A 230686-nucleotide genomic window follows, 5' to 3' on the forward strand; every position below is an offset into this window, starting at 1 on the left:
GCGCGGCCTCCTCGGCGATCCGCACCTCACACGTCTGTTTGAGCCGATGGACGGCGACGCGCTCGTGCGTGCGCCGCGCGGATTCTCCGCCGATCATCCCGCCCTCGATCTGCTGCGAAACCGTCGCTGGGCGTTTACCGCGCACCTGCCCGGGGAAGCGGCCGAGAGCCCGGACTTCATCGAGACCATCGTCGAACGGTTTCGGGCGGTCGCGCCGCTGGTCGAGTTCCTGAATACGCCCCTGACCACCCTCGAGGTGACCCGCAGCCTCACGAAAGGACGTGCCTGACGTGACCGACCTGCCCATGTTTCCGCTCGGATCCGTTCTGTTTCCCTACATGCCGGTTCGGTTGCGGGTGTTCGAGGAACGCTACCTGGTGATGCTGTCGCGGGTGCTCCAGGCGGAGCCCGCAGAATTCGGCGTGGTTCTGATCGAGCGTGGACAGGAAGTCGGCGGGGGTGAACACCGATTTCGCTACGGCACCGTCGCACGCATCACCCAGGTTGGGGCCGACGAGGGCGTTGTGGCCCTTATCGCCCAGGGCGATCGGCGAATCGAAGTGCTCGACTGGCTCGCGGAAGACCCGCATCCGCTGGCCCGGGTGCGTGAGATCGCCGACCTGGAGTGGAACGATCGCCTGCTGCCCCTTCGGGAGGAGGCCGAGACGACCGTGCGCCGTGCGCTGGCACGCGCCAGCGAATTCGCAGACCAGCAGTGGGCCGCAGACGTTGAGCTGTCCCATGACCCGGTGGCCGCCGTGTGGCAACTCGCGGCAATCGCGCCGGTTGGTCCCCTCGACCAGGTGGCCCTGCTGCGGTCGACGACAACGTCGGCGTTGCTCACCGCCGTGATCGACCTCACCGTGGCGGCGTCGGCAACCCTGGGAGAGGAGTGGCCGGGCGAATGAGCCGGCGATGCAGACGCCGGAGTGAATGAGAACATTGGAATATGACCGGAACACTCGTGGCCAAAGGCCTGGCCGGCGGGTACTCGCACCGCACACTTTTTGACTCGCTCGACCTGACGGTCGCCCCCGGGGACGTCATTGGCGTCGTGGGTGTGAACGGCGCGGGCAAGTCCACGCTGTTGCGCCTCCTCGCCGGCATTCTCAGCCCGCAGGAGGGAACCGTGAGCCTGCTGCCGACCGACGCCTTCATCGGCTGGTTGCCGCAGGAACATGAGCGCCTCCCCGGCGAGACCGTCGCCGTCTTCATCGCCCGGAGAACGGGATGCGCCGAGGCAACACTCGACATGGATGCTGCGGCATCCGCTCTCAGCGACAGCGAACCGGCTGCGGACGGCCGCGACCCGGCTGCGGACGGCCGCGACCCGGCTGACGTGTACTCCGCAGCGCTCGACCGCTGGCTCGCGAGCGGGGCGGCCGACCTCGACGACCGACTGCCCGTTGTGCTCGCGGAACTCGGACTCACCCTGGGAACCGACGTTGCCGGTGACGCCCTGATGACCTCGCTCTCCGGCGGCCAGGCCGCCAGGGTGGGGCTCGCCGCCCTGCTGCTCTCGCGCTTTGATGTCGTGCTGCTCGATGAACCCACGAACGACCTCGACCTCGACGGGCTGGAGCGCCTCGAAACCTTCGTGCGGGGCCTGCGCGGGGGCGTGGTGCTGGTCAGTCACGACCGCGAGTTTCTCGCTCGCTGCGTCACTCGCGTGCTCGAGCTCGATCTCGCCCAGGGTGCGAACAGGGTGTTTGGCGGCGGCTACGACGCATACCTTGAGGAGCGCGAAACCGCCCGTCGGCACAAACGCGACAACTACGACGAGTTCGCGGCGAAGAAGGCCGACCTGGTGGGTCGGGCCAGAACGCAGCGCGAGTGGTCGAGCCAGGGCGTACGCAATGCGATGAAGAAGGCTCCGGACAACGACAAGATTCGCCGCAAGGCCTCGTCGGAATCCAGCGAGAAGCAGGGCCAGAAGGTGCGTCAGATGGAGAGCCGCATCGCACGCATGGAGGAGGTCGAGGAGCCGCGCAAGGAGTGGCAGCTCGAGTTCACGATTGGTGCTGCCCCGCGGTCGAGCGCGGTGGTTTCCACGCTTGCGGCCGCGGTCGTTCAGCAGGGTGATTTCACGCTCGGTCCCGTGTCGCTGCAGGTGAATGCCGGTGAGCGCATCGGCATCACCGGACCCAACGGCGCCGGGAAGAGCACGCTGCTGCGGGCACTCCTGGGCCGATCGACGCCGGCTTCCGGCACCGCGAGCGTCGGTGCAAGCGTTCGCATCGGGGAGATCGACCAGGCCCGCACGCTGCTCGCCGGGTCCGAACCGCTCGCCAGCAGCTTTGAGGCCCTCGTCCCTGACCTGCCGGTGGCCGAGGTGCGTACCCTCCTGGCCAAGTTCGGGCTCAAGGCCGACCACGTGAATCGACCGGTCGACGAGCTGTCGCCGGGCGAACGCACCCGGGCCGGCCTGGCGCTGCTACAGGCGAGGGGAGTGAACCTGCTCGTTCTCGACGAGCCCACGAACCACCTCGACCTCGCGGCGATCGAACAGCTGGAACAGGCGCTTGACTCGTATGACGGCACGCTTCTGCTCGTGACACACGACCGGCGGATGCTCGGAAACGTTCGAACGGACCGCCACTGGCACGTGGAGGCCGGCCACGTCACCGAGCTGTAAGCTCAGCGCATCCGGGCCCCATGAAACCGGAGAATTTCGCGACACGCCGCCTCGGGTGGCGCGTCGCCCCGGCGTGTATCAGAAACTCCGGTTTTAGCGGGGGTTTTAGCGGGACTGGCGTTTCTTGCCCACGCGCGGCGCGCCCTTGACGGCGGGGGTGCGGCCCTTGCCTTTGGACGCCTTGGCTTTTCCGCCCGGCGGCGGGGGCGGTGGGGCGTTCTTCTCTGCTTCGTAGTGGATGTCCGCCAGCAGGGCCGCGCCGGCCTTGGTCAGCCGGGTCACATCCGTGCTGCGATCGAAGAGTGCGTGGCCGAGTTCTGCCTCGAGGTTCTTCACCGACAGGCTCACCGTCATGCGCGGCACGTTCAGGTTTTTGGCCGCGCGAGTGAAGTTCAACTCCTCCGCGACGGCGGTAAAGTGCTGGAGCTGGGTGGTGTCCACAAAGAGCCTTTCAGGAACCCGCGAAATTCGAGGGTCCCTCAAGGCTACGCGTCTGGCGGGGTGATTCGGTCAAACGCCCACATCTCGTTGCCGCCACGCCACGGCGGTCGCCGCGGCCAGCACGAATGACACCGCAAAAAACATGATGACAATCGCCCAGTAATACGGGGAGAACGCATGCAGCCATTCCACGTTCGCGCTCTGGTTGCCGATCGCGTTGAAAACGTATCCGACCACGGCCACGGCCGTGCCCCCTCCGATGCCCCAGATACGCCGACCCGTGAGGGCGCCGCACAGAAGCGCCACCGATCCGCTCAGCAGCACGAGCACACACGTCAGGGCGCTCAGAGCCATGATCTTCACCGCCATCGCCGCATATCTGGCGAGGGCCACCTGCACCCGTGTCACGGCGTGGGCAAGGGTGAGTTCGAGTTGGCCGGATTCCTCGTCGCCGCCGAGGGCCGATGCGCCCCAGCTGATGGCGGCAATGCTCAGGAGCAGAAACGCGATCAGCCCGAAGAGCGTCGCCTGGGCGTATCCGGGCCCGGTCCCGATCTGGTCGTAGTTCAAGGATCGAGTGAGTTCCTGGGGGAGGCTGTCGATCACGTCCTGAATCTGAGGGCTCCCGCCGATCGTGGGAAAGAAGGGCAGGTCGAGGGAAGCCGCGGCGGCAAGCCCGAGAGTCCACCCCAGCAGCGACCGCCAGCCCTCGGTGAAAACATTGCCGAAAACCGGCAGGCGCGCGCCGTTGCCGCCGCCGTGGTGTGGTCATGACCGTCCCCTTGTCGTTGACGTCGTGGCAGCGGATGCCGCCGGTGCGGAATAGAGCGTGAGCACCGACTCCTCGAGATCAGGTTCTTCCAGCACTGGGTCGGTCAGCTGCAGCGCCCCGACGGCCTGGATGACAGGCCGGATCTCGCCACTGAGCGTGGCCGTGGCCTCGGTCTGGTTGGCGGCGATGAGCGTGCATTGCAAGCCTCCCACTCCCGGCACGGCGCCCAGTATTGCGGCCATTTCGGCGGTGCCGACGCAGGTGGCTGACATGCGCAGGTGGCGGATCGCGGTGTTTCGCAGCTCCTCGACGCTTGCGATCGTGACGATGCGACCGTCTCGCAGGATGGCCACTGCGTCTGCCGCCTGCTGAATCTCGCTCATCACGCGGGAGGAGAGGAACACGGTTTTCCCGGCCGCGCTGGCCTCCCGCACGAGGCTGAGGAATTCCTGCTGCATGAGAGGGTCGAGCCCGGTGGTGGGTTCGTCGAGCACGAGCAATTCCGGATCGTGCATGAACGCCTGAATCACGCCGAGCTTCTGTTTGTTTCCCTTGGAGCGCTTGCGCACCGGACGGTTCAGGTCGAGCTTGAGGCGATCAGCGAGTTCTTCGATGCGGCCGTCGCGCACGGGGCCGGAGATATCCGTGTAGTGCTGGAGCAGACGGCGCCCGGAGACGCGACCCTCGAGAATAAGGTCGCCGGGAAGATAATCGATTCGGCGCCGCAGCTCCGGGCCGGCGTTGCGGGAGTCGGTGCCGAGCACGGTGGCGCTCCCCGAGGTGGCACGAATGATGTCGTGCAGGGTACGCATGAGCGTGGTCTTGCCCGCGCCGTTGGGGCCGATGACTCCGAAGACACGTCCTGGGGCAATCGTGAAGCTCACGTCAGCGAGGGCCAGATTCGAGCCGAATCTTTTGGTGACGTTGCGTACCTCGATCGCGTGTGCCGGGGTATCCGCTGACGTGTCGCTTCGGTGGGTAGCCGGGCCAACATGGGTGAGGGGAGAGGTCCTTCGTCTCGGCGAACTGCTGATCATGACCGTAGTAGGCCCGGTCCGATCCGGGGTAGGGCCATTGGACTCCGTCGGCAGGTGATGACCAGCTCAGTGAACGACAACGTCGTTCACATCGATCGCGACACCGCGCAGTGGCGGGAGTATGGTGTCAGCAAATTGGCGGTTGGACTCGGGAATGAGGTGCACAGTGAGCGTTGTGCGATCCACACTGTCGAGCTTGGTTTCCGTTCTCGCCGACGCCGTCGCACCCGACAGCGTGGCGGTGTCCGATGGCGGTGACGTTCCGACGGATCCCGTGATCGTTCGCGTGGTGAGTCTTGATCGCGTCGGTCGATCGCGTCGGGATGGCCCGGTCCTCGACCTTGAGCTGGCTGTGGCCGTGCTTTGCACCGGGCCGCGCAGCCTCGAAAACGTGGAGCAGATGCTCGCTGCCGTCGAGGGCAGCTCGCGCTATGCCGTGGTGCCGCTGCAACCGAGCGAGTCCGGCATGAACGGTCTCGGATTCCGCGTGCGCGTGCCCGTGCCCCTGCGGATGAGCGAGCCGCAGGGGCCGCCCGTCCTGGAACCGTTGCAGGTGACGACCGTGATCGGCCGCACTCTGCGCGGCATTGTGGTGGGGCCGGACGGGCACGGACTCGCAGGTGCGAGTATCCGCTCTCGTGCGTCGGCGCTCGCCGTCGTCAGCGACGGTTCCGGCGGTTTCTCGCTGCTGTCGACCCCCGATCCCGTTCAGGACTTCATCGTCGAATACCACGGGCAGTCGCTCGCGGTGACGGCACCCATTGACCCCACGCTCACCCTGGCCTGGGCGCCCCAGCAATACCGAGCCGAATAACACCGAGCCGAATAACACCGAGCGAAAGGAGAACAACATGCCCAACTATCTTGCTCCGGGCGTGTACGTACAGGAGGTACCCAGCGGCGCCCGGGCGATCGGGCAGGTGAACTCAAGCATTGCCGGATTTGTCGGCGTGGCACCGGACGCCAGGGCTCGGCTCGACGAGACCGTCGTGCTGGACAACTGGACCCAGTTCGTGGACATCTTCGTGGGCGCGGCGACGGTGGGAACGCCGCTCTCCAACGCCGTCTACGGATTCTTCAACAACGGCGGTGGACGCTGCTACGTCGTGAACATCGGCACCGGAGGCAGCCTGCTCGGCACGGCGGCCAAGCCAACGGGCCTGCGCAACTTTGAGAAGATTGACGACATCTCCATTGTCGCGGCGCCGGGCTACGCGGATGCCGACTCCTACGCCGCCCTGATTGAGCACTGCGAGCATCCGCTGAGACAGGATCGGGTCGCCATTCTCGATGCGGTGGAAGACTACGGTCCCGACGTCGCGGCGCTGACCCGGGTCGCGACCTCCGGCCTGCCGGGCAGGAACGCGGGCAGCGACGAGGTCGCTACGCAGTTGTCCCTCGGCCCGCCGCAATCACCCGGCGGCTATGCCGCCTTCTACGTGCCCTGGCTCGTCGTGGTCGATCCGGTCTCCGGGGTCAAGGTGACCCAGCCGCCATCGGGCCACATCGCCGGGGTCTGGGCCCGCGTCGATGCGAGCCGCGGAGTACACAAGGCCCCGGCCAACGAACCCATCCAGGGCGCCCTCGACCTGCGGCAGCGCATCAGTCGCGGCGAGCAGGAGGTGCTCAACCCCGCCGGAGTCAACTGCATCCGCTATTTCCCGGGGGAGGGCATCCGCGTCTGGGGTGCGCGCACGAAGGCCCCCGAGGCGAGCGAGTACCGCTACGTGCCCGTGCGCCGCCTGACCAACATGATCAAGGAATCGATCGAGGAAGGCACCCGTTGGGCGGTTTTCGAACCCAACAAGGACGAGCTGTGGCGTTCCCTGCGCCGGGACATCGGCAACTTTCTCACCAACGTCTGGCACGACGGCGCCCTCTTCGGCACCACCCCGCAGCAGGCGTTCTTCGTGAAGTGCGATGCGGAGACCAACCCACCCGAGGTTCGGGATGCGGGCAGGGTCGTCACGATCATCGGCCTGGCGCCCGTGAAACCGGCCGAGTTCATCGTCTTCAAACTCATGCAATCGGTGGACACCACCGAGATCGAAAACCTGGGAGGCTGACATGTCTGATGCATCCGCTCGATCCCCGCAGGCTCAGCCGGGCAACGTCGTCGATCCCTATCGCGCGTACAACTTCAAGCTCGTGATTCAGACCGTGGTGCAGGGGCACTTCACCCGCGTTGACGGTCTCGGCGTCAAGATTCCGCGCCTGCTGTGGCGGGAGGGCGGTGAGAACGCGGTCGTGCGCACGATGCCCGGCCCGGTCGAGTACCCACCGGTGACGCTGCGCTACGGCTTGACCGACTCCACGGAACTGTTGCAGTGGCTCTTCGCGGCTGTCGACGGGCGGGTGGAACGCCGCAACGTCTCGCTGGCGATGCTCAACGACGCGGGAACGACCGAAGTGCGGCGTTGGAACCTGATTGGCGCGTGGCCCTGCGAGTGGTCAGGTGCGCCGCTCGACGCCCTCGGCAAGGAGCTGGCGATCGAATCGCTCAGCCTGGCCTACGATCAGCTGAAGCTCGACGATGCTCCCGCGACGCCGCCCGCATAGTCGCATCGGCGATGCCCTGCGCACGCTCACCCGGGCGCTGCGCCGGTCTGCTGCACCCTCCAATGAGCGCACAGCGGATGCGGCGGCAGGGGGTCAGGGCGTCCGTGGCCGCAGCGATGCCGGCACGGTCGACGGCTCAGACCCGACGCTGTCATGGATCCAGGATCCGCACGGTGCCCCGGAACACTGGCTGCGCCGCATCCGGGAGGCATCGCTGCCGCCGGTCCGCCGGCCCGGTCGGCACCAGGCCGATCCGGCCGATCCGGTGCGACATGATCCGGCGTTGCCCGGTCCGGTACTGCCCGGTCCGGTGCGCGGGTCACGGCCGGAGCCGATCGGGAGCGCCGATTACTCCGGAGACGGCGGTTCCGAGCGCGGCGTCGCCGACCGCCCGGCGGCGACCCGCTCCTCGGATCGCCCCGCGCTGCGGCTGCGCCTGCGGAGTTCAGACCATCCGGTGTCGACACCGCCGTCGGCACCGGGCCAGGGCAACGCTGCCGGCACCGCCGACCGGCAGGCGGGAAGCGTTGCACCCCACCGCATCGTGCTGAGGACATCCGGGATGCCGTCGTCCGCTACCGGGGTCCCCGCCGCTCCCGTGAGTGCGGCCTCCCCGACGTCCGCACCGGTCACAGCGGTCGACGGTGACCGCGTTGCGGCGAGCGCCGCACCCGCACCCACGTTCCGGACACCGACGTTTCGGACACCGACGTTCCGGACACCCACGGTCCCGGTTGGCGCGCCAGGCGGAATTCGCACCAACAATGCCGGCACCGACGACATCAGCGTCCGCTCCGATCGCGGCGCTCGCGGTGAACCGGCGCGGATGATCCACGTCGCCCCGACCGCACCCGCTCGCGGATCGGTGTACGAGGGCTCCCCACCGGATCGCCCGCACCCCGCGCCGGCACACGTGACGGCGCGGGCGCTCGCCGCGGTCGCCCCGGCGGCGGCCCACCCGTGGCCGGAACTCTCGGCCCCGCGCCCGCTCCCGGTGAGCGGCGCCAGCACCGAGTCGGTCATTCGCCAGATGACGCGAGCGCGGCGTCTCGCCGCGGAACAGGCGAGCGTGTGACATGGAACGGGTCGCGTTTCTCATCGAAGACACCGGGGAACACTTCGGTTGCCTGCTCAACCCCGAAACGGTTGTGATGTCGCGCACCGCGGGGGTTGAGCCGCGCCGCTCGGCCGGCGGCCGCCTCACCGGCGCGGGCCTTGCCGACGACCCCCTGCACTTCACCGGCGGCGGGCACACCGAGCTTCGACTCGACCTCGTCTTCGACGTCGACCTGGCGCCGGAGAACATGACCGTGTCTGACGTGCGCCAGATGACCCGCCCGATCTGGAAACTCGCCGAGAATTCGGCCGAGGTGGATAAGAAACGCCGACCGCCATCCGTTCATTTTCTGTGGGGGCGGGCGTGGGACATGCCCGGCATCGTCACCGAGGTGGCCGAGCGCTTCGATCGGTTCGCGGCGGACGGTTCGCCGCTTCGTTCCTGGCTGCGGCTCGTGTTCGTGCGGGTCGGCCAGAGCGCCGACGAAGAGGGCGGCGAGAACTTCGAGCTTGCCCAGCGCCTGCCCGTCGTAGATCTCACGGCCCCGCCGGTGGAGACCGTCGCCGTTCCGGGAGACGGCGGTGTGGAAACCGTCGCCCGGGATGCGTCCCTCTCCGACGTGCCGAGACCGCTGACCCCCACCCGCGAATACGGCATCCTCTCCATGCTCGCCTACGGAACGCCGCTTCTGACCAAGGCCATCCTCGAATTCAGCAACGTTGACGACCCGCTTCACTTCAGCGGGAGGTTGTCCCTTCCCCCGCTCGGGGAGCAGCCGCGATGACCGACGTGCAGGGGCTGCCCGACATCACCATCACCCTCGGTCGCGACCGGCTCACCCCGGCGGAGGCCGCCTCCGTCGCGTCGATCGAGGTCACCGCCGCGCTCGCCCAACCCGCCATGTGCAGCATTACCTGGCTCACGCTCGATGCCGGGAGTCGGGTGAACCCGGAACCCGGCGACGCCCTGCGGGTGGAGATTGCGGGCATCCGCCGGGCCCTGTTCGTCGGCGAGGTCACCGTGGTCGAGCACAGCTATGGTGCCGACCTCTCGGAAGAAATCCGGGTACGTGCCTACGATGCCCTGCACCGCCTGCGCAAACGTCAGTTCACGCGCCTGCACGACAATGTGGATCTCAACGGCCTCGCCGCCGCCCTCTGCGCCGGCACGGGGCTGCACGTGGTGGGCGGAAACGGACGGCCGGGGCCCGTCTACCAGCTCGCCCGCTCCGACCTGAGCCTCCTCGTGGAGGCGAGCCGCCGACGAGGGCTGTATCCCGTGGTGGATGACGACGCCCTTCGGCTCGTCGATCTCACCGGCGAGGGCGACCCCGTTGAGTTGCTCCTGGGATCAACGCTGCACTCCGCCGAGGTGGAGCTGAGCCAGGAACCGGCCTTCCTGAGCGCCGTCGTCACCGGGTGGAACCCCACGCAGGCGGCCGGGGTGCACGGCGACTCCGGTGACAACCGAGCCAGGGCCGGGGTGGGCGCCGACGCCGCCCCGCAGAGCGTCGGGGGAGGCGGTGCGCTGCTGCGCCAGAACGACGTGCTGGTCGACGACGCCACGGCAGCCGACCTCGCCCAGGCCGAACTCGACGTGCGGGCCGGCGGCGAGGTGACCGGCGTTTTCGTGGCCGAGGGGAATCCCCGCATCCGGGTAGGCGGCCGCGTCAGTATCAGCGGTGTTGCCCCGCACCTCGAGGGGATCTTCACGGTGTGCCGGGTCGTGCACTTGATTGCGGGCAGTGGATACGAGACCACCATTTCCACGACGCCGCCGCCGGTTCCGCTCGCCGCGCCCGGGGCCAGGGCGGCGGACGTGACCACGCTCGGCCTGGTCATTGAGGTGGAAGACCCGCAGCAGCGCGGCCGGGTACGCGTGGATCTGGCGGCGTTCCCCCACGTGAGCACGGGCTGGGCGCCGGTGCTCACCATGGGGGCCGGAACCGGCAAGGGCGCCGTGCTCCTGCCCAACGTCGACGACACCGTGCTCGTGCTCCTCACGGCGGGCGACCCGAACGACGCCATCGTGCTCGGCGGACTCTTCGGGCCGGAGCGCGTGCCGGATGCCGACAACGGCGGGGAACGAGGGCGACGGTTCACGGTGGCGACCGCCGACGGACAGCGGGTCATTCTCGATGGCGCGGCCCACACCATCCGCCTGGAGGACGGTCACGGGTCATCACTGTCGCTCACCCCCGAGCTGTTCAGCATCCACTCCGCGACCGACCTCACCATCGAGGCGCCGGGCCGGGCGATGCGAGTGCGAGCCCAGACGGTGGATTTTGAGGAGGCGACATGAAGATTATCGTGAAGAAGGGGATGCTGCGTTGCGGTCATGATGGTTCGGTCGTCAACGAGCCCTCGCAACAGTGGGTGCGGGTGACGGGGTCTCCCGTGCTCGTGCAACCCGACCCGCGCGGGCGCAGTATCAACGGATGCCCCAACATCGGCCTGAACATCAAGCCCTGCAAGACCACCCTCGTGGTGCAGAAGGGATACTCCACGTTCCTGCGGATCGGCGGGCGGGGCGTGTGCCTGGACACCGTGGAGGGCTACACGGACGGGACCCCGCCGGGTGCCGTCAAATACACGGTGCGCTCGCCGGGTCAAGAAATGGTCGAGGCGTCGACATGACCGCCGCCCGTTATCGCGCGATTGCCCTGGTTCATCCGGACTTCGATGTTTCGGCCGGTCCTTGCGGTTTTCGCCTCACACCCGACGGGCGGCTCGCCACTGTCTCGGCCGACGCGTCGGTGCGCCAGGCGGTGCTGTTGCTGCTCAGTACCCGACCCGGCGAACGGGTGAACCGGCCGCTCTACGGTTGTCATCTGTTCCGGCTGGCCTTCGCGCCCGCCGATGACACCACGGCCGGGCTGGCCATCCACTACGTGGCCAGCGCGCTGCGGCGTTGGGAACGACGCATCGACGTGCTGTCCCTCGACGCGGCCGGTTCCCCCGACGACCCCGCTCTGCTCGAGGTGCGACTGCGGTACCGGGTGCGCGCCACGCAGAACGACGACGAGGTCGCCGTGGTCGTGCCGCTCGCGGGGCCGCCCGGCACCACGACCACGAGGAGCCCGGCATGAGTATCCCCGTACCCAACCTCGACGACCGCAGCTTCGTACAACTCGTCGACAGCGCACGCGAACGCATCCGCCAACTCGATCCCAACTGGACGGACCTGTCGGTTCACGACCCCGGAGTGGTACTCGTGGAGGCCTTCGCGCACCTGACCGACCTGCTCATGTATCGGCTCAATCGGGTGCCGGAGAAGCTCTACGCCGTGTACCTCAACCTGCTCGGCACGGCGGTCTACCCGCCGAGCGCCGCCCAGGCCACCCTGCTGTTCACCCGGGTGGCCGCCGACGGAGGCGACATTCTCATTCCCCGGGGAACGCAGGTGAGCCCGCCGCCGGGGATCCCCGGGGCCGCGCAGCCCGTCTTCACGACAATCGCAGATGCGGTGCTGGCGGCCGGAACCCCGAGCGTCAGCGTGGGTGCCGTGGATGCGGACCTCGTGGATGCCGCCCTGCTCGGCGTCGGGACCGGGCGTCCCGGTCAGGTCTTCGCGCTTCCGAACGCCCCGGCGGTCTCGGGCGATGGCCTCGATATCGGCATCGAGGTGCCGGAGGGGTCGACGCTTGCGAGCGGCGAGGCGGTACTGGTCGACGGTCGGCCGTTCCGATTCTGCCGCGAGGTGGACGCGTTCGCTGATGCGAACCCGGGGGAACCCGTGGTGCGCGTCGACCGCACGTCTGGAACCGTGATCTTCGCCTGGTGGAGCGACCGGACGGCGTCGGCGACCCCGGTGGTTCCCTCGCCGGGCGCCCAGGTTCGCGCGTGGTTTCGCGCCGGCGGCGGTGAGCGCGGCAACGTTCCGGCCGGTCACCTCACGGTGCTGCGTAGTTCCCTGCCCGGGGTGCGGGTGAGCAACCCGGAGCCGGCAACCGGCGGCCGCGATCAGGAACCGCTCGACGATGCGCTGCGACGGGCGCCCCAGGACTTTCAGGCGCGAGATCGCGCGGTGACCGCTCGAGACTACGAGGTGCTCGCCTCCCGGAACGGCGGAGTCGCACGCGCCCATGCGCTGACACGTCGGGACGTGTGGTCCTTTGCCAACCCCGGCGAGGTGGGCGTCGTTCTCGTTCCCCAGGTGCCGGCCTCCTCTCGGGTGAACGGTGCGATCAGCCTCGAACAGCTTGGTGCGCAGGGGCGGGAAGACGTGCGTGCCGAGGTGGACCGCTATCTGAGGGATCGCGCGACCATCGGTGCCACGCCCGTGGTGGGCTGGGCCAGATACAAGCAGGTCCTCGTCGACGCCCGCGTGGTCGTTCGTCCCGACGAGGACCCGGCCGCGGTGACGGAGCGCATTGTGCGCCGCCTGAACGAGGCCATCAACCCGCTTCCCGGCGGCGGCACCGGAGCCGGCGGAAGCGGGGTGGGTTTCGCCTTTGGGTTCGGTCGGCCCCTGCACGCCTCCAACCTGTACCGGGCGATGGAGGAATCGGAGCCGGGCGTGCAGTACATCGACCGGGTCACGCTCGAACTCGACAAGGTCCCCGACACGGAGGCCACCTCGCTGGTGCAGGCCGAGGGCCAGGAGGGAACCTGGTTCGCCGCCCAGGACGACGTGCTGTTTCGCACCACGAACTTCGGCGACGGGTGGGAGGCGTGCGCCCAATTCGCCGGTGAGAACGTTCGCTCCATCGTGCCCTTCAAAGTGGCCAGGGGAGCGGCGACTTCCCACCCCGGCATGGTTGCCGTCGCAACGGATGTCGGTGACGGGTCCCGCGTGTACGTGAGCGATGATCTCGGCGAGAGCTGGAGCCGGCGGGCCGAGCTGGGTTTCACCCTCGCGGACCTCGCCTGGGTTGATCGGGCGGGACGCCCCGTGTTGCTTCTCGCCGGCGAAAAGGGGCTCTACGAGCTCGGCGACGCTGCGGGAGCGATCCCGGTGCAGAATCTCGTGGACCCGACCCGACCCGACCGCGGCTTCTACGCGATCGATTCCTTCACGGATGTGCGCGGGCAGACCGGAGTGATCATCACGGCCGAAGCGGCGGCCGGCGTGTGGCTGTCGCCCACGGCCGGCGTCCCCGAGTCGTTCCAGCGGGTGCGGGCCGCGGGGGAGGACATCCGCTGCCTCGCCGTGCAGTACGACGGGCCGGTCACGTACCTGTGGCTCGGCCGTGCCGTGCCGGAGGGCGGCGGCACCGGATGCGCCCGCCTGCGCATCGACGACCTCGCGCGCACCACGATTGACGCGGCGCTGCTGGCGTCGTGGGAAGAACTCGGAACGGGATGGAGCGGCGGAAGCTGCTGGGGCGTACACGTCACGGGCGACGCGGCGTACGCCGCGACGCAGAGCGGCGGGGTGTTGCGGCTTCCGCTCGCCGCCGGAACCAAACGGCACTGGGACCAGAGGGACGTCAATTGCGGACTACCGCTGCGCGACCGGGCCCGGTTCCAGCCCGTGCGGTCGGTGTCCGGTGTGCTGCGAGACGACGGAAGCCCCCTCATTCTCGGTGCCGGTCCCGCGGGCATCTACCGGTCGACGGACGACGCGATCACCTGGCACACCTGCACCGCTCGTGTCGTCGATACCCTCATCACCCTGCCGCCCACCTGGCTCTTCTGCTCGGGGGAGCACCGCATTGAGGTGGTGCGCGCCCATGACTGACACCGCACCAACTGACACCGCACCCACGCGCACCGTGCTCACGGATTCGCTGATGCTGGGCATCCTCCCTGAGGTGTTCCACGTCTCGGCCGAGCGCAGCGCGCCGCTCCGCGCGCTCCTCGCCGTCACCGCCGATCTGCAGGCGCCGGTGCTCGACGTGCTCGACTCGATCGACACGGTCGTGCACCCCTACCGCGCCCCGACCGGGCTCGTCGGCTATCTCGCGAGTTGGGTCGACCTGGACTGGTTGACCGGGCAGCGGCCCGGCGGCGGATCCGTCATCGACTCGGCGCGTGAACGCGACCTGATTGCCAACGCGGCCGACCTGTCGGCGACTCGAGGCACGCCGGTGGGACTCTCCCGGTTTCTGCACCTCGCCACCGGATGCCCCGGATTCGGGGTCATCGACCGGCCCGGTGCCTTCCACGTCGTCGTCACGGTTCCCGCAACGGCCGCCGATCAGGTTGACCTCGTGCAACGCATCGTCAACGCCATGAAACCGGTACACATCACGCACGAGATCGTGGTCGATGCACCGAATGACGCCGAGGAGCAGTGATGGCGGAGAACAACCGCAAACCCCTCATCATTGCCGGCATCGTCGCCGGTCTCGTCGTGCTGATCTTCGTGGTGGGGGTGAGCCTGGGCGGCGGCGACAGGCCGGCGGATTCGTCGCTGCGCGCCCGCCTCGCCGGCATCGCGCCGGTCGCCCCGCTGACGACCGCCGACCTGCTGCTCACCGCCGGGCGGTGCTCCATCTCCGGGCAGCAGATCTTCGTTCGGCAGGGGTGCAGGTTCAGCATCGCCGCCTTCGGCGGCACTTTTGACCTCGGCCCGGTCACCAAGCGGGGCACGCTCGACGTGCTGACCGCGCCCGGCAAGGTGACCGTGAGTATGAGCATTGAGGGAACGGACGCGGCGCAGGAGCTGGAACCGGGCGCCTCCACCGACCTCACCGTCGGTCGGGGCGGTGGTTCCCTCACGGTGGCCTGCCCCGGGTCCAGTCCCTGCCTCCTGCAATTGAGCGCGCCATGAAGCAGCCCTCGATGACACTCAGCATTGTCCTAGTTGCCCTTGTTCCAGATCCTCACGTGTTAAGGAGTACCCCATGAAGAAAATCTCCATGACCCTCAGCTCGTCCACGGTCGAGCTGACGCAGGGAAAGGGAACGATCACGGCATCGGTCACCAACGCGTCCGCCGCGTCGGATCGCGTGGTCCTCGGAGCCTTCCCGGCCGGGGAACCCAATTCGCTTGCGGGATCGACCGGGGCCCAGATCGCGGATCCGCTCCGCACGATCGAACCCGGTGCGACGGTGCAGTACGAGGTGCGTTTCAACACGGCCGGTGGGATGCCAGGCACCTACGGGGTCAAACTCATCCCGTACAGTGCCGACGAGGCACCGGAGGACTATGCCGAACTCGGTTTCGTCGTGCAGATCGTCGTGCCGGAGGTGGTTCCCGTAGTCACCAGAAAATTCCCCTGGTGGATCCTGGCCATCGTGGGAGCGGTCCTGATTCTTGGCGGCGCCGTGACCGCCTTTCTCCTGACCAGGACGCCGGCGGAGCAACTCGTGCTGTCGTCGTTCACCCCCACCCAGGGCGGCATCGAGGGTGGCACCACGGTCATCCTCACCGGCCGCTTCGGTGACTCCACGATCGTGACAGTGGGGGAGACCGCGGTGGCCGCCGCCCGAGTGAGCGACACCGAGGTGACGTTCAGCACCCCGCCGGCCGGTCAGGCCGGCCAGGTGCCGCTCACGGTGGACAGCGACGGCAAACAGCTCGGAGTGGCCATCTTCGAATACGTTGCCCCCCAGCCCACGGACGGCGGCGGCGGCGGGTTTTTCGAGGACTTCTGCGCAGCGAATCCCCAGGTATGCGTGGCCGTCGACGAGAACAAATTCATCAAGGATTTGGACACCGGCGAGATCATTAAGCCCGAGCAGGTTCAGGAGTTCCTGACGCGATAACCCTCCTAATCGGTGGCGGAACCGGAGGCCCGGATGGCGTTGATGATGCCGGGAATGGAGCCGATCAGCATGATGAGTGCCCAGACGAGCGCGACCATGCCCGTGACGATCGCCCAGAACTGATCACCGATGGCTACAACCACCCCCGGGAGGAACCCGTGGATGAACCCGAGCACGAGCTGCAGCACGACCGACAGCAGCACGAGCACGACGAGCCCGGTGACCCGAAGGAAGCGCGGTTGAGCGAGCACGAGCAGTACCCCGAACACGATCTTCAGAAAGAGCACGGCGCCGAGCACCGCGGCCGCGGTGCCGGTCGGAAAGGCCCCCCAGATCGCCACGTACACGGCCGTGCCAAAGGGAGCGGCGACAAAGAGACCGATCATCAGGAACAGCTTCACGAGGGCAGCGATCACGAGCAGGAAGCACATGATGATCCAGAGAAACGTGACGATGAGCGTGACGAGCCCTTGGATCCGGCCATAGATTCGCAGCGGCAGGATCAGGCTGAGGCCGAGCATCCCCACCGTGAACAGCAACAGGCCGTCGATCAGCGCGAGGGAGGCGATTCCGGATCCGGGCGGGTCCTGGCCGCTTGCCGCATTCACCGCCTGAACCCCGGCCGGAACCCCGAGCTCTTGCGCAACCCCCGCCCCCGGTGGAATCACGCTGGCATTGATCACGAAGAACGAGAGACCGACCTCAGCGAACACGACGAGGGTGGCCGCAATGATCGCCGCGATGAACAAGGGCCTGCGCAGTCCGTCGACCGCCCCCGCACGAGCGACACCCGGCAGGGCTCCGCTTACTCCAGCCATGGTGCGACCATCACCGCCTCCGTCAACTGCCCGAGGTGCCTGTTTCAGCGGGAATAGTATCATCGGTCGCTCGGCGCGGGGCGTGCAGGCGGTAGGCTTGCCCTCAACAACCAGAACTGAACACTGGGCCATCAAGGTCGATGCGGGAGAGTTCGACGTCTCAGACGAGCGAACACCGAAGGAGCAATCCTCCCCGACAATCTCTCAGGTACTCGTACCGCATCGGACTGGCCACTCTGAAAAGAAGCCACTGTACGCCGGTGGCTCGCCCAAGGTGAAAGTTGTGCCCGCGTGGCACGGCGAAGCTCTCAGGCCGCAACGACAGAGGGGGAGTTCCCACGAGGCTCAACCGAGCCTCGGTGACTCTTGCCCGGCCTCGGCCGGCTTGCTCCGGAGAACTCATGACCTCGGTCGACCCCCACGCGGAAGCGCGATTCTCACCCCTGCATCAGGCGCACGTCGATGCGGGCGCCAGCTTCACCGACTTCGCCGGGTGGCAGATGCCGGTGCGCTACTCCAGCGATCTCGCGGAACACCACGCCGTGCGCACCAGCGCCGGCATCTTCGACCTGTCCCACATGGCCGAGATTCGGGTGACGGGCTCCGACGCGAGCGCGTACCTCGACTACGCCTTCGCCGGTAAGCTCTCCGCGATCGCGCTCATGCAGGCCAAGTACAGCCTGCTGCTCACCGAGGGCGGCGGCATCATCGACGACGTCGTCGTGTACCGCCTCGGCGACGCGGAGTACCTCGTCGTCGCCAACGCCGGCAACCGATTCGCGGCACTCGACGCGATGCAGGCGCGGGTGGCCCGCTTCGACGTGACCGTCGCGGACGAGAGCGATGACATCGCCCTGATCGCCGTGCAGGGTCCCCAGGCACGTGACATTCTCAACGAGACCGCCGGTTTCGCGGCGGGCGGCGACATGATTGCGCTGCGGTACTACCGCGCCATGAACGGCGCGTTCAACGGAACCGCACTGTTCATAGCCCGCACCGGGTACACCGGCGAAGACGGCTTCGAACTCTATGTGGCGTCCGCCCAGGCGCCCGCGCTGTGGGACGCCATCGTTGCTGCGGGCGCGGATCATGGGCTGGTGCCCGCCGGGCTTGCGAGCCGGGACACGCTTCGACTTGAAGCCGGAATGCCGCTCTACGGGCACGAGCTCACGCTCACCACCTACCCGGCACAGGCCGGTCTCGGCCGCGTGGTCAATCTGGCGAAGAGCACCGACTTCATCGGACGCAGCGCCAGCGAGGAGGGGCCGAGCGCCACGGCTCCGGTGCTCGTCGGCCTTATCGCCCAGGGCAAGCGTGCCGGTCGCGCTGGCTACAGCGTTTACGCCACCCCGGACGCCGCCGACGCCGCCGGGGAGATCACGAGCGGCGCGCTCTCGCCAACCCTCGGGTATCCGATCGCCATGGCGTACGTCACGCCCGCGCTCGCCCGCCTCGGCACCGAGGTCTACGTGGACGTGCGGGGCACCCGAATCCCCGCGACCGTCGCCTCTCTCCCCTTTTATACGCGCAAGAAATAACCCCTCCCTTTTTGAAAGGCACTCCCATGACTGACAAATCCCAGCTCCAGTACACCGCCGACCACGAGTGGGTGCTCATCGAGGGCGACACCGCCACCATCGGCATCAGCGCCTATGCGGCAGAGAAACTCGGCGACGTGGTCTTCGTTGAACTGCCGGAGGAAGGCAGCACCGTCGCCGCCGGCACCGTCGTTGGCGAGATCGAGTCGACCAAGTCGGTCGGCGAAATCTTCGCTCCGGTGGATGGAACCGTCACGGCCACCAACAGCGCAGTGGTCGACGCCCCCGAACTCGTCAACAGTGACCCCTTCGGCGAAGGCTGGCTGATCAAGGTGACGTTCACCGAGACGCCAGCCCTCATGAGCTTCGCCGAGTACTCCGCCCTCATCGGCGAATAATCCATGGAGACCGTCATCGTGAACCAGACTCCCAGCCCCCGCAACAGCGCCCGCACGACTGCCGGCTCCGCCGCTTTCAGCGAACGACACATCGGCACGGATGCCGCGGCGCAGGCGCACATGCTCGCCACCCTCGGCTATGACTCGGTTGAGGCCCTCGTGGCCGCGGCCGTCCCCGGATCAATCCACTCCGAACTCTTTCGCACCGAAGGTGACGACGCCCTGCCCCCCGCGGCCACGGAGCCGGAGGCGATCGCTGAGCTGCGTCGCATCGCCGCCCTGAACACGGTCAAACGGTCCTTCATCGGACTCGGTTACTACGACACGTTCACGCCCGCCGTGATCAAACGCAACGTGTTCGAGAACCCGAGCTGGTACACCGCGTACACGCCGTACCAGCCGGAGATCTCCCAGGGCCGTCTCGAGGCCCTGATCAATTTCCAGACCATGGTGTCCGACCTCACCGGGCTTGCGACCGCGAACGCGTCGATGCTCGACGAGTCCACGGCGGTCGTGGAGGGGATGCTCCTCGCTCGCCGAGCCTCCAAGGGTGCGTCGCGCCGCTTCATCGTGGACGCCGATGCTCTGCCACAGACGCACGCGCTGCTGGCGAACCGTGCCGACGCGCTCGGCATCGAACTCGACGTGCTGCCCCTGAACGAGAACACGACCGCGGCCGAGCTCGGCGAGTACTTCGGTATCTTCGTGCAGTACCCCGCGGCATCCGGCCGGGTCTGGAACCCGGCGGGCGTGATCGCCCTCGCCCACGAGCAGAAGGCCCTCGCCGTTGTGGCCGCCGACCTGCTGGCCCTCACTCTCATCGCCTCGCCCGGTGACCTCGGCGCCGACGTGGCCGTCGGCTCGAGCCAGCGGTTCGGCGTGCCCATGGGCTTCGGTGGTCCGCACGCCGGCTATATGGCCGTGCGCAAGGGCCTCGAACGTCAGTTGCCCGGTCGCCTCGTTGGCGTGAGCGTCGACGCCGACAACCGTCCGGCCTACCGTCTGGCGCTGCAGGTACGCGAACAGCACATCCGCCGCGACAAGGCCACCTCGAACATCTGCACCGCGCAGGTGCTGCTCGCGGTGATGGCCGGCATGTACGCCGTTTATCACGGGCCACAGGGACTTCGCCAGATCGCGACCGACGTGCACGAACGCGCCGGAAAGCTCGCCGCGGCCCTCGGCGCCGCCGGTGCCGAGATCGTGCACGAGAGTTTCTTCGACACCATCCAGGTGCGCGTTCCCGGCCGCGCCGCGGCCCTGGTGGAGCGCGCCGCAACGAGTGGGTACAACCTGCGCCTGGTCGATGAGAACACGATCGGCCTCGCCGTGGACGAGACGACGAGCGCCGGCGACCTCGCCCACATCGTTCAGGTTTTCGGCGGCAGCGATGCCTTCGGCCAGGTTGACCTCAGCGTGGTGGACGAGGGCCTGCCGGCCGAACTGGCCCGCACGAGCTCCTATCTTGAGCACCCGGTGTTCAACACTCACCGCTCGGAGACGAGCATGATGCGCTACCTCAAGCGCCTCGCCGACGCCGACTACGCACTCGACCGGGGAATGATTCCCCTCGGCTCGTGCACCATGAAACTCAACGCCGCCAGCGAGATGGAGGCGGTGAGCTGGCCCGAGTTCGGTGGCCTGCACCCCTTCGCTCCGCGTGCCGACGTGGAGGGCTACCTGCTGCTCGTTCGTCAACTGGAGACCTGGCTCGCCGATGTCACCGGTTACGACTCGGTGTCCCTGCAGCCGAACGCCGGCAGCCAGGGGGAACTCGCCGGCCTGCTCGCGATCACCTCGTACCACCGGTCACGCGGCGACGAAGCGCGCACGGTCTGCCTCATTCCCTCGAGCGCCCACGGCACCAACGCGGCATCCGCTGCCCTCGCCGGGATGCGCGTCGTCGTCGTCGCGTGCGACGACCTCGGAAACGTGGACCTGGACGACCTGCACACCAAGATCGCCGAACACGCGGCTGACCTGTCGGCTCTCATGATCACCTACCCGTCGACCCACGGAGTGTACGAGCACGAGGTCGCCACCATCTGCCGCGCCGTGCACGACGCCGGTGGCCAGGTGTACGTCGACGGTGCGAACCTGAACGCGTTGCTTGGATTCGCCCGCTACGGCGATTTCGGGGGCGACGTTTCGCACCTCAACCTGCACAAGACGTTCTGCATCCCGCACGGCGGTGGCGGACCCGGCGTCGGCCCGGTCGCGGCCAAGTCGCACCTCGCAGAGTTCCTTCCCGGGCATCCGCTGGCCCAGAGCGACGAGCACTACCTGCTCACCGCCGACGGAACGTCCGGCACGATTCGCCACGAGGGCGGGCCGATTTCGGCAGCCCCCTACGGCAGCCCGAGTATTCTGCCCATCTCGTGGGCCTACGTGCGCATGATGGGCGCCGAGGGTCTCAAGCAGGCCACGGGGGCTGCGGTGCTCGCCGCCAACTACGTGGCCACGCGGCTCTCCAGCGCGTACCCGTTGCTCTACTCGGGGGACAACGGTCTCGTCGCTCATGAGTGCATCCTCGACCTGCGCCCGATGACGGCTGCAACGGGAGTGACCGTGGATGATGTGGCCAAGCGCCTCATCGACTACGGGTTCCACTCGCCGACGATGAGCTTCCCCGTGTCCGGAACTCTCATGGTCGAACCCACCGAGAGCGAAGACCTCGGCGAGATCGACCGGTTCATCAACGCGATGATGGCCATCCGGGCCGAAGCGGATGCTGTTGCCGCCGGCGTGTGGCCGTCCGACGACAACCCACTGCGCAACGCGCCGCACACCGCACAATCGGTCATCGAAGGGGAGTGGGAGCACTCCTACGACCGGGCAACGGCCGTGTATCCGGTGCGCACGCTCGTGGCGCACAAGTACTGGCCGCCGGTGCGTCGCATCGATAACGCCTTCGGCGACCGCAACCTGGTCTGTGCCTGCCCGCCGCCAGAGGCGTTCGAGGAGTAAGTCGCGAGGAGCAGCCGCTACCCCAGAGCGAAGCTCCGTGTCTGTCCGGGTGACAGTGTGGCCTTCTGGCCCTCCACCCTCACCCGGATGGGCGTTACACCGCCGGGGAGCAGATGCAGCCGCAGGGTACCGGGCGTGAGGTGCAGCCGAAGGGGTTGTTCGCGGTAGTTGATCATGAAATCAACCGAGCCCAACTCGTCGGGCAGCGCCGGGTGCAGCCACAGCATGTCGTTGCGGATCTCGAGCCCGGTGTAGCAGCGCACGATCATATCGACCGAACCGGCCATCGCGCCCAAGTGGATGCCTTCGTGTGTACTTCCGGTCTGCACATCGCCGAGGTCGCACTCGAGGGCCTGCAGGAGAAAGTTCCACGACTGCGCCCGGTCGCGTCGGGCCTCCACCCAGGAATGCACGACGCTGCTCAGGGTGGATCCGTGCGTCGACCGAGCGCGGTAGAAATCAACGGTGCGCACCACCGTCTCCGGCGGAAAGGCATAGCCCATGTCGTGCAGCAGCCCGCGAAGCTCCTCCGCGGAGAACAGGTAGAGGAGCATCAGTACATCTGCCTGCTTGGCCAGTCGGTAGTTGTTGGTGCTATCACCCTCCGCATTGAGGATGAGGTCGAGGCGGCCGAGGGAGCCATACCGGGCCCGATATGCTTCCCACTCGAATTCAGGCAAGGCCTCGTAACCGTCGAATTGGCTCAGAATCCCGTCGGCGTGAAAGACCACTCGAAGTCGACGACGGATCCGGTCCCACCGGTCGACCTCTTCCGGGTGCAGCCGCAGCCGGTTCCAGAGCGGAGTGCAGTGGTGTGTTCTCAGCAGGGCTACGGTCTCGACGGCGCGGCTCAGCGTCCAGGCCACCATGACGTTTGTGTAGGTATTGTTTCGCAACCCGGCGCCCGGGTTGCCCGGCGGTCCGTCGTGGAACTCGTCCGGGCCCATCACTCCTGACACGTCGTAACGGTCGGCGCCCTCGTCGAGGATCGCGAGGTCGGAGAAGAACCGGGCGACCTCGATGAGCAGCTCCGCGCCTTGATGAATGAGAAAGCCGATGTCGCCGGTCGACTGGTAGTACTGCCAGACGCTGTAGGCAATCGCCAGGCCCACGTGCCGCTGCCGGTGGGAGTGGTCGGGCATCCACTGGCCGGTCCGCGGGTTGAAAAGCGCATTCGGGGTGACTTCGCGCCCGTCGATGCCGCTCTGCCAGGGAAACATGGCCCCGGCGTGCCCGAGCTGCCGGGCGGCGGCCCTCGCCTCGCCCAAACGACGGTAGCGGTAGCCGAGCATCGCCAGGCTCAGGTCGGGGCGACGCAGGGTGAGAACGGGGTAGACGAACATCTCGTCCCAGAAGACGTGGCCGCGGTAGCCCTCGCCGTGCAGGCCGCGCGCCGGCACGCCGGCGTCGAGGTCGGCATCCACAGCTGCCACGGTTTGGAGCACATGGAAGGTGTTGAGATTGAGCGCGAGTGAGGACCTTTGGCCGGAATCGAGGCGAACGGCGAACTCTTTCCACAGCACGTGCCATTCGCGCTCGTGCGCTGCCCGCAAATCCGCGGGCTCGGGCAGGCGCTCAAGCCAGGTCAGCACCGCCGTTGTGGGGGAGGCGATGGCCCGGTCCCGGGAAGTGCTGACCACGACGAGCTTCTCCACCCGTACCGGGCGGCCCCGGTGCACGTCCAGGTCGAAGGCGTGCGCGACCCAGCCGTGCTCGATCACTGTGTCCCGCCGCGGTTCGCGTCGCCGTCCGCCCTCGAATACCCGGGTGCGAGCGGCGAGCGAGATATGGATACCGGACTGGCTGGTTTCCACTTCGAGCAGGATGGTCTCGTCTCCGACGCCGCGCGCTCCGCGCGCCACGAGATGCTGCCCGTCCAGTGACCGATCGGCGGCCACATTACGGTTGGCGACGCGCCCGTCGAGGGCCGAACGGATTTCGAGCACCCCCGACCAGTTCACCGCCTCGAACGTCGTCTCGAGCACGGCAACGTGCGGTGCGGTCTGGGACACGAATCGGCGCGACGTCACACTGGTCGTGCGGCCGCTTCGGTCTCGGAAGCTCATGTACCGGGTGAGCGTGGCACGTTTGAGGTCGAGCTCCTGCCAGTATCCGTTGAGGTCTGCGCTGCCCGGGTGCAGCCATTCCCCGCCGGCGACCCGAAAATGCAGGGGCAGCCAGTTCGGCGCGTTCACCATGTGCTCGTCTTCGCGGGTTTCGTTGTCGATAACGCTGCTCAACCGGTTGTAGACGCCCGCGAGATAGGTCCCCGGATAGTGCACCTCGTCGGCGTCGCGCTCCGGGGCGGCTCCTCGGGTGCCCCAAAACCCGTTGCCCAGCGTGCAGAGCGCCTCCCTTACGCCCTCGGCTGCCGGGTCGAACCCGTCGTAGCGCAGCAGCCACGGATTCCGGTTCTCACGACGGGCGGCCAGGTCGAGCTGCCCGAGGTCTGCGAGCACGATATCGGCGCCGGCCGCCCGCAGGCGATCGGTCGAGCCCGTGCGGTCGACTCCGACGATGAGCCCGAAGCCGCCACGTTGGGCGGCCTCGACGCCCGCAACGGCGTCTTCCAGCACGGCGGCGCGGGCCGGAGTCACGCCGAGCCGCCGGGCGGCTTCGAGAAACAGTGCCGGGTTCGGCTTTCCTGGCATGACCAGCCGAATGGCATCGGTGCCGTCGACACACACGTCGAACGCACCTGTGGCGCCCGCTGCCTCGAGGATCTGGACGCTGTTGCGGCTGGAGGTCGCGATGGCAGTGGCAATATGCAATCCCCGCAACCGGCGGGCCAGGGCCAGGGCGTCCTCGAACACGACGACGCCCTCGGCGGCCAGGATGGCGTCGAAGATGGTTTGCTTGCGGGCGGCCAGCCCGGCCACGGTGTGGGGTGCGCCCGGGCCTGTCGGCCCGTCCTCCAGCAGCTGTATTCCCCTCGAGGCCAGGAATGTGCGAATGCCGTCTTCCCGCGGACGCCCGTCGACGTACCGCAGGTAGTCGTCCTTCGGATCGAACGGATGCCCCGCTCCGCCGGCCAGGGCCGGCAGCACCTCGTCGAAGAGCGTCTGCCACGCCCGCGCGTGCACGGCAGCGGTGTCGGTCACGACACCGTCAAGGTCGAAGATCACCGCGTCGTAGAGGACCGGGTCCGAGCGCACCGGTTCCGACCGCACCGGATCCGACCATAGGGGAGGGAGGGATGTCACAGCGGGGTTCTCCTCCCAATCGTGCCCCCACGATACTCGTAAGGCACGGGCGGGGCGAGGGGCACGGCCGGATCTAAGAGGCGGGGGCGAGCAGGCCCGGCCACCAGGCGAGGGCGAGGGGATAGCCGACGAACGACAAGATGTCGAGCAGCCAGTGCGTGATCACGAGCGGCATTGTGCGGCCCCAACGGGTGTAGCACCAGCCGAAGACAATCCCCATCGCGACATTGCCGAAGAACGGTCCGATGCCCTGGTACAGGTGATAGCTGCCGCGAAGCACGGCCGAGGACAGAATAATCGTCCATGCCGACCAGCCCAGCTCGCGCAGCCGCGCGTACAGGTATCCCACCACGATGACTTCTTCCACGAGCGCGCTCCGGAGCGCCGAGAACACCAGGATCGGAATCGTCCACCAGAAGGTGTCGAGGGGTGACGGCACGACCGCCACCGTGAAACCGAATGCCCGACCGGCGAGGTAGAGACCCAGGCCGGGAATTCCAATGGCCAGCAGCAGTCCCGTGCCGCGCAGCAGGTCCCGACCGGGTTGGGTGAGGTTCAGACCGAGGTCTCGAAACGGGTTGCTTCCCGGCACCCAGAGCAGGTACAGCACGAGCGCCACCGCCACCAGTCCGAAGGCAATGCCCAGGAACTGATAGGTGAAGTCGAGCCATTCCCGCGGCGACTGCGAGCCGTTGAGCGTTGACGACTGCTGCGACAGCGGCGTGGTGTCGCTCAGCCGCGCCACGATCGAGACGATCGAATAGACAGCGGATGCGCCGAGCGACAGTCCGAGAACAATCGCAATTTCCCAGTGCAACCGGGCCGTGCGCGGGCTGTGGGACGAATGGATCATGCCCTCATCCTGCCAGTGCGCACCCCGCCTTCGCGTCGGCTCGGAGGGGGATGAGGTGCAGGGTTTACCGCTCAGACACCCGCTCATGCACGAATAGCGCATTTTTCGTCGATTCGGCGCAGAAAACGGGCGTCCAATCAACAGCGAAACCGTGAGTGACGCCATTACTGATTCCAATGAACCGCTGCTGCAGATCCGTGACCTCGAGGTGGGTTTCCAGACCCAGCGCGGCCTCGTACCCGCCGTCCGGGGCGTGAGCCTCTCCCTGTATGCCGGCCAGACGCTCGCCATCGTCGGTGAGTCCGGGTCGGGAAAGACCACGACGGCGCAGGCCATCATCAACCTGCTCGCCGGTACGGGCAACGTCACCGCAGGGGAGATCCTGTTCGAGGGACGCGACCTGACCAAGCTGTCCGCCAAGGAAATCCAGGACGTGCGTGGTCGCCTGATCGGCTACGTTCCGCAGGACCCGATGAGCAACCTCAACCCGGTCTGGAATATCGGATTCCAGGTTGAGGAGGCCATCAAGGCCAACGATGTGGCACAGGGCAAAGCCGCGCGCGCCCGCACCATTGAGGTGTTGCAGGAGGCCGGACTGAGCGATGCGGCGGACCGTCTCAAGCAGTTCCCACACCAGTTCTCCGGCGGTATGCGTCAGAGAGTGCTCATCGGAATCGGTCTCTCGGCGCGTCCGAAACTGCTGATTGCCGATGAGCCCACCTCGGCGCTCGACGTGACCGTGCAGCGCCAGATTCTCGATCACCTGGGCACGCTGACTCGTGACTACGGCACGTCCGTACTGTTCATCACGCACGACCTTGCCGTGGTGCGCCTGGTGGCGGACAACGTCTGCGTCATGCAGAAGGGACGAATCGTCGAGGCGGCGACAACGGACGAGGTCTTCGACAATCCTCAGCAGACCTACACACAGGAGCTCCTGGCAGCCATTCCCGGTGCCAACTTCGAATTCGGTCGGTAATCAGGCACGTCACAGCATCAATGCGTACGTGCGGCACACCGGTGCCGAACGTACGCATTTGTGTTGATGCCGGGGCGCTGCGGGTAGAGTTTTAGACAATGAGCACCAGATCCGCCGTCGTCTGGGTCGTTGCGATCTGCCTCCTGCTGAGTGGATGCACGGCCTCGACTGCCGAATCCGGACTGGACAAGGGCGCAACCGTCACCGTCGCATCCGCCGCGGCATTCGACTCGTATAACCCGGCGACGACCTACGGCAACTCCGCGGCGAATAGCAGTGTTGCCGTGCTGACCAACGACTGGTTCACCTCCGTGGACGACGCCCCGAAGCTGGTGCGCAACGAGCAGTTCGGCACCTCCGAGATGGTGTCGAAGGACCCTCTCACCGTGAAATACACCGTTAATCCCGGGGTCACATGGTCCGACGGGACAAGCGTGGACGCGGCCGACCTGCTGCTCGACTGGGTCGCGAATTCTCGCGCCCTGGACACGCCGGGATTTGTGCCCACCGAAGTCGCCGACCCACAGACGCATGAGATCACCGCCGATCTGCCCCCGGACACCGTGTATTTTGACTCCGGCGCAAAGCCCGACACCGGACTCGGACTCGTCCATGACCTGCCGACCCTCAGCGATGACAATCGTGCCATCACCATGGTCTACGCCGCGCCCTACGCCGATTGGCAGCTGGTCTTCCCCCGGGCGCTGCCGGCACACGTGGTCGGCAAGAACGCCCTCGACCTGCGTGACAATGCCAAGGCCAAGTCGGCCGTGACCGCCGCCATCAGCTCCGACGACAAAGGCGCCCTGTCCAGGCTCGCCTCGTTCTGGAACTCAGGTTTCAACTTCACCGCGCTGCCCGACGACCCGGAACTGCTGATCAGTACCGGCCCATACACGATCTCGGATCTTCGGGCGGGGGAGTCGGTGACGCTCACCGCGAATCCTGAATACACGGGGTCGCGGAAACCGTCGATTGAAACGGTTGTGCTGCGGCACATTGCCGACCCGCTGGCGGCTGTGCAGGCGCTGGGCGCGGGGGACGTGGACGTGATCTCGACGCCGGCGACCGGTCCGGTGCGACGGGCACTTGCGAACCTCGACGAGGTGACGAGCGCGACCGGCTCTGCGGGCACCTACGAGCACATTGATCTGCAGGCCGCACAGTCAAAGAGCGGCGTTTTCGCCGACGTTCGAGTGCGGCGGGCCTTCATGAAGGTCGTACCCCGTAAACAGATTCTGGACGAGCTCGTCGCTCCCATCGCCGGTGAGCGGGCGGCCCTGCGCGACTCGCAGGTGTTTCTGCCGGGAACCAGCGACTACTCACAGTCGGTCAAGCGCAACGGATCCGATGCCTATGCTGACGTAGATGTTCCTGGCGCTCGCGCCCTGCTGTCGCAGGCCGGAGTGACCGACCCGAGCGTGTGCATCCTGTACGAGTCGAGTAATCCGCGTCGAGTGCAGGAATTCCAACTCATCGCGGACTCCGCCGCCCGAGCCGGCTTCTCGGTTGCCGACTGTGGGGATGCGGACTGGCGGGAGCTTCTGGGAGCTTCGAACACCTACGACGCTGCACTCTACGGTTGGTCGACTCCTTCGCTCGCGGTTTCCGGTCCGAACGCGGCATTCGCCACGTCCGGGGTGAACAACCATTCGTTCATCTCCAACGCCGAGATTGACGCCGTTACAGCTCGCCTCGCCACGGAGCTTGACGCGAAGGTCCAGGTCGAGCTGAGGGAGCGCCTCGACCGGCTGCTCTGGGACAACGCCTACTCCATGCCACTGTTTGATCTGCCCACGGTTACGGCGCACAGCACACGCATCGCGGGTGTCGCCCCGTCGATCCTCGCGCCCCACCTCGCGTGGAACCTCCCGGAGTGGACCGTCGTCCGCTAAAGGAGCGCTCCACATGCGGGGCCGCCGGGCGACAGGTGCGGCTTCGCGCGTCGCCCAGCTCGTGTGTTCAGGCGCCGGGGCGAATCATACGATAGGGTCGTACTTTGGGTCTCATTGCGGCCCCGTACATCCACTCTTCGTCGCCAGTGTTAATCTGCGGCATTCATTCTTCGTAAGGATCTACTTTTATGGCGATTGCTACGCGCAATAACCTCCGAAATGTTGCCATCGTCGCTCACGTTGACCACGGCAAGACGACGCTGGTCGACGCGATGCTCCAGCAGACCGACTCGTTTGCCGACCACTCCAAGGTTGAAGAACGTGCCATGGACTCGAACGAGCTCGAGCGCGAAAAGGGCATCACGATTCTCGCCAAGAACACGGCGGTTTCGTACAAGGGCATCCACGCCAAAGAGGGCCCCATCACGATCAACGTGATCGACACCCCCGGCCACGCCGACTTCGGTGGCGAGGTCGAGCGCGGCCTGTCCATGGTTGACGGCGTTGTCCTGCTCGTTGACGCGAGTGAGGGCCCGCTGCCGCAGACCCGTTTCGTGCTGCGTAAGGCGCTGGAAGCCAAGCTGCCCGTCATCCTGCTGGTCAACAAGACCGACCGTCCCGACGCGCGCATCGACGAGGTTGTGGCCGAAAGCCAGGACCTCCTCATCGGTCTCGCGAGCGACATGGTCGACGACTTCCCCGACATCGACCTCGATGCCGTCCTCGACGTTCCCGTCATCTACGCCTCTGGCCGCAACGGCGCCGCGAGCTGGAACAAGCCCGACGATGGCACGCTGCCCGACAACGATGACCTTGAGCCGTTGTTTGACGCGATCCTCAAGCACATCCCGGCACCGGTCTACGACGACGAGCACCCCCTTCAGGCGCACGTCACCAACCTCGATGCCAGCCCGTTCCTCGGCCGCCTCGCGCTTCTGCGCATCTTCAACGGCACCCTCCGGAAGGGCCAGACCGTGGCCTGGGTACAGAAGGACGGCACCGTCTCGAACGTGAAGATCACCGAGCTGCTCATCACGAAGGCCCTGGACCGCTACCCGACCGAGAGCGCCGCCCCCGGCGACATCGTCGCCGTTGCCGGTATCGAGAACATCACCATTGGTGACACCCTCGCCGACCCTGATGACGTGCGCCCCCTGCCGACCATCACGGTCGACGACCCGGCCATCTCGATGACCATCGGAACAAACACCTCGCCCCTCATGGGCAAGATCAAGGGCCACAAGCTCACCGCGCGTATGGTCAAGGACCGCCTCGACCGCGAGCTTGTCGGTAACGTCTCGCTCAAGGTCGTCGACGTCGGACGCCCGGACGCCTGGGAGGTGCAGGGTCGTGGAGAACTGGCCCTCGCCATCCTCGTCGAGCAGATGCGTCGTGAAGGCTTCGAGCTCACCGTCGGCAAGCCGCAGGTGGTTGTCAAGCGCATCGACGGCAAGGTCCACGAACCGTTTGAGCACCTCACCATCGACGCGCCCGAAGAGTACCTCGGCGCGATCACGCAGCTGCTCGCCTCTCGCAAGGGCCGCATGGAGAACATGGCGAACCACGGCACCGGCTGGGTTCGCATGGAGTTCATCGTTCCGTCGCGTGGCCTGATCGGTTTCCGCACGCAGTTCCTCACGGACACGCGCGGTACCGGTATCGCCAACACGATCCTTCATGGTTACGAGCCCTGGGCCGGCACCATCAGCACCCGTACCAACGGTTCGATCGTGGCCGACCGTCAAGGCTCGGTCACTCCGTTCGCCCTGATCAACCTGCAGGAGCGGATGTCGTTCTTCGTGCAGCCGACCTCTGAGGTTTACGAGGGCATGGTTATCGGCGAGAACTCGCGCGCCGACGACATGGACGTGAACATCACCAAGGAGAAGAAACTGACCAACATGCGTCAGTCCAGCTCCGACACGTTCGAGTCGATGACGCCGCCCAAGCAGCTTTCGCTTGAGCAGTGCCTTGAATTCGCCCGTGAAGACGAGTGCGTCGAGGTCACCCCGACTGCCGTGCGCATCCGCAAGGTTGAACTCACCGCAGGCGCTCGCTCACGCCAGGTTTCGCGCGTGAAGAAGCAGGACGCGAACTAGCACCCAGCCGTACACACAAATAACCCGCAGCCGAGGCTGCGGGTTATTTGTGTGTACGGGGCGCGTGGCGGCGGGTCAGGCGAAGAGTGGGGCTCCCACGTAGCTGCCGGTGCCGGTGCCGGCGCCGGCAGGCACGACGAAGAGGGCGCTTCCCACGTGCTTGACGTACTCGTTCATGGCATCGTTTTTGGCGAGGTTGGTCTGCACGGTCGTGAACTGCTCCGGCGTGCGTTGGAAGCTGATGAAGAAGAGTCCGGCCTCGAGCCGACCCAGGGCGTCGTTTCCATCGACGAAATTGTAACCGCGGCGGAGCAGCTGGGCGCCGCCGTTCTGCGCCGGGTGCGCCAGGCGCACGTGCGAGGTCTGAGCGATGAGCGGTTCCCCGTCACGGCCCGCGGTCGTGAAGTCGGGTTCCGTGAACTCGGTTCCCCCGGAGAGCGGTGCGCCGGCGCCCTTGGTGCGCCCAAAGACCGTCTCCTGCTCGCGCAGGATCGTTCGGTCCCAGGTCTCGATCGTCATCCGGATGCGGCGGGCCACGAGATAGGAGCCGCCCGCGAGCCAGGCCTGGCCGTCACTGCCGGGCACCCAGACATGCTCGGCGACCACGTCCGGTTCCTCGGCCTTGATGTTGGCGGTGCCGTCCTTGAAACCGAAGAGGTTGCGGGGGGTGGCCTGGCTGGTGCTCGTGCTGGAGGTGCGACCGAACCCGAGCTGCGACCAGCGGATGACCGCGCGTCCGAAGGCGATGCGGGAGAGGTTGCGGATGGCGTGCACGGCCACCTGCGGGTCGTTCGCGCAGGCCTGTATGCAGAGATCACCGTCGCTGAACGTGGCCTTGAGGGCGTCGCCAGGGAAGTGGGGGAGCGCAGTGAGGTCTGCGGGTCGGCGAGACCTGATGCCGAAGCGATCGACGCCATCCGTCGTCTCAAACAGTGTGGGGCCAAGGCCGAAGGTGATGGTGAGCCCGCCGGGCGGGAGGCACTGCGCCTCGCCGGTGTCTTGCGGGGGGTGCGTCATACGAGCCGCTGACGGCGCCGAACTCGCCCACGTCGTTGCCGGCGGTCATCGCGGCGGCGGCCGCGCTCCAATCCTGCAGCAGGCCGATCAGGTCGGCGCGGGTCGCGTCGGCGCCCAGATCGAACGCGGCGAAGTGCAGTCGGTCCTGGGCCGGAGTGACGATGCCGGCCTGGTGAGTGCCGTAGAACGGGTACTGGGCCGAGTCGCCGCCTGCCGAGGCGTCGACGGCGGTCGCGACAACACGGTCACCGGCGATGCCAAGGCCGACACCGGCTGCCCCCGCGCCCGCGAGGCCCAGCAGGCCGCGTCGGGTGAGGCCACGCGCTGCGGGGGCCTCATCGGTGGACAAGGTCGGTGCGACGGCCTCCGACTTTCGGGTGCGACCGATCACAGGACGAGTGCTGCGGTGAGCTGGTTGAGCGGCTCGCCCAGGGCGTTCACCTGGTCGGCCAGGGCGCGAATCTCGGCGGGAGTGAGGTCGGTGTACAGGTTGAAGCCGTCTCCGACCCGCTGGGCGTCGAGAAGCACCTGCAGGCCCGCGAATTCCTCATCGAGGCTCGTGGCGAGGTCCCGATCCCTCTCCACGAGCAGGTCTCGCACACCGGCGTAGAGCACGGCGGCGCCGTCAACGTTGGCCTGGAAATCCCAGAGATCGGTGTGCGACCAGAATTCTTCCTCGCCCGTCACCTTGCCCGTAGCCACCTCGTCGAGCAGGCCGATCGCGCCGTTCGTCTGCTGGGCGAGGGTGAAGCTGATGTCCTGAACCTTGGAGTCGAGGGTGGTGGTGTCGGTCACGAGCAGCTCGGCCAGGTGCTGGCGCTGCTCGGGAGAGTACGCCGCGAACTCGGCCTCGGCCTCGGCCGGCCACAGGTCTTTCTCGATGGCGTGCCAGCCGGTCCACGCCTGGCCCTCTTCGAGGTCCGCCTCGCGCAGGTCGAGCTTGGGGTCGAGGTCACCGAATGACTCGGCAATCGTCTCGACCCGCTCCCAGTGTGCACGCGTGGGGGCGTAGAGGGCCCGGGCCTGGTCGTCGTCCGCAGCCACCTACGCGGCCGCGAAGGCGGTCGTCCCAGTGGCCAGCTGGTTGACCTGATCCTTCACGTAGGAGGCGTAGTTCGTGTTGGCCACGTCGATCTGCGCGGCGAGATCGGCCGTCGGGGCGCCGGCCGCATCGGATTCGGTCACGGTAAACGCGGCCGTGCCGATTCCGTCACCGACCATTCCCGGCTTGCAGGCCGTGAAGTATTCGCCGGCGGAGAGCTGAACGACCAGGTCGCGGCTGAGGCCGGGGCCGATGTTCTCGACCTCACCCTTGATGCTCAGCTCATCAGAACCGAGAAGGTAGAACTCCGTGACCTGGTCGCCGGTGTTCGTGACCGTGAAGACGACAGTTCCGGCGGGCGCGGTATCGGCCGAGACCGTGCACTCGGTGGCCGAGCTGGCGACCGTGAGCTTTTCGTGGGCGCTGGGGGAGTCGTTGGCGACGCATCCGCTGAGAGCGAGGGCGGCGATGGCGCCGACGGAGACGGCGGTCAGGGCACGGTGGGGGAGACGGGCGCGCATGGATGTCCTTCGAAAGGGAGTGGCAGTCGGGCTCAGCCGACGAGGGCTGGTGCCCGGGTGGGCTGCGGGGCGGCCGCCGGTCGGGTGGGTCCGCGCCGGCTCTGGGAAATGAACAGGGTCAGGGTGGGCACGGCGTAGGCGAGCCAGGCCGTGAGCTCAAACCACGTGGTGGCCGGCGAGAAGTTGAGGGTGCCCTTCAGCAGGGTGCCGTACCAGCTGCTCGGCGGGATGACGGAGGTCACGTTGAAGGCGAGGCTGTGCAGGCCAGGAAGAACGCCGGCCTCCTGCAGATCGTGTACGCCGTACGACAGAACACCGGCGGCGACCACGATGAGAATGGCGCCCGTCCAGGTGAAGAAGCGGGACAGGTTGATGCGCAGCATGCCGGAGTAAATGAGCCATCCGAGCGCGACGGCCGTGAGAATGCCGAGTGCCGCGCCGAGCAGCGGCAGGGAGCTGGAACCCGTGGCCTGGACGGCGGCCCAGAGGAACACGGCCGTTTCGATGCCCTCGCGGCCGACGGCGAGAAACGCCACGAAGACCAGGCCGAGGCCGGAGCCGACGAGGTGACGATCGATGTTGCCCTGCAGGTGACCCTTGAGGTCGCGTGCGGTGCGCAGCATCCAGAAGACCATCCACGTCACGAGGCCCGTGGCGATGATGGAGAGCGTGCCGCCGATCACTTCCTGCGCGGTGAATGACAGTCCGTAGGTGCCAAATGTGAGCAGCGCGCCGATACCGAGCGCGAGAAGCACAGCGAGGCTGACACCGAGCCAGATGCGCGGCAACACGTCTTTCCGGTCGATCTTCACGAGATAGGCCACAAGAATGGTCACGATCAGAGCTGCTTCGAGTCCCTCGCGCAGTCCGATCAGGTAATTTCCGAGCACTTCACATCCAAGGTTCGTATCGCAACAGGAAGATTTGGTAAGGCTAACCTTACCTTTCGACTGTAGCCGCACTACCTGATCATGTCTAGTTATGATCTGTGAAGGTGAAATTGTACGTTTTCCCAGCAATCAGCGGAGTCTCATGGTCATGTCCGGAAGTAGTGAACGCGTCGTGTTCGTGCACGGGCGTCCCGGCGACGAATCGTGGCTGACCGGAGGCACAATCGCTCGCCTGCACGGCGATGACTCGCCGTCCCTCGTGATTTTTGAAACGGATGTCGCCGACTCTCACGTCGTCGACGCGGCCCTGGCCGATTTGGGAGCGCGCGAGTGGCGGATGTTGCCCGCTGGCGGCCCGGACTCCGACGCGCGCGCGGAGGCCCTCGCCGATGCGATCGCGTACCAGTGGGCCACTGTCGTTGTTGTTGGCGACGTGAGCGACGACCTGCGCGAAACCGTCACCGGCATCGCTCACTCCGCCGGATTGCCCGTCTTCCTCACCCGACGAGTCTCCGACGCGGCACAGGGGCGCCTCGTCGCCATTGACGTGAGTGACCAGCTCCCGCAGAAGCTTCTAGCGCTCACCCGCTATCCGGAACGTTGGGGCGTCGCGGATCACACAATGACCCCGACCGAGGGTTCCGCGCTGACCGTGACCGGCACCGAAGCCTATTCTCGTCTCGACGCCCCGCGCCCCGGACACACTCCCGGCCGGCCACAGACTCTCCTCAGCAGAGCACTGGCGGTAGCCGGGGGCGTCGTGGCAGGGGGAGCGTTCGGGGTGCTGGGAACGCTAGCCCACCAGTCCACCGTTCACGTCGGGACCATGGTCGTCCCCCTCGGACTCATTCTTGCCCTTGTGGCCGTGACCGCGCTGCTCGTGGGACTGCGGCTTGTGCTGGGCGGTCGCACGGTCGTGCTGTTCTGCGCCACCGGGCTGCTGGTGACGATTTTTCTGCTGTCCCTGCGCGGCCAGGGGGGATCGGTTCTCGTTCCTGCCGGCCTGACCGGAACGCTGTGGACCGTCGTTCCGGCCCTCGTGGCCACCTTCGTGCTGGCCTGGCCGCGAATTCCTGCCCGAAAATAAGCGGCGGCCTGCTCGCGCGGCGTGCCCCGACTTCAGCCGGAGGCATCATCCGGCCTAGACTGAAGGCCTGCTCTCGAAGGGACCTAAATTAAGTGACGTATGTGATTGCTCTGCCGTGCGTCGATGTCAAAGACCGTGCCTGCATCGATGAATGCCCGGTGGATTGCATCTATGAGGGCGAGCGTTCGCTCTACATCCACCCCGACGAGTGTGTGGACTGCGGTGCGTGCGAACCCGTGTGCCCGGTGGAGGCCATCTACTACGAAGATGACCTGCCGGAGCAGTGGGCCGACTACTACAAGGCCAACGTGGAATTCTTCGATGACATTGGTTCCCCGGGCGGTGCGGCCAAGGTCGGGGTGCTCGCCAAGGACCACCCCGTCATCTCCGTGCTCCCTCCCCAGGTTCAGTACTAGGCACTCGTGCTCAAGCCGCTCCCCGACTACCCGTGGGACCAGATGGTTCCCTTTGCCGAGCGGGCTCGCGCCCATGCCGACGGCATTGTCGACCTCTCGATCGGGTCGCCGGCAGACGCGACGCCCGAGGTCATTCGCCGGGCCCTTGCCGAAGCAACGGATGCCCACGCCTACCCGCAAACGGCCGGCACGCCCGAACTGCGACGCGCCATTGTGTCTTGGTACGCCCGCCGCCGCAGCGTGACGACCCTCACCGAGCGGAACGTTCTGCCGACGATCGGATCCAAGGAACTGGTCGCCCTGATGCCCTTCATGCTCGGGTTGGGGGAGGGGGACACCATCGTGCACCCGCGGGCCGCGTACCCCACGTACGCGATCGGCGCGGCCATTGCCGGCGCGAACGCACTCGCCTCCGACGATCCCCTCGAATGGCCGGACACGACGCGGCTCGTGTGGCTCAATAGCCCGGGAAACCCCGACGGCCGCGTGCTCAGCGTGGCCGAGCTGCGTGCCGCCGTGCAACGCGCCCGTGAACTCGATGCCGTCATCGTGAGCGATGAGTGCTACGCCGAACTCGGCTGGGATGCGCCCTGGGACACCGAGCCGATCCCCAGCATCCTCGATCCTCGCGTGATTGAGGGATCGTTGACGAACGTGATCGCGATCTACTCGCTCAGCAAGCAGTCGAATATGGCGGGGTACCGTGCGGCCTTCGCAGCGGGGGACGCCGACGTGCTTGCGCGCCTGCTCACCGTGCGCAAGCACGCCGGCCTCATGCTGCCAGCACCGCTGCAGTCCGCCATGATCGCCGCCCTCGGCGACGATGAGCACGTGTCTGTGCAGCGGGAACGTTACCGTTCTCGCCGTCGGGTGCTCCTCCCCGCCCTCGAGCTGGCGGGGTTTCGCATTGACCACAGCGAGGCCGGACTCTACCTCTGGGCCTCCGAGGGGCGAAACGCCTGGGAGTCCGTTGCCCGGCTCGCTGACCTCGGCATTCTGGCCGGCCCCGGCCCGTTCTATGGCGACTTTTTCTCGGAACATGTGCGCTTCTCGCTCACGGCACCGGACGAGCGAATCGCGGCAGCAGCGGCTCGTCTCCGCGAATAACGGTCGGCCTTCCCCCCTTACACGGGTTCTGTGGAACATGGCCAACGAAACCTTCGAAGTTTTGGCGGATGCAACAGTAGGCGGTCGCGCCCCTTAAGCTGTAGTCGGAACGAGATTACTCGGCGCATTATGTGCCGGGTCGACGACCGGCATCATAGGCAGCGAGACTCAGGGAGGCTCCGTGACCAACGTCGCGCAGCAAACGATAACCAACGAATCAGAGCAGGCCGCTGCTGAAGAACCGCAGACGGCGACTCTCACGTACCCGGGGGGAACGGCCGAGTTTCCCATTGTGAAGAGCGTCCAAGGCGCCTCGAGCATCGATATCTCGACGCTCACGAAGAAGACGAGCCTCACCACCATTGACTACGGTTTCGTCAACACCGCGGCGACCCGCTCGGCAATCACCTACATCGACGGCGACAAGGGCATTCTGCGCTATCGCGGTTATCCGATTGAACAGATCGCGAAGAACTCAAGCTTTCTTGAGACCGCGTGGCTGCTCATCTACGGTGAGCTGCCCACCCAGGTTGAACTCGAAAACTTCGACGACCGCATCCGGCGTCACACGCTGCTGCACGAAGACATGCGTCGCTTCTTCGACTCCCTGCCGCACAAGGCCCACCCGATGAGCGTGCTCGCATCCGGAGTGTCCGCCCTGTCCACGTTCTACCAGGACTCGCTCGATCCGAAGGATCCGGAGCAGGTCGAAATTTCGACCATTCGTCTGCTCGCCAAGCTGCCCGTGATGGCCGCGTACGCGCACAAGAAGAGCGTCGGCCAGGCGTTCCTCTACCCCGACAACTCCCTGAGCTTCGTCGACAATTTCCTGCGACTCAACTTCGGCAACATGGCTGAGCCGTACGAGGTCAACCCCGTCGTTAGCCAGGCGCTCGAACGTCTCCTCATGCTTCACGAGGACCACGAGCAGAACGCATCCACCAGTACGGTTCGCCTCGTCGGTTCCACCGACGCGAACCTGTTCGCCTCAGTGTCCTCCGGCATCAACGCCCTCTTCGGCCCGCTGCACGGCGGAGCGAACGAGGCCGTACTGAAGATGCTCGGCGAGATCAAGGCCTCCGGCGAGGGCGTCGAGAAGTACGTCGAGCGCGTGAAGAACAAGGAGCAGGGCGTCAAGCTCATGGGCTTCGGGCACCGCGTGTACAAGAACTTCGACCCGCGCGCCACCCTCGTGAAAGAAAGCGCCCACGAGGTTCTTGCCGCCCTCGGCGTCCAGGACGACCTGCTGGACATCGCGCAGGAACTTGAGAACCTCGCACTCAACGACGACTACTTCAAGGAGCGCAAGCTCTACCCCAACGTGGACTTCTACACGGGCGTCATCTACAAGGCCATGGGCTTCCCCACCCGCATGTTCACGGTGCTCTTCGCCATCGGGCGTCTGCCCGGCTGGGTCGCGCACTGGCGTGAGATGAACGAGGATCCGGCCACCAAGATCGGCCGCCCACAGCAGCTCTACGTGGGCTCGGCTGCCAGGGACTACCCGCAGCGCTGATATGTAGTGGGTTTTGTCAAGTGGGCATTTTTGAGCGGCGCCCGTGATGATTGTTGTTCGGATTCTGTGACGGGGCGGGAGTGCTCTTTTCCCGCCCCGTCACAGAATCCGAGAGACTGAAATCTCGGGTGCTGCGGAGAGGGGCTGTTCGCCGCGGCCGGAGTGTCGAGCGTGTCTTATCGACGCATGGTCAGGCTGATATACGCGGGTTGGTTACCGCAGGGCGAAGTGTTCGGCTGGAGAGGTGCCGCTGGTCTAGAAATCGGGCGTCGCACGATTGCGCGTGCTGCTCATAGCGCTTAAGCGGGTCACTCCACATGTTGCCGGCATTTCGACCACGGCGAACAGCGGTCTGGAGGTTATTTGTCCATGGTGGCCACAGACCAGCACCAACCGGCCAGTTCACGGGCGATGGCGACGTTGGCGATCACGGGACGTTTCTTCCGAACGTCGAAGTGGATCCACTGCTGATGAAGGCGTTCGTTACCGGCTTGCCCGCGCAGCCGGACGTCCTCGGGAGCTTTCTCCCACCGTGCCTGCAACACCGATCGGGTGGTCGGCCGGTAATCACGGCGGTGGTGCCACGCGGCTTCGACCAACAGCCGTCTGGCATGCGAGTTCCCGGTCTTGGTGATCCCTCCGAGTTGGCGTGTCTCGCCTGACGAGTATTCCGATGGGACCAACCCGAGGAACGACCCGATCGTTTGGCCGGTGCCAGTTTGTGATCTCCACCGCCAGGGCGAACCCGGTCAACGGGGCGATTCCTCGCAAGCAGCCCAGCCGGTTCACCATCGGCGTGAATTGAGAATCTGCGGCCATAAGCTCGATGGCTCTGTCCAACCGGTCACGGCGAGCCACCGTCTGAACCACCGCCTCATACGACGCGTCGAACGCCATCTCAAACGCGAGGTCCCCCGTTCGGTGGGACCGTAACCAGCGGTCGTATTTGCCCGTCCAAGCGGCACCGTCGGAATACACGAAACCGTGCCGCAGCAACAGCTTCGACATCCGATGCCGCGCACTCATCAAATCCTGCCGGGTATCTTCCCTTGACCGCACCAAGTCCCGTGCGGCTTCTTCCTCGACCGTGGGGACATGCACGACGGTGATGTCGCCCACGTGCAGCAGCCGAGCCAACTGGAACGCGTCCCGAGCATCAGTTTTGACCCGGTCACCCGTGGGCCGCTGCAACTTCGACGGCGCCGCGACCAGACAGTCAATCCCCGCAACGACGAACAAACGAGCCAATCCGAAACCCGTCGGACCGGCCTCATACGCGACCGTCTGCGGACCCGGCAACGATCTCACCCAGCCCAGAACCTCGACCAGGTCAGCACTGAACTTTCGATGGATGATCTCGCCGGCGCGGCCGTCAATGGCGCAACCAACGATTGTTCGGGCGTGCACATCCAGCCCAACGAAACTACGATATGTAATCAACTGGGGCCTCCAAATTCAACTGTGGATAGGTCACCCCGTGGACAGGGTCACCTGTGCTTAGGTCCACTTTCCACCGGTTGGCAACCCACGTCTATTTGAATCGAGGCCCCAGCCCAAAAAACGAGCGGACACTCATATCGTCTAGTCGGCTGCCACCCCGGTCGCTACCGGGCGGGGAGCAGACGTAGCGTGTCGGTGGCGCTCGTTGTGAGTGCTGCCGGCGTGAAGGGCCATGGCCTGGTCTCGTTCCGCTGCCACAGTGGTGTCTGGTCCACGTAGTTGGGGTGAAAGGCATGGCCGGAGGCCCCGGTGAGGTTGATCCACACGGACTGGTCGAAGTCGGCGAGGCTGATCACCTGCCGCATTGAGGGAACCCAGTCCACCTCGTAGCCCGCCGTGGCGTCAGAGCCCTGTGCGTTCACCACCGAGGATCCACCACCAAGCTCGTACGGACCGCGGTTCAGCAGCCACTCGATGGGTGCGATGCCCGATTTGCCGAGGCTCTGGTTGGTCAGCTCAAGCGTGTGGAGGTGTCCCCAGTCCCACGTGGACACGTCGTCGCCCATACGCCTGGTGCCCTCGGCGGCGGCATCTTGGAGCACTCGCTTGAGCATGCTCGACTGGCTGACTGCTCCGAGGCGCTTGTTGGTCCACCAGGGAGATGACGGCTCGGCGAGCAGGCCCGTGACGACCGCGAACGAGCGGTCGCCCCCGGCCATGCCCGTCCCTTCCGGGAGTGTTCCGTTGAACATCTCGTCGAGCAGGGTATGCCAGACGAGGTTGAAGTAGCCGGCGGCCGCGCTGTCGGCCGCCACCGTGAAGTCCCAGTCCTCGAACAGCTTCTGCGCCTCGGCGGCCGTTCCACTGGCCGGGATGGTCTGCAGCACCGGTACGAGCGCGGCGGCAATGGCGCTGTATTCGTCGGCCTGGATCTCGCCCATCAGATCAACCGTGAGCGGGGTGCCCGCCTCAATCAGGGCGGTGAGCCGCTTCGTGATCCGGTCTGCCCGATACCCGAGGTCCCAGTCCGCGGTGATGAGGTGCGGGTAGCCGGGGCCGACGGCCGCGTTGTTGGCGGCGACGATGTATCCGCTCGGGGGATTGAAAACCTGCGGCAACGCGTCGAAGGGGATGTACCCGCTCCAGCCGTATTGGCTCGTCCACCCCGGCACGGGTACGGTGCCGTCACCGGTGACCCGAATCGGGATGACGCCGGGAGCCTGGTAGCCAATGTTGCCGTCGACATCGGCGTAGATGAGGTTCTGGGAGGGGACATCGAACTTCGACGCCGCGGCCCGAAAGCTCTCCCAATCGGTGGCGCGGCTCATCGCGAAGATAGCGGATGCGGTGCGCCCGGGAGTCAGCGCCGTCCACTGCAGGGACAGCTCGTATGTCATGGCGGGATCGGCGGTGCCCGGCAGGGCGGCGAGGCCGGCGGATTGGGGGTATTCACTGGCGATCCGGGCGAAGTCGCTTCCGCTGAGTCCGCTGACAATCGGCCCGTGCTCGGTGGACCGGATGGCGATCTTCACCCCGGGGCCGCCGGCCACCTTGATCTTCTCGTTGCGCACGAGCAGCGGTTTCGCCGCGCCGTCGTATTCATACGTGTCGCCGGTGACCTTCTCCACGTAGAGGTCGGCAACGTCGGGTCCGAGGTTGGTGAAGCCCCAGGCCACGCGGGAATTGTGGCCGACAATCACACCGGGCAATCCGGAGAAACTGTAGCCGGCCACGTCGAAGGGGCAGTCGGCGGTGACGGTGCTGCAGCGCAGCCCCACCTGGTACCAGATCGATGGCAGCGCCGGCCCGAGGTGCAAGTCGTTGGCGAGGATCGGTTTGCCGGTGTCGGTGAGATCGCCGCCGACGACCCAGGAGTTCGACCCGATCTCTCCGCCGGCCGGTCCGAGCAGCTCCGGAACCGACTGGAGCGAGGTGCGCAGCGAAGCGAGCGCGCTCGCGTACCCGTCACCGGCGGCGAGCACGTGGGCTGTCGCCTCCGCTGCGCCTGCCGAAACGGTCGCCCCCGTGGCCGCCGCTGGTGGACCGTCCACGATGGTGGGGTGGCTGTCGTACGGGTACGACGGATGCAACTGGGCGATCTGGGCGGGATCCAGCGCGGTCGCCAGCTCGGCGCGGTCGATCTCATCGTCGAGGTTGGAGCGCAGGTCCCACGCCATCGCCTTGATCCAGGACACGGAATCGGCCGGGGTCCACGGCTCTGGCTTATATCCCGGATTCTGCACGGCCAGAACCGCGTACTCCACCGACACGTCAGCGCCCTCGTGCGTCTTGAGGTACGCGTTGACGCCGTCCGCATATGCCTGAAAGTACGAGAGCGTCTCCGGGTCGAGCAGCGCCACCTCTGCCTCGGCGACCGCGCGCCAGCCGAGCGTTCGAACGAACGTGTCGGTGCCCACCTGGCTCTCGCCGAAGAGCTCAGCGAGCCGTCCGGCCGTCACGTGCCGCCGAAAGTCCATCTCCCAGAACCGGTCCTGGGCGTGCACGTATCCCTCGGCCAGAAACAGATCCGTCGCCGTCGTCGCGGTGATCTGCGGGATGCCTGCCTCGTCGCGCAGGACCGTGACGGGGGCACGGAGCCCCGCAATGTTCACCTCACCCGACAGGGTCGGAAACGAGCGCGTGACCGTCCACACCCCGAGTCCGGCGACGACGAGAACGATCGTGAGTACCACGCCGAGGCCCGCAAACAACCTTCGCCACCGGCGGTGCCGTTTGCTGCGTGGAGCGTCGGTGCCCACATCACTCCCTCGTGACTAGTGCTGCATGGATGCTGTCGCCGTGCTGTCTGGTTCGAGAGTGTGCGCTCGGCTTACCCGGATGCTACTAGATTGGGGACCTCGTGACGGCTGGAGCCGGGAGTCAGGCGTGCAGGGCCTCGTTGAGCGCAATGCCCGTGCCACCGCGTGCAAGCACCTCGACCGCGCCGGAGACCGAGTTACGGCGGAACAGCAGGTTGGGCACACCACTGAGTGCGACGGCCTTCACCGTGCGGAGCTGTCCGGAATTATCGCGCGGTTCGCCGACCAGTACAACCTTGGTGCCGGCGGTCACGTAGAGGCCTGCCTCTACGACCGTGTCGTCGCCGATGGCGATACCGACGCCGGAGTTGGCGCCGAGCAGCGCCCGGGCCCCGATCGAGACGCGCTGCGTGCCGCCACCGGAGAGCGTCCCCATGATGGATGCGCCGCCGCCGATATCGGAGCCGGCACTCACCACGACACCCTGGGAGATGCGCCCCTCCACCATGGACGCGCCGAGGGTGCCGGCGTTGAAGTTCACGAAGCCCTCGTGCATTACGGTGGTGCCGGGCGCCAGGTGGGCGCCAAGACGCACGCGCGAGGCATCCGCGATTCTCACGCCGGCCGGAACGACGTAGTTCAGCAGCGGCGGGAACTTATCGAGGCCGGTGGCGGAGATTCCGGCGCGCTGCAGGGCAGGGCGCATCCGGGCGAAATCGGCGGGCGTCATGGGGCCTGCGTTGGTCCAGACCACGGATGGCAAGTGGCCGAAGATGCCGTCGAGGTTGATGGTGTTGGGTGCCACAAGCAGATGGGAGAGCAGGTGCAGGCGGAGGTAGGCGTCGCTGGTTCCGGCGGGCGGCGTCAGCAGGTCGATCTCCACCATGACGGCCTCGAGGCGCACCGCGCGGCTGGCGTCGGGGCCGGCGGCCGCGCTCAGCTCGGCCGGCACGATCCAGCGGTCGCGGTTGGCGGGCAGTTCACCGAGCTGTGGGGACGGGAACCACGTGTCGAGCACGAGCCCGTCGGAAGCGACCGTAGCGAGGCCGTACCCCCAGGCGTGGACGGGGGACGTGGATTCAGACTCGCGGGTAACCATTCCTCTAGATTAGTAGGGTGTCTTCAATGCCTTCTAATCTCGCGTCCACCACCGTAGCCCTCGACCTCACGGGTTCGAGCATCGCGCTCACCCAGCAGATCTGCGACATCGAGTCGGTCTCCGGCAACGAGGGGGCTCTCGCCGATGCGATCGCCCTCGCCCTGGCCGGCTTCGAACACCTCGAGATCATCCGCGATGGTGACACCATCGTGGCACGCACGAACCTCGGCCGCGCCCAGCGTGTGGTGATCGCCGGCCACATCGACACCGTGCCGCTCAACGGGAATCTCCCCGCCCGTTTCGAGACGATAGACGGTGTGGAGTACCTTTGGGGACGCGGAACCGTGGACATGAAAGCGGGCGTGGCTGTGCAGCTCAAGCTCGCCGCCGAGCTCGTGGAGCCCGGGGTCGACGTGACCTGGATGTGGTACGACCACGAGGAGGTCGCCGACGCCCTCAACGGCCTCGGCCGACTGGCCCGCAATCGCCCCGACCTGTTCGAGGGCGACTTCGCCATCCTCGGCGAACCCACGAACAGCGCCGTCGAGGGAGGTTGCAACGGCAACCTGCGGGTCGAGGTGCGCACCACCGGGCTGCGCGCGCACTCCGCACGCGCCTGGGTCGGCGAGAACGCCATCCACAGGGCCGCACCCATTCTCGATCTGCTCGCCGCGTATGAACCGCGTCAGATTGAGGTAGAGGGCCTCGTCTACCGTGAGGGGCTCAACGCCGTCGGCATCAGCGGCGGCATCGCCGGCAACGTCATCCCCGATGAGTGCATGGTGCACGTGAACTACCGGTTCGCGCCCAGCCGTACCGCCGACGAGGCCGAAGCCCACGTGCGCGACCTGTTCACCGGTTACGACGTGACCGTCGTCGACCGCGCCGAGGGCGCCCGCCCCGGTCTTGACGCTCCGCTCGCGCAGCAGTTCTTGCTCGCCGTCGGCGGCAAGGCCATGCCCAAGTACGGCTGGACCGACGTTGCCCGCTTCTCCGCGCTCGGCATCCCCGCCGTCAACTACGGTCCCGGCGACCCGCTCAAGGCGCATGCCGACGACGAACGCGTTGCGGTGCACCAGATCACCGCCTGCGAAACAGGCTTGCGGTCGTGGCTGAGCGCATCCGTTCGCTGAACCGACAGCTCATGGCCGGCAGGGTGACCGGCAGCGGAAACGGCGTTTCGGAACGGATGCCGGCGGTGTGGCGGGCGCGCTATCGGCTCACACCATGGTGGGCTCGCGTTCTGATCGTGTGGGCGCTGTCCCGCGTCGTGACGACCACGCTGATTCTCATGCTCGCGCGGGTTCAGGGCGAGAACGCCTGGACCGGTGCCAACCCGAACTACGTGGACTTCGCCACCATGTGGGACGGACGTTGGTACAACATCGTCGCCGTGAGCGGGTACCCCACGGTTCTGCCGCTTACCGCCGCCGGCCAGATTGGTGAGAACGCGTGGGCGTTCATGCCGGGCTACCCCGTCGTCGCCCGTTCGCTGATGATCCTGAGTGGGCAGGAATGGGCGCCGGTTGCGGTCTTCGTGTCGGTGGCATTCAGCGCCGGAACGGCGCTGCTGTTCTACCGGCTGATGAACCGGATGCTCGATTCCTCGACGGCCCTGTTCTCGGTGGTGCTGTTCTGCGTGGCCCCGCTCTCGCCCCTGCTGCAGTTCGGCTACGCCGAGTCGATGTACCTGTTCTTTCTCACGCTCGCGTTGTACCTGCTGCTCGAGCGTCGTTACGGGCTGCTGTTCCCGACGATTGCCGTGATGGCGCTCACCCGGCCGAGTGGGCTCGCCTTTGCCCTCGCGATGGGGTTGCATGTGGTCTTGCGCTTTGTGACGCGTGTCAGGGACCCGTTTGGTGGGCGGGAGCGGATGCTCGCGGTATCCGTCGCGATTTTCAGCGGGGTGATGGGCCTGGCGTGGCCTGTTGCAGCGTGGATCGTCACGGGGAGCCTCACGGCGTACACGGATACCGAGCTCGCGTGGCGTGCACCGTATATCGGCTACCAGGAGCTCGTGCCGTTCGCGGCGTGGTTCCAGAGCGGCGTGTGGTGGCTCGGCTCGCCGCAGGGGATCCTCGTGGTCATCGCCCTCATCGTTGCGTTCACGCTGGTCATGTTCACTCCCGCCGTTCGACGACTCGGCGTCGATCTCCGATTCTGGGTGGCGAGCTACGCGCTGTACCTGCTCGCCGTGTTTTTTCCGCAGTCAAGCACGTTCCGACTGCTGATGCCGTTGTTCCCGCTGCTCGGCGCGGTTGCCATGCCGCGGCATCCGCTCTACCGAATCGGTATCGTCCTGCTGCTTGTTGCGGCACAATGGGGGTGGCTGTTGATCTGCTGGGGAGTGGACGGACGTGACTGGACGCCACCATAAGTTGCAACCCGGCGTCGGCGATTTGGGGCAAATTTTCGTCTCGGGCCGCAATGGTCGATAATAGACATTACAAAGACGAATGGAAGGGGAGTTCATGGCGGCCATGAAGCCACGGACCGGAGACGGGCCAATGGAGGCTGTAAAGGAGGGGCGACTGATCATCGTGCGTGTGCCGCTCGAAGGTGGGGGTCGACTCGTCGTCTCTGTGAACGACGCTGAGGCCAAAGAACTCCACGACGCGCTTGCCGGAGTGGTCAACGTAGTCAGGTAGCCTCACACAGAACGGCTGCACCTTCCTGTTCGCAGGAAGGTGCAGCCGTTATTTTTTGCCTAGGCGCGTAGCTTGGTGATCTGAAGCAGGCCGTCGCCCACGGGAGAGAGAGCGCTGATCACCGCGTTCGAGGACGCGATCTCGGTGAGCAGGGTGCGAAAACCGGTCGCGACGTCATCGCGCTTGGCCGGGTCTGCCACACGACCGCGCCACAGGGCGTGGGCCACGAGCACGGTCCCGCCGGGCCTGGCAAGTCGCAGTCCATGCTCCACGTACTCGATCACGGACTGCGGGTCCGCGTCGATGAAGACGATGTCGTAGGAGTTCTCGTTCATGCGCGGCAGAACGTCCCCGGCCCTGCCGGTGATGAGGCGCACGCGGTTCGCCGGCACCTTCGCCTCGAGGAAGTTGGCCTTGGCATGCTGCAGGTGGTCGACCTCCGTGTCGATCGACGTGAGCATCGCCCCCGGCGCTCCCCTCAGCAGCCACAGCCCGGAGACACCGGCGCCCGTGCCGACTTCGAGGATGCTTCGGGCACCGGTTGCGGCGGCCAGCACGGCCGCCTGGGCACCAACGGACGGCGCGATCGCGTCAATCCCCAGCTCCAGGGACTGCTGCCGGGCCTTGGCCACGGCTTCGGACTCGACGACAGAGTCGTCGGAGAATTTCCAGTTCAATACGATGTCAGACACAGTTCGCTCCAGTTGATGAATAGGTCAAGACTATGGCCGCAGTCGACATGGTCGGTGGATGCCTCGCCGAGCGATATTCTGGGGTTATGTTCGGTTTGACGTTTGAGAAGATCCTCATCATCGGGATCATCGCCGTCTTCCTGCTCGGACCCGACAAATTGCCGCATTACGCGGCCCAACTGGCCCGCCTCGTGCGGCAGCTGCGCGACATGGCCAACGGGGCCAAGGAACGCATCCGTGACGAGATGGGCCCGGAGTTCGACGAACTGGACTGGAAGAAACTCGATCCGCGCCAGTACGATCCCCGCCGCATCATTCGGGAAGCCCTCACCGAGGAAGAGCCGCTCAAAGAGCAATCGGCGACCCTGTCCCGGGCCAGCCCGGCCGCCGCGTCACTGCTCGCGACGACCGCCGGCACCGCAGCCCTCACCCCCCTCACACCCGCGGCGCTGACGAGGGCTCCTTTCGATCTCGAGGCCACGTAGAGCCGCACCGCGAACGCGGGCGAATGCTGGCGGCGGTGGGAGGCGACCGCTAGGCTGCCACTCACGAGCAGAACGCACTCCAGAGAAGCGGGTGGCAGATGACCCAACCGGTCGGCTTCGCGGTGAGGGTGCGGCTGCGGGAGGACGACCCGCCGCCCGAGCTTGTGCCGGAGCCCTTCGACGACACGCAGGCGAGGCCCTATGACCGCACCCTGCGCCTCGCGCTCGCCATGCGCGGTGGTGTGAGCCTCGCGGTGTGGATCGGCGGCACCGTCGCCGAACTCGACATCCTGCGCCGCCTGCGCCTCGTGCGCAAGGCGAACGGCATGGCCGCATATATGCTCGTCGCCGACCCCGGCTCCGCCACCCGTGACCATGTGCTGGACGCCCATGTGCTCGCGCGGGCCGGCCTCTACGCACGCATGCTTGCCGCCCGCGGCTTTGACCGCGTGGAACTCGACGTGCTCGCCGGAGCCAGCGCCGGGGGACTGAACGCGGTTACCTACGCGGCCGCGCAGCGCAACGGCGCGGCCCCCGACGAGATGCTGCACACCTGGGTCGCCGGTGCTGGCATGTGGCGGTTGTTCCAGCGGGCCGGGCTGCGGCCGATTCTTGCGCCGCTGCGGGGGGACGACTACTTCGCACGCGCGATCAACAACGCCCTGTCCGGTTACTACGACCCGGACATCGCCGCGGGGAGCGGGCCTCATCGCGCGGACCGGGTCGTGGTCGACCTGTCAGCGACGGTCCTTGACCGGGAAGACGGGCCCGACCGCGGCACCAGGGAGGGCCGGGGCCACTTTCATTTCGTGGGCGCCGCTCATCCCGATAACGCGGAGGAAGACCCCTACGCCGCACAGGACGCCGAGCGGAAGGAATACCGGCGCGCGATCCCACCGTTCGGGTCGCCGGAGCGCGAGCAGAGCCTCGCCCGCCTGGCTTACGCGGCGCGGGCCACCTCATCCGTTCCCGGCGGGTTCGAACCGGCACTGATCTTCTCGGTGGCGACGTCAACGACCAGCCCCCCAGACGATCGCATCGACATGAGCTTCGCCTTTCACGCCCACCGCACCGCCACGGACGTGCCGTTCCGCATCATCGACGGTGGCCTCACCGACAACATCCCCATCGATCGCGCCTACCGGGCAATTCGCAACATGCCGTCATCCGTGCATTCTCGTCGGGCGTTGATCTACCTTAACCCGAAAGGGCCCCTGTCGATTCGACCGCACGTGCCGGAGCCCTACACCGGAATGTTGCCGCCATCCGACCTCGCCGTCACGGAGATACCGCCTCGCACCGATCGGCTCTCACTGGCGCTCAACGTGATCGGTGGCGCGCTCGCCATCAGCTTCGGGCGGGAATCCGGCGATGCGAAGGCGGAGACCCTCGACGATTTTCGGCGGGAGCTCATCCTGGAGCAGGGCCGAGACCAGGCGTTGGCCGTGCTTGTCGCCGACCTCACGCTCGTGGGCACAGCGACCGCCCTCCGCACCTGGGTACGGTACCGCGCGTCAACCGATTTCGACCTGCTGACGCGGGTGCTGCTCGACCCGGCGGTCTGGCAGCTCGGTACCGACCAACAGGGGCGCGCGGTCGCGACGGCCCTCGAGCTGCGCCAATTGACCGCCCTCGAAAAGGACATGGTGGTGCACTACGACGAGCTCGCGGCCCAGGGCGGCGAGCAACAGCTGCGGGACAATCCGGTGTGCGCGGGGCCGGAGGCACTCCACCAGGCGTCGCTGAACCTGCTGTCCTGGATCCAGTCCCTGGAACGGGCCCGGTTTGAACAGGTCGCCCACACGGGCATCATGATCGACTGCGCCGACTATCCCACGGTCGGCGACGTGCGCGTTGCGGTCTATGGCGTGCTCGATGAGGCCGAACAGGCGCGGGATCGTGTGCTCGCCCGTGTGGTCGCCGACGTCAACGCGCTTCCTGACGGGTCGAACGCGCAGCGCATCGCCGGCGTCGTGCGCGCGGAGTGGCTACGGCAGCGCGCGGTGTCGCCCGGTTGGGCGCTGCTCGACCGGATTGTGGCCGTACTGCAGCGCATACCCGCCGAAGACGCGCTGATTGCATCGAGCACCGAGTGGGCTCAATCACCGTGGCGGGGCCTGTCACGGCGCAGCGGCCTTCGTGCCCTCGACACGTGCGCGTTCACGGCGGCCCGGGGGATTCGGGAACCCCTGCTCACCCTGGATTTCTGGAGTGTCTCCGCCGGCGAGCATCCGGCACACCACCGTGCCTTCGTCGCTCTGCTGCGCGCTCAGCTGCGAGAGGGACTGCGTGCGGCGCTCACGCTTCCGGCCACCCAGCTGCAGCCGGTGGTCATCGACTCGCTGCTGAGCGACGACGTGCTGCGACCGGTCGCCAAACTCAACGGAGCCAACCTGGCCAGCCTCTCGGGGTTTCTCAGCTCCGAGTGGCGGCTCAACGACTGGTGGTGGGGACGGCTGGATGCCGGAGCCGGCGTTGCCCGATTCCTGCGTGCCCTGCCCATCGACGCGCCGCTACCGCCCGACTCGAACGGTGACGCCGAGCCTGATCCTGTGTTGTTCGTGCAAGACGAGATCCTGCTCCAGGCGGAGGCGCACCAGGAGTGGGCGCCCGTGACCCGCAGCGCCCCCGGCAGGGTGCGTACCCCGGACGAGATTCGGGCGGGGCTGGCTCGTGGTGCCGATTCGCTCGGCAATCTCGAGCCGGGCTACCGCGTGGCCGTCGGCTCGCGCGCCGTGCGTGTGGCCTCTCGAGCCCTGACGCGGTGGGGCAGTCCGGCGTGGATGCACGTGGTGAACTGGCTCCTGCGCCCCGTCGGTGTGCTCGCCCCGGTCGTGCTCGATCTTCCGCGCGCGCTCGCGGTCGCCGCCGTTCTCGGAGGAGCGCTCGCCCTCTCCTCCAGCGCCGCCATGATCCCTGGCGCTTTCACGGGTGCCCCGGTGTTCTCGATCCTTCTGCTCACAGTGGCGCTGCTCGGCGTTGCCCTCGCCGGCTACCGCAGCGTGCATGCGTTTGCCCAGTGGGCCACGATCATCGACATTGTCGTCGGGCTCGACGCATCCGCCGGGTCGGACCGCGCCACCGAGGTTCGGCGGCAGCGTCGCCTCGCCATTTTCTGGTGTGTGGTCGGAATGATCGGTGGCGGCGGGTATGTCTCCGCCGGTCTTCTGGCCTACCCCGGCGTGATCGCTGCCCCTGCCGCGCTCGTGCTGGTTCTGGCCGGCTGTGGCGCCTTCCTCAACGTGGCCGCGCGCGTGGGCACCCTGCCCCAGTCCAATGGCTACCTGTTCCGTGACACCGCGCTCGGCGTGACCGGGCTGCTCGTGCTGCTGATCGTTCCGCTCACCTCCCGCGCGCTGGGCGGTTGGATCGCCTCTCTCACGGCGCAGCCGGGGGCGCTGCTGGTCGCCGTGAGCGCCGCGCTGGTCTCGCTCGTGGTGAACTGGGGCTGGCAGGCGGGCTGGCACGCTGCGTCTCCCCGGGCCGTGCTGACGAGCGTGGTGGGGTTCGTGTCGTGGCTGGTGCAGGCATCCGCTGCGGCGGGAGCCGCCTGGCTCGTGGCGGCGGCGCTGCTCGGCCTACCGGGCTGGAACGAGTCCGTGGCTCTGTCCATTGTCGGAATCAGCTGCGCACTGTTCGTGAGCGGTACGGTTCAGTGGTGGCTGCCGGATCTCCTGGCCTGGTTGCCGCAGTATGAACCGCAAGATCTCACGCGCCGCGTGACAGAAAGGTAGGGGTCGATGTCGACCAAAACATCGAGACCGGTTCGGGTGCCGCTAGCCGCCTATGAGCGCGAGCTCAGCCGTCTTCAGGCCGAACTCGTGACGATGCAACAGTGGGTCAAGGCGTCGGGTGCCCGGATCGTGGTGATCTTTGAGGGGCGGGATGCGGCAGGCAAGGGATCGGCGATCAAGCGGATCACGGAGTATCTCAACCCGCGCATCGCTCGGGTCATGGCGCTTCCCATGCCCACCGAACGCGAGCGTGGCCAGTGGTATTTTCAGCGCTACATCGAACACCTGCCGGCGGCCGGCGAGATCGTGCTCATGGACCGCTCCTGGTACAACCGCGCGGGCGTCGAGCGCGTCATGGGCTACTGCACCAATGACGAATACCACCGCTTTCTGCACCAGGCGCCCATTTTTGAGAGGATGCTCGTCGAAGACGGCATCCTCGTCGTAAAGTACTGGTTCTCGGTTTCTGACCGTGAGCAGGAGCGTCGCTTTCGCTCGAGGCAGAAGGACCCGATGCGCCGGTGGAAGCTGTCGGAGACCGATGTGCTCTCCATCACCAAGTGGGTGGACTACTCCAAGGCCAAAGACGACATGTTCGTGCACACCGACATTCCCGAGGCGCGGTGGTGGGTGGTGGAGAGCGAGGACAAACGGGCGTCCCGGCTCAACGTCATCGGTCACCTGCTATCGCTCGTACCGTTCGAGCGCACCGATCCGCCGAAGATTCACATTCCCAGCCGGCCGAAGGGCGTTGACTACGAGCGGCCCCCGCGCGAGGAGATGAACCCGGTGCCCGACATCGCCTCCGCGCTCATCCCGTCGAAGGACGGGCAGTGATCAGCGCAGCCTGAGGCCCTTCAGCACCCGGGCGAGCAGCAGGAGCGGACCGGCGAGCGCCTTGAATTCGCGGCCCGTGCGGGGAAGCTGAAGCGGCCCGCAACGAGGGCCGGAATCACGTCCATCGCGGAGACGGCCAGTGGGTGGTTCCACGGCGTGATGACCCCCACGTCGAGCTGGGCCTGGACGGCGATGACGGGCTGGGCGAGAAACGAGGCCGCTATAGCGCCAGTCCAGGTCGCCTGCCCCGGCCGCTGCACCGGCCGGGACGCTACAGGGGAGTGATGCCGAGGCTACGGCCGGAGAGACCGCGAGCGCGGGTGGCAAGGCGGGTGGCGACGGCCGTGATGGCCACCGCTGCAGCGTCATCGGGGTTGGCGATGACCACGGGGAGGCCCTCGTCGCCTCCGCCGCGCAGGGCCATGCTCAGAGGCACCTGGGCCAGCACCGGCACGGGGCTGTCCTGTCCCGTCGAGAGCCTGCCGGCCACCTCTGCGCCGCCTCCCGAGCCGAAGAGTTCGAGCACACTGCCGTCCGGCTGGGTGAGGCCGCTCATGTTCTCGATGACGCCGTAGACCTTCTGGCCGGTCTGGCGGGCGACGATGCCGCTGCGCTCGGCCACGTCTGCGGCGGCGGGTTGTGGGGTGGTCACCACGATGACCTCGGCGTGGGGGAGGAGCTGGCCCACGGTGATGGCCACGTCGCCCGTCCCCGGGGGAAGGTCGAGCAGGAGAATGTCTAGGTCACCGAAGTACACGTCGGTGAGGAACTGGTTGATCGTGCGGTGCAGCATGGGCCCGCGCCACGCGACGGCTGCCGAGGCATCGTCAATGAACATGCCGATCGAAATGACCTTCACGTCGTGGCTGATCGGCGGGAGAATCATATCGCCCACCTGGGTCGGCTTCACGGCGAGACCGTCATGCACGAGCCCGAGCAGACCGGGAATGGAGAAGCCGTGCACGTCGGCGTCGACGATGCCCACCCGCAGTCCCTGCCGGGCCAGCGCCACGGCGAGGTTGGCGGTAATCGTCGACTTGCCGACGCCGCCCTTGCCGCTCGTGATCGCGTACACGCGGGTGAGTGACTCCGGCCCGAACTGGAAGACGCGCGCTGCCTTGCCTCCGCGGAGTTTCTCGGTGAGCGCCTCGCGCTGCTCGCGGGTCATGATGGCGACCTCGACGCTCGCATTACCGGCGCCCGCCACGGATTCCACCGCCGCGAGAACATTGCTCTCGATGCTCTGGGCGGCCGGGCAGCCGGCAATTGTGAGGAGGATGCCCACGCTCACGTGGCCGTCGTCGCCGACGGTCACCCCGGAGACCATGTCGAGTTCGGTGATGGGTTTGCGGATCTCGGGGTCGGTCACGCCGGCGAGGGCGCGGAGCACCCGGGCCGTCATGGGTGTCACGTCAGTCAAGGGCGCGGCGTCCCCGTGGGGTGCGTGGTGGAGTGTCGTTGGTTTCGGAGTCATCGTCGGCCTGTCGTTGCTCGAGGGTCTCAACCAGCGCACGCAGCTCGCTCTTGATGAAATCCTTCGACACGAGGTCTTTGAGGGCGATGCGCAGGGCAACAACCTCGCGGGCCAGGTACTCGGTGTCGGCCAGGTTGCGCTCAGCGCGTTGACGATCCTGTTCGAACTGCACCCGGTCACGGTCGTCCTGGCGGTTCTGCGCGAGCAGAATCATCGGGGCGGCATACGATGCCTGCATCGACAGCACGAGGGTCAGCGCGATGAAGCCGAGGGAGATGGAGTCAAACCGCCAGGCCACCGGGGCGAGGGTGTTCCACGCAATCCAGGCCACGGCGAAGACCGTGAGGCCGAGCAGAAACCACGGCGTGCCCATGCCCCGGGCAATCGCCTCGGTGAAACGCCCGAACCGGTCGCTGCGAGCAGCACCGCGGTAGCGGCCGACGAGCGGCGTCGTGCGCAGCCCCTTCGGCGCGTCGAGCCTGAGGTTGGACCGGCTAGCTCTCGCCATGGGCGCTTCTCCGTGTCCCGGGCAGCGGGATGCTGCCCGTCTTCAGGTCGTTACGGGCGGCGGCACGTCGTCCAATGTCGTCGTCGCTGTCCTGGCTGCGCCAGTCGTCGGGCAGCAGGTAGTCGAGCACGTCGTCGATCGTGACGACTCCCACGAGACGGTGGTTGTCGTCAACGACGGGAACGGAGACGAGGTCGTAGCTCGCGAGGATACGGGACACCTCGGCCGCTGAGGTATCGGCGCGTACGGGATCCAGACCCTGGTCGAGCAGCGTGCCGAGTCGCTCGTGGGGCGGGTAGCGCAGCATCCGTTGGAAGTGCACCATGCCGAGGAAGCGGCCGGTCGGCGCCTCGTAGGGGGGCAGGGTGACGCAGATCGCGGCACCGAGGGCGGGCGCGAGGTCGTGGCGGCGCACGCGTGCGAGCCCCTCGGCCACGGTGGCGTCGGCTGAGACGATCACTGGTTCGGTCGTCATGAGCCCGCCGGCCGTGTCGGGGGCGTAGCTGAGGAGCAGACGAACGTCTTCGGCTTCTTCGGGCTCCATGAGATCGAGCAACTGTTCGCCGCGTTCCTCGGGGAGCTGGGCGATGAGGTCGGCAGCGTCGTCCGGCTCCATCTGGTCGAGCACGTCGGCGGCGCGCGCGTCGCCGAGGCTGGTGAGGATCCCGACCTGGTCGGATTCGGGCATCTCCTCCAGCGCGTTCGCGAGACGGTTGTCCGGCAGCTCACTCGCCACCTCGAACATGCGCTCCCTGGGCAGGTCGAGCAGTGCATTTGCGAGGTCGGCGGGTTTGAGCTCGGAGTAGGTGGCGATGAGATGCTCGGCGGACTGGGCCTGGCCCGCCGTCGCCTTCTCGTGGACCTCGGCCCACGTGGCGAAAGTCGTGATGCCCTTGGCGAAGGGGGAGGCGCTCGTCTTGGGGCGCCGCACGAAGAGCTGGGTGATCTCCCACTCGGATTCGGTGGTTTCCTTGATCGCCACGTCTTCGATGGTGGCATCGCCCGTGTTGTCGTTGAACGCCACCTTGCGCCCCAGCAGTTCGGCGATGACGCGTACTTCGCCGCCGCGCTGCTCGAAGCGGCGCACGTTGATGAGGCCGGTCGTGATGATCTGGCCGGAGCCGATGCTCGAGACACGACCAATGGACACAAACACGCGCCTCTTGCCGGGGATCTCGACGATCAGACCGACAACGCGAGGCGGATGACTTTTTCGATAGACAACGAGAACGTCGCGCACCTTGCCGACGCGGTCACCCGCGGGGTCGAAGACGGTGCACCCGGCCAAACGGGCAACAAAAACTCTCGCGGCACTCACCCTACAAATCTAGGCCACCAGCCCGAGAATTCTGACGACCGTGGAAGAATGACGGCATGACCAATCAGAGTCCCTTCGGTCGAGGCGGCAGACTTCTTCCTCCGGCGTTGCCCACCGGCGAAGTTCTGGCCACTTACAAGACCTACGCCGAGGCGCAGGACGCGGTCAACACCCTGGCCAAGCTCGACTTCCCTGTGAAAGAGCTCGCCATCGTGGGTAACGACCTGAAGAGCGTGGAGAGGGTAACCGGAAAACTCACCTACGGCCGAGTGGCTTTCGGAGGTGCAGCGTCCGGTGCATGGCTCGGAATCTTCCTCGGACTTCTCCTCTTCATCTTCTCGCCCACCGGATCGAGCCTGCCCTTCGTGGCGGCAGCGCTGCTCATCGGGGCGGGTTTCGGCATGCTGTTTGCACTCGTGAGCTACTCGATCAACCGTCGCCGACGGGACTTCACCTCGACCAAGCAGGTCATCGCCGAAAACTACCAGGTGATCGTGAGCATCGAGCGGCTGAACCGGGCTCGAAACCTGCTGCACGGCCAGGGAGAGGCTGTGGCTCCGCCCGCCGCGCATCCGTCCGACCCGCCGCTGGGCCCGCCCGCCGAGTAGTACCGCGACCGGTTTCGGTGGCCGCTACGCCGGTTACCGTAGCGGCCACCGATTTCGGTGGCGGTGGCGGTCGCTACGCGCGCAGCGCCTTGATCCAGGCCTCGACGTCGTCCGCGGAGCGGGGGATAGCTGCCGACAGGTTCTCCGCGCCGGTCTCCGTCATGAGGATGTCGTCTTCGATGCGCACCCCGATTCCGCGGAACTCGGCCGGCACGGTGAGATCATCGGGCTGGAAGTAGAGTCCAGGTTCGATCGTGAAGACCATGCCGGGCTCGAGCACGCCATCCATGTACATGTCGCGGCGAGCCTTGGCGCAGTCGTGCACGTCGAGGCCGAGGTGGTGGCTCGTGCCGTGCACCATGTAGCGGCGGTGATGACCGTTGTGGGGCAGAAGAGCCTCCTCCGCCGTGACGGGCAGCATGCCCCACTCTGCGGTGCGGCGGGCGATGACCGCCATGGCGGCGGCATGCACGTCACGGAAGATTGCACCGGGAACCGCCACGGCGAATGCAGCATCCGCTGCCTCTCGCACGGTCTCGTACACGAGGCGCTGCACCTCGGTGAAGGTTCCGTTCACCGGGAGCGTGCGGGTGATGTCGGCAGTGTAGTAGCTGTCGAGCTCCACGCCGGCGTCGAGGAGGATGACGTCTCCCGGGGTGACGGGGCCGTCGTTGCGGGTCCAGTGCAAAATGCAGGCGTGCGGGCCGGATGCCGCGATCGTGTCGTAGCCGACGGCGTTGCCATCGCTGCGTGCGCGGGTGTTGAACACGCCCTCGACGAGACGTTCGCCACGGGAATGTGCGCTCGAGTCCTGCAGGTCGCGAACCACATCGTCGAAGCCGCGCGCGGTCGCGTCAACGGCGAGGCGCATCTGGTTGATCTCCCAGTCATCCTTCACCAGGCGGAGCTCCGAGACGGCGCGGGCGAAGTCGTCGTCGACCTCGTGCAGGCCGTTCACCTCGACGCTGAAGGCGCTGTCGGTGGCATTGGAATCGAGAACGCGTTCCGCAACATAGCGCAGGCGGCCCTCGTCGACCTCAAGGGTGACCGTGGGATCGGCTTCGCGCAGCAGAAGGGTCTCGCCGTCCACGATGGCGAAAATACTGGCCAGGTCTGCAATGCCGCGCACGGTGATGGCGAGGTCGCTGGCTACCTGCGCGATGGAGGGACGCGGGCCGATCCAGAATTCACCGATGTCCGGGTTGGCGTAGAACTCGTCAGAGTCACGTCCGGCGCGCTCGCGGAAGTAAACGGTGGCGTCGTGGCCCGCTGCCCCGTTCGGTTCGAGCACGAGTACCGCGCCGGGCTCGGCGTCGCTGCCCCAACCGGTGAGGTGCGCGAAGGCCGAGTGCGCACGAAACGCGTAGTCGGTGTCGTTGGAGCGCTGCTTGAGGCGACCGGCGGGAACGATGAGTCGCTGCCCGGGGTACTGCGCCGAGAGACGGTCACGACGAGCGGCGGCGTAGGCGGCCTGCTCGCGTGCAGGGGGGAGAACTTCGGTTCGCTCGGCCCAGCCGGATGAGATGAATGCCTTGAAACCCTCTGAACCCGGTGTCGTGGACCGGTTCTCGTTCGAGCGAGTGGGCGGGGTGATCGCGGTTGCGGTGGTATCAGCCATACGCCCCATTGTCGCACTGTCACCTGACCCCTGCGCGGGAGCGGGCCGCTGGCTTACTGGCTGGTGAACGTGGCGACGATGGGCCGGTGGTCGCTGCCCGCGGAATCGAGCGATGTGATCACGTGCATGTTGGTGACGGTCCAGTTCGAGCTCGTCAGCACGTGATCGATCGGGCTGCCGAGGAGCGCAGGAATCTTTGTCGTCCAGGTGCCGATGGCGGCCGAACCGGAGGACAACGCCGCGTCGTGGCAGTTTCCGAGCACGGCCCCGTCTTCAGACCCGCGCCCGCTCATGTGGTCAATGGTGGCGTTGAAATCGCCGGCCATGATGATGTTGTCGTTCTGGCACTGGTCCGCGAGCCAGTCGAGATCGGACCGCCAGTTGGACATCTCGAATTCGATCGGTGCCACGGCGTGCACCGCCACGATCGTCGGGCCGACGCCATTGACGGGGGTTGCCACGACGGTGGGGAGCACGTTCGTATTGCCCGGAGGGCCGGAGCCTGCCTCGTTGGTCACGGTGTAATCGCCGAGGTCGGGACTGATCAGCAGCGTCGTGGACCGCGCCTTCGAGATCTCGTCAAAGGCGAGCGTGTGCACCCACATCGGCCGCCCGCCGGAACGCATGGCCTCGGCGACGGCGATGCCGGCCTCTTGCGTCGTCTCCGGCAGTGTGATGACACTGGCGTTCTGTTCGAGAGCGAGTTTCGCGATCGCCGCAGCGCCGGGTGCGTCGCCGAGGGTGTTCCAGCTGAGCACCGTCACGGAGTCCGACGCCGGCGTTGCCTGCGCCGCGGCCTCCTCGCCGAGACCCCGCGACGCCAGGATTCCCACGTTGGCCACACCGAAGAGCAATGTCAGCACAATGAAGACCGTCATTGTGCGCCGCCAGGGCCGGAATCGAGACAGCAGGAGAAAAAGGAGAACCAGGAACCCGGCCCCCACTACGGCGAGGCCCCGCAACGAGACGGCGTGCGCGATCACCCAGGTGTTCTGCAGCCCGAAGGCCTGCGGCCATGCGAACACGAGCAGGGTCGCAGCCGCCGCGACCGCGACCAGGGAACGTACGATTCGCGTGAACATAGATTAGCTACGATAAACGCGCAGCCTGACAGAGTGCCCGGGTCCGATCGCCACACGGCGGCCCCGGTGTGATCCTCGCCGAACAGGAGACCCCGCGCACCGTCAACTAATATGGGGTCATGCCAGTCGTCCGTCGGTTTCGTGCCCCCATCGATCTGCACACGCATTCGACTGTGTCGGATGGCACAGAAACCCCCGCCGAACTCATTCGTGCTGCGGCTCGGGCAGGCCTTGGCACGGTCGCACTGACCGACCACGATTCGACTGCCGGGTGGGACGACGCGGCCGAAACGGCCATCACGGAGGACATCACCCTGATTCCGGGCATGGAATTCAGTACCAGGGTCGACTATTCCAGCGTTCACCTGCTCGCCTACCTCTTCGACCCAACGGATGTCGGCATCGTCACGGAGATCGCGCGTATTCGCGCCGCTCGACTGACGCGGGCCGAGCAGATGGTGCAGCGCATCGGTTTCGACTACGCCCTCACGTGGGACGATGTTCTTGCTCAAACCATGGCCGATGCCACCGTGGGTCGGCCGCACATCGCCGACGCGCTCGTGGCTCGCGGCCACGCCCTCACGCGCAGCGATGCCTTCGCTGGAATCCTGCACTGGAAGTCCGGCTACTACCAGCCGCACTATGCGCCGGACCCGTTGCGCGCCGTAGAACTGGTGCGCGCCGCCGGGGGAGTGCCCGTGATCGCGCACCCCGCGACGCGTGGCGCCGTGGAAGTCATTCCTGAGACCCGCCTCGCCAAGCTCGCGCACGCCGGACTATTCGGCCTCGAATTGGAGCATCGGGAGAATCGCCCGGAGGCCACCGCGCATCTGGCCGAACTTGCCAAAAAATATGGACTCTTCGTCACCGGGTCGAGCGACTACCACGGCACCGGCAAGCCCAACCGGCTTGGCGAGAACACCACCGCGCCCGAGGTGCTCGACCGCATCATTGAACAGGGACGCGGTTGCGTCCCCATCTACGGCTGACGCCCGGGGCACAGTAAACGCCGCCCCTGCCGCGCCGGTGAGGGCGAGGCGGGAGCGGCGACGGTGATGCGCGGTGCTGCTGCGGGGAAGACGCTGCGGTGAAGGCCTAAACGGCGCCGCCGGACTGCGGCGAACGGCGACGGGTGCGGCTGCGGCGCAGCGGCGCGCTATTGCCGTCGTGGTGCTCGGCGCCTCCGCCGTCATGGGTTCCCGCCGCCGGCGTCGCGGCCGGGGCATTCGGATTGGTCGTGGGACTCACTCGCGTGCGCGAACGGCTGCGGCCGGAGCGCTCGGCGCCGTCATTCGCCGGAACGCTCTCGGTGCGAGGAGCACCACCGCGAGCGGCATCGGCACGGCCCGCGTCACCACGACCGGAACCCGACCGTGACCCGGAACGGGAAGCACTGGATCGAGCGGACTCCGCGCGACCCGCGCGGCCTGCGGGTGCGCCGGCGGCAGCCTCTTTCACCGGGGTGGCTCGCAGACGGCCCTTCGACCCGGCAGGGATCTTCAGGTCGGTGTAGAGATGCGGTGACGAGGAGTAGGTCTCCATCGGTTCCGGCTGGCCGAAGTCGAGGGCCTTGTTGATGAGTGACCACTTGTGCATGTCATCCCAGTCGACGAAGGTGACGGCGATGCCGGTCTTGCCCGCACGACCGGTGCGACCCACGCGGTGCAGGTACGCCTTCTCGTCTTCCGGGATCGTGTGGTTGATGACGTGCGTGACGTCTTCGACGTCGATGCCGCGAGCCGCAACATCCGTCGCGATGAGGATGTCTTTCTTGCCCGCCTTGAACGAGGCCATTGCGCGCTCGCGTTGTTCCTGGTTCAGGTCGCCGTGCACCGCGGTGGCGTTGAAACCGCGGTCGCCGAGTTCTTCGACAAGCTTCGCCGCCGCACGCTTGGTGCGCGTGAAGATGACGGTCTTGCCGCGGCTCTCGGCCATGAGGATGCGACCGATGACCTCGTCCTTGTCCATGCTGTGTGCACGGTAGACGAGGTGCTCGATGTTTGCCTGCATGAGGCCCTCATCGGGATCGCTCGCGCGAATGTGGACGGGACGGTTCATGAACCGGCGAGCGAGCGCCACGATCGGTCCGGGCATCGTGGCCGAGAACAACATCGTATGGCGGTTGGCCGGCGTCTGCGCGAAGAGCTTCTCGATGTCGGAGAGAAACCCGAGGTCGAGCATCTTGTCGGCCTCGTCGAGCACCATCTCACGCACGTTGGCGAAGCTCAGCAGGCGCTGGTTGGCGAGGTCGAGCAGCCGACCGGGGGTGCCGACGACGATCTGTGCGCCGGCCTTGAGCTGCTCGATCTGACCTTCGTAGGCCTTGCCGCCGTAAATGGAGACGATCTTTGTATCCCGGTTGCGGGCGGCGAGGACCAGGTCTTCAGAGACCTGTACGCACAGTTCGCGGGTGGGAACCACAATGAGCGCCTGAACGCCTGGTTCCGGGTTCAAGCCCAGACGCTGGATGACCGGAAGGCCAAAGCCGAAGGTCTTGCCGGTACCGGTCTTGGCCTGGCCGATGATGTCCTGACCGGACAGCGCGAGGGGGATGGTCTGGGTTTGAATGGGAAACGGTTCGAGGATTCCCTTGGCTGCGAGGGAGTCGACCATGTCCTGGTCAATATTGAGTTCGGAGAAAGTCACGAATGTATGCCTGTCATTAACTAGAACGGGGGTGCGCTCGTATTCTGTCTCGGGCACCGGTCACCGATCCTTGTCGGCGACGTATTTCCACCTTACTGCGCGGTGTGTGCCGCAGCCACAGGCGCGCGGTCGTATGCTGGGTTCGTGGTCACGTGGTTCGGTCGGCGCCCGCAGCGCGTGGAGGTACCCCGGCTCACAGCCCGCGGGGTGGCACAGTCGAGCGTAAAAGTGGATATCGCATCCCTGACTCCCGACCTCATGCATTTTCTCGGCCAGGCCGCCTACTTCGAACTCGGTGAGTTCGAAAGCCTTGCTCGTGCCGTGGCCACCGCGCCGAACCTGGCAGCAAAGGAAGGGCTCAGCGCCGCCGCCGGTCGTGCGCTCTCCAAACACCACGGCCTGATCACCGAGATTCGCCGCCGCGGCACCGAGCCTGATGTTGCGATGGCCCCGTTCGTACCCGCGCTCGACCACTATCGCGCGCAGAGCCAGGGCGCCGATTGGCACGAGCTCCTACTGAGCTGCTACCTGACCGGCGGTCTGCTCGAGGACTTCTTCGTGCGTCTGTCCGACGGGCTTCCGCGCGACGTGGGCCCCCGAGTGGCCCAGTTGCTCGGCGAAGACTCGGGGACGACCGTACTGGTGCACGAGCTTCAGATGGCCATCACCGCCGACTCCGCCTTGGGTTCACGGCTCGCCATGTGGGGTCGCCGTCTTGTGGGCGACACTCTGCTCATCGCCCGCTCGGCCATGCCGGTATGCGAGCCCGACGTCTTCGCAGAGTCGCGCACCGAGCCGGTCTTCACGGAGATCATCGCCGCCCACACTCGCCGCATGGACGGCCTCGGGCTCACCGCCTAGACCCAGACCCACCGTCAGGTGCACTGGGCGGTGGAAGTGAGCGTGCCGTTAGTGCGTGCGGGGGCTTCCCGGTGCGCCGCTGTTCATGCCGGCATGCAGCATGTCGAGGTCAGCCTGGTTGCGTCGCCGGGCGAGCAGGAGCGCAATGGCAGCGGATGCCACGGCCGAGGCCACGAAGGACACCCACCAGATTGCGCCGGCGTCCCACTTCCACCCAAGCCAGGTGAGGGCCACCCAGGCCGCCGCGGCAACGACCGTGCCCAGGGCCGGCACGAGAACCGAACCCTGGGTGGACCGACCGGGCAGCAGATACCGTGCCGCGAGTCCCAGAAGCGTGCCGCCCAGGGACACGAACAGTAGTTCCATGTGCTGTTAGGCGACGAAGCCGACGTGACGGGACTGCTCAGAGCCCAGTTCCACGTATGCGAGACCGACCGTGGGGATGATGTAAACCTTGCCCTTGTCGTCCTTCAGGGTCAGGTGCCCGGTCTGAGCAGCAAGTGCGGCCGCGACCGCTTCCTCGATCTCGGATGCGGGCTGTGAGGTTTCGAAACCAATCTCACGGGGAGAGTTGAAGATGCCAATGCGGATATCCACCAGATGAGCCTTTCGTTGCGTAACCGTCAGGTTACGACAGAACGGCATGCCTGCCTGACACCGTTCACTGTCGGCGCAACCAGATACCGTTGAAAACGTGAACACCTCCAATCTTCCCGACACCGTCGAGTCCGAGGAAGCAATGTCCTCTGGTGTCATCGCCCCCGGCGTCGCAGGGTCGATCACCCTCGACGCCTCACAGCGGGCCGCGATCGATCTTCCCGATGGGCTGTCCTGCTCCGTCATCGGTGCTCCGGGAACGGGTAAGACGAGCACCCTGATCGAGCTCGTCGCTGACCGTGTGCTCGGCCGGGGATATTCGCCGAGCGAGGTGCTCGTGCTCGTTCCCACCCGCACCGGCGCCACAACTCTTCGGGATCGCCTGGGCCTCAGGCTTGGCATCCCCACGAATGGCCCGCTCGCCCGCAGCGCCAATTCGGTGGCATTCCAGATCGTGCGCAATGCGGAAGCCGTGTCGGGCGGGCCGGCGCCGACCCTGCTCACCGGCGGTGAACAGGACCAGATTATTGCCGAGCTGCTGCAGGGCCACCTCGATAGCGCTGCATCGGCGCACGATGCGGACGTCCCGCCAGGGAGCGCTCAGGCCACCTGGCCGCACTGGCCCGATACCCTCGGTCCCGACGTGCGCCGCCTGCGCGGATTCCGTACGGAGCTGCGTGACCTGATGATGCGCGCCGTCGAGTACGGAGTCACGACCGCGGCGTTGGCCCGGTACGGTGACAGCGAGCAGCGTCCGGAGTGGGTGGCAGCGGCGGAGTTCATCCGCGGCTACGAAGACGTGAAAGACCAGACGCGTCCCGGCCAATACGATTCCACCGAAATGGCCCAGTTCGCCGCCGCCGTCGTGGCGCAGGCCCCGGCCGGGGCCGCGGGAGAGGGCATACTCGGTGCGCTCGCCGGGTTGCGCCTGATTGTGCTGGACGATGCACAGGAGATCACCCAGGCCGCCCTCACCCTTCTCGCCCAGTTCGTGGCCCGCGGCGTCACGGTCATCGCGTTCGGCGACCCCGACATCAGCACCGGCTCCTTTCATGGCGCCCACCCGGATGCTCTCGGCCGGCTCGGTGCCTACCTCAACGCCCCGGGTTCCCGCGGCGGCGGAGACCCCACGCACGTGGGCCCAGCGCTTGTCCTCACCACGGTGTACCGACACGGAGAAGGCATCCGCGGGGTCGTGCGCGAGATCAGCCATCGCATCGGCACTGCGGCGGCCGGCACCCAGCGCGCGGCCCGGAGCGAGGGCGCAACGCTTGCGTCGGCGCCGCCCCCGCTCGAACCGGCCGGGCCGGTCGGGCCGGTGCCGGATGGGCAACCGTCGACCGAGCCCGCAGCGTCCGCCGAGCCCGCAGCGTCCGCCGAGCCCGCAGCGTCCGCCGAGCCCGCACCGAGCAATGACCGGGTTCACACCTTTGTGGTGGACAGCCCCGCCGAGCAACTCGCGGTGATTGCGCGGCGACTGCGTGAACGGCACGTGCTCAATGGTGTGCCGTGGGGCCGGATGGCCGTGATCGTGCGCAGCGGGTCGCTTGTCCCCTCGCTCTCCCGCGGGCTCGCTGCCCTCGAGGTGCCCACACAGGTGTCGACCGCGCAAACCGCCCTGCGTGACGACTACGCGGTGCGGGCCTTCATTCTCGCCCTTGAGGTGACCCTGGGCCGCAAGCCACTCGGTGCCGAAGCCGCCGTGGAGCTGCTGCGCGGCCCGCTCGGCGGACTCGATCCGATCACCCTGCGCCGGCTGCGGGCCGCATTGCGCCAACAGGAGCTGAGCCGGTCGCTCCCGGGCGATGAGAACGCCGACGAGCACACACCCACCGACCCGGCCCCGCCGCCCCGCCGCGACCGCACCTCGGACGAGCTGCTCGCCGCGGTCTTCACCACGCCGAGCCTGCTTGCCGCCATCGACAATCGCACCGCCCGTCGCGCCGCGAGCTGCGCCGAGAGTCTGCGCCAGGCCGCGATCGAGAACGCCGCAGGGGCCACGATCGAGGAACTCCTCTGGGGGCTCTGGCAGCGCAGCGGCCTCGCCAGGGAATGGAAGGAGCAATCCACCGGCACGGGGATCGTCGCCGACGAGGCCAACCACAATCTCGACGCCGTCGTGGCGCTCTTCTCCGCCGCGCAGCGCTATGTGGAGCGCACGCCGGGCGCACCCCCTGTCCTGTTCCTCGAGCACCTCGTCGACACCGACGTTCCCGAAGACACCCTCGCCCCGAGGTCCCTCGGCGATGCTGTCGTGGTGGCCACCCCGAGCGGAACAATCAACCGCGACTTCGAGATTGTGGTGCTTGCCGGAGTTCAGGCGAATGTCTGGCCCGACCTGCGCATCCGTGGATCGCTTCTCGGCGCCTTTGACCTTGCCGCTCTCGCCAGCCACGGCGAGAGCGCAGCGAGCACCGATCCTCGCCTTGAGGTGCTGCATGACGAACTGCGCATGTTCGCCCAGGCCGCAAGCCGCGCGAGCAGCGAACTCATCGTCACGTGTATCAAGAGCGAAGAGAACGAGCCCTCTGCGTTCCTGCGCCTGCTCCCACCACCCGACGAGGCCAGCGCCGATCCCGACGACCCCAGCCACTACCCGCTGTCCCTGCGTGGTCTCGCGGGTCGTTTGCGCGCCGACCTCACCAGGGCAAGCTCGCCAGAGTCGGGTTCACACCGAAGCGTTCGGGCAGCGGATGCCGCGGCGACGCTCACTCGACTGGCCGACGCCAACGTGCCGGGCGCATCCGTCACCGAGTGGTACGGCCTGAGCGAACCGAGCACCCAGCGGCCGCTGAACGACCCGGACGCGGGTGACGGTCCTGTGCGAGTCTCCCCATCGCGGATGTCGGCGTTCGAGACGTGCCCGCTGCACTGGCTGATCGGGCAGGTGGGTGGCGGCACATCGAACACGGCGGCCAATCTCGGAACGATCATTCATAAGGTCATGGAGGAGTCGACCGTTCGAAGCCCCGACGCGCTCTGGCAGGGCGTCGAGGCCCGCTGGGACGAACTACAGTTCGACGCCGAATGGCAGTCGCGCGTGCAGAAGGTCGAGGCGCGTGCCCTCACCGACCGGCTCGCATCGTACCTGCTCGACTTTGAACACACCGGGGGAGCGCTGCTGAGCGCCGAAGGCAACTTCGCGCTCGACGTCGACGGCGCCGTACTGTCGGGCACGATCGACCGGGTGGAGCGCCTCCGCGACGGACGGGCCGTCATCGTCGATCTCAAGACCGGCAAGGGTGACCCCACGAGCGACGCCGGGGTCGTCGACCATCCCCAGCTCGGTGCGTACCAGCTCGCATTCACCGAGGGCGTCATCGAGGGGATACCCGCCGATATGTCGCTTGCCGGCGCGCGACTCGTGATCGTGTCCTCCGGCACCAATAAGCAGAACTACCGCAATCCCACCCAGCCCGCCTTCGACCCCGAGCAGCTCGAGGTCTTCCGGGCCAGGGTCGGCGTTGACGCCGCGGGCATGGGGGCGGCCACATTCCTGGCCGAGATCAGTTCTCACTGCCTCGACCCGCGCTCCTACGGGTCGTGCCGCATTCACGTGATCAAGCAGGTAAGCACATGACCCCCCAGACTCCTCCCAGCGGCTCGGTCTCCGCGCTGCAGATCGCCGAGGCCCTGACGCTGCCGCCGCCCACCGTCGAGCAACAGGCGGTGATCGAGGCGCCCCTCACACCCACGCTCGTGGTCGCCGGCGCTGGCAGCGGCAAGACCGAGACCATGGCGAACCGGGTGCTGTGGCTGCTCGCGAACGGGAAGGCCCGGCCGGATCAGATTCTGGGCCTCACCTTCACGCGCAAGGCTGCCGGAGAGCTCTCGGAGCGCATCAACAAGCGCATCCTCGAACTCGACAAGGCCGGCCTGCTGCCCACGCACGAGGCCGGGGAACCTGGCGAGAACGTGGCCGACGCGGGCGACCTCTTCAACACCCCGAGCGTGTCCACCTATAACTCCTTCGCGAGCCGCCTGTTCACCGACAACGCCCTGCTGCTGGGCCGCGAACCCGAGTCGGTGCTGCTCAGCGAGACCTCCGCCTGGCTTCTCGCCCGCCGTGTGGTCGTTGAACACGGCGACAGCCGTCTCGTACCGTTCGGCCGGAACGTCGATGCCGTCACCGATGCCGTGCTCGGGCTCAGCCGTGCGCTCGCCGAGAATCCACCCGACTTCGTGCCAGGGGAAGCCCGCGCTCCCCACGACCTCACGGGATTCGCGTCCGGCTTCGGCTATCTGCGGGACCTGCCGTACGGTAACCCACGTAAGAAGATTCCCTACGGCTGCGTCGAGGACTCCCTCGCGGCCGTTCTGCCGCTCGCCGTGCTCGCCGACCTCGCCGCGCAATACAGCGACGAGAAACGTCGGCTCGGCCTGATTGAATTCTCCGACCAGGTGGCCCTGGCGCTCCAGGTGTGCCAGAAGGTTGAGGCCGTCGTGGCCCGCTACCGCGACCAGTACCGCGTGGTGCTCCTCGACGAATACCAGGACACGTCGGTGCTGCAGACCGAGCTGTTGCACACACTGTTCGCACGGCATCCGGTGATGGCCGTCGGCGACCCGCATCAGTCGATTTACGGATGGCGCGGCGCGAGTTCCGCCAACCTGCTCGGCTTCTCCCAGGACTTCGCCGGTGTCTCCAACCGGCAGGCTCCTGCCATGAGCCTCTCGTACACCTGGCGCAACCCGGTAAGTGTGCTGGATACGGCCAACGCCCTCGTCTCGCCACTGAGCGAAGCGCTGCGGTCCCGGCCCGACGGTATCCAGGTCGACACCCTCAAGGTGCCGCCGGGAAAGGCGAACGGAACGGTCGAGGCCGTCATGGCCGAAACCATGGTCGACGAGGCCACGGCCGTTGCGGCGTGGTTCGCGAAGCGACTGCCGGCGGGGAGCCAGATGTCGGGTGCCCTGCTCTTTCGCGCCCGAAAAGACATGGAATTCTTCGCGGAGATCCTGCGTGAGCACGGGGTGCGGGCGCACGTGCTCGGCCTCGGCGGCCTGCTGTCGACGCCCGAGGTCGCCGATGTCGTGAGCGCACTGCGTGTTGTGCACGACCCCGGCGCGGGAAGCGAACTCGTGCGGTTGCTGAGCGGCGGACGTTTCCGTATCGGGGCCAGGGACCTGCAAGCGCTCTCTGCGGTCGCCGGCTGGCTCGCCTCCCACGACTGGGCGCAACAGGCCGTTCCGCAGGAGATCAAAGATAAGCTGCGCGCGTCCGTTGCCGTCGATGAGGGCGCATCCCTTGTCGATGCGCTCGACTTTGTGGCCACCGCCGCGGAGTCCCACCGGCAGCTCGCGGCCTTCAGCGATGACGGCCGGGCGCGCCTTCGTACCGCAGGACGCCAACTGGCCTGGCTGCGGTCCCGCGCTGGATTGCCGCTGCTCGATTTCGTGCGACTGATCGAGCAGGAGCTGCTGCTCGACGTGGAGCTCGTGGCGAACGAGTCCAACGGGCTCGGCCTCGCCAACCTGTATGCCTTCCACGACACGGTGTCCGCCTTTCTCGACGGTGACGAGCAGGGCACCCTCGCCAGTTTCGTGCGCTGGGTGGGTCGAGCCGAACGCTCCGACGACATGGGTCCGCGACTGGAAGTCGCGGAGCAGGGCACGGTGCAGCTGCTCACCATCCACGGTGCCAAGGGACTCGAATGGGATTTCGTGGCCATCCCCAACCTCACCGAGAAAAGTCTCCCCGCGCAGAGCCGGGAGACGAGCGGGTGGATGCGCTTCGGCGAACTGCCCTACGCCTTTCGGGGAGACCGCTCAGAACTACCGGAGCTGGAATGGCGTGAACACGAGACCCAGCTGTCCTACAATGCTGCCTTCACCCAGTACAAGGAGGAGCTCGCCGCTCGCCACGACGACGAGGAACGCCGACTGATCTACGTGGCAACCACAAGGTCCCAGCAGGAGCTGTTGCTCACCGGCTCGTTCTGGGGCAATGGCACCACCCAACGCAAACCGAGTCGCTACCTGCTCGAACTCGAAGAGGCCGGGCTCATCGCCGCCCTGCCGGAGTCGAGCGAGACGGACGAGAAGCCCGGTGATGATCGCAGCGGCACCGAATTGTGGCCCTTCGACCCGCTCGGAACTCGTCGCCCGGTCGTGGAGGCCGCGGCGGAGCGTGTGAGGGAGGCCAACCCCGACCGTGAGACGCGGTGGTCGCACATTGTGACCCTGCTGCTGGAGGAACGGGCGATGCGGCTCGCCGGAATCGATGCCGCCCCGGTTCCCACCCGAATCCCCGCGTCACGATTCAAGGACTACGTCGACGATCCCATCAAGGTGGCTGCCGCACTCCGGCGCCCCATGCCGGAACGACCGTACCGGGCCACGCGGCTCGGGACCCTGTTTCACTCGTGGGTGGAGCAGCGGGCTGGCGGTCTGGACACCGCGGACCTCATCGACTCGCCCCTGTTTGAACGCGACGGGCTCGACGACGACGGACTCGACGACGACGCGTCCGGTGACGGCACGCTGCCAGGGGACTGGGCTGCGGCCGAACAGGCCGCGCTCGAGCGACTTCAGCGCACGTTCGAGCGGTCACCGTGGGGCGATCGACAGCCGGAAGAGGTAGAGATTGAAATTCACCATCCGATGGCCGGGCAGGTGTTTGTGTGCAAGCTCGATGCCGTGTACCGCACCGCTGCCGGATACCAAGTGGTCGATTGGAAGACCGGGCGCGCCCCGAAGGATGCCGCCGACCTTGAACTCAAGCAGACGCAATTGGCGCTCTACCGACTCGCCTACGCACGATGGAAGGGTATCGACCCTGATCTCGTCGACGCCGTGTTCTACTTCGTCGCCGACGACACCATCGTGGCGCCCGATCGCATCTACTCGGAGGACGACCTGGTGCGCGCGTGGTCGTCGGTGGTCGTGCCGGAGCCGGCAACGGTGCCGGGCAGCGTAATCGGCCCGGTCGCCTCGTCCCCAGCCGCGGATCCGCCGGACTGAGTCGATCCGCTCTCGCGCCCCTCGGCAGAGTGCTCGTCGCTCGCGTCGTCGTCGTCGTTCAGGCGCGCGAACTCGCCGGACTCAAGGTCGGCGAAGTTGTAGCTGTCGGTGTGCATCGACGTGTGCTGGTCGTGGTCGTGAGGCCGGCGCGGAGTCTGGTTGAGCATGCTTTCCACATCGCTGACGTCGAGGATCGACCCGGTGTCGGGGGAGAGCGGATGCATGGTGTGGCTGTGCACCGTTTCCACGAGACCGTCGAGCATCACGACAGCATCATCGACGATTGACTGGTCGCGCGTCGCCGTGCCATGCAACAGCCAGCGGGCCAGCTCAAGCTCGGCGTACAACATGGCGCGCTGGGTGATGCGGGAATCGCCGATCTGCCTGGCCGTTGTGTAGGCCACGATGGCGGTCTCCGCGGCGTCCCCCCGAGCGGAAAGCAGCCAATGCAGGTCGTGGGCGGGGTCGCCAACGCACAGGCCGGACCAGCCGAGAACGCCCGACACGGAATCGTCGGTGATGAGAAAGGAATCCGCCGACATGGAGCCGTGAATAACCGTGGGAGCGAACTGCCAGAGCGCGTCGTCATCCGTCGCTGTTTCCCAACGGCGCAGGAGCGCCGCGGGCAGGTAGCCCGTGTCGGCGGTCTGGTCAATCACGTCGATCGCCGCAGTGCGGCATTCCTCCGCGGTCTGCTGCGGGAGCCCTGCCGTGTTGGCGAAAGCGGTGGGGAGCCCGTGGATGGCGGCGATCGCGCGACCGATCGAGCCGGCAACGCCGGCATGCCCCGTGAGCGCATCCGCGTCGAACGTGTCACCGGCGAGCAATTCGTACACGATGGCCCGCGTACCGGAGACCGGTGTCTGGCCCACAAAATCCGGCACGTCGAACGGCAAGCGACTGCGGTTGCCCGCCGTGAGCGCGCGCAGGGCGACCAGGTCGGAGGACTGCTCGGTTTCGGCCGCCTGCGTGTTGGGAACGCGGATGATGAGCGTTCGGTCGTCGGTGCAAACGATGAGAGCCGAGTCGAAAAGTCCGTGCGCGCCGGAGCTGTGGCGACGCGTCCGGGCGACGTCGAGCCCGGAGACTGCGGAAGTGGCCAACGCGGCTAGAGTGAGATGAGATCTGGCCATGCCTCCTAGATTAGGTCGACTTGCCGTCGCGTGGTTGTTCGCCACGCCTCCACAGTATTTTAAGCGCCAAACCGGAGAATTCACTATGTCGTTCACCTTCACGACGCGGTTGCCGCTGTCCCGACACGCGGTTGATCGTGACCACATCGAGCGCACCACTCCGGGGCTCCTCGACGAACTCTGGGCGGATACGTCCACTCGCGTGCTCGTGCTCTGGCACGGACGGACGCTGCTCACGACGCCCCTGCCGGAGGGCGAGACGGTCGCATCCGGTCGCCCCCGGCTCGCGCTCGTTGCCGCCCACCGCATTCCCGCGGACGCCCTTCGCGTGTACCTCGGTCGATCGCTTGCCGATGACGAGCTCGAGCCGGCGGGAACGCGACTGGCCGCCGTGGTGCTGACCGACGAGCAGGCCGCGAGCCTCGAACCCAACGAGGCGCTCTGGGTGGGCCTGCGCACGATTGTCACCGACCTGTCCGACCGGGACGCCGGGCTGTTCACCGAGGCCCTCGGCGTGCTCAACTGGCACGACTCCCACTCACATTGCCCGCGCTGTGGAACGCAGACGTCGCCCCAGGACGGCGGCTGGGTGCGGCGCTGCCCCTCGTGCGGCAACCAGGTCTTCCCCCGCACGGACCCGGCCGTGATCGTTCTCATCACCGATGCGCAGGATCGCATGCTTCTGGGTTCCAACGCACTGTGGGAGAACAATCGCTACTCGCTCCTCGCCGGGTTCGTGGAACCGGGGGAACCGCTCGAAGCCGCCGTCGTACGAGAGATGTTGGAGGAGTCCGGGCTGCGGGTGACCCGCCCGGAGTATCTCGGTTCGCAGCCGTGGCCGTTCCCGGCGTCGATCATGTGCGGCTTCACGGCCCGGCTCGCCGACGACCAGCGCGCCGACGATCTCGTTCCCGATGGCCAGGAGATTCTTGACCTGCGCTGGTTCACCCGGCAGGAGCTGCGGGACGCCTCCGACTGGCTGATTCTCCCCGGGGCCTCGTCGATTGCCCACGCCATGATCGAGCAGTGGCTCACCGGCGTCCCCAGCGGCGCACTCGCACCGAAGCCGTGACGATCACGGCGGAGTCCCTGCTGGCCGGACTCGACGATCAGCAGCGCATCGCAGCGGAAGCGCTCATCGGCCCGGTGTGCATGCTGGCTGGAGCCGGCACCGGCAAGACCCGTGCCATCACGCACCGCATCGCCTATGGCGTGATGAGCGGCGCCTACGCACCCAACCGGGTGATGGCGCTCACCTTCACCTCCCGTTCGGCCGCCGAACTGCGCGGTCGCCTGCGTCAGCTGGGTGCTGGCGGGGTCGCGGCCCGCACATTCCACGCCGCGGCCATGTCGCAGCTGAACTACTTCTGGCCGCATGTTGTCGGGGGAGTCGCCCCGCGCATCCTCGATGGAAAGGGTCGGCTGCTTGGCCATGCCGCCGAGGCGCTGCGGCTCAAACTCGACACCGCAACTCTGCGCGACCTCGCCGCGGAGATCGAGTGGCGCAAGACCAGCGGACTCGGCATCGACCAGTATGCCGCCGGTATCGCCTCACGTACCCTGCCAGGTCGCCTGGACCTCGACCAGGTTGTGGCCCTGCAGCAAACCTATGAGCGACTCAAGGATGAGCGCAAGCAGATCGACTTCGAAGACGTGCTGCTCGCCATGGCCGGAATGATCGAAGCGGAACCCTCGGTTGCCCTACAGGTACGTGAGCAGTACAGATTCTTCGTCGTCGACGAGTACCAGGACGTCTCGCCCCTGCAACATGACCTGCTCATGCTCTGGCTCGGGGAGCGCCGGGACCTCTGCGTCGTCGGTGACGCGAGCCAGACCATCTATTCCTTTGCGGGGGCGCGCAGCGAGTACCTGCTGGAGTTTCCCAAGCAATTCACGGATGCCACGGTTGTTCGCCTGGAACAGAACTACCGTTCCACGCCGCCCATCGTGGCCGCGGCCAACCAGCTCATGCGCGGCCGCGCGGGCGCCCTGACGCTCCACTCAACCTCAACGGCGCCCGGCGTCGACCCCCAGGTGCGCGACTACGCCAACGACATGGCCGAGGCGCGCGGCGTCGCCCAGCAGATCCTGGAGCTCATCGAGGCGGGCGCGAAGCCTGAGGACATTGCGGTGCTGTTCCGGGTGAACGTGCAGGCCTCGCTGTTGGAAACCGCGCTCGGAGACGTGGGTGTGAGCTACCAGATTCGGGGTGCCAAGAGGTTCTTCGACCTGCAGGAGGTGAAGCAGGCGGTCATGTCGCTGCGCGCGGCATCCGTTTCGATCATGGGGGAGCCGCTGTTCAAAAGCGTCAGTGACGTTCTACGTTCGCTGGGGTGGAGCCAGACGGCGCCCGAGGCGCGTGGTGCGGTGCGCGACCGGTGGGAATCGCTCAACGCCATTATGGGCCTGGTCGACCAGGCCCTCCCCGGCACGACGTTCCGCGCGTTCACCGACGAGCTCATGGAACGTCAGGCCGGGCAGCACGAACCGACCGTGGCTGCCGTCACCCTCGCCACGATGCATTCGGCCAAGGGGCTCGAGTGGGACACGGTCTTCGTTGTCGGTCTCAGTGAAGGCCTCGTGCCGATCAGCTTCGCGAGCACCTTCGACCAGATTGACGAGGAGCGTCGCCTGCTCTACGTGGGAATCACCCGTGCCAGGAAGCGGCTCGGTCTGAGCTGGTCGAAGGTCGGAAACCAGCAGCGATCGGGCCGGGAACGGTCTCGTTTTCTGGCAGAGCTCGGCACGCGCACCGCGCGTGCGCCAGGTGCACGCGGCGCCTGACCTCGCCGGTTGCGGCGTCGATGACGACCGAGCCGCCCAGCAGCGAGGCGGGATGCTCGGCCTCGTTCCCCAGCAGGTCGTGGGCGAGAACAGCGACGCGAGCGGCGACCTCGATGGAGAGCCGCGGCGTCTCCGTGGCGGCGGCGCGGCGCACGAGCTGGCAGGCGAGGGCGGGCCAGGCCGGGTCGAGATCCACGTGCTCGAGTTCCACACACACCAGGCACGGCCCACTGCCGGGTTGCACGAGCGGGCCGATACGCACCCCCGCGTCACCGTAGATCACCGGAAGGTGCGGCACATCGCGGCGCAACCAGTGGGTGTGACGATCCGGTTGCAGCACGTAGTGCCCAATGAGCACGGCGAGCGACGGTTGCGTGTTCGCGGGCAGCGCGGCCGACGCGTCGACCAGCCCGAGCTCCTGCAACAGGCCTCCGAGACGCTCCGCCGTTGGCCCGACGCCGTCGACGATCACGGTCGGGCGAGCCGCGCTGGTGCCCGATGCGCCGGTGCCGGGCGTACTGTGGTCGACGAGCGCCGGCGCCAGCTGTTCGATCAGCCGGGTCACGGCGGCAGCTGATGCCCCGGCCTCTCGCCCGAGCAACAACGCCCCGGACAGTGGCACGCCCGCGCGCAGACCGGTGATCACCGCCTCCAGCGCGACCGTGACCCCGGTCACCACAACCACCGGCCGATCGATTCCCACCTGGATGGTGTCGGGGGTGCGCCACACCAGAGGGAGGCGAGGATTCAGTTGGATGAGCATGTCACGATGATGCACCCGGCCGGGTGTCGCCGGAACTTATCCACAGGAGCGGGCATGCACATCGCCCCGGCGTTTCGCTGGGACTCGCGAAACGTCGGGGCGATGGGTGCGGCACGACCGGCGCACGAGGGACCGTGCGCCGGATGCCAGGGTGGCGGGTCAGTACTCGATGACGACGCGACCGTCGATCTTGCCGTGCTTCATCTCATCGAGAACCGCGTTGACCTCCTCGAGCTTGCGGGTGCTGACCGTGGGGTGAATCTGACCGCGGGCGTAGAAGTCGAGGGCCTCTTCCATGTCCTGACGAGTGCCGACGATCGAGCCACGGATGGTGAGGCCCTTGAGCACTATGTCGAAGATGGGTGCGGGGAAGTCTCCCGGCGGCAGGCCGTTGAAGACGATCGTTCCGCCCCGACGGGTCATGCCGATGGCCTGGCCGAATGCCGCCGGGTGAACGGCGGTGACGAGTACGCCGTGGGCGCCTCCAGTGGCCTCCTGAATCGCGGCGATCGGGTCTTCATTGAGCGCGTTGACGGTGACCTCCGCGCCGTGCTTGCGGGCGAGGGCGAGCTTGTCGTCGGCGATGTCGACGGCGGCAACACGCAGGCCCATGGCCTTGGCGTACTGCACGGCAATGTGTCCGAGGCCACCAATTCCGGAGATGACCACCCACTGGCCGGGGCGGGCCTCGGTCATCTTGAGGCCCTTGTATACGGTCACGCCGGCGCACAGCACGGGAGCGATCTCGACCGGGTCGGAACCCGCGGGAATCTTCACGGCAAAGCGGGCATCGACCAGCATGTACTGGCCGAATGAGCCGTTCACGCTGTAGCCGCCGTTCTGCTGTGCCTCACAGAGGGTCTCCCAGCCGGTGCGGCAGTACTGGCAGCTTCCACACGCGGACCAGAGCCACGCGTTTCCGACGCGTTCGCCGATTTCGAGGTTGGTGACGCCGGCACCGAGGGCAACGACCTCGCCAACACCCTCATGACCGGGGATGAACGGCGGGCTGGGCTTGACCGGCCAGTCGCCCTCAACCGCGTGCAGGTCGGTGTGGCAGACGCCGCTGCTGATGAGCTTGACGAGGGCCTGTCCGGGGCCGGGCTCCGGCACGGCGACCTCATCAATCGTGAGGTCCTGGCCGAACTCCCTCACGACGGCTGCGTGCATGGTTTCGGGTGTGCGAGTTGACTCGTAACGAGCCTTGAACTCGTCGGTTGCACCGTCCGCGGTGGGCTGAGCGTAAATAGTCATTACCTGGCTCCTTCGGTTGAGACATCATCGTCCATCTTCACACCATAGGAGGCCCGAGGTTGCAGAAACGTTGCGAGGGGTTGCGGCGACGCAGACCGGTCGCCGCAACCCCTCGCCACTGTGCTGTCGGTGGGGTGCTACTCCTCGATCGGGCGCTCCGTGCCATCGTCACGGAGTAGGTCTTCGAGGGCACGATCGAGGTCGTCGAGCTCGGGCGCTGCCCCCTTCGATGCGTTGGTGAGGCGTTCCACGAGCGCCTGCGGGTCATCAATGTCGTCCGAGGACGGCACGATGTCCGGGTGCGCCCAGAGGGCGTCCCTCGCTTCGTTGCCCACGGCATCCGTGATGGACTGCCACATGGCGGCGGCCTCCCGCAGCCGGCGGGGGCGCAATTCGAGCCCGACGAGTGTCGCGAAGGCAGATTCGGCCGGCCCCCCGGAGGCGCGGCGCCGTTTGACCGTCTCGGCGATCGCGTCCGCTTTCGGAAGACGACTCGTGGCCTCGACCGTGACGACGTCGACCCAGCCCTCGATGAGCGCAAGCATGGTTTCGAGGCGTCCGAGGGCCTGCAGCTGGGCGTCGGACTTGGGGGGGATGAGGGAACCATCGACCATGGCCTGGCGCAGTTCCTCGGGGTTGGCGGGGTCGAAGCCCGCTGCCAGCTCTTCGAGTCGGCTCGAGTCGATGGTGATGCCGCGGGCGAACTCGGTGATGGAACTGATCAGGTGCAGGCGCAGCCAACGGGCGTGGCGGAAGAGTCGGGCATGAGCCAGTTCACGAATGGCGAGGTAGATCTGCACCTGGTCGTCGGGAACGTCGAGACCCGCACCGAACTCGGCTACGTTCTGAGGGAGGAGCGCGGCCTGCTGCTCGTCGAGGAGGGGGATTCCCACGTCACCGCCGGAGACAACCTCACTGGAGAGCTGGCCAACGACCTGCCCGAGCTGCATGGCGAAGAGCGTGCCACCGACGCTGCGCACAATCTGGCTGGCGTTGGCGATCATCCCCTGCATCTCCTCGGGGGCCTGCTCGGTGAGCACGCGGGTGAGGGAATCGGCGATGCTCGTGGCGACGGGCTCGGCGAGTTGGGTCCACAGCGGCATGGTGGCGGTGACCCACTCGCGGCGGGTCATGAGGCGTGGCTCCACGGTGAGTTCGGCCACCGAGGTGACGTCGTCAAGCCACAGCGCCGCGATGTGAAACGCCTGCATCAGCTGGGTGTGCTGCTCCGTCGTAGTGGAGAGCTGGCCGGTGGCGGCGCGCTCCTGGCCCTGGGTGAGCGCAATGTCCCAGTTCACGCCCGTGGAACCCTGACTGGAGTTGATGGCGCCCTGCAGTTGTTTCATAAGCGCGGCCAGGCTGGCGGGGTCGCCAGCTAGCCCGGCCACTCCGGCAAGTTGGCTGGGGTCGATGGACGACTTGCCCGAGAGCATGTCCCGCAGCATGTCGCGGAATTGGTCCTCGGGGTTCTGACCCTCATCGGGTCGGGAGTCTTCAGCCACTTCAGGCACCTCTCAGTTGCGTACTTCTACGCTAGTGCGAGAACTCTCCCGGAACTGGGAAATGGCCTAAGGTAGAGGGTTCGGGTGTCCGCCTGTCGCGAACAAGCCCACCCGGCAATCACGACCGAAGAGACGGAAGGTACGCGGTGGCGCTTTTCACCGATGAGTCCACCGCCAGCGCCGACGCACCGCGCCGACGCGGCGGGTTGAAGGGCTGGGCCGTTCTCGGCGTCGCGCTCGTGGCCGGCATTGCCCTTGGCGTGGTTCCGTCCCCGTACGTGATCGAACAGCCGGGCCCGGTGTTCAACACCCTTGGCACGGCGACCAATGCCGACGATGTCGAAACCCCGCTGATCCATATCGACGGTGAGCCCGTGTATCCCACGAAGGGCAGCCTCGACCTGCTCACCGTGTCGCTCTTCGGCAACCAGGAGACCCGGCCGAGCTGGTTGGCCGTGGCTGGAGCCTGGCTGGACCCGAGCAAGGCCGTCATCCCGGTCGACCAGGTCTTTCCCGTCGGCATCACGAGCGAGCAGCGCGATACCCGGAACCAGGCCGCCATGGTGAACTCCCAGCAGGACGCGATTGCCGCCGCCCTCACCCACCTGGAATACGACTACCCGATGACTGTATCTGTGGTGGGCCTGCCCGACGACTCGCCGGCGGCGGGCCTGCTCGCTGCGGGGGATGTGGTGACGAGCATCGACGACACACCCGTTCGCAGCATCAGCGAGCTGCGTGCAGCCTTGCAGGTTGCCGGAACGGATGCCCCGGTGGTCGTGGGTATCACCCGGGACGGAACGGCCTTGACAGAATCCGTGGCTCCGGTGCGCAATGCCGGCAGTGTCGTGCTCGGCATCGGCGTCACGACGAACTACACGTTCCCGTTCACCGTTGAACTCGAACTGGACCGCGTGGGGGGACCGAGTGCCGGCATGATGTTCGCGCTCGGGATCATTGACAAGCTCACGCCCGGCGAGCTGCAGGGCGGCGCCAGCGTGGCGGGAACAGGCACGATCGACCAGGCCGGCACGGTCGGCACGATCGGCGGCATCCAGCAGAAGCTTTATGGGGCGAAGGACGCCGGCGCTGACTGGTTTCTGGCTCCGGCCGAAAACTGCGATGAGGTCACCGGTCACATCCCCAAGGGCCTCACGGTCTTCTCCGTGCAGACGCTGGACGATGCCCTCGCGGCTCTTGACGTCATCCGCACCGGTGACGACCCGAGCAGTCTGCCCACCTGCGCGACAAAATGATGTGAGAGCTGCTCAGGGCTAATTTCGGTGTGTGGGGAGGAGCACTGGATTTACTAGTATGGAGTAGTCCCTGATCCCACAGAGCATGAGGCCAATTCGTGACATCTTCGCCCGACAGCGCTCCCCGACGGAGCCGAACCCCGCTCGCCATCACGGCAGCGATCATTGCGGGGTTGGTGATCCTGTTCTTTATTTTTGCCGGACTGTATACCGATGTGCTGTGGTTTGACCAACTCGGGTTTCTCAGCGTACTGACCACGCAGTGGATCGCCACGGCCGTTCTGTTCCTTATTGGCTTCGTCGCGATGGCAGTGCCCGTGTGGATCAGCATCCAGATCGCCTACCGCAAGCGTCCGGTCTACGCCAAGCTCAACTCGCAGCTCGATCGCTACCAGCAGGTGATTGAGCCGCTGCGTCGTCTCGCCATGTATGGGATCCCCGCGCTCCTCGGCCTCTTCGCCGGTGTCGCTGCCGCCACCCGTTGGCAGGTTGTCCTCATGTGGCTCAACCGCAGCGAGGTGGGCCGCAAGGACCCGCAATTCGGATTCGACATCTCCTTCTATCTCTTCGACCTGCCGTTCTTCCAGGCCGTTCTTGGCTTCGCTTCGGCCGTCGTTCTCATCTCTGCCCTCGTCGTTCTCGCCACCAGCTACCTCTACGGTTCAATCCGTATCAACGGTCGCGACGTCATCATCTCCAAGGCAGCCCGCGTGCAGATCGCGGTGACCGCGAGCGTATACCTGCTGCTGCAGGCCGTGAGCATCTGGTTCGACCAGTACTCCACCCTCACCAGCGAGGGCAGCCTCATCACGGGTGCGAGCTACACGGACGTGTTCGCGACGATCCCCAGCCGGGCCATTCTCGCCGGCATCGCCGCCGTCGTTGCCCTGCTCTTCATCCTCACGGCCGTCATCGGCCGCTGGCGCCTGCCGATCATCGGCACCGCGCTGCTGATCGTCTCGAGCCTGCTGATCGGCTCGCTGTACCCCTGGGTCGTTCAGCGTTTCCAGGTGGACCCGAGCGCGAAGACGCTCGAGAAGCCGTACATCGAGAAGAACATCAACCTCACGCGCGACGCCTACGACCTGGCCGACGTCGAGCAGATCCCGTACAACGCCACCACAACGGCCGAGCCCGGCGCGCTTCGCGCCGACGCCACGACCACTGCCAATATCCGTATCCTCGACCCGGCCCTGGTCAGCGATGCCTTCGGACAGCTCGAGCAGTTCCGTCAGTACTACCAGTTCCCGTCGAACCTCGACGTCGACCGGTACATGATCGACGGCAAGTCGCAGGACACCGTCGTCGCCGTACGTGACCTCAACATTGACGGTCTGAACGCCGGCAACACCTGGGTGAACTCCAAGACCGTGTACACCCACGGTTACGGCGTTGTTGCGGCCTACGGCAACCAGCGTTCGGCCGACGGCCAGCCCGTGTTCCTTGAGTCGGGCATTCCCACCACCGGCGCGCTCGGCGAGTTCGAACCGCGCATCTACTTCGGTGAGACCTCACCCGAGTACTCCATCGTGGGCGCGCCGGAAGGCACCGACTCGATCGAGCTGGACTACCCGTCGGGCTCCGACGGCGCCGGCCAGACGTACACGACGTTCTCCGGCGACGGTGGTCCGAAGCTGGACAACCCGTTCAAGCAGCTCCTCTACGCGCTCAAGTTCCAGTCGGAGCAGATCTTCCTCGCGAACGCGGTGAACGACGAGTCCCAGATTCTCTACGACCGTGACCCGGTCACGCGCGTGCAGAAGGTTGCCCCGTACCTCACCCTCGACTCCGAGGCCTACCCCTCGGTCGTCGATGGACGGGTGAAATGGATCGTGGACGGTTACACGACCTCGGCGAACTACCCGTACTCCACCGCCGTGAGCCTGAGCGATGCGATCACCGACACGGAGACGCCGCCGCAGCCGTTCGCGCTCGATAGCATCAACTACATTCGCAACTCGGTCAAGGCCACCGTTGACGCCTACAGCGGCGAGGTCACCCTCTACGCTTGGGATGACAAGGAGCCTCTGCTGCGCACGTGGCAGAAGATCTTCCCATCCACAGTGAAGCCGATGAGTGAGATGAGCGGCGACCTGATGAGCCACGTGCGTTACCCGGCGGACCTCTTCAAGGTGCAGCGATCGATCCTCGGCCAGTACCACGTGACCGACCCGGGTTCGTTCTACTCGAAGGACGATGCGTGGACCTCGCCGAACGACCCGGACTCGCCCGCATCGAACCCGACCCTGCAGCCGCCGTACTACCTGACGATGCAGATGCCTGGTCAGGAGACGCCGTCGTTCTCGCTGTACACGACGTTCCAGCCTGACGCCACGGGAGAGTCGAGCAGAAACGTGCTCTATGGTTACCTCGCCGTTGATGCGGATGCCGGTGGCACTGACGGTGAACGCGCCGACGGCTACGGAAAGATGCGACTGCTCACCCTGCCGAAGGATGGCACCGTGCCCGGCCCCGGCCAGGTGCAGAACGTGTTCAACGCCGACCCGGATGTGTCCACCGAGCTGAACCTGCTGCGCCAGGGGTCCTCAACCGTGCTGAACGGTAACCTGCTGACCCTTCCCGTCGGTGGCGGACTGCTCTATGTGCAGCCCGTCTACGTGCAGTCCACGGGTGAGACGTCGTACCCGCTGCTGCAGAAGGTGCTTGTCGCCTTCGGTGACCAGATCGCGTTTGAGGACACTCTCGACAGCGCACTTGACGTGCTGTTCGGCGGTGACTCCGGAGCCACTGCCGGCGACACCACGGTGCCCGTGACCGAGACGGATACGTCGACGGTCAGTCCGACCGACGGTGATCCCGCCGCCGAGCCGGCGCCGCCGGCAACCACGACCGGTGACCCGGCCACGGACGCGGAACTCAAGGCGCTGCTGGCAACGGCCAACGAGACGTTGACCGAGAAGCAGGCCGCCCTCGCTGCCGGGGACCTCGCCGCCTTCGGTGTCGCGGACGAGAAGTTGTCGGAGACGATCGCGAAGATGCTGGCCCTGCTCGGCGAGTAGCATTCGGTTCTCACCGAGAGCCTCACCCGTGTCGGGTGGGGCTCTTGGTGTATCCGAACCGGCACGTGGTCACGGAGAGCTCTGACATGAGGTAAATTAGTACATGTAGCGCGGGGTGGAGCAGTTCGGTAGCTCGCTGGGCTCATAACCCAGAGGTCGTAGGTTCAAATCCTGCCCCCGCAACCATGGCGATGTCACAGAATACGTAGTTAGTGTTCATCAAATCGTACAGAGAAGGCCGATCCGGTAGAAATACCGGGTCGGCCTTCTTCTGTTTAATTGGAGATCGGCGTGGGGGCGGCATCGGCCAGCGCGCCGCGATCCGCGCGGAGCTATTTCGAGTGGTTGAAGCACTTCATCCCGCCATTTCGGCAGGCTGAAGTCGTCGGTGTTTCTGGTGTTTCTGGCGTTTCGTTTGTGGAGTGTGGTGCATGGCCGCTAGCCAGGCGGACTGAGGGTGCTAATTTCGCCTTGCCTGTCCAGCGGGGCTCCGTAGGGGGCGTTTCGGTAGCGCGCCTGGCGCTGAACCGCACGAATAGGTGGCGCTCAGGGCTTCAAATATTCAACTTGTGTCGACTTCCTCGCTTCGCGCTTTCCTCATGTCCCTTGACAGATGAGGAGTGGGATGGCTGGAGGCCTCTGCGCCTCTGGTAGCCGGGAAATACGGCAAGAAACGCGTAGTGCCGGTGCTTCCGAGTACGGTGATGGCCCTGCGTGATTTCCTACGTCAGAGCCGTGAACTTGTCACCAGCCAGGAATGCGACCGTGTTCTTCCTGACCTTCATCGGCACACGTGCCCATGCGGGCAAACCGGAGGCTGCATTTCGGTCTCTGCCGACAATGCGGCGCACGTCGCCGATCGTGGGCAGAATTGGAAGTCAGTCGCGCTGGGAAATGGCAACAGGGGCAGGTCGGGTGCATGTTGCGTCTCCTCTGAAAAGGGACCCGGTGCTCCCTCGGACGGCCAAATTGCGTTTCTGCCTCTCAATTATGTCGCCGGAGAGAGCGCCAATTGGACCCCACTTCGGGGCCTTTCGCTCTCTCTCAGGCCCTGTCCCGGTCGTGCTGAGATAAAATGGGCGAGGCGACGGGCTCAAACCCTGCTAATCGTGGAGGAGGCCGGTAGGATGGGTATTCTTAAATACGGCTGTTATTCTGAGTACGAGTTCGATGACCGTCCGTTAGCGCATCTGCAGGTAGTGATTGTTGCCAAGCTTCGTCGGCACGAAGGATTTCTGTTCTGCTGGACAGAGGGACGAGAGCATGGCGGCGGTCGCAATTGTGTCTGGCTTGATCCGCACATCCCACTGTCTTTTCGATACCAAGGCGGTCGAACACCGACTATAAACTTCGAATGGGTTGATACGTTGATGAAATCGGCCAACACTGCCGCTGGTATGGTTCTGTTCCCGGAGCCGGAGTGACCTTCGGCGCGGCGTTGGGCGCTGGTGTACGTCTGTGGGTGGGCCCACTCGGTGGTGAGGTTCCAGTTGCGGTCGGCGGAGATCTGCAGAGCGTTTCCATCGTCGAATGCGTTGAAGCCGTACACCGCGGTAACACTGCAGGCGCCGATGGTGTTGACCAGAAGCTGCCCCGTTGACGCGTTCGAGGCATCCAGAACCGAAACTGAGAAAATCCGTGAGCCGTCGTGCGTTGCGGTGAAGATCCCGGCCGTTGCACCGGCGGGGAGGGTGACGAGGTTGTCTCCGGTTCCGGACTGTGTGACCGGCGCGAAGGTGCCGGGGGTTGGTCGGCCGCGGCAGTACCAGCTTATTAAATGCTGACGAGAGTCATCGACGCAACCGACGCCATTGATGCCTCACGAGCGCTCACCGGAAGAGGATGCTCCCGTCCGTGGTCATCAGCCACCGAACTCGCCCTGCCGTAATCTGCCGTGATCAGGTTGGCTAAGGTTTGACGCTGGTGCGGTCGCAGTCAGAACAGACCAACAGGTACACGGGCCGCGAGTTCAGACTGGTATGAGCCGGGTTCGGGCTGAGGCGGGCCCGCGAATGGCAGAACGGGCAGGTGATGATCATGTTGTGCCTCTTCCTTTGGCCGGTGCTAGCTCAAACGTCCATGTACGGGCGGCTCACAGGCCCTTCGTACGTGGACAAAACTCAGGTTAGGTTAGGCATCGTTCGTGGCGACACCCCATGGATAAATGCATCAGATTGTGTTACGGCCGCCATAATTGGAAATTGAGGCGACTTTCCCGCTCGTTAGTGCTGCGCGCAGCGTCGGGCGTGATGTCCTCGATCGCCCGACAGGGCGTTGCTCTGCGAGGCTCTTGATCAACTTGAGAGCGTTAGTGCTGCAGCCGGAAAGAATCGGCTCTTAGGGTGGAATCGCTCCCAACGCGTCGAGGAATGCCCAGTCGCTGTAAGGCGTGTGGGTTTGGCTGAAACCCCCACCATGGCGGTTTCAGATCATGATTCCGTTTCATTCATGAAATTGCAGAAAAGGGACCGGCCACGCTGAGAAGCAGGTCCGGTCCTTTTTCGTTCTTTCGGCGGCGAGCTCGATGCCGCACCTGGCCCTCGCCTGCTCGCGGCCAGGAGAGTCTGGCAGTACGCCGAGTATCACGAAGTCAGAGACCAATCGTCTGGGCGGGCGGTTTACCATTCGGAATGCTTAGCTCGGTGCCGAGTTCGCGGTCGCTCGACACTTCCGGTCAGGTGCTTGTTTCCCCAATTGTGATCGCGCCCGAAAGGAAGTCCTCATTGGGGATAGTTTCACTTCACCCCGCCGGCGTCACCGTGCCCTCGCCCTGGCCCTGGGCCTCGGTAGTACCGCCGCTCTCGCCCTGACAGCTGCGGTCGCCGGACCCGCCCAGGCGACTCCGACCGACCAGGCGGCTCCGACCCAGACGCATCACGTCGCTCTGGGCACGCTGAACGACTCAGGCGCCTCCGGGGTCGCCAACCTCGCCCTGCGCGGGGACCAGCTCACGGTGATCATCAATGCCCGAGGCCTGACCCCTGGCCAGCCGCACGCACAGCACCTGCATTACTCGCCAGCCGCCGCCCACACCTGCCCGCCGCCTTCGGCCGACACCAATGGTGATGGCATGATCTCGCTCGCCGAGGGGGTCCCGTTCTACGGCGGCGTGGAGATCTCGCTGACCACCAGCGGCGACTCGTCACCGAGTAGCGCGTTGGCGCTCGACCGGATGCCTGTGGCGACGGCCAATGGCATCCTGCACTATAAGCGGACCTTCACGGTGGCCCCGGCCCAGGCCGCGGAAATCACCGACTTCGTGCTCGTCCAGCACGGCGTAGAAGACAACGGCTACCAGGCCACCCTGCCGACCGACTGCGGCGCCGTGAACTGAGCGGGACACCGCACAGAGCGGCCAGCACAGAGCGGCCAGCGGCTGGTCAGTGTCGACGAAATACCCTGACCGGCCGTGTGGCTGGCGTCCGTGCCCCGAGTTCCGGGCCCAACGCGGGGGTCGGCGATGAGCCGCTCCCTGACGCGAACACCCATCCCGAGGAAGGACACCACCTGGCCAGGGGCAGCGGCCAGCCGCCGGTGGGGTCAACGATCAGCAGTTCCTCCTCGACCCCGAACGTACGCAGGCCGTCATTGTGCACCAGCGACACCCGTTCTGTGCGATCACCCGCGCCCGTCCTGCCCTCGGGACAGGAAAGGGGCCCTGGCCTCCCCGAATTACCCCAGCGCTATGATGGTGTAAATCACACTCCGCAGTGGCAGATGAGCAACGAGACTCGGAATTGGCAGGCGCAAAATGGGCAGGCGTGGAATAGGTCTGATCGGGATCGTGTATCTGGTCATCGGGGTAGTGGTCGCTGCCACACAGGGCTATCTCGTGGCATGGAACGTTCCCGGCAATATTCTGGAAGGCCTGGCCGCGATTGTGCTCTGGCCTCTCGTGGCCCTCGTCGGGGTCGATCTGCACACCTTGATCGCATAGGGAACCGAAAGTCCACGCCTCTGACGGTCCTTCACTGTTCGTGAGTGAAACGGCTTTCCGGGATGACAGGGTCAGGTCCCGCCGATATGTGTTGCTTGCCAGTCGTGAGCGTTGCTTCGTAAACGTGAAGAGCCATCGTGCGCCACGGGCACGAGAACCCCGAGATTGGTCTCTACCGGTACGTCGTCGAGCGCAGCTTCGACAGATGCATGTGGCAGATCGTCGAACGGAAAGCGAAGTTCATCTCCCAGATCATGCGTGGCCACCTCGACGTGGTGGTGGCCTCGCTCCGTTGACACTAGCGCTGGAACGTCTCGTCGACCTCGCCGATGAGCCCATGCTCGCGTCGAAGCGCGTGGGCATGGGCGGGACACGATAATCACGGTCTAGCCGTGACTATGGCGGCGTAGTAGGTTCAGACCTACGGGTACCGGCAGCGCGACACGGGTTGGAGACAGGCATGGGCGAGAACAGCGTGGTGTGGTTCGACGATATTGGCATTGCCGACGTCCCTCGGGTCGGAGGGAAGAACGCCTCGCTCGGTGAGATGGTGCGAACCCTGGCCACAAGCGGCGTTCAGGTGCCCGAGGGCTTCGCCACGACGGCGAACGCCTACCGGGCATTCATTGCGGCCAACGGGATCGAACCTGCACTGCGTCGCCAGCTGGCGCTGTTCCACTCCGGGGAAGCTTCGCTGCGGGTGAGTGGCGAGGCCCTGCGCGAGCTGTTCCTGGGCGGAGAGTTTCCCGAAGACACTGCCGAGGAGATCCGCGCGTCATACCGTGCCCTGGGTGAACGGGCGGGGCAGGCCAACCTGGCTGTGGCCGTGCGCAGCAGCGCAACGGCCGAGGACCTGGTGGATGCCAGCTTCGCGGGACAACAGGAGACCTTCCTCAACGTGACGGGTGAGCGGGACCTGCTCGACGCCTGCCGCCGCTGCTTCGCGTCGCTCTTCACCGACCGGGCCATCAGCTACCGAGAGGTGAAGGGCTTCGACCACCTCGATGTGGCCCTGTCGGTGGGGATCCAGCGCATGATTCGATCGGACGTTGGCGGCTCCGGTGTGATGTTTTCCATCGACCCCGACAGCGGATTCCCCGGCGCGGCCGTGATCAGTGCCGCCTGGGGATTGGGCGAAACGGTGGTCCAGGGCACCGTTGACCCCGACAAGTACCTTGTCTTCAAGGCGCTGCTGGAGGAGACCGGCCGTACGCCGATCATCGAGAAGAAGCTCGGCTCGAAGGAGCGCAAGATGGTCTATGCGGCGGGCGGAAGCGCGCGCACCCGCACCATCGACACGCCCGTGCGTGAGCGGCAGTCGTTCGTGTTGACCGACGCCGAGATCGTGCAGCTGGGGCGCTGGGCCGTGATCGTGGAGAACCACTACGGCCGCCCGATGGACATGGAGTGGGCCAAGGATGGGATCAGCAACGAGTTGTTCATGGTGCAGGCCCGACCGGAGACCGTGCAGTCGCAGGCGAGCGGAACGACGTTCACGGTCAGTCGTCTTACCGAGACCGGGCCGCTGCTGGTCTCCGGGGTAGCCGTTGGCGAGAGCATCGCCAGCGGGCAGGCCTGCGTCATCAGGGACCCGGCGGACATTGAGAACTTCGTCGACGGCGCGATTCTGGTCACCGAAATGACCGACCCGGACTGGGTGCCCATTATGGCCCGCGCATCGGGCATCGTGACCGACCACGGCGGCCCGACCAGCCACGCGGCGATCGTCAGCCGCGAACTGGGCGTACCGGCCGTCGTCGGCACCGGAAACGCCACCGAGGTGCTCGCGGACGGGCGGTTGATCACCATTTCGTGCGCCGCGGGCGATGAGGGCAACGTTTATGCGGGCGCCCTCAGCTTCGAGACCGAGACGATCGACCTCGGTGCAGTGCCGACGACCCGCACGAAGGTGATGGTCAACATTGCCAGTCCGGTCGCGGCCTTCGAATGGTGGCGTCTGCCAGCGGATGGCGTGGGGCTGGCCCGCATGGAATTCATCATCAGCAACCTGATCAAGGTGCACCCGATGGCGCTCGTGCACCCGGAGCTCGTCACAGACCCGGTCGCCGTTCGGCAGATCCAGGAGCTCACGCGCGGCTATGCGGACCCGGAGGAATACTTCGTGCAGACGTTGGCCCTCGGGATCGCCAAGCTGGCTGCACCGTACTACCCGAACCCGGTGATCGTGCGCATGAGCGACTTCAAGACCAACGAATACGCGCACCTGATCGGTGGGGGCTCGTTTGAGCATGCGGAGGAGAACCCGATGCTCGGCTTCCGTGGCGCGTCACGCTATTACGACCCGCGATACCGGGAGGGATTCGCGCTCGAATGTCGGGCGATCCGTCGGGTTCGGGATGAGATCGGTTTCAGCAATGTCATCGTGATGATCCCCTTCTGTCGCACGACGACGGAGGCCGACAAAGTGCTGGAGGTGATGGCAGGGAATGGGCTGGTGCGCGGTGAGAACGGTCTGCAGGTCTACATGATGTGTGAGATCCCGGCCAATGTGATTCTGGCGGATCAGTTCGCGACCCGGTTCGACGGCTTCTCGATTGGTTCCAACGACCTCACCCAGCTGGTGCTGGGCGTCGACCGTGACGCGGGAGAACTCGCGGCCCTCTTCGACGAGCGCAACGACGCGGTCAAGCAGATGATCAGCCAGGCGATCGAAAAGGCCCATGCCGCCGGAATCAAGGTTGGCATCTGCGGCCAGGCGCCGAGCAACTACCCGGACTTCGCGGCGTTCCTGGTGGGGCAGGGGATCGACTCAATCTCACTGAACCCGGACAGCTTCCTGAAGACCGTGACCCACATCGCCGACGCTGAACGGGAGCGCGACACGAACTAGTCGGCAACCAGGCCCGTCGCAGCCGGCACGCGACGGGTCTAGTTGTCGAAATCGCTAAACATTGCCTCTTCGTAGGCGGCCTCAGCAGCTTCTGCGGTGGCTCGCGCCTCGGCCACGCGAAGGCTGAGGGCGTGCTCGGCCTTTCTGATCAGGTCCGCCTTGGTCGGGCTGGCCTCCAGTATTAAGTCTTCGAGCGTATCCGGGTCCAGGTGCTGGGCGTTGAGCGCGTCCATGTCGGCCTGCGCGATTTCTGCACGGCTGCGCAGAAACCGAATCCGGGCCTCGCCGGCCTCGTGCGCGTGGGCCGTATCGTTCGTGGGAAGGATTGCCTTGCCGTTCTCTGCGCGCCCGCCGTGGCTGTTCTCGCCCGCATCGCTCATGGTGCCTCCTGTGTCGGTGGCAGCCTAGCGCGGCACTGTTCCCGGCAAAAGGGGCAACCTCTGCCGCCGGATTCTCCAGAAGACAGCTCGCTGATTGTGCGCGAATCTTATGGCGGGGCTCTTGTCTTTTGGGCGTTGACCGCATAAATTCAGAGAAAGCAGTGTCGCGTGGTCACGCGAGCCTTTGTTGTGTGCTAAATTAGATCTTGTAGCGCGGGGTGGAGCAGTTCGGTAGCTCGCTGGGCTCATAACCCAGAGGTCGTAGGTTCAAATCCTGCCCCCGCAACGAACGGCCCGGAACTTAGGTTCCGGGCCTTTTTTGTGCCGGGACGCCCCGATGCGCCCCAGGCCGAGAGCACGCGCGATTCGCGAGGGAGCCGTGTTCGATCAGGCTGTCGTGACGCGGGTGTATAGCGCGGGGCGATGATCGCTTGCCGCGGGTGGCGCCGCGGATGGGGTGGTCAGACCGCTCGACATCATTGTTCTTACGTGGTGCGGAGACGCGTTTGGTGCGGCTTGGAAAGCGGGGTTAGCGGGAGGGCGTCATCGCCGAGATGATCTCGTACGCCACGTGGGAGGCGGCAACGGCGGTCAGCTGTGCGTGGTCGTAGGCCGGGGCGACCTCGACGACGTCGGCGCCGACCAGGTTGACGCCGCGCAGGGCGCGGATCATGGCCAGGAGTTCCCGGCTGGTCATGCCGCCGGCTTCGGGGGTGCCGGTACCGGGCGCGTGCGCGGGGTCGAGCACGTCGATGTCGACGGACAGGTAGACGGGACGATCGCCGAGGCGGGCGAGCATCCGTTCGATTGCGCGGGCGAGGCCCTCGGTCTCGAACTCGTGGCTGGCGATGATCGCGAAGCCGAGGCGCTCGTCGTCGCGGAGGTCGTCGCGGGAGTACAGCGGGCCGCGGATACCGACGTGCATGCTGGCCTGCATGTCGATCAGGCCTTCCTCCGAGGCGCGGCGGAACGGGGTGCCGTGGGTGACCGGGGCGCCGAAGTAGGTGTCCCAGGTGTCGAGGTGCGCGTCAAAGTGCAGCACCGCGACGGGCCCGTGCTTTTCCGCGACGACTCGCAGCAGGGGGAGGGCGATCGTGTGGTCGCCGCCGATGACGACGAGTCGCTTACCGTCGGCAGACAGTTCGGAGGCCGCCTGCTGGATCTGGGCCACAGCCTCGGTGAGGTTGAACGGGTTCGCGGCAATGTCGCCGGCGTCGACGACCTGCTGGGCGGAGAAGGGGGAGACGTCCTGCACCGGGTTGTACGGACGAAGCAGTCGGGAGGCCTCGCGTACATGAGCAGGGCCGAAGCGGGCACCGGGCCGGTAGCTCACACCGCTGTCGAACGGTACGCCGACCACGGCGATATCGGCGCGGCTGACGTCCTCGAGGCGGGGGAGTCTTGCGAAGGTGGCGATTCCGGCGTACCGCGGAACCAGGCTGGCATCCATCGGGCCGATCGGCTGCTCATCATTGACCATCAATTGCCTACTTTCGTACAGATTTGAGAGGTAAATACTAATATGCAACAGAAAGTGTCTCCTGTGCAAGTTTTCTTGCCTTCTGGTCAAATCCCACGGGTGGCCGGGATCCCGCTGGCGTGGGCGGAGACCGGTATGGAGACCCCCATGTACGAGAGTCGCGCGGCACGCGACGCGTCAGATGCGCTCATCGTCACCGGCGACCTGGCCGCCATCACCCAGTGGGCGTGCGGTCGCCCGGGCGCGCCCGTAACGAGTAACCGCCCCGGCAACCCGGTCACCCCGCGCTGGCTCTAGCCGCCGAGGCGTTGCACGGCGGCGACGGCATCGTGAACGGATGCCGCGGCCAGCGCGACCTCCTCGGCGGTGGTGCTCGCCGACAGGGTGAACCGCACCGCCGTTTGAGCGATCTCGGCGCTCAGGCCCATGGCCGTGAGCACGTGCGACGGTTCTGAGCTGCCCGCCGCGCAGGCCGATCCACTGGAGCACACGATTCCGCGCTGCTCCAATTCGAGCAGCACCGCCTCGCCGCTCGTTCCGGGGAAGACGAACGACGCCGTTCCGGGCAACCGCTCGGTGGGGTGCCCGGTGAGCCGGGCGGTGGGGGACTGGGTCAGCACGGTGGCAATGAATTCGTCCCGCCGGTGGGCGACCCGCGCCGCCCTCTCGCTGCGTTCCCGCAGGCTGAGCTCGAGGGCCACGGCGAAGGCCACCGCGCCGGCCACGTTCTCGGTGCCGCTGCGCTTGCCGCGCTCCTGACCGCCGCCATGCAGCAGGGGCTCCAGGGGCAGGCGGCCACGCACGAACAGCACACCGATCCCGGGGGGAGCGCCCAGCTTGTGGCCCGAGAGGCTCAGCGCATCCACCCCAAGGGCGGTCACATCCAGGGGCAGCCAGCCGCCGGCCTGCACCGCGTCGGTGTGGAACAGTGCGCCGGCCGCGCGGGTGATCGCGGCGAGATCGGCGATGGGCTGCACGGTGCCGACCTCGTTGTTGGCGTAGTGCACGGAGACGAGTCTGGTGTTCGGGCGCAGCGCCTGGCGCAGGGCATCGGCCTGCACCCGGCCCAGGGCATCCGTGGGCAGGAATGTGACCTCGAAACCGTGCAGCCGGTGCAGGTAGTCGACGGTCTCGAGCACGGCCTCATGTTCGATCGCGGTCGTGATGAGGTGACCGGGCGCCCCGTCACGGAGGGACCCCAGGGCGAGTCCCTTGATGGCGAGGTTGTCGGACTCGGTGCCGCCGCTGGTGAAAATCACGTCGCCGGGGCGGCAGCCGAGGGAGCGAGCGACGCTCTGCCTGGCCTGCGTGAGCGCCGCGGCGGCCGCCTCGCCGACGCGGTGGTGGCTCGAGGGATTACCGAAGCTGCCGGTGAGGAACGGCCACATGGCCTCCAGCGCCTCCCGGCGCACCGGGGTCGTCGCCGCGTTGTCGAGGTAGATCACGCCGAATCAGGCCTCGGTGTGCAGCACGACGTCGAGCCCGAGGTCGAGGGAGTGCGCGCTGTGTGTGAGGGCGCCCACCGAGATGATGTCGACGCCGGATTCGGCGATGCCCCGCACTGTCTCGAGGTTCACCCCGCCGCTCGCCTCCACGAGGGCCCGCCCGGCCACGAGACGCACGCCGGCGCGCAGGTCGTCGGGGGAGAAGTTGTCGAGCATGATCGTGTCGATCCCGGCGGCCAGCACCGCCTCCACCTGGTCGAGGCGGTCGACCTCCACCTCGAAGTGGGTCGTGTGGGACAGGCGCTCGCGCACCTCGCGCAGCGCCTCGGTGAGGTCCCGCCCGCCCGCGGTGATCACGGCCAGGTGATTGTCTTTGGCCATGACGGTGTCCGAGAGGCTGAAACGGTGGTTGTGACCGCCGCCGTCGCGCACCGCGTGGCGTTCGAGGGCGCGCAGGCCGGGCGTGGTCTTGCGGGTGTCCACGATGCGGGCTCCGGTGCCGACCGTCTCGGCAACGTACCGGGCGGTGAGTGTCGCGATTCCGCTCATCCGCTGCACGAAGTTGAGACCGATGCGCTCGGCCTGCAGCACGCCACGCGCCGGGCCGGTCACCTCGGCGAGCACCTCACCGGCGTCGAAGGCGGTGCCATCGGCCACGAGGAGGCGCACGACGATGGCGGGGTCGGTGAGTCGGAAAGCGGAGGCGAAGACGTCGCCGCCGCTGAAAACGCCGGGTTCCCGAGCCTGCAGCTGGGCCGTGGCCACGGCGAGGCGGGGAATGAGCACCTCTGAGGTGAGGTCCCCCCACGGGGCATCCTCGGTGAGAGCGGCCTGCACGACGGTGTCGATGGTGTGTGTGGTCAGCATGCAATGGCCTCCCTGGCCGCGGTGTCTGGTACGTGTGGTGCGACGGTGTGTGCGGTTCGCATCGATGAGGGCCGGTGCGCGGTCCAGGACCGGGACCAGGCCAGGTCGGTGCGGGTGTGCGGAAAATCCGCCCGGTGGTGGGCTCCGCGGGATTCGGTGCGGGCGAGAGCGGCCGCCACCGCGAGCCGCGCCAGATCGAGCAGGTTGCGGTTCTCCAGCTGCCGCACATCGGCGCGGTCTGTGAGGTCGCCCGTGGACCAGGCAGTGAGGGTGGCCGCCGCCCGCTCGAGGCCGGCCCCGGAGCGGTGCACGCCCGCGCTGTCCCACATGACGTGCTGCAGGGCCTCGCGCGAGAACGCCGGGGTGCTCGTCGCGCCGATTTTCTCTGCGGCGGCGGCGGTGCGGGCGGTGGCACCGGAAACTGGGCGTGCCGTAAGCGGCGCGACCTCTCCAACGTGTTCGACCGGGGAGGAAACGTCGAAGGAAGCGGCTTCGAAGGAAACGGACAGGGCGCGAACGGCACGATCGGCGAAGACCGCGGCCTCGAGCAGCGAGTTGGACGCGAGACGGTTGGCACCGTGGGCACCCGTGCGGGCGACCTCGCCGACGGCGAAAAGACCGGGAAGCGTTGTGCGACCCCACGCGTCGGTCACAACGCCGCCCATCCAATAGTGCGCGGCCGGAGCAACGGGAATGGGGTCGAGCGCCCAGTCGAGGCCGACAGCCCGGCACGCGGCCGTGATCGTGGGGAACCGCGACTCGAGCAGGTCCCGGCCGAGGCCCGTGGCGTCAAGAAGCACGGGCTCGCCGTCCTGCTCCGCCATCTCGCGGGCAATCGCGCGCGCCACGACGTCTCGAGCGGCGAGTTCTTCGCCCGGTATGTCGAGCATGAACCGCTCCCCGCGTCGATTGCGCAGCACGGCGCCCTCGCCGCGCACGGCCTCCGACACGAGCGGGCTGCCGGCAACCGCGAGCGCGGTCGGGTGAAACTGGTAGAACTCCAAATCGGCAACGGATGCCCCTGCTCGCCACGCTGCGGCAACGCCGTCGCCGGTGGCGACGCTCGGGTTGGTGGTGTGGCGGAACAGGGTGCCAGCGCCGCCCGTGGCGAGGATGACGGCATCTGCCCGGATGCTCTGCACCTGGGCATCCGGGCCGAGCAGGCGCACACCCACGACGCGACCCGAACTCATGGAGAGCTCGATGAGCATGGTGTGCTCAAGAATCTGTATTCCGGTGGTGGAATGTAGTGAGTTGGCGGCGGCACGCTGCCGGATGGTCGCGACGAGGGCGGCCTGAATGGCGGCCCCGGTCGCGTCCCCACCGGAGTGCAGCACCCGGGAGCGTGAGTGAGCGGCTTCTAGTCCGCGGGAGATGCCGGATTCGTCGCGGTCGAAGTCGACGCCGAATCGAATGAGGTCGCGCACCCGGGCTGGCCCTTCGGTGCAGAGAACCTGCACAGCGTCCTCGTCACACAGTCCGGCGCCCGCGCGCAGGGTGTCGAGCACGTGCGCCTCGACCGAGTCGTCGGGAAACAAAGCGGCGGCTATGCCGCCCTGGGCATATTTCGTGTTGCTTTCGTCGAGTGCAGCCTTGGTCACCAGCGTCACCCGGTGACCGGCATCCGTCGCCCGCACGGCGGCGGTGAGCCCGGCGAGGCCGCTGCCGATCACTATGACCGAGGCCATCAGGGCCGTCCGGAGAGAAGGGGCTCTGCGTCGGTGACGGTGGGCGCTACGGGGACCGGCGGGGTGACCGCGACGGGTGGCCGGGCGGCCAGCATCCGTTCGAGGGCAACCTGGGCATACACGGCAACGTCGGCGTCGACCTCGATGCGGTTGAGCACCTCGGCGGGTCTTTCGCTGCTGCCCACGAGTCCCTCGAGCACCCAGGCCAGGTAACCGGCGTGGATGCGATACATGGTCGAACACGGGCAGATCACCGGGTCGAGGCAGAAGATGGTGTGCTCGGGGTGCTGGGCGGCGAGGCGCTGCACGAGGTTGATCTCGGTGCCGATCGCAAACGTCGATCCGGCGGGGGCGGCGGCGATGGCCTTGCCGATGAAGTCGGTGGAGCCGGCGGAATCGGCCGCATCCACGACGGCCATCGGGCACTCCGGGTGCACAATCACCTGAACGCCCGGGTGCGTCACACGTGCCTCGGCGATCTGGCCCACCGTGAACCGGCGGTGCACGCTGCAGAATCCGTGCCAGAGGATCACCCGGGCGTCGTCGAGTTCGGCCGCGGTGCTGCCGCCGAGTGCCTTGCGCGGGTTCCACATGGGCATCTGCGTGAGCGGCACGCCCATCGCCTTGGCGGTGTTGCGGCCCAGGTGCTGGTCGGGGAAGAACAAGACCCGCTGGCCGCGCTCGAAGGCCCACTCCAGCACGGTCTGCGCGTTGGAGGAGGTGCACACGATGCCGCCGTGTTCGCCGCAGAACGCCTTGAGCGCGGCGGAGGAATTCATGTAGGTGACCGGGATCACGGGAACACGGCCGGAAGCATCCGGTTCGGTGCCATACAGATCTTCGAGCTGCTCCCAGCATTCGGTGACCGAATCGAGGTCTGCCATGTCGGCCATCGAGCAGCCGGCGGCGAGGTTGGGCAGAATCACGGCCTGCTCCGGCCCGGACAGCAGGTCGGCGGTCTCGGCCATGAAGTGCACGCCGCAGAAGATGATCGCCTCGGCCTGCGGTCGGCTCTTGGTCGCCTGCGCGAGCTGAAAGGAATCTCCCACGACATCGGCGTGCTGCAGCACCTCATTGCGCTGGTAGAAGTGGCCGAGAATGACGACGCGGTCACCGAGTGTCGCCTTGGCCGAGCGGATGCGCACATCCAGCTCCTCGGGCGTCGCCCGCCGGTAGTCCTCGGGGAGTTCCCCCTGGCGGGGCGACCCGGTGGGGATGACGTCGCCCATGGAGGACCCGGGTCCGTATGAGGGTGCGGCGGAATCGAATTCCCAGGGAGCGGTGGCCAGGTCGGGGCTGCACGTGCTGCCGGCGGCGGCGCCCGTGCTGATGAGCTGGATGGTGCTATTAACCGACGGATTCGTCATGGCGTTCTCCTAGGGGACTGCTCGTGAGGGAAAAGCTGGCTAGTTCTTTGTGGTTCTGGCTAGTTTTTTGTGGTTCTGGGGATTTCTCGGTGGTGCGGGCCGTGCGGAATCAAGTGTGGGGCGGGGCAGGTGCCCCGGAGGGACCGTGGCCGGAGTGCGCATCCGAATCGTCGTAGCGATAGAGCCGAGCCGGGCGATGCCGTGCGCCGGCGACATGCCGCCCGGTGTCGACAAGGGTGCCGGACGACTCAAGGGTCCGGCGAAAGTTCGCGGGATCGAGCGGCCTGCGCAGCACGGCCTCATGCACCTCGCGAAGCTGGGTGAGGGTGAACGTATCCCCGAGGAAAGCATGGGCGATGCGCGAATACTCCACCTTGGTGCGAAGCCGCCACAGGGCGTATTCCACGATCTTGTTGTGGTCAAAGGCCAGTCCCGGAAGTTGATCGGCCGCGAACCAGCGCACGTTCTCACCCTCGGCAGCCCTGGCCGCCTCGTCGGACTGCACGAGCGCCCAATAGACGACGGACACCACTCGATGTCCCGGGGATCGGCCGACATCCCCGAAGGTGAAGAGCTGTTCGAGGTAGGTGGGAGCGAGGGAGGTGGTTTCGTGCAGCGTGCGGGCGGCCGCGTCCGCGAGCTGCTCCGCATCGGGCAGCCAGCCGCCAGGGAGCGCCCACTGCCCCTCGTGAGGCTGTCGGGTGCGGCGAACGAGCGGTAACCAGAGTGTCTTGAGGGCAGAGGCGTCGTCCGGGCGCAGGGCAAAAATCACCGTCGACACGGCAAGCGCGGCGTGATTCACTACGGTCATGAGCGGACATCCCGGAGGTAAAGGTCTAAGTGACTCTAACTGTTCTGATAATTCTATAGCCGGATTGAGTGGCACCGAAACCCGCCGGGCCGAACCCGTCGCGCCCGCTCGCCGGCCTACTGCTGCGGGGCGGCCTCCGCCGGCACGCGGGAACGGTGCGCGCCCATGCCGGTCAACCCCCAGATCGTGACGCGCGCCATGGCCTCAATCACGATTCGACCGCTCATCTTTGACGAGCCGAGCGTGCGCTCTACGAAGGTGATCGGCACCTCCACGACCGTGAGTTGTGCGCGAACGGCGTGGAGGAGCATATCGATCTGAAAGCAGTACCCGAGGCTCTCGAGGCCTCCGAGCTGCATGCTCTCAAGCGCGTGCGCCGAGTACACGCGGTATCCGCCGGTGACGTCCCGCTGGGGCAGGCGCAGCAGGGCGCGTGAGTAGATGGAGCCACCCCGTGAGAGAGCGCGGCGGTGCCAGGGCCAGTTCTTCACGGCTCCGCCGCGTATCCACCGTGATCCCATGACGACGTCGGCCGAGGCGGCGGCGGTCAGGAGGCCGGGAAGCTGCTCGGGAAGATGCGACCCGTCGGCATCCAACTGCACGAGCTGGTCGTACCCGTGCGAGAGAGCCCAACCGAAGCCGTCCAGGTACGCCGCTCCGAGTCCGGTCTTCTCGGTGCGATGCAGAACGTGCACGCTGTCGTCCGCCGTCGCGAGCGTGTCGGCGAGCTCGCCCGTGCCATCCGGCGACGCGTCGTCAACCACGAGAACATGAGCTTCGGGAACACTCGCGCGAACCCGGGTGACGATGAGATCAATGTTTTCGCACTCGTTGTACGTCGGAATGATCACCAGGGTGTTGGGCATGAGTGACCTCGTCATTTCGATAATGTCGGTGCGATTGACCAGTATGGTCTGGTCGACTGTGAACCCCTGTTGATTCCGTGGTGTAACATACGTTCCCGCGGTTGATCCGCCACTCCCATGATCACCCCAGCTGAAGGCTAGGCTGACGGAATGGCTGATGCGCAACCAAGCAACGACACATGGCGTCCCCTGGCGGGCATGGGGGTGGCCGTGGCACAATTTCGGCCCGGCACCGATGAATCCGCCAACCTGGCAGAGATGCGCGGCCTCGCTGCCGTCGCGGCGGCACGAGGTGCGAGTCTCGTCGTTTTTCCGGAGTATTCCGCCTTCTGCGAGGTGCCCCTCGGTCCGGCGTCACTCGCCGCGGCGCAGTCGCTTGACGGTCAGTTCGTGTCTGCCCTCGGCGAGCTTGCGCGCGAACTCGCCGTGTTCATCGTGGCCGGAATGCTCGAAGCGACCGACGATCCCGCGCGGTTTGCGAACACGCTCGTCGCCGTCGACCCGAACGGCGAACTCGTGGCGACGTATCGCAAGCTGCACCTGTACGACGCCTTTGGGGAGCACGAATCCGATGTGGTCCTGGCCGGTGAGATCTCACACCCCGAGACCTTCGATATGCAGGGCCTGACCGTGGGCATGCAGACGTGTTACGACATCCGCTTTCCCGAGGTGACCAGGCGGCTCGTGGACGCGGGAGCCAACGTGGTTCTGGTTCCGGCTGAATGGATGCGCGGGCCGCTCAAGGAGCACCATTGGCGTGTGCTCCTCACCGCCAGGGCGCTCGAAAACACGGTGTATGTGGTTGCTGCCGACCAGGCGCCGCCGATCGGTGTCGGCCAGAGCATGATCGTCGACCCCATGGGCGTCGAAGTCGTCACGATCGGCGAAACGACGGATGTGGCCGTGGCCTGGCTATCGCCGCAGCGCATTGACGCGGTGCGCGCCGTGAACCCGGCGCTCTCACACCGCCGGTTCGGCGTCGTACCGCGGTAGGTGCCGCTCTGCCGCAGGCTGGCTTTGGTCGCGCGTGACGGGGCCGCGGCACGGAGGTTGGTTGCTCGCTCCGTGTGCAACGTGCGCTCGGATTCGGCCGAGGAATTCTCCTCGCCGGTGACGATCAGGCCTTGCGAGCTGTTCGCCGAACGGGTGAGCTGGGAGATCCACTGGGGGTTGATGCTTGGCGCATGTCCTCCGGAGAACTTGAAGTAGAGCGGTATGGCGGGGTGGAGCCAGGCGGAGCTGCGACCATCGCCCACGACGGCGGCATCGCGCCATGACAGGAGAAAGCTCTCGCCTCGGCGAAGTTTTTGAATGATCACGCACTATAAGTGCACGAGCACCCGATCGTCGAATTCCACTATTACGCGGTCATAGGTCAAGGAGCCCATATGTCGCCCTCCTTCGTCGCGCGTGGTGTCGGGACGGTGAAAGCGGCGCTAAGACATACACACAATCGGATTTAATTTCAACCCTCCTCCTTTTGGGGACCCAGAGCAAGTATCTTCCGCATCTCCCGGCGCATTGGCAGACGCAGGGTGGTCAAAACATGGAAGGGCCGCTCGATGTGCCCGAAGTGACCGGCATCGGTCAGTGTCACCATGCTGAAGTCGGAGATGACGTTTCGCAGGCGGTCGGTGTCCGTTGCCGACACGAAAACATCCCGGTCACCCGCGCTCGCGCGAACCGGGCAGACGATGCGCGACCACGACGCGACGGCGTCGTAGGAACCGGCTCGCGCCGATGCCAGGCTGAAACCGTGTGGCCGCAGCTCGACGGCGAGCGCGGCAATAACGGTGGACTGCATGCGGCCGGGGTGGCGAAAGAGCGGGGAAACCACGGTGCGCAGCAGGTGCAGGCGGGCGAGACCGACGACCAGGGCGCGGCCGGACGCTCCGGCGAGGCGCAACATCCGCATCACCTGCAGCAGCGTCGTGTAACCGGGGAGCAGACCGAAATGCAGCATGGGATGCTGCACGCTGTCGATCACGGAGAAGGTTGTGGCGGAAACGAGCCCCACCGAGACGGTGGCGCCGGTCTCGGCGGCGGCGAGCTGCAGGGCAATGAGGCCGCCCATGGAATGAGCGACGACGTTCCACCGGCGATATCCCAGGGCCCTGGCGATGTCAGCGACGGTCGCGGCCATCGTCTCAATCGTGAGCTCCGAGGTGTCGGCGGGCAGGGGAGTGTCGCCCCAGCCCGGCAGATCGGGGATGACAAGGTCCGTCAGATCAGTGTCCATCGGCGCCGTTTCGCCATGGCTGGCGGCCTGCAGGAGGGGAGTCCACGTCGTCCAGGAGCCGGCCGCGCCGTGCAGGAGGATCGTGGCCGTGTCGCTGTCCGTGCGGCGCCCGTGCCGCACGGCAACGGAGACCGCGCCGGGGCCCAGCCGCATCGAACTCGTCGTCAGGCCGAAACGGCGGGCATCCGCGTCGAGAGCGAAGGGGGCGTACCGCATAGTCGGGCCCGCCCCAGGTTCCGCATGCGTGCTCGGCGGCGTGGCCGCACTCGCATGGCGGCCTGGGGTGCGGGGGAGAACGGTGGTCATGACAGTGGTTCGGTGCACACGGTCTCCCGGATTGCCCCGCGCCCGCCAGATGGCACATGCAGGCGATTCTCAGGGAGGAATAGTGGGTGTGGGCCACTGTTGTCCCTGAAACGACCGACAGAAAGAGATTCGCTGTGAAATTGTTTTCCCCTATCAATCTGGGCGCGTTGAGCCTGACGAACCGCCTGGTGATGGCGCCTTTGACCCGAACCCGATCGGGGGAAGCCGGCGTTCCTGGCCCGATGGTGGCCGAGCACTACGCCCAGCGCGCCTCGCTCGGACTCATCGTCTCTGAGGGCACCTACCCGAGCCACGCCGGCCAGGGCTTCCCGGGCCAGCCGGGTCTCGTCACGCCCGAGCAGCTTGAGGGTTGGCGGCAGGTTGCCACCGCGGTGCACGCGGCTGGCGGCCAGATGGTCGCCCAGGTCATGCATGCGGGCCGGGTGACCCATGAGGGCACCACCGGTGGGCGAACCGTCCTCGGCCCGAGCGCCATAGCGATCAACGGCCAGACACACACCTACGCCGGCAAGCAGCCGTACCCCGTTCCACACGCACTCGCCGACAGCGAGCTCGCTGGTGTGATCGAGGAATTCGTGACGGCCTCCCGCAACGCCATCGCTGCCGGTCTTGATGGCGTCGAAGTCCACTCCGCAAACGGTTACCTGTTGCACGAGTTTCTCTCGCCCGCATCCAACCAGCGCGATGGCTTGTATGGCGGTTCCCCCGAGAACCGCGCTCGTTTCGTGGTCGAGGTCGTGACCGCCGTAGCGGATGCGATTGGTGCCAGCCGGGTGGGCTTGCGCATTTCGCCCGAGCACAACATTCAGGACGCGCTGGAGACGGACGCCGACGACGTGCTCGCGACCTACGGCGCCCTGGTGGATGCCCTCGCCCCGCTGGGCTTGGCCTACCTCAGCGTTCTGCACGCCGAGCCGACCGGCGCGTTCGTGCAGGAGCTGCGCACGCGCTTCGGCGGATCCGTGCTGCTCAACAGCGGGTTCGCGCAGATGACGAGTCGTGACGAGGCCCTCGGCCTGCTTCACGACGGTCATGCTGACGGTGTTGTCGTTGGCCGCCCGGCCATCGCGAACCCCGACCTGGCGTATCGCTGGCAGGAAGACCTGCCGCTGAACGTCGCCGACGCCGCGACGTTCTACGGCACCGGCCCCGAGGGATACACGGACTACCCGGCCCTCACACGCAGCTAACGCGTCGCCAGGGCGGCCAGCTGTGACGCGGCCCGCTCGAGCACGTCGACCTTCTTGCAGAAGGCGAAGCGCACGAGCGGGGCGTAGTCGGCCCGGTACCGGGGGGAGCAGAACGCGGTGACGGGCACGGCCACGACTCCGGCGAGTTCGGGGAGCCGTCGGCAGAACTCTGCACCGTCGCTGAACCCGAACGGTGTCGCATCCGCAATGATGAAATAGCCCCCTCGCGGCTGGCTGATGGTGAACCCGGCAGCCTCGAGGCCGCGCCCGAGCACGTCACGTTTGGCCCGCAGATCGGCGACGGCACCGCGGTAATAGGAGTCGGGCAGGTCCAGGCCCACGGCGATGGCTGGCTGAAACGGTGCTCCGTTGACGTAGGTCAGGAACTGTTTGACCGCGAGGATCGCGGTCACGAGCGGAGCGGGCGCACTGAGCCAGCCGATCTTCCACCCCGTGAGGCTGAACGTCTTCCCGGCCGAGGACACGGTGATGGTGCGTTCGCGCGCCCCGGGCAGGGTTCTGATGGGGATGTGCGGCTGCTCAAACGTCAGGTGTTCGTACACCTCATCGGTGACAATGAGCGCGTCGTGCCGGTGCGCCAGCTCCACGATGAGGGTGAGGGTCTCAAGGGGAAGTACCGTCCCGGTGGGGTTGTGCGGGTCATTGACGATGATCAGGCGGGTTCGGTCGGTCACCGCTGCCCGCAGGGCATCCAGGTCCGGTTGGAAGTCGGGGGTCCGGAGCGGCACGGTGCGGTGGATGCCGCCGCCGAGGGCGATCAGGGCGCCGTAGGCGTCGTAGAAGGGCTCGAACGTGACGACTTCGTCGCCGGGTTCCACAAGGGCGAGAATTGTCGCGGCGAGGGCCTCCGTGGCCCCCGCGGTGACCAGGACCTCCGTTTCGGGATCAATCGTGAGGCCGTAGAACCGCTGCTGGTGGCGGGCGATTGCCTCTCGCAATACCGGCATTCCCCGCCCAGGCGGATACTGGTTGACACCATCCGCGATGGCTTGCCTGGCCGCCTCACGGACCTCGACCGGTCCGTCTTCATCGGGAAACCCCTGACCCAGGTTGATGGCCCCCGTTCGAACCGCGAGGGCGCTCATTTCCGCGAAGATACTGGCCGCTACGCTTCCGTCGGCGGCGAGCAGTCCTGCCCCCGCCGCCGTTCGACGCCATGCTCCCGCGATGCTCATCGTATTTTTCCCATGAGATCAAACTACGACATCCCGTTCGCGCTACCCTGTCGATGCTGATGCCACAGTGTATGACGTGCCGGATCCCAGCCCCGAGCAAGGTCAGGGTGTCATCATTGAAAGCTCCCAGCCTGTCCATACCAAACGTTCAGGTTTGGGCGCGAAGCTGGTTTTGCTTGGAAGGAGCACCCCATGACCGATAGCACCAAGGATTCCGGTAGCAACATGCCCGAACCTCGCGACGAGACAGCTTCTTTCGCCGTGGACGGTTCCGGCGAGGAAGCCACGACCCCTCCAGTGTCAAAGCCGGATTCCACACCCAGCGAGAACGTCGCTCCCGACGAGACTGAACCGGTGCAGTCAGCGGTGTACCCCGCGAACGCCAGCGAGGCCAGTGACGCCAGTGACGCCAGTGACGCCAGTGAGGCCAGTGAGGCCAGTGACCCCAGTGACGTGCCCGAGGCCCCAGCCGGTGCCACGCCGGCGAGCACCAATCCGGCAGAGACACACCCCACGGCGGCGTATCCCACCGATGCCTTCGGGCGTCCCGTCGCAGCGACGGCCGCAGGCTCCTCCGGTTACGCCGGCCAGGGCCACGCAACCACGAGCTACGCGACCGCCAACGCGTACCCCTCAGTGTCGAACCCGAGCACCGGCAAGGACGCGACCAAGCGTCGCAGTAGCGTCGGCCTGATCGCCGCGCTCGCCATCGCGGCCCTCGTCGGTGGAGCATCCGGTGCCGGGATGTACGCGCTCGTTGATTCCGGACGCAACACGAACGTGTCGACCACCCAGTCGCAGGGCGCGGCCAATGTTGTCGTGAACAATACCGACAGCGTCAATGAGATCACCGCCGTGGCGGCGAAGGCTTCGCCGAGCGTTGTGACCATCGAGGTCAACAGCGGCCAGCAGGGCGGCTCCGGCTCCGGGGTCATTCTCAGCGCAGACGGCTATGTTCTCACGAACACGCACGTCGTCACCCTCGATGGGGCTGTCGGGGATGCGACGATTCAGGTGAAGAGCAGCGATGGGAAGCTCTACGCGGCCACCGTCGTGGGTACCGACCCGATCTCCGACCTCGCGGTCATCAAGCTCACCGATGCTGCTGGACTCACGCCGATCGTCATGGCCGACTCGTCCAAGATCAACGTGGGTGACACCGCCATCGCGATCGGTGCTCCGCTGGGCCTCTCCGGCACGGTGACAAACGGTATCGTGAGCGCGCTCAACCGCAGCATCACGGTGGCGTCGTCGGCGGCCCCGACGACCCCGGACACCACGGCGCCCGATGAGGGCGGATCCAGCCCCTTCGACTTCTGGAACTTCGACCTTCCGAAACAGGACGGCACGCCGCAGCAGCCACAGGCGCAGGAAGGGAAGGGCAGCATTTCCTTGCCGGTGATCCAAACGGATGCCGCGATCAACCCCGGAAACTCCGGTGGCGCCCTGCTCAACAGCAAGGGTGAGCTCATCGGCATCAACGTGGCCATCGCCAATGCGGGTGGATCGGACTCCTCGTCTGCCGCCGGAAGCATCGGCGTGGGATTCTCGATTCCGTCCAACTTCGCCCAGCGCATCTCCGAGGAGCTCATCACGAACGGCAAGGCGACCCATGGCCTGCTCGGAGCGAGCGTTTCCAACGCCGCGAGCGACTCAAGCGGCACGGTGGGTGCGCTCATCCGTGAGGTCTCCTCCGGCGGTGCGGCCGAAAAGGTCGGGCTCCGCAAGGGTGACGTCGTGATCAACTTCAACGGTCTGCCGATCACGGACCCCAACGACCTCACCGCGCAGGTTCGCGCGCTGCCGGCCGGCGGAACGGCCGACCTGACCTATGTTCGTGACGGGAAGACCGCCACGGTGTCGGTCACCCTGGGCGAGCTCTCCAGCTAGCCGCTTCGCTCCTTCCCCTGAGTGCGCCGTCGGCCTGTCCGGCAGCGCACTCGTGTGTGCGGGGGCCGGTGCGTGTTCGAGCGGCAATGATAGGCTGAATCGCCTACCCAACTACCGGAAAGCGGGCTGCCGCGTGCGTCAGAGTGGTGACCAACTCCTACCCGGGGTGTCGTACGTCATGCCGGTGCTCAACGAGGTGACGCATGTGCGGGCCGCCGTGATGAGCCTGCTGCATCAGGACTATCAGGGTCCGTTCGAGGTGACCCTGGCCCTTGGGCCGAGCCTCGACGGTACGACGGAACTGGTCGAAGAAATGGCCGCTGTGGATGCCCGCATTCGCATCGTTCCTAACGACGTGGGTTCCACCCCTGCCGGTCTCAACGCCGCCATTCGCGCCTCGAAGTACGCGGTCGTCATCCGTGTCGATGCGCATTCGGTGCTGCCCCCGAACTATGCCCGCATTGCCGTGGAGACCCTCGAACGCACGGGCGCCGACAACGTGGGCGGCATTATGGATGCCCAGGGAGGCACCCCGTTCGAGAAGGCCGTTGCCCGCGCCTACGGCACCCGCATCGGCCTCGGCGGCACGCCCCACCACGTGGGCGGCAAGCAGGGCAAGGCAGAGACCGTGTACCTGGGCTGCTTCCGAACCGAGAGCATCCTCAACGTGGGACTCTTCGACGAGGACGTGAAGCGTGGCCAGGACTGGGACCTCAACCGGCGCCTGCGCGAAGCCGGTGGCACGGTGTGGTTCACCCCGGAGCTCCGGGTCGTCTATCGACCGCGCCCGAGCGTGGCCCGGCTCGCCCGGCAGATGCTCTCGACCGGGCTGTGGCGCGGAGAACTCGCCAGGCGCTACCCGGCGGCCAACGGCATCCGCTATTTCATTCCGCCGCTCATGGTGATTGCAGTGACTCTCGCTCTGCTTCTCGGACTCGGAGGCGTTGCCCAGGCACTGTCCGGTGCGACGCCCTGGCTCCTGCTCGGCCTGATCGTTCCGATCGGCTATGCGCTCATCGTCGTCGCGGCGACGGTGACGGTGGCGCGCCCCGACGGGGTTCGTTCCGCGAGTCGGTTTCTCGTAGTCTTGCCCTGCATTCACTTTTGCTGGGGTGCGGGATTCGTACTTGGATTCCTCAAGCTCACGAGCAACATCACGGCACACACGGGGAGATAACCACATGCAAGCCACGCCCAGCTCGGCTCGGCCCACGTCGATCGCCGAGTTGCGACGGGTGGCCCAGCCGCCGGAGGTTCGTCTGCGTGCCAACGCCGAACACTGGACGGCCAGCCTCTACCTGCGCGACCTGTCTCCCTACGTCACCTGGATGCTGCTGAAGACGCCCATCTCGGCCAATGGTGTGACCGGCCTGATGATCATGCTGGGATGGTCGACCGCCGCGGCCCTGCTCATCCCCGGTATCTGGGGAGCCCTGCTGGCCCTCGTGCTCGGGCAGCTGCAGATGCTCATTGACTGCTGCGACGGCGAAGTCGCCAGGTGGCGCAAGACATCGTCACCGGCCGGGGTATTCCTCGACAAGGTCGGGCACTATTCCACCGAGTCCCTGATCCCCATCGCGCTCGGATTCCGCGCCGCCATGTACCCGATCGAGGTGCCGGCGGACTTCCTCTGGACGAGCCTGGCCCTCCTGCTCGCGCTCATCATCGTGCTCAACAAGGCCCTCAACGACATGGTGCACGTCGCCCGCGCCAACGCGGGCCTCACCAAACTCGCCGACACCCAGGGAGAGAGTGCCCCGACCTCGAGCCTGCTGAAGCGCGTTCGGCGGCTGGCACGGTTCCTTCCCTTCCACCGGTTGTACCACTCCGTGGAACTCACCATGGTGATCTTCGTCGCGGCGCTCCTGGGCCTCGTCATCGGGGAGCCCACCGTGGATCGTGCGCTGCTCATCGTTCTGGTTCCGCTGGCCTTCCTGTCGCTGATCGGGCACTTCGTTGCGATCATGGCATCCAAGCGTGTCCGGTCCTAACCCCGGGCGTCTTCCCGAGGCGGGGACGCTGCCAACCGTCGGAGTCGTGGTTCTCTCCCAGGGGACTCGACCGGCGGAACTTGAGCGCGGCATCCTTTCTCTGCTGGCGCAACAGGGCGTACATCTCGACGTGGTGTGCGTGGGCAACGGCTGGGAGCCGACCGGGCTGCCGGGCGGCGTTCAAACGCTCGGACTTCCGACCAACCTCGGTATTCCCGCCGGACGAAACCGCGGTGTGCACCGGGTCAGCGGTGAATTCCTGTTCTTCCTTGACGACGACGCGAGCATACCGGACCCGCATTTTCTGCTCGACGCCATCAATAAGCTCAGGGCAGATCCGTCAATTGGCCTGCTGCAGCCCCGCGTGGTCGACCCGGAAGGCCTCACCTCCCCGCGGCGCTGGGTGCCGCGCATCCGCAAGGGTGAGGCCACCGAATCGAGTGCCGTGTTCTCGGTGTGGGAGGGGGCAGTGCTGCTGCCCCGTGCTGTTTTTGACGCCACCGGAGGCTGGGCCGAGCCGTTCTTCTACGCCCACGAGGGCATCGAACTCGCCTGGCGGGTGTGGGACCAGGGTTTGCGCGCCTGGTATGCCGGTGACCTCGAAGCGAATCACCCGTTCATGCACCCGACCAGGCACGCCGCCTACTATCGCCTGAATGCCCGCAATCGCGTGTGGCTCGCCCGGCGCAACCTGCCGACCGTGCTCATTCCCGTGTATGTGGGCTCGTGGACGCTCATTCAGCTGCTGCGGTGGTCACGCAACCCCCAGGCATTGCGTGCCTGGTTCGGCGGCTGGCGTGAGGGGTGGCGTACCGACCCGGGGGAACGGCGCGCGCTGTCGCTCCGCACCGTCTGGCGAATGACGCGCGCCGGACGCCCCCCGGTCGTCTGACCGTTCTCGGAGGGTAAACTTAAGCGGTGGGTATTCAGAAAGACGTCAGACGCGCGGTAAAGATGGTCAAGGACGTCGTGGCGTCGCGCAAGGCGCAGCGCTTTCTGGCCGACACCCGTGAACCATTGCCGCGGAACCACTTCAAGATTGCCGTGTATTTTGCCGACGGCCCGGTGAACATGTATCAGATGCGCCAGTGGTACAAACCGCTGCTCACACTGGCAGAGACCTGGCCCGTGGTGGTGCTGAGTCGAACCGGCGGTGGTTCCCTGAAACTCATGGAGGAGTCGCCTCTTCCCGTCGCGCACGTGCGCTCGGTGCGCGACCTGGAACACGTGATCCACGAGCAAGACATTCGCATCGTGTTCTACGTCAACCAGAATCCCCGAAACTTTCAGATGATGCGCTACGGGCGCATGTGGCATGTTTTCATCAATCACGGTGAAAGCGACAAGATGTACATGGTCACGAACCAATTCAAGGCCTACGACTACTCGCTCGTCGCCGGGCAGGCAGCCCTCTCCCGGCTCAACCGGGTGCTGTGGGATTACGATTTTGACAAGCGCGCCATCACCATCGGGCGACCGCAGGCCGACCACTTCAGTGGACCGCTGCCGTACACGCCCGACGCCCGCCAGGTGGTGCTGTACGCGCCCACGTGGGAGGGCGACCGGCCGGCCGCGGCCTATGGGTCCGTCGCGACGCATGGCGTGGCGCTCGTGACGGCGCTGCTGAAAACCGGCGAACACCGCGTGATCTACCGGCCGCACCCGCGCAGCGGCGTGGTCGACCATGAATACGATGCGGCCAACAAGCGCATCATCGCGGCGATCACCGCGGCAAATGCCAAGGATCCCGCTGCCCAGCACATCTACGACACCGGCTCCGAGCTGGGCTGGCAGCTGTCGGCCGCCGATGTGGCGATCGTCGACATCTCCGCCATGGTCTACGACCGGTTGGCGGCCGGTAAACCGCTTATGGTCACCCGCCCCGTGAACCCTGCAGCCCTCATCGACACGAGCGGCTACCTGTCGGATTGCGAATGGCTCGACGCCGCGACATCCTCCGAAATCGCGGAGGCCCTCGACGCGCTCGCGAACAACAGAACGGCAGCGGCCAGGCTCGACGCCTGGGTGCAGCACTACTTCGGTGATACTTCGCCCGGCACCGCGACGGCGCGACTCCATACCGCCGTGGCCAGCCTCATGACCGAATGGGACCGCCACTCCGCGATCCATGACGGTGATGGTCTCTTCGACCTCACCGAATCGGCCTCCATCGACTCAGAAGCCTAGCGCGCCTGGAGTGTCCCGTCCCGACTAGCTGACGGCTGCGGGCAGGCCCAGGGTGCGGTGCAGGTGGGCGAGGATTTCGTCCGGAGAGATCGGGTCGTTCTCGTCGGAGAGCAGCACTTGGGCGCAGATACCATCGGTGATGGCGACCAGTGCCTCGATCGCGACTGGATCAGAGGTGTGTATGGCGGCCGCTCGACCAACGAGGTCTGGCCATTTGGTGGTGAGAGATCGAAGTGCCGGACGGCGCGCGGCCATGAGGATCATTTCCCGCTCGGCCAGCGCCCGGCCACGTCCGGAGCCGCCGGCGTCGGCGATGATCGTGGCGATTGCCACCAGGGGAGCGGAGCCGCGCTCCAGCAGGCTCGCGTACTGCAGGTCATACTCCTCGCTGGCGCACGTCAACGCAGCGACGAGGAGGTCGTCCAGAGTCGAAAAATAGTACGCGACAAGGGAGGGGCGCACGTCGGCTTGCGCGGCGACCGTGCGGTGACTGACGCCGGCCACGCCGTGCCCCTCGATGACCCGCAGGGTTGCTGCGATAATCGACTTTCTTCGGTCGATGCCTCGGGCGATGCGACCGTCTTCTGGCGTGCGGTGCGGCGTGCTGTCAGCGGTATCAGGCGACCTCATGGGTACCCCCGTGTTCCAGAGCCAGAACTCCGACGATCACCAGGGCGACTCCCACCACTTGGAGCCAGGTCAGGTGATCGCCGAGGAAGAGGGCGCCAATAACGGCGACGAGTGTGACCCCGGCGGCGGCCCAGATTCCGTAGGCGACGCCGATGCCCATGCCTTGCTTGAGCGTCAGTGACAGGAGGAAATAGGCCCCGAGTACCCCAACGACCGCGATCACCGTGGGCACGAGTCGGGTGAACCCATCGGAATACCGGGTAGCGATAGCCCCGACGACCTCGGCGCCGATTGCGGCAGCGAGAAACAGGTACACCATCAGGCTTCCTCCGACCGTGATTGCACATTTAGTTGAACGAGCGTTCAAATAGAACGATAGTTCAATTTTATCGACACCGCAACCGCCATCAACTGATGGCCGGTAGAACTAGGGTGCGGGTCGTCGACGCCGGGGGAGGAGCGCGCGGGCACCGCTGCTCAATCCGGTCAGCGCGCGCGCCGGCCGGGTGGCCGCCGGTACCCGGGCCAGCCGCAGAATGGGTGCAAGCTCGGCGCGAAACTCGAGCGGGGCCGGGCCGAACGCGAGCCGGGAGGAATGCACCACCCTCTTGCCGAGCAGATGGTTGCCCGTGCCTCCGATGACCGCGCCGACTCCGAAGGGAAGGGCCTTACCGAGCAGGCTCACGCCACCCTTGTGCGCGAACTGGCGGATGAAAACGCTCTTGAGCTTGTCGGTCAGCGGCCCGAGGACCGTGTGCGGCAGGCTGCTGGTGATGAGCTCTCCCCAGTAGGTCGTGCGGGCACCACCTCCCGTGAACTGTCCGGCGAGCTGACGAACCAGGTCGGATCCCTCGGTTCCGAGCATCATGGTCATCACGAGCGCGCGGGCACGCTCCGGATCGTCAACGGCGATTCCGTGCACCTCGCTCACGGACTGGGCGAACAGCGCCGTCGCTTCCAGGAAACCCGCGGTTTCCACGCCGGAGAGGGCAAGGGTGATGCCGGTACCGACCCCGGGAATCACGGCCGTGGCGCCGACGGCCGCGCCACCCATGGTGGCGGCCGTGAGGTAGCGCCGCTCCAGAACGCGAATGATGTGTTCGGGCGTTGCCTGTGGATTGTGTCGCCGGATGGCGCGAATGTGAGCGAGCACGACGGGACGGTGGATCGCCAGGATCCGGTCAAAGCCGCGGACGAATCCGCGGGGAAGCTGGCCGCTCTGGGGTGTGCCGCCCGTCGGCGATGCGAGCGGCGGTGGTTTTCTGGCCATCGGGTCCTCCTACGCTGTTCGGTTAGAGCCTACGTGCCCCGCGCGGGGTCTGGTAATGCTGGGTTTCGTCGAGTAGACAGGGACCATGGCTCATCTGACCTCCGAAGCAAGTCGACTACTGGGACTTCGTCTGCGTGAGCGCCGCCTCGCCCTTGCGCTCAACCAGGAGGATGTGGCATTGGCCGCCGGGATCAACGTGTCGAACTACGCCCGCATCGACCGTGGACACGGGAATCCCACGTTTCACACACTGCTTCGCCTGTCCCATGTGCTGGGGATTGATCTGAGTGCGTTGTTCTCTGACTTCAACGCGGGCCCTCCGGCCGGTCGCGCTCAGGGGAAGAGCGCAGCTCAGGCCGGCTTGACACCGTACTCGGCGTTGTAGCGGGCGAGCACCTCATCGATGGGGCCGTCGAGCACAAGATCGCCCTTGTCGAGGTAAAGTCCTCGTTTGCAGAATCGACGAAGATCGCGTTCGTTGTGCGACACGATGAACAGGGTGCGTCCTCCGGCGAGCAACTCTTCGATGCGGCGGTAGCACTTCTCTCGGAAGGCCTTGTCTCCGACGGCCAGAACTTCGTCGACGAGGATGATCGGTTCCTCGAGCCGTGAAATGACGGCGAACGCGATGCGCACCTTCATGCCGCTCGAGAGATGCTTGTACGGCGTGTCAACGAAATCGGCGATTTCCGCGAATTCGATGATCTCGTCAAACTGCGCATCGATCTGCTTGCGAGTCATCCCGTGCAGCCCCGCAGTCAGGTAGACGTTGTCGCGAACCGTCAGGTCGTCGACGAAGCCGCCCGTGATCTCGATCAGCGGGGCGACGCCCTCCGTGACATTCACAACACCGGCATCGGGGAGAACGACCCCGGTCACGAGCTTGAGAAGAGTCGACTTGCCCTGGCCGTTGCGCCCCACGACGCCGATCGCCTCGCCGCGTTGCACGGTGAAAGACACGTTTTGGAGCGCCCAGAACTCGCCTGGTCGACTCCGGCGGCTGCGGGCGGCAAAAAGGTCCTTGAAGTTTCGGCGGCTTCGCCGATTCCGGCGAAAGCGGATGCCGACATCCGTCAGGGAGATCACGGGCAGGGTGCTCGGTACAGTACCGACGGGAGTAGCCACTAGATCTCCTTCAGGACCGCGCGCTCGGTGCGCGAGAAGACGAACAGGCCGAGGACCAGGAATGCAACCGACATGGCGCTGCCAACGCCCACGGCGAACCAGTCGAGCTGCTCGGGAAAGAATGCGGAACGGTAGAGGCTGAAGATGCCGCTCAGGGGATTGAAGGCCGCCCAAAAATGCAGGTCGGGTGGCAGATCTGCCGTGCTGTAAATGATGGGGGACGCGTAGAAGAGAAAGCGCAGGATGAGCTTCACGGCGCGTTCGAGATCACGGAAGAACACCACGAGCGGTGCCACCAGCAAGCCGACGCCGGCGGTGAGGAGTACTTGGAGCACGATGGCCAGGGGAAAGAAGAGGATGTCGAGGTTGATTTCGGCCCCGTAGACCACGGCGAAGAGCACGAGCACGGGAATCGCAGCAAGAAATTCGATTCCTTTGGAGAGTACGAGGCGATTAACCCAGATGGTGCGGGGAATGCGGGTCGACCGGATCAGCTTGGCCTCGCGAAGGAAGGCGCGGGTGCAGTCGGAAACGGCACCGTTGAACCACATCCAGGGCAGGAGGGCCGACAGAAGAAACACGATGTAGGGCGACTCGCCCACATCGCGTTCGAAGACCTGGGTGAACACGAACCAATAGATCCCGGCCATAACCAGCGGATCCAGGATCGACCAGAAGTAGCCGAGAGCCGAGGTCGAATAGCGCACGCGCAGGTCACGTCGGGTCAGTAGCCACAGGGAATGCCAATACCGCGCAAGCGGGCTGCGCTGCTGCGGGGACACCGTGGCGAAACTACTATTCACGCGCTCTATCGTAGGTGAGCGAATGCGACCGTGCGTTCACGGCGCATCCGCTCGCTCGCCACAGCGACACGAAGGTCTGGTTAGACGAACAGGTTGGCGCGCTCGAGGTCTTCGGCGAAGTCAACCTCGACGGCGTAGAAGTCGGAGATGTTGACCGGCTCCACGAGCATGCTGTTCTTCTCGATGGCCAGCTCAATGCCGCGTTCGAAGTAGTCCTGGTCGCCGACCTTGGCGAGCTGACGCATGAGAACGGCCTTGTCTGCGCTGGAGACGTAGTTGATGCCAACGGCCTCACCGAGACCGTTCTTGACGGTCTTCGAGAGCTCCTTGATGTAGCCCTCGGCGCTCGTGGTGTACTTCACTTCTTCATCGGACACCTTGTCGGTGTTGACCGTGACGAACGACTGGTCGCGGGCCATCATGGCTGCGGCACGGTCGAGAATTGCCGGGTCGAAGACAACGTCACCGTTCATCCACAACACGCCACCCGTGGCCGAGGCCTGAAGGGCGCGCAGAAGGCTCTTGGACGTGTTTGTCTGGTCGTACTCTTCGTTGTAGACGAAGGAAGCCTGCGGGAACGCCTCGATGATGTGCTCAAGCTTGTAGCCGACGACGATCGTGACCTGGGCTGCTTTGCCGAAGGCGTGATCGATGTTGTCGAACTGCTGCTGCATGATCGTGCGACCGTCGTTGAGTTCGGTCAGCGGTTTCGGGAGCGAGCGGCCAAGACGGCTGCCCATTCCTGCCGCAAGAATTACAATTTGGGTATTCACGATTATCTCCTCGAGATGGATCGGGTGACCCCGATTACCTCTCAGAGAGAAGAGTTTGCTCAGGGTTCACCCACAAGTTTCTGTAAAGACACACCGTTATGCCAACCTCATCGTACTGCTTTACCCGTCAAAATGGGGAAGTGTGCCCGATTATGGGACCATGCTGTGACATACCACCGGGCTGTTTCTCTGCTCGGATCGCGGTGATAACGAACGATCACCACTCACTCAGATTGACCTTGGTAAGTTTGCAAGGTGACCACTGTGCCGCCGAATTCAGAGCCCGACGGGCAGTCGTCAGACGCGCACAACGTCGGCCGTGCTGCGGCCCTTTCCTCGCCTTTCATAGCGCCTGACGCTCCCGCGTCCGCGGACATTGCGGCGGTCGCCCCCGTGCCTAAACCAGCCCCCGTGCCTAAACCAGCCCCCGTGCCTAAACCAGCCCCCGTGCGCAAGCCCCCGGTGCGCAAGCCTGCCGCGGATCGCACCACAACGGCCCGCGCGAAGCCGGCCGGATCAGCTACTCCATCGTCGACAGCCGCCAAGTCGACGGCAGCGCCGCGCAAGCTCAGCACGCCGAAGCGGGTCACTCCGCCCCCGACGTCCGGCGCCTCGCCAGTTGAATCCGAGCAGGCCGGGCCTGGCGTGGACGCACCCATTTCGACTCCGGTGCGCTCCGGTGCGGTCAAGCCAGCCACCGCCAAACCGGCCACCGCACAGACCGGTGCCGCCGGTACGAGCGCAACCCGGTCGGTAACGGCGGCCAAGACGGCTGCTGCCCGGGCGACCGCCGTCAAGACCGCCGCAGCGAAGTCGCCCACCACGAAGACTGCCGCGGCTCGTGCGGCCGCGACCAAAGCGGCAGCGACCAGGGCGGCGGAAGCGAAGGCTGCCGCGACGAAGGCTGCAACATCCACGGATGGCGCGGTGGAACCCGCTGTGGCCGTGACGACGACGGTAGCAGCGGATTCCGTTGACCGGGCCCCCACGATCGCGACGGCCGCACCCGCGGCGGCTGAGCCTCCAGTTGCGAACGCTGCCGAGCGCCCCGCAACAGGTGCCTCAACCACTGCCGCCCAGCCGGACCTTCCCATCCCGATTGCCGCAACCGTGCTGCCCCCGCTCGCGAAGGAGTCACCAGCCGTAACAGAACAACGTTCCCCGCGGCCGACAGCAACCCGTGCCCCACTCGCAAACGCACCCGCCACAAGCGCGCCGCGTGCGACGGTCGGCACAGCTGCCGCCACGTCACAGGCTCCGGTCGTGCTCTCGGCAGTGGGACTGGGCAAGCGCTTCGGCCGGAACGTCGCCGTCTCCGGAATCGACCTCAAGGTTCGCGCCGGTTCCTTCTTGGGGATCGTCGGCCCCAACGGCGCCGGCAAGACCACCACGCTGTCGATGATCACGGGGCTGCTTCGCCCGGACCACGGCTCGGTGCACGTGCATGGCATCGATGTGTGGAAGAAACCGCGTGAGGCCAAGCGCGCCATCGGGGTGCTTCCCGACCGGCTGCGCGTCTTCGACCGGCTCACCGGTGCCCAGCTGCTCTACTACGCCGGCATCCTGCGCGGACTCGACAACGAGACCGTGCGTGCCAGATCCGAAGACCTCACCGCAGCATTCGGACTCTCGGATGCCGTCAACCGACTGGTCTCCGACTACTCGGCTGGCATGACGAAAAAGATCGCCCTCGCATGCGCCATGATCCACTCGCCGCGACTGCTGGTGCTCGACGAGCCCTTTGAATTCATCGATCCCGTGTCAGCCGTGACCGTGACGGAAATTTTGCAGAAGTACGTTGCAGGCGGCGGCACAGTCGTACTGTCCAGCCACGGGATCGACATGATCCAGCGGGTGTGCGACAACGTGGCCGTCATCGTGCACGGCCAGTTACTGGACGCCGGAACGATCGACGAGGTGCGAGGGGACAAATCCCTGGAAGAGCGCTTCGTGGAACTCTCCGGAGGACGCAAAGAGTCGGAGGGTCTGGAGTGGTTACACAGCTTCTCGGACTAAGACTTCGGCTCCTGTCCAATCTTTTCCGACGCAATCCCGGGCAGATAGCGGGCGTGGTTGCGGGCCTTCTCTACGCCCTCGCCGTGGTCGTGGCCCTGCTCGTGTCACTCGTCGGCTTGCGCTTCGTCGGCGAACTCACCGTCATCCGTGACGCCTCCACGGTTGCCGGCTCGATCGTGGTTCTCGGCTTCGTGCTGTTACCGCTCGCGTTCGGAGCCGAAGACGGCATGGACCCCCGCAAGTTCGCTCTCCTGGGACTCCCGAACCGGCAGCTGTCGCTCGGGCTCGGGCTCGCTGGCCTCCTCGGCCTTCCCTCCCTCGCCCTGACCCTGGTGCTGCTCGGAACGGTCGTGACCTGGTCCAGAGGCTTTCTCGAGACCCTGCTCGCGATTGTTGCCGCCGCGCTTGTGCTCGCCACCTGTGTTCTCGTGTCGCGCCTCAGCATGGGTATGGGCGCCCTGGTGCTGTCGACGCGCCGATCTCGGGAGTTCACCGGGGTCGGTGGCCTCGTCCTGCTCGTGATCATCGCGCCGGTCGTTCTCCTCGTGGTCAACTCGAACTGGGTCTGGAGCGGCCGCAGCCTGCTTGGTGATCTCTCCGCAATCCTTGGGTGGACGCCCCTCGGCGCGGCCTGGTCGGTTCCCGGGGACGCGTCAACGGGCCTGTGGGGAGCTGCGGCGTTGAAGCTGCTCGTGGCTGCCGCGACGGTCGGCATCCTCTGGTTGGCCTGGCAGGCCGTCGTCGCCCGCCTGATCCTGACGCCCGGACGGGAAGTCCTCACCCGTCCGAACACCGGCCTGGGCTGGTTCGACCGGCTGCCGCACAACCCGATCGGAGCCATCGCGGCGCGGAGTCTGACGTACTGGGCACGCGACTCCCGGTACTGGGTCTCCTTCCTCATGATTCCGGTCGTGCCGATAATCGCTGTGCTCCCGCTGGCCATTGCCGGCGTGCCCCTGCAATGGCTGGCACTGCTTCCCGTGCCGCTCATGTGCGTTTTTTTGGGCTGGACGATCCACAACGACGTGGCCTATGACAGCACCGCGATCTGGTTGCATGTGTCTTCCGGGATGCGGGGCTTCGCCGACCGAATCGGACGGTTGCTCCCGACGCTGTCCGTGGGCATTCCGCTGATCGGCCTGGGGTCAGCCCTGAGTATTTACCTCTACGATGACTGGGCGGTCCTGCCGTCCATGCTTGGGGTCAGCACCTGCATATTCCTGTGCGGGCTCGGATTCGCAAGTTTCACTTCGGCGCGTTTTCCGTACCCTGTAGCCAAGCCGGGCGACAGCCCCTTCGCCCAGCCACAGGCATCCGAATCATCGTCGCCCCTGACCCAGAGCCTGACCTTTTTGGGGCCGATTGTTCTGGCGCTACCCGCCTTCGCCGGTGCCTACCTGGGCCTGACGAGCGACCCCAAGTGGCACGTCACCGCGCTCGTGTGGGGTGTGGGGATCGGGCTCGTCGTCGTGATCACGGGGGTGTGGGCCGGTGGCCGCGCGTTCGAGCGTCGCGGCCCCGACATGCTCGCGGCCGCCCAACGTGCCTGATCTGGTACGCGGCCCGCGGCGCGGTTTACACTGGAGTCATGACTGATATCTTCCGTGCAAGCATTGCTGAACCCGGCCAGCCCGGGGGCGGAACCTCCACCCTCGACCGTGAATTGGAAGAGCTGCTCAATCAAGAGCAGATTGAGCCGGGCGACCACGAGCGATTCTCGCACTACGTGCCCAAAGACAAGATTCTTGAGGCGGCCATGACCGGCAAGCCCGTCAAGGCGCTGTGCGGCAAGAAGTGGCTGCCGGGCCGCGACCCGGAGAAGTTTCCGGTGTGCCCCACCTGCAAGGCCATCTGGGAGAAGATGAAGGACAAGTAGTCCTTGGGCAACTGGTCGTTGGGGCTACCGGTCGTTGGGGACTAGCGGTAGATCGTGGGGATGACCGCCTCGCCGCGGCCGAGGCGGAAAGCCTCAATCGGCAGTTCCGTCATCACCGTCGCACAGTGGGCACGGGCCAAAGTGGTGCCCGCTGTGCCGGTGTAGCGTTCGTCGACGACGCCCTCCACGATCAGGGGAACGAGCAGCGCACGATCGCGGGTTCCCTCTTGGGGAGGCTCGGTATCGAGGGGCGCGGCGGCGGGTTCCGCGCCGAGCAGCACGATCTCCTGCCGTGCAGTGCCGTGCTCATCAAGGCGGCGGACGGCATTCTTGCGCCCGCCGATGGACACCTTTGACGCAGACGTTTTGGCGACCGGGACCCACTCGGTATCCGGGCTGCGGTGCGCCACGAGCTTGTAGACCAGGCCGGCGGCGGGTTCGCCCGATCCGGTGACAACGGATGTCCCCACGCCGAACGCGTCAACCGGGGAGGCCGACAGGGCCGCAATGGAAAATTCATCGAGGTCGCTCGTGACGGTGATGGTCGTGTTGACGGCGCCGAGAGAGTCGAGCTGCACTCGGGCCGCGGCCACGACGGTCGGCAGATCTCCCGAGTCGATGCGGATCGCGCCGAGCTGCGGCCCGGCTACCTTCACGGCGAGGGCGATGCCGCGCGGGACGTCGTACGTGTCAACGAGCAGGGTGGTGTTCGTTCCGAAGGCGTCGACCTGCGCGCGGAAGGCCTCCTCCTCACTGTCGTGCAGCAGCACGAAGGAGTGCGCTGCCGTGCCCATGGTGGGAATGCCCCAGGTGCGTCCCGCTTCGAGGCTGCTCGTTGCGGCAAAGCCGGCAATGTAGGCGGCGCGTGCGGCGGCCACGGCGGCATGCTCGCTCGTGCGGCGGGAGCCCATTTCGGCGAGGGGCCGCCCGAGGCTCACCGAGACCATGCGGGCCGCGGCGCTCGCCACGGACGTGTCGTAGTTGAGAACGCTCAGGATGATGGTTTCGAGCATGACGCCCTCGGCGAAGGTGCTCTCGACCTGCAGCAGGGGCGAGCCGGGAAAGTAGGCGTCGCCCTCCTGATAGCCCCAAATGCTGCCGCGGAAGGAGTAATTCGCGAGAAAATCAAGGGTGGGGCGGCGCACGACCGCGTTCTCCTCCAGCCAGCTCAGTTCGGAATCCTCGAACCGAAACTGGCGGATGAGCTCCAGGAGGCGTCCGGTCCCGGCGACGATCCCATACCGGCGCCCGGTCGGCAGCCGCCTCGCGAAGGCTTCAAACATGCACTCAAGGTCGGCGCGCCCGCTCTGGATCGCGGCGTCAACCATGGTGAGTTCGTAGCGGTCTGTGCGGAATGCGGGGGACGGGGTCACGGCAAAAGCCTATCCGCCCTGCCCGTCCGCCGTGGCGAGGGCCGGGCGACTAGGCTGGATCGAGTGACTGACGCGCCGATTGGAATCTTTGACTCCGGAGTGGGTGGCCTCACGGTCGCGCGGGCGATCAAGGACCAGTTGCCCAACGAGTCCCTTCTCTACATCGGCGACACGGCGCATTCGCCCTACGGGCCGAAGAAGATCGCCGACGTGCGCGGATTCGCGCTCGGCGTACTCGACGACCTCGTGGCGCAAGACGTGAAACTCATTGTCATCGCGTGCAATACGGCGTCTGCGGCGATGCTTCGCGACGCGAGGGAACGCTACAGCGTGCCCGTGATTGAGGTCATTCAGCCGGCCGTGCGCCGGGCCGTTGGTACGACGCGCAACAAACGCGTCGGGGTGATCGGCACCAGCGGGACAGTGAATTCCCGGGCCTACAATGATGCCTTCGCCGCGGCCACGGACATCCGCTTGTTCAGTCAGGCCTGCCCCCGATTCGTGGAATTCGTGGAGGCTGGCATCACCTCGGGCGCGGAGGTGCTCGCCGTTGCCGAGGAATATCTCGCACCGCTGCGCGACGCGAACGTTGACACGCTCGTGCTCGGTTGCACGCACTACCCGTTTCTGCGCGGCGCCATCTCCTACGTGATGGGCGACGCGGTGACGCTCGTGTCGAGCGACACCGAAACCGCCAACGACGTGTACCGCGTGCTCGTGAGTCAGGGCCTTGAACGTCAGAGTCGAACGGCTTCCACCTATCGCTACGAGGCCACCGGCGCGAGCGCCGACGACTTTCTGAACCTCGCCCACCGCTTGCTCGGCCCCGAGATTTCCCGGGTCAACCTGATCGAGACGGGTTCCCTCAGCCTCAGCGACCTCAATGAGTTCGCCGCACTGCACCCACACACCACACGCAAGGAGAACCAGTGAACGACACCCGACGTATCGACGGACGTACCAACGACGAGCTGCGCCCCGTCACGATCGAACGCGGCTGGAGCGACCAGGCCGAAGGTTCGGCGCTGATCTCCTACGGTCGCACCAAGGTATTGTGCACCGCCTCGTTCACCAACGGTGTGCCCCGTTGGATGTCCGGCAAGGGCAAGGGCTGGGTCACCGCGGAATACTCCATGCTTCCCCGCTCCACCAACTCCCGGATGGACCGTGAATCGGTCAAGGGTAAGGTCGGCGGACGCACACACGAGATCAGCCGCCTCGTGGGGCGCAGCCTGCGCGCCGTCGTCGATATGAAGGCCCTCGGCGAGAACACGATCGTTCTGGACTGTGACGTGCTGCAGGCCGACGGCGGTACGCGCACGGCGGCCATCACAGGCGCCTACGTGGCCCTCGCGGATGCCCTGGCGTGGGGCCGGGAGAAGAAGTTCATTGCGCAGAAGGCGCAACCGCTCACCGACAGCGTCTCGGCCGTCTCGGTCGGCATCATCAACGGTGTACCCATGCTCGACCTGGCATATACCGAGGACGTGCGTGCCGATACCGACATGAACGTCGTGGTCACCGGTCGCGGCAAGTTCGTCGAGGTGCAGGGCACCGCGGAGGCTGCGCCCTTCGACCGCAGCGAACTCGACACCCTGCTTGACCTCGCACTCGGCGGCGCCATCACCCTGACCGATTTTCAGAACCGCGCGTTGGAGGGCTGACCCGATGCAGATCGTGCTGGCCACGCACAACGCCCATAAGGTCGACGAGTTGCGCCGCATTCTCGAGCCGCAACTGCCCGGCATCGAGGTGCTCGCGTACGACGGCCCCGAACCGATCGAGGACGGCGCGACGTTCACCGAGAACGCGCTGATCAAGGCGCGGGCCGCCGCAACCCACACGGGCCTGCCTGCCATCGCTGATGACTCCGGCATCTGCGTCGACGTGTTGGGTGGTTCGCCGGGCATCTTCTCCGCCCGCTGGGCCGGTCCGGCCCGCGACTCTGAGCAGAACCTGCGGCTTCTCCTCTGGCAGATCAGTGACATCGCCGATGACCACCGGGGCGCGCACTTCACGTGTGTCGCCGCGCTGGCGCTGCCCGATGGAGCTGAACGCGCCGTGTCCGCGGAGTGGCCCGGGCAGCTGCTGCACGAGCCCAACGGCACCAACGGGTTCGGGTATGACCCCATCTTTCTGCCGGACGGGTACGCCATTTCTGCGGCAGAGCTCTCCGCGCACGTGAAGAACCAGGTCAGCCATCGTGCGATGGCCTTTGAAGCGCTCATTCCCGTGGTGCGCGAGATTCTGGGCGGGTAGCCGCCAGCCGAGAACGGCTCTCATTCCCAACCAGCGGCCCAACTGGCATTCCTGCAGCGACGCACCTAACGTGGAGTCATGGGTCATGACCACGCGCACTCCTCGGAGTCGAACCGCACCCGCTTGTCCCTCGCGATCGGCATCATCGGCCTGGTGCTGCTGGCCGAAGTCGTGGGCGCCATCATCAGCGGTTCGCTCGCGCTGCTGGCCGATGCCGGTCACATGCTCTCCGACCTGCTGGGGCTGTTCGTCGCCCTCACCGCAACCGTCGTCGCGGCACGACCGGCCACCGACCGGCAAACCTTCGGCTACCAGCGAGCCGAGGTCTTTGGTGCACTGATCAACGGGATGCTTCTGCTCGGCGTCGCCGTTTTCGTCGTGATCGCGGCGGTGACGCGACTGCTGAACCCCGTGGAGGTCGAGGTTCTCGGCGGCCCCATGCTCGTTGTGGCCATCATCGGCCTCGTCGCCAACATCGCCGCACTACTGCTGCTGCGCCCGGCCGCCGCCGGCTCGATCAACATGCGCGGCGCCTACCTCGAGGTGCTCGGCGACACGCTCGGCTCGGTCGCCGTGATCATCGCGGCCACCGTCATCCTGATCACCGGCTTCGCCCCAGCGGATGCGATTGCCTCGCTGCTCATCGCAGCGATGATCGTGCCGCGCGCGTTCGTGCTGCTTCGTGACGTGGTGCGTGTGTTCAGCGAGTCGGCACCGGCAGACACCGACGTGGCCGAGATTCGCCGCCACCTCGAGGGGGCCTCCGGCGTGGTTGCCGTGCACGACGTGCACGTGTGGGCGATCACGAGCGGTGCGCACGTGTTCACGGCGCACATTGTCGTCGAAGCGGAGGTGCTCGCCGGCGGCGGCGCCGGGGCGCTTCTCGACGAGCTGTCCGAGTGCCTCTCGACCCACTTCGACGTGGAGCACTCCACTTTTCAGCTGGAGCCCGCGGAACACGCCGACCACGGGCACGACCACATGCATCCCTGACCCGGCAGGCTTCTCGGCCGACTACACCTCTGGACGATCCATGAGGGGGATCCGCGCGGTGCGGCGGGCCTTCACGGTGGACTGCACGTAGTGAAACACCGTGGGGATGAGCGTGATTGCCACGGCGGCGAGCAGGATCAGGTCGATGTAGCTGGTCACGAAATCCGCAACAGGCGGGATGTATCCGAGAAAGTACCCGGCATACGTGAGCCCGGTGCCCCAGGTCAGGGCGCCGATCAGGTTATAGAGCGTGTACTTGCGGTAGTTCATCTTGCCCACGCCGGCCGCGACCGGCGCGAACGTGCGCACAATGGGCACGAACCGGGCCACGATCACCGCCACGCCGCCGTAGCGCACGAAGAACGAATTGGTGCGCTCCACATTCGCGATACTGAACAGACCCGACTCCTTGCGTTCGAAGACGTGCGGGCCGAACTTACGCCCAATGAAATACCCGGCCTCCCCGCCGAGGAAGGCGGCCAGCCCGATCGCCAGGGCAACCCACCAGATGTCGATCGTGATCACACCGGCGGCCGGAAACGCGAGCAGACCCGTGATCACGAGGAGGGTGTCACCGGGCAGCAGGAATCCGACCAGCAGACCGGTCTCGGCGAAGACGATGGCGCACACGACAAGCAGGGCCCACGGGCCGGCTGAGTTGATAATCTGGTTCGGATCCAGCCAGGGAATCAAGGCGGTTTGAATCACAGGTGAATACTCCAGTTGACGACGGTGCGCCGAGATGGTGAGCGAATACTCTGGCACACGATACCGTGTTAGACCGACAATTTGCCCGGGTGGCAACCCTCGTCGTCGGGGTGTCTCCATCCGATTCTGTGGGAGATTCGGGAAGCCCTTCAGGGCCGGGCAGACGGGGAGCGCCGTTCCGGCTGGGCGGGATTCAGATCCTGATGTAGGCCCACCCGTCAAGTTGTCTGGTCGCGAGGTGAGCGACGGCGGCCGGGACCACCGTCACGTCCCGTCGACGCGTACGCAGGAAGTAGATGCCGGCGACTGCGATGAAGATGACCAACGCACCGAGGCCGATGGAAAGCAGACCCGACGCAACCATCAGCCATGAATTCTGCCACCGTCCCACGCGAACCGTGTGGGGCTTCACCCAGCCACGTTCGGCAACTTTCAGTCGATCCCAGACGAGCGCCAGCACGAAGAGGGGAATGGTCATGCCGAGTGCATAAATTGTCAGCAGGATGCCGCCGCAGGCTGCGTTCCCTCCGACGGCGGCGATGGTCAGAACCGACCCGAGAATGGGTCCCGCGCGCAACCCGGCGACCCCATAGGCAGACCCCAGTATGAAAACGGATGCGGAGGAGGTTCCCTCGCCCGCACCGCTGCGGGTCAATGCCGGAATCCGGATCCCGACCAGCTGGATGAGCCCCAGCACGATCACAAGGGATGCCGCGCCAATCACCAGCATGGTGCGGTTCTGCATCAGGAATGCGCCGACCGTACCTGCCAGAATGACCACCGGCACCAGGGTGGTGATCAGTCCAAGGTAAAAGATGACCGTTCGGCCCAGGAGCCGTGTAGGGGACGAGAACGCCAAGGCGAAAAACGCCGGCAACAGCATGACCGAGCACGGACTCAGGAGCGTGAGTACCCCCGCCTATCAGCGCGCCCGCATAGCCAATATCCACTACTTCGCTGCCTTCGCGAGCTCACTCTCGACTATCTGGCGGAAGACGTCGACGGGTTGCGCTCCGGACAGGGGCGTGCCGTTGATGAGGAACAAGGGGTACCCGTAGCGCCGATCGAATTGGCCTCCTTCAGGTCCGCGTTCACGCGTTCCAGGAGACCAGGGTTGGTCAGATCGCTCGCGAAACGCGTCATGTCGGGCACGCCGGAATCCTTGGCAAATTGGAGCAGGATCTCCTTCGTCACGTCGAGATGAGCCCGCTCAGGGGCGTGCGCGAAAATTGTTGCGCTGAACTCCCAAAATTTCCCTGGCTCCCCGCCGCTCGCGTGCGCCCCCTGCTCGTCGTGGACTTTGCCGACACCGCTCTGTACAAGGAACTTCGGGAACGCTGTGGCATCACGCTGGACGGAGGGCGAGAGGAGATTCGCGCCGACACGGCGGCAGCCACCGATCTGAAGAGCCTTGACTGCGCCGTCGGCGCTCCGATATTTCGCATTAGTAGGATCGGCTTTCATCAGGGATCCGCGCTGGAGTTGCGGTGCAGTCGCATCCGCGGCGATCGTTTGGTGGTGACGGCAACCTTCGGCGAAGGAGTACCAGACTCGTAGCCCGCCGCGACGAGATGCGGGACACCGCCTGCGGGACGACCTGAAAGAATCACGCTGCGAACCCGCCGGCCGGGCCTCACAGAACGAAGGCTGGCCTTACCGTGAGCGCCCGTGGGCTCACTTCCTCGCGGTGCCATCTGAGCGCCGCCCCACGACGAGGTACGCCAGCACATGGAACGCCGGAGCGAGGCCCCGGGGAACCCGTGGTGGCGCTGTCCGCCTTCGTGCTGGTTGAACAGATCGACAGCAAATTTGACCGTCGACCTGCCGTGGCTTTCGTCAGTGGCCCGTGGTTGAGGCTCTTGAGGACTCGGTCTTCGCGGTCGCGTCGAGGGTCGCTTGAAGCTCTGCGATCTGCTGGACCAATGCCCTGATCTCTCCGTGCGTTGCGACTCGCGAATCCTCTTCCTGTTGGGCGACGCGCTCAACGATCCAGGAGGCGAGAGTTGCGGTCACGACGCCGAGAAGCGCAATGCCCCCGAGCATCAGTCCGCCGGCAATCAGGCGTCCGGCATCCGTGACGGGTGAGAAGTCTCCATACCCGACAGTTGTAATCGTGACGAAGGCCCACCACAGTGCATCACCAAAGGTCGTGATGTTCGAGTTGGGAGCGGATCGATCGGCGTCCAGCACGGCCAGGGAAGCGACGAAAACGAGCAAGATTGAAGCTCCGGCAACGTAAACCACGACACGTTCACGGAACGCCGCCCCGGCAGTTCGTTTCAAAACGGTCAACAGGGTGATGACCCGCAGCAGACGCAGCGGCCTGAGAACAGGAAGCACGACGACGAGGAGGTCAAAGATGTGACCGCGAAACCATCCCCAACGCTGAGGAGCGAGAGCGAGGTTGGCCACGTAGTCAACCATGAAGATCACCCACGTGGCCCAGATTATCGACTCGGCGGTCACTCCTGCGACGCCTTCCAGATCGGCGATAACCTCCCATGCGTAGGCGACGAGGAAGACAATTGCCGCGATCGTCAGGGGCCACTCGGCATTCTTCTGCCAGCGTTGTTGGGTCATCAGAGGACTCTAGGGGATCCTGTCGGTCCCGGCCGACGGCCGTCAACGATCGCAGCCTGTCACGACGAGCACTCGCATGCCCCAGGGCCTGGTTATCGAATGATCCCAGGCACGCCAACGACGGGGAAAACGTTGGCGCTCATTCCCCGATTCGCCACTGCATCACAGGGTTTCAGAACGGCCGGCGCGGACCCTCCATGTTCGGTTGCCGAAAGCCCAACGAAGTCCACTATGAAGGAAATTCGACCTTCTAAATCCGGAAATTACACCTAGACACTGGATTGCAGGTCCGAGATCAGAGCAAGATGCCTGGTTGCTCCCGGCCCTCGGGGATCTCGACCTCATCAGCCCTGCACCGCTCACTGGCGCGCGACCACCCCTACCAGATGTCCTAGAAGGCGCTACGGTATCCGCGAGCGTGGAGGTATTGCCATGGATATGAGGGCCCCACGGGCCGCGATCGAGCGGTCTCCTGTCGGGAGGGCTGCGTTCCCCAGGGAAGGGGCGCGACCGTGAGTTTGAGGGGCTCATCCCTGCGGCGCCACATCGGGGTCATCGCGGTGGGAATCCTTGCAGCGTGGCTGATGGTCGGCTGCAGTCAAGTTGGCGCGCCAACCGCCAACGACACCGCCACGGATTCTCCACCAGAGTCGAGTTCGTCCACCACAGAACCCACCGTGTCGCCGACGCCGCCGGTCGCGCCCGAAACTGATTCTGATGACTTCGTCACCCTCTTGGGCAATGTTTCCGCCCTGTGCGGTGACGGGGCTGGCATGCCGGGGACAACCGCCTACGACCCTGCTGCCCAAGGACGGCACCCGGTTTTCGTCGTCACCGGAGACCACCCCGACTACGACTCCTACTTTCCCGTGTTGTGGTCGGGCGACGGGGTCGTAGGGAACCTGGACGCCAACCAGTACACGCAGGCGCAGTTGGTTGCTTGCGTCGACGGCAGAAAAGGACTCGAGTTGGCCCGAGCCTGCGGCCCGTACGGAGGGTCTGAGGATCACAGAGTCGAGATCTACGAGGCCGCCGAATACCACATCACCGTCCACGTGGCAGCAACCGGCAAGCCGCTCACTGAGACCAGCGTGATAGAGAGTGAGCTCGCGGAGTGTCCCCTCCTGGTGAATTTTAGCCACGATCAGACGGTGGTCCGCCGGTATTCAGGCCCCAGCGAGGAGAGCCTCCGAGCGGTCCTGGCACCCCTGATCGGTGGGGCGGAAGTCCTCGCTGGACGCGATGTCGATCGTGCCCAGGCCTCCTTCGAAGACTTTTCGTGTGAACATCCTGGCGGCGGCCCGGCGCAGGGAGGCTCCGATCGCTCAGGTTGCCCATGACTTCGTAGCCCCGAACCTGTTCACAGAGCCAGCAGTTGTGCACAACTCACTTGTGTGCAATCATATTTTCATGTCCGTAACCGATGAGATGGTGTGTTTCTCCCTCTACGCCGCCACCCGAGCGACGAACCAGGCCTACCGCGCCCTGCTCGAACCGTGGAAGTTGACGTATCCGCAGTACCTCGTACTGGTGACGCTGTGGATCGAAGGCGATCAGACGGTGTCCTCGCTGGGCGAGCACCTGCAGCTGGATTCGGGAACACTCTCACCGCTGCTCCGACGGATGGAGCAGGCGGGCCTGGTCCGTCGCGAGCGACGGCACCCCGACGAGCGCGTCGTGACCGTGATGATCGGCGATCGCGGCCGTGAACTCCGGGCCGAACTGGCCCACATACCGGCCACAATCGCCGCCGGCACCGGACTGCCCGACGAACTATCCGCCGCCGGGCTCATCGAAACACTTCACCGCCTCACCGAGACGATGCACGCCGTGGGCACACGGCAAACGGTCAAAGACACTGAAACGAAAGAAGAACAGCACAGATGAACGTCCTCTACACCGCAGAAGCCATCTCAACGGGCGCCGGCCGTGACGGGCGCGTCGCCACCAGCGACGACTCGTTCGTCCTCGACCTTGCCATCCCGAAGGAGATGGGCGGCTTCGGCTCCGGCTCCGGTACGAATCCCGAGCAGCTCTTCGCCGCGGGGTATGCCGCGTGCTTCCACTCGGCTCTGCAGTCCGTCGCCCGCGCCCAGAAGCTGAAGCTCTCGGACTCATCGGTCGGCGGCCGCGTGCAGATCAGTCCGAACGGTGAGGGCGGCTACCAGCTCGCGGTGCTGCTGGAGGTCATACTGCCCGGGATCGAGCCCGACCAGGCGCAGGAGCTCGCGGATGCAGCCCACCAGGTGTGCCCGTACTCCAACGCGACGCGCGGCAACATCGATGTCACGATCACGATCTCGGAGGACTGAGCACATGACCACCACTACGATGCGCGCCCTCGTTCAGCACGAGTTTGGTGACCCCGCCGTTGTCCTCGCGGTCGAGGAACGTCCCCTCCCGCAGCCCGGCCCCGGCCAGGTCCGCGTGCGCACCCTCCTCTCACCCATTCACAACCATGATCTGTGGACCGTGCGCGGCATCTACGGCTTCAAGCCCGCCCTGCCCGCCCTGGCCGGAACCGAGGCCGTCGGCGTCGTGGATGCGCTCGGTGCCGGCGTCGATCAGCTCGACCTTGGCCAGCGGGTGGCCACGGGGGGAACCTTTGGCCTGTGGACCGAGCACTTCGTAGCCGACGCTGCGGGACTCATCCGGGTGCCGGATGCGCTGCCCGACGAGTCCGCGGCCCAGTTCGTCGCCATGCCCTTTAGCGCCATCAGCCTCCTGCACTCGCTCGACCTCCGCGAGGGCGATTGGCTCATTCAGAATGCCGCCAACGGCGCAGTAGGCCGGATGGTCGCCCAGCTGGGTGCGGCGCGTGGCATCAATGTCGTCGGGCTCGTTCGTCGAGCAGGCGGTGTCAACGAGCTCCGCACCCAGGGCATCGAGCGCGTCATTGCCACCGACACCGACGACTGGCGTGACAAGCTCGCTGAGATCACCGGCGGCGCGCCCCTCCACGTCGGCATCGACTCCGTCGGCGGGACATCCGCGGGCGACATCATGTCCGTCCTTGCGACGAACGGCACCCTCGTGGTCTTCGGCGCGATGGCGTCGCCGACCCTCGAGATCGCCTCCGGCGACATCATCTTCAAGCAGGCCGCTGTGAAGGGCTTCTGGGGCAGCGTCGTCAGCCGCGAGATGCCCGCGGACATTAAGGGACAGCTCTTTCAGGAGCTGATGGGGCGCGTTCTCGACGGCACGCTGACCCTGCCGGTCGCGGCGACGTACGACATCTCGGAGATCAGTGCCGCGGTCGCAGCGAGCGGCGAGGCTGGGCGAGTCGGCAAGGTGCTGCTGCGGGCGTGAGAGGCCGGCCGCAGCATGCGCGCTTGCCGAACTTCTCCTGGTGAGAGATTCGGGAAATCCATTTGGGGCCGGAAACACGGGGGAGTGCCGAACCCGTTCGCGGTGCCATTCCACGAGAAAACTCCGAAAATTCCAGATGAATAGTGGCGACCCCTCGGCGTCGGCGCGCAGCCTGCTCAAGTCGGACCAAGTTCACGGCAATTTGGACGAACTTCGATTGGCTGCGCGATGGCCAACTTCTGCAACCGCACATACGCCGCCGGCAACCGGGTCGCACACTGGCGGTCTCGATGGTCACCCCGGTGAGATCGTGAAGGTGGTGTCGGATGCGCGGCCCTGACGGCGGCGCGATGATGGCCGCAGGTGCGGGGATTGCTCTGGCCGGTGCCGGGGGCAGCCTGGTCGGCGATGGCCTCGACCAGATGTTGACGGTCGGCACGATCGACCCCGGCCGCCTCGCTTCCGCGACGGTCGCGGGAGGAATTGCCGGCGGTGTCATTAGGGGCGCCTTCCAAGGTCGCACCATGGCCGCAGGTGCCTGTCACAGCTTCGATCCGTCAACCCATGTCCTCATGGCAGACGGCTCCACCAAACCCATCAAGGACGTGAAACTCGGCGACGAAGTCGCTGCCACCGACCCCGAGACTGGAGAGACCACATGGGAACCGGTCACTCGGCTTCACGTCAACCAGGACACCGACCTTACCGACGTCACTGTCGAAAACGAGGCGACCGGTACGCGCGCCGTGTTGCGCACGACATCGAAGCACCCATTCTGGGTCGCAGACAGGGGCGAATGGGTTGACGCTGCGGACTTGCAACCGGGTACGCAACTGCTCGGCGCCGAGGCTGCGGCGACCCCAAGAGTCGTCGCAGTGAGCGTCGTACCCAGGACTGGAGAGATGCGCGACCTGACAGTCGAGAAAATTCACACCTACTATGTCGTCGCCGAGAGCACGTCAGTACTCGTTCACAACTGCGGCGTTGGTGGCACGGCCGCGTCGCCCCCGGTTCTGTTGATCGACTCCCTGAGAGTGCCGAACATCGCCCGAAATGTGCAAGACGCCTTGAACGCGGGTCATCCAAGCGTCCTGAACCGGACAACGAATCCACTGAAAATCAAGGCCAATCGCTCCGCTGCGTGTGCTGGATTCTGCGGTCCCGGAAGCACCGATGAATACCCATTCGCCTCCACAGTGCAAGGTGGCGTTGGAGCTCGAGTCCGCGGCGTTCCATTGGCAGAACAACGGGTTCAGGGCGGAATCCTATCCAGATTCTATAAGCTCAATAACATCGGACCAGGCGACCCATTCGAAGTGAAAGTAATCAAATGAACCGAGATCAAGAAATTACCTTTGAAGCTTCGCCTCTCTACGGCCAAATCGAAATCGGTGATCGCGACACAACTGATATCCCTCAATGGTCCAGCGGCGAGGAGCCCGTAATCTCAAGCGGAAGTATGGTTTGTGTTGCTACGCAACCTGACACGGCTGGAGATGTACGGGTGACGATTCGCTCGGGAGAGGACAACTCGGTGAACGGGAGCGAAGTTTTTTCTGGCGAAATCAACTTGCCGAGCGGCATCTTGGCTGTTGGCAATTCCATAGCAGCACAGAGCGAAGAGCTCGAACTTTCGCCAGCTCGACGGCTGCAACTGCGTGTCTTCGTAAGCCCAATAGCGGCACCCAACCAGATCACAGTGCTGCTTCCGTAGCGGCGTGGTGCCCAGCAAGGCTGTGGTGAATGACGCTGACATTGAACAGTGCGACGATCACGCTGCAGCAACTTGGCGGGACGTTGCGACACACATCGGAGGCGCATCTCCGGTTTCGCGAAAAGCCAGAGGATTTTTGGACAAGGCTCAAAGGATCGGCGAATTCACTCACAAGAATCTCGTGGAACTGACCAGTCAAACAACGGGTCGCGCCGTCAGATTGAGTTCTGCAATCAACCCACAGAACGCCCGTATTGGGCGAATACGGCGCGATTCATGGCCGGCCTGTTCACGCCCGGTGATTTGGCGGCTGTGGCCGATCTGCTGGAAGAGGCCATCGAACGCGAACCGGAACGGCAATGGCCGAGGCGATTCGCTTACACACTCCTTCGTGATGGGGTCTTCGAACGCGTACGCAGACCTCAGGACCGCCTCACGAAGGCTGTTCACCCGCCACGGTGCCTCTTCCGCCGACAACCCGATTCCAGGCATGAAAAAGGCCGTAGAACCAAGAAACAGTTGTCGCGACCTATTTTCCTAACGAACAGCCGGAATTTTCCGAATGTCCCCTGGTGCGGGAGAGGGGACTTGAACCCCCACGCTCGAAAGCACAGGATCCTAAATCCTGCGTGTCTACCAATTCCACCACTCCCGCAATTACCGTGCCAGTCTACTTTCATTACGCCAGCGTCATTGCGCGACGGAGCGACCCATCAGCACATGGGCGTAGGCGGCGGTCTGGGCGCGAAGGGCATTGACGACGGCCGCAACGGCAGGTTGGCGTAGGGAATCGGGTCGCAAGACCATCCAGTACGGAAGTTGTTCCTTGAAATCGTTCGGCAGTAGCCGCACGAGGTCGTTGTGCTGGTCGGCCATGAAACACGGCAGAAAGCCGATTCCGGCGCCCGCGCGCGTCGCCTCCACGTGTACGAAAACGTTCGTTGAGGTGATCGAATCCCGCATCTGCGGCACGAGACGGCGGGGCGCGTCCAGGTCATCCACCTGCAGCATCGAATCGACGAAGTACACGAGCGGATGCGCGCAGAGTTCGGCCACGTTCTGCGGGATGCCGTTCTCGGCCAGGTAGCTGCGCGAGGCGTACATGCCGAGCATGTAGTAACCCAGCTGAAAGGCCTCGGTCCGGTGAACCTGCGGCTCACCGACGACCACCTCGATGTCGAGGCCGGAGCGTTGTTGCAGGGCGCGGCGGGTCACAGTGACGATCTCGACCCGCAGCTTCGGATTTCTGCGCTGCAGGTTGGCGACGGCCGGTGCGGCAATGTAGGCGCTGAAGCCGTCCGTTGCGGAGAGCCGCACGACGCCCGAGAGCTGCGGCGTCGCTCCGAGCGGGGCGGCGAGAAGGGCGACGGCCGCTTCCACGTTTTCGGCCGCTTCCACGGCGCGGGTGCCGAGGGTGGTGAGTTCCCAGCCGCCCACGGTTTTGGAGAGCAACCGGCCGTCGAGGACCTTCTCGAGGGCTGTGATGCGCCGGGAGATCGTGGTGTGGTTGAGGCCCAGGCTTTCGGCGGCGAGGGTGTACCGACCCGTGCGCGCGACAGCGAGCAGAACGAGCAGGTCATCGGGATTCGGGGGCGTTTGTGACGCGGACAGGAATGTCATATCTGCAATTATGCACACAGCGTGTGTCGAAGTGGTTCTTGTTGCACGCCGAGGTGACAGGAATACTCGGTGGAGGCGTCTGCTTCATGCACGCGCGCCACCATTCATACTGTGCCGGCCCTGGGCCGGTCAATCGCGTGTCAGAGACGACACTGAAGGAGACTGACATGAGCGTCAACCAGCAAGTCGGGGGCGCGAAACCCAGCGCAGGAACCAAGGGGAACGGTGACGTAACCGAAACCTCCGGGCTCAAGAAGATTGTGGCCGCCTCGATGGTGGGAACCGTCGTGGAATGGTACGAATTCTTCCTGTACGCCACGGCCGCGAGCCTTGTCTTCGGCAAGGTCTTCTTCCCGAACGCCGGCAGCGAGCTGGACGGCATCCTCGCCGCCTTCCTGACCTACGCGGTGGGCTTCATCGCCCGGCCACTGGGTGGCATCGTGTTCGGCCAGATCGGCGACAGGCTGGGCCGCAAGCACACGCTGCAGCTCACGATCGTCCTCGTCGGCGTCGCGACCTTCCTGATGGGTTGTCTGCCGGGCTTCGACAGCATCGGCTACTGGGCTCCCGCGCTCCTCATCGCCCTGCGCTTCATCCAGGGCTTCGCCGTTGGTGGCGAGTGGGGCGGCGCCGTGCTGCTCGTCGCCGAGCACAGCCCCAACAAGTCCCGAGGTTTCTGGTCCAGCTGGCCTCAGGCCGCGGTTCCGGTCGGTAACCTCCTCGCGACCCTCGTGTTGCTGGCCAGCTCCGCGCTCCTGACCCCTGAAGCGTTCCTCAGCTGGGGCTGGCGCGTCGCGTTCTGGCTTTCCGCCATCATCGTCGTCGTCGGCTATTACATCCGCACGCACGTCAGCGAAGCCCCGATCTTCCTCGAGACTCGCGCCCAGGCCGAGGCCCAGAAGGTCGTCAACTACGGCGTGCTCGAAGTCGTGCGCAAGTACCCGCGCGGAATCCTCAGCGCCATGGGCCTGCGTTTCGCCGAGAACATCCTGTACTACATCATCGTGAGCTTCTCGATCGTCTACCTCGTCACGGTGCACCAGTACGACACCAGCAAGTTGCTGTTCGCGCTGCTCCTGGCCCACCTCGTGCACTTCCTCGTGATCCCGCAGGTCGGGCGCCTCTCCGACAGGGTCGGCCGCAAGCCGGTGTACCTGGCCGGCGCCGTCCTCGGCGCGACCTGGGCGCTGTTCGCTTTCCCGATGTTCGACACGAAGAACCCGGTTCTGATCATCCTGGCGATCACGCTGGGACTCTGCTTCCACGCCCTGATGTACGCCGGCCAGCCGGCGATCATGGCCGAGCTGTTCCCGACCCGGATGCGCTACTCCGGTGTGTCGCTCGGCTACCAGGTGACGTCGATCCTGGCCGGTTCGATGGCGCCGATCATCGCCGTCGCCCTGCTCAAGGCGTACGGTTCCTGGGTGCCGGTCGCGATCTACCTCGCGATCGCCTGCTCGATCACCGTCGTCGCCGTGCTCACGCTCAAGGAATCCCGTGGATCCTCGCTGCGCGAGATCGACGCGATCGACGCCCGTAAGCACGGTCTGCCCACGGCCGTCCCTGTCAAATAGCGACAACATCCGCTACCCCCTCGAGAGGCGAATCATGACTGACACATTCCAATCACCACTCACTGCACAGCGTTCCGGCCCGCTCGCAGGCAAGCGCGCGATGGTCACGGGGGGAGCGAGCGGAATCGGCGCCGCGATCACGCGCTCCCTCTCGGACCAGGGTGCGCACGTGATTGTTGCGGACATGGACGCTCATGGCGCCGCCGCGCTCGCCGAGGAGGTGGGGGGCTCGAGTTGGGCCGTCAACCTGCTCAAGACCGAAGAATTCGGTGAGCAGGGCCTCGCAGCAGCGATGGACGGCGTGGATATCCTCGTCAACAACGCGGGAATCCAGCGGATCAGCCCGATCCAGGACTTTGATCCGGGCGATTTCCGGCGCATCCTCGCGCTCATGCTCGAAGCCCCGTTCCTGCTCATTCGCGCGGCGCTGCCACAGATGTATGAGCGCAACTTCGGCCGCATCATCAACGTGTCGTCCGTGCACGGTCTGCGCGCATCGCCGTTCAAGGCCGCGTACGTGTCGGCCAAGCACGGGCTCGAGGGCCTCTCGAAGGTCACCGCACTGGAGGGCGGCGCGCACGGGGTGACGAGCAACTGCGTCAGCCCGGGTTACGTGAACACGCCGCTCGTGCAGAAGCAGATCGCCGACCAGGCCATCGCGCACGGTATCCCCGAGTCGGAGGTGCTGAGCAAGATCATGCTCACCGAAAGCGCCATCAAGCGCCTCGTGGAACCGGCCGAGGTCGGTTCCCTCGTGGGCTGGCTCGCGTCGGAGCACGCGGCCATGGTCACCGGCTCGAGCTACACCATGGATGGCGGCTGGTCGGCCCGCTAACCCTCGGGTTCGCTCACTCTGTCAGTAAACCGGCCGCCGACCTCCGTGTGACCCTCGCTACTACGGGGGCAATCGGAGGCTGGCGGCCGGTTTTGTCGTCGCGGCCCTCGGCGGGCGAGAGAATCTCCGAGGCTATGCACCGGGGACGTGCGTAACCTCGGAGAAAATCGCGGCACACCGTCTCTGGCGCCTACGGACACGGCGTGCCGCGAAAATCTCCGAGAATACGTACCCGGCGGGCGCGAAACCTCGCAGAAAATCGCGGCACACCTGCCTGGACCGCTGGTGTGGCGCGAACGGGGCTGTGGATAACTCTCGATGAGCCGCCGAAGTGGGGCATCATGCACCCATGACTGAGGCTGTACGTATTATTACCGAGCAGGTGCGCCTGCGCGTGCGCCGTGACGGCGTTGACCTGGCGGCCGATAACGCGCTCGCCGAGCAGTACGTGCGCGACGAGGTGCGGCGCTACAGCGAACGCGCCCTCGGTGGTTCGCTTCCGCTGCTCGCCGACGAGCACCAGGCGACACGGGAGGTCGTCGCATCGCTCACGGGCTTCGGCGCGCTGCAGCCGTTTCTCGATGATCCCGACATCGAGGAGGTCTGGATCAACGGGCCGGCGCGGGTGTTCGTGGCGCGAGACGGTGTGCCCGAGCTCACCACACTGCTTCTCACCGAGCGCGACGTTCGTGACCTGGTCGAGCGGATGCTGCAAGCCTCCGGCAGGCGGGTCGACCTCTCCTCGCCTTTTGTCGACGCGTCGCTGCCCGATGGCTCACGCCTCCACGTGGTGATTCCCGACGCTATACGTCCATAGCTAAAGGGGCACCCCAGCGAGGCACAATCGTCAAGGTTCGCGGTGCACTGAAATCGATCACGATGCTAGACACCAGGCTGCGGATCACTGCGCGCTTCGTCTGCAAAGGCACCGTAGGCCAGCCCTCCACAAGGCTCTGCGCGATCTTCGCCGGGTTTTCCGGCGCGAGTACGACCATAGACTCTATGGCCCGCAGCGAGTCACTGAGCACTTCCCGCCGAGACTCCATATCCGCGACCGCCGCCCGGTACGCTCGCTCTGGAACGATCCCCTGCGCAAGGTGCTGCGTGAGCGTACTCATTTGAGCGTCTACCGCCAGGATCTCGCGGGCGAACCGCTGGGAGTCCACCTTCGCCGCGGCCGCAGCATAGTCCGGCGCTGGGTCGCTCATAGTGCCCACTGTCTCAAGCCACGCGAAAATATTGGGGTCAATGAACTTGATCGAGATATTCGCGGGCCCGTGGTTCGGGTTCAGGGCGGCGTCGTGGCACCGGTAACCGTAGAACGGCACCTTCGACCGCTTCCCCATGAGATTGGAAAACCCGTGCATCGTGCCGCCGCACGCGCACTTCATGAGCCCTGACAACAGGTAGCTAATTCTCGGAGCGCGCTCGTCGGCCCGCTCGACTCTCATCGCCTGGTACTGCTGGAATTTCTTCACCGTGATCAACCCCTCGTGGCCGCCGGGAAATAGCTCGCCACGATAGGTGATCTGGCCACTGTGAAAGGGCGAGTCGAGGATAGCGGTCACCGTGGAGTGTGACCATGACGGTTTTCCGTAGTAGGTGCGGTAACCGTTCTGCTCAAGCCATGCGGCCAGTTGCCGGGAGCCGAGGCCGCTCAGGTAGAGGTCGTACAGCTGCGGGATTGCGGGGGCCTGCTCCGGGTTCTGTGCGACACCTCTCTCGTGGCTCGACCATCCCCACGGCAGCCGTCCGGAGGGCAGCCCCCGGCTTACGCGGTTCACGTGCACTTCCCGCCATTGCTCACCGATGCGCTCCGACTCGAATGCCGACAGCTCGGTCATGACCCCACGAGCGAACCGGCCCGATGCGGATACATCATTGGGTTCCGTCGCCGACTCGATCTTTCCCCCGGCGACTTCGATGCGATCGACGGCAAGCGCCCAATCCTTGCGTGATCGAGAGAGGCGCGACCATCGCCAGAGCACGACGACATCGGCTTGTTTGCTCTCGATCATGTCCATGACTCGCACGACGGCAGGGCGCTTCCATGTGCGGCCGCTGATGCCTGGGTCGGCCTCGACGCCGACGACGACATATCCGTGTTTCGCGCAGTGGTCCCGGCCCGCAGTCTCTTGCAGCTCAAGGCTGATGGATTCCTCGCGGTATGTGGACTGGCGCAGGTACAGGATCGCCCGCGGTTTGGCCTCCGCGCGGCTCATGCCGCGCCGCTGTTCGAGAGAGGTGCTACTCCGTAGAGCGCACGGCTACGGCAAATACCTCCACGGGGTCGATGCTCAGCACGCGGCACATGGTCACGAACAAGTCCACATCTATGGCCCGTTCCCCGCGCAGGTATAGCGAGACTGTCGACTGCGGCACCCCGCCGAGCATTTCTCCGAATCGCTTTTGTGTCACGAGCAGTTCGAGAAATGCGTCGTTGAGGAGCGGTGCTAGTGCCAGGGACACGGGGCCGGGTTTGGGCGCGGTTCCTTTTGGCACGGTTCGACGCTATCGGCTTGGACATGCCCAAGCGTTGAAGCTTAGACTCGACCATATACATGGTTCGACTGAATGTTCGGTCCGTGTCGTGAGTGTCGCCGGTCGGATGTATGTTCGATACAACGTAAAGTGGGGAAGCAGTGAATTTTTCGGAAGTCGTTCGATCCAGGCTCTCAAGCGCGGCCAACGCCGCGGGCGTGCCTGACGAGTTGCCAGTAGATGACGCGGATCTGCTGGTCAGCTCCGTCATTCGGCAGGCGCGTCGGTGCGCCGTGGCAGTGTCAGGCATTCTCGATGAGCCTCTCGGCCTCGACGGCGATCTCCGAGGCGGTCGACCCGAGCACGCCAGCTAGAAGGCGAAGTTCGCCGACCGTCGCGGCCCGGTGGCCTTCGAGTATGCGAATGAGCGTCCGAGGGTGAATTCCGGTCGTGGCGGCCAGGTGGACGTTCGTGACGTTCTTTTGTCCCTGGTGGCCGCGTAGCACTGTGCTTACGGCGAGGTCTAGGGGATCTATTCTTGCGGTCATAGTTGTCACTTTATGACCATATCTGTCACTTGCCAAGTCCCCGGATAGGGGATTGCCTATCGAAACCGATGTAGTGACAGATTTGTCATGTGCCATAAATGTCTGTACAGTGACATATATGTCACCAACTTTTACTCAAGCAGACGGGATTACTAAGCCGGTCCCCGCACCGGATGTAATCAACGCCCTACGAAAGTCCCTCGACATGTCAGACGGAGCTCTCGCCTCGGCATCCGGAATCGCACGGTCCACACTCCGGACGAAAATCCAGAACGTAGACCTCTTCACAGTCGCTGAACTCAAGCGCCTCGGGACGGCCCTCGGTGCCGACTACATGGCCTGGCTCGATCCGGTCGCTGCGTAATGAACAAGCTGGAAATCCTCGACCAAGCCGCATCCCTCTTCTGGGCTGGTATGCGTGAGGCCCGCAAGCTGACGCCTCATGCTCAAGCCGTAGCAGCGCACTATGCGGGTGGCCCTTCCGTCGCCTCGCTCGAACGAATTATCACGGCAGAACGCGCCGCGTAGCATCACCGCCTGCATCTGAGTCGGGCCGCATCACCCCAAATCTTGCCTTGCACTGCAGGGCGAACCGCCGGCGTGCCCAAACGCGCTGGTCGCATCACCTTGGCCGTCCTTCTCCACTGGGGGCGCGCCCGCTCGTGCATCACAAAGCGCTCGGCAGGACCAAGCGTTGATAACTACACAGAGATACGCACTGCCTCGGCTAGGTCTCCGGGATGGCGTATGAGCCCCCGCTTAGCGGGGAGATCGCGGCGTGACAAGCCGCAACGGGTCGGTGGGCCTTGCTCGTTCCCCACCAGCGGCGACCGGGTAACCCCGGCGTCGCACTGACCAAAAAAAACGGCCCCCTGCTCTAACAGGGGGCCACGACAACAGGGAGAAACAGTGTCAGTTCCACAGCCTATTCCACGCCCTGAGCGGGCGACCCGCTCACGAGACCCCGAGACCAGCCACGAGGCGGGAGAGTCCATCACCGCCGACGCACTCACCGAGCTTCAATCGTGGGTGAGCGTCACTCTACGAGAGAAGGCCCGCACTGATGGCGAGTTGGTCGCCGCTCACGCGCTCGCCGTCACCAACCATGAGGTGAACCGCCCCGCAACACCGCAACGCATCCGCACAGCTCGTAAAGAGTTGGAGCTGCGCAAGCTCGTCTACTTCACCGGCTCCTTCGACAAGACGGGCTTTGGCCGGCGCACTCGCATATGGGGTGTGGCCACGTGAAGCGTCCCGCCGACCCGTACCCCGAGTACTCGGTGTTCGAGCGGCTCGACGGCCTCGGTACTCCGATCCGGCCGGCCCCGCCCCGCGAGCGCCGCGTCATCACTGCCGTGCACCTCGCGGCGATCCTTTCCCTGCTCGCGATCGCCGTCGCCGCCGTGCGGCTGGTGCGCGACATCACGACGCTCGACGGCTCGCTGCTGCTGAGCATGTCGCTGATTTTCGCGGCCGCCATCGTGCTGCTGCTCAGTGACCCGATCCCCTCCGACCACCTCGATTCAAAGGAACACGAATGAACCTCGATAACGCACTCGATGACCTGCTCTCCCGAGCTGGGTCATCGTCCGAAGACCGGCCAGCCTGGCACGCTGAGCGCAACGGCGGTGTGACCGCGACCGACATCGCCAAGCTCGACAACGGCGGGCCTGCTGTACGCCGGCGTCTGATCGAGGGAAAGCGAGCGGCGGGCGAGCCCGCAGAGCTGAAATCCCGCGCTGTCGCCTACGGCAAGCAGCGTGAGGCACCGCTAGCCGAGTGGGTGCAACGCCGATACGGCATCAAGCCGAACACCCGCGTTTTCCACGCCGCTCTCAACTCGCGGCACCTCGCCACACCGGACGGCATCGGAATCAACTTTGACGAGGCGCTCCAGCTCGCAGAAATCAAAACGACCAGCACACCGCTCGATACGATCCCGCGCAGCTACCTGCTCCAGATGCTCTGGCAGCTCATCGTCTGCGGTGCGGACCGGACGCTGTTCGTGTGGGAGTTGCACGACAACGACTGGTCGCACTGGCCCAAGCGCCCACCGCAGCCGGTCGGAGATCCCGTCGCGATCTGGCTGACCCGCTCCGACATCGAGGCGCTACTCAAGCGCACCGTAGACCAGCTCGTCATCACCGCCGACGAATTCCTCACCCTGCTCGACACCGCGAGCGAAGAAGCCGAGGTGCTGCCTGAGGCCGACGAGCTCGAACGCCTAGCCGGATCGCTGCTGTTCCACCGCGACGCGGAAGCGCTCGCCAAAGCCTCGAAAGTCACCGACTGGGACGCGCTCAACGCGCTCGCCGCGATCAGGGGCGAATTCGCTACCAAGTTTGCACACGCCTCGCTCAGCTACAAGGTAACGAAAACCGACTCGTGGGCCGTCGACCTCGACGCGGCCAAGGCTGACGACCCGGATCTGGCCGCAGCGCACGACCTGGCGCAATCGAAGGTTCTGGCGAACTCCATCGTCACGCGTGACGAGATCGCCAAGCTCTCCGAGCGCGCACGAGCGTACGAGGTCGAGCAGCTCGAACCGACCCGTGAGGCGTGGGCATTGCACCTCGACACCTTCACCACCAACACCCCGACGAGCAGCGGAAAGCTGACCGTCACCGCCGTCAAAACAAAGGACACCAAATGACGACCACCAAAACAGAAGCACCCGTCGAAGCCCCGGCGAAGTCACCCGTCAAGCGAAAGCCCACCCCGCGCACCCCGGTCGTAGAACAGGCTCCACCGACGCCCGGTCCGGTGACGGCGGCACGATCGCTCTGGGGCGTGCTCGCCGCTGTGCAAGCTGTCGGTAAGAATCAGCGCAGCGAAGACGACACCTACAACTTCCGGAGCTTGGACGACGTCCTCGATGCCGTTCACCCGGCGCTCGTCAAGGTCGGCGGGTTCTACATCGGGAAGGATGTCGGCCAGAGTCTGGAAGCGCTGAACACACCGGATGGTGAAGTACTCACCACGGTGCGGCTCCGGGTGCAGTACTCGTGGCACGGTCTCGACGGCGGCAAGCCAATCCGCACGATCGTCTCGGCCGAGGGCAGCAGTTCGACGGGCGGCGCAACGGCGGCCGCGTGGTCGATCGCTCTGCGCACGTACCTGGTGCAGACGCTCTGCCTTCAGACCAACAGTCCCGACCCGGACCAGTCCACCCAGAAAGCCAGCGCAACGGCCAAGCCGAAGGCGGCTCTGAAAAAGATCGATGACGTTCCCGGCGTAGCCGCTGCGGCGCCAGAGGTCGAAGTGAACTGGCCGAACCTCGCAGCCGCATGCACGACGGTCGAAGCGCTGACGAAAGTCCACGCGCAGGCCGAGAAGGCCAGCCAGCTCGGTGCGGTGCTCGACTTCAATGGGACAACGGTTCTTGAAATGCTCACGGCGGTGCGGCGGGTGCTCGTGCAGAAGACCACGGAGGCCAATCAGCCGGCCCCGACCCTGAGTCCAGCCAATGGCTGACATGACGCCGGCCATCGCGCTCCAGCTCGAAGAAGTGGGCATCTACGCTCCGTCACACCTCAACGAGCTGGACCGCCGCCTGGTCGCGGCACTCGATAGAACCGCAATCAGTGGTCGTGGTGCGCAGCTCGTCGCAATGCAGTGGGTTTTCGGCTGGGATATGGGCCGCGCTGGCAAGGAGTTCGCAGATGCGAAAGCGGCCTATGAGGTACTCACCGCCATGCACGAGGTCAAGTTCCGCGACGCCGGTGAACGGTCTGGGGAGATGTGCGGCAAGCGTGCCGCAGCGCTCCCCGATGTCAACGCCGCGAACCTCCGGTACCGGCTGGCCGAGCAGCTCGAACGGCTCGCACGGAAGCGCCTCGACACGATCAAAAACCAGATCGAAGTGTGGCGCTCGATGAACGCCAATGAGCGTGAGGCCGATCGGGTTCACGCGCACGTCGGCACGTGATTCGCGTACATCGCGGCGCGGACGCCGCCTGGTTAGTTCGCAGATTCAAGAAGCAACCAGGCGGGAGGGCTCGCCTGTTCATTCAGGCGGGCCGCTGGTCCGTCCAGATCGGAAAGTAATTCACCATGGACCGTTTCATCTGCCCACCTGATCACCGGCATGGAGTCGTTGGCACCTGCTACGTATTCCACAAATGCCGGTGCGACAACTGTCGAACTGGCAACACCGATCGCTCACGTGCACGTAGCCGGCAGCATCTCTACGGCACGTACGACAACGGTCTGACTGATGCTGGTCCGGTGCGTGAACACCTCGCGCACCTTCAGTCGTTTGGTCTGGGGTGGAAGAGGATCGCCGCCCTGTCCGGTGTCGGCAACACTGCGGTGCAGTCGCTGATCTACGGGCGCAAAGGCGGTCCGGACGATCCGCGCAAGGGCGAAGTGATCAAGCGCACACCTCGGGCTAAGGCCGCTGCCATTTTGGCCGTCAAGCCCGAATTGACAGCGCTCGCACCGTCGGCTTGCATTCCCTCGCGGGGCGTGCACCGGCGTGTGCAGGCGCTGGTGGCTCGTGGTTGGTCGCAGTCGAAGCTCTGCGCGATGGTCGGGCGGGAGCGTGGCAACTGGTGGACGATGATGCAGGCCGATCAGGTCACCGTGTCTTTCCACCTCGAAGTATCGAAGCTATACGACCGGATCTGGAACACAGAGCCACCGCATGCCGACTGGCCCGACAAGACGGCGCGCACGCGAGCTTTGAACTACTCGAAGCAGCGCCGGTGGTTGCCGCCTTTGGCATGGGATGACATCGACACCGATGTCACACCGCCGATCTCAGATGGCGCCAACGGAATCGATGAAATGGCAGTCGATCTGGCATTGCAGGGCGAGGACGTGCGCCTATCGCCTGCCGAGCGGCGCGAAGCCGTCACCCGGCTGCACTCTCATCGGTGGTCTGATCCTCGCATCGCGCAGCAACTGCACATTGCGAACAGAACCGTGTTGCGGATTCGCCAGGAACTGAATCTCGAAGCGTTTGAAGACGGCGACCTAGTGAAGCGTGACGCGGCATGAAATCCATATTCAACACTGCAACCGCAGCGGCTTACCTGATCACTCAGGCAGGCCGCTGGTTTACACGAACAGGGAGAAAAAGAGCATGACAGCACCGAAAAAGTCCAAAGAATCCGATGCGAACTCCACGCTGGAAAACCTCGATCCGGGGACGCTGATCATCGCTGCGAACGTCCGGACTGAAACCAAGATCAGCCCCGAGTTCGTCGCGAACATCAAGCTGAACGGGGTGATTGTCCCGATCCTTGGGGAGCGAGACGCAACCGGCGCGGTAGAAGTCACGGACGGTCAGCGTCGAACGCTCGCAGCGGTTCAGGCCGGGCTAAAGCTCGTGCCTGTGTTCATCGTGAGTGCAGCCGACAGCGCGGCTGCACGGCTGCTGACGCAGATCACAGTGAACGACCAGCGCGAGGGGTTGGACGAGGCCGAGCACGTTGCAGCGTACAAGCAACTCAGCCTGTTCGGGATACCCGCCGCGACCATCGCCAAGTCGACGGGAGCCAACAAGGCGCGCGTGCAGAAGTCGCTCGACGTGGCCGCGAACGAGGTCGCAGCGAATGCGTTCTCCAAGTACGCGCTGACGCTCGACCAAGCGGCGCAGCTCGTGGACTTCGGCGACGACGCCGAGGTCGTAAAGGCATTGACGAAGGTGGCTGAAACCGACCCGTCAAAGTTCGACCACGCCGTGAATGGGTTTCTCACCAAGAAAGCTATGGCTGAGGAACGCGACCGGATAGACGCGCAGCTCGTTTCTGAGGGGGCTGTCGTTCTCACTCGGGTTGAGGGTGACTATGTGGGGCATGGTGACGGACCGGAGTTCGAGCGGCTTGAACGGATGGCCCGCACAGAGTCTCCGACCGTGTGCCTGCTCGCCGCCGATTTGGCTGGGCATCCCGGCCTAGCTGGCCGATCTTCCCTGACCTATGGTGCTCGCCCGGACGGGTCTTATGGGAGCTGGCCGACTATCCAATACCTGTTGTTGAAAGAGTATGCAGGGGAGTTCGTGCCGTTGACCTACGACCGGAAGTTAACGCCAGAACAGGAAGAAGCTCGGGCCGAGCGAGAAATCGAGATCCAGGCCCAGAACGTCAAGCGTGCGGCACTCGCTGCGGCTGACAAAGTGCGGTCCGTATGGATTGCCGAATTTTTCCAGCGGTCAAAACTGCCCGATGTGACTGCGTTCCTCGCTCTCGGCATGACGTTCTCAGGGTACGGCGGAGTGTCCGAAGAGGTCTTGACATGGTTAGAGATCCCTGGCGACGAAGAGACTAAGGATCGCGGAGACATCGGTCGTGCGTATCTGGCCGCGAACCCGAGAAAGTCAGAGCGCTTCATGGTGGCGGTAATTGTTGCCGACAACGAACAGAACCTCGCCCACACGTGGAATATCGACCCATTGCAAGCGGCCGGCTACATGGCCCAGCTCAAGGAATGGGGATACGGGCTCTCGGAGATCGAGCAGGCATTCATCACTAACGCTGACGCGGCGTAGGTCGTGGCCGGCGCTCGGATCGCGAAGAACCCACCGAGGTCAGTAACCGACCAGGTGGACCGCCGCGACCTGTATCGCTGCATGAGGTGTGGTGTCGCGATCGATGGAGGATCGCGGCACCACCGGCAGCGGCGACAGGTCGGGGGTCATTCGCTCCCACAGCTCGTGTTGCTCTGCGGCTCCGGCACGACCGGTTGCCATGGCTGGGTTCACGCCCACCCGCAGCAGTCACGCGAGCACGGCTACATCGTACGAACGCACGTACCTGATCCCGCAACCATCCCGGTACTGATCGGGGCGGTGCGGCAGTCAGGGAACTACTGGGCGCTGCTGACCGATCTGGGCGGCATCGTCCGGATCACATCAACCGAAGCACAAGAAAGGCTGGAGGCGAACTAATTTGTCCTGGTTCAAGATCGATGACGGGTTCTGGAGTCACCCCAAGATTTTAGGCCTGAGCCCGGAGGCGATCGCGCTGTGGGTTCGGGCAGGTAGCTGGTGCTCGCAGCAGCTCACAGACGGGCAGGTGCAGAAGCACGTACTGCCGTTGTTCATGTCGACAGAGGCCGTCGTGCAGGAGCTGGTGCGCGCCGAGCTGTGGGAGGTCAAACCGTTCGGGTTCGAGTTCCACGACTGGCTCGTGTATCAGCTCAGTCGTGAGTACGTGCTGGCCGAGCGGGCATCTAACGCCGCTCGGCAGGCCGTCTCACGTAACCCTGATCTGCGCGAAGCGGTCAGGGCACGTGACGGCGATAACTGCCGATACTGCGGGCTACGGGTCGGCTGGAGCGACCGCCGAGGCAACAAGGGCGGCACCTATGATCACGTCGACCCGACTGGGCCGAGCGTGGTCGACAACCTCGTGGTGTCGTGCCGGGGGTGCAATTCGAGCAAGGGGAGACGCACCCCGCAAGAGGCCGGATTGGTCTTGATTCAGATCGAAGCTAGATCCGATCTAGGTACGAACCTAGATCCCACAAGCTCCGAACTTGGCTCAGAACCTGAGTCAGACCTAAAACACGGTGGGTCTTCGTACCTAGATCATCCAGCCAAGTCCGATCTAGATAAAAACAAGACTGTTCGTGATCCCCGACCCGACCCGACCCGACCCGACCTACTTAAAGAGAAAGACAAAGAACACGTCGACGCCCTCTGCGCGCTGCTGAGCGAACTCATCGTGGGCAACGGGTCGAAGCGGCCGACGATCGGCAAGGGGTGGCTGAACGCTGCTCGGCTGATGCTGACGGCTGATGCGCGCGACCCTGTCGCCGCTGAGCGACTCATGCGCTGGTGCCAAGCGGACTCGTTCTGGAAAGCCAATGTGATGTCGATGCCGACGTTCCGGAAGAACTACGACCGGCTGCGTCTCGCGGCCAATAAGTCGATCGCAGACAAGGCGCGTCCGGGCGGTCGGCCCACACCCGAACAACGAGCGATGCAGACGCTATCGCTTGCCACTCAGACCGACGAGAGGGAGATCGGCGCATGAATGAGCAGATAATGACCGTGCAGCAGCTGCTCACGGCCGTGGATGGGCTACAGGGCGAGATCTTGCGCCAGGGTGGCACGCCGATGTCGCTGGCTAACATGCAGGCGCTGGTGTCGAAAATCCAGTTGGACGACAGCAGGCAGGTTGACCGGCTGGTGCTGCTGGGCTGGTACGAGAAGCTCGGGGATCTCAACTTCGAAGAGGCTCGCGATGCCGTGCTGATGCACCGGAAGGAGTCTCCGGACTATCTCCAGGCAGCGCACGTCCGGGCCAACGTCAAGCTGATCAGGAAGGACCGTGCGCGGTCGGCCCGAGTCGACGCGGCGAAGAGCCGGGGCGCGATTGAGCCGCGGCGCATCACGCTCGACAAGGCCAAGTTCGAGGCTGACACGTTGGCGTCGATTCGGTCTCACCGCATCGCTCGCGGCGTCGACCCGGACACGGGCAAGGCGGTGGACTGATGGATACCGGCTACACGTTCAGCACGCAGAAGGGCGTCCGGCTGATGCTGTATGTCCTCGATGGTGTCGAGCCCCCGCGCGAAGTCGTGTGCACGGTCAACGGGGAGGCGGTGACGTTCTTTCGGGTGTCTGACCGTTCCCTCGAATGCGATCCGAAATGCACCTCGCGGGACTGCCACCGGGCGCGCCTGGGCGACTGCCTGTGTGGCCGGCACGAAAAGCCGGTGCGGTTCGCGAAAGCGGCAGTGCCGTGATTCCCGAGGTGGATTTCATGCGGTTCCTCGACAACAGGAGCATGCGAACGCTCGAACGTGAGCGTTTCGTGCCGAGCATCTCCACCACGCTCGATCGGCTCTATGAGGCCACCACTGAAAAGTATCTGCTACTCATCCGAGCGCAGAACAAGACCCAACAAATTGAGAGCGCGAAATGACTCGCACCCAAATCGCTATACCCATCGCGCTCGCAGACGCGTTCTTCTGGCCAAAAGTCGACACCTCGGGCGGTGTGAAGTCGTGCTGGCCGTGGACTGGCTCGATCAACAAGGTGAATGGATATGGGGTATTCCACCCGCCAAGAGGTGCCGTCGGATTGCCGCACACGATCTCGGCGCATCGTTACGCCGCAGCTGCGATGGGGATCATCGATCTCTCCGACCCGACTCAGCATGTCGACCATTCCTGCCACAACGGGACGGGCTGCCCGCCCGGACCTTGCGTGCACAGGGCGTGCTGCAACCCGCTGCACCACAAGAGCACCGGCAATGCGGAGAACGTCAACAACTCGCACAACGCGAACAAGTGGAAGACCCACTGTCCACGCAACCACGAGTACACGCCAGAGAACACCAGGACTCAGGCGAAGGGCAACACCATCAGCCGAAAGTGCATCGCTTGCGAGCGAGAGCGCGACCGGAATCGAGCACCACAAACACCTAGGAGATCCGCATGAGCGGCGAAACCGTAATTACCATCGTTGGCAATCTGACCAGCGATCCAGAAATGCGCTACACACAGAACGGGCTGGCGGTCGTGAATATGACCATCGCGAGCACGGCGCGTGTCTTCGACCGGGCGGCGAACGAATGGAAGGACGGCGACGCGCTGTTCTTGCGGGCGAGCGTGTGGCGTGAGTTCGCGGAGCACGTGGCCGGCAGCCTGACGAAGGGCACGCGCGTTATTGCGTCGGGTCGGTTGCGGCAGCGCTCTTACGAGACGAAGGCAGACAGCCAGGGCAACGGTGGCGGCGAGAAGCGCACGAGCATGGAACTGGAGATTGACGAGATCGGGCCGTCGCTGCGGTACGCCACGGCCTCGCTGACTCGCGTCCAGTCCAACAACCAGGCGCAACAGGGACAGCAGCAGCAAGGCCAGCAGCAGCGACCGCAGCAGACGCAGCAGCAGCGCCCCCAACAGAGCCAGCAGCGACCGCAGCAGGGCAATGACCAGCCGTGGGCACCGATCCCGCCGACTGGTGGCAGCGACGTGTGGGGCCAGAACGGCTACGCCGATGAGACGCCGTTCTGATGACGATCAAGGGATCTTTCAACGGGCTTATGCCCCCGGCCCCCGGATCTTCTCGGGGCGGGACCAAGCCTGAGCATCGGTGCGGTCAGTGCTGCGGGCCGCTCGGTAAGAGCACCATTCCATGCAAGAACGAGTCTAAGAAAGCGGCAACCTCGTGAGCGAGAAGAACGAAGTAGCCACCACGGAGGATGCCAAAGCGCAACCGGATGGTCAATGGGTCGAAGATGCGAACGGGAAAGCGTATTGCCTGATCGACACGCATATGGGTTTCCCGCAGCGCATGGCGATGCATAAACGAAATCTGACCAACGTGGACAATCTCGCCTATCCGCTGCACCTATGCCGTTTTGTGGGCGGCTGCGAACACAAATGGGGAACCCATGGTCTAGGCCACTGCATACGGTGTGGCGTCGTCGTTGATGAACCGCGCCCGATGACTTTTGACGACGAGGGCATGGAATTGTTCCGGTTCGCAGCCGAGCATAACGCTCGTGCCGACGAGTGCCGCAAGACCGAACCGGAGGGCGAGTGATGCTCACACTCGTAAAGCACCGGCTACCCCCGGTGTGGGACGGAAGCAAAGTGAAGTGGGGCAAGTTCGAGTCGTTCGCAAAGATGCAGATTTGCCCACCGCCCAAAGTTGAGCCATGCGACTGCGGGAGCGTTTCCCCGAAGATGGGCGCAACCGGGGCTAGGCAGCCTGAGCCGGGGGAAATGATCGCGTCTACTAAGCCGACTTGGGGGCGTGGAGGCCGCAAAGTGCATGTCCCCGCCATGGTTCCCGCATGGCCGGTAAATGATCTATATGCCTTCCATTGCCCGGACTGCAACACGGATGACGTTTGGGACATGCGCGCGGACGAATGGTGGACGCTCGGCCCGGAGGACTACGGCCCAGACGGTTCGGCGCGCCCCGTAAAACGAGAGTGGAGCGGCGGGTTATTCGACCTGTTGCCCGATGAGACCGAGAGCGAGACGAACCATGAGTGATCTACGAGTCCCCAAGTCCATGAGCGCCGAGGCTGTCATCTGGGCATTCCGTCATGGCGTTGTTTCTGGGATGCGGCAGTCTGGCCGGATCCTCCGGAAGCAAGGCAGCGCCTATGTGAGCGCGCCCTCAAATGTATTGAAACTCGCCAGCCGTGTGCGCCGAGAGTGGACGCGGCTACACACTAAAAGTGACGTGCCCAATGAGTGAGCCATGCGTAATGGATCACGCGATCCGGAACGCTCATTGGGACCCGTGCCTGGTGAAGGATTGCGGCGGCTGCAAGATGGCGCAGGCAGCAAAGGGTCAGCTCTGCGAGTGGTGTTTCAAACGCCTGCTCTCGCACCTCGAAGAGGCACCGGATCTCGTGGCGCACATTCGGGCGCAGGTCATCCCGGCAATGGGCGGCGCGCAGGGCGAGCGCGTCGACGCGTCGAAGGAAGCGCCGTTACCGCTGCGCGCCGACGCGATGGAAGACACCGATGACCTATTCGGACGTCTGGTTGACTGGGCGGCAGCGCTCGCGGCCGAGATGGGCGTGAAGCCTCCCGAGGCTGCTGTCGGGCTGTGGGATGGCGCAGATCAGTGCCGGGGGTTCCGGGCCGCTACAGGTCCGGTCGCTGCGTACCGGCTGGCGCTGGAGGTCACCAAGTGGCTGTCTGGCCGTGCGGAGTCGATCGCATACCTGCCGAGTGCGGAGGCGTTCACGACGGCGGTTATCGAGCTGGTGCGCACGTACCGGAAGCGGTATCCGATGGCGCCACGACCGCCTCGCCGGTACCAGCCGAAACCGTGCCCGGTGTGCAACGAGGCCGCGCTATTCGTGCATTGGCCAGACAACACCGCAGCCGGCGTCGAGGTGAAATGTGAGGTCTGCCACCACGTCGTGGAGGCGGATTGGGAAAAGATCATGAAGGAGCAGATCGAATGACCAAGCAAACAACGATCGTCAAGGACAGTCACACGATGACGATTACGGATGGCGTGCCAGTTTTCGCCTGCTCGTTCAGCATCTCGGCATCGTGCTATCAGTACCCAGATTGCGAGTGTGAGTCGTGGGTGCCTGGCGCTCACGAGCACCCGAGCATCACACACGCAGAGTGCCTCCTGGCCGGGTGGTTCAAGCACCCCGGCGACACTCGGGAAATGTTCATCGAGGACGGTTCCATGATGCCCGAGAACGCATCCGGCCCGATTGAAGTCGAGTGGGATGACTGCCCACTGTGGTTCTTCACCAAGACGGACGAGGTGACGGCGTGACCGGCCAGATGGCTCCGCACCTGCGCAAGTATGTGCTGATCACTCGTGACGGCGATGAGGTCCGGGCAGGCTTGACGTTCGCTCAGGCTGCCAAACGTGTCGCCCGTCACGTGAAGACCGTCAAGCGGTGGAAGCGCAACGGGATGGTGTGCACGCTGGTCGACGGTCGCAACATCGTGGACGAGGAAGACCTGCTGAAGTGGTGGCGTGAGCGGATGGTGGCTAGTCCGATTCGGGTGTACCAGGTGCGGAAGGTGCACCGCGGCGTCGACGGCGAGTAGCTGGGTTCGAGGGGGCTGGGTGACTGGCCCCCTCAACCAGTTGACAAAGACCTAGTTTAGGTCTTACTCTGGTGTCAGAGGTTGGCACCGGCCACCACATCCGAAAGGAAAAACAATGATCGATTCAACGACTCACGGAGTAGACGGCATCCGCCGCATCCAACGCTTCATCGGCCCACGCACCGAGGCCTACACACTCCTTCGCGGCGCGATGAACGCCGACGCCAACGCGCGTCTCGCCGCGCTCACCCCCCGAGAGGCCACCCGCCCGACATCCGCCGAATATGTGGCGGCTGCACGATGACCGCCACGCTGGTCTGCGCTCGCTGCATGGGAACGTGGGACGTGTGGGGGCGGGATATGCAGGTTACGGCCGAGGCGATCACGCAGCACCTCGCCCAGGTGCACGAGCTGCACGGTACCTCGGCAGCCGAGGCAATCATGACCTCAGCCACGCTCGGCGCGAAGCTGGTCGACGCTCGCCGGAATCTGGCAGCCGTCACCGAACGGGCACGAGGGACGCGGGACCAGTCGGAGGCCGTAACGGTCGGCGGTATCACCGGGTATGACTCGGCAGTGCTGTCGGGCACGATGCGCAAGGCGAGCCCTCGGAAGCAGGCTGCACGCCTGATGGCCTACGACCGCGAGGCCAAGGCGTGGGAAGTCGTAGCAGCCTCGGAGCGCGCTATCCGTGTGATTGAGTCACAGATCAAGCGTGAGCACAGGGACAAGCTCATCCCGTACACCGAGGACGAGCTGCGCGCTTGCAATCGCATCCGCACCGACCTCGGCTGGCACCGGGTGGTCAGGGTGAATAAAACCAGCGTGAGCGTGGAGACCGGCTACTCGTGGGTGGACCGCATACCGCTCGCCAAGGTGATCGAGGTCCGGAAGGTGGCCGACGCATGACTGCCCCAATTGCCGTCAATTCTCAGTTGACACTATTTGAACGCGTCGGGAGGGCCGAATAATGGCCGTCGAAACGACCGAATATCTGGGCATGCTCCGGCGCATGATCCGTGCAGCAGGTCGCAGGGTCGCGGATGCCGACGAATTGGAAATGGCAGCACTGCTCGACCTTCGCGACGAGCTGGAAGCGGCCGTGCGCCTCGCCGTGCTCGGGCAGCGCGCCACGCTGGGTCGCTCGTGGGCATGGGTCGGGTCGGCGCTCGGCATCACCAGGCAGGCAGCGCAGCAACGCTACGGACGTACGACACCGACGAAAGAGACAGAATGAGCTATGACGATGATCTGGACCGGGCGATGGAAGCGCACTACTCCGGAGGGGACGAGGACACAGTGACAGCAGCAGAGTTCAAGATCCTGCGAGAGCGTCTCGGCGTCTCGGGCCGGTGGCTTGCCGATCGGGTCGGCGTGCAGGATCGGCAGGTGCGGCGCTGGGAGTCCGGCGTGGCCCCAGTGCCGGCCGATGTCGTCGCACTGATCGAGGGCATGGACGTTGCGGCCGACAAGCGTGCCGACGACATCGCACGCGAGTGGCGCACCGGTGGCCCCGCACGGATGGTGAGCTATCGCAACGATGACGAGTACTGGGCGAGCGACGCGGACGCTATGGAGCGGGGGGAGCCGGCCAGCTATTACCGGGCGATTCTCGGCCGCGTCATGGCGCAGGGGGTCACGCCGATTGAGTACCTACCCGCTGAGTACGATCTAGATAAAACCTAGATCGTACCTAGATCGGGACGTGCATTTTTGACGACTTGACACGTACCCGTTGTACCCCTCTAGGTTTACAAGTGGTGAAGAAGGGCCGGAGCTAGACGCTCCGGCCTTTCGCGTATCCGCGCGCGAGCGCACGAACGCGGCGCGAGGCTCAGCGTCAACCCCAAGCGAGCCCCCTACGCGTGCTGGGTTGCTCATGCCCCTTCATTCGGTTCCGGACCGATGCACGAAAAACCCGGCGTAACGGCACCGCGTCAAGGGCCAGACTTTCCCGGCTACCACCAGCGCCCCAAGGGGAAACGCGTCCAATGGCCGGAGAAAACGCCCGTAGGGGCAACGCGGCGCAGCCCGCTTAAAACTGAATAGCGCGACTGTAGGGCAGATGCCGGCCAACGCTGGTCTCTGCCCTGCTTTCGGCACCCACAGATTTTCGGCATCACGTCAACGCTGGTTGGACATTGCGGCGAAGGACCCCTGAAGCACCATCACCCTGTGGTGTGGTCATCCTGCGTGCTGCCGAAACCCTTTCGAGGAGCAGTCATGACCGACACGGATCGCGAGGAAGCGTACGCCGTGCAGGCCGACGACGACAAAGGGTGCGAGGAGCTACTGCTCAGCGTCCCGCATCCGCTTTGCGATCTTCCGTTCCTTGCGCATCATCGAAATGGTGGTCGGCAACAGCAGCAACGCGATCGGCGACTTCATCGTGTCAGCCAGGGAGCTAGACGACATGCCCAATGCCAACTGGTTGTGGATGCGCTTCTGCTCCTCCGTCATCGGGACAATCTCAGGAGGCTTAGCAGCCTCCACACGCGCAGCCTTAGCCGCAGCTTGCCGCTCCTTGAACGCCGCCTCCTTCGCCTTGCGCGCTACAGTCTGAGCGTCGTACTTCGCTTTGATCTCAACGTTGCGACGGTCATAGTCGGCTTTGCGTTCTTCGCGTGTCCTCATGCCCGCATACTACCGAGGGGGTGACCGTGCGCACCAACAGTCGACGCATGCACATCCTCAGAAAAGCCTTCTACGACGAAGGCAAGAAGCTCGACGCCAAGGGTGATCGAGAAGCGAACTGCTGGCTGTGCAAGGAACCCATCGACTACACGGCCACACCGAGCACCACGCCGAGCAGTCACAACCTCGACCACTTCTTCCCGGTGTCCACCCACCCGGACGCACAAGAAGACCCCACCAACTTCCGCCATGCGCACATGCTCTGTAACCAGTCGCGCGGGAAGAACGCCCCATCACTCGGCATCGGTGAAGCCGTCGCCGACTGGTGGTAACGAAGCCGGAAAGGACACCCCATGTCGTACCACGATCGCGCACCTATGAATGGCATCCCCATCGGTGATGGCCTGCTCTACACATGGACGTGCGGAGACGATCACCAGCACGCGATCGAGTGCCTGTACATCTGGCACGACTGCCAGCAGATCTTGGGCCCTGACACAGTGGCTCCCGGTGAGACCTTTGGTTGGAGGCCCGCCGGTGTGAGAGCACACACACTGGTGCAGGCAGACCCGCTCACCATCACAGCCAGTGTCATCTGGCCCGCGTGCTGCGGTCGACACGGGTTCATCACCGACGGTAGATGGGTCGAGGTCTAGCCCATGCCCCACTGCTGTGAAGCCTGCCGCTCTACGCTCGTGGGTAACTGCCACGACCTGTACTGCTCGTGTCACCCAGGCTCCCTACTCGCCGGAGAGACCGTCCTGCCGTGGTCAGCGATCCGCTCCGCAGTAGAGAGCCACCTCAACACCCACCCGCAATAAAATCCAGCAACACCCGACACCACGGCCCACTCCCCACACGAGTGGTCCTCCCTCCCCGGGATTTCTGAGGGGTCGCCCGCGTGCGCACGCGAGAAGGGGGTGCGTTGTGAGCACTGTCGTTGAGGCCACAGAGATTTCGGTTCAGGCTGCGAGCCATTTGGACCGCACAGGCAAGGACGCTGGTGCTGTCGCGGCCATCTTGGCTTTGGCTCGGAAGATCGATGATTGGGATGCCGTGGTGGATCACATCATGGAGCAGATTGCGATGGACCCCGAATCGAAGATGCGCCCTCCAGGGGTTGACAATTCTTCTCTCCCGACTTACCTGAAGTTCTGTGAGTCGCTGGGCTTGACGCCTGGTAGCCGGGGTGAGCTTTCGACTACCGGTAAGCCGGCCGCGCCAACGAAGGTGAAGAATGATCTCGCAGACTTCAAGCAGCGGAACGGGGTCGGCTAGGCGGTACGGCTTTGAGGTTCCACGAATTTGGACGAAGCCTCTCCGTGAGCTCACGCCGGAGACCTCGCTGGGCTTTGAGGTCATCGAGTTTGCGCTGACCATTCTGGGCGTGGATCTATACCCCTGGCAGAAGTTCTTGCTCATCCATGCCTTGGAGCTGCTCGAAGATGGGCAGTACCGGTTCCGCCGCGTTGTCGTTCTGGTAGCACGCCAGCAGGGCAAAACTTTGCTGGCGTCGGTGCTGGCCGCGTGGTGGCTGTACGTCGACTCGGCGCGTCACCCTGACCGTGTGCCGCCACTGAAGTTCAAGGTCGTCGGTGTCGCGCAGAACCTCGATATCGCACGCGAGCCCTGGGCGTCCGTGAAGCTGTGGTGCGACCCGAAGCCTGACACGGCTGAGGAATCGGAGCTCGCTATTGAGGCGCTGCAGGATGCGACGGCGAAGGTTTCGGACACGAACGGCAAAGAGTCGATCATCGCCCTGTCGCGTGCTCACTATGAGATCCGCGCGGGAAAGAATGCCCGTGGTAAGCCGGCGGCGCGCGTGCTCATGGATGAGATGCGCGAGCAACGGGACTGGGCTGTCTGGAACGCTGTGTCGCAAACAACGAAGTCGTTCTGGAACGGCATGTTGATCGGTTTCTCGAACGCTGGCGATGCGGGCGCGGTGGTACTTCGGACGCAGCGTGATGCTGCGACTGCGGACATCATCGAGTGGGAAACCTACGTCGACGCCGGGATCATGTCGGCTGAGGAGTTCGCGAACGGCCGCGATATGTCCCTGGGGCTGTTTGAGTGGTCAGCGCCAGAAGGTTGCGATAAGGACGACATCGAAGGCATCCTTCAGGCGAACCCGTCTATTGGTCATGGGTCAATGACGGTGCAGTCGGCTCTCGCGGACATCCGAGGCATGACCGACGCCGGGTACCGGACCGAGGTCCTGTGCCAGTGGGTCTCGTCGCGGGTTGAGTCGTTCATCGACATCAAGGACTGGAAGGACCTGCAGGTGTCGATCGGGTCGGTGCGGATTCCGAAGGGCTCGCGCACCGTCTGGGGCGTGGATACGTCAGCTGACCGTAAGACGTCGTGGGTGTCTGCTGCGGTATTCACAGACTCGGGGAAGCCGTTCGTCACCGTGCGGGTGAGGCGTCCCGGCATGATGTGGGTCCCTGACTACCTCGCGGCTCTTGCGGAGAAGTCAGGGCACGTAGAGGTGGTTCTGCAAGGCAAGGGCTGTCCGGCTGTGGACTTTATCGAGCCGCTCAAAAAGGCCGGCCTGATCGTGCACGCCTTGGAGGGTGGCACCTTCGCTCTTGCGACGGGCCGCATTCAAGACCGGGTGCGTGACGGCGACCTAATCATCGTTGAACAGCCGGACGTTGACCTCGGCATCGAGGGCGGCGTCGCCATGTCCTATGCGGAGAACCTCGCCTGGGCGCGTCACAAGTCGCTGCCTGTGGACATTAGCGGGGCTGTCTCTGAGACGGTCGCGCTATACGGGCTCGAAGTCCTCGAACCTGCCACGCCCGAACCAACACCACCACCCCCGCCGCAAGCCGAGCTTGTCACGCGGGACGACACTTCGCCGTCTGATGCAAATCTCGCGACGGCCGCATTTTAGAGAGAGGGTTTCACGTGCCAGAAGAACAGGGCTATCAGGTCGGCATTCTGTCATCCTGGGCGAGCATGGCGGCTGAGTCTCACGAGACAAACCCGGATCTTGCCTGGCCGTTGTCGATCGAAGTGTTCGACAAGATGCGCCGCGAGGATTCGCAAATCGGCAGCGTCCTCCGCGCTGTCACCCTGCCAATTCGTGGTGCCGAGTGGATGATCGACCCCGCCGGTGCTCGCGCTGAGGTGGTGGATCTGATCGCTACTGACTTGGGGTTACCGGTCAAGGGGCAGCCCCCGGCGAAAGCGGCGCGAACCCGCGGCCGGTTCCAGTGGGGCGAGCATCTACGGATGGCACTCCTTGAGCTGGTCTACGGGCACTCGTACTTCGAGCAGGTGTACAAGCCTGAGGGTGACCGGTTGCGGTTGAAGAAGCTGTCTTGGCGTCCGCCGCGCAGCATCTCGAATGTGCAGGTCGCCCGTGATGGTGGCTTGATCGCGATCGAGCAGCATGGGGTGAAGGACCCGATTCCAGTGGACCGGCTCGTCGCGTATGTCAACGATCGCGAAGGTGGCAACTGGATCGGCCAGAGCCTCCTACGCACCGCGTATAAGAACTGGCTTCTGAAGGACCGGATGCTGCGCGCTCAGGCGTTGACCGTCGAGCGCAACGGCCTCGGCGTTCCCGTGTACACCGGAGCGCCCGTGCCGGACACAGCATCGACTGAAGAGCGAGCAAAGTGGATGGACTCCGAGAAGGAGGCCGGCCTGAAACTTGCCACCGGGTTCCGCGCCGGCGCGGCTGCGGGCGCATCGATACCTCACGGGGCGACGCTTGAGCTGAAGGGTGTCACGGGCAAGCTGCCGGACACCGATGAGCCGATCCGCTACCACGACGAGCAGATTGCCCGCGCAGTGCTGGCTCACTTCCTGAACCTTGGAACCGAGACGGGATCGTGGGCGCTCGGGTCGACGTTCGCGAACTTCTTCACGGACTCGCTGAATGCCGTAGCGGCACACATCGCCGATGTGACTCAGGCGCACGTCGTTGAGGACCTCGTGGACTGGAACTGGGGCGAGTCTGAGCCTGCGCCGAGGATCACTTTCAAGCCCATCGGTGCCGGGCATCCACTGACTGCCGAGGCGCTGAAGCAGCTGATCGAAGCTGGCGTGATCAACCCGGACGAGACACTCGAATCGTTCATGCGGGCGGCATACAGCCTGCCCGTGAAAGACACCGGTTCGGAGCCCGATGCTCCCGTCAATGACCCCCAGGAGGACTCATGAAACACCCGACCGCGGCAAGCGCCGCCGGTGCCAAGGATTGGTTTCGCATCCAGGCCGCCGCGAAAACGGATGATGCGCCGGCATCGGCCGATGTGTATATCTACGAGCACATCGGTCAGGACTGGTGGGGTGACGGGGTTGGCGCGAAGACATTCTCGGAGCAGCTCGACGCCCTCGACGTTGACACCATCCGCCTCTACCTGAACTCACCGGGTGGAGCGGCGTGGGAGGGCGTGGCGATCATGAACTCGCTACGTCGGCACAAGGCACGCATCGAGGTCATTGTCGACGGCATCGCAGCTTCTGCGGCGTCGGTCATCGCAATGGCGGGCGATCACATCACCATGAACCGCGGTTCCGAACTCATGATCCACGATGCGTGGGGAATGGCAGCGGGCAACGCGAAGGACATGGAGGACACTGCGCTGATCCTCGCGAAGCTGTCCGACTCGCTTGCCGACACGTATGCGGCTCGCGCCGGCAAGGACCGTGCGTACTGGCGCGATCTGATGCGAGCTGAGACCTGGTACACGGCTGAGGAAGCCGTGATCGCTGGTCTCGCAGATGAATGGGTTGACGCGCCCGCAGCGTCGGCCGCTTTTGACCTCTCGAAGCTCGGCTTCGCGTTTGCGGGCCGTGCGCACGCTCCCGCGCCGCGCATCGAGACCCCTGAACTCCCGAGCTCGACCGAGCCGGGTAACACCAACCGAAAGGAGAACGTCGTGGCTTACGACGATCTGAAGGCTGGCCTCCGTGAACGGCTCGGCATGGCCGATGCTGCGGCCTCTGACGAGCAGCTTCTCGCTGCTGTGGACGAGACTCTCACCGCGAAGGCCGACATCACCACCCCAGAGGGAACCGTCCTGATCGACTCCACCATGCTCGCCGACCTGCAGGCATCCGCCGCGCTTGGACGCCAGGCACGCGAGGAGCAGGACACCACCCGCCGCGAGTCGATCGTGCACAACGCGGTCAGTGAAGGCCGGATCTCGCCGGCGTCGCGCGAAACGTGGCTCGCTCAGCTCGCGACGAACGAAGAGGGCACGAATGCTCTCATTGGGTCGCTGGCGAAGAACACGGTCCCGGTCGCAGAGATCGGAACTGCCGAGGAACCGTCCGAAGCTGACAGCCTCTACGCCTCGGCGTGGGGCACCGACACGAAGGAGGCCTGATCGTGGCTGACTACCTGCCCAAGTTCACTCCCGGCAAGGCCGTGACTTTCACCGCCTCGGGCGACGTCATTGGCGGTCGCCTGGTCAATGTCACCGGCAACCGAACCGTTGCCCCTGCCGGTGCTGACTCCGCGGCCGTTGTCGGCGTGGCCGGTTTCGACGCACTGACCGGAGAATCGGTCACTGTCTACACCCGCCCGTCCGGCGTGCAGCAGCTGGTGGCCAGCGCCGCGATTGCCGCCGGCGCGAAGATCATCTCGGCAGCCGCAGGGAAGATCGCCACTCAGGGTGCAGGCACCAACCCCATCGGCATTGCCCTCGCGGCTGCCACCGCCGACCTGGACGTCATCGACGTCCTGTTCATCTAAGGAGCACAAGAGACATGGCGTCTTACACATACCCGGTGGCGCGGCCCGAGGGCTCGCTCACCGTCGCACAGATCCACCTTCTGCTGCAGAGCCCCCAGCTCATCGCGAAGCGCGTCGCGGATCTGACCAAGATGCGTTTCGTCGCGGATTACCTCCTCTCGGGGCGGTACACCGCGGCCGGTGGCGGACTCTTCTACGAGACCGGCGAGGAGATCTTCGCCGCGGACTCGCCTGAGGCTGTCGGGCCGGGAGGCGAGTACCCGAAGACGGTGTTGACGCAGGGCGAGATCGCCGCCGCGAAGACTGTCAAGTGGGGCATCGAGACGGACATCACCGACGAGAAGATCTCCCAGCAGGGAATCGCGATCATCAATAAGGCGCTCATTCGCCTCAGCAACACCGTCGTCAAGCACGTTGACGGCGTGGCAATGGCCGTCATCGCATCGAAGGTCACGAGCACGTTTGCGTCGCCGGCCCCGTGGACGACCGCTGGCGCGGCAATTGAGGCACTCACGAGCATCTCGCTCACGCGCTCTGATGCAGGTACCGGCCTTGATCTGTCCACGGTCGTGCTGAAGCCCACGCAGTACGCGAAGCTCATCCGCATCCTGGTCGATGACAAGGCGCTCCCGCGCGAGCAGGGCAACATTGCCGTCACCGGCAACCTGCCCGTCGACGCGCTCGGCTTCACCTGGGTGACGAGCCCGTTCTACACCGGGACCGACCCGCTCCTGATCGACCGCGATCAGCTCGGCGGCGTCGCGGATGAGAAGCTCGGCTCCCCGGGTTACGCGTCCTTCGGCGGCTCTGGCGTCGAAACGAAGTCCGACCGTCACCGCGACGACAAGTACGAGCTGCGCGCCCGCCGCGTTGTTGTCCCTGTCGTCACGGAGCCGCTCGCCGGCGTCAAGATCACGAACACGGGCCTCTAATGGCCGCGTACGTGGTGACGGGTGCCGCCGTCGTGCTCCCCACGGAGGGCGGCAGCGAGCGGTATCTGTACCGTGGCGCTCCCGTCGGCGACGGCTTCACGGCCGAGGGCATCAAGCACGCCGTGTCGGTGGGCCTCATCGAGAAGGTCAAGGCACCGGCTGTGAAGTCCGCAGCCGAGAAGTCGGCAGATGCCAAGGCTGAAGCCGACGCGAAGGCCGCGGCCGAGAAAGCAGCAGCCGACGCGAAGTCTTCCGCTGCCGAAGAACAGAACAGCAAGTAACCAGAGGGGGGCGATGGGGTGATAGTTTCAACGGATCTCACGGGCGTCGATGAGTTGCTGGCGCAGCGGATAATCGCAGTTGCCGTATCCATCGCCCCCTGCTTGGACTCGCTTCCTGATGGTAGTGGCCGAAGCAGTGCGGTCGCGATCCTGAGAGGGATTGCGGCGGATGTCGCGGACCGCGGTTCGCGGATGGTCAAGTCGCAGCGGATGGGTCCGGCATCGGTTGAGTACACGTCAACTGATTCGTGGTTCTCCGCAGATGACCGGTCGGCGCTGCGTTCCCTCTGTGGCGCTGTGGCACAGCCCGGGATGCCCGTTGGCCAGTTCCCCAAAAGTGGCCTTGTCAACAGGCTCTGGCCAGAGTAGAGGGTACGCATGGATCTCCTATTCGGACAGGCAGTGTTCCGGGATCGGCGAAAGTCGGCCCCGGACCCGTACAACCCCGGATCGACCATCCCGGGCAGTTGGAGTGATCCGGACACGGTCACCATTCAGGGCGCGTTCGTCGCGTCGTCGTCAAGCTCATCAGTTGCCACGGCGACGCGCACGCAGACCCTCACGGCAAAGAGCCTGTTCTGCGATGCGGCGTCCGATGTGCTCGTGGGCGATCGCATCCGGGCGGGCGCAGAATCGTACCAGGTCGACGCGAAACCTGCCGCTGACGTGAATCCGTTCACTGGGTGGCAGCCAGCGCAGGAGATCCCGCTTGAGGAGGCATCTGGATGAAGTTCAACGACAGATATTTCGATGAGCTGGGCAACTCTGCGCAAGTGGAGCGCATCGTCGTCGGGGCGGCTGAGGATGCCGCTGGGGTCGCGCGCAGCACGGCTCCGGTCGATTCGGGCGAGTATCGCGACAGTATTCACGTCGAGGTTGATCGCGCAGCACACCGGGTGGTCGCGAAGGTTGTGGCCAGCTCGGATCACTCGATGCTTGTCGAGTCGCAGACGGGCAACCTTTCGCGAGCACTGAGGTCGGTGACGCGTGGCTGACCCGCTGGTCGTGCACGCCGACCTCGAACTGTTCCTGACGGCGTGGTATCGAGCGGCGCTCGCTGCACGGCCTGAACCTGTGTGTCAGGGGGTGGTGGTGTCGAATCGTGAGCCTGGCCCCAATGACCCGTTCCCGGCGCGGCTGCTCGTCATTCGTGATGACGGCGGCGCTGATACGTCGGTCATTGGTGCTGACCGCGACGTTGGCCTGTCAGTTCTGGCTGGCACGAAAGAGAACCCGCAGGATGCGAACGATCTAGCTCGCATCGTGCACGCTCTCCGTTCTCAGATCCCCGCGGTCGCACCAGATAACCCGGTTTCGGCTGTCCTGTCCTCGCGCGGCCCGTTCGCTGTGACGGAATCCCAGCCGAAGGCGAGGCTATACATCACGATGACTCTCGCCGTCGTCGGCTCTCTCCTGTAATTCACCCTCTTACTCTCTCACCGCCCCCAAACATGGGGGCTTTTCGCTTTTAAGGAGCAATCATGATCGACGCCTTCGGAAACGACGTTGCGGCCGTTGGAATCCCGGTCTCGGGAATCCTCGGATTCGCCCCCAAGGGGACCGCCTTCCCCACGGCCTCGGAGGGTGCCAACCCGGCATTCGTTCTTCCGGTGGCATTCAAGAAGGCGGGCCTCTTCGCCGAGGATGGGGGTTTCGAGTGGACGCTTGAGGCCGATGGGGACCCCATCAAGTTCTGGCAGGACGGCTACTCGATCCCGTCCGGCCTCGCGAATGCCGACGTGGTCGCGAAGCTCGCCCAGTACGACGCGATCGTTCGTGAGCTCGCCTACGGCAAGACCGCCGACGCGAACGGATACATCACGATCGACGCTGGCGGTCATGCCACGGAGTACGTCATGTTCACCGAGGAGATCTTCAAGAACGGTGTCATTCGCCGCCGTATCGCGGAGGTCAGCGTGAAGAGCGCCAAGACCGACAAGTCCGAGCGCGGCAGCGTCAATGCTACCGAAATTACGTTCAAGGCGAAGCGTTCCGCGTCCCTGAACAACGAGCACTTGGGCGAGTGGCTGATTCCCGCCCCAGGGACCGCGCTTCCGACGATCACCTCGGCGCTTCCGACGGGCATGGGCGCAGGTAGCACGGTGGAGCTGGTTGGTACCGGCTTCACTGGCGCTACCGCGGTCACGGTCGGTGGTGTGGCTGCTGCGATGTTCACTGTGAACTCGGCTACGTCAATCACGCTCGCCATGCCTACCGGCTCCGCGGGTTCTTCGCCGATCGTCGTCACGACACCGGTGGGCGCATCGGTCGCGAAGGCGTACACGCGCGTCGCCTAGCCGAACTGACTGCTGGCCGGGGTTCTGATGGGCTCCCCGGCCAGCTTCACCCTTTTGCCCATCATTACATCAACCCGAAAGGCCCATCATGGCTACTTCCAAGACCGCCGGCCCCAAGCCCGACTTCCTCGTTGTTGAGGACCACCTCAAATGCCAGACGAACGAGGGGGAGATCTCCATCGACATGCGGATCCCGCTCGACCGCATCGAGCTGTTCATGGACATGGACGAACTCGACATCGAGCAGAAGCACTATCCGCGGTACGTCATCGACAACATCCTTTGGCCGGAGGACAAGGACACTCTCAACGGCATGCGCGACGGCGCAAAGGCCATGACGATCGTCTTGAAATTCTCCACGTTCCTCGGCGAGCGAATGGGGGCCGATATGGGGGAATCATCGGGCTCTACAGAGTCGTCGGAAAGCACCGTCGAGCCCTCAGCTACGACTTCCGACACCGATTCGGAGTAGGCCTCTCGGAGATCGGTCGCAGTATCCCATTTCGGGAGGCGATCGATCTCATTGAGGAGCTCCGGCGTGAGTTTGGGTCGCACCTGAACGCGAACGCCCACGGATGGGACTTCGCGGCCAGTTACGGCGATGCTATGGCCGGGATTCACGCGGCAGCGTTCATGAATGCCAACCGCGACGAAAAAGAGCATCCGGAACCGTTCAAGGTGCCCATGCCGTGGCCCGCCGAGGTTGCGGTCGAGGAAGTCACTGAAGAAGAACGCGCTGAGCTGCGCGCGTCACTGCAGCGCCGATCGGCGTTCGCTCACTAGAACATGGAAGCGAGGCCGATATGTCGTCCGTCGGATCTGCAGATGTGGCCATCTTCCCAACTTTTAAGGGATTCCGAGCCACAGTAGTGTCGGAGGTTGACTCTACCGGTCAGTCGGCGGGCGACAAGTTCGCGTCCACATTCGGCAGGGCCGTGAAGGGCATCGGTGCTGGCATTGCTGTCGGCGTCGGTGCCGCTATCGGTGCGGTCGCCGCCGTTGCCGGGAAGGGGCTCAGCCGGGCGCTGAACCTTCAGGACGCGAAGGCGCAGCTCAAAGGACTCGGGCACGATGCCGAGGGCGTAGAGAAGATCATGGTCTCCGCGCTGGACTCCGTGACGGGGACCGCGTTTGGGCTGGATAAGGCTGCGACGATCGCTGCATCTGCGGTGGCTGCTGGCGTCAAGCCAGGTGAGGCGCTCACGCGCACGCTCAAGCTCACTGCGGATGCCGCGACTATCGGCAAGTCGTCGTTGTCCGAAATGGGTGACATGGTGAACAAGGTCGCCACGAACGGCAAGCTGAGTACGGAAGTGCTGAACCAGTTCCAAGGCCGCGGCATCCCCCTGCTGCAGCTCGTCGCCGACCAGTACGGTATCACTGCCGAGGCTGCCTCTGAAATGGTCACGAAGGGTGAGGTTGACTTCGCGGCCTTCCAGACGGCGCTTGAGAAGGGCGTCGGCGGCGCTGCGCTGTCCAGTGGCGCTACCGCGCGCGGAGCGTTCGCGAACATCGGGGCATCATTCGGTCGGCTCGGAGCAATGTTCACGGGCTCATCTGTCGACGCGGCACCGGCGCTGTTCGTCTCGATCGCCGGCGCAGTAGACCGGCTTTCGGATTCGCTCGCCCCCCTAGCTGAGAAGTTCAACGGCAAGGTGACACCGGCGGTCGCCGCGCTGTCGGCATGGATCGACGGCATCGACTTCAATGCGGTGGCAGCCAATGTGTCCGGCGCATTTTCGGCTATCTCGGGAGCATTCTCCAAAGTCGTGGGTGCTTTCCAGTCTGGGGATTTCTCCACCCTCGGCGAATCTTTCGGCAACATCAGCTCGATCCTGCAGCCGATGCTCCCGATCTTCATTGAGGTCGGTCGCGGAATCGGCGGGATTGCTGGCACGGTGGGTGAACTCATCGCGGCGGGGATCCCGCTGCTCGTCCCGATTCTGCAATCCTTCACGGACATTCTGGGCTGGATCGGCGATAACTCCCAGATCGTAACCCCGATCATCCTGGCGCTTGCTGCCGGATTTGCAATCTATCGTGCGGCGCAGGTCGCTTCCATCGGCGCGGCCATCATTTCGCTCCCGCTGACGGCACTGCAGGTAGTTGCTGACCTCGCCCGCACCCGGGCGCTCGTCGCCAATACGAACGCGATGAACGTACAGCGCGCCGCAGAGGGCGCGGGAATGCTGGTCCGCACGCCGGCCACGGCGTCCATTCTCGCCAGCGCAGCTGCATCTATCGCGCACCGTGTCGCAACGGCCGCTATGGGTATTGCGCAGAAGGCGGCTGCGGCAGCTCAATGGTTACTCAACGCAGCGATGTCGGCGAACCCGATCGCGCTGGTCGTGATTGCGATTGCCGCCCTAGTCGCTGGTCTCATCTGGTTCTTCACCCAGACGGAGCTTGGGCAGGCGATCTGGTCCAATTTCACCAAGTTTCTGGGTGAGGCGTGGGCGAATATCTCGGCTACTGCGATGGCGATTTTTCAGGCGCTGGGAGCGTTTTTCTCCGGGTTCTGGGAAGGGGTAAAGGCTTTCTTTACTGGTGCTATCGCGGTGATTATCGCCCTTTTCCTCAACTGGACGCCTCTGGGCATCATCATCAAGAACTTTTCCGGGATCGTTGGATTCTTCACGGGCCTCTGGTCGAACATCACCAGTTCAGTGTCCTCAGGCGTGAGCAACGTGGTTCGGTTCTTCACGGAGATGCCGGGCCGGGTTATGAGTGCTCTCGGGAACCTGGGCAACCTGCTCAAGAATTCGGGGCAGGCGCTGATTCAGGGATTCCTCAACGGCATCTCAAGCATGATCGGCAAAATCGGCGATGTCATCGGTGGAGTCATGGACTTTGTGGGCGGCTTCTTCCCCCACTCGCCGGCTAAGCGAGGACCCTTCTCGGGTTCTGGGTGGCGGGCTATCGGCGACTCCGGCAAGGCGGTGATTGATGAATTCCAGTCGGGCATTCCAGCCGATGCGCTGCGTTTGAATGGTTCATTCGCGGCGAAAATGACGAGCACGAGCCGTGGGTCTGTGGCCGGCGGCACTGCGTCATCCGCTGCGGCGATTTACGTGCAAAACCCGTTCACCGGAGAGTACCTGCTCGCGCAGGTCGGGTCGGTCGCTGACGGGCGCATTCAGGTGAAAGACAGCGCGGATGAGCGCGTGACTAGCGGACGCAGAAGGGCTAACTGATGAGTCTCACGATCGACCCCAATTGGGGTGATAAGCCTTCACCGTTCGTGGATGTGCTCGTGTCGAATATTCCGGCTGGCACGGATCGTTTCACGGTCACGCGGACGGTGGAGGGTCGCGCATTCAAGGTGCGTGGCCTGGTCGATGTGCTGGCGGCGGGCGGCGGCACGATCCGCGACCACGAGGCACCGTTTATCACCCCGTGCACGTACCAGACGGAGTATTTCACTGCTGGCCTGTCGTCGGGCTTCTCAACGCAGCAGACGACGGTGCTCTATGGCCTCGATCCGGGTTGGGCGTGGTTTTCGGATCCGCTCGACCCGGAGTCGGCGGTGAAGGTTCGCCTGGTGAATGGTGCGGCCGGGACCATCACGCGTTCGACGCCTGCAGAGTTCATGGACGTGCCGCGCCGCAGCGTCGGATTCACGATGCCAGGCACGCGCGGCGGCGTCCAACAGGTCGTTCTCGACTGCTACACGGAGACTCGGGAGGACGGTAAGCGGTTCGATGCGCTCTTCGGCGCGTACGACTCGGATGCGCTCTCGATCATCTGCGTTCGATCCCGCCCTGAAACGTGGCTGCCCCCGACTCTGTTCGCGTTCGTGGGCTCGCCGAGCATGCGCCCGGTGGGCGAGTCTGGGCAGCGGCTGTTGTGGGATCTCGTGGGCGAGGAAACGACGCCTCCGGCTCCCGCTTTCGTCACACCGCTGCTGACCTATCAGCACTTCACGGATTTCTATTCCACCTATGCAGAGTTCACTGCGGCGTACCCCAGCTACCTCGAAGCTTCACGCGACTACACGGTTAGGGGGTCCTGATGATTCCGGTTTCTGATCAGATGGTGTCGGCAATCGCTGACGGCTCCGCCACTTCGGGATGGGTAGGTGACCTCATCGTTGACGGGCAGGTTGTCCTCCGTGACCTTGAGTTCACGGGCGAGCTGATCTCTGATTCTGGGGCGCTCGTGCTCACGCAGGGCTCTCTGAAGCTGAACTACACGGATGACCTCGGGCACACGATCGTTCCCGAGAAGCTGACGTCCTGGTTGATGCCTTTCGCTTCCTTTATCGATATTTCGTATCGGGTGACGATTAAGGGCATTTTCTCGAAGAAGGTGCTGCGCGGCCGGCTGAAGGTGATCGGCGTGACCGACCCGCAGGAGACCCGCATTCGCATGGCAGACCGGCTGATCACTGTCGGTTCGTCGGTGCAGATCAAGGTTGCTGACCTCTTCTACACAACGGACTTGGAAAGGTTCGAGGCACCGTCCGGGCCGACCGATAAGAGTTCTGTGTGGGCTGAGATCCAGCGATTGACGCTGCTGCCCCTGAATCGATCAGTGCCTGATGCGGCGATCACGCGGACGGTCCTCTACAAGGAGAATCGGCTCGACGCGATCGAGGAGCTATCGGCACTGATCGGCGGTCGCCCGTACATCACGCCCATGGGCGAAGTGTCGGTTTCTCCCTTCGAGTGGGGCAGCCCCGTCGCGAAGTTGAGCATGGGCGCTGGTGGGCGCGTCGGCCGGGCGAGCGCGGACGACCTCACGCCGGAAGGGATATGCAACAAGGTGAGCGTCCGGTCATGGAATGACGAGCAGGCCACGGTTCTGGCCGAGGCGATTATTCCGACGGGGCCGCTGCGGTGGGGCGGCGGTCATGGCCGCGTGCCGTACTTCCTTTCGTCGGAGTTCGTCACAACGCAGGCGCAGGCGCAGGAGTGGGCGGATCGCACCTTGCCGCTCGTATCGGTCATGAAGGCGGTCACGTACACGATTCAGTGCACGGCTGACCCGCGCCTCGAGGTATGGGACGTGATCGAGTTCGAGAAGGACGGGGTTACTATCGTGGGTCGAATCGAAAAGATCACGATGCCTGCTCGCGGCCAGATGACGCTCGTTGTGAGCGTGAGCCGTGGGTAACGCTGAGAAGGTCGCGCAGAGGCAGGAGGCGACCCCGGAAGTGTCTACTCTGGTTGCCACGTACATGAGCACAAACATTGACGGCACGGTGAACGTTGACTTCGGCGGCGGTGCGGTGACGGTCTACTCGGCAGGCTTCACGACCCCGCTGCCGGGCACCAGCGTGCGCGTGCTGCGTCTGAATGGCTTCACCCTCATGCTGGGACCGGTCAAGCCTAATCCGACCTATGGCGTCGTCGTGGCTACCGGCACGCCGTTCCTCACGGTGCGAATGCCTGACGGCACCGAACAGCAGATCGGCTACATCAGCTCGTACACAACCCCTGCTGTCGATGATGCGGTTCTGATCTCTTGGGCGGACGGCCCGATGGTGATCGGGACTCCGGCCGAGGTGCCCACCTCCGCGTATATTCCGCCTGAGACTGGCGGAGGAAGCGCGGCGCAAGCATCCCCAGAGTTCGTGGCTACTGACTCAGGCAACTTCTATGTTCCCGGTGGCAGTTGGAACTACAACGACCCGTGGAGTTCGGCGAGCAACACTGGCGCGTTCTTCTACAACAACATCGCGGGGACCATTCCGAACAGTGCGGCGATCTCGCTCGTGCAGGTCTACCTCACCGAGACGTTCAACCAGCACCCGAATGTGCTGGCGAAGGTTGGCCTCCACTCACTCGGTGGCAAGTCGGGCAACCCGAATATTAGGGATGCCGTTTCCATCTCATCGGGTTCTGGGTGGAAGACCCTGCCCAACTCATTTGGCGATGCGCTCAAGACTGGCGCAGCGCTCGGCGTCGGATTCCCCACGGTCCCCGGTGGAGTGAGTTATCACAAGTTCCGGGGCGCAGCCGGGGGCGCTCTTGAGGGGCAGCTCCGCATCACATACACCGCTTGATTCACGGTCCCTGACGGGGCCTTTTCCTTTGGAGGCACCATGGCACGCTCAGGCAATAACGCACGGATTCCGGCGATCGGCAACTACTCCCAGGCGTCCGCGCCAAAGTTCGGGGCAGACCTGACGGAACTCGCTGATGACATCGCGGACCTGATCGGTGAGTCGTTCGATACGGTCGGCGCGCTCCCGTCGTCTGGCAATTGGCCGGGCCGCACTGCCCGCGTTGCCAGCGATGGCTTGCAGCACGTCCACAACGGCACCGCATGGACGGATGGGACCGGGGACACTGGATGGATTACGCCTACCGCTCTCGGCAGTGGATGGTCCAACGAATCTGGCAATGGATTCCAGTATCGACGCAGGAATGGTGAAGTCCGGTTCCGGGGGCGGGGATCTTCGACGGGCGCGAGCTCGGCGCTATTCACTCTTCCTGCCGGCTTCCTTCCGGACGTTTTGCCCGGCGCGAACTTCGCGTTTTTAACGGATGCGCAAAGTGGTGCGGTGCGCATGAATGTCCTTTCGACGGGGGCAATGACATCTCTCACGACTGGCACGATCACGAACATTTCGCTGGGTAACATCCGATTCGACGCGGCCTAATGGGCATTATCGACAACTTCACGCACCCCGTGATCCTGGTTGATGACCGCGACCCGGAAACATCGTGGGCGAACCACCTCAAGCGCGGCAGTTCGGGCGGCGTCGATCTCGCGTACCCATACGGCTCCGAGGTTCGCGCACCCGCAGACGGAGTATTTCAGTATTTCGACGGCAACGGGCGGGTCGGCAAGGGCTCGGGCGGCAACATCGGCCGGCTTCGTCTGCCCAACCAGGACTACATCGAGTTCATGCACTTGTCGTCCGGTTCCCCAGACAGAGACGTGAAGACCGGTGATTTGCTCGGGCGTTCCGGTGCGAGCGGGTTTGGCAACCTATGGCACTACGGCCCGCACCTACACGTACACATCTACATCGGCGGCGTGCGCCGCAACCTGTTCCACTACTTCACCGCGACCAGCTCAGCGGCTGCGTCCTCATCATCCGTCACGATTACCCCCGCAGCGGCCGAGCCCGCAGGGAGGAAGCGAAACATGTACATCACTAAGGACACCAACGGCACCATCCTCCTCGCCACCGATCAGGGATTCTGGGGGCTGCCGACCACGGCCTACGTCGCCTTGTTCGAGCGCATGATCGAGGCCGACCGCACCGGTGTCGGTGAGGTGTTCAACCCTCAGCAGATCGGCATGATGGACACAATGCTGCGCAACATCGTTCGGTCCAACGTCGCTCAACCCGTCGTCCAGACCGTGGACGCGGGGGCTGTCGCCAAGGCCGTCATCGACGCTCTCGCGCCACAGATCGGAAACGTCGTCGTAGACCAGGTCGCAATTGCCAAGGCGGTCGACGCGGTACTCGCTGACAACTTCGCGGCGATCCCTGGGGCCGTCGTCGGTGGCCTCAAGGCTGCGCTGTAGCTCGTGCCTGAGTGGCTACCAACAATCATCATCGCCGCGATTGCGGCATCCGGCGCATGGTTCACCGCACGCGTCACGGGCCGCACTGGATCCTATGGGCGTATCCGTGATCTTGAATCACGCGTCGATCTTGTCGAGCGCCGCAATCAGATCCTCTGGAATTACAACCGGCAGTTGATTGATCACATTTATCAAGGCACACCACCCCCACCACCAGCAATGCCTAACGGCATTATCTAAGGAGAAATCATGATCCAGTTCACCCCCGACATCCCCATGCTGATCTGGCTGGCCGTCACCGTCATCCTGCCGATCCTCGTAGGCCTGGTCACGACACGCGAGACGAGTCCGGCGCGGAAGGCGATCTTCCTCAGCGTGCTCGCATTCGCCGCCGGCATCCTCACCAACCTTCTCGCGTCCATCACTGCGGGGATGCCGTACGACCTGTTCGCTGGCCTCGTGCAGGGCCTCGCAACGTTCCTGATCGCCGTTGCTGCCTACTTCGGACTCTGGAAGCCGACCGGTGTTGCTTCTGCCGCTCAGGCTGTCGGCACTGGCAAGCACGCCGCGTAATACCCTCGCCCCGATTTCTGCCATCACGCACCAACAGTAAGGATTCTTCATGCCAGTAATCACTTCGGGGCTGCCGCTCCTCGACGGCGCATCGCTGCCCGCAAATGGCCGCATTGCAGGTGAAGTAACCGCACGCATCAGCACCGTAACCGGCATCATTACGCGGACTCCATTCCTCGGCGTCATCAAGGATGGTGTGATCTTCGGCCCGGATGGTGTGAGCGCGCTCACTCTGGCCGCCACTCCCACGGGCGAAGCGGTGCACATTTGGGAGCTCCTCGAAGGCAAGAATCACAACGGGAGCACCGTCGTGCGCCCTTATGCGCGCGTTGTGCAGATCCCCGATGTCGCGTCGGTCGCATACAGCGACTTGATCGACGTCGAGAGCATGCCTACGGGCGGCTGGGTCATCCCGCCATACATTCAGACGCTGATTGATCAGGTCGAGGCGGATGCCGCGCAGGTGGCGCTCGACCGAATCGCGGTAGCTGCGGACCGCGCGGCCGTCGAGTTGATCCCCGGCCAGGTCGATACTGCCATGGCCGCGCAGGTCGGCACGGGCGGAGTTTTCGATACGGCACTAGATGCCACGATTGCGGCCGATGCCGCACCGATCAGCGCGATGACGCCAGAGGCGCACATGCTTACCGGGAGTATTCACTTCAACCCCCCGTTCTACAGCTCCGTCCTTCTTGATCGCCCCGATCTCGGGAATGCAGTCGTTGTCGGCACGAACGCCACCTTTGGCGTGATGACAGTTGACTCCGTTCAGGGAAAAGTATTCAGTTACCAGTTCACTGCGCTGGCAGGAGCCGGTAGTGCTCCGCCCACAGGCGCTTTCTTGAACGACAACAACTCAGGGAAAATGGCTATCAACCGTTTTGGGAATGAGTATTACGGCGTCTTCGCGATGCCCAACAACCAATGGAGCGTATTTCGAGCGCCAACTGCCGAGCCCTACGTCTGGACGAAAGTTCTCGACCTGACTACGGACGGCACCTCAACTGGTGTCGGTACATCTATAGGTACTGGTATGGACAGCGGCAACGGCTACTTGTTCGTGAGCGAATACGGCGACCCCACAGCGGGAGGGGTCGACTCTCCGAGCCTGTGGCGAACTCAGGACGGTTTTGCATGGACGAAGCTTTACACCGGGACATTCCGACACATTCACGCTGTAGCTTGCGACCCGTTCAACCTCGGCCATGTTTATATGACCAGCGGCGACGGAAGTGCCGCCGCTAAGCTGCTCAAGAGCATCGACAACGGCACAACCTGGACGACCATCTATACCGGTGACGCGCTGTTTCAGGCGGTGCAGATCAGTTTCTCAACTAACTTCATCTGGCTCGCGGCTGACGCTGACGGGATCTCAGCATTGGTCGTAGACAGGGCGACTGGCATCCCCAAATTCGCGGCTAAAAATTCACATATGAATATTGCGGTTCCCGGTGGAGCGCCCGGCGATATGTTCCATTCACAAGCATACTTTGGCGCGTTTGATAGCGTAACGAGTCGATACTACTTCATCACCGCTATAGCGGGCATCACGGGGAACCGACACGGGCTTTTCTACATTGATAAGCCGGGCGGCACGACTCATCTTCTTACCCCGCTGCCGGACAGATTTATACCGCAGAGAGTAATCTTTATAACGGAAGATTCACGGCGCATTCTCTATGCTGGCAACCTGCGAGCGGAGATTACGGACCACTTCGCCCCCGAAGGCGTCGCATAATAGTTTGAAAGATGCCCACCCATTGTCGTGCTAGCGTTCGATGGTGGGTGGGTACATAAGCGGGCCAGTGAAGAGTCGACCGACAGTAATCGTAGGAACTTCTGCGGTCGCGCTGATACTTGCCGCGAGCAGGTGGGGAACCAACATTGGCGCATCACCGATCTACATCACTGACATCCTCATCGGACTGGGGATTGCCGGATGGTTCATCGCTACGCGAATGCAGGGCAAGCGCGCCCTAGACGGCTGGGTTACACGCAATCGGCCAAGCGCTCTCTTTGCTCTGTTCTTCGTCTACGTTTCGGCGCGCTTCCTGCTCTCGCTCGGGGGTGGCCCGATGTTGGATTGGGTCAGGGATGGCGTTCCTTTCCTTTACGGCGTGCTGGCGTTCGTCAGTGCATCCTCCTTGGCCCGATCCACCCACGAAGCTCGCGCGCGAACGATGCGCATATTCTGGGCCGCGCTCATTTTCCACACTCTTTGGGCTTGCGTGATCATCTTCGGAGGCATCCAGGAAACCCCATCAGTTCCGTTTTCAACCGCGCCTCTGTTCCAGCTGCGTCCCGACATTGATGCGGCGCTCCTCGGCGTAACAGCTGGAATGTGTCTCTTGCGTATCCTTCGCGGACACAAGAAGTTCTGGCCGTTCATTGGCATGGTCGCGTCTGCCGCTGCTGTATTGACCCTTGAGACACGGGCGGGTTTGATCGCTCTTGCGCTCTCCGTGGCGCTTGCGATCCTGTTGCAATATGCGGCCACACCGCGACAGAACGTTCGCCGGACCGTTATGGTGATGGTCATTCCCGCGCTTGCCTTGATCGCTCTTATGATTCTGCCAACGACCCCACCGGGTGAACGCCTTGTGGCGACCTTCAAATCAAGCCAGGGGTCGACATCTGCGGCAGAAAGCGCACAGGGCACCCAACGCGCCCGTGAGCTCGTCTGGTCAGGCGTTATTGACTGGACGAACGAAGAGACATCCCGCACAATTTTCGGGGGTGGTTTCGGCAATAACTTCCTCGATGAGTCTGGCACGCTTGCGTATCTTGAAGGCAGTACCTACTCAGGCGTAAGAAGCCCACACAACTGGTTTGTCGGAAACTATGCACGCCTAGGCGTTATTGGTTTCGCACTGTCCATCGCCGTGTGCTTGCAGCTCTTAGGGACCATTGTCCGTTACCGGCGACGAATCGGCGAAGACCCGCTCCTTAGCCTCTCGGCGCTGCTGATCGTGGCCATCCTGCCAGTAGCGTCCTTTGGGGTAGTTCTTGAGGCACCCCACGGTGCCGTTCCGTTCTGGTGGGCCGCGGGGATCATCTTTGCTCTTCGAGAATCCAAGACCAAAGCGGCGGGACTGTCACAGGTGGATTCCAGCCCGGCCCCGGCCGCTGCGGTGGGGCGAGGCATACCTGCGTTATAATTCACCGAGCTAGACCGGCACTAACTTCATCAGATAGCCCCTCGGCCTCTTCGGAGGTCGGGGGGCTTTTTTGTTGTAGAACGGGGGGGTACAGACGTAGGCTAGAAGTCTTCGCAAAAGCGAAAGGCCCCGCCCCGTGTTTCAGCACGAGACGAGGCAGCCAGACAACCATCCACCATCAAGCACATGGAGTCCGACATGACAAACTCTAATACCCTCGCGCCCACGTTCAGCCCTCGGATGACCGAGGAAGAGATCGCAGCCGCGGCGTTCCTCGCCCGGTATAAAGGCGATACCCGCACGATGTACATCAGCGATCTGCGCATTTACTTCGAGTGGTGCTACTCGAACGGCATCAAGCCTCTCGAAGCCGAGCGGGTGCACCTCGAATTCTTCGCCCGCTACTTGGAAGAGGTGCGCGGCAATGGCCCGGCCGCCACCTGCCGGCGACTCGGTACCCTGAAGGGCTTCTACCGGATTGCCGAGGCCGACGACCGCATCAAGCGCAGCCCGATGACGTTTGTCCGGATGCCCAAAGTCATCTGGGACGAGAACGCCGCGATGGGCCTCGACCGGGTGCAGCTCGGCACCCTGATTCAGGCCGCCCGTGCCAAGTCACCGACCGACGCCGCCCTGGTCACGCTCATGGGTATGCTCGGCCTACGCGTCTCCGAGGCCACCAGCGTGCAGATTGAGGACTTCGCGGAGACGAAGAGCGGCCACCGTGTGCTGCGCGTTCTCGGCAAGGGAGGCAAGCCCGCCACGATCCCACTGCCGGTCCCGGTGATCCGCATGCTCGATGCGTGCGCCGGCGACCGCAAGTCCGGGCAGCTGCTCTACACCGACCTCGGCACGGTCATGGATCGACGCTCGGCCTACCGGCGCATCAAGTCCCTCGCCAAGCGTGCAGGACTTCCCGCCGGCCTCCACCCGCACACCCTCCGCCACAGCGCGATCACTGCGGCGCTCGACTCCGGGGCAACGCTGCGAGACGCTCAGATCTTCGCCCGGCACTCCGACCCCCGCATGACGAACCGCTACGACCGGAACCGCGGCAACCTCGACCGGCATGCAGCGCACGGGCTCGCCGCCTACCTCGCCGGCGCAGCGTAGGCAGACAGAAGCCCCGCCGCTCGATCCTCACGGACTGGGTGGCGGGGCTTTTCCGATTGCCCCTGTAGCTAGTGATACATCCCGGACATCACCCGCAAATTTTGGGCCGTGAACATTCGCAAGTTCACGCGCCGCATCCACGACCTGAACCAGCTCGTGGCGCTCGGTTCCCTCACGACCCAGGCCGCGGAATTCTTGCGCCTGTGCGTATTGTCCGGCCAGAACATTCTCGTCTCGGGGGCAACCCAGGCGGGCAAGACCACAATGCTCAATGCCCTGCTCTCGGCCACCCGGCCCAGCGAACGCATCGTGACGGTGGAGGAGACGTTTGAGCTCGACCTCAGCGCGCGCGACGTCGTCGCCATGCAGTGCCGCCAGCCGAGCCTCGAGGGCACGGGGGAGATCACCCTGCGGCGACTGATCAAGGAGTCCCTACGTATGCGGCCAGACAGACTCATCGTGGGGGAGGTGCGGGAAGCCGAGAGCCTTGACCTGCTCATCGCACTCAACAGCGGCTTGCCGGGGATGTGCAGCATCCACGCCAACAGCGCCAGGGATGCCCTCGCGAAGCTCTCGACGCTGCCTCTGCTTGCCGGCCGCAACATTGACTCATCCTTCGTCTTGCCCACCGTGGCGGGGTGCATCGACATCGTCGTGCACTGCGAGATAGACCGGCACGGGCGCCGTCGCGTCACCGAAATCATTGCGCCGAGCGGGCAGCTCGCCGGGCCGATGATTGAGGCGAGCCCGATCTTCCTATCGCCGGACGGCCACCTCGAACCGACCGGTGGACACCCCACGAAACTGGCCAAGTTCCGTGCCAGCGGCCTCGACCCGACCCAGGTGCTGCGGCACGGTGCCGCATGATCATCGTGCTCGGGTGTCTGCTCGGCGCTGGCCTGGTGTTGCTCGCTTCACCGCTGATGTGGCCCGCGCAGTCCAGGGTCGCGTCCAGCGCGCCCACCCTCGTGGGTCGCTGGCGAACGCTCCTGGCACAGGCGGGACTGGGCGCCCTGCCGCTCGGAGTCTTCCTGGCGATTTCGGGAGTGGTCGCGCTCGCCGCGACCGGACTCGTGCAAGGTCTGTTCGCGGTGCGGGCGCTCTCGGTCGTGGCTGGATTCCTTGGCCTCATGCTGCCCTCCCTGGTCGTGTCGTGGCGGGCGCGAGCCCGGCGCCGCGCGAATCGCACGGTGTGGCCCGACGTGGTGGACCACCTCGTCTCGGCGCTGCGCTCGGGATTGGCCCTTCCCGACAGCGTGAGCAGCCTGGCGCAGACCGGGCCAGCACCCACTCGCAGTGCCTTTGCGCAGTTCGAACGCGAATATCGAGCCACCGGCAATTTCACGTACTGCGTCGACGAGCTCAAACGGAGCCTGGCAGACCCGGTCGCGGATCGCATTCTCGAGACCCTGCGCATGGCGCGTGACGTCGGCGGTAGCGACGTAACCTTGGTGCTGCGCAACCTTGCCGCCTGGTTGCGGCAGGACGCCGCCATCCGCTCAGAGGTTGAGGCTCGGCAATCGTGGATCGTGAACGCTGCCCGCCTGGGCGTGGCGGCGCCCTGGATCATCCTCGTGCTGCTGGCCTCGCGCCCCGAAGCAGCCTTCGCGTACAACACACCCGCTGGCACCGTAGTGATCGTGGTCGGCTTGGTGGTCTCGGTCATCGCCTACCGGGTGATGATCGCTCTCGGGCGTCTGCCCGAGGAGCACCGCTGGTTTCGCTAGATCGTCGGTCGGGCCAGGATCGATGTTTGTGCTTGCCGGGCACTAACGAGAAGCGTGGCGGGGTCAAGCCCGCTGGGGGCCTGAGCCAGCTCGTTTCCGCTCGGTCCACGGGTTTCTCAAATCGGCCTGTGGAGCCCCGGGGGACCTTGTCCTATTTCGGAATCATGAATCCATGACAGTTCCCAGAAAGACGAGATGCCCGATCTTCCGCGCCTACTCGCGCGATTGGTGCATTTGCGCGATGCGATCGGCAGCGTTCGAACTAGCGCCACCTGAGTACCAGGTGTATGTTTCCTTCGGGGCAGCGGATGAGGGGAGCTCAGATGACAAGCACCAGCGAAAATGGCCAAAGCAACACTGCCACAAATGAACCAAGCAAGGCCGCTCTCTTCATGACCGGTGGTGTGCTCACTGCTCTCCTGATCGTTTTATCTGTCTTCATCACGGTTCTTGCACAGCGGAACCTGGAATTACCAGCAGAGATTGCGCTCACCGTCTGGATGCTCCTCGGGCTGTCAGCGCTCCTCGTCGTACTGACACTGGTTGCCTGGATTTCCCGGATCATGGACGGAGAGGCTAGCCGCGGCGCCCTCAATCTTCCGAATGGCAGCATCAGCGCCGTGATTGCGCTCTTGCTGCTCCTCCTCTTCGCGTTCTCGTCGATCTACATATACAGCCAAGTCAGCTCAAGCGAATCGCAGGGCAAGACCTCAACAGGGGTTTCGGAGACAGCTCTGGCACGCTTCCCCTCGGACAGGGTTCTCAGCATTAATGTTGCCGACGCTGGCGCGGCCGACGGTACCGGTCGCACGTATGATGTGGAGCTGGCTCCGGCCGCCGGCGCAGCGATTGACTTCGCCAAAACGCTCTTCTCGACGCTGTCGACCGTTGTTGTAGCCATCGTTGGCTTCTACTTTGGGCAGCGGGCCACGACCTCAGGGATTGAATCGGGCCAAAAAAAGCTGCAGCGTGAAGGGCGAAGGCTGGATGGGAACCCCGAAGCGGACCCAACCGCGGGCTCGAACGTAAAACAGGAGCTCAACCGGAACCGGAACCGGGGGCAAGGGCGATAACTCCGGCACATGACCGCTCCGGACGGTGTGCCGACCGCGTCTCTCTCGGCACCGCCGGGCTAGCCAGTTCCGGTCCGGCGTTCTTATACAGAGTGGAAGTCGCTGTCAGGGAAGCGCTTGAGCATCGGTGCTTTCCCTGGAGTCTGTTGAGGCTGCCTACGGGCAGTGTCATGCCGCGTACCCGGGTCGGAACGCCCCCGCGCTCGGGAACTGCGCGTTCCCGCCTCGGCTGCCATGTCTCGCAGAACTGGCCTGTGGATAACTGCTGATCCCTTGCGGTATCACGGCATCATGCATCCATGATCGTTTTCGGCACCACGAGATGCGCACGGCGCGGGCGTGCGCGGTGACGACCTCGCTGGGATGGGCCGTGCTGCTGGGCACCACGCTTGGTGTGGGGCTGTGGTCGCTCGTGAGCCTTATGCCGCGGCTCAGCCGGCCACGGTTGGCGGACCGGGTCGCCCCCTACATCCTGGATGTCTCCGCCGAGGCGCGAGCCTTCGTCGACAGAGTATCGGTCGATCCACTTCCGATTCTCGGCACGCTGTTTGCGCCGACGTTCGGGTGGCTCAAACGCGGACTGTCGAGCGTGCTGGGCGGTTCCGAAACGATTGAGCGGCGCCTGCGGCAGTCGGGGTCGACCCGCAGTGTCGACGAATTTCGCTCGGGCCAACTGGTCTGGGGGCTCATTACCCTCGCCGGCGCAGTGGTGCTCACCGCGTCGCTGCCCGCGGTGAGATCGTTCCCGCTCGTACTTCAGCTCAGTCTGCCACTGCTCGCTGGTTCCGGTGGGTCGCTCACTCGGGAATGGTTGTTGCAGCGCGCGGCGACGGCGCGTCTCGCCCGCATGCGCAGCGAGCTGCCCACGATCCTGGAGTTCCTCACCCTGTCGCTCTCCGCGGGGGAGGGGATCCTCGATTCGTTGCGGCGGGTGTCGGGCACGAGTTCGGGGGAGTTGTCACGGGAATTTGCTGCCGTTGTCACGGAGGTGCACACGGGGGTGCCCCTCGCGGTGGCGCTGCAGTCGCTGGCGCGGGGCATCCAGCTGACCGAGGTGACGCGACTCGTCGACCAGATCACGGGCGCGCTTGACCGTGGCTCGCCCCTCGCCGAGGTGCTGCGGGCGCAGGCGCAAGACGCCCGTGACCAGGCGAAGCGGGTGCTGCTTGAGATCGCGGGCAAAAAAGAGGTCGCGATGCTCGTGCCGCTCGTGTTTCTCATTTTGCCGATGACCATACTGTTCGCGATTTTTCCCGGGCTCGTTGTCTTACAGTCCGGCTTCTGACCGCACCATTCGACAGTCATTCCTCACGAAAGCAGACGACCATGTCACAGCTCACGCGCCGCATTGCAGTTCGCCTCACCGACGAGAGGGGTGACGTGCCCGGCTGGGTCCTGATCACGCTCATGACGGCCGGGCTCGTCCTCATCATTTGGGGCCTCGCCGGCCCCGCGCTGAGCGGCGTCTTCGAGCAGGCCATCTCCCGGGTCAGCGGCATCTGAGCGGTGATAACCGTGAAACGGATGCTCCGCGAGGCTCGGGCGCCCGCCCGCGCCTCGTCGGAGAGTGGTTCGGCGGTCGCCGAGTTCGTCATGGTCGCGTCCCTCCTCACCGTGCTCACTCTCGGGGTCATGCAACTCGCCCTCGCCCTGCACGTGCGCAACACGGTGCTGGACGCGGCAGCCGAGGGAGCTCGGTACGCCTCCCTCGCAGACAGCAGTCTTGCGGAGGGAGCCGCGCGCACACGCGACCTGATCCAGACCGCGGTGGGACCGGACTACGCCCGCGGAGTCACGGCGAGCTATGGCTCGGAAGCGGGTTTTCCGAGCGTGCAGATGCGTGTCGTTACCCGGCTCCCGCTTCTTGGCCTGTTCGGCATCGATCGCGGTTTGGAGGTCGAGGGCCATGCGGCTCGGGAAACTGCGGAGTAGCGGCCGCACGGCGTCACCCGCGCGCACCTCGCTGTGCCCGCGTCGCGCCGTCGTTGCCGGTCCCCTCGCCGATTCCGAATCCGGCTCGGCCGCGCTCGAGTTCATCACCGCCGGTCTGATCCTGCTCGTGCCGCTGATTTACCTGGTGGTGGCGATGTCAGTGCTGCAGGGCGGTTCGCTCGCGGTGGAGGGTGCGGCACGGCAGGCCGCGCGGGTATTTGTGGACTCGCCCGACGAGGGCACCGCCAACACCAGGGCCATACGCGCCGTGCAGTTCGCCCTCGTGGACTACGGCCTCGACCCCCGTGCTGCCGACGTGGCCATCGATTGCACGGCTCCAACGGGCGGTTGCCTTGCCCGCCAGAGCGCCGTCACGGTCACCGTGCGCATCCGGGTGACCCTGCCGCTCGTTCCCGATGTGCTCTCGCTGCCGAGCACCGCGAGCATTCCTCTTGAGGCCACCGCAACGCAAATCGTGTCGCGTTTCTGGGGCGCACGATGAACACTCGCGACGTTGGCTCACCGCACGACGAAGGCTCCACCCTGCTCCTCACGATTTTCTACGGTTTTCTGTCCCTCGCGCTCATCCTCGTGGTCGTCGCCGCGACATCCCTCTATCTTGAGCGCAAGCGCCTTTTCACCCTCGCCGACGCTGCGGCTCTCGCCGGAGCGGAGGCCTTTCAATTTGGCACGGTGGAACGGGGAACGACCGATGTCGACCGGGCCCTCGACGCCGCCGACGTGCAGGCAGCCGTTACCGGTTACCTCGCACTGCCGCACGAAGACTTCGAGGGCCTCACGATGACTCAGGCCGTCTCGACCGATGGCCACAGCGCCACCGTGTCGCTCAGCGCGTGGTGGAGACCGCCCGTCTTGACCCTGTTCATTCCGGACGGACTGCCCGTGAATGTGACCGCTGTCGCCCGTTCGGTGATGTGGTAACAATTTTCATACTTCTGGTGTAATGTGCACAGAACGCGTACTTGGCAATGATGGCTTCTTGCTCTGTAAGGAGCTTTTTTCTTTTTGCGTGTGCCTAAGTCCAGTCCAGCCCCGGACCCCGGTTGGTGTGCCGACGCGTCGTCGTCGTTCATCCGGTGCGGTCGCCAGCGGGTGTCATGTACCACCAAGCGGCTGCCCTTCCCCGGACGGACCGTTACGCCTCATGAATGCGCTACTTGATGCAGTTCTCGACGTTGAGATTGTTGAGCTGCTCGACTTCGACACCAATTTTCCCTGTGAGGGCGTTCACCACGACCGCGGCCTCAGCGGGCACGACCCGGCAGAACCCGGCAGCTATATGGTCATCTCCCCGTGCTGTGGTCCCAAGGTCATCCAATGCTCCTCGCGGGTCGTTGCCATGCGCGACTCCGGCGTGCTGTATTGCGGCATCTGCAAGAAGGAACATTTCACGAGCGACTACAGCTTCATCCCCCTGCCCGACTAGGAACGGATGCCTTACTTGGCTCTCACCTAGCCACTACGCTCGATAGCGCGCCTCCCTGGTGCAGGGGAGGGCGATCGGTGAGCGACAAACGAGACCAATTGAATGGCGCGGGCGCCCAAATCGCCACCGAGGTCAGCATCAACTTCGGCTCGAGCCTGGCTGGCCTGCTCATTCCCGTGGTGGGATCACCGGTCGTCGTCGCGGCGCGCCAAATCGTGATGGTCTGTGTCATCCTGCCGTTCTACCGGCCGAAGCTCTCGAGTCTCAGCTGGTGCCGGGTGTGGCCGGCACTGGCGCTGGGCGTCGTGCTCGCCGTCATGAATCTCACTTTTTACGAGGCCGTCGGCCTGCTCGGGCTGGGTATCGCGGCTACGATCGAGTTTCTCGGGCCGTTTGCCCTGGCCCTGGCCACATCCCGCAGGCCCCTCGACTTTCTGTATGCCACGGCGGCAGCCGGTGGCGTTTTTCTGCTCACCTGGTCGGACGGCACACTGAGCCTATGGGGCATCGTGCTCGCGCTCACCGCTGCGGCCTCCTGGGCCGCGTACATTCTGCTCACCAGACGGGTGGCCACCGAATTCGCGGGGCTGGAAGGCATCACGATCGCGAGCCTCGTCAGCCTGGCCCTTGTGGTGCCGCTTGCTCTCTTCACCGTCGATTTCAGCCGACTCAACTGGGGCGTCGTCGGCCTGCTCGCTCTCATCGGAGTGCTGTCCTCGGCGTTCCCGTACACGGTCGACACGTATATTCTTCGCCGTATCACTCCGCGCCTCTACTCCATCATCACGAGTTTCGGTCCCGTGATCGCCGCCGGTTTCGGGGCTCTCGTTCTCGGGGAGTCGTTCACACTTCAGCAGCAGATCGCCATCCTCGTGGTGTGTGTGGCCGCCGGTGCCGCCATCGCCACGCAGCGCGAACGTCCTCGCTCCGACCTTGAGCTCATCGCCACCGCCGTCCCCTAGGACGCTGCTGATTTAGGGGTTGTGGGGAGGCCTGGCGAGTCGTGAGAGCGATTTTTGGCCTGTGTATTTCATGGTGACGCCTCTCATTTCTCGTTTTTGTGGTGGTGTTGATCTTCGCGTGCGGGGCGGTTGCGGTCTCTGATGGCCGTCTGCGGCCGGCGGCCGTGGGTGGCCGTCTTCCGGGGTGTTATCCCATGGCCCAGATCCCGCTCTGGCGGGTGAGGCCGAGGTTCAGAAGCCGTTTAAGGTTGATTCCGGCCGCCCGATTCACCCACCACGCGTTGTTCTTCACGACGCCTCGGTAAGGGACGCGGCGGGACTTGCGTGTCATCCAGGCGATGGAGCGTTCAACCATCGGCCGGTGTTGTCGATAATCGGCTTGGAAGAGCGGATCCTGAGCCCGGACACGGTGCTCCCGGCGTATGGCGTCATGCTCACGGAGCAGCATTTTCTTGCCGCTCTTCGCCGTCGTGCACTGCGTCATGAGGGGGCAGGTGGCGCAGGAACTACCAAAACTTGCGCGCCCCGCAGCACTGAGTGGGCGGGTCTGACCCGCTGGGCAGGTGACCGTGTTCGTGGTCTCGTCGATAGTGAAATCATCGACGGTGAAGCCGCCGGGAATCGCCCGTCCCAGCGGCGGTGGTTTGATGATCGCGGTGTGACCGGCGGCGGTGATCGCGGCGAGAAGCTCACCACTGCCATAAGCAGAATCGCCCAGAACATCGACGTTCTGGGCGCCGATGCTCGTGTCTTTGGTGACTAGTTCCATGCCGCGGGCCGCGTCGCTGTTGGCCAAACCAGCCGCCTTGGTCAGGATCGCCGCGGTCACCAGGCCCGTGTCCGGTTCGATGATGATGTGGCTTTTGAAGCCGTCGACTTTCTTCTGCCGGCTCTTGTGCGCGTGACGGGCATCAGGATCAACGGTGGAAATGACCCGGTCCGGGGCGACCCGCCGCGCAATTTTCCACCGCCCCTCCGTTTCATGCGACCCGTCTGCCGGCTCAACGTCCTGCCCGGCGACCAACGCGAGCAGGGCGACGGTTTCCTGCTGCGCGTCGGTGAGAACCGTCGGGTCAATGCCGGCCAGCAAGGACAGGGCATCGGTGACGAGCGCGGACACGAGGTCGTCGCGAGCGGCTCGGTCATCCCACGCGATATCCGGTTTCCCTGGCTTCGCGTAATCGTGACCGGTCAACGCGGACACGAGCACATCCGCGCCGGGAATCTCCCGGCCCACCCGGCGGATCTGCGCAACGAGCTGTGTGACGGTGTCCTGACGCGCGACAGCGTCCTCCAAAATTGTGGAGTCCAACGCACGTCGCTTCCGACCCGATAACGCCCCGGACTGCTCGATAACCTCGGTCACTGCCTCAAAAATACGGTGGGGGCGCGTGCTGTTCGCGAGGCGGCGGCGCCAATACGTGAGGACCGTCGGATGAAACGACGCGTCCGTCAACGCGAACCCGCAGGCCGCTTTCCACCGCAAGTCGAACGTGACCGCCTCGGCCGTTTCCCGATCCGAGAGGCTATGCAACGTCTGCAACACCATCACCGACGCGATCACATCCGCTGGCGTGGACGGGCGCCCCCGACCGGACGGAAACAAATCCTCGAACGCGTCATCGGGGAACAACTCGTGCCGATGATCGGCGAGGAACTTGAACACGGAACCCGCTGGAAGCATATGCCCCGCCATCGACTCGACATCCAAAAGCTGACGTTGACCATCATCACGACCCTGCATGAATCAAGTCTTAATCATCGGCCCGCAAACCCGAGCAGGCGCGCCTTAATACCCCAGATTAATCAGCAGCGTCCTAGCCCGCGCTCCCGCGCTCCCGCGCTCCCGCGCTCCCGCGCTCCCGCGGCTGTCGGGGCCCCCGAAATCGGTGACTGCTACGGTAACCGGCGTAGCGGCGACCGAAACCGGGGGCGGCGACCGAGAACGGGAGCACCCGCGCCGCTACTCGACGAGGATGCCGAGGTGCGCCGCGAGCAACGGCGCGAGCAGCGCAAGCTGCGCGTCATCGATCGTGGCGCCGCGAAGTCCCTCGAGACCGTGGATGGCCCCGAAATCGCTCGAACGCAGGTCCACGTCCTTGAGCGTGGCACCGTTCACGTCGAGGGTGCCGATGCGGCAGTTCTGCAGCTCGAGCCGTTGCACCGTGGCGCTGCCGAGGTCGAGTTCGTCGATGATGCAGTTGGAGATGAGAACGTCAGTGAGGGTGGCGTTGCGCAGGTTGACGAAGTCGAGTTTGGAACCGTCGATGTGCACGGAACGCATCTGCGCTTCATAGGCCTCGACAGAGCCGAGACGCGCGTGATCGATGCGCACATCACGCCACGTGGACCGCGGGGCGCTGAACACGGGGGCGTGCAGGTCGGTGGCCACCACCTCCGAGAAGGTCACGCCGCGCAGTTTCGTCTCGGTGAACGTCACGCCCACGAACTCACACTCGCGAAACGAGGAGCCCGTGAGATCACGTGCGGTCAGGTCGCATCCGCTGAACCGTTCGGCTTCGAGGTCGTCACCGCTGCGAAGCCGTGCCCCGTCATTATCAGTGAGGTCGTCGAGCCGAATCGTGTCGATCGTGGGACTGCGGGTGCGTGACCGCGCCACGCTCAGTCGGCGACGACGGGTTCGAGCACGAAGACCGGAATTGTTCGCTCGGTCTTGGCCTGGTAGTCCGCGTAGTCGGGATACGCGGCAACCGCGCGCTCCCACCACTCGTCCTTCTCGTCGCCGGTCACTTCACGCGCCGTCATGTCCTGCTTCTGCGCGCCGTCCTGCAACTCCACGACGGGGTGAGCCACCACGTTCGCGTACCAGACCGGGTTCTTGGCGCTGCCTCCCAGAGAGGCGACGGCGGCGTAGCGCCCGTCGTGCTCCACCCGCATGAGTGGTGTCTTGCGCAACTTGCCGGATTTCGCGCCGAGCGTCGTCACGAGGACCACGGGCATACCGCGCATCGTGGTGCCCTCTGTTCCGCCAGAACTTTCGTAGAGGTCAACCTGGTCACGTACCCACTGGGCCGTGCTTGCTTCATATTCTCCGATAAGGGGCATACCCGGCAAAACACCTCGAGAGGCGACAGTATTCCGACGCGTTCAGGCCGCCGTTGCGACAAACAGGTCGCACCGGGTGTCGTAATAGGCATCCGTTACACCCGCATGGCGCATGCCGATGCGTTCGCACACCCGCTGCGATGCCAGGTTGTGCGGGTTGGTCACGGCCACGATCCGTTCCAAACCGTGCGCGAAGGCGTGCCGCAGAACAGCGGATGCCGCTTCGCTCGCGTAGCCCTTGCCCCACGCGTCCGGATGAAAATGCCAGCCAATCTCGGTTTCTCCTGCCAGGTCAACGGCGAGGTTCGTTCCGGAAGCCGGGATGTACTTGAGCACAACCGTTCCGAGTAACTTGCCGCTGTCCGATTCGGTCACCGCCCAGACGCCACGCACGCCGTCGTCGATAAGATTCCAGGCCGTGAGACGGTCGAAGGCATCATCCATTGATGCCATCATCCACGGCATGACGCCGACGTAGCGCTGCACGTCCCAGCGCGAGTACACATCCAGGATGAAGTCCGCATCGGTGACGTACCACGGCCGTAAGAGGAGCCTGTCCGTGCGGAGACGGTGCATGGGGTGCCGATCATTTGTGACACGAAGGCTAGTGCGGACGGTGGGGCGCATAGCGCGGAATGTACCGATATAGCAGTATGGCCCCAAAAAGGCCAACCATGCCCATAACGCCGCTCGCGATTGAAAGGGTGGCGACGCCGGTCAGGCCGGCGACGGCGAGGGGAGCGGCCGCACTACCGGCATCCGCGGTGAAACGCCATGCCCCGAGGAACGCGGCCGGGCCGATTTTGGGCGCCAGGTCGGCGCCGAGCGTCATGAGCAGGCCACTGCCGATGCCGTTGGCGAGGGAGAGAAACATGGCGATGCCGATGAACCACTCCACGTTTGCGGGCAGGTCATGGGTGAGGGCGAGCACGAGGTGACCGGCGGCGAGACCGAGCATGGACGGCAGGGCGCTCCACATGCGCCCGAAGCGGTCCATGATCTGCCCGCTGACATAGAACAGGGCAAAGTCGATGCCTCCCGCGATTCCGATGATGAGTGCGGTGTGGGGCGCGCTGATGCCGATACTCACCGCCCAGAGCGGGAGCATGACCGTGCGGCTTGCGCGCATGGCACCCACGAGAGCGGCGCCCGTACCCAGGCGAACGAGGAGCGCGCGGCTGTCACGGATCGTCGCGAACAGGCCGGGAGCGGGCAGGTCTGCCGGCGCGGCGGCGCGGGTGGGGCGTTGGCCAAAGGTGGCAGAGGGATCGGGCAGCAGGAGCAGGATGACGGCCGCCCCCACGGAGCAGACGATGAACAGCCAGAACGCCGACCGCGTCGACCCGGTGACGAAGATGAGTCCGGCGGCCAAAATCGGCCCGATGAACCAGCCGGCGCGAAACACCCCGCCGAGGGTGGAGAGCGCCCTGGCCCGGTACACGCGCGGCACGTAGCTCGCCATGAAGGCGTGCCGAGCGAGAGCGAAGATGGCGGTGGCGATGCCGATGAGAAATATGCCGACTCCGAGCACCCAGGGGTTCGGCGCCACGAGGCACACGACCACCGAGATGACGGTGAGGAGCGAGGCCCACAGCATGGCGTTGCGCTCGCCGAGGCGGGAGACGACGGCTCCGCTGGGGATATCACCCACGAGTTCGCCGAGCATGATCATGGCCGCGATGAAACCGGCGACGGCGAGGGTGGCGCCGAGATCATTGGCCACGAGCGGAATCAGGGGGATGATCGCGCCCTCGCCGATGGAGAAGAGCAGGGTCGGGAGAAAAGCGGCCATGGCGACCGACCTCAGGCTGAAAGGGCGCTCGGCATTACTCATTGGTGTCGATGCTACGCCTGCCCCCGCCGGGAAACCGCCGGTCCGAGCGCCAACAGGCCGGGTAGGCTGGACCCCGACATGATTGACTTGGACTTTTCGGAGCAGATCGCCGCATTGCGGACCACGTTTGGCGACATACGTTCGGTGGTCGACGTTGAACGGCTGCGGGCCGACATCGCCGAACTCAGCGAAGAGGCCGTCGACCCCGACCTGTGGAACGACACGGAGCACGCCCAAAAGGTCACGAGCGACCTGAGCCATCGGCAGAGCTCCCTCACTCGCATCGAGAGCATCGAGACACGCCTCGACGATCTTGAGTTGCTCGTGGAGATGGCCAACGAGGGGCAGGGCGACCAGGACTCGGCCGATGAGGCCGCGAGCGAACTCGCGAGCCTGCAGAAGCTTCTGGGCGAGTTGGAGGTGCAGACCCTGCTCAACGGCGAATTCGACGAGCGCAACGCCGTCATCACCATTCGCGCTGGCGCCGGGGGAGTGGATGCTGCAGACTTCGCCGAGATGCTGCTGCGCATGTACCTGCGCTGGGCAGAGCAGCACGACTACCGCACCAGCGTGCTTGACATCAGCTACGCCGAAGAGGCCGGCATCAAGTCAGCCATCGTTGAAGTTGATGGGACCTACGCCTTCGGCACCCTGAGCGTTGAGGCCGGCACCCACCGCCTCGTGCGCATGAGTCCGTTCAACTCGGCCGGAAAACGCCAGACGTCTTTCGCCGCGGTCGAGGTCGTTCCATTGATCGAGCAGACCGAATCCATTGAGGTGCCCGACAACGACATTCGCGTCGACGTGTTTCGGTCGAGCGGCCCCGGCGGCCAGTCGGTGAACACCACCGACTCCGCGGTGCGCATCACCCACCTTCCCACCGGAACGGTGGTGAGCTGCCAGAACGAGAAGAGCCAGATCCAGAACCGCGCCGCGGCGATGCGCGTGTTGCAGTCCCGTCTGCTCCTGCTCGAGCGCGAGAAGGAAGCGGCCACCAAGAAGGAGCTCGCCGGAAACATCACGGCGAGCTGGGGCGACCAGATGCGCAGCTACGTGCTCGCGCCCTACCAAATGGTCAAGGACCTCCGTACGAACCACGAAGTCAACAACCCCACCAATGTGTTCAACGGTGACCTGGACGGGTTCATCTCCGCGGGCATCCGCTGGCGTAAGAGGGCGCCGCAGGACTAATCGCTGGGAATAGGTATGTCGCTGTCGCAAAACGGCTGCGGCCTGCCTAGGCTCAAAAGGCCATGATTCGATTTGATCACATCACCAAGAAGTATCCCGGTACAACCCGACCGGCCCTGGACTCTATTGACCTTGAGATTCTGCGCGGCGAATTCGTGTTCCTGGTCGGCGCGTCCGGCTCGGGAAAATCGAGTTGTCTGCGACTCGTGCTGAAGGAAGAGAAGCCCACGAGCGGCAGCATTCACGTGCTCGGCCACGATCTGCGCTCCATCTCCAACCGCAAGGTGCCCTACTTTCGTCGCAACCTCGGTGTGGTTTTCCAGGACTTCCGCCTTCTGCCGAACAAGAACGTGTTCGACAATGTGGCGTTCAGCCTGCAGGTGATCGGCAAGTCACGCGGATTCATTCAGGAGGCCGTTCCCGACACCCTCAAGATGGTTGGGCTGGCTGAAAAGGCACTGCGCCTGCCCCACGAACTCTCCGGCGGAGAGCAGCAGCGCGTGGCGATCGCCAGGGCCATCGTGAACAAGCCCCAGATCCTGCTGGCCGATGAGCCGACCGGAAACCTGGACCCGACGACGAGCGCCGAAATCATGGCGTTGCTCGCGAGCATCAACGCGAGCGGCACCACGGTGATCATGGCCACCCACGAGGCCGGAATCGTCGACAAGATGCAGCGTCGAGTGATTGAACTCGAGCACGGCACGATCGTGCGCGACGAGCGTCAAGGCGGCTACGCCACGGCGTCGATCCCCACCGTTCCAGGTGCAGCGCAGCCCGAGGCCCCCGTGCAGGCACCCCCGGTGTTCACGGCCCCCGTTGTTGCGGCCCCCGCGGCCGCAGCGGAGGTCCCATCCCGCGAAGCGCTGTTCTTCCCGCCCGCGCCGATGCCCGAAGCGGCACGTGAACCCGAAGTCGTTCCCGTGGCTGCAGAACCCGAACCAGAAGTCGAACCCGCCCCTGTGTCGGCACGTTTATCTGATTTCGACAGGCCGGCCGTTCCCTCCCCGCTCGCCCCGCCCGCCGCCGAACCGGAATCCCCGGCCGACGACACAGTCCCCGCCATGACGCGCCCGATTCTGCCGGTGACCCAGCACGACGCACCCGAACAGCTCACGCTGGCCGAGAAGCTCGGGCTTCGTGCCCCGGGCGAGAAACCCGACCAAACCGGCGAGCAGAACGTAGGCCCCACCCGATGAGACTTGCACTCGTACTTTCTGAGGCCGCGAACGGCCTGCGTCGCAACGCATCCATGGTGGTCTCCGTCGTGCTGGTCACGTTCATCTCCCTCACTTTCGTGGGCGCCGCCATTCTGATGCAGATGCAGATCGGCCAGATGAAGACCTTCTGGTACGAGAAGGCCCAGGTGGGCATCTACATGTGCACCGATGTCTCGTCCGGCGAGACGTGCACGGGCGGCGAAGCCACCCAGGAGCAGATTGACGCGGTGGAGGAACAGCTCAAGTCGCCGACCCTGGCCCCGTTCGTGGACAAGTACTACTTCGAAACGCACGAGCAGGCGTTCGAGAACTTCCAGGCGCAGTTCAAGGGCAACCCGGTGGCCGACTATGTGTCGCCGGACCAGCTCAATCAGACGTTCTGGGTCAACCTGATTGACCCCTCACAGTCCGACGTTCTTGTGGAGAGTCTCTCCGGGCAGGCCGGCGTGGAGAACGTGGCTGACCAGCGTAAATACCTCGACCAGATCTTCTCTGTGCTCAATGTTGCCAGTTACACCGCCATCGGGATCGCCGGGCTGATGCTCGTGGCCGCGGCGCTGCTCATCGCCACGACCATCCGTCTGTCGGCGTTCTCACGGCGGCGCGAGCTGGGGATCATGAGGCTTGTCGGAGCGTCGAACCGGTTCATTCAGACGCCGTTCATTCTCGAGGGTGTGTTCGCGGCGCTCCTCGGCTCGCTGCTTGCCGGCGGGGCCATCGTGGCCATTGTGCACTTCTTTGTGCAGGGGTACCTCGGCGTCAGGCTCACCGGATTCTCGCTCGTTGGCATAGAGGACGCGATTCTCGTCGTGCCGATTCTGTTGGTGGTTGGCGCGGTCCTGGCCGCGTTCTCGGCCAACTTCGCGATCACGCGGTACCTCAAGGTCTAGCCTTCGGCCTGCTCGCGCTAGACTGATGGGCTGCCCCGCACAAGCGGGCCGTTCAAGTATTGGAGAAATTGTGCCCAGGGAAAGTGGCGAGAAGGTCGTAGCGACGAACCGCAAGGCGCGCCACGACTATTCCATCGGTGATACGTATGAGGCCGGAATAGTCTTGAGCGGCACCGAGGTGAAGTCCCTGCGCGCCGGTCGAGCGTCGCTCACCGATGGCTACGCCTTCATCGAGGGCGGTGAGATGTGGCTGGATGCCGTGCACATTCAAGAGTACGCCGCGGGAACCTGGACGAACCATCCGCCCCGCCGCAAGCGGAAGCTCCTGCTGCACAAGCAGGAGATCATCAAGATCAGCCACAAGACAAAAGAGGGTGGCTACACCCTCGTTCCGCTGCGCATCTACTTTCTGAACGGTCGCGCCAAGGTGGAGATCGCGGTCGCCAAGGGCAAGAAAGAGTATGACAAGCGTCAGACCCTGCGAGAACGCCAGGACAAGCGTGAGTCGGATCGTGCCATGTCTGCCCGTCGCCACTTGGGTGACTAGTTGGTACCGAGTCCGTCCTTGCGGTAGACTTAAGGACTGCGAAAGCAGTTTGGTAATTCAACAGCGTGTGACAACCACCTCTTTATGGGGATGATCGGTTTCGACATTGTTTGCGCAATTATGAGAAGCGGGTCGAGGATGCAGGGTTATCTCGTAAACGATCTCTGCAAAACAATAAGTGCCAATTCAAACCGCACTGACGCACGTTCCGCTTTCGCCCTCGCGGCCTAAGCAGAACTACTAAGCGTCCGTCAGACTGGGAATGCTCTCTACCCGGATCCTGACGTCATTTAGAGAGATTGCTTCTACATTGAGCCACGGGGTGTAGAGGGACTTTAACGAAGGCTGGGCCTGTCGGAGTAGATGCCAGTGGCAAATTCCGGGGCCGAGAAAGCGATTTCACTGGATACACCCGTAGAAGGCATATGACCACAACAGTGGACCGGGGTTCAATTCCCCGCATCTCCACCACTGGTGATTGTCACACGCAGTTGAATTGCCCGCACGCAGAGAAGGCCCGGAACCATAATGTTCCGGGCCTTTTGCGTGCCCGCTGTCCGGCCCCGTTGCTGGCTGGTATCTTGGGGCGAACCAAGGTGCCCGGGAAGGAACGTGTTGGCTGCAAAAATGCTGCGGCGATGGGTGCCGGGGATCGACACGGCCTTGACGTACCAACGCGCGTGGTTGCTACCGGACCTGCGTGCAGGAATCGTGCTCACGACGCTGCTCATCCCGGTGGGCATCGGTTACGCCGAGGTCGCCGGGCTTCCTCCGCAGGCCGGACTCTACGCCACGATCATTCCGCTGCTCGCCTACGCCGTCTTCGGCCCATCGCGAATCCTGGTGCTCGGCCCCGACTCAGCCCTGGCTCCGATCATTGCTGTGGCCATTCTGCCGATCGCCCTCGGAGACGGTGCACGGGCAGTGGCCCTCGCCGGGCTGCTCGCGATCATGGTTGGTGTGATCCTGCTGCTCGGCGGGATTCTGCGCCTCGGATTTGTCACGGACCTGCTCTCCAAGCCCATTCGGGTCGGCTACCTGAACGCACTCGCGGTGCTGGTGATCATGTCGCAGCTTCCGGCGCTTTTCGGATTCTCCGTGACGGCCGATTCCCCCTTCGGTGATGCGGTCGGCATCGTGGGTGGCATTGCCGCCGGTGAAGTGCAGCTGACCGCGACGCTGATCGGCCTCGGAGCGCTGGCGACGATTCTCGTGGCGACGTGGTTCAAAGCCCGAGTTCCGGGGGTGATCGCGGCCGTCGTGGGCGCCACCGTGCTGACGGCAGCTCTGGGGCTGCAGAATGAACTGCCGGTCGTGGGGTCACTGCCCCAGGGAATCCCGGCGCCGGCGCTCGGCGGCCTGACGTGGAGTGACGTGGGGGCGCTCATTGTGCCGGCGTTCGGAATTGCCCTCATCGCCTTTGCCGATACCGCCGTGATATCGCGCTCGTTCGCGGCGCGACGGGGCGAGAGCGTCGACGGCGACAAGGAAATGAGGGCCATCGGTGTGTCCAATGTTGCCGGAGGCCTGCTCGGCGGCTTTCCCGTTTCCGCTTCCTCCTCACGCACTCCCGTCGCTGAGCAGGCCGGGGCCCGTTCGCAGCTTACGAACGTCGTCGGAGCACTGCTCATCGTGGCGTTCATGCTGCTCGTGCCCGGCCTCACGGCGTACCTGCCCTCGGCCGTTATCGCGGCCGTCGTGATTGTCGCCGCCGCAGGACTCGTTGACGTTCGCGGATTCTTCGCGCTCGTCAGAATGAACAAGATCGATGCCGCCCTGTCGCTCGCGGCCTTCGCCGGCGTTCTCGCTGCGGGTGTGATTGAAGGCATCGCCGTGGCGATCATCCTCTCGCTCGGTGCCTTCATCGGCCATGCCTGGCGGCCGTACCGAGCCGAGCTCGGCAGGGTCGTCGGAGTGCGCGGTTATCACGATCTCGCGCGGCATCCCGACGGTGAACGGCTACCCGGCATCGTCATCGTGCGCTTCGATGCCCCGCTGTTCTTCGCCAACGGTGGTATCTTCGATGCCTTCGTGCGGGCCACGGTCGCCGGCGCTGGTGGCGATATCCGCACCGTTATTCTGGCGGCCGAGCCCATCACCGAGATCGACACAACCGCTATTGATGAGCTCATCGGACTGGACGACTTTCTCGAGTCCCACGGCATCATCCTCATCTTCGCCGAGATGAAGGGACCGGTGAAAGACAAGCTGCGCGAGTACGGGTTGAGCGAACGCTTTCCCCCGGAGCGGTTTGCCGGTACCGTCGGTGCCGCAGTGGACGAGGCGACCGGAACGCTGCGCGGCGACCTCGAGGGAACGGCATGGGGCGACGAGTCCTGATCGGTGCCCGGTGATGGTCTGGCGCCAGCACGCGGCCCAGGGTGGTGACCATGCACAGAACTGATGTGCCATGTGAAGAACGGAACCTCGTGGTCGATCTGGGCCGGGTCAATGCTGATTCTCTCTCGCTCGTCGGAGGCAAGGCGGCTAACCTCGGCGTGTTGATCCAGGCCGGGTTCCGGGTGCCGCTCGGCTTCTGCCTGACCACGGATGCTTACCGGCTCGCCGTCGATCACACCGCGCTCGGCCCCGTGCCGCACGCCCTGCGGGGCACGGGCGTCGACGACGTCCCCCGCCTCGCGCAGCTGGCCGAGCAGGCGCGCGCCATCGTGTTGGACACTGACGTTCCCGCTTCCGTTGCCGAGGCCGTGCGGCAAGCGTATACGCACTGGGGCGAGGATGAGCCGGTGGCGGTGCGTTCCTCGGCGACCGCGGAAGACCTTCCGACGGCGAGCTTCGCCGGCCAGCAGGACACGTTCCTCAACGTCGTGGGCGGCGACGCGGTCGTTGACGCGATCCGCCGCTGCTGGGCGAGTCTTTTCACCGACCGGGCGGTGGTTTACCGAGCGCAGAACGGCATCATTGATGTGGCCATCGCCGCTGCGGGGCGCCGGATCGAGCGGCACTTTGCGGCACCGCAAGACGTGGAGTGGGCCGTCGACGCTGCGGGGATACTGTGGGTGACGCAGTCCCGACCGATCACCACGCTGTACCCGCGGGCGTCCCGCACACCGAGCCTCCCGGGTTCGCGCGCCTACCTCTGTCTCAGCCTCGCCCAGGAACTCACCCGCCCGATCACGCCGATGGGCCTCGCCGGTCTTCGGGTGATCGCGTCGTCCATGGCGCAGATGGGCGGGGTCACCGTGAGGGATACCCGTAGCGGGCCGGTCTCGTACACCGAGATCGGCCAGCGCGTCTTCCTCGACGTGACACCCATGCTTCGCAGCCGGATCGGCCACGAGGTGCTGGGCCGGGCGCTCGGAGTCATGGAGGCACGGTCCGCGGTCGTGCTCGGTACCGTCGGCGCCGATGCGCGGTACGCGGTCACGAGCCGGTCGCCCCTCCCCGTTGCGCGTCGGTTCTTTCGTGTCGTCGCCCGCATCGGGGCGGTCCCGGTTCTCGTGCGGTCCGTGATCTGGCCGAAAGCGGCGCTCCGGCACGCCGAGCAGGTGGGGAATGTCCTGGAGCAGCTCAGCGCGGTGTCGCCCGGCGCCACGTCGCGTGAACGGTTGGATCATGCCGAACGCATTCTGGGAAGCATCTTTCCCCTGGTTCCGACCGTCTTGCCGGTGGCAGCGGCGGGATTTCTCATGCTGGCCGCGGCGCGCACACTGCTGGGGGCATCCGCTGCGCCGGGGGAGATGCAGAGTGTGCTTCGCGGACTGCCACACAATGTGACCACCGAGATGGACCTGGCGCTCTGGCCCGTGGCACAGGCCATCCGGCTTGACGAGCCCTCACTCGCCCGGTTTGAGGCCTCACCCGTGCATGAACTTGCCGAGGAGTACCGGCAGGGCACTCTGCCGCGTGCGGCGCACGACGCCCTCAGGGGATTTCTCGGCCGGTACGGGCACCGTGCGGTGGCCGAGATTGACCTCGGCATGCCACGCTGGAGCGAAGACCCCACGCATATGGTGGGGTTGGTCGCCAACTATCTGAGGCTGAGCGACCCTGAGCGCGCGCCCGACCGCCAGTTTGAGGCTGCTGCCGGCGAAGCGGAGGCCACCGTGGCGAGACTCGTGGCCAAGGCTCGGCGCCGAGGGTGGCTGTGCGGGGTGCTCGTGCACGCCGCCCTTGGCCGGGCGCGGTTGCTGTGCGGACTACGCGAGCTCCCCAAGAATTACATCGTCCTCGTGCTCGGGGCCGCTCGCCGGCAGCTCGCACTTGTGGGCCGGGAACTCGTCGACCGTGGACTATTCGTCTCCGAAGCGGATGTCTTCTGGCTCGATCTCGGCGAGGCACAACGCGCTCTCTCCGACGGTGAGGACTACCAGCCGCAGATCCTGGAACGCCGCGCGGCCTATGAGCGGGAACTGCGCCGCCGTCACGTTCCCCGGGTGCTGCTCTCGGACGGCACCGAACCCGAAGCGCTGCCCGGCGCGGCGCTGCACTCCGATCCGGGAACCCTGCTTGGCAGTCCGGCCTCTGCCGGGACGATTACGGGCACGGCGCGGGTCATCCTCGACCCGGTGGGCGCCCACCTCGAACCGGGGGAGATACTTGTGGCACCCTCCACTGACCCCGGCTGGACGCCGCTCTTTCTCACCGCCGGTGCCCTCGTGATGGAGATGGGCGGCTCCAACTCGCACGGTGCCGTTGTCGCCCGGGAATATGGCATTCCGGCCGTCGTGGGCGTGACCGACGCGACGCTGCGCATCGCCACGGGCCAGAGGGTGACCGTTGACGGCGCCGCCGGAACGGTCATCCTCGACTGACGTACGGCTGATCTCTCGGTTCGTGTACCCGCACGGGGAGATGCCCCAACGCTACTCGGGGCGGGAGAACGCTTTCCAGGCGCGGTGGAAACGTGCCACGGCATCCGCTCCGCGTTGCTCTTCGCGGGCGTGCAGCCGGCCGTAGGTGAAGGTGTTTTCACCGTGCGCGTATGCCTCCGCGGTGCACCGGCCCAGCAGCAGGTCGCGGGCGATCACGCTGTCCTGGTGCTCACCGAGGATGGTTTGCAGTTTTTGTGCGTCGGTGGCGAGACGCCTGGCGCTGGTGCGGCGCACAGGCAGTGCCGTTTCGGCGGCGTAGCGCAGGCGCTTGGCGCTTTTACGCACCTCGTGCAGGGCGTGATCGTGCTCCGGCCCGGCCGGTGCGTGTGCGGCGGCGCGTACCGCTTTGCGCACGCGCTTCCAGTCGCGCTCGAGCAGGTCGGGTATTACTTTGCGTGCCGAGCGGTAGGCCAGGTTCGTGAAGCGGGGCGCCGCGAGCAGATCGTCGAGATCATCGAGAAGTCGGAAATACCTGGTGCCGTCCAGGACCGACAGGAGGTCTCCCAGTGCGGCCTCGGCTCGGGCTTCGAACTGGGCGGCCACGCGCGCCGCAACCGGCCCGAGCAGCAGCTCGGTCGGTTCCTTCGAAACGAGCTTCAGCAGGCGTGCCTCCTGCACGTGCTCATCGCGGGCGGCGCCGAGGGTGCCGGAAAGCCACCGCAGTTCGGTCCGCAGACGCGCGGTCCCGGCCTCATCCGCGAGCAGCGGAGCGTAAGTGGCGAGGGCCGTGCGCAGGCGGCGCGTGGCCACCCGCATTTCGTGCACGGCCTCGGGGGCGTCGTTTCGAACCCGCGGGTCCTGCTCGGCAATCGTGCGAACCTGATCGTGGGCGTAGGCGAGCAGAACGCTCGCAGCGGCGCCGGACGACGTTGCCACCGGGGCCGGTGTCGGCTCGGCGGGAAAGAGATCGCCGAGCGCCCGCCCGAGCTTGGAGGCATGAATCGACGGGCGGATGCCGCCGGCCGCGAGCAGCTCGCGGCCGGCGTCGAGCAGCGACACCGGGCCCTCGACCAGCTCGATCTCCCATTCGCGCCAAGACGCATGCTCCGGCGCGGGCACGAGGCGGTCGGCCTCGACTCGGTCGTCGCACACATCGGCGAGAGATTCACCCTCAGGGCCGCGCAGCCGGTGCACGATGCGCCGGGTACGCAACAGCGCGACCGCCACGAGGGGGCGGTCGCGCACAAGCACCCGCACGAGGCGGGCGAGGGACTCGGGAACGGTGGTGGAATCCCCGGTGAGCGGTGCATGAATCTCCTGCCGCTCGCTCGCGCCGATGGGTAGCTTGAGGTGCCAGCCGGCATCGTCGCCGCCAGCTCGACGCCGCAGGGTGATGTGGTGGGCGGCGAGCATGAGGCTGTCGGTGTCGAAGTACACCGCTTCGAGGTGGTGTTCCACCGGGCGTTCGATGCCCGTCACGCCCGGCAGATCCTGCAGCCTCGGCAGCTCGGACTGGTCGTCAACGTCAAACTTCAGTTCGATCTCACGCCCGCTCGAAGTGTCCACACGTCACCTTATCGCCGGTGCCCGGCGCGCGGGGGCTGGCGTGCTCGCCCCCGCCCGCTGCAACTGCGGGTGGTGGCTAGGACGCGGCGTCGGTTCCGGCGAGCCACAGGTCGGGGCCGAAGACCTCATAGTGAATGTGCTTGGCCTGCACGCCCGAGGCCAGAGCCTGCGAACGGATCTTGCGCATGAACGGCAGCGGGCCGCACAGGTACATGGACGCGTTCGCCGGCAGGGTCACGCCATCGAGCGACATGAAGCCCGCGTGGGAATCCTCCGTGGGCTTCTCCAGCCACAGCTGCATGCTGGCGTCACCGAGGTGGGCGACGTCGGCGTTCATCTGGTCGCGCAGTGCCCAGCGCTCGAGGGTGCTCTCGGCGTGCAACACGAGAACCTCGCGCGTGGAGCCCGTGTCGGCGAGGGAGCGCAGGATGGAGGCGCTCGGCGTGCAGCCGATTCCGGCGGAGGCGAGAATGAGCGGGCCGTCATCGTCGCTGAGGGTCACGTCGCCGCAGGGGTGCGAGAGCGTGAGCTGGTCACCGACCTGCACGTCGCGGTGCAGTGCGGGGGAGACCTCGCCGTCGGCGTCGAGCTTGGTGGTGAAGACGCGCACGTTCGTTCCGGTACCGGCCGACAGCGTGTACTGGCGAACCTGACGGATGCCGTCGGGCATCATGACCGTGACGCTCACGTACTGACCGGGCTTCGACGCGGACACGGGCGTGTCGTCGGCGGGAACCAGGGTGAACGTGATCGCGTCGGTGCCGGCCGTTTCCTTCTTGGTGACCGTCCAGGGTGCGAGCGCCTTCGGGCTGGCCAGACTGGCGTAGAGGTCGGTTTCCTGCTTGATGAGGGCGTGGGCCATGAGCCAATACACCTCGGTCCAGGCGTCGGCGATCTCGGCGGAGATGACGTCGCTCAGTTCGTCGGCGATGGCCTCGAAGAGGTACTTGTATACGATGTCGTACTGCTCGGGGCGGATGTCGAGCGACACGTGCTTGTGCGCAATGCGGGAGAGCATGATCTCGGGGGCGCTGTCGGGATTCTGCACCAGGTGACTCGCGAACATGGCGACGCTGCCGGCCAGGGCCTGCTGCTGGGTGCCGTTCTTCTGGTTGGACCGGCTGAACAGCCCGTCGAACAACTCAGGGTGGGCCGTGAGCATGCGGTGGTAGAAATTCCTCGCGATGGCGGGCATCCGCTCGCCGACCACGGGGAGGGTGGCTTCGATGATGGGTACGGACTGGACCGAAAGCATGGGAACTCCTTATTGTTGGGACACTCTCAAAAGTAGCATTTGATATGCCAGATTTCGGGCAATGTTCTACGACGCGTAGAAATTGGGGTCTTAAGTCCCGGATGGTCGGGTGAGGAGGGTCACGGGCACCGGCCCGGACGTGCGACTGTGCAACATGTCGGCAATCACCAGGCCGTCGAGTTCGCCGTAGAAGGCCTCGCGGGCCCGGCGCAGGGCGCCGCGCAGGCCGCAACCGGCGATGAGCGGGCACGTGCCCGCGTGGGTTTCGCAGCCGGCGAGGTCGAGGCGGGTGTCGAGTTGGCGCAACAGCCAGCCCACCGTGGCACGTCGACCGAAGGTGCTGATCTGCACGCCCCCGGCGCGGCCGCGCACCACGTCGACCACGTCGAGTTCGCGCAGTCGGCTGATCGCCTTCGTCACGTGGTTGTAGGGAGTGTCGATGCCCTCCGAGATGGTCCGGCTGGTGAGCAGGGCCGGGGTGGGCTCGGCCGCCAGCAACATGACCACCCGCAGGCAGACATCCGAAAAGGCGTTGATTCGCATGACTTCAGACTACGACCGAGCGCGCGCGGACCGGGAATGCGGGAGAATGGGGTAAGTGACGATGGACTCAGAGGCAATATTCGAGGTAATCCGTTTTGTGGACCTCGCCGGGGTGCTCGCCAACGCCATTCTCGGCGGTGTCGCGGCCCGATCCGCTCGCCTCGACATTGTGGGTTTCGTCGTGCTGGCCATCATGTCGGGCCTCGGCGGCGGCATCATTCGCGACACGCTCCTGCAGCAGGGCCCGCCCGCAGCCCTCACCGACTCGGCGTATCTCATCACCGCCGTTCTCGGTGGGGTGATCGCGTATTTCGTGACGTTCAACGGGCGGTGGTCTCGTCGCGTACTCGTGCTGCTCGACGCGCTCGCCGTGGGCTGCTGGTCGGCCGTGGGCGCGCAGAAGGCACTCGACGCCGGACTGGGCTGGATGCCGGCGATTCTTCTCGGCATCACCACGGCCGTCGGCGGCGGCATGGTGCGCGATGTGATGCTGCTCAAGGTTCCCACCATCTTCGGCGGAAACACGCTCTATGCCACGAGTGCGGTGCTCGCGAGCACCGAGATGGTGATTATGAGCAAGCTCGGGTTCGTGGCGCTCGGAACGGCCGTGGCCATTCTGAGTGGCGCGGTGTTGTCGCTTCTCGCGCGCCGCTACGGGTGGGTGCTGCCCACCGGGTACGCCCTGCGCATTCCCAAACCGATCTTTCTGATCAATCCGCGGGCCTGGCGGGAGCGTCGGCGCAGTGCAAAGCGGCGCTCCGACCTCGAATAGCCTCGACCGGGGTGGGTTACGGCGGCGTGGCACTCCTCCGGGTCGCTGGCACGCGTTGGGACCAGTGCCGCCGACTCTGACGAGTGCCGCGATGAAACGCGCCGACCGTTATGGAGCCGCTATGGCGGCCGGGTTGAGCACCGCGAGCGTGGCCTCGTGCAGCAGGCCGTTGGTGGCCAGGGCGCTCCCGTGCCACACGCCCGGTTCCCCGCTCGCTGAGGTGAACACGCCGCCGGCCTCCTGCACAATGGGGGCGAGCGCCGCCATGTCGTAGGGCTGCAGGTCGAACTCGCCCGCAATGTCGAGGTGTCCCTCGGCGAGCAGCATGTACGACCACATGTCGCCGTAGGCGCGGGTGCGCCACACCTGACGCGACAGGCTCACGAGGGCGTCGAGGTGCCCGGCCTGGTCCCACTGTTGAATGCTGTTGTAGCTGAGGGATGCCGCGGCGAGTGATTCCACGCCGGACACCCGCAGTCGGGTGGGCGCGGCGTCGGGCATGCGTTCGTCGTTCGACCACGCGCCGCCGCCGAGGCTCGCCCACCAGCGCTTGCCGAGAGCGGGGGAGCTCACGACTCCCACGACGGGAACACCGTCGACGGCCAGGGAGATCAGCGTCGCCCAGATGGGGATTCCACGCAGGAAGCCAGCCGTGCCGTCGATCGGGTCGATGATCCACTGTCGTTGGGTGGAGCCGTCGGTACCGAACTCCTCGCCGAGAATACCGTCGGCGGGGCGGTGAGTAGCGAGTAGGCCGCGGATGGCGCGCTCGACGGCCTGGTCGGCATCCGTTACCGGGGTGCGGTCGGGCTTCGTGGTCACCACCAGATCGAGCGCGGTAAAACGCGCACGCGAGATGGCGTCGGCGGCATCGGCGAGGGCGAGGGCCAGCTCGAGATCCTGGGCCAGGGAGAAGGTTTGGGGCGTAGTTTGGGCGTCGGTCACGCTCTCAAGGATAGTAATTCTGAGGCGAGACACGCGGGTGCCGTCTCGATTGGCGCCGGGGTCATTCTGGGTGTTAGGGTTGAACGTTCCCGCAGGCAGTGCTGCAGAAATAAGCAGTAACCAGCGTAAAAGTAACACCAAGCACCTCTAGCTCAATTGGCAGAGCAACTGACTCTTAATCAGTGGGTTCCCGGTTCAAGTCCGGGGGGGTGCACCACCAATCCCGTGTCATCGGCCTGTCGCCGGTGCCGCGGGATTTTTTTTGAGTTTGATCAGGATCTCCTCAGGATGGTTCAGGAGCCCGACCCGACGACGCGCGCCCTGATCAGAGTGCTGTGGATCGGGAAGTCTGAGGCGCGGGCCAGCGGCGGATCCTGAAGTCGACACTATCTGCGGTTCCGGACTGGTTTCGCGACCTCACCGGTCTGGCTCGTCGATGGAGAAGAAGCCTGACTCAGTCCACCCGCCAAGTACCTGAAAATCGCCGGGCGTTGGCAAGGTCACGTTTTCTATCTGGTTGTGCGCACCAATGAACCTGAGTGGTGGCGCGGATCGGGTGGCGGTATTGTCGGATCATGATCCAGCGCCCGAACGGTTACCGCCCGTCGGTGCTGGAGGTGCTGCCGCGCGAGCGTGGAGCCGCCGTAGTCAACATGATCGTCGCGGATGCCGCATGCGCGTCCCGTAAGATCGACGCTCCCGGACAGAATGTGGCAAGTGCCGGGTTCATCTGCCGGTTGAGCAGGCATGTCGTCCGTCCGCGCCGCATCACTTCCCGGGGTGTCGGCTTTGCATGACGTCGATACCATGGCCGAGGCCAACGGACCGATCGTGTTGCGAGGTCGTGCAGGCTCGGCAGCACAAGACGATATGGACGAGACTCTGAGGCTTCTTCGCGAGATGCAGGGGAACGCCCAACCTGTGTCAACGCTGCGCGCCTATTCACCGCTTCCGACGATGGCGTTCAGCAGGCGCGAGTCGCTTCTTCCTGGATTCACTGAGGCCGAAGCGTGCGCCAGGGGGCACGGTTTTGAGCCGGTTATCCGCCTCGCCGGGGGAAGGGCCGTCGCCTATGACGAAACGTGCGTCGTCATAGACCTGCTCACGCAGGCCAGCGGCCACTTCCAACACACGCGAGCCTTTGAAGTGGCCGCTGGTTGCTTTCGCGATACTCTGCGCGGACTCGGTGCGGATGCCCGCATTGGTGCGGTTCCGGGCGAGTACTGTGCCGGAGAGCACAGCGTTAATGCTCGCGGCACGGTGAAGCTCGTCGGAATCGCTCAGCGCGTTGTTCGCGGAGCGAGACTGGTGACGGCGTCAATCGTCCTCGGACCGGCCGAGCCGCTGCGGGACGTCGTCGATGAGGTCTATAGGATCATGGGTCTGCCCTGGGACCCGGCGACGTTTGGGTCGATGGCCGATGAGGGTGCGCCACGTTCCGTAGATGAGCTTTCGGATTTCATAGTGCAGGGTCTGTCTGCCGTCCACACTGAATGGGCCTCGCCGTTCCGGTGAGCTGTGACGGGATACAGGAGCGAACTTCGAAATAGCGCTTAGCCCGCGCATCCGCTGCGGACTCTGCACGTGGTTGCCCTGCCAGAAGAGTATGTCTACGCGACGATCCCCGCGAAAAATCCTGCCGTTCCCCTGGCCAGGGCGACCCTCACGGAGCAGGAAGGGCTGACTCCCACCAGGTGGCTGATGAGTACGTTGCGGCGTGGCTCACCCTCTCCGTTCACTCCTCGGGAGACGCCGTCGGCCTCACGGCTGCGTTCTCGCATGCTCTCGGTGAAGCAGACACCAGCTGCAACGTTCTGGCCGGCTGCTGCCACGACCACATCCTGGTCGCCGCGTGCGATCGCGAACACGCAATAAACGTGCTGCACAGGTTGCGCGCGTCGCCCTGACCTGACCTGAATTGAGCTGAATCGTCACGGCTCAGTGTGGTTAGGCGGAATCTCGCAGCACCAGGCGGGTGGGCATGATTGTGCGGAATGGAACGTCGCTGTCGTCGTCGGCGAGGCGGCGCAGCAGGACGTCGGCCATCGCGAAACCCATCTCGTCCGAGGGCTGGTTCACCGTGGTGAGCTGCACCGGGCCCGAGGTCGCGGCCGGGCTGTCGTCGAACGACACGACGGCCACGTCCCCGGGGACCGAGCGACTGTGCTTGTGCAGCACGGCCAGCACGCCGGTGGCCATCAGGTCGCTCGCCACGAAAAGACCGTCAATGTCAGGGCACCGCTCCAGCAGTCGCTCGGCGGCTGCCGTGGCACCGGCGGCCGTGAAGTCGGCGGATTCGACGGCATCCGTTGGCATTCCGGCGCGCTCCAGAGTGCGCAGAAAACCACTCAGTCGGTCGATGCCGGCCGGCATATCCACGGGGCCGGTGATCGAGCCGATCCGGTGGCGTCCGATGTCGATCAGCCGCTGCGTGCCCGTTTCGGCGCCGGCGGCGTTGTCCACGTCGACGAAATAGGCGTTGGTTTGCGTATCGTTCGACGGCCGGCCACCGAAAACCACCGGCATGGTGGTTTCGAGCTCGGCCACGAAGTCGTCGCCGGTGTGGTGCGAGATGATCAGCGCGCCGTCGACGTTGCCCGACCGCAGATACCGCATGGTCTTGTGCCGGGGATCGCTCGAGGCGACGAGCAGGTTGAGCGTGTAGTCGCTCTCGTCGAGCCGGCGGGTGATGCCCTGCACCACGGCGGCGAAGTACGGGTCGCCGAAGAACCGCGTCATGTCCTCGGGCACGACGAGTGCCACGGCCTGGGTCTGGTGGCTGGCGAGCGAGCGGGCCGCCCGGTTGGGCACATAGTTGAGTCGTTCGACGGCCGCCGTCACAGCGGCGACGATGTCCGCGCGCACCTTGGGCGACCCGTTCACCACCCGGCTCACGGTGGCGCGAGACACGCCAGCCTCCTCGGCCACCATCTCCAGGGTTGGCTGCGAGGGACGCGTGTGGCGCACACCGGTTGTCATCTCTTCAGTCTATTTGCGCCGGCTGGCCGCCGTCAGCCCTGGGGGAGGGCGCGCGCGCGGATGATGTCGGCGTACGCGAGCCCGCTGTCTTTCACGGTGCGTTCCTGCGTCGCATAGTCGACCCGCACGATACCGAACCGCTTCTCGTAGCCCCAGGCCCACTCGTAGTTGTCCATCAGCGACCAGTAGAAGTAGCCCTTGACGTCGACGCCCTCATCGATCGCGTCGAGGATGGCGCCCAGGTGACTGGTGAGAAACTCCGTGCGGTCGGAGTCGTGCACCCGGCCGTCGGGGGCCACGACGTCGTCGTAGGCGGCGCCGTTCTCGGTGACGTAGACGCTGGTGCCGGCCGGGGCCGCGTACTCGGTGTTCACGCGCAGCAGCAACTCGCGCAACCCGTCGGGCTGCACCTCCCATTGCATCGCCGTCAGCGGCAGCCCCTGCGGGTGGTTGTACACGCCGTCGGCGGCCGGAAACGGGGAACCGGTGGGCCGACTGGTCGGCGCCTCGCCGACAAGCGGATGCTCCGCCGGCTGATCGCTGAGCAGCTCGCCGTGGTAATAGTTCACGCCGAGCGTGTCGATGGGCTGGCTGATCTGGGCGAGGTCGCCGTCCTTGATGTGGTCCTCGAGTCCGAGCCCGGCCACGTCCTCGAGCAGGTCCTCCGGGTAGGTGCCGCGGAAGATAGGGTCGAGGAAGAACCGGTTGAACTGTCCGTCGATGCGGCGCGCGGCGTCACGGTCGCCCGCGCTTTCCGGGTCTACCGGTTTGGCAACGGTGAGGTTGAGGGTGATGCCCAGTTCGAGACTGGCGTCCCGTTCACGGAGTGCCTCGATGGCGAGTCCGTGGCCGAGCAGCAGATGGTGTCCCGCCGCGAGGCCATCGCGCTTGCTCTGCCGGCCCGGTGCGTGCACGCCGGCCGTGTAGCTGAGGAAGGAGGAGCACCACGGTTCGTTGAGTGTCGTCCACACTCCGACGCGGTCACCGAGCGCGTCGTGCACGTTCAGGGCATAATCCCGAAACCGCTGGGCGGTGTCGCGGTTGGCCCAGCCGCCTTTTTCTTCGAGTGCCTGCGGCAGGTCCCAGTGGTAAAGCGTCAGCCACGGCTTGATGCCGGCACCGAGCAGCTCGTCGACCAGACGGGAGTAGAAGTCGAGGCCGGTCGCGTTGACCGGTCCGCCGTCTGGCTGCACCCGCGACCAGGAGGTGGAGAACCGGTAGGTCTGCAGGCCCAGGTCTTTCATCAATGCCACGTCGTCCTGGTAACGGTGATAGTGGTCGCAGGCCGTGTCTCCGTTGTCGGCATTGATCACCGCGCCGGGCACGCGGCTGAACGTGTCCCATATCGAGTCGGTGCGCCCATCCTCATGAGCGGCGCCTTCGATCTGGTAGGCGGCTGTCGCTGCGCCGAAGAGGAATTCGGGCGGGAAGGAGCGTGCATCCGTGGTGTTCATGTCAATTTCTTTCTTCAGAGTTGCGTGTGCGTGCGTCATCCCTTGACCGCGCCCTGCATAATACCGGCGACCAGCTGCTTGCCGAGGAAAATGAAGACCACGATCAGGGGGATGATCGACAGCACGACGCCGGCGAGCACGAGCGAGTAGTCGACGTAGAAGGCGGCCTGTAGTTGCTGCAGCGCCACGGGGAGGGTGGGATTGCCGGGGCCGAGCACGATGAACGGCCAGAAGAAGTTGGTCCAGGTTCCGATGAAGGTGAACAGGGCCAGCATCGCGGCGGCCGGGCGGGCGGCCGGGAGACCGATGTGCCAGAAGCTGCGGATCATGGACGCGCCGTCCATGCGCACGGCCTCGATCAGCTCGTCGGGCAGGGCGTCGCGCAGGTACTGGGTCATCCAGAACACGCCGAACGCGGTGACCATGGCGGGCGCGATGACGGCCCAGAGGCTGCCGGTCCAGCCGAGCTTGGCCATGATGATGAACAGGGGCACGATACCCAGCTGGGTGGGAACGGCCATGGTCGCGATCACGAAGATGAGAAGTCCCTCCCGCCCGCGGAACTTCAGCTTGGCGAAGGCGTAGCCGGCCAGGGTGGAGAATATGACGACGCTCAGCGAGACGGCGGTGGAGACGATGATGCTGTTTCCGAGGGCCTTCCAGAACGGGATGCTGTCGATGACGGTCGCCGCGTTGGCAATGAAATTGCCGCCCGGGATCCACATCATGCCGTTCCTGTTCAGCGCCGAGGCATCCTGGCTGCCGATCAGGAACGACCACCAGATCGGAAAGGCCGACCCGAGCAGTACCGCGATCAGGATTCCGTAGACCCAGATCCCGGGGCGACGGTCGTGGCCGCCGATGATGCGCTTACTCATGAGATGCCTTTCGCGCGCATGCGCACCTTTCGATCGGCGGAACTCGCGATGCGCCGGGTGATCAAGAAGTTGAGGATCGCGATGAGGATGATGATCAGAAAGAGCAGCCACGCCACGGCGGAGGCACGTCCGAAGTTGCGCTGGCCCCAACCGAGTTCGTAGATGTAGAGCGTGAGCGTCTGCCACTGGCGGTTCGCGCCGCCCTGGCCGGCCTGGTCGAACATGCGGGGCTCGTCGAAGATCTGCAGGCCGCCGATCGTGGAGGTCAGAATGACGAAGATGATGATCGGGCGCAGCAGCGGCACGGTGATCGACCAGAAGGTGCGCAGTCGGTTCGCGCCGTCGATGATGGCGGCCTCGTAGTAGTCGCGGGGGACCGCCTGCATGGCGGCCAGAAAGATGAGGGTGTTGTAGCCGGTCCAACGGAAGTTCACCATCGTGGCGATGGCCATGTGGCTGGGAAGCACGTCAACGTGCCAGCGAATCGGCTCGAGCCCGAGGCTCATAATGCCGCTGTTGATGAGGCCGTAGCGGTCCCCGAACAGGTCGTTGAAGATGAGGGCCACCGCTACCGGTGCCACCACGTAGGGCAGCAGCACGCCCATGCGCCAGAATGTTTTGCCGCGCAGGTTGAAGTCGAGTACCCCGGCGATGGCGATGGCGGCGATGACCTGGGGAATGCTCGAGAGCAAAAAGATGCTGAACGTGTTGCGCAGCGCCGTCCAGAAGTAGGGCTGCCCGAGCACGGTGGCGAAGTTCTCCAGACCGACGAAATCGCCCTGGCCGCCGATGAGGTTCCAATCGTGTACCGACACCCAGGCCGTGTACAGAAGGGGGAAGAGGCCCATCACTCCGAAGAGAAGAAAGAACGGGGAGATGTAGAGGTACGGCGAAAACCGCACGTCCCAGCGGTTGAGTTTGTGGCCGAGGGCGATGCGGCGGATGCTGCGGGCATTGACCTCGACGGCGGCGGTAGTCATGGATAATCCTTGCGTCTGTGTTCGGGGGTCGAGCCGGTCGCGACCCGGGTCTTGTCCGCGGGCGGGGTCTGAGGTTGTCGGGACCAGCTGGCGCCGACAACCTCAGACCGCACGGTGGCTGGTTAGCCGAGCGCCTTCACGTCGGCGACCCAGCGGTCCCACGACTCGTCGGCGGTCATGGTGCCTTCTTCCACGCGGGTGAGCGCCTGCTGCATGGCGTCGTTGATCGCGAAGTAGAACTCGCCCTTGTACGGGGTCACATCGACTGCAGCGGCGCGGTTGGCGAGGATCTCACCGGTCGGCGCGTTGTTGAAGAATTCGTTCGTGGCACCCAGGAGCTCGTCGCTCTCGAGGGCGTCGACCTGGCTCGGGAAGGTGCCCTTGGACGCGAACGCCTTGAGCTGCTGCTCCGGGGCGGTCAGCCAGGCGGCGAGCTTCTGCGCCTCGACCTGGTTCTTGGACTGCTCGGGAACGGTCAGGTACGAGCCGCCCCAGTTGCCGCCGCCGCCAGGGAACGTGTCGGCGATGTCCCAGCCGGTGACGCCTTCAGCGTTGCCGGAGATGACGCCGAGCATCCAGCCCGGGCAGAGCTGCGTGGCGAAGCCGTCGTTCTGGAAGCTGGCGGTCCAGTCGTCGCTCCACTGTCCCAGGCGCGAGGAGAGCGTGCTGCTGGCCGCGAGGACGCTCGTGTAGGCCTCTTTCACCTCCGGGTTCTCGGTGGCGATGATGGTGCCGTCATTTTCCTCGTACGCGTTGGGGATCTGGTTGACGACGCCCTGCCAGGTGGCTCCGGCCGAGTCGAACCACGGTACGTTCGTGCCCGCACCGGTGAACTTGTCGCCGGCTGCGTAGTAGCTCTCCCAGCTGGTGCCGAGGAGTGCGGCGACCTCGGCGCGATCGGTCGGCAGGCCGGCCGCGGCGAACAGGTCGGAGCGGTAGCAGACGGCCTCCGGGCCGATGTCGGTGCCGTACGCGATCAGGCGGCCGTCGGCATCTGTAGCGGCCTCGGACTTCCAGTCGAGCCAGCGACCCTTGACGTCGTCGGAGGAGAGGTCGATGAACTGGTCGGAGTACTGGAGCAGTTCCGGCAGCCAGTCGACCTCGATGGCCTCGACGTCGCTCAGGCCGCTGCCGGCGGCAAGACGGGTCGTGAGGTTGTCGCGGGCCTCGTTGGTGGTCGCCGACTTCTTGTGCGTGATGGTGACGTTCGGATTCGCGTCCTCGTATTCGGAGAAGAGGTCTTCGTAGCCGAATTCGTTGAACGTGGCGACGGTCAGTTTTACCTTGCCGTCCGTGGACTGCTCTGTGCCGGCACCGGCTGAACAGCCGGTCAGGACCAGTGCGAAGGTTGCAGCTCCGGCGACGGTTGCTGCAAGTGTGGTGCGCGGGAAACGCTTCACGGTCACTCCCTTGTGTGCGTGTTGGGTGATGTGAGAGCGCTCTCTCGAAGCTGTGAGAGCGCTCTCACAAGGTGATGTTTACCCTAGGACACCCTCGCGCAGGTTGTCAAGAGAACGCTCTCACGAGATTTGGGAACGACCGGAACGGTCCGTGAGACTGCCCTCGGCCGTGGGGCAGAGGGCAGTCCGGCCTAGTTGGCGAGCAGGGTGACGGTCACGGGCGTGGCGTTGGAGAACAGGTCGAGGACCGGGCAGTGGGCGTCGACGGCCGCCTGCAGTTCGCCGTAGCGTTCGTCGGATTCGGGGCCGGTGACCGAGACGACCACGCGCACGGCTGAGAAGCCGGGGCGCACGGTGTCGTCGATGCCGAAGAGTCCGCGCGCGTCGAGATCGCCTTCGGCCTGGGCCGAGATCGAGTCCACCCGAATCCCGAGGTTCTGCGCATACAGTCGGTAGACCACGATCTGGCAGGAGACGAGGGCGCCGAGCGCCAACTCCACCGGGCTGGCGGCGCTGTCGTCGCCGGCCAATGCGGCGGGCTCGTCGACGAAGAAGACGTGCTTTCCGGCGGTCACCCGGGTGGCGACCGAACCGACGCCGTCACCGGTGACGGTGTAGCTCAGGTGAGCGCTCGCCTCCCGGTCGGCGATGCGTGTCGACCAGGCGGTTCCCGCGTCGACGAGGCGGGTGGCGCGCTCGTCAGCAGACACGGTCGGGGCGGAGGGGGCGGTGAGCGTCATGAGGAGTCCTTCGGGAGAGGTGTCGGTGGGGTACTGGGGGTGAAAACAGAGTACGAAGGATCGCGTTGCGCGCCCATAGGGCCGGTCACACGCCGTAATAGGTCCAGGGCGAAACGCTGTCGGTGTGCGGCGGAACGAGCAATTTTCTGAAGCCGATGCCCCGGTGCCGCTAGCGTGGACTCATACAGTGCAACGAGGGGAGCCACCAGAATGTCGGATGCCGCATTGGATCCCATTTCATCGATCGCGCCCCTGCTCGCCGGGCGCGCATCCGCCAGTCAGCGCTGGTCGCACCTCGTGTTTCTGCACTGGCGTGTGGACGCCGATCTGGTCGCGCCGCTGCTCCCGGCCGGGCTGGTTCCCGACGAGTTCGACGGCACCAGCTGGGTCGGCCTGATTCCGTTTGTGCTTGACCGGGCAACGGTGTTCGGCAGTCCGCCCATCCCGTATTTCGGAACCTTCGTCGAAGTGAACGTTCGGCTGTACGCGGTGGATGCGCAGGGGCGCCGCGGGGTCGTCTTTGTGTCCCTGGAGGCGTCTCGCCTGGCGGCCGTGCTCGCCGCCCGCGCCCTGTTCTCGCTCCCGTATATGTGGTCGCGCACGCGCCTGCAGGTCGCGACCGGTGTCGCGTCCGGTCCGCAGTTGCGCTACACCTCACGGCGGCACGGAGCCGCGGTGGCGCACTCCGACATCGTGGTGCGTCCGGGCACCCGGCGGGTCGTCGGTGACCCGCTCGGCGATTTTCTGACGGCGCGCTGGGCACTGTTCACCCGTACCCGCGGGCGCACGGTGCACCTGCGCAATCGTCACGATCCGTGGGGGCTCTTCGAGGCCGACCTGCTTCGGCTCGACGACACGTTGCTGGCCGTGGCGGGCTTTCCCGGGCTCACTGATCGCGCCCCGGACTCCGTGCTCTATTCCCCCGGGGTCACGACCTGGTTCGGCACCGGCAGCTGACTCCCGGGCGCCGACAGCGAGCCCGAGTATTAGTCCTGATACCGCCGCACACAATCCCCTTGTCGGCGAATGTTGAAGCGGCGTAGGTGGACGGCACCCAGATTCAGTAGAGGAGAACGCAATGCCGGAACAAAGGAACGCCAGCCTCAAAGACCCCGAGCTGTATGAGAAGTTGCGCGCTGACGGCGCGTCAAAGGAGAAGGCCGCCCGTATTTCGAACGCGGCGGCCCAGAAGGGGCGCGCGACCGTGGGCCGCAAAGGTGGCGAAAGCGGGTCGTACGAGGACTGGACCGTGCCGGAACTGAAGAATCGGGCGAAAGAACTGGGCCTCACGGGCTATTCCAAGAAGACCAAGAGCGATCTGATCGAGTCGCTGCGCAATCACTGACCGACCGCGAAGCCGGACCGGTTGCGCGGAGGGGCTCGGGCGCCCGTACGGTGGAGACACGTACGGGCGCCAGTGGGTGCCCGGATCTATCCCAACCCCGGAGTTTTCACATGTCCCTGCTGATTACCGCCACCGAACTGGCCCATGAACTGGCCGAAAGCGACACTGTGCGCATCCTCGACGTGCGGTGGAGACTGGATCGCCCCGACGGGCACCCCGAGTACCTCCAGGGTCATATTCCCGGAGCGGTATACGTGGATTTGGACACTGAGTTGGCGTCGCACGGGGCGGCCACCGACGGTAGGCATCCGCTGCCGTCACGGCAGGCGATCGAGGACGCGGCCCGATCATGGGGCATCAACCCGGGCGACAGCGTCGTGGTCTACGACGACCTGAATAATTTCTCGGCGGCGCGGGCCTGGTGGCTGCTGACGTATGCCGGCCTCGGCACTGTTCGGCTGCTCGACGGATCGCTGCGAGCCTGGACGGCCGCGGGTTTCGAGTTGGCAGCTGGGGAGGAGTCGATCATTCCCGGTACCGTCGAACTGGGATGGGACCAGCTGCCCGTGACCACGCTGGCCGAGATCGCGCACCTGACCGAGACCGGGGTGGTTCTCGACGCCCGGGCGCCCGAGCGCTATCGCGGAGACGTCGAACCGATCGACCCGCGCGCCGGCCACATTCCCGGGGCGCTGAACGCACCGGCCACCGCAAACATCGACGGCGACGGCCGGTTTCTGCCCGGAGCGCAGCTTCGAGAGAAGTACCTGGCCGTCGGGGTGCAGCCGCAAAGTCCGATTGCTGTCTACTGCGGGTCCGGCATCGTCGCGGCGCACGACGTGGTCGCCCTGATGCTCGCCGGGTTCGCGCCCATGCTCTACCCCGGGTCCTTCAGCCAATGGTCGAACCACCCCGACCTCCCCGTGGCCCTCGGGCCGACGGCCAACGGCCGGGTGGAGCACTCTCGTGGGGAAGCGCCCGCGTAGGGACGTTTCTCGGCCGGTGCGGCCGCGCGTGCCGGGTGGACAGGATCGTGGTGCGCGTTTGCCCCGCTGCTACGCGCCCAACTCGCGGTCGAGCCGCTCCGAACGGGCCTGGAACGCGAGATAGCCGGCGTCCTGCTGCCCGAGCAGTCGACCCAGCTCGTGCACGGCCTGATCGTCGCTTGATCCCATGTCCGTCTCGCACCAGCGCCTGATCAACTCGGCACTACCGCTGCCCCGGGCCGCGGCGCCCATCGCCTCGTTGAGCTCAAGGCGCAACGATTCGATAGCGGATGCCGCCGAGCGGCTAACCAGCGGGGCCACATACTCATCGAGCGCCTCCGTGGGCTGACCGTTCCGCAGCCGCTGCAACACGCGGGCGATGTCCGAGGTGCCGTGCGCGGCATCCGTCAGGCGGTAAGGGTTGGATTCCAGCAGGCCGGGTGCGATCGTGCGGATTCGGTGCATTTCAATGCGGATGGTCGCCGCGGCTCCGGTCTCACCATGGACTTCATAGGCCAGCTGCTCGGCGCTCCAGCCGCGTTGCCGCGAGTCCAGCAGGGCGAGAATCTCCGCTCGGCGCAGGGACAGGGGAGCTCGTTGTCCGTTGGGGAACACCACGGCGGGATGGTCTCCGAGCAGCTGCAGGGAGATCCCGCCCGTCGGCTCCGTCGGCCGGCGGGGGAGCGTGGGCGCCGGTGTTGCGCGCCCCCGCAACAGCTCCTCGGCCAGCCGCACCCCGCACTTCACCATGCGCATGCTGTCGGCGGTGACGGTGTCGAGGGGCCCGGACACGTTCAAGACCCCGAGGATCTCCCCGGTGTGGGGGTCTCGGATGGGCGACGCCGTGCAGGCCCACTCGTGGTGCGTGCGCACCAGATGTTGCGCCGAGAAGAGTTGCGCGGAACGGCCACTCACGACGACCTCACTGATGGCGTTCGTGCCGATGCCGGCCTCGGACCAGTCGGCGCCCTCGACAAACTCGAGACCCTCGGCCCGCCGCAGCACGGCCTGGCTGCCCACCCGCCACAGGATCTCGCCGTGTGCGTTGGTCAGCACCAGCAGGTGCCGACCGGATGCCGTCTCGTCGGCGAGTAACTCGCTGAGGGCCGGCATCACTGCGGCCAGGGTGTGCTCGCGGCGCAGTGACACGACGTCGGCAACCTCATGCAAATGCCGGGGCCGGTGCTTGTCCGGGTCGATGCCGCCCGCCAGCGCACGCTGCCAGGAGGCCCAGATCCCCGGGTCCACGTTCGGCCGGGCCGCGCCGGAGAGAGCCTGATCGTGCGCCCGGCGCAGAAGCATCGCATATTCGCCAGGGGAGGAGAAGCGCAGGTCGGGCGGCGCTGATGGCGGATTCACCTGCTGTCGCTGCGGCATCCGCTCTCCCTAGGTTGACACGATAACTGTCAGCCGCAGTGGGTGTAACGCCCTTGTAACCCCCGCGGGTTTCTACTTGAACGTGAGGTCACGCCCGAATCAGTATGTGGACACACTAGTGCTTCGCACTCGGGAAGACCTGAATCAGCACACACAAAGGAGTGAAATGCCTGAATCCCCCAATGACATCGTCGACCGCTGGCTGGCCGCGCTGGACACGGCGCTGCAGGCTCGCAACATCGACGCCGCGCTGGCCCTCTTCGAGGAGGACTGTTACTGGCGCGACTTCGTCTCGTTCACCTGGAACCTCAAGACTCTCGAGGGCACAGACGATATCCGCCGCATGCTGGAGGCCCAGCTGGAGCACGTGCAGCCGAGCGGCTGGGCGCGCAGTGAGGACGCCACCGGAGACGGTGACGCCACCGAGGCGTGGGTGACGTTCGAGACCGGACAGGCCCGCGGTTACGCGCACCTGCGGTTGCGAAACGGCCGTTGCTGGACCCTGCTCACCACCATGCAGGAACTCAAGGGCTTCGAGGAGAAGAAGGGCTCGAACCGCGAGCAGGGCGTCAGTCATGAGATCACGAAGGGCCGCCAGTCGTGGCTCGAGAAGAAGACCGCCCGGGAGGCCTCGCTCGGCTACGACGAACAGCCGTACTGCGTCATCGTCGGCGGAGGGCAGGGCGGAATCGGCCTGGCCGCGCGGATGCGCCGGCTCGGCGTTCCCACCATCGTGATCGATAAGAACCCCAAGCCCGGTGACGCGTGGCGAAACCGCTACAAGTCCCTGCACCTGCACGACCCGGTCTGGTACGACCACATGCCCTACCTGAAGTTCCCGGAGGACTGGCCGGTGTTCGCGTCGAAAGACAAGATCGGGGACTGGCTGGAGCACTACACGCGCATCATGGAGCTCAACTACTGGTCGAGCACGGAATGCACCAAGGCCACCTTCGACGAAGCGACCCAGGAATGGGTGGTCGAGGTCGTGTGTGAAGGAGAAAAGGTGACGCTGCGGCCCAAGCAACTGATCTTCGCCCTCGGCGTCTCCGGCTACCCGAACACGCCGACCTTTGACGGCGCCGAGACGTTCGCCGGGCAGCAGCACCACTCGTCGAAGCACGAGGGTGGCGGCGACTGGGCCGGCAAGAAGGCCGTCGTGATCGGCTCCAACAACTCGGCCCACGACATCTGCGCCGACCTGTGGGAGCACGGGGCCGAGGTGACGATGGTGCAGCGGTCCTCCACGCACATCGCCCGCAGCGACGCGCTGATGGACCTGGCGCTCGGTGACCTGTACTCCGAGCGGGCGTTGGCCAGCGGCGTCACCACCGAGAAGGCCGACCTTCTCTTCGCATCTCTGCCGTACCGCATCCTGCCCGCGGCCCAGATTCCGGTCTACGAGAAGATGGCCGAACGAGACGCCGAGTTCTACGCGCAGCTCACGGCGGTGGGCTTCGACCTCGACTTCGGCACCGATGGTTCCGGTCTCTTTCTCAAGTACCTGCGACGCGGCTCCGGCTACTACATCGACGTGGGTGCGTCGCAGCTGCTCATTGACGGCCGGGTGAAGGTGAAGTCGGGCCAGCTCGACCGCATCGACACCCACTCCGTGGTCATGGCCGACGGAACGGAGCTCGACGCCGACCTGATCGTCTACGCCACCGGGTACGGCTCAATGAACGGATGGCTCGCCGACCTGGTGTCGCCCGAGGTCGCTGACCAGGTGGGCCGGTGCTGGGGGTACGGCTCAGACACGCCCAAGGACCCGGGACCGTGGGAGGGGGAGCTGCGCAACATGTGGAAGCCCACCAACGTGGACCAGCTGTGGATCCACGGCGGCAACCTGCATCAGAGTCGGCACTACTCCAACTACCTGGCCCTGCAGATCAAGGCGCGGATGGAGGGCCTTGACACCCCCGTGTTCGAGCTCCAGGAGTCGCACTTCACGCGCTGAGACTCCGGGCGGGGTTCGACGAGTACCGTCGAACCTCGCCCCGGCAGTCCCACGACTGAGTACTTTCCACGATTGAAGCGGCTGAGTCTGGCGGGATCCGTCGTCGGTCTCGGCGTTCTCGTCGTCCGAGATGCGGCTAGGTGAGCGCCGGGATGATCGCGCCGGAGAAGACCTGCCAGGCCAGCGCGGTCTTGGCGACCAGGCTCAGCGTGATGTAGGCGCGCTCGCCACGCAGGTAGTCGCGCCAGCCGCGGACCTGTCGGTATTGCAGCGCCTGGTTGACGGCGAAGGTGTTGAAGAACAGGAACAGCGAGATGATGATGCCGTAGACGAAGGCCGGGGGTGAGGCCTCGCTGGTGGAGCCGGGGGCGAAGAAGTATATGAGAATGACAATCCACGGCACCACACCCGCCATGCATCCGAAGATGAAGGGCAGAGACCGGCCGTTGCCGGGTGTCTCGTACTTCTCCTGAAGGGCGCCAAACATGATCATTGCGGCGTTGACGGCGAAGATGGAGAACAGCGCGGCGATATCGGTGATGCCGGTAATCTGCGCGATCAGCCAGATCATGATCGATGAGCTCAGCGAGTACTCGACCCAGCGGAAGTAGTTGTGGTTCTGCTTCAACCCGTTGGAGTAGCGGGTGAAGAACCACGGCGACGAGATGAGGAAATGGAACAGGGCAGAGAGTGCCAGGAACGCCACGACGCCCACGCCCACGTTGATCTCGAACAGGGTCACGCGTTCGGGCGGCAGCGGAACGCCGGGAGGCCCGGCCAGGTAGTCGGCGGTGACGGCGAAGGTGACCTGGTTGGTCACCAGCGTGAGCACGTAGGCGAAGCCGAGGGCCTGCAACAGATGCAGGGAACCGGCCACGATGTTGTACGCCCTCAGGCGGGAGATCTTCTCATCAACGGTGCGGATCTTGCGTGCCATCGGGAACTCCTTCAGAGTGGATGGGGCAGATACTAGCAGGATCACGGGCTGGAGCGGCGGGGAGCGGCGATGGTTCGGACCAGCCTCGCGCACGCATCCGGCATCATGCCCGGAGCCTCGCCCTCGGCAGCGCACGGTCAACCGAGAATTTGCACCAGACGATGTGGTTTTCTCCCGTGCAAACGTAGGCTGTGATCGTGAAGGTCATCAGCTACAACCTCCGGAAGAATCGCGCGAGCGGCGAGCTCATCGCCTTGTCTGAGCGCTACGATCCCGATCTGCTCTGCCTGCAGGAGTGTGACACCCGCGAGTTGCCCGAGGAGGTGGGCCTCCTGCATCTGGCCGACTCGACCGTGCGCAACCGGCTTGGCCTGGCGATCTACTACCGCAAGGACCGGTTCACCTCGGAGCACACCAAGACCTTCGCGTTGAAGAAATCCCTGCACGACCGGCTGCTGACCCCGGCGCACGAGCGCCTCATCGGCACTCGGTTGACGGACCTCGTCGCGAGCCGCGAGCTCATCGTCGCATCCTTCCACGCCGCGCCGCTCACCGCGATGAATTCCCTGCGCCGCAACCAGATCCGCACGGCGCATGAGGAACTGCACGAACTCGGCCCGGGGCTGCCGACGCTGATGGTGGGTGACTACAACTACCCCATGTTCAAAGGCCGCCTCGGCGACACGGTGAACAAGTCCGGCTACGACCTCACCCTGAGCGACACGAGCACCTATACCCGGTACAAGTTCTTCAGCGGTCACTTCGACCTGGCGACCTCTATCGGGCTGACCATCGAGAACGTCGAGACGCTGCCCATCGGCAGCTCAGACCACCTGCCCATCCTGGTCACGTCGTCCTATGGCGACGAGCCTCACAACCAGACGGATATCCCGGCCAGCCTCGCCGAGTCGGAGCGTTCCCCGGGTGACGACGCCGTCTGAGGGCGAGTGGCGTTAGTGTGATCCGCCGCGCGACCAGAGGAAGTGGGCGCGCACGGACAGTGCGCCTCCGATCAGGAGGGCCAGCCCCGCGGCCGTGAGAAGCACGGGCAGGAACTGATTCCCGGTGACCGCGTTCACGATGACCAGCGCCACCGCGAGTGTGCTGAACACGAACCCGGTGATCGCGCAGGTATTGAAGGACCAGTTCTTCACGGGTTCGGTGTCCAATCGGTGGGAGGCGTTCGGTCGCACCGCAACCAGGCTGGTGCGGCGGCCGGGATCGAGTCTGGCACATTCCTCCCGGCAGGTTCCTGCCAGGCGATGGTGGCGGCAGCCGAGAAACAGGCGGCCCTCGTGCCCGCGGGCGGGCTCAGGGGACCAGCACGATCTTTCCCACGTGAGCGGATGCCTCCATCCGGCGGTGCGCCGCCGCGGCCTCGGCGAAGGAGAACCGGCTGTCGATCACGGGGCGAAGGCTTGCGGTTTCGAGCCAGGGCCAGACATCCGCTCGCAGCGCCCGCATGATCGCGGCCTTCTCGGCGAACGGGCGGGCACGCAGCGTGGTGCCCCAGTAGCGTCCGCGCTTCTGCATGAGGTGGAACGGGTTGAAGACGGCGTCTTCGCCGCTCTGGTTGCCGATCACCATGATGCGGCCGTCGACCGCAAGCGCGGCCACGTTGCGGGCCGCGTAGGAGCCGCCGAGGATGTCGAGGATCACGTCGGCGCCATGTCCGTCGGTCGCGGCCTTGATCTCGGCCACGAAGTCCTGGTCGCGGTAGTTGATGAGGATTTCGGCGCCGAGGCTCGCGCACACGGCGAGCTTCTCCGCGGAGCCGGCGGTCACTGCCACCCGGGCGCCGGCCAGGCGGGCCAGCTGAATGGCCGTGGTGCCGATGCCGCTGCCGCCACCGTGCACGAGCAGCGTTTCGCCGGCGGCGAGGCCCGCGCTCAGGAAGACGTTCGACCACACGGTGGCCAGCGCCTCCGGCAGGGCGGCCGCGTCGACGAGGTCAACAGCGTCGGGAACGGGCAGGGCGAGTTCCTCGTGCACCACCGCCTCGGTGGCGTATCCGCCGCCGGGCAGCAGCGCACACACCCGGTCACCGATCGCGAACAGTGTGGCTTCGGCGCCGACCTCGGTCACGGTTCCCGACACCTCGAGCCCGGGCCACTGCGGCGCCCCGGCCGGCGAGGGGTAGGAACCCTGCCGCTGGGCAACATCGGCCCGGTTCACGCCCGCGGCGGCCACCAGAATGCGGATGTCCCGCGGCCCGACGGGCAGATCGGCGACGGTTTCGAGGGAGAGGGCTTCGGGCCCTCCGGGGCTGGTGACAAGGATGGCGCGCATGACGCCATCCTACGAGCGCCGCACGAGAGCATGTCGTGCGCGGTCGTGCCGGTGACCTCGTACTCCTCGGCGCCGCACCGGTTATGACGTTTTATGCAATGATTGTCAACATGTCAGAGAATGAGCGCATCGAGCGGATTCTCACCGCCGCGTACGTCTGCTTCACCCGCCACGGTGTGCGCCGCACCACCATGGAGGATATCGCCCGCGAGGCCGACATGTCCCGCCCGGCCGTCTACCAATACGTCAGCAACAAGCCGGACGCGTTCCGTCGCCTCACCGAACGAATGCTCGGCGGCGCCCTGGCCGACGCGCGCGCCGCCGCCGGAGCATCCGGCACACCCGCCGAACGGCTGACCGGCGTGCTCGAAGCCAAACTCGACCTCGTACTCACCGTGTGGCGGGACAGCCCGGCTCACGCCGCCGAGCTGCTCGGCGCGGATTCCCAGCTGTCCGCTGGGCTGCTCGAGAGCTACACCGCGGCCATGCGTGAGCTGCTCAGGCAGACAGCCGGCGACATTGTGCCGACCGCTGAGGCGCCCGAATTCGCCGAACTGCTACTGGCCTTCACCCGCGGCCTCGAAGCCGACCTCGCCCACCCCGGCCTGGCTGCGGAGCGCCTGCGTCGCGGTGTGACCCTGCTCGTGGCCGGCCTCGGCAGCCCGGCCGGCGCCCCGGGAAACCCCACGACCGTCGCGGCCTCCGCGACCACATCCCTCCAGGAGACCTCATGACCATCACCACCGCCGTGCTCATCACCGGAACGTCTTCGGGGATTGGCCGGGCCACCGCCGAGCGGCTCGCTCGCCGACCCGACCTCGCCGTGTACGCTACCGCCCGCCACGTGGAAACCCTCGACGATCTCGCCCGGGCGGGTGCCCGCATCCTGCCGCTCGACGTCACCGACGAGGCATCGATGCGGGCCGCCGTCGACGTGGTCGAGGCCGCGCATGGCGCCGTCGGCGTGCTGATCAACAACGCCGGCTACGGCACCTACGGCACCATCGAGGAGACCGACCTCGACGCCGTGCGCACCCAGTTCGAGACCAACGTGTTCGGCCTCGCCCGCATGACGCAGCTCGTTCTGCCCGGCATGCGCGCCGCCGGCGTCGGCCGCATCGTGAACGTGGGTTCCATGGGTGGCCGGCTGGTCTTCCCCGTGGGCGGCTACTACCACGCGAGCAAGTACGCGGTGGAGGCTCTCACCGATGCGCTGCGCTTCGAGGTGGCGCCGTTCGGCGTGAAGGTGAGTCTGATCGAGCCGGGTCTCATCCGCACCGCCTTCAGCGCCGCCGTGGCGGGCACCCTCGCGAAAAGCGCCACCCCGTCGGGCCCCTACGCGGGACTGAACGCCTCCGCCGACCAGCAAATGGCCGACGGGTACGGCTCCGACCTGCTGACTGCCTCAGCGGATGCCGTGGCGAAAGTCATCGAAAAGGCGGCGCTCGCCGCCCGCCCGCGGGCTCGCTACCTGATAACCCCGGCCGCGAAGTTTCTCGTGCACACTCGCCAGCTGCTCGGCTCGAGGGTCTTCGACGCCTACCTGCGCAAGCAGTTTCGCAGCGACGCCGCACCCCTATCGCTTTCTCCCTTAAAGATATATCGTTGAGTATCGTTCGTTATCGACTCAGGAGGTCATCATGGCAGGTTCGTACACATCTGGCGGGTTCGGCGGCGGCAATCCGGCCGAGGGAATGTGGCAGGCAATGGAGCAGCTGCGCTCCAGTTTCGAGAAGCGCGCGGGCACCCGTATGGGTCGCGGTGACGTGCGCGCGGCGGTGCTCGCCCTGCTCGCGGAGCAGCCGATGCACGGCTACCAGATCATCCACGAGATCGAGGAGCGCAGCGGCGGCAGCTGGAAGCCCAGCGCCGGATCGGTCTACCCGACGCTGCAGCTACTGGCCGACGAGGGCCTCATCACCGCCGAGGAGTCCAACGGCCGCAAGACCTACACGCTCACTGACGCGGGTCGAGAAATGTCCGCCGAGGCCGATGCGTCGGCTCCGTGGGAGACCACGGGCCAGGCAGACGGCAACAGGTTCACCGCTCTGCCCAAGGCGGGCGTTGAGCTCGCACAGGCGGCGACTCAGGTGGGACGTACGGGCTCTCCGGAGCAGATCAAGCAGGCCGTGACGGTTCTCGACGAGGCGCGTCGTCGGCTGTACTCGATCCTCGCTCAGGACTGACGGGGGTGTCGTCGGCTCGTCAGGATCGAGGGGGGTCGATGCCCGGCACCGGGGACACCCGTAACCGCTACCGTCGCATCGTGCGTTTTGCCGGCTGGAATCTTGCCGTCACCTGGTGGTTCGAGTTGTTCCTGCCTCGCATCGGCCTCGCCAAGGTGGCCGAACGCACGCGATCGAAGCGGATGCTGCGCTTCGCTCGGCGTTTTCGTGTGCTCGCGGTCGACCTCGGCGGGCTGATGATCAAGGTCGGTCAGTTCATGTCGTCACGGCTCGACGTGCTGCCACCCGAGATCACGAAAGAACTCGAGGGGCTGCAGGACGAGGTGCCCCCCGTGCCCTTCCCGGCGATCCGCACGCTCGCCGAGGCTGAGCTGGGCGCGCCGCTCCAACAGGTGTTCACGACGTTGGACGAGACGCCGGTTGCCGCGGCATCCCTCGGGCAGGCGCACCGAGCCCGGCTCGCCCCGCTTGCGGCGGCCGACACCGGGCTCGATGCGGTGGTGCTCAAGGTGCAACGGCCGGGCATCGACGAAATCATCGATATCGACCTCGCGGCCCTGCGAAGGGTAGCCGGGTGGCTCACCCACGTGCGGCTCGTGTCCGACCGGGTCGACGCGCGTGCGCTCGTCGAGGAATTCGCGCAGACGAGCCTGGAGGAGATCGATTATCTGAAGGAGGCGGCGAGCTCCGAGCGTTTCGCGGCAGATTTCGCCGATGACGACCGAGTGGGCGTTCCCGCCGTCGTCTGGGAGCGAACCACCCGGCGTGTGCTCACCCTGGAGGATGTGACGGCGATCAAGATCACGGATACGGAGGCGCTTCTCGCGGCGGGCATCGACCCGAAGGAGGTGGCCCCTGTCTTCGCGTCGGTCATGTTCGACCAGCTGTTCACGAATGGTTTCTTCCACGCTGATCCGCACCCGGGCAACATATTTGTCACCCCGGTTGCCGACGGGCAGAGCGGAATCCCGTGGAAGCTGACGTTCATCGATTTCGGCATGATGGGTCAGGTTCCCGCCAACACACGCAGCAGCCTTCGGCAGCTGCTGATCGCAACCGCCTCGCGTGACGGCAAGGCCCTGGTGGCTGCGATCCGCGACGTGGGTGTGCTGCTGCCCTCGGCTGATACTACGGAGCTCGAGCGAGCGATGGTGCAGCTCTTCGCTCGGTTCGGTGGCATGGGCTTCGCCGAACTGCGTGAGGTGGACCCGCGGGAGTTCCGCGAGTTCGGTCTGCAGTTCGGAGACGTGGTGCGGTCGTTGCCGTTTCAGCTTCCCGAGAACTTTCTGCTCGTCATCCGGGCGATGTCGCTCACGTCTGGGGTGTGCAGCGCACTCGATCCTGCGTTCAACCTCTGGGACTCCGTCGAGCCCTACGCAGCGCAGCTCATTCGCGATGAGCGCGGCAACGTCGTGCAGGACGTCGCGAAGCAGGCTCTCGCAACCGCCAGCGTCGCCTGGCGTCTGCCGAAACGGCTGGATTCGCTCGTCACCAGTTTCGAAGAAGGCTCAGTGGCGGTCGCGAGTCCGGGCCTTGAGCGACGGGTTGCCCGGTTGGAGAGCACCGCGCGGCGACTGATGTCGGTGGTTCTCTTCGGCGCTCTGCTCATCGCCGGCGCCGTGCTCCAGGCCAATGACGCGGTGTTTGGCACGGTGCTGATGGTCGGGTCGATCGTTCCGCTGCTGGTCGCACTGTTGGCCAGTCGCCGCATCCCCTGAGGCCTGCGCCCGATCTCGAAAACCAACGGAATCGGGCCGCGGCATCCGCTGAGGGGAGGGGAGTCGTGGATACACTGGGCTGGGTGACCCCGCAGCCTACAGAGCCACCGTCTTCTGACCCCGCCGCCGTGATCGACTTCGCGGCGGCCAGACTCAGGCTCCGCGCCGATGACCAGCCGAACGATCACGGGTGGGCGTTGACGGATGCCGACGAATCGCACCGCCCGCTCGCCAAGAAGCCGCTACCGCTTCTGACGCCACCCGTCGAGCCGATGCGCTTCACCCTGCGCATCGACATCGTCGATTCGGCGCCACCGATCTGGCGACGTTTGAGCCTGCCGTCGAACCTCACCCTCGACCGGCTGCACGACGTGCTTCAGGCCGCGTTCGGCTGGACCGACAGTCATCTGCACCAGTTCACGCCCGCCGACGACCTGCACCGCCACGAATTCGAGGGAATCCTCACGCCGTTCGATCTGGCGGAAGGCGAGGAGGGCGTGCTCGAGAGCGAGTTGCGCCTCGACCAGCTGCTCGGGGCGCCGGGGGACACCCTGAGCTACGCCTACGATTTCGGTGATGATTGGGAACACCTGCTCACACTCGAGACGGTCGAACCCGCCACCACGCCCTCCGCCGTGCGTTGCCTCGACGGCGGGCGGCAGGGGCCACGGGAAGACAGCGGCGGCATTCACTATTACGATCACCTCATCGAGGTGGCCACGACCCCTGGTCATCGCGACTACCGGCAGATGCAAGACGAGATTTCCGCGTTCGAGCTGTGGAACTTTCGCGACGACATCGACCTCGATGCGATCAACCGGGCGCTCGACCGCGTGATGAATGCCGAGCAGGCGCTCGCCTGGCTGCGCGCCCACGGAGGCCAGTCGCCGGTGGCCACGCTCGTCGCGACCGTCGGTGAGGACGCGCAGCGGTACCTGGCCGGTTTTCTCGCCGCAGCCCGCATCAGCGAACCGGTCGGGGTCACCTTGGACGAGGCGAAGAAGGCGACCGCAGTGATTCGCACGTTGCTGCGGCACGTGGGGGAGGGCATCCGTCTCACCGGTGCCGGGTTTCTACCGCCTGCGGCCGTCATCGCCCTCATGGCCGAGCTCGACCCGGAGGGCAGGTCGTATGGCAAGGCTAATCGCGAGGCGAATATGCCGTCGCTTTTCGCCCTGCGGGAGGTGGTGACGGGGCTCGGTCTGCTGCGAAAGTACAAGGGCATGCTGGTTCTCACGAAGCGGGGCGTGCAGCTGCGCGATGCGCCACTCAAGCTGTGGCACTACCTGGCCCAGCGGATGCCCGTGGAACGCACTCCGCACGGTCACGACTCCGCGCTGGTGCTTCTCATGTTGGTTGCCGCCGGTGAGGCCAAGTCACTTGGTGAGATGGCGCAGTTGCTCGATGTGCTGACGTCGGTGGTGGGCTGGCAGGTCGAGCCGACGGGTCGCTATGGGTACTCACCAGCGCTGCGCGCGGCGCGTGGCACCACTTATCTGCTGACGTGGGCCGGTAAGGGCAGCATTCTGCTGGGCCGATACTCGGACTCGCTCGACTTGCCCGGGTCGGCATTGCTGGCGCGGGCCACGCTGCTCGTCGAGAGCTAAGCGGGTCGGTACGCGCTGGCGCAGCACGGGCCAGGGTGCGACGGCTGTCGTTTCCCCGGCCCCGCTGTCATCCCGCGACTCTAGTTGGCGGGCTCGGTGACGGTGTTGCTCTGCAGCGTGACCGCGGTCTGGGCCAGCAGTCGACCGTTGATCGATGCGCCCGTCTTCATGGCGATCAGGGTCTTGCTCAGGATGGTGCCCTCGAAGTGAGCGGTGGTGCCGACGGACACGGAACCGGCGGTCTGCCAGAACACGTTCTTGGCCTGAACGCCGCCCGTGAGGGTCACGTTTTTGGCGGCGGCCTCGGTGATGTCGCCGGAGATCTGGAAGATGAAGACGTCGTTGGGGCCGCCGACGAGTTTCACGTCGTTGGAGATCGACACGTCGGTGCTCCACTTGTACAGACCGGGGTGGAGGGTGAGTCCACCGATCTCACCGGCGCCGAGGTTGACGAAGTCGGGGTCTGTGCGTCCGGCGGCGTCGGTGTAGGCGATGCCCATGTCGCCAACGGCGGTCGTGAGCAGGGTGGAATTCGTCACCTTGCAGGCCGGTCCTGAGGCGTCGACCGAGAAGATTGTTCCCGTCACCTCCGGGCAGGTGAGCAGGATGGCGGCGCCCGTGATCGGGCTCGCCCCGACGTTGCCGGTGACAGCGGATGAGGGAACATCCGTCACGCCGGTCTGCGACAGGATCGCGAACGTGCCGGCAACGCCGAGGGGCACGGGCGCCTGGGGGAGCGGGTCTGCGTTGGCTGCCGCGCCGAAGCCGGCGGTGCCGAGTCCGATCATGGTGACGGCCAGTGCGGCGGCCAGGAGGCGTTTGCGCGAGGTGGAGAGCTGCTGGAATGTGGTCATGGTGTGATCCCTTTCGGTGAACCGCAGGACGCGGTCTCGGGCAGGGCCGCCGTGGGTGCGGTCGCCGATGCTGCTCATCGGGCTTCTCGGCATTGGCTGGCGTCTCTCCGGGCAGAGTTCACCCCAAGAGAAGCCCCGGCCCCGCGACTAAAACAGACGTCCACCACGCACGAATTCGCACGCCCCAGTGGGACCGGTTCCAACGAATCGAATCTGTCTACCCCAACACTAGGGGCATGCCACACGTGCCTCCCGCGACGGAGAGTCACGAGTGTCGGAAATCGAACTTGTTCAGGCCACGTTCGTACTTGTTTCAGATTTCATTCAAATTTCGTTCATTGCCGCTACAGGTCAGCAGCCCGGAAGCGCGGGCTGCGTCTACAGTGACGCGAAGTAGGCCCGCATCGGAACAAAGTAGCTGTCTTCCCAACCACCCTCCTCATAGCTGCGCTGCAGGGTGGGCACGTCGCTGTGGCGAATCGTGACGTGCGTGCCCTCCGCGACGGCCTCGAACAGTACCTCGATCTCAGAGTCGAGGTCCTCGTCGGTGAAGTCCGGCGTGCGCCAGCTCTGCATGATGCGTCGCCTGGGGTCGAGGGCCACGGTGTGGCCGGTGATGTAGCCGTCCCAGGCCTCATAGGTGCCGCCGACGCGCGGGTCGATGGTGGATACTTCGAAGTCGTAGGTCACAGCGTTCCTCTCTCACGGCATGGGCGGGGCGGGAGGCCACGCTGTGCCAGCATCATACGCGCGGTCCGCCCACCAACACCGCTAGATTGAACCCGGGGGAAGAGGTGATCCATGACAACGCAGGCACCAACCATGGGGGAGCGGTTCGCTGCCCAAGCGGTCATTGAAGAATTGCTGCGGCAGCACGCCGGCATGCCGCGGCGGAACACGTTCGCCCGGCTCTTCGGCTACTCGCCGCTCGGTGCCGACAGTGTCAGCTGGTACCTCGGGGCGAAGGGCGAGATCGAGGTCGGCCGAATCCTTGCGACGCTGCCGCCGGAGTGGACGGTCTTCCACGCCCTCCCGATCGATAAGAAGGGCACCGACATCGACCACCTCGTGATCGGCCCCGGCGGCGTCGTGACGATCAACACCAAGAATCACACGGGCAAGCGCATCTGGGTGGCGGAGCGAACCATGATGGTCTCCGGCCACAAGCAGCGATACATTCGCAACGCTGAATTCGAAGCCAACCAAGTCACCACACTGCTCCGAGAACGGATGCCGCAACTTCCGGCCGTGCAGCCCTCGATCGCCCTGGTCAGCCCCAAGTCGCTGACCGTGAAGAAGCGGCCCGCGCGCGTGAAGGTCATTGCCGCGACCGGACTTCGTCGCTGGCTGCTGAAGCTCCCGGTGACGCTCTCCGCCGCCGACATGCTCGAGCTCGCAGCGATCATCGACGCTCCGGGAACCTGGCCGCCGCAGGCCTTCGCGCCCACCGAGAATGTGAGAGGCCGTTTCGCCGCCCTCGACGTGGAGGTGCGTGCGGCCAGGGTGCGCAGCACGCTGTGGAAGGTGACGTCCTTCGTAGCTGTCTTCGGCGGATTCCTGCTGGTCGGGCCGCAGCTCGTGACCGCGATCATCGGTGTGCTGTTTTCCGGCGCCCCATGATCCCTCGCGATCCGCAGCCGCTGACCGTCTAATTTTCAATCCACTTCTGAGGAGCGCCCATGTCTGGACCGGGATTCGCCGTGATCGACTTTGAGACCACGGGACTCTTCCCGAATGGAAACGACCGGGTCATCGAAGTGGCCATCGTGCATGTGGACGAGCTCGGCCGCATCGAAGGGCACTGGGACACCCTGGTGAACCCGGGCCGGGATCTGGGCCGCCCGGACATTCACCGCATCCGCGCGGCGGATGTGATGAACGCACCCACCTTCGATCAGATCGCATCGAAGCTTGTGGAGCTGCTGGCCGGGCGTGTGCTCGTGGCGCACAACGCGAACTTCGATACGCGCTTTCTGATCGCCGAACTGCAGCGAGCCGGGCACTGGACCACGTCCAACGTGGTCACGCTGTGCACCATGCAACTGGCGCGCGATTTCCTCCCCGGCACGGGTCGTTCCCTCGCTGACTGTTGCGCGGCGTACGACATTGAACTCGACGGCGCGCACCGGGCATCCGTTGATGCGGCCGCCACCGCGCGGCTGCTCGGCGCTTACGTCGAGTCGGCGAACGACCCGGAGTTCTGGGGCGGACCCATAATCGAGGCCTTCGACTACCGATGGCCCGGCATGACGCCTCAGGACATTGCCTGGTACCCGCGGCCGGATTCTGCGCACCCGATGACGGCGGCGTCGTTCCTCGCCCGCATGACGCACAGCCTGCCTGACGTGGCCGGCCCCGCCGAGTACGTCGACTACCTGGCCCTGCTCGACCGCTGTCTGCTCGACCGGCACCTCTCCGCGCACGAGGCCGAGGCGTTGGTTCAGTTGGCCGACGAGTTGGGCATCAGCCGGCACAGCTGCGAGGCCCTGCACCTCGAGTACTTCGCCGGGTTGACCCGCATCGCCTGGGAGGACGGCATTCTGACGATGGATGAGATGGCCGACCTTGTCGACGTCGGCAACCTGCTCGATCTGTCCCTCGAAGCGATCTCCGCCGCCCTCGAGGCGCCGACGCCGCTGGCGTCGGAATCACTGGCCGGGGTTGACCCGGCCTCGGCGTTCGCGCTCCAGCCCGGCGACCTCGTCGTGCTGACTGGAGACATGACGCGTCCGCGCGAGGCCTGGGAAGGCGAACTCCTCGCCCGTGGCTTCACCCCGTGGCGCGCCGTGACGAAGAAGGTCAAACTCGTCGTCGCCGCCGACCCCGACTCACTCTCCGGCAAGGCGCGGAAGGCCAGGGACTACGGCATCCCGATCGTTGATGAGGCGGCGCTGGAACGGATGACTCGGAACGGGTGAACCACCCCGTGAACTAGTGAACTGGCGCGAGCGGACCGCAAATGCACCGGCGGACTAGGAGCAGTTCGCATCGGAGAGTCGTGGTTCATCGCAGCAGAAGATATCCACGGGTCGCGAGCGCCAGGCTCCCAATGATGATCCCCAAGCTAAACCCCTGATGCTCCAGTCGCAAAGTACTCGTAGAGACTGGACTCGATCGGGCTCTCGAGGCCAAGGGTCATTGACACGACCTCAAGCTTCTTCCCATTGGCCATCTTTGTCTGGCGGGCATCCTGAGATTTTGCTCGGCCAAGATAGTAGAAGTCGGTTCCTTCCGCGTCGTCCTTCTTCGCGAATACGTGGAGCGGAAGCTGATTCTCTACGATCGCCTTCACCTCGCCGCTGGCGAGTGTTCGACTGCTTCGGGTGAACCAAGTCAAGGCCGATGGGTTTAGGAACTCGTCTTCATACTGAGTGCTCTCGGAGACCTCTGACCCCTTGTGATATGTGACAAAAATGGGGCAACTATTCGACGAGAAGTCGACCTTGTATCCGTAGATTGTGCTTTGCTCGTTCGACGTCCAGTTGAGTAGGCGGCAGACGTCTTTGCGCGAGTAGCGTTGGCCAACCTCAAGCTGTCCGGTCCAGTTGTAGCGGTGTCGAGCCAAATATAGTCCAGTGTCGACGACGTCACGTACGGCCTGTCGGAAGAGCGGTTTAGCGTCCCATGCCTCCGCAAATTCTTCACCGAGCTCATACACCCCGTTTCCAAGAGTGACGATCGCTGCGGCGCCGTACTTCGCGGCTTCTGCCACTTTGAAGAACTTCAGATTCAGTACACGCAGCACGGAGGCAAGTGTCGCCGAATCGTCGGCCAGTGCGTTTTCCGCAAGAGTGGCTTTGAAATGCTGTGCCGGTACTCCATCTGCGCTCGACAGAAGCGTACTCAGGAGTATGAGCTCATGCGGTCGTTTGCCATTGAGCAGTTCTGCAGAGAGGAACGTCAGTACGGCGTCCTCATAGGTTCCAGCAGGCACATTGCGCGCGCCGACCTTCTCAAGGAATCTCCAGTAGTTCTTTTGCTTTGTAGCGATGACCGTGGGGTCGACCAGATCGAAGCGGGCAAAGTCAACGAGAAGTGGAGCGCGACCCAGCCTGTTCTTGAGCTCGAGGAAGGCCTTCTTGAGGTTTGTCATGCTGTCAAGCTTTGTAGTCGCCAAGGAAGCGAAGATTCTCTCCCTCGAAATCGCGTCAAAGTTGACGCTCGACAGCCCCGCTATCGCTCCGGCTTCTTGCGCATCGATGATCTTTTTACGGATCGAATCTTTGTTGAGAGTGCTGTCACCGAACAGCGCTATCGGGATCAAGTAGTTGTTGTCGTAGTTGCCGATGAAGTCGATCACCACAAGGTGGTCTTTGCCTGCAGCTTTGCGAAGCCCACGTCCCAGCTGCTGTGTGAATACGATGCTTGAGAGCGTCTGCCGGAGCATCACCACCTGATTGACCGAGGGGATGTCGATACCTTCGTTGAAAATGTCCACGGTGGCGAGATAATCAAGATCGCCGCGCTCCAACATCTGCACGGCCAACTCGCGTTCCTCGACCGAGTCTTCTCCACTGAGCGCGCGTGTACGGAGCCGCTTGCCATGAACTTCGCGCAGGTTGAGAAGCCCAGCGAGCTCAGCCGCCTCACCGTTCCTGCTGCAGAAGATCAACCCTCGAACCGGCACTCCTGCGTGGCCATACTTTTCGATGGTCGACACGAGATGATCAACGCGCTCGGAGGCGATCAGCCGGCCGAGATCTGCGAGCTGATCAATGACCTCGCCGTTGTCTCTTACGAAGTCTGTTACTCCGTAATAGTGGAACGGCGCCAGCATGTCTGCCTCGAGCGCCTTCTGCAAACGGATTTCGTATGGCACGTTGTAGCCAAACAGCTCAAACACATTGAAGTCGTCGGTGCGCTCGGGAGTCGCTGTCATTCCAAGCAAGAATGCCGGTTTCAGGTAGTCGATCACCCTCCGGTAGCTCGCAGCTCCTGCTCGGTGGACTTCGTCAATCAGAACGTAGTCAAAGGCGTTGGCCTCAATCTCCGCAAGATTCCCTGGCCGGGAGAGTGACTGAATCGAGGCAAACACATAGCGACGATCGACCTCCTTCTTTGCTCCCACGAACTTCGCGAAATCACTATCGGGCGCGTTGAGCACGCGCTTGAACTCAGCGATTGCACGGTCAAGGATTTGCTCGCGGTGCACGACGAACAACATCCGCTTCGGCGCATACGCGCGTACGTCGAGCGCGGAAAGGATGGTCTTTCCGGTGCCGGTCGCGGAAATGACGACAGCGCGGTTTTCCCCCGTGTCTCTTAAGGCCGCAATCTCAGCGAGTGCTTCGACCTGCATAACATTTGGAAGTATTACCCCGGTGGGTGGCATATCGACCATCGGCTCAGTCGAGCTGGGCCCGCGTGAATCTTGACGGAGCTGCGCGGACCACGTCAACGCATACTCGTCTATCCACTCCCCAGTAAGGGCCACCGAGGCGTCGATGTGTGCCTGCGCAGCGCGGTTCAACTGCTGCACGATGTCACCGTCGGGAAGTGCCGAAAAACGCAGATTCCATTCATGGTTCCGCAGAAGGGCGCGTTCGGTTAGATTTGAGCTGCCGACGATGGCTGTAGTGCTCGCCTCTTGCTCGAAAATGTACCCCTTCGCATGAAACCCAACATCGGAATCGGGATGCACGTAGACGTCAATGTCCTCGAGGTTGAGAAGCTCAAGAAACGCCGCCGGCGAGTTGAATCCCAGATAGGTGGAGGTAATGATCGTGCCCGAGCCTCGAAAATCAAGAAGTGCTTGCTTGAGCATGGCGATCGCGCTTGGTGTGATGAATGCGACGGAGAAGACGAAGCGACGCGAGCGCTTGAGCTCCTCACGAATGGTGCGGAGCATCGTGTTGCCGTCGGCATTTGACACAAGGGTCGGATGGAAGACCTGATCGGATTTGACGTGTGAATCTAGAAACCCAAAGTTGTTATCAAGCGTCAGCTGATTGCTCGTCGCGCTCACTCCCGAAAGTCTTTCATTACCCGCTTGACTGCGGGAACGTCGGCAGGAGCCCAGTCGAGCTGGTCGAGTTCGGCGGACTGCACCCATCGAATTTCTGAGTGCTCTGTCAGTCGTGGTTCCACTCCAGTTAGCGAGCAGTAATAGGTGGTCAGGATGACGATCCCAAAGTCGTACTCGTGCTCTGTGGTTTCGACATGCGCACCGATCTCTGCCGAGCAGAGGAGCTCTTCTTCGAGCTCCCGGAGCAATGCCTGCTCCGGTGATTCGTTGGACTCGATCTTGCCCCCGGGAAACTCCCACATTCCGGGCAGCGACATCGTCGAACTACGCCGTGCCGCTAGAACTGTCTGGCCCCTGGTGAGCACAGCACCTACGACGTTGATTCTCTTCTTCAATGGTGCACTCCGTTGCTCGACCGTCGATGCGTAACGCAAGTTTAGCCAGCGCCGCTGACCGGAGGCGCGCCCTGGCTGCGAACGGAATCCCAAGGAACATTTCTGACTGCTCAGAGTTGGGGATTGCGGCGGCGGCGATACCGTTGGTGGAAAATGAGCCTGGTCGGTGACGACATGGCGCCTCGCCCCATCGAGTTGCCGGGCCCCTCCTGGGACCACCGGCACTAAAGACGGCTCACGAGAATGCCCTGGATGAGTCCGGTCCATGAAGTCGCGTTTACCTTCCTGCGAACGTCGATAACGTCGCTCTTAAACGGTAACGCCCTGTCCGACAGGGATTCCTCGTGCAGCGAATGCTCCCGAACGGGGAGAAAGACAGGTCTCAGAAACCCCCGACGTGTCAAGTCTTGGGTGATACTAGTGGACACACAATGATGTGAGGAGGGCGCAAATGGCCACCAAAAACCTTGGGCTCAATCTGACTGAGGTCATTGACGGCAGACTATTCACCATCGCAGATTATCAACGCCCATTCTCGTGGGGAGAAAAGCAACTGGGTGATTTGTGGGAGGACCTCGACCTTATGGGTGGCGCCGGTTCTCACTACGCCGGCACCCTTGTTTTGCGTCCAGTCGCCGACGTCGCCGATGATCGGAGCGAGCTGCGTCAGTTCGAGGTGATCGACGGTCAGCAGCGGCTCACTACCTGTTTTCTCATACTCGACCGCATCCGTCGGCGCCTGGAAGCCCTCGGTGCCCTCGGCCTAACCGAGGCAATCGCGTCGGCAACCGAGATCCGTGACAACTTCGGATTTGTGACCATCGACTTCGCCCCGCAGCCTCGCATTCGGCTCGGCAAAGGACTGGACGAATACTGGACGAAAAGTGTGCTTAACGATGAGCCATTCCACCAGGGATCGCTCATCGCAGGCCAGCGACGACTGAGGGAGGCGGTCACTTTTGTGGAGGCAAGACTGGCCCGACTCGTCACTGGTTCTGGCCCCCAAGAGTCCTTCCGGAGATTGAGCGAGCTTCACCGTCGCATCGCTCAAGGGCTGGGATTCCTCGTCTACGAGGTGGGCTCGTCCGCGGAGGCTGGCGTGATCTTCGAGACGGTCAATGAGCGGGGACGCGACCTCAGCGAACTTGAGAAGGCCAAGAATTACCTTCTCTATTTGGCGAGCAGCATTCCGGACGGTCGCGGTGAACAGCTTGCTAATTTGATTAACTCGGCATGGGCACAAATGTTCCAAAACCTTGCCAGAGAGGGAGTCGACGCAGACAATCAGCTCTTACGCGTCCACTGGCTTGCGACGGTCGACCCGGATTTTCACAACTGGGTCGGCGCGGGCTCGCTCAAGAAGCGATTCGACCGCAGCAAGTACATCGCAACGGCGATGAGGATTGTGTCGAGTGCCGACATCGTT

Annotated in this window: 219 protein-coding genes, 4 tRNA genes, 1 other RNA gene, 7 pseudogenes and 2 riboswitches (2 of these 233 running past the window's edge); of the genes and pseudogenes, 155 read left to right on the top strand and 76 right to left on the bottom strand. The window is 65.2% G+C overall.

Annotated elements, in window-relative coordinates; translation table 11 throughout:
• The 3 genes in view from EDD25_RS12835 to EDD25_RS12845 are tightly spaced (at most 41 nt apart) and all read left to right on the top strand, a layout consistent with a single transcriptional unit that may run on beyond the window.
• Positions 1-289, top strand: partial view of a DUF2461 domain-containing protein gene (locus EDD25_RS12835; protein WP_134173673.1) — the end only. Its footprint begins 425 nt before the window's first position; 289 of the gene's 714 nt are visible here — the last part of the coding sequence; the start codon falls outside the window, past its left edge; the stop codon is at positions 287-289.
• Entirely contained in the window at positions 282-908 is a 627-nt protein-coding gene (locus tag EDD25_RS12840) for an LON peptidase substrate-binding domain-containing protein (RefSeq protein WP_241986551.1), read from the top strand. Before EDD25_RS12835 ends, EDD25_RS12840 begins: the two co-directional genes overlap by 8 nt.
• 41 nt (positions 909-949) lie before the next feature.
• Entirely contained in the window at positions 950-2635 is a 1686-nt protein-coding gene (locus tag EDD25_RS12845) for an ABC-F family ATP-binding cassette domain-containing protein (protein WP_134173677.1), read from the top strand.
• A gap of 105 nt (positions 2636-2740) precedes the next feature.
• On the opposite strand, the gene EDD25_RS18205 is transcribed toward EDD25_RS12845, so the two are convergent.
• The 3 genes from EDD25_RS18205 to EDD25_RS12860 all read right to left on the bottom strand — a co-directional run bounded on the left by EDD25_RS18205 (position 2741) and on the right by EDD25_RS12860 (position 4885).
• Positions 2741-3076, bottom strand: coding sequence for a LysR family transcriptional regulator (locus EDD25_RS18205; protein ID WP_134173679.1), 336 nt, complete (start codon positions 3074-3076; stop codon positions 2741-2743).
• A gap of 69 nt (positions 3077-3145) precedes the next feature.
• On the bottom strand, positions 3146-3814 hold the full coding sequence (locus EDD25_RS12855; protein ID WP_134173690.1) for an ABC transporter permease subunit: 669 nt from the start codon (positions 3812-3814) through the stop codon (positions 3146-3148).
• Between the two features lie 30 nt (positions 3815-3844).
• A complete protein-coding gene (locus tag EDD25_RS12860; protein ID WP_134173692.1) occupies positions 3845-4885 on the bottom strand; it encodes an ABC transporter ATP-binding protein in 1041 nt (346 codons plus the stop codon).
• 166 nt (positions 4886-5051) lie between these two features.
• On the opposite strand from EDD25_RS12860, the gene EDD25_RS12865 reads away from it, so the two are divergent.
• The 12 genes from EDD25_RS12865 to EDD25_RS12920 all read left to right on the top strand — a co-directional run bounded on the left by EDD25_RS12865 (position 5052) and on the right by EDD25_RS12920 (position 16155).
• Complete coding sequence (locus tag EDD25_RS12865) at positions 5052-5699, top strand: hypothetical protein (protein WP_134173694.1); 648 nt, start codon at positions 5052-5054, stop codon at positions 5697-5699.
• Positions 5700-5736: 37 nt separating this feature from the next.
• Positions 5737-6951 carry a phage tail sheath family protein gene (locus tag EDD25_RS12870; RefSeq protein WP_134173696.1) on the top strand — a complete coding sequence of 405 codons (1215 nt, stop codon included), beginning with the start codon at positions 5737-5739 and terminating at the stop codon, positions 6949-6951.
• 1 nt (position 6952) lies between these two features.
• On the top strand, positions 6953-7444 hold the full coding sequence (locus EDD25_RS12875; protein ID WP_134173698.1) for a phage tail protein: 492 nt from the start codon (positions 6953-6955) through the stop codon (positions 7442-7444).
• Complete coding sequence (locus tag EDD25_RS12880; RefSeq protein WP_134173700.1) at positions 7419-8519, top strand: hypothetical protein; 1101 nt, start codon at positions 7419-7421, stop codon at positions 8517-8519. Before EDD25_RS12875 ends, EDD25_RS12880 begins: the two co-directional genes overlap by 26 nt.
• Position 8520: 1 nt before the next feature.
• Positions 8521-9285, top strand: a complete 765-nt coding sequence (locus tag EDD25_RS12885; protein WP_134173702.1) for a CIS tube protein — start codon at positions 8521-8523, stop codon at positions 9283-9285.
• The gene (locus EDD25_RS12890; protein WP_134173704.1) at positions 9282-10802 is read left to right on the top strand and encodes a phage baseplate assembly protein V; all 1521 of its coding nucleotides are present in this window, start codon (positions 9282-9284) and stop codon (positions 10800-10802) included. The genes EDD25_RS12885 and EDD25_RS12890 overlap by 4 nt, the downstream gene beginning before the upstream one ends.
• The gene (locus tag EDD25_RS12895) at positions 10799-11137 is read left to right on the top strand and encodes a hypothetical protein (RefSeq protein ID WP_134173706.1); all 339 of its coding nucleotides are present in this window, start codon (positions 10799-10801) and stop codon (positions 11135-11137) included. The genes EDD25_RS12890 and EDD25_RS12895 overlap by 4 nt, the downstream gene beginning before the upstream one ends.
• On the top strand, positions 11134-11589 hold the full coding sequence (locus EDD25_RS12900) for a GPW/gp25 family protein (RefSeq protein ID WP_134173708.1): 456 nt from the start codon (positions 11134-11136) through the stop codon (positions 11587-11589). Before EDD25_RS12895 ends, EDD25_RS12900 begins: the two co-directional genes overlap by 4 nt.
• A complete protein-coding gene (locus EDD25_RS12905; protein WP_134173710.1) occupies positions 11586-14183 on the top strand; it encodes a baseplate J/gp47 family protein in 2598 nt (865 codons plus the stop codon). Before EDD25_RS12900 ends, EDD25_RS12905 begins: the two co-directional genes overlap by 4 nt.
• Positions 14176-14742, top strand: a complete 567-nt coding sequence (locus tag EDD25_RS12910) for a phage tail protein (RefSeq protein WP_134173712.1) — start codon at positions 14176-14178, stop codon at positions 14740-14742. The genes EDD25_RS12905 and EDD25_RS12910 overlap by 8 nt, the downstream gene beginning before the upstream one ends.
• Entirely contained in the window at positions 14742-15218 is a 477-nt protein-coding gene (locus EDD25_RS12915) for a hypothetical protein (RefSeq protein WP_134173714.1), read from the top strand. Before EDD25_RS12910 ends, EDD25_RS12915 begins: the two co-directional genes overlap by 1 nt.
• A gap of 73 nt (positions 15219-15291) precedes the next feature.
• A complete protein-coding gene (locus EDD25_RS12920) occupies positions 15292-16155 on the top strand; it encodes an IPT/TIG domain-containing protein (protein WP_134173716.1) in 864 nt (287 codons plus the stop codon).
• A 5-nt stretch (positions 16156-16160) separates the two neighbouring features.
• Here the strand turns inward: EDD25_RS12920 and EDD25_RS12925 are convergent, their stop codons facing one another.
• Positions 16161-16973 (bottom strand): hypothetical protein, encoded by an 813-nt coding sequence (locus tag EDD25_RS12925; RefSeq protein ID WP_134173718.1) that lies wholly within the window; start codon positions 16971-16973, stop codon positions 16161-16163.
• A 133-nt stretch (positions 16974-17106) separates the two neighbouring features.
• Positions 17107-17203: riboswitch (glycine riboswitch) on the top strand.
• A 1-nt stretch (position 17204) separates the two neighbouring features.
• Positions 17205-17305, top strand: a riboswitch (glycine riboswitch).
• Positions 17306-17374: 69 nt separating this feature from the next.
• Here EDD25_RS12925 and gcvT point away from each other — a divergent pair.
• From gcvT to gcvP, 3 genes are read left to right on the top strand one after another with little or no spacing between them, the layout of a single operon-like run.
• Positions 17375-18511: a glycine cleavage system aminomethyltransferase GcvT gene (gene gcvT / locus EDD25_RS12930; RefSeq protein ID WP_134173720.1), complete on the top strand. Its 1137-nt coding sequence runs from the start codon at positions 17375-17377 to the stop codon at positions 18509-18511.
• A 26-nt stretch (positions 18512-18537) separates the two neighbouring features.
• Positions 18538-18909: a glycine cleavage system protein GcvH gene (gene gcvH / locus EDD25_RS12935; RefSeq protein ID WP_134173722.1), complete on the top strand. Its 372-nt coding sequence runs from the start codon at positions 18538-18540 to the stop codon at positions 18907-18909.
• Positions 18910-18912: 3 nt separating this feature from the next.
• Positions 18913-21876: an aminomethyl-transferring glycine dehydrogenase gene (gcvP, locus tag EDD25_RS12940; protein ID WP_134173724.1), complete on the top strand. Its 2964-nt coding sequence runs from the start codon at positions 18913-18915 to the stop codon at positions 21874-21876.
• Positions 21877-21893: 17 nt separating this feature from the next.
• Here the strand turns inward: gcvP and EDD25_RS12945 are convergent, their stop codons facing one another.
• Positions 21894-25079: a beta-phosphoglucomutase family hydrolase gene (locus EDD25_RS12945; RefSeq protein WP_241986549.1), complete on the bottom strand. Its 3186-nt coding sequence runs from the start codon at positions 25077-25079 to the stop codon at positions 21894-21896.
• Between the two features lie 73 nt (positions 25080-25152).
• Positions 25153-25932, bottom strand: a complete 780-nt coding sequence (locus EDD25_RS12950; protein ID WP_134173726.1) for a CPBP family intramembrane glutamic endopeptidase — start codon at positions 25930-25932, stop codon at positions 25153-25155.
• 151 nt (positions 25933-26083) lie between these two features.
• On the opposite strand from EDD25_RS12950, the gene EDD25_RS12955 reads away from it, so the two are divergent.
• From EDD25_RS12955 to typA, 3 genes are all read left to right on the top strand, one after another.
• Positions 26084-26911, top strand: coding sequence for an ABC transporter ATP-binding protein (locus EDD25_RS12955; protein ID WP_198418897.1), 828 nt, complete (start codon positions 26084-26086; stop codon positions 26909-26911).
• A 98-nt stretch (positions 26912-27009) separates the two neighbouring features.
• Entirely contained in the window at positions 27010-28806 is a 1797-nt protein-coding gene (locus tag EDD25_RS12960) for an ABC transporter family substrate-binding protein (RefSeq protein ID WP_134173730.1), read from the top strand.
• 188 nt (positions 28807-28994) lie between these two features.
• Positions 28995-30905, top strand: a complete 1911-nt coding sequence (typA, locus tag EDD25_RS12965) for a translational GTPase TypA (protein ID WP_134173732.1) — start codon at positions 28995-28997, stop codon at positions 30903-30905.
• Positions 30906-30980: 75 nt separating this feature from the next.
• Here typA and efeB read toward each other — a convergent pair.
• From efeB to efeU, 3 genes and pseudogenes are all read right to left on the bottom strand, one after another.
• Positions 30981-32271, bottom strand: a pseudogene (efeB, locus tag EDD25_RS12970) (iron uptake transporter deferrochelatase/peroxidase subunit).
• A gap of 38 nt (positions 32272-32309) precedes the next feature.
• Positions 32310-33485 (bottom strand): annotated as a pseudogene (gene efeO / locus EDD25_RS18380) (iron uptake system protein EfeO).
• A 32-nt stretch (positions 33486-33517) separates the two neighbouring features.
• Positions 33518-34375 carry an iron uptake transporter permease EfeU gene (efeU, locus tag EDD25_RS12980; RefSeq protein ID WP_134173734.1) on the bottom strand — a complete coding sequence of 286 codons (858 nt, stop codon included), beginning with the start codon at positions 34373-34375 and terminating at the stop codon, positions 33518-33520.
• A gap of 148 nt (positions 34376-34523) precedes the next feature.
• Between efeU and EDD25_RS12985 the strand changes: the two genes are divergently transcribed.
• The 4 genes from EDD25_RS12985 to EDD25_RS13000 all read left to right on the top strand — a co-directional run bounded on the left by EDD25_RS12985 (position 34524) and on the right by EDD25_RS13000 (position 38501).
• Positions 34524-35462, top strand: coding sequence for a hypothetical protein (locus EDD25_RS12985; protein WP_134173736.1), 939 nt, complete (start codon positions 34524-34526; stop codon positions 35460-35462).
• A gap of 92 nt (positions 35463-35554) precedes the next feature.
• Positions 35555-35878 carry a ferredoxin gene (gene fdxA, locus EDD25_RS12990; RefSeq protein ID WP_134173738.1) on the top strand — a complete coding sequence of 108 codons (324 nt, stop codon included), beginning with the start codon at positions 35555-35557 and terminating at the stop codon, positions 35876-35878.
• A gap of 6 nt (positions 35879-35884) precedes the next feature.
• Positions 35885-36985 (top strand): succinyldiaminopimelate transaminase, encoded by a 1101-nt coding sequence (dapC, locus tag EDD25_RS12995; protein ID WP_277871700.1) that lies wholly within the window; start codon positions 35885-35887, stop codon positions 36983-36985.
• Positions 36986-37190: 205 nt separating this feature from the next.
• Positions 37191-38501, top strand: a complete 1311-nt coding sequence (locus EDD25_RS13000; RefSeq protein WP_134175484.1) for a citrate synthase — start codon at positions 37191-37193, stop codon at positions 38499-38501.
• Between the two features lie 359 nt (positions 38502-38860).
• On the opposite strand, the pseudogene EDD25_RS13005 reads toward EDD25_RS13000, so the two are convergent.
• From EDD25_RS13005 to dapD, 3 genes and pseudogenes are all read right to left on the bottom strand, one after another.
• Positions 38861-39938, bottom strand: a pseudogene (locus EDD25_RS13005) (IS110 family RNA-guided transposase).
• A gap of 167 nt (positions 39939-40105) precedes the next feature.
• Positions 40106-42700 (bottom strand): penicillin acylase family protein, encoded by a 2595-nt coding sequence (locus EDD25_RS13010; protein WP_241986309.1) that lies wholly within the window; start codon positions 42698-42700, stop codon positions 40106-40108.
• Between the two features lie 121 nt (positions 42701-42821).
• Positions 42822-43799 (bottom strand): 2,3,4,5-tetrahydropyridine-2,6-dicarboxylate N-succinyltransferase, encoded by a 978-nt coding sequence (gene dapD / locus EDD25_RS13015; RefSeq protein WP_134173739.1) that lies wholly within the window; start codon positions 43797-43799, stop codon positions 42822-42824.
• A gap of 26 nt (positions 43800-43825) precedes the next feature.
• Here dapD and dapE point away from each other — a divergent pair, with 26 nt between their 5' ends.
• The 3 genes from dapE (at position 43826) to EDD25_RS13030 (ending at position 46447) form a co-directional block, all read left to right on the top strand.
• Positions 43826-44932: a succinyl-diaminopimelate desuccinylase gene (gene dapE / locus EDD25_RS13020; RefSeq protein WP_134173741.1), complete on the top strand. Its 1107-nt coding sequence runs from the start codon at positions 43826-43828 to the stop codon at positions 44930-44932.
• Positions 44908-46176, top strand: a complete 1269-nt coding sequence (locus EDD25_RS13025) for a hypothetical protein (RefSeq protein ID WP_241986310.1) — start codon at positions 44908-44910, stop codon at positions 46174-46176. The genes dapE and EDD25_RS13025 overlap by 25 nt, the downstream gene beginning before the upstream one ends.
• 94 nt (positions 46177-46270) lie before the next feature.
• The gene (locus EDD25_RS13030) at positions 46271-46447 is read left to right on the top strand and encodes a DUF3117 domain-containing protein (protein ID WP_134173743.1); all 177 of its coding nucleotides are present in this window, start codon (positions 46271-46273) and stop codon (positions 46445-46447) included.
• A 59-nt stretch (positions 46448-46506) separates the two neighbouring features.
• Here the strand turns inward: EDD25_RS13030 and EDD25_RS13035 are convergent, their stop codons facing one another.
• On the bottom strand, positions 46507-47139 hold the full coding sequence (locus EDD25_RS13035; protein ID WP_134173745.1) for an O-methyltransferase: 633 nt from the start codon (positions 47137-47139) through the stop codon (positions 46507-46509).
• Positions 47140-47225: 86 nt separating this feature from the next.
• Here EDD25_RS13035 and EDD25_RS13040 point away from each other — a divergent pair, with 86 nt between their 5' ends.
• From EDD25_RS13040 to ppk2, 3 genes are all read left to right on the top strand, one after another.
• Positions 47226-47624, top strand: coding sequence for a twin-arginine translocase TatA/TatE family subunit (locus EDD25_RS13040; RefSeq protein ID WP_134173747.1), 399 nt, complete (start codon positions 47226-47228; stop codon positions 47622-47624).
• Between the two features lie 98 nt (positions 47625-47722).
• Positions 47723-51358, top strand: a complete 3636-nt coding sequence (locus EDD25_RS13045; protein WP_134173749.1) for a DUF3376 domain-containing protein — start codon at positions 47723-47725, stop codon at positions 51356-51358.
• A 6-nt stretch (positions 51359-51364) separates the two neighbouring features.
• Positions 51365-52195: a polyphosphate kinase 2 gene (ppk2, locus tag EDD25_RS13050; protein WP_175182981.1), complete on the top strand. Its 831-nt coding sequence runs from the start codon at positions 51365-51367 to the stop codon at positions 52193-52195.
• 271 nt (positions 52196-52466) lie between these two features.
• On the opposite strand, the gene EDD25_RS13060 is transcribed toward ppk2, so the two are convergent.
• The 3 genes from EDD25_RS13060 to EDD25_RS13070 are packed head-to-tail and all read right to left on the bottom strand — an operon-like array spanning position 52467 to position 55495.
• Entirely contained in the window at positions 52467-53597 is a 1131-nt protein-coding gene (locus tag EDD25_RS13060; protein WP_134175491.1) for an Mrp/NBP35 family ATP-binding protein, read from the bottom strand.
• 10 nt (positions 53598-53607) lie between these two features.
• A complete protein-coding gene (locus tag EDD25_RS13065) occupies positions 53608-54177 on the bottom strand; it encodes a DUF1003 domain-containing protein (RefSeq protein ID WP_134173753.1) in 570 nt (189 codons plus the stop codon).
• The gene (locus EDD25_RS13070; RefSeq protein ID WP_134173755.1) at positions 54164-55495 is read right to left on the bottom strand and encodes a magnesium transporter MgtE N-terminal domain-containing protein; all 1332 of its coding nucleotides are present in this window, start codon (positions 55493-55495) and stop codon (positions 54164-54166) included. The genes EDD25_RS13065 and EDD25_RS13070 overlap by 14 nt, the downstream gene beginning before the upstream one ends.
• Positions 55496-55551: 56 nt before the next feature.
• On the opposite strand from EDD25_RS13070, the gene EDD25_RS13075 reads away from it, so the two are divergent.
• A complete protein-coding gene (locus EDD25_RS13075) occupies positions 55552-56103 on the top strand; it encodes a YflT domain-containing protein (protein WP_134173757.1) in 552 nt (183 codons plus the stop codon).
• A 73-nt stretch (positions 56104-56176) separates the two neighbouring features.
• Here the strand turns inward: EDD25_RS13075 and EDD25_RS13080 are convergent, their stop codons facing one another.
• The gene (locus EDD25_RS13080) at positions 56177-57730 is read right to left on the bottom strand and encodes an aminopeptidase P family protein (RefSeq protein ID WP_198418840.1); all 1554 of its coding nucleotides are present in this window, start codon (positions 57728-57730) and stop codon (positions 56177-56179) included.
• A 44-nt stretch (positions 57731-57774) separates the two neighbouring features.
• Entirely contained in the window at positions 57775-58803 is a 1029-nt protein-coding gene (locus EDD25_RS13085) for an endonuclease/exonuclease/phosphatase family protein (RefSeq protein WP_134173761.1), read from the bottom strand.
• A 119-nt stretch (positions 58804-58922) separates the two neighbouring features.
• Here EDD25_RS13085 and EDD25_RS13090 point away from each other — a divergent pair, with 119 nt between their 5' ends.
• Positions 58923-59792, top strand: coding sequence for a PHP domain-containing protein (locus tag EDD25_RS13090; RefSeq protein WP_134173763.1), 870 nt, complete (start codon positions 58923-58925; stop codon positions 59790-59792).
• Positions 59793-59898: 106 nt separating this feature from the next.
• Here EDD25_RS13090 and EDD25_RS13095 read toward each other — a convergent pair whose 3' ends face one another.
• On the bottom strand, positions 59899-61449 hold the full coding sequence (locus tag EDD25_RS13095; protein WP_134173765.1) for a DEAD/DEAH box helicase: 1551 nt from the start codon (positions 61447-61449) through the stop codon (positions 59899-59901).
• A gap of 228 nt (positions 61450-61677) precedes the next feature.
• Here EDD25_RS13095 and EDD25_RS13100 point away from each other — a divergent pair, with 228 nt between their 5' ends.
• Positions 61678-62310: a ferritin-like fold-containing protein gene (locus EDD25_RS13100; RefSeq protein WP_241986311.1), complete on the top strand. Its 633-nt coding sequence runs from the start codon at positions 61678-61680 to the stop codon at positions 62308-62310.
• A 48-nt stretch (positions 62311-62358) separates the two neighbouring features.
• On the opposite strand, the gene EDD25_RS13105 is transcribed toward EDD25_RS13100, so the two are convergent.
• Together EDD25_RS13105 and EDD25_RS13110 are read right to left on the bottom strand one after the other, a co-directional pair.
• Positions 62359-62676, bottom strand: a complete 318-nt coding sequence (locus EDD25_RS13105) for a hypothetical protein (RefSeq protein WP_134173769.1) — start codon at positions 62674-62676, stop codon at positions 62359-62361.
• Between the two features lie 6 nt (positions 62677-62682).
• Positions 62683-62907 (bottom strand): DUF3107 domain-containing protein, encoded by a 225-nt coding sequence (locus EDD25_RS13110; protein WP_134173771.1) that lies wholly within the window; start codon positions 62905-62907, stop codon positions 62683-62685.
• Positions 62908-63004: 97 nt separating this feature from the next.
• Between EDD25_RS13110 and EDD25_RS13115 the strand changes: the two genes are divergently transcribed.
• The gene (locus EDD25_RS13115) at positions 63005-66487 is read left to right on the top strand and encodes an ATP-dependent helicase (protein ID WP_134173773.1); all 3483 of its coding nucleotides are present in this window, start codon (positions 63005-63007) and stop codon (positions 66485-66487) included.
• Positions 66484-69870, top strand: a complete 3387-nt coding sequence (locus EDD25_RS13120) for an ATP-dependent helicase (protein ID WP_134173775.1) — start codon at positions 66484-66486, stop codon at positions 69868-69870. Before EDD25_RS13115 ends, EDD25_RS13120 begins: the two co-directional genes overlap by 4 nt.
• 395 nt (positions 69871-70265) lie before the next feature.
• Here EDD25_RS13120 and EDD25_RS18020 read toward each other — a convergent pair.
• Positions 70266-71150: pseudogene (locus tag EDD25_RS18020) on the bottom strand (phosphotransferase); the annotation flags it as partial.
• Here EDD25_RS18020 and nudC point away from each other — a divergent pair.
• Both nudC and EDD25_RS13135 read left to right on the top strand, forming a co-directional pair.
• On the top strand, positions 71089-72075 hold the full coding sequence (gene nudC, locus EDD25_RS13130; protein WP_134173779.1) for an NAD(+) diphosphatase: 987 nt from the start codon (positions 71089-71091) through the stop codon (positions 72073-72075). The pseudogene EDD25_RS18020 and the gene nudC overlap by 62 nt on opposite strands.
• Positions 72030-73787 (top strand): ATP-dependent helicase, encoded by a 1758-nt coding sequence (locus EDD25_RS13135; protein ID WP_243834558.1) that lies wholly within the window; start codon positions 72030-72032, stop codon positions 73785-73787. The genes nudC and EDD25_RS13135 overlap by 46 nt, the downstream gene beginning before the upstream one ends.
• Here EDD25_RS13135 and EDD25_RS18025 read toward each other — a convergent pair.
• The 3 genes and pseudogenes from EDD25_RS18025 to EDD25_RS13150 all read right to left on the bottom strand — a co-directional run.
• Positions 73735-74550: pseudogene (locus EDD25_RS18025) on the bottom strand (TOMM precursor leader peptide-binding protein); the annotation flags it as partial. The gene EDD25_RS13135 and the pseudogene EDD25_RS18025 sit on opposite strands and share 53 nt — an antisense overlap.
• A gap of 159 nt (positions 74551-74709) precedes the next feature.
• Positions 74710-75720, bottom strand: a complete 1011-nt coding sequence (gene adhP, locus EDD25_RS13145) for an alcohol dehydrogenase AdhP (RefSeq protein ID WP_134175495.1) — start codon at positions 75718-75720, stop codon at positions 74710-74712.
• A gap of 221 nt (positions 75721-75941) precedes the next feature.
• Positions 75942-77306, bottom strand: coding sequence for a zinc-dependent metalloprotease (locus tag EDD25_RS13150; protein ID WP_422386769.1), 1365 nt, complete (start codon positions 77304-77306; stop codon positions 75942-75944).
• A 146-nt stretch (positions 77307-77452) separates the two neighbouring features.
• Between EDD25_RS13150 and EDD25_RS13155 the strand changes: the two genes are divergently transcribed.
• The 8 genes from EDD25_RS13155 (at position 77453) to ppsA (ending at position 88370) form a co-directional block, all read left to right on the top strand.
• The gene (locus tag EDD25_RS13155; protein ID WP_134173783.1) at positions 77453-78562 is read left to right on the top strand and encodes a YlbL family protein; all 1110 of its coding nucleotides are present in this window, start codon (positions 77453-77455) and stop codon (positions 78560-78562) included.
• A gap of 98 nt (positions 78563-78660) precedes the next feature.
• A complete protein-coding gene (locus EDD25_RS13160) occupies positions 78661-81582 on the top strand; it encodes a UPF0182 family membrane protein (protein WP_241986312.1) in 2922 nt (973 codons plus the stop codon).
• Between the two features lie 109 nt (positions 81583-81691).
• Positions 81692-81768: transfer RNA gene (locus EDD25_RS13165), tRNA-Met, on the top strand.
• A gap of 941 nt (positions 81769-82709) precedes the next feature.
• Positions 82710-83006, top strand: a complete 297-nt coding sequence (locus tag EDD25_RS13170; protein WP_134173785.1) for a DUF7882 family protein — start codon at positions 82710-82712, stop codon at positions 83004-83006.
• A 1529-nt stretch (positions 83007-84535) separates the two neighbouring features.
• Positions 84536-84916, top strand: a complete 381-nt coding sequence (locus tag EDD25_RS13175; protein WP_134173787.1) for a hypothetical protein — start codon at positions 84536-84538, stop codon at positions 84914-84916.
• Between the two features lie 417 nt (positions 84917-85333).
• Entirely contained in the window at positions 85334-85519 is a 186-nt protein-coding gene (locus EDD25_RS13185; protein WP_134173791.1) for a hypothetical protein, read from the top strand.
• A gap of 137 nt (positions 85520-85656) precedes the next feature.
• Positions 85657-85815: a hypothetical protein gene (locus EDD25_RS17590; protein ID WP_166671296.1), complete on the top strand. Its 159-nt coding sequence runs from the start codon at positions 85657-85659 to the stop codon at positions 85813-85815.
• 164 nt (positions 85816-85979) lie between these two features.
• Positions 85980-88370, top strand: coding sequence for a phosphoenolpyruvate synthase (ppsA, locus tag EDD25_RS13190; protein ID WP_134173793.1), 2391 nt, complete (start codon positions 85980-85982; stop codon positions 88368-88370).
• 38 nt (positions 88371-88408) lie between these two features.
• On the opposite strand, the gene EDD25_RS13195 is transcribed toward ppsA, so the two are convergent.
• The gene (locus tag EDD25_RS13195) at positions 88409-88750 is read right to left on the bottom strand and encodes a hypothetical protein (protein WP_134173795.1); all 342 of its coding nucleotides are present in this window, start codon (positions 88748-88750) and stop codon (positions 88409-88411) included.
• 212 nt (positions 88751-88962) lie between these two features.
• Here EDD25_RS13195 and EDD25_RS13200 point away from each other — a divergent pair.
• Positions 88963-89036 (top strand) — tRNA-Met (locus EDD25_RS13200).
• A gap of 243 nt (positions 89037-89279) precedes the next feature.
• On the opposite strand, the gene speB is transcribed toward EDD25_RS13200, so the two are convergent.
• Positions 89280-90230: an agmatinase gene (speB, locus tag EDD25_RS13205; RefSeq protein ID WP_134175501.1), complete on the bottom strand. Its 951-nt coding sequence runs from the start codon at positions 90228-90230 to the stop codon at positions 89280-89282.
• A 147-nt stretch (positions 90231-90377) separates the two neighbouring features.
• Between speB and EDD25_RS17595 the strand changes: the two genes are divergently transcribed.
• Entirely contained in the window at positions 90378-90527 is a 150-nt protein-coding gene (locus tag EDD25_RS17595; protein ID WP_166671297.1) for a hypothetical protein, read from the top strand.
• On the opposite strand, the gene EDD25_RS13210 is transcribed toward EDD25_RS17595, so the two are convergent.
• From EDD25_RS13210 to EDD25_RS13235, 6 genes are all read right to left on the bottom strand, one after another.
• A complete protein-coding gene (locus EDD25_RS13210) occupies positions 90524-91675 on the bottom strand; it encodes a cysteine desulfurase family protein (RefSeq protein WP_134173797.1) in 1152 nt (383 codons plus the stop codon). The two genes, EDD25_RS17595 and EDD25_RS13210, sit on opposite strands and share 4 nt — an antisense overlap.
• Before the next feature lie 6 nt (positions 91676-91681).
• Entirely contained in the window at positions 91682-92542 is an 861-nt protein-coding gene (gene nadC / locus EDD25_RS13215) for a carboxylating nicotinate-nucleotide diphosphorylase (RefSeq protein ID WP_134173799.1), read from the bottom strand.
• Complete coding sequence (gene nadB, locus EDD25_RS13220) at positions 92536-94230, bottom strand: L-aspartate oxidase (protein WP_134173801.1); 1695 nt, start codon at positions 94228-94230, stop codon at positions 92536-92538. The genes nadC and nadB overlap by 7 nt, the downstream gene beginning before the upstream one ends.
• Positions 94230-95597 (bottom strand): quinolinate synthase NadA, encoded by a 1368-nt coding sequence (gene nadA / locus EDD25_RS13225; protein ID WP_134173803.1) that lies wholly within the window; start codon positions 95595-95597, stop codon positions 94230-94232. Before nadA ends, nadB begins: the two co-directional genes overlap by 1 nt.
• Before the next feature lie 109 nt (positions 95598-95706).
• Entirely contained in the window at positions 95707-96408 is a 702-nt protein-coding gene (locus EDD25_RS13230; protein ID WP_134173805.1) for an NUDIX hydrolase, read from the bottom strand.
• 116 nt (positions 96409-96524) lie between these two features.
• Positions 96525-97289 carry a polyprenol monophosphomannose synthase gene (locus tag EDD25_RS13235; protein WP_241986313.1) on the bottom strand — a complete coding sequence of 255 codons (765 nt, stop codon included), beginning with the start codon at positions 97287-97289 and terminating at the stop codon, positions 96525-96527.
• Between the two features lie 135 nt (positions 97290-97424).
• Between EDD25_RS13235 and EDD25_RS13240 the strand changes: the two genes are divergently transcribed.
• Positions 97425-98267: a carbon-nitrogen hydrolase family protein gene (locus EDD25_RS13240; RefSeq protein WP_198418841.1), complete on the top strand. Its 843-nt coding sequence runs from the start codon at positions 97425-97427 to the stop codon at positions 98265-98267.
• Between the two features lie 125 nt (positions 98268-98392).
• Here the strand turns inward: EDD25_RS13240 and EDD25_RS18425 are convergent.
• Together EDD25_RS18425 and EDD25_RS13250 are read right to left on the bottom strand one after the other, a co-directional pair.
• Positions 98393-98593: pseudogene (locus tag EDD25_RS18425) on the bottom strand (DUF7882 family protein); the annotation flags it as partial.
• 146 nt (positions 98594-98739) lie between these two features.
• Positions 98740-99729, bottom strand: a complete 990-nt coding sequence (locus EDD25_RS13250) for an alpha/beta fold hydrolase (protein ID WP_166671298.1) — start codon at positions 99727-99729, stop codon at positions 98740-98742.
• 230 nt (positions 99730-99959) lie between these two features.
• Between EDD25_RS13250 and EDD25_RS13255 the strand changes: the two genes are divergently transcribed.
• Complete coding sequence (locus EDD25_RS13255) at positions 99960-101030, top strand: alkene reductase (protein ID WP_198418844.1); 1071 nt, start codon at positions 99960-99962, stop codon at positions 101028-101030.
• Here the strand turns inward: EDD25_RS13255 and EDD25_RS13260 are convergent.
• A complete protein-coding gene (locus EDD25_RS13260) occupies positions 101027-102226 on the bottom strand; it encodes a pyridoxal phosphate-dependent aminotransferase (RefSeq protein WP_134173811.1) in 1200 nt (399 codons plus the stop codon). The two genes, EDD25_RS13255 and EDD25_RS13260, sit on opposite strands and share 4 nt — an antisense overlap.
• A gap of 192 nt (positions 102227-102418) precedes the next feature.
• Here EDD25_RS13260 and EDD25_RS13265 point away from each other — a divergent pair, with 192 nt between their 5' ends.
• The 5 genes from EDD25_RS13265 (at position 102419) to EDD25_RS13285 (ending at position 108294) form a co-directional block, all read left to right on the top strand.
• Positions 102419-104116 carry a S1C family serine protease gene (locus EDD25_RS13265; RefSeq protein ID WP_241986314.1) on the top strand — a complete coding sequence of 566 codons (1698 nt, stop codon included), beginning with the start codon at positions 102419-102421 and terminating at the stop codon, positions 104114-104116.
• A gap of 133 nt (positions 104117-104249) precedes the next feature.
• Complete coding sequence (locus tag EDD25_RS13270; protein WP_279586318.1) at positions 104250-105293, top strand: glycosyltransferase family 2 protein; 1044 nt, start codon at positions 104250-104252, stop codon at positions 105291-105293.
• A gap of 4 nt (positions 105294-105297) precedes the next feature.
• Entirely contained in the window at positions 105298-106107 is an 810-nt protein-coding gene (locus tag EDD25_RS13275) for a CDP-alcohol phosphatidyltransferase family protein (protein ID WP_134173815.1), read from the top strand.
• Positions 106094-106999, top strand: a complete 906-nt coding sequence (locus tag EDD25_RS13280) for a glycosyltransferase family 2 protein (RefSeq protein WP_166671299.1) — start codon at positions 106094-106096, stop codon at positions 106997-106999. Before EDD25_RS13275 ends, EDD25_RS13280 begins: the two co-directional genes overlap by 14 nt.
• A gap of 26 nt (positions 107000-107025) precedes the next feature.
• On the top strand, positions 107026-108294 hold the full coding sequence (locus EDD25_RS13285; RefSeq protein ID WP_134173817.1) for a CDP-glycerol glycerophosphotransferase family protein: 1269 nt from the start codon (positions 107026-107028) through the stop codon (positions 108292-108294).
• A gap of 24 nt (positions 108295-108318) precedes the next feature.
• On the opposite strand, the gene EDD25_RS13290 is transcribed toward EDD25_RS13285, so the two are convergent.
• The 3 genes from EDD25_RS13290 to EDD25_RS13300 form a co-directional block, all read right to left on the bottom strand.
• Positions 108319-108924, bottom strand: coding sequence for a TetR/AcrR family transcriptional regulator (locus EDD25_RS13290; protein WP_134173819.1), 606 nt, complete (start codon positions 108922-108924; stop codon positions 108319-108321).
• Complete coding sequence (locus EDD25_RS13295; protein WP_134173821.1) at positions 108911-109243, bottom strand: DMT family transporter; 333 nt, start codon at positions 109241-109243, stop codon at positions 108911-108913. The genes EDD25_RS13290 and EDD25_RS13295 overlap by 14 nt, the downstream gene beginning before the upstream one ends.
• Before the next feature lie 108 nt (positions 109244-109351).
• Positions 109352-110194 carry a hypothetical protein gene (locus EDD25_RS13300; protein ID WP_134173823.1) on the bottom strand — a complete coding sequence of 281 codons (843 nt, stop codon included), beginning with the start codon at positions 110192-110194 and terminating at the stop codon, positions 109352-109354.
• Positions 110195-110279: 85 nt separating this feature from the next.
• On the opposite strand from EDD25_RS13300, the gene EDD25_RS13305 reads away from it, so the two are divergent.
• Positions 110280-110579: a helix-turn-helix transcriptional regulator gene (locus EDD25_RS13305; RefSeq protein ID WP_134173825.1), complete on the top strand. Its 300-nt coding sequence runs from the start codon at positions 110280-110282 to the stop codon at positions 110577-110579.
• Here the strand turns inward: EDD25_RS13305 and EDD25_RS13310 are convergent.
• The 3 genes from EDD25_RS13310 to EDD25_RS13320 all read right to left on the bottom strand — a co-directional run bounded on the left by EDD25_RS13310 (position 110546) and on the right by EDD25_RS13320 (position 112895).
• Positions 110546-111319 carry an ABC transporter ATP-binding protein gene (locus EDD25_RS13310; RefSeq protein ID WP_241986316.1) on the bottom strand — a complete coding sequence of 258 codons (774 nt, stop codon included), beginning with the start codon at positions 111317-111319 and terminating at the stop codon, positions 110546-110548. The genes EDD25_RS13305 and EDD25_RS13310 overlap by 34 nt on opposite strands.
• Positions 111319-112122, bottom strand: coding sequence for an ABC transporter permease (locus EDD25_RS13315; RefSeq protein ID WP_241986317.1), 804 nt, complete (start codon positions 112120-112122; stop codon positions 111319-111321). Before EDD25_RS13315 ends, EDD25_RS13310 begins: the two co-directional genes overlap by 1 nt.
• A gap of 80 nt (positions 112123-112202) precedes the next feature.
• Positions 112203-112895 carry a phosphocholine cytidylyltransferase family protein gene (locus tag EDD25_RS13320; RefSeq protein ID WP_134173827.1) on the bottom strand — a complete coding sequence of 231 codons (693 nt, stop codon included), beginning with the start codon at positions 112893-112895 and terminating at the stop codon, positions 112203-112205.
• 429 nt (positions 112896-113324) lie between these two features.
• On the opposite strand from EDD25_RS13320, the gene EDD25_RS18035 reads away from it, so the two are divergent.
• From EDD25_RS18035 to EDD25_RS13335, 3 genes are read left to right on the top strand one after another with little or no spacing between them, the layout of a single operon-like run.
• Positions 113325-114911, top strand: coding sequence for an ABC transporter ATP-binding protein (locus tag EDD25_RS18035; protein ID WP_241986318.1), 1587 nt, complete (start codon positions 113325-113327; stop codon positions 114909-114911).
• Between the two features lie 53 nt (positions 114912-114964).
• Positions 114965-116461, top strand: a complete 1497-nt coding sequence (locus EDD25_RS13330; RefSeq protein WP_241986319.1) for a hypothetical protein — start codon at positions 114965-114967, stop codon at positions 116459-116461.
• Between the two features lie 38 nt (positions 116462-116499).
• Positions 116500-116787 carry a DUF3039 domain-containing protein gene (locus tag EDD25_RS13335; RefSeq protein ID WP_134173829.1) on the top strand — a complete coding sequence of 96 codons (288 nt, stop codon included), beginning with the start codon at positions 116500-116502 and terminating at the stop codon, positions 116785-116787.
• Positions 116788-116828: 41 nt separating this feature from the next.
• Here the strand turns inward: EDD25_RS13335 and EDD25_RS13340 are convergent, their stop codons facing one another.
• Positions 116829-118160, bottom strand: a complete 1332-nt coding sequence (locus EDD25_RS13340; protein WP_134173831.1) for a nicotinate phosphoribosyltransferase — start codon at positions 118158-118160, stop codon at positions 116829-116831.
• Positions 118161-118223: 63 nt separating this feature from the next.
• Between EDD25_RS13340 and murI the strand changes: the two genes are divergently transcribed.
• The 4 genes from murI (at position 118224) to EDD25_RS13360 (ending at position 121412) form a co-directional block, all read left to right on the top strand.
• Complete coding sequence (gene murI / locus EDD25_RS13345) at positions 118224-119093, top strand: glutamate racemase (protein WP_134173833.1); 870 nt, start codon at positions 118224-118226, stop codon at positions 119091-119093.
• Positions 119090-119824, top strand: a complete 735-nt coding sequence (rph, locus tag EDD25_RS13350) for a ribonuclease PH (protein WP_134173834.1) — start codon at positions 119090-119092, stop codon at positions 119822-119824. The genes murI and rph overlap by 4 nt, the downstream gene beginning before the upstream one ends.
• A gap of 4 nt (positions 119825-119828) precedes the next feature.
• Positions 119829-120419, top strand: coding sequence for an RdgB/HAM1 family non-canonical purine NTP pyrophosphatase (gene rdgB, locus EDD25_RS13355; protein ID WP_134173836.1), 591 nt, complete (start codon positions 119829-119831; stop codon positions 120417-120419).
• 78 nt (positions 120420-120497) lie between these two features.
• Positions 120498-121412, top strand: coding sequence for a cation diffusion facilitator family transporter (locus EDD25_RS13360; RefSeq protein WP_134173838.1), 915 nt, complete (start codon positions 120498-120500; stop codon positions 121410-121412).
• A gap of 21 nt (positions 121413-121433) precedes the next feature.
• On the opposite strand, the gene EDD25_RS13365 is transcribed toward EDD25_RS13360, so the two are convergent.
• The 3 genes from EDD25_RS13365 to EDD25_RS18385 form a co-directional block, all read right to left on the bottom strand.
• On the bottom strand, positions 121434-122120 hold the full coding sequence (locus EDD25_RS13365) for a DedA family protein (protein WP_134173840.1): 687 nt from the start codon (positions 122118-122120) through the stop codon (positions 121434-121436).
• Between the two features lie 193 nt (positions 122121-122313).
• The gene (locus EDD25_RS13370; RefSeq protein ID WP_134173842.1) at positions 122314-123003 is read right to left on the bottom strand and encodes a cytochrome c biogenesis CcdA family protein; all 690 of its coding nucleotides are present in this window, start codon (positions 123001-123003) and stop codon (positions 122314-122316) included.
• A gap of 98 nt (positions 123004-123101) precedes the next feature.
• Positions 123102-123314, bottom strand: coding sequence for a thioredoxin domain-containing protein (locus EDD25_RS18385; RefSeq protein ID WP_134173844.1), 213 nt, complete (start codon positions 123312-123314; stop codon positions 123102-123104).
• A gap of 6 nt (positions 123315-123320) precedes the next feature.
• Here EDD25_RS18385 and EDD25_RS18390 point away from each other — a divergent pair, with 6 nt between their 5' ends.
• On the top strand, positions 123321-123677 hold the full coding sequence (locus EDD25_RS18390; RefSeq protein WP_134173846.1) for a UTRA domain-containing protein: 357 nt from the start codon (positions 123321-123323) through the stop codon (positions 123675-123677).
• A gap of 279 nt (positions 123678-123956) precedes the next feature.
• Here EDD25_RS18390 and EDD25_RS13385 read toward each other — a convergent pair whose 3' ends face one another.
• Positions 123957-124700 (bottom strand): potassium channel family protein, encoded by a 744-nt coding sequence (locus tag EDD25_RS13385; protein WP_134173848.1) that lies wholly within the window; start codon positions 124698-124700, stop codon positions 123957-123959.
• A gap of 512 nt (positions 124701-125212) precedes the next feature.
• Between EDD25_RS13385 and EDD25_RS13390 the strand changes: the two genes are divergently transcribed.
• From EDD25_RS13390 to EDD25_RS13415, 6 genes are all read left to right on the top strand, one after another.
• Complete coding sequence (locus EDD25_RS13390) at positions 125213-126040, top strand: hypothetical protein (protein ID WP_134173850.1); 828 nt, start codon at positions 125213-125215, stop codon at positions 126038-126040.
• A gap of 70 nt (positions 126041-126110) precedes the next feature.
• The gene (locus EDD25_RS13395; RefSeq protein ID WP_175182982.1) at positions 126111-126587 is read left to right on the top strand and encodes a MarR family winged helix-turn-helix transcriptional regulator; all 477 of its coding nucleotides are present in this window, start codon (positions 126111-126113) and stop codon (positions 126585-126587) included.
• Complete coding sequence (locus EDD25_RS13400; protein ID WP_134173852.1) at positions 126584-127012, top strand: organic hydroperoxide resistance protein; 429 nt, start codon at positions 126584-126586, stop codon at positions 127010-127012. The genes EDD25_RS13395 and EDD25_RS13400 overlap by 4 nt, the downstream gene beginning before the upstream one ends.
• A gap of 19 nt (positions 127013-127031) precedes the next feature.
• Positions 127032-128009 carry a zinc-binding dehydrogenase gene (locus tag EDD25_RS13405; protein WP_175182984.1) on the top strand — a complete coding sequence of 326 codons (978 nt, stop codon included), beginning with the start codon at positions 127032-127034 and terminating at the stop codon, positions 128007-128009.
• Positions 128010-128335: 326 nt separating this feature from the next.
• The gene (locus tag EDD25_RS13410; protein WP_134173856.1) at positions 128336-129343 is read left to right on the top strand and encodes a polymorphic toxin-type HINT domain-containing protein; all 1008 of its coding nucleotides are present in this window, start codon (positions 128336-128338) and stop codon (positions 129341-129343) included.
• Positions 129340-129723 carry a hypothetical protein gene (locus tag EDD25_RS13415; RefSeq protein ID WP_134173858.1) on the top strand — a complete coding sequence of 128 codons (384 nt, stop codon included), beginning with the start codon at positions 129340-129342 and terminating at the stop codon, positions 129721-129723. The genes EDD25_RS13410 and EDD25_RS13415 overlap by 4 nt, the downstream gene beginning before the upstream one ends.
• A gap of 570 nt (positions 129724-130293) precedes the next feature.
• Here the strand turns inward: EDD25_RS13415 and EDD25_RS13420 are convergent.
• Positions 130294-130378, bottom strand: a tRNA-Leu gene (locus tag EDD25_RS13420).
• Between the two features lie 35 nt (positions 130379-130413).
• On the bottom strand, positions 130414-131343 hold the full coding sequence (locus tag EDD25_RS13425) for a LysR family transcriptional regulator (protein ID WP_134173860.1): 930 nt from the start codon (positions 131341-131343) through the stop codon (positions 130414-130416).
• 167 nt (positions 131344-131510) lie between these two features.
• Here EDD25_RS13425 and EDD25_RS13430 point away from each other — a divergent pair, with 167 nt between their 5' ends.
• The 3 genes from EDD25_RS13430 to EDD25_RS13440 all read left to right on the top strand — a co-directional run bounded on the left by EDD25_RS13430 (position 131511) and on the right by EDD25_RS13440 (position 134569).
• On the top strand, positions 131511-132917 hold the full coding sequence (locus tag EDD25_RS13430) for an MFS transporter (protein WP_134173862.1): 1407 nt from the start codon (positions 131511-131513) through the stop codon (positions 132915-132917).
• Positions 132918-132951: 34 nt separating this feature from the next.
• Positions 132952-133752 (top strand): 3-hydroxybutyrate dehydrogenase, encoded by an 801-nt coding sequence (locus EDD25_RS13435; protein WP_134173864.1) that lies wholly within the window; start codon positions 132952-132954, stop codon positions 133750-133752.
• Positions 133753-134101: 349 nt separating this feature from the next.
• On the top strand, positions 134102-134569 hold the full coding sequence (locus EDD25_RS13440) for a Flp pilus assembly complex ATPase component TadA (protein ID WP_134173866.1): 468 nt from the start codon (positions 134102-134104) through the stop codon (positions 134567-134569).
• On the opposite strand, the gene EDD25_RS13445 is transcribed toward EDD25_RS13440, so the two are convergent.
• The 3 genes from EDD25_RS13445 to EDD25_RS13455 all read right to left on the bottom strand — a co-directional run bounded on the left by EDD25_RS13445 (position 134556) and on the right by EDD25_RS13455 (position 136781).
• Entirely contained in the window at positions 134556-135974 is a 1419-nt protein-coding gene (locus EDD25_RS13445) for a recombinase family protein (RefSeq protein WP_134173868.1), read from the bottom strand. The genes EDD25_RS13440 and EDD25_RS13445 overlap by 14 nt on opposite strands.
• Before the next feature lie 25 nt (positions 135975-135999).
• Positions 136000-136254 (bottom strand): helix-turn-helix domain-containing protein, encoded by a 255-nt coding sequence (locus EDD25_RS13450; protein ID WP_134173870.1) that lies wholly within the window; start codon positions 136252-136254, stop codon positions 136000-136002.
• A 281-nt stretch (positions 136255-136535) separates the two neighbouring features.
• Positions 136536-136781: a helix-turn-helix domain-containing protein gene (locus EDD25_RS13455; protein ID WP_206751351.1), complete on the bottom strand. Its 246-nt coding sequence runs from the start codon at positions 136779-136781 to the stop codon at positions 136536-136538.
• A gap of 205 nt (positions 136782-136986) precedes the next feature.
• Here EDD25_RS13455 and EDD25_RS17600 point away from each other — a divergent pair, with 205 nt between their 5' ends.
• The 22 genes from EDD25_RS17600 (at position 136987) to EDD25_RS13555 (ending at position 150965) form a co-directional block, all read left to right on the top strand.
• Positions 136987-137145 carry a hypothetical protein gene (locus tag EDD25_RS17600; protein WP_166671302.1) on the top strand — a complete coding sequence of 53 codons (159 nt, stop codon included), beginning with the start codon at positions 136987-136989 and terminating at the stop codon, positions 137143-137145.
• A 545-nt stretch (positions 137146-137690) separates the two neighbouring features.
• On the top strand, positions 137691-138029 hold the full coding sequence (locus tag EDD25_RS13460) for a hypothetical protein (RefSeq protein WP_134173874.1): 339 nt from the start codon (positions 137691-137693) through the stop codon (positions 138027-138029).
• Entirely contained in the window at positions 138026-138322 is a 297-nt protein-coding gene (locus EDD25_RS13465; RefSeq protein WP_134173876.1) for a hypothetical protein, read from the top strand. Before EDD25_RS13460 ends, EDD25_RS13465 begins: the two co-directional genes overlap by 4 nt.
• Complete coding sequence (locus tag EDD25_RS13470) at positions 138319-139434, top strand: YqaJ viral recombinase family protein (RefSeq protein ID WP_134173878.1); 1116 nt, start codon at positions 138319-138321, stop codon at positions 139432-139434. The genes EDD25_RS13465 and EDD25_RS13470 overlap by 4 nt, the downstream gene beginning before the upstream one ends.
• On the top strand, positions 139431-140255 hold the full coding sequence (locus EDD25_RS13475) for an ERF family protein (protein WP_134173880.1): 825 nt from the start codon (positions 139431-139433) through the stop codon (positions 140253-140255). Before EDD25_RS13470 ends, EDD25_RS13475 begins: the two co-directional genes overlap by 4 nt.
• Complete coding sequence (locus tag EDD25_RS13480; protein WP_134173882.1) at positions 140248-140709, top strand: hypothetical protein; 462 nt, start codon at positions 140248-140250, stop codon at positions 140707-140709. The genes EDD25_RS13475 and EDD25_RS13480 overlap by 8 nt, the downstream gene beginning before the upstream one ends.
• 125 nt (positions 140710-140834) lie before the next feature.
• Positions 140835-141782 (top strand): helix-turn-helix domain-containing protein, encoded by a 948-nt coding sequence (locus EDD25_RS13485; RefSeq protein WP_134173884.1) that lies wholly within the window; start codon positions 140835-140837, stop codon positions 141780-141782.
• A gap of 85 nt (positions 141783-141867) precedes the next feature.
• Positions 141868-143274, top strand: a complete 1407-nt coding sequence (locus EDD25_RS13490) for a ParB/RepB/Spo0J family partition protein (RefSeq protein WP_134173886.1) — start codon at positions 141868-141870, stop codon at positions 143272-143274.
• Positions 143275-143845: 571 nt separating this feature from the next.
• Positions 143846-144763 carry an HNH endonuclease gene (locus tag EDD25_RS13500; protein ID WP_134173888.1) on the top strand — a complete coding sequence of 306 codons (918 nt, stop codon included), beginning with the start codon at positions 143846-143848 and terminating at the stop codon, positions 144761-144763.
• A gap of 11 nt (positions 144764-144774) precedes the next feature.
• The gene (locus tag EDD25_RS13505) at positions 144775-145224 is read left to right on the top strand and encodes a hypothetical protein (protein ID WP_134173890.1); all 450 of its coding nucleotides are present in this window, start codon (positions 144775-144777) and stop codon (positions 145222-145224) included.
• The gene (locus EDD25_RS13510) at positions 145224-145478 is read left to right on the top strand and encodes a hypothetical protein (protein ID WP_134173892.1); all 255 of its coding nucleotides are present in this window, start codon (positions 145224-145226) and stop codon (positions 145476-145478) included. Before EDD25_RS13505 ends, EDD25_RS13510 begins: the two co-directional genes overlap by 1 nt.
• 17 nt (positions 145479-145495) lie before the next feature.
• Positions 145496-145657: a hypothetical protein gene (locus tag EDD25_RS17605; RefSeq protein WP_166671303.1), complete on the top strand. Its 162-nt coding sequence runs from the start codon at positions 145496-145498 to the stop codon at positions 145655-145657.
• A gap of 514 nt (positions 145658-146171) precedes the next feature.
• Positions 146172-146750, top strand: coding sequence for a single-stranded DNA-binding protein (locus EDD25_RS13515; protein WP_134173894.1), 579 nt, complete (start codon positions 146172-146174; stop codon positions 146748-146750).
• 154 nt (positions 146751-146904) lie between these two features.
• On the top strand, positions 146905-147282 hold the full coding sequence (locus tag EDD25_RS13520) for a hypothetical protein (protein ID WP_134173896.1): 378 nt from the start codon (positions 146905-146907) through the stop codon (positions 147280-147282).
• Between the two features lie 317 nt (positions 147283-147599).
• Positions 147600-147740 carry a hypothetical protein gene (locus EDD25_RS17610; protein WP_166671304.1) on the top strand — a complete coding sequence of 47 codons (141 nt, stop codon included), beginning with the start codon at positions 147600-147602 and terminating at the stop codon, positions 147738-147740.
• 218 nt (positions 147741-147958) lie between these two features.
• The gene (locus EDD25_RS13525; protein ID WP_134173898.1) at positions 147959-148669 is read left to right on the top strand and encodes a hypothetical protein; all 711 of its coding nucleotides are present in this window, start codon (positions 147959-147961) and stop codon (positions 148667-148669) included.
• Entirely contained in the window at positions 148666-148998 is a 333-nt protein-coding gene (locus EDD25_RS13530; protein ID WP_134173900.1) for a hypothetical protein, read from the top strand. The genes EDD25_RS13525 and EDD25_RS13530 overlap by 4 nt, the downstream gene beginning before the upstream one ends.
• Positions 148995-149279, top strand: coding sequence for a hypothetical protein (locus EDD25_RS13535; RefSeq protein WP_134173902.1), 285 nt, complete (start codon positions 148995-148997; stop codon positions 149277-149279). The genes EDD25_RS13530 and EDD25_RS13535 overlap by 4 nt, the downstream gene beginning before the upstream one ends.
• A gap of 115 nt (positions 149280-149394) precedes the next feature.
• Positions 149395-149583, top strand: a complete 189-nt coding sequence (locus EDD25_RS13540; RefSeq protein ID WP_134173904.1) for a hypothetical protein — start codon at positions 149395-149397, stop codon at positions 149581-149583.
• The gene (locus tag EDD25_RS13545) at positions 149580-150188 is read left to right on the top strand and encodes a hypothetical protein (protein WP_134173906.1); all 609 of its coding nucleotides are present in this window, start codon (positions 149580-149582) and stop codon (positions 150186-150188) included. Before EDD25_RS13540 ends, EDD25_RS13545 begins: the two co-directional genes overlap by 4 nt.
• A gap of 61 nt (positions 150189-150249) precedes the next feature.
• Entirely contained in the window at positions 150250-150516 is a 267-nt protein-coding gene (locus tag EDD25_RS13550) for a hypothetical protein (RefSeq protein WP_134173908.1), read from the top strand.
• Entirely contained in the window at positions 150513-150965 is a 453-nt protein-coding gene (locus tag EDD25_RS13555) for a helix-turn-helix domain-containing protein (RefSeq protein ID WP_166671305.1), read from the top strand. The genes EDD25_RS13550 and EDD25_RS13555 overlap by 4 nt, the downstream gene beginning before the upstream one ends.
• Positions 150966-151568: 603 nt before the next feature.
• On the opposite strand, the gene EDD25_RS13560 is transcribed toward EDD25_RS13555, so the two are convergent.
• Positions 151569-151913 carry a hypothetical protein gene (locus EDD25_RS13560; RefSeq protein ID WP_134173912.1) on the bottom strand — a complete coding sequence of 115 codons (345 nt, stop codon included), beginning with the start codon at positions 151911-151913 and terminating at the stop codon, positions 151569-151571.
• Positions 151914-151960: 47 nt separating this feature from the next.
• On the opposite strand from EDD25_RS13560, the gene EDD25_RS13565 reads away from it, so the two are divergent.
• From EDD25_RS13565 to EDD25_RS13725, 35 genes and pseudogenes are all read left to right on the top strand, one after another.
• Positions 151961-152245: a hypothetical protein gene (locus tag EDD25_RS13565; RefSeq protein ID WP_134173914.1), complete on the top strand. Its 285-nt coding sequence runs from the start codon at positions 151961-151963 to the stop codon at positions 152243-152245.
• Positions 152246-152840: 595 nt separating this feature from the next.
• Positions 152841-153191, top strand: a complete 351-nt coding sequence (locus EDD25_RS13570) for a terminase small subunit (protein WP_134173915.1) — start codon at positions 152841-152843, stop codon at positions 153189-153191.
• Between the two features lie 136 nt (positions 153192-153327).
• Positions 153328-154812 carry a terminase gene (locus tag EDD25_RS13575; RefSeq protein ID WP_175182983.1) on the top strand — a complete coding sequence of 495 codons (1485 nt, stop codon included), beginning with the start codon at positions 153328-153330 and terminating at the stop codon, positions 154810-154812.
• Between the two features lie 14 nt (positions 154813-154826).
• Positions 154827-156089: a phage portal protein family protein gene (locus EDD25_RS13580; protein WP_241986321.1), complete on the top strand. Its 1263-nt coding sequence runs from the start codon at positions 154827-154829 to the stop codon at positions 156087-156089.
• Positions 156086-157261 (top strand): head maturation protease, ClpP-related, encoded by a 1176-nt coding sequence (locus EDD25_RS13585; RefSeq protein WP_134173917.1) that lies wholly within the window; start codon positions 156086-156088, stop codon positions 157259-157261. The genes EDD25_RS13580 and EDD25_RS13585 overlap by 4 nt, the downstream gene beginning before the upstream one ends.
• 2 nt (positions 157262-157263) lie before the next feature.
• Positions 157264-157629, top strand: coding sequence for a capsid cement protein (locus EDD25_RS13590; protein ID WP_134173919.1), 366 nt, complete (start codon positions 157264-157266; stop codon positions 157627-157629).
• A 14-nt stretch (positions 157630-157643) separates the two neighbouring features.
• Positions 157644-158561: a phage major capsid protein gene (locus EDD25_RS17780; RefSeq protein ID WP_198418842.1), complete on the top strand. Its 918-nt coding sequence runs from the start codon at positions 157644-157646 to the stop codon at positions 158559-158561.
• Positions 158561-158842, top strand: coding sequence for a hypothetical protein (locus EDD25_RS13600; RefSeq protein ID WP_134173921.1), 282 nt, complete (start codon positions 158561-158563; stop codon positions 158840-158842). Before EDD25_RS17780 ends, EDD25_RS13600 begins: the two co-directional genes overlap by 1 nt.
• Before the next feature lie 378 nt (positions 158843-159220).
• Positions 159221-159571, top strand: a complete 351-nt coding sequence (locus EDD25_RS13605; RefSeq protein ID WP_134173922.1) for a hypothetical protein — start codon at positions 159221-159223, stop codon at positions 159569-159571.
• Entirely contained in the window at positions 159568-159837 is a 270-nt protein-coding gene (locus tag EDD25_RS13610; RefSeq protein WP_134173924.1) for an HK97 gp10 family phage protein, read from the top strand. Before EDD25_RS13605 ends, EDD25_RS13610 begins: the two co-directional genes overlap by 4 nt.
• Complete coding sequence (locus tag EDD25_RS13615; RefSeq protein WP_134173926.1) at positions 159830-160261, top strand: hypothetical protein; 432 nt, start codon at positions 159830-159832, stop codon at positions 160259-160261. Before EDD25_RS13610 ends, EDD25_RS13615 begins: the two co-directional genes overlap by 8 nt.
• A 62-nt stretch (positions 160262-160323) precedes the next feature.
• Positions 160324-161139: an IPT/TIG domain-containing protein gene (locus tag EDD25_RS17785; protein ID WP_198418843.1), complete on the top strand. Its 816-nt coding sequence runs from the start codon at positions 160324-160326 to the stop codon at positions 161137-161139.
• Between the two features lie 88 nt (positions 161140-161227).
• Positions 161228-161611, top strand: a complete 384-nt coding sequence (locus tag EDD25_RS13625) for a hypothetical protein (RefSeq protein WP_134173928.1) — start codon at positions 161228-161230, stop codon at positions 161609-161611.
• A 134-nt stretch (positions 161612-161745) separates the two neighbouring features.
• Entirely contained in the window at positions 161746-161922 is a 177-nt protein-coding gene (locus EDD25_RS17615; protein WP_166671306.1) for a hypothetical protein, read from the top strand.
• Between the two features lie 86 nt (positions 161923-162008).
• Positions 162009-164333 carry a tape measure protein gene (locus EDD25_RS13630; RefSeq protein WP_166671307.1) on the top strand — a complete coding sequence of 775 codons (2325 nt, stop codon included), beginning with the start codon at positions 162009-162011 and terminating at the stop codon, positions 164331-164333.
• The gene (locus EDD25_RS13635; protein ID WP_134173931.1) at positions 164333-165151 is read left to right on the top strand and encodes a hypothetical protein; all 819 of its coding nucleotides are present in this window, start codon (positions 164333-164335) and stop codon (positions 165149-165151) included. The genes EDD25_RS13630 and EDD25_RS13635 overlap by 1 nt, the downstream gene beginning before the upstream one ends.
• Positions 165151-166254, top strand: coding sequence for a hypothetical protein (locus EDD25_RS13640; protein ID WP_134173933.1), 1104 nt, complete (start codon positions 165151-165153; stop codon positions 166252-166254). The genes EDD25_RS13635 and EDD25_RS13640 overlap by 1 nt, the downstream gene beginning before the upstream one ends.
• Positions 166255-166318: 64 nt before the next feature.
• Positions 166319-167146 carry a hypothetical protein gene (locus tag EDD25_RS13645; RefSeq protein WP_134173935.1) on the top strand — a complete coding sequence of 276 codons (828 nt, stop codon included), beginning with the start codon at positions 166319-166321 and terminating at the stop codon, positions 167144-167146.
• Positions 167147-167185: 39 nt separating this feature from the next.
• Positions 167186-167746 carry a hypothetical protein gene (locus EDD25_RS13650; RefSeq protein ID WP_134173937.1) on the top strand — a complete coding sequence of 187 codons (561 nt, stop codon included), beginning with the start codon at positions 167186-167188 and terminating at the stop codon, positions 167744-167746.
• Complete coding sequence (locus EDD25_RS13655; RefSeq protein ID WP_134173939.1) at positions 167746-168624, top strand: M23 family metallopeptidase; 879 nt, start codon at positions 167746-167748, stop codon at positions 168622-168624. The genes EDD25_RS13650 and EDD25_RS13655 overlap by 1 nt, the downstream gene beginning before the upstream one ends.
• A gap of 3 nt (positions 168625-168627) precedes the next feature.
• A complete protein-coding gene (locus EDD25_RS13660) occupies positions 168628-168864 on the top strand; it encodes a hypothetical protein (protein WP_134173941.1) in 237 nt (78 codons plus the stop codon).
• Between the two features lie 9 nt (positions 168865-168873).
• Positions 168874-169197 (top strand): hypothetical protein, encoded by a 324-nt coding sequence (locus EDD25_RS13665; protein WP_134173943.1) that lies wholly within the window; start codon positions 168874-168876, stop codon positions 169195-169197.
• Positions 169198-169246: 49 nt separating this feature from the next.
• On the top strand, positions 169247-170935 hold the full coding sequence (locus EDD25_RS13670; RefSeq protein WP_134173945.1) for a WD40/YVTN/BNR-like repeat-containing protein: 1689 nt from the start codon (positions 169247-169249) through the stop codon (positions 170933-170935).
• Positions 170936-171002: 67 nt separating this feature from the next.
• Entirely contained in the window at positions 171003-172355 is a 1353-nt protein-coding gene (locus EDD25_RS13675; protein WP_166671308.1) for an O-antigen ligase family protein, read from the top strand.
• Between the two features lie 198 nt (positions 172356-172553).
• Positions 172554-173468, top strand: a complete 915-nt coding sequence (locus EDD25_RS13680) for a tyrosine-type recombinase/integrase (protein ID WP_166671309.1) — start codon at positions 172554-172556, stop codon at positions 173466-173468.
• Positions 173469-173546: 78 nt separating this feature from the next.
• Positions 173547-174335, top strand: a pseudogene (locus tag EDD25_RS13685) (TadA family conjugal transfer-associated ATPase); the annotation flags it as partial.
• On the top strand, positions 174332-175195 hold the full coding sequence (locus EDD25_RS13690; protein WP_134173953.1) for a type II secretion system F family protein: 864 nt from the start codon (positions 174332-174334) through the stop codon (positions 175193-175195). The pseudogene EDD25_RS13685 and the gene EDD25_RS13690, both read left to right, overlap by 4 nt.
• Before the next feature lie 323 nt (positions 175196-175518).
• Positions 175519-176268: a hypothetical protein gene (locus EDD25_RS13695; protein ID WP_134173955.1), complete on the top strand. Its 750-nt coding sequence runs from the start codon at positions 175519-175521 to the stop codon at positions 176266-176268.
• Between the two features lie 346 nt (positions 176269-176614).
• Positions 176615-177553 (top strand): type II secretion system F family protein, encoded by a 939-nt coding sequence (locus EDD25_RS13700; protein ID WP_134173957.1) that lies wholly within the window; start codon positions 176615-176617, stop codon positions 177551-177553.
• Between the two features lie 41 nt (positions 177554-177594).
• Positions 177595-177771: a hypothetical protein gene (locus tag EDD25_RS17620; RefSeq protein ID WP_166671311.1), complete on the top strand. Its 177-nt coding sequence runs from the start codon at positions 177595-177597 to the stop codon at positions 177769-177771.
• Positions 177772-177792: 21 nt separating this feature from the next.
• Positions 177793-178200, top strand: a complete 408-nt coding sequence (locus EDD25_RS13705; protein WP_134175526.1) for a TadE/TadG family type IV pilus assembly protein — start codon at positions 177793-177795, stop codon at positions 178198-178200.
• Positions 178175-178702: a hypothetical protein gene (locus EDD25_RS13710; RefSeq protein ID WP_241986322.1), complete on the top strand. Its 528-nt coding sequence runs from the start codon at positions 178175-178177 to the stop codon at positions 178700-178702. The genes EDD25_RS13705 and EDD25_RS13710 overlap by 26 nt, the downstream gene beginning before the upstream one ends.
• Positions 178699-179142, top strand: a complete 444-nt coding sequence (locus EDD25_RS13715; RefSeq protein ID WP_134173958.1) for a pilus assembly protein TadG-related protein — start codon at positions 178699-178701, stop codon at positions 179140-179142. The genes EDD25_RS13710 and EDD25_RS13715 overlap by 4 nt, the downstream gene beginning before the upstream one ends.
• A gap of 223 nt (positions 179143-179365) precedes the next feature.
• Complete coding sequence (locus tag EDD25_RS13720; protein ID WP_134173960.1) at positions 179366-179647, top strand: hypothetical protein; 282 nt, start codon at positions 179366-179368, stop codon at positions 179645-179647.
• 77 nt (positions 179648-179724) lie between these two features.
• The gene (locus EDD25_RS13725; protein ID WP_241986323.1) at positions 179725-180609 is read left to right on the top strand and encodes an EamA family transporter; all 885 of its coding nucleotides are present in this window, start codon (positions 179725-179727) and stop codon (positions 180607-180609) included.
• A gap of 187 nt (positions 180610-180796) precedes the next feature.
• On the opposite strand, the gene EDD25_RS13730 is transcribed toward EDD25_RS13725, so the two are convergent.
• The 5 genes from EDD25_RS13730 to EDD25_RS13750 form a co-directional block, all read right to left on the bottom strand.
• Entirely contained in the window at positions 180797-182353 is a 1557-nt protein-coding gene (locus EDD25_RS13730; protein WP_134173290.1) for an IS1182 family transposase, read from the bottom strand.
• Between the two features lie 219 nt (positions 182354-182572).
• A complete protein-coding gene (locus EDD25_RS13735; RefSeq protein WP_134173964.1) occupies positions 182573-183229 on the bottom strand; it encodes a pentapeptide repeat-containing protein in 657 nt (218 codons plus the stop codon).
• Between the two features lie 2 nt (positions 183230-183231).
• Positions 183232-183675: a nitroreductase family deazaflavin-dependent oxidoreductase gene (locus tag EDD25_RS13740; protein ID WP_134173966.1), complete on the bottom strand. Its 444-nt coding sequence runs from the start codon at positions 183673-183675 to the stop codon at positions 183232-183234.
• A 42-nt stretch (positions 183676-183717) separates the two neighbouring features.
• Complete coding sequence (locus EDD25_RS13745) at positions 183718-184251, bottom strand: GNAT family N-acetyltransferase (protein ID WP_134173968.1); 534 nt, start codon at positions 184249-184251, stop codon at positions 183718-183720.
• A 28-nt stretch (positions 184252-184279) separates the two neighbouring features.
• The gene (locus EDD25_RS13750; protein ID WP_134173970.1) at positions 184280-185509 is read right to left on the bottom strand and encodes an MFS transporter; all 1230 of its coding nucleotides are present in this window, start codon (positions 185507-185509) and stop codon (positions 184280-184282) included.
• Positions 185510-185587: 78 nt separating this feature from the next.
• Between EDD25_RS13750 and prfB the strand changes: the two genes are divergently transcribed.
• The 7 genes from prfB to EDD25_RS13785 all read left to right on the top strand — a co-directional run bounded on the left by prfB (position 185588) and on the right by EDD25_RS13785 (position 194132).
• The gene (prfB, locus tag EDD25_RS13755) at positions 185588-186700 is read left to right on the top strand and encodes a peptide chain release factor 2 (protein ID WP_134173972.1); all 1113 of its coding nucleotides are present in this window, start codon (positions 185588-185590) and stop codon (positions 186698-186700) included.
• 62 nt (positions 186701-186762) lie between these two features.
• Positions 186763-187899, top strand: a complete 1137-nt coding sequence (ftsE, locus tag EDD25_RS13760; RefSeq protein WP_134173974.1) for a cell division ATP-binding protein FtsE — start codon at positions 186763-186765, stop codon at positions 187897-187899.
• Positions 187896-188810, top strand: a complete 915-nt coding sequence (ftsX, locus tag EDD25_RS13765) for a permease-like cell division protein FtsX (RefSeq protein ID WP_134173976.1) — start codon at positions 187896-187898, stop codon at positions 188808-188810. Before ftsE ends, ftsX begins: the two co-directional genes overlap by 4 nt.
• Before the next feature lie 70 nt (positions 188811-188880).
• A complete protein-coding gene (smpB, locus tag EDD25_RS13770; RefSeq protein WP_134173978.1) occupies positions 188881-189357 on the top strand; it encodes an SsrA-binding protein SmpB in 477 nt (158 codons plus the stop codon).
• Between the two features lie 86 nt (positions 189358-189443).
• Positions 189444-189828: a transfer-messenger RNA gene (gene ssrA, locus EDD25_RS13775) on the top strand.
• A gap of 156 nt (positions 189829-189984) precedes the next feature.
• A complete protein-coding gene (locus tag EDD25_RS13780; protein ID WP_134175530.1) occupies positions 189985-191697 on the top strand; it encodes a SulP family inorganic anion transporter in 1713 nt (570 codons plus the stop codon).
• A gap of 50 nt (positions 191698-191747) precedes the next feature.
• Complete coding sequence (locus EDD25_RS13785) at positions 191748-194132, top strand: PEP/pyruvate-binding domain-containing protein (protein WP_134173980.1); 2385 nt, start codon at positions 191748-191750, stop codon at positions 194130-194132.
• Between the two features lie 51 nt (positions 194133-194183).
• On the opposite strand, the gene EDD25_RS13790 is transcribed toward EDD25_RS13785, so the two are convergent.
• The 3 genes from EDD25_RS13790 to EDD25_RS13800 all read right to left on the bottom strand — a co-directional run bounded on the left by EDD25_RS13790 (position 194184) and on the right by EDD25_RS13800 (position 197496).
• On the bottom strand, positions 194184-195698 hold the full coding sequence (locus EDD25_RS13790) for a CYTH and CHAD domain-containing protein (protein ID WP_134173982.1): 1515 nt from the start codon (positions 195696-195698) through the stop codon (positions 194184-194186).
• 76 nt (positions 195699-195774) lie between these two features.
• On the bottom strand, positions 195775-196953 hold the full coding sequence (locus EDD25_RS13795; protein WP_134173984.1) for a globin domain-containing protein: 1179 nt from the start codon (positions 196951-196953) through the stop codon (positions 195775-195777).
• 90 nt (positions 196954-197043) lie between these two features.
• The gene (locus EDD25_RS13800) at positions 197044-197496 is read right to left on the bottom strand and encodes an RrF2 family transcriptional regulator (protein ID WP_134173985.1); all 453 of its coding nucleotides are present in this window, start codon (positions 197494-197496) and stop codon (positions 197044-197046) included.
• Between the two features lie 61 nt (positions 197497-197557).
• On the opposite strand from EDD25_RS13800, the gene EDD25_RS13805 reads away from it, so the two are divergent.
• Entirely contained in the window at positions 197558-198268 is a 711-nt protein-coding gene (locus EDD25_RS13805) for a trimeric intracellular cation channel family protein (protein ID WP_166671350.1), read from the top strand.
• A 108-nt stretch (positions 198269-198376) separates the two neighbouring features.
• Here the strand turns inward: EDD25_RS13805 and EDD25_RS13810 are convergent, their stop codons facing one another.
• Complete coding sequence (locus tag EDD25_RS13810) at positions 198377-199213, bottom strand: inositol monophosphatase family protein (protein ID WP_134173989.1); 837 nt, start codon at positions 199211-199213, stop codon at positions 198377-198379.
• A gap of 141 nt (positions 199214-199354) precedes the next feature.
• Between EDD25_RS13810 and EDD25_RS13815 the strand changes: the two genes are divergently transcribed.
• From EDD25_RS13815 to EDD25_RS13835, 4 genes are all read left to right on the top strand, one after another.
• Positions 199355-199430 (top strand) — tRNA-Lys (locus EDD25_RS13815).
• A gap of 358 nt (positions 199431-199788) precedes the next feature.
• Complete coding sequence (locus EDD25_RS13820) at positions 199789-200010, top strand: hypothetical protein (protein WP_134173991.1); 222 nt, start codon at positions 199789-199791, stop codon at positions 200008-200010.
• The gene (locus EDD25_RS13825) at positions 200003-200728 is read left to right on the top strand and encodes a lipoyl protein ligase domain-containing protein (RefSeq protein ID WP_134173993.1); all 726 of its coding nucleotides are present in this window, start codon (positions 200003-200005) and stop codon (positions 200726-200728) included. The genes EDD25_RS13820 and EDD25_RS13825 overlap by 8 nt, the downstream gene beginning before the upstream one ends.
• Positions 200729-200907: 179 nt before the next feature.
• Positions 200908-201120 (top strand): ACT domain-containing protein, encoded by a 213-nt coding sequence (locus EDD25_RS13835; RefSeq protein ID WP_134173994.1) that lies wholly within the window; start codon positions 200908-200910, stop codon positions 201118-201120.
• A 40-nt stretch (positions 201121-201160) separates the two neighbouring features.
• On the opposite strand, the gene EDD25_RS13840 is transcribed toward EDD25_RS13835, so the two are convergent.
• From EDD25_RS13840 to EDD25_RS13865, 6 genes are all read right to left on the bottom strand, one after another.
• Positions 201161-202192 (bottom strand): LacI family DNA-binding transcriptional regulator, encoded by a 1032-nt coding sequence (locus EDD25_RS13840; protein ID WP_134173996.1) that lies wholly within the window; start codon positions 202190-202192, stop codon positions 201161-201163.
• A gap of 32 nt (positions 202193-202224) precedes the next feature.
• The gene (locus tag EDD25_RS13845; RefSeq protein ID WP_241986425.1) at positions 202225-203646 is read right to left on the bottom strand and encodes a GH1 family beta-glucosidase; all 1422 of its coding nucleotides are present in this window, start codon (positions 203644-203646) and stop codon (positions 202225-202227) included.
• 35 nt (positions 203647-203681) lie between these two features.
• On the bottom strand, positions 203682-204524 hold the full coding sequence (locus EDD25_RS13850) for a carbohydrate ABC transporter permease (protein ID WP_134174000.1): 843 nt from the start codon (positions 204522-204524) through the stop codon (positions 203682-203684).
• A complete protein-coding gene (locus tag EDD25_RS13855) occupies positions 204521-205504 on the bottom strand; it encodes a carbohydrate ABC transporter permease (RefSeq protein ID WP_134174002.1) in 984 nt (327 codons plus the stop codon). Before EDD25_RS13855 ends, EDD25_RS13850 begins: the two co-directional genes overlap by 4 nt.
• Positions 205505-205626: 122 nt before the next feature.
• A complete protein-coding gene (locus EDD25_RS13860; protein WP_198418869.1) occupies positions 205627-206910 on the bottom strand; it encodes an ABC transporter substrate-binding protein in 1284 nt (427 codons plus the stop codon).
• A 185-nt stretch (positions 206911-207095) separates the two neighbouring features.
• The gene (locus tag EDD25_RS13865; RefSeq protein ID WP_134174006.1) at positions 207096-207644 is read right to left on the bottom strand and encodes an OsmC family protein; all 549 of its coding nucleotides are present in this window, start codon (positions 207642-207644) and stop codon (positions 207096-207098) included.
• Between the two features lie 210 nt (positions 207645-207854).
• On the opposite strand from EDD25_RS13865, the gene EDD25_RS13870 reads away from it, so the two are divergent.
• From EDD25_RS13870 to EDD25_RS13880, 3 genes are all read left to right on the top strand, one after another.
• Positions 207855-208601 carry a YqjF family protein gene (locus tag EDD25_RS13870; RefSeq protein ID WP_134174008.1) on the top strand — a complete coding sequence of 249 codons (747 nt, stop codon included), beginning with the start codon at positions 207855-207857 and terminating at the stop codon, positions 208599-208601.
• A gap of 121 nt (positions 208602-208722) precedes the next feature.
• Complete coding sequence (locus EDD25_RS13875) at positions 208723-208989, top strand: DUF7218 family protein (RefSeq protein ID WP_134174010.1); 267 nt, start codon at positions 208723-208725, stop codon at positions 208987-208989.
• 110 nt (positions 208990-209099) lie between these two features.
• Positions 209100-209975 (top strand): sulfurtransferase, encoded by an 876-nt coding sequence (locus EDD25_RS13880; protein WP_134174012.1) that lies wholly within the window; start codon positions 209100-209102, stop codon positions 209973-209975.
• 69 nt (positions 209976-210044) lie between these two features.
• Here the strand turns inward: EDD25_RS13880 and EDD25_RS13885 are convergent, their stop codons facing one another.
• On the bottom strand, positions 210045-211352 hold the full coding sequence (locus EDD25_RS13885) for a GAF domain-containing protein (RefSeq protein ID WP_134174014.1): 1308 nt from the start codon (positions 211350-211352) through the stop codon (positions 210045-210047).
• Positions 211353-211518: 166 nt separating this feature from the next.
• Here EDD25_RS13885 and EDD25_RS13890 point away from each other — a divergent pair, with 166 nt between their 5' ends.
• The gene (locus tag EDD25_RS13890) at positions 211519-213309 is read left to right on the top strand and encodes an NAD(P)/FAD-dependent oxidoreductase (protein WP_134174016.1); all 1791 of its coding nucleotides are present in this window, start codon (positions 211519-211521) and stop codon (positions 213307-213309) included.
• Between the two features lie 136 nt (positions 213310-213445).
• Here EDD25_RS13890 and heR read toward each other — a convergent pair whose 3' ends face one another.
• Positions 213446-214246, bottom strand: coding sequence for a heliorhodopsin HeR (gene heR, locus EDD25_RS13895; protein WP_134174018.1), 801 nt, complete (start codon positions 214244-214246; stop codon positions 213446-213448).
• Between the two features lie 197 nt (positions 214247-214443).
• On the opposite strand from heR, the gene EDD25_RS13900 reads away from it, so the two are divergent.
• On the top strand, positions 214444-215187 hold the full coding sequence (locus EDD25_RS13900) for an endonuclease/exonuclease/phosphatase family protein (protein ID WP_134174020.1): 744 nt from the start codon (positions 214444-214446) through the stop codon (positions 215185-215187).
• A gap of 12 nt (positions 215188-215199) precedes the next feature.
• Here the strand turns inward: EDD25_RS13900 and EDD25_RS13905 are convergent, their stop codons facing one another.
• Together EDD25_RS13905 and EDD25_RS13910 are read right to left on the bottom strand one after the other, a co-directional pair.
• Entirely contained in the window at positions 215200-215400 is a 201-nt protein-coding gene (locus EDD25_RS13905; RefSeq protein WP_134174022.1) for a hypothetical protein, read from the bottom strand.
• A gap of 157 nt (positions 215401-215557) precedes the next feature.
• Positions 215558-216535, bottom strand: a complete 978-nt coding sequence (locus tag EDD25_RS13910; RefSeq protein WP_134174024.1) for an NAD(P)H-quinone oxidoreductase — start codon at positions 216533-216535, stop codon at positions 215558-215560.
• Between the two features lie 110 nt (positions 216536-216645).
• Here EDD25_RS13910 and EDD25_RS13915 point away from each other — a divergent pair, with 110 nt between their 5' ends.
• The 5 genes from EDD25_RS13915 (at position 216646) to EDD25_RS13935 (ending at position 222046) form a co-directional block, all read left to right on the top strand.
• Positions 216646-217269 carry a TetR/AcrR family transcriptional regulator gene (locus tag EDD25_RS13915; protein WP_166671312.1) on the top strand — a complete coding sequence of 208 codons (624 nt, stop codon included), beginning with the start codon at positions 216646-216648 and terminating at the stop codon, positions 217267-217269.
• Positions 217266-218144 (top strand): oxidoreductase, encoded by an 879-nt coding sequence (locus EDD25_RS13920; protein ID WP_134174028.1) that lies wholly within the window; start codon positions 217266-217268, stop codon positions 218142-218144. Before EDD25_RS13915 ends, EDD25_RS13920 begins: the two co-directional genes overlap by 4 nt.
• Before the next feature lie 31 nt (positions 218145-218175).
• Entirely contained in the window at positions 218176-218721 is a 546-nt protein-coding gene (locus EDD25_RS13925) for a PadR family transcriptional regulator (protein WP_134174030.1), read from the top strand.
• Between the two features lie 38 nt (positions 218722-218759).
• Entirely contained in the window at positions 218760-220439 is a 1680-nt protein-coding gene (locus EDD25_RS13930) for an ABC1 kinase family protein (protein ID WP_134174032.1), read from the top strand.
• A gap of 83 nt (positions 220440-220522) precedes the next feature.
• A complete protein-coding gene (locus EDD25_RS13935; protein WP_134174034.1) occupies positions 220523-222046 on the top strand; it encodes a plasmid pRiA4b ORF-3 family protein in 1524 nt (507 codons plus the stop codon).
• An 80-nt stretch (positions 222047-222126) separates the two neighbouring features.
• Here EDD25_RS13935 and EDD25_RS13940 read toward each other — a convergent pair whose 3' ends face one another.
• Both EDD25_RS13940 and EDD25_RS13945 read right to left on the bottom strand, forming a co-directional pair.
• Positions 222127-222900: an ice-binding family protein gene (locus EDD25_RS13940; protein ID WP_134174036.1), complete on the bottom strand. Its 774-nt coding sequence runs from the start codon at positions 222898-222900 to the stop codon at positions 222127-222129.
• 378 nt (positions 222901-223278) lie between these two features.
• Positions 223279-223590, bottom strand: a complete 312-nt coding sequence (locus EDD25_RS13945; protein ID WP_134174038.1) for an SRPBCC domain-containing protein — start codon at positions 223588-223590, stop codon at positions 223279-223281.
• Positions 223591-223701: 111 nt separating this feature from the next.
• Here EDD25_RS13945 and EDD25_RS13950 point away from each other — a divergent pair, with 111 nt between their 5' ends.
• Entirely contained in the window at positions 223702-224520 is an 819-nt protein-coding gene (locus EDD25_RS13950) for a nuclease-related domain-containing protein (protein ID WP_134174039.1), read from the top strand.
• 59 nt (positions 224521-224579) lie between these two features.
• A complete protein-coding gene (locus tag EDD25_RS13955) occupies positions 224580-225818 on the top strand; it encodes an exonuclease domain-containing protein (RefSeq protein ID WP_134174041.1) in 1239 nt (412 codons plus the stop codon).
• Positions 225819-225964: 146 nt separating this feature from the next.
• Here EDD25_RS13955 and EDD25_RS13960 read toward each other — a convergent pair whose 3' ends face one another.
• Positions 225965-228865, bottom strand: a complete 2901-nt coding sequence (locus EDD25_RS13960; RefSeq protein ID WP_166671313.1) for a DEAD/DEAH box helicase — start codon at positions 228863-228865, stop codon at positions 225965-225967.
• A complete protein-coding gene (locus EDD25_RS18045) occupies positions 228862-229260 on the bottom strand; it encodes a (deoxy)nucleoside triphosphate pyrophosphohydrolase (protein WP_134174045.1) in 399 nt (132 codons plus the stop codon). The genes EDD25_RS13960 and EDD25_RS18045 overlap by 4 nt, the downstream gene beginning before the upstream one ends.
• A gap of 451 nt (positions 229261-229711) precedes the next feature.
• On the opposite strand from EDD25_RS18045, the gene EDD25_RS13970 reads away from it, so the two are divergent.
• A protein-coding gene (locus EDD25_RS13970; RefSeq protein WP_134174047.1) for a DUF262 domain-containing protein crosses the window boundary here: on the top strand, positions 229712-230686 show its 5' portion. Its footprint extends 1008 nt past the window's final position; 975 of the gene's 1983 nt are visible here — the first part of the coding sequence; it begins with the start codon at positions 229712-229714; the stop codon falls past the right edge of the window.

Source organism: Cryobacterium psychrophilum (genome assembly GCF_004365915.1).
Taxonomy (GTDB): Bacteria; Actinomycetota; Actinomycetes; order Actinomycetales; family Microbacteriaceae; genus Cryobacterium; species Cryobacterium psychrophilum.

Coding starts and splice junctions, on each gene's coding strand:
- EDD25_RS13800 (WP_134173985.1), bottom strand. CDS start 197,496: ATGCGAATCAACGCCTTTTCGGATGTCTGCCTGCGGGTGGTCATGTTG.
- EDD25_RS13605 (WP_134173922.1), top strand. CDS start 159,221: ATGGATCTCCTATTCGGACAGGCAGTGTTCCGGGATCGGCGAAAGTCG.
- EDD25_RS13305 (WP_134173825.1), top strand. CDS start 110,280: ATGGCTCATCTGACCTCCGAAGCAAGTCGACTACTGGGACTTCGTCTG.
- ftsX (WP_134173976.1), top strand. CDS start 187,896: ATGAGACTTGCACTCGTACTTTCTGAGGCCGCGAACGGCCTGCGTCGC.
- EDD25_RS13635 (WP_134173931.1), top strand. CDS start 164,333: ATGAGTCTCACGATCGACCCCAATTGGGGTGATAAGCCTTCACCGTTC.
- EDD25_RS13435 (WP_134173864.1), top strand. CDS start 132,952: ATGACTGACACATTCCAATCACCACTCACTGCACAGCGTTCCGGCCCG.
- EDD25_RS13230 (WP_134173805.1), bottom strand. CDS start 96,408: ATGACCGTAGTGAATCACGCCGCGCTTGCCGTGTCGACGGTGATTTTT.
- EDD25_RS13850 (WP_134174000.1), bottom strand. CDS start 204,524: ATGAGTAAGCGCATCATCGGCGGCCACGACCGTCGCCCCGGGATCTGG.
- EDD25_RS12985 (WP_134173736.1), top strand. CDS start 34,524: ATGTCCGGAAGTAGTGAACGCGTCGTGTTCGTGCACGGGCGTCCCGGC.
- EDD25_RS13265 (WP_241986314.1), top strand. CDS start 102,419: ATGACCGATAGCACCAAGGATTCCGGTAGCAACATGCCCGAACCTCGC.
- EDD25_RS12885 (WP_134173702.1), top strand. CDS start 8,521: ATGGAACGGGTCGCGTTTCTCATCGAAGACACCGGGGAACACTTCGGT.
- EDD25_RS13865 (WP_134174006.1), bottom strand. CDS start 207,644: ATGACGCTCACCGCCCCCTCCGCCCCGACCGTGTCTGCTGACGAGCGC.
- EDD25_RS12950 (WP_134173726.1), bottom strand. CDS start 25,932: ATGATCCATTCGTCCCACAGCCCGCGCACGGCCCGGTTGCACTGGGAA.
- EDD25_RS13540 (WP_134173904.1), top strand. CDS start 149,395: ATGATCGATTCAACGACTCACGGAGTAGACGGCATCCGCCGCATCCAA.
- EDD25_RS13410 (WP_134173856.1), top strand. CDS start 128,336: ATGCGCGGCCCTGACGGCGGCGCGATGATGGCCGCAGGTGCGGGGATT.
- EDD25_RS13665 (WP_134173943.1), top strand. CDS start 168,874: ATGATCCAGTTCACCCCCGACATCCCCATGCTGATCTGGCTGGCCGTC.
- EDD25_RS13920 (WP_134174028.1), top strand. CDS start 217,266: ATGACCATCACCACCGCCGTGCTCATCACCGGAACGTCTTCGGGGATT.
- EDD25_RS13855 (WP_134174002.1), bottom strand. CDS start 205,504: ATGACTACCGCCGCCGTCGAGGTCAATGCCCGCAGCATCCGCCGCATC.
- EDD25_RS13240 (WP_198418841.1), top strand. CDS start 97,425: ATGGCTGATGCGCAACCAAGCAACGACACATGGCGTCCCCTGGCGGGC.
- EDD25_RS13370 (WP_134173842.1), bottom strand. CDS start 123,003: ATGCTGTTGCCGGCGTTTTTCGCCTTGGCGTTCTCGTCCCCTACACGG.
- EDD25_RS13080 (WP_198418840.1), bottom strand. CDS start 57,730: ATGGGGCGTATGGCTGATACCACCGCAACCGCGATCACCCCGCCCACT.
- EDD25_RS13840 (WP_134173996.1), bottom strand. CDS start 202,192: ATGACAACCGGTGTGCGCCACACGCGTCCCTCGCAGCCAACCCTGGAG.
- EDD25_RS13875 (WP_134174010.1), top strand. CDS start 208,723: ATGCCGGAACAAAGGAACGCCAGCCTCAAAGACCCCGAGCTGTATGAG.
- EDD25_RS13950 (WP_134174039.1), top strand. CDS start 223,702: ATGACAACGCAGGCACCAACCATGGGGGAGCGGTTCGCTGCCCAAGCG.
- EDD25_RS13610 (WP_134173924.1), top strand. CDS start 159,568: ATGAAGTTCAACGACAGATATTTCGATGAGCTGGGCAACTCTGCGCAA.
- EDD25_RS13385 (WP_134173848.1), bottom strand. CDS start 124,700: ATGACCCAACAACGCTGGCAGAAGAATGCCGAGTGGCCCCTGACGATC.
- dapD (WP_134173739.1), bottom strand. CDS start 43,799: ATGGTTACCCGCGAGTCTGAATCCACGTCCCCCGTCCACGCCTGGGGG.
- EDD25_RS13030 (WP_134173743.1), top strand. CDS start 46,271: ATGGCGGCCATGAAGCCACGGACCGGAGACGGGCCAATGGAGGCTGTA.
- EDD25_RS13915 (WP_166671312.1), top strand. CDS start 216,646: ATGTCAGAGAATGAGCGCATCGAGCGGATTCTCACCGCCGCGTACGTC.
- EDD25_RS17605 (WP_166671303.1), top strand. CDS start 145,496: ATGCGGTTCCTCGACAACAGGAGCATGCGAACGCTCGAACGTGAGCGT.
- EDD25_RS12915 (WP_134173714.1), top strand. CDS start 14,742: ATGGCGGAGAACAACCGCAAACCCCTCATCATTGCCGGCATCGTCGCC.
- prfB (WP_134173972.1), top strand. CDS start 185,588: ATGATTGACTTGGACTTTTCGGAGCAGATCGCCGCATTGCGGACCACG.
- EDD25_RS13680 (WP_166671309.1), top strand. CDS start 172,554: ATGACAAACTCTAATACCCTCGCGCCCACGTTCAGCCCTCGGATGACC.
- EDD25_RS13745 (WP_134173968.1), bottom strand. CDS start 184,251: ATGCACCGTCTCCGCACGGACAGGCTCCTCTTACGGCCGTGGTACGTC.
- EDD25_RS13730 (WP_134173290.1), bottom strand. CDS start 182,353: ATGCAGGGTCGTGATGATGGTCAACGTCAGCTTTTGGATGTCGAGTCG.
- EDD25_RS17780 (WP_198418842.1), top strand. CDS start 157,644: ATGGCGTCTTACACATACCCGGTGGCGCGGCCCGAGGGCTCGCTCACC.
- EDD25_RS13695 (WP_134173955.1), top strand. CDS start 175,519: ATGACAAGCACCAGCGAAAATGGCCAAAGCAACACTGCCACAAATGAA.
- EDD25_RS17610 (WP_166671304.1), top strand. CDS start 147,600: ATGCGCGCGGACGAATGGTGGACGCTCGGCCCGGAGGACTACGGCCCA.
- EDD25_RS13645 (WP_134173935.1), top strand. CDS start 166,319: ATGAGCACAAACATTGACGGCACGGTGAACGTTGACTTCGGCGGCGGT.
- EDD25_RS13415 (WP_134173858.1), top strand. CDS start 129,340: ATGAACCGAGATCAAGAAATTACCTTTGAAGCTTCGCCTCTCTACGGC.
- EDD25_RS13045 (WP_134173749.1), top strand. CDS start 47,723: ATGACCCAACCGGTCGGCTTCGCGGTGAGGGTGCGGCTGCGGGAGGAC.
- gcvT (WP_134173720.1), top strand. CDS start 17,375: ATGACCTCGGTCGACCCCCACGCGGAAGCGCGATTCTCACCCCTGCAT.
- EDD25_RS13075 (WP_134173757.1), top strand. CDS start 55,552: ATGACCAATCAGAGTCCCTTCGGTCGAGGCGGCAGACTTCTTCCTCCG.
- EDD25_RS13655 (WP_134173939.1), top strand. CDS start 167,746: ATGGGCATTATCGACAACTTCACGCACCCCGTGATCCTGGTTGATGAC.
- EDD25_RS13600 (WP_134173921.1), top strand. CDS start 158,561: ATGGCCGCGTACGTGGTGACGGGTGCCGCCGTCGTGCTCCCCACGGAG.
- EDD25_RS13040 (WP_134173747.1), top strand. CDS start 47,226: ATGTTCGGTTTGACGTTTGAGAAGATCCTCATCATCGGGATCATCGCC.
- EDD25_RS13670 (WP_134173945.1), top strand. CDS start 169,247: ATGCCAGTAATCACTTCGGGGCTGCCGCTCCTCGACGGCGCATCGCTG.
- EDD25_RS13820 (WP_134173991.1), top strand. CDS start 199,789: ATGATCCAGCGCCCGAACGGTTACCGCCCGTCGGTGCTGGAGGTGCTG.
- EDD25_RS13515 (WP_134173894.1), top strand. CDS start 146,172: ATGAGCGGCGAAACCGTAATTACCATCGTTGGCAATCTGACCAGCGAT.
- speB (WP_134175501.1), bottom strand. CDS start 90,230: ATGGTCAATGATGAGCAGCCGATCGGCCCGATGGATGCCAGCCTGGTT.
- EDD25_RS13065 (WP_134173753.1), bottom strand. CDS start 54,177: ATGGCGAGAGCTAGCCGGTCCAACCTCAGGCTCGACGCGCCGAAGGGG.
- EDD25_RS13440 (WP_134173866.1), top strand. CDS start 134,102: ATGACTGAGGCTGTACGTATTATTACCGAGCAGGTGCGCCTGCGCGTG.
- nadA (WP_134173803.1), bottom strand. CDS start 95,597: ATGACGAATCCGTCGGTTAATAGCACCATCCAGCTCATCAGCACGGGC.
- EDD25_RS13445 (WP_134173868.1), bottom strand. CDS start 135,974: ATGAGCCGCGCGGAGGCCAAACCGCGGGCGATCCTGTACCTGCGCCAG.
- EDD25_RS13170 (WP_134173785.1), top strand. CDS start 82,710: ATGGGTATTCTTAAATACGGCTGTTATTCTGAGTACGAGTTCGATGAC.
- EDD25_RS13470 (WP_134173878.1), top strand. CDS start 138,319: ATGAACCTCGATAACGCACTCGATGACCTGCTCTCCCGAGCTGGGTCA.
- EDD25_RS13910 (WP_134174024.1), bottom strand. CDS start 216,535: ATGCGCGCCATCCTTGTCACCAGCCCCGGAGGGCCCGAAGCCCTCTCC.
- EDD25_RS13295 (WP_134173821.1), bottom strand. CDS start 109,243: ATGGTGTACCTGTTTCTCGCTGCCGCAATCGGCGCCGAGGTCGTCGGG.
- EDD25_RS13185 (WP_134173791.1), top strand. CDS start 85,334: ATGGGCAGGCGTGGAATAGGTCTGATCGGGATCGTGTATCTGGTCATC.
- EDD25_RS13780 (WP_134175530.1), top strand. CDS start 189,985: ATGCTGCGGCGATGGGTGCCGGGGATCGACACGGCCTTGACGTACCAA.
- dapE (WP_134173741.1), top strand. CDS start 43,826: ATGCCTTCTAATCTCGCGTCCACCACCGTAGCCCTCGACCTCACGGGT.
- EDD25_RS13940 (WP_134174036.1), bottom strand. CDS start 222,900: ATGACCACATTCCAGCAGCTCTCCACCTCGCGCAAACGCCTCCTGGCC.
- EDD25_RS13400 (WP_134173852.1), top strand. CDS start 126,584: ATGAACGTCCTCTACACCGCAGAAGCCATCTCAACGGGCGCCGGCCGT.
- EDD25_RS13705 (WP_134175526.1), top strand. CDS start 177,793: ATGCTCCGCGAGGCTCGGGCGCCCGCCCGCGCCTCGTCGGAGAGTGGT.
- EDD25_RS13485 (WP_134173884.1), top strand. CDS start 140,835: ATGGACCGTTTCATCTGCCCACCTGATCACCGGCATGGAGTCGTTGGC.
- EDD25_RS13710 (WP_241986322.1), top strand. CDS start 178,175: ATGCGGCTCGGGAAACTGCGGAGTAGCGGCCGCACGGCGTCACCCGCG.
- EDD25_RS13870 (WP_134174008.1), top strand. CDS start 207,855: ATGTCGGATGCCGCATTGGATCCCATTTCATCGATCGCGCCCCTGCTC.
- EDD25_RS13805 (WP_166671350.1), top strand. CDS start 197,558: ATGGACTCAGAGGCAATATTCGAGGTAATCCGTTTTGTGGACCTCGCC.
- EDD25_RS13480 (WP_134173882.1), top strand. CDS start 140,248: ATGGCTGACATGACGCCGGCCATCGCGCTCCAGCTCGAAGAAGTGGGC.
- EDD25_RS13430 (WP_134173862.1), top strand. CDS start 131,511: ATGAGCGTCAACCAGCAAGTCGGGGGCGCGAAACCCAGCGCAGGAACC.
- EDD25_RS12895 (WP_134173706.1), top strand. CDS start 10,799: ATGAAGATTATCGTGAAGAAGGGGATGCTGCGTTGCGGTCATGATGGT.
- EDD25_RS12900 (WP_134173708.1), top strand. CDS start 11,134: ATGACCGCCGCCCGTTATCGCGCGATTGCCCTGGTTCATCCGGACTTC.
- EDD25_RS13890 (WP_134174016.1), top strand. CDS start 211,519: ATGCCTGAATCCCCCAATGACATCGTCGACCGCTGGCTGGCCGCGCTG.
- EDD25_RS12845 (WP_134173677.1), top strand. CDS start 950: ATGACCGGAACACTCGTGGCCAAAGGCCTGGCCGGCGGGTACTCGCAC.
- EDD25_RS17615 (WP_166671306.1), top strand. CDS start 161,746: ATGGCCGGGATTCACGCGGCAGCGTTCATGAATGCCAACCGCGACGAA.
- EDD25_RS13585 (WP_134173917.1), top strand. CDS start 156,086: ATGAAACACCCGACCGCGGCAAGCGCCGCCGGTGCCAAGGATTGGTTT.
- EDD25_RS13640 (WP_134173933.1), top strand. CDS start 165,151: ATGATTCCGGTTTCTGATCAGATGGTGTCGGCAATCGCTGACGGCTCC.
- adhP (WP_134175495.1), bottom strand. CDS start 75,720: ATGCACGCAGCCGTCGTGAGGGAGTTCGGCCAGGACCTCACGATTGAT.
- EDD25_RS17600 (WP_166671302.1), top strand. CDS start 136,987: ATGTCAGACGGAGCTCTCGCCTCGGCATCCGGAATCGCACGGTCCACA.
- EDD25_RS13250 (WP_166671298.1), bottom strand. CDS start 99,729: ATGCGGTACGCCCCCTTCGCTCTCGACGCGGATGCCCGCCGTTTCGGC.
- EDD25_RS13545 (WP_134173906.1), top strand. CDS start 149,580: ATGACCGCCACGCTGGTCTGCGCTCGCTGCATGGGAACGTGGGACGTG.
- EDD25_RS13260 (WP_134173811.1), bottom strand. CDS start 102,226: ATGAGCATCGCGGGAGCATGGCGTCGAACGGCGGCGGGGGCAGGACTG.
- EDD25_RS13715 (WP_134173958.1), top strand. CDS start 178,699: ATGAACACTCGCGACGTTGGCTCACCGCACGACGAAGGCTCCACCCTG.
- EDD25_RS13550 (WP_134173908.1), top strand. CDS start 150,250: ATGGCCGTCGAAACGACCGAATATCTGGGCATGCTCCGGCGCATGATC.
- EDD25_RS13625 (WP_134173928.1), top strand. CDS start 161,228: ATGGCTACTTCCAAGACCGCCGGCCCCAAGCCCGACTTCCTCGTTGTT.
- EDD25_RS13530 (WP_134173900.1), top strand. CDS start 148,666: ATGACCAAGCAAACAACGATCGTCAAGGACAGTCACACGATGACGATT.
- EDD25_RS13510 (WP_134173892.1), top strand. CDS start 145,224: ATGGATACCGGCTACACGTTCAGCACGCAGAAGGGCGTCCGGCTGATG.
- EDD25_RS12870 (WP_134173696.1), top strand. CDS start 5,737: ATGCCCAACTATCTTGCTCCGGGCGTGTACGTACAGGAGGTACCCAGC.
- EDD25_RS12890 (WP_134173704.1), top strand. CDS start 9,282: ATGACCGACGTGCAGGGGCTGCCCGACATCACCATCACCCTCGGTCGC.
- EDD25_RS13690 (WP_134173953.1), top strand. CDS start 174,332: ATGATCATCGTGCTCGGGTGTCTGCTCGGCGCTGGCCTGGTGTTGCTC.
- EDD25_RS13505 (WP_134173890.1), top strand. CDS start 144,775: ATGACCGTGCAGCAGCTGCTCACGGCCGTGGATGGGCTACAGGGCGAG.
- EDD25_RS12905 (WP_134173710.1), top strand. CDS start 11,586: ATGAGTATCCCCGTACCCAACCTCGACGACCGCAGCTTCGTACAACTC.
- EDD25_RS17620 (WP_166671311.1), top strand. CDS start 177,595: ATGTCACAGCTCACGCGCCGCATTGCAGTTCGCCTCACCGACGAGAGG.
- EDD25_RS13335 (WP_134173829.1), top strand. CDS start 116,500: ATGACTGATATCTTCCGTGCAAGCATTGCTGAACCCGGCCAGCCCGGG.
- EDD25_RS13290 (WP_134173819.1), bottom strand. CDS start 108,924: ATGAGGTCGCCTGATACCGCTGACAGCACGCCGCACCGCACGCCAGAA.
- EDD25_RS12860 (WP_134173692.1), bottom strand. CDS start 4,885: ATGATCAGCAGTTCGCCGAGACGAAGGACCTCTCCCCTCACCCATGTT.
- EDD25_RS13785 (WP_134173980.1), top strand. CDS start 191,748: ATGCACAGAACTGATGTGCCATGTGAAGAACGGAACCTCGTGGTCGAT.
- rdgB (WP_134173836.1), top strand. CDS start 119,829: ATGCAGATCGTGCTGGCCACGCACAACGCCCATAAGGTCGACGAGTTG.
- EDD25_RS13455 (WP_206751351.1), bottom strand. CDS start 136,781: ATGACCGCAAGAATAGATCCCCTAGACCTCGCCGTAAGCACAGTGCTA.
- EDD25_RS13650 (WP_134173937.1), top strand. CDS start 167,186: ATGGCACGCTCAGGCAATAACGCACGGATTCCGGCGATCGGCAACTAC.
- EDD25_RS12910 (WP_134173712.1), top strand. CDS start 14,176: ATGACTGACACCGCACCAACTGACACCGCACCCACGCGCACCGTGCTC.
- EDD25_RS13795 (WP_134173984.1), bottom strand. CDS start 196,953: ATGCTTTCGGTCCAGTCCGTACCCATCATCGAAGCCACCCTCCCCGTG.
- EDD25_RS13195 (WP_134173795.1), bottom strand. CDS start 88,750: ATGAGCGATGCGGGCGAGAACAGCCACGGCGGGCGCGCAGAGAACGGC.
- EDD25_RS13930 (WP_134174032.1), top strand. CDS start 218,760: ATGCCCGGCACCGGGGACACCCGTAACCGCTACCGTCGCATCGTGCGT.
- EDD25_RS13490 (WP_134173886.1), top strand. CDS start 141,868: ATGACAGCACCGAAAAAGTCCAAAGAATCCGATGCGAACTCCACGCTG.
- EDD25_RS17595 (WP_166671297.1), top strand. CDS start 90,378: ATGTACGAGAGTCGCGCGGCACGCGACGCGTCAGATGCGCTCATCGTC.
- EDD25_RS13565 (WP_134173914.1), top strand. CDS start 151,961: ATGCACATCCTCAGAAAAGCCTTCTACGACGAAGGCAAGAAGCTCGAC.
- EDD25_RS13120 (WP_134173775.1), top strand. CDS start 66,484: ATGACCCCCCAGACTCCTCCCAGCGGCTCGGTCTCCGCGCTGCAGATC.
- EDD25_RS13955 (WP_134174041.1), top strand. CDS start 224,580: ATGTCTGGACCGGGATTCGCCGTGATCGACTTTGAGACCACGGGACTC.
- EDD25_RS13060 (WP_134175491.1), bottom strand. CDS start 53,597: ATGACGGCCCGGGTGCTCCGCGCCCTCGCCGGCGTGACCGACCCCGAG.
- EDD25_RS18390 (WP_134173846.1), top strand. CDS start 123,321: ATGAGCCCGCTCAGGGGCGTGCGCGAAAATTGTTGCGCTGAACTCCCA.
- EDD25_RS13275 (WP_134173815.1), top strand. CDS start 105,298: ATGCAAGCCACGCCCAGCTCGGCTCGGCCCACGTCGATCGCCGAGTTG.
- EDD25_RS13750 (WP_134173970.1), bottom strand. CDS start 185,509: ATGAGTAATGCCGAGCGCCCTTTCAGCCTGAGGTCGGTCGCCATGGCC.
- EDD25_RS13720 (WP_134173960.1), top strand. CDS start 179,366: ATGAATGCGCTACTTGATGCAGTTCTCGACGTTGAGATTGTTGAGCTG.
- EDD25_RS13560 (WP_134173912.1), bottom strand. CDS start 151,913: ATGAGGACACGCGAAGAACGCAAAGCCGACTATGACCGTCGCAACGTT.
- EDD25_RS12880 (WP_134173700.1), top strand. CDS start 7,419: ATGCTCCCGCGACGCCGCCCGCATAGTCGCATCGGCGATGCCCTGCGC.
- EDD25_RS13105 (WP_134173769.1), bottom strand. CDS start 62,676: ATGGAACTACTGTTCGTGTCCCTGGGCGGCACGCTTCTGGGACTCGCG.
- EDD25_RS13845 (WP_241986425.1), bottom strand. CDS start 203,646: ATGAACACCACGGATGCACGCTCCTTCCCGCCCGAATTCCTCTTCGGC.
- EDD25_RS17785 (WP_198418843.1), top strand. CDS start 160,324: ATGATCGACGCCTTCGGAAACGACGTTGCGGCCGTTGGAATCCCGGTC.
- EDD25_RS13395 (WP_175182982.1), top strand. CDS start 126,111: ATGTCCGTAACCGATGAGATGGTGTGTTTCTCCCTCTACGCCGCCACC.
- ppsA (WP_134173793.1), top strand. CDS start 85,980: ATGGGCGAGAACAGCGTGGTGTGGTTCGACGATATTGGCATTGCCGAC.
- ppk2 (WP_175182981.1), top strand. CDS start 51,365: ATGTCGACCAAAACATCGAGACCGGTTCGGGTGCCGCTAGCCGCCTAT.
- EDD25_RS12920 (WP_134173716.1), top strand. CDS start 15,292: ATGAAGAAAATCTCCATGACCCTCAGCTCGTCCACGGTCGAGCTGACG.
- EDD25_RS12875 (WP_134173698.1), top strand. CDS start 6,953: ATGTCTGATGCATCCGCTCGATCCCCGCAGGCTCAGCCGGGCAACGTC.
- EDD25_RS13085 (WP_134173761.1), bottom strand. CDS start 58,803: ATGTTCACGCGAATCGTACGTTCCCTGGTCGCGGTCGCGGCGGCTGCG.
- typA (WP_134173732.1), top strand. CDS start 28,995: ATGGCGATTGCTACGCGCAATAACCTCCGAAATGTTGCCATCGTCGCT.
- EDD25_RS13300 (WP_134173823.1), bottom strand. CDS start 110,194: ATGGCCAGAAAACCACCGCCGCTCGCATCGCCGACGGGCGGCACACCC.
- EDD25_RS13885 (WP_134174014.1), bottom strand. CDS start 211,352: ATGCCGCAGCGACAGCAGGTGAATCCGCCATCAGCGCCGCCCGACCTG.
- nudC (WP_134173779.1), top strand. CDS start 71,089: ATGTCGTTCACCTTCACGACGCGGTTGCCGCTGTCCCGACACGCGGTT.
- nadC (WP_134173799.1), bottom strand. CDS start 92,542: ATGCTGACCACACACACCATCGACACCGTCGTGCAGGCCGCTCTCACC.
- EDD25_RS13525 (WP_134173898.1), top strand. CDS start 147,959: ATGGATCACGCGATCCGGAACGCTCATTGGGACCCGTGCCTGGTGAAG.
- EDD25_RS12925 (WP_134173718.1), bottom strand. CDS start 16,973: ATGGCTGGAGTAAGCGGAGCCCTGCCGGGTGTCGCTCGTGCGGGGGCG.
- gcvP (WP_134173724.1), top strand. CDS start 18,913: ATGGAGACCGTCATCGTGAACCAGACTCCCAGCCCCCGCAACAGCGCC.
- EDD25_RS13880 (WP_134174012.1), top strand. CDS start 209,100: ATGTCCCTGCTGATTACCGCCACCGAACTGGCCCATGAACTGGCCGAA.
- EDD25_RS13360 (WP_134173838.1), top strand. CDS start 120,498: ATGGGTCATGACCACGCGCACTCCTCGGAGTCGAACCGCACCCGCTTG.
- EDD25_RS13405 (WP_175182984.1), top strand. CDS start 127,032: ATGCGCGCCCTCGTTCAGCACGAGTTTGGTGACCCCGCCGTTGTCCTC.
- EDD25_RS13555 (WP_166671305.1), top strand. CDS start 150,513: ATGAGCTATGACGATGATCTGGACCGGGCGATGGAAGCGCACTACTCC.
- EDD25_RS13925 (WP_134174030.1), top strand. CDS start 218,176: ATGGCAGGTTCGTACACATCTGGCGGGTTCGGCGGCGGCAATCCGGCC.
- EDD25_RS13740 (WP_134173966.1), bottom strand. CDS start 183,675: ATGCCCCTTATCGGAGAATATGAAGCAAGCACGGCCCAGTGGGTACGT.
- gcvH (WP_134173722.1), top strand. CDS start 18,538: ATGACTGACAAATCCCAGCTCCAGTACACCGCCGACCACGAGTGGGTG.
- EDD25_RS12960 (WP_134173730.1), top strand. CDS start 27,010: ATGAGCACCAGATCCGCCGTCGTCTGGGTCGTTGCGATCTGCCTCCTG.
- EDD25_RS13475 (WP_134173880.1), top strand. CDS start 139,431: ATGACGACCACCAAAACAGAAGCACCCGTCGAAGCCCCGGCGAAGTCA.
- ftsE (WP_134173974.1), top strand. CDS start 186,763: ATGATTCGATTTGATCACATCACCAAGAAGTATCCCGGTACAACCCGA.
- heR (WP_134174018.1), bottom strand. CDS start 214,246: ATGGCACGCAAGATCCGCACCGTTGATGAGAAGATCTCCCGCCTGAGG.
- EDD25_RS13425 (WP_134173860.1), bottom strand. CDS start 131,343: ATGACATTCCTGTCCGCGTCACAAACGCCCCCGAATCCCGATGACCTG.
- EDD25_RS13090 (WP_134173763.1), top strand. CDS start 58,923: ATGCCAGTCGTCCGTCGGTTTCGTGCCCCCATCGATCTGCACACGCAT.
- nadB (WP_134173801.1), bottom strand. CDS start 94,230: ATGGCCTCGGTCATAGTGATCGGCAGCGGCCTCGCCGGGCTCACCGCC.
- EDD25_RS13235 (WP_241986313.1), bottom strand. CDS start 97,289: ATGACGAGGTCACTCATGCCCAACACCCTGGTGATCATTCCGACGTAC.